Annotated in this window: 160 protein-coding genes, 1 tRNA gene and 16 pseudogenes; 88 read left to right on the forward strand and 89 right to left on the reverse strand. The window is 72.3% G+C overall.

The window, feature by feature from the left end; translation table 11 throughout:
- A pseudogene (locus tag AQI88_RS16755) lies at nucleotides 1-761 on the reverse strand (hypothetical protein); the annotation flags it as partial.
- Nucleotides 762-1316: 555 nt separating this feature from the next.
- Between AQI88_RS16755 and AQI88_RS47045 the strand changes: the two are divergent.
- Nucleotides 1317-2248 (forward strand): annotated as a pseudogene (locus tag AQI88_RS47045) (NAD(P)/FAD-dependent oxidoreductase); the annotation flags it as partial.
- A 121-nt stretch (nucleotides 2249-2369) separates the two neighbouring features.
- Here the strand turns inward: AQI88_RS47045 and AQI88_RS16765 are convergent.
- Nucleotides 2370-3182: an EamA family transporter gene (locus tag AQI88_RS16765; protein ID WP_066999217.1), complete on the reverse strand. Its 813-nt coding sequence runs from the start codon at nucleotides 3180-3182 to the stop codon at nucleotides 2370-2372.
- 155 nt (nucleotides 3183-3337) lie between these two features.
- Between AQI88_RS16765 and AQI88_RS16770 the strand changes: the two genes are divergently transcribed.
- The 3 genes and pseudogenes from AQI88_RS16770 to AQI88_RS43145 form a co-directional block, all read left to right on the forward strand.
- Nucleotides 3338-4219, forward strand: a complete 882-nt coding sequence (locus AQI88_RS16770) for a LysR family transcriptional regulator (protein ID WP_066999219.1) — start codon at nucleotides 3338-3340, stop codon at nucleotides 4217-4219.
- Between the two features lie 73 nt (nucleotides 4220-4292).
- On the forward strand, nucleotides 4293-4943 hold the full coding sequence (locus AQI88_RS16775) for a GntR family transcriptional regulator (protein ID WP_066999221.1): 651 nt from the start codon (nucleotides 4293-4295) through the stop codon (nucleotides 4941-4943).
- Nucleotides 4944-5052: 109 nt separating this feature from the next.
- Nucleotides 5053-5214: pseudogene (locus AQI88_RS43145) on the forward strand (PIG-L family deacetylase); the annotation flags it as partial.
- Nucleotides 5215-5246: 32 nt separating this feature from the next.
- On the opposite strand, the gene AQI88_RS16780 reads toward AQI88_RS43145, so the two are convergent.
- Nucleotides 5247-6005, reverse strand: coding sequence for a helix-turn-helix domain-containing protein (locus AQI88_RS16780; RefSeq protein WP_079057616.1), 759 nt, complete (start codon nucleotides 6003-6005; stop codon nucleotides 5247-5249).
- A gap of 191 nt (nucleotides 6006-6196) precedes the next feature.
- Nucleotides 6197-6691 carry an SH3 domain-containing protein gene (locus AQI88_RS16785; protein WP_066999226.1) on the reverse strand — a complete coding sequence of 165 codons (495 nt, stop codon included), beginning with the start codon at nucleotides 6689-6691 and terminating at the stop codon, nucleotides 6197-6199.
- 275 nt (nucleotides 6692-6966) lie between these two features.
- Between AQI88_RS16785 and AQI88_RS16790 the strand changes: the two genes are divergently transcribed.
- From AQI88_RS16790 to AQI88_RS16805, 4 genes are all read left to right on the forward strand, one after another.
- On the forward strand, nucleotides 6967-7491 hold the full coding sequence (locus tag AQI88_RS16790; RefSeq protein ID WP_066999229.1) for a MarR family winged helix-turn-helix transcriptional regulator: 525 nt from the start codon (nucleotides 6967-6969) through the stop codon (nucleotides 7489-7491).
- A gap of 306 nt (nucleotides 7492-7797) precedes the next feature.
- The gene (locus tag AQI88_RS16795) at nucleotides 7798-8178 is read left to right on the forward strand and encodes a DoxX family protein (protein WP_066999232.1); all 381 of its coding nucleotides are present in this window, start codon (nucleotides 7798-7800) and stop codon (nucleotides 8176-8178) included.
- Nucleotides 8175-8642, forward strand: coding sequence for a peroxiredoxin (locus AQI88_RS16800; protein WP_066999235.1), 468 nt, complete (start codon nucleotides 8175-8177; stop codon nucleotides 8640-8642). The genes AQI88_RS16795 and AQI88_RS16800 overlap by 4 nt, the downstream gene beginning before the upstream one ends.
- A gap of 54 nt (nucleotides 8643-8696) precedes the next feature.
- Entirely contained in the window at nucleotides 8697-11027 is a 2331-nt protein-coding gene (locus tag AQI88_RS16805) for an ATP-binding SpoIIE family protein phosphatase (RefSeq protein ID WP_066999238.1), read from the forward strand.
- Here AQI88_RS16805 and AQI88_RS16810 read toward each other — a convergent pair whose 3' ends face one another.
- The 3 genes from AQI88_RS16810 to AQI88_RS16820 form a co-directional block, all read right to left on the reverse strand.
- Nucleotides 11028-11462 carry a cupin domain-containing protein gene (locus AQI88_RS16810; RefSeq protein WP_066999241.1) on the reverse strand — a complete coding sequence of 145 codons (435 nt, stop codon included), beginning with the start codon at nucleotides 11460-11462 and terminating at the stop codon, nucleotides 11028-11030.
- A gap of 364 nt (nucleotides 11463-11826) precedes the next feature.
- On the reverse strand, nucleotides 11827-12435 hold the full coding sequence (locus AQI88_RS16815) for a DNA polymerase ligase N-terminal domain-containing protein (RefSeq protein ID WP_066999244.1): 609 nt from the start codon (nucleotides 12433-12435) through the stop codon (nucleotides 11827-11829).
- A gap of 58 nt (nucleotides 12436-12493) precedes the next feature.
- Entirely contained in the window at nucleotides 12494-13357 is an 864-nt protein-coding gene (locus tag AQI88_RS16820; protein WP_066999248.1) for an oxidoreductase, read from the reverse strand.
- 148 nt (nucleotides 13358-13505) lie between these two features.
- Here AQI88_RS16820 and AQI88_RS16825 point away from each other — a divergent pair, with 148 nt between their 5' ends.
- Both AQI88_RS16825 and AQI88_RS16830 read left to right on the forward strand, forming a co-directional pair.
- Complete coding sequence (locus AQI88_RS16825) at nucleotides 13506-14381, forward strand: helix-turn-helix domain-containing protein (RefSeq protein WP_066999252.1); 876 nt, start codon at nucleotides 13506-13508, stop codon at nucleotides 14379-14381.
- A 93-nt stretch (nucleotides 14382-14474) separates the two neighbouring features.
- Entirely contained in the window at nucleotides 14475-15539 is a 1065-nt protein-coding gene (locus AQI88_RS16830) for a LacI family DNA-binding transcriptional regulator (protein WP_066999255.1), read from the forward strand.
- Here the strand turns inward: AQI88_RS16830 and AQI88_RS16835 are convergent.
- Genes AQI88_RS16835 through AQI88_RS16850 form a run of 4 tightly spaced genes read right to left on the reverse strand, consistent with a single transcriptional unit; the run spans nucleotide 15502 to nucleotide 20127 of the window.
- Nucleotides 15502-16902 (reverse strand): glycoside hydrolase family 32 protein, encoded by a 1401-nt coding sequence (locus AQI88_RS16835; RefSeq protein ID WP_066999258.1) that lies wholly within the window; start codon nucleotides 16900-16902, stop codon nucleotides 15502-15504. The two genes, AQI88_RS16830 and AQI88_RS16835, sit on opposite strands and share 38 nt — an antisense overlap.
- A complete protein-coding gene (locus AQI88_RS16840; RefSeq protein WP_066999261.1) occupies nucleotides 16899-17753 on the reverse strand; it encodes a carbohydrate ABC transporter permease in 855 nt (284 codons plus the stop codon). Before AQI88_RS16840 ends, AQI88_RS16835 begins: the two co-directional genes overlap by 4 nt.
- Nucleotides 17754-17767: 14 nt before the next feature.
- Nucleotides 17768-18721 carry a carbohydrate ABC transporter permease gene (locus tag AQI88_RS16845; protein WP_066999264.1) on the reverse strand — a complete coding sequence of 318 codons (954 nt, stop codon included), beginning with the start codon at nucleotides 18719-18721 and terminating at the stop codon, nucleotides 17768-17770.
- A complete protein-coding gene (locus tag AQI88_RS16850) occupies nucleotides 18718-20127 on the reverse strand; it encodes an extracellular solute-binding protein (protein WP_067000007.1) in 1410 nt (469 codons plus the stop codon). The genes AQI88_RS16845 and AQI88_RS16850 overlap by 4 nt, the downstream gene beginning before the upstream one ends.
- A gap of 155 nt (nucleotides 20128-20282) precedes the next feature.
- Here AQI88_RS16850 and AQI88_RS16855 point away from each other — a divergent pair, with 155 nt between their 5' ends.
- The 5 genes and pseudogenes from AQI88_RS16855 to AQI88_RS45045 form a co-directional block, all read left to right on the forward strand.
- Entirely contained in the window at nucleotides 20283-21839 is a 1557-nt protein-coding gene (locus tag AQI88_RS16855) for a glycoside hydrolase family 32 protein (RefSeq protein WP_066999267.1), read from the forward strand.
- Nucleotides 21840-21929: 90 nt separating this feature from the next.
- A complete protein-coding gene (locus tag AQI88_RS16860; RefSeq protein ID WP_066999270.1) occupies nucleotides 21930-23123 on the forward strand; it encodes a cytochrome P450 in 1194 nt (397 codons plus the stop codon).
- A gap of 196 nt (nucleotides 23124-23319) precedes the next feature.
- Nucleotides 23320-27756, forward strand: a pseudogene (locus AQI88_RS45040) (type I polyketide synthase); the annotation flags it as partial.
- A gap of 169 nt (nucleotides 27757-27925) precedes the next feature.
- Nucleotides 27926-35485: pseudogene (locus AQI88_RS47050) on the forward strand (SDR family NAD(P)-dependent oxidoreductase); the annotation flags it as partial.
- Between the two features lie 61 nt (nucleotides 35486-35546).
- Nucleotides 35547-35666, forward strand: a pseudogene (locus AQI88_RS45045) (TauD/TfdA family dioxygenase); the annotation flags it as partial.
- A 19-nt stretch (nucleotides 35667-35685) separates the two neighbouring features.
- On the opposite strand, the gene AQI88_RS16875 reads toward AQI88_RS45045, so the two are convergent.
- Together AQI88_RS16875 and AQI88_RS16880 are read right to left on the reverse strand one after the other, a co-directional pair.
- A complete protein-coding gene (locus AQI88_RS16875) occupies nucleotides 35686-36714 on the reverse strand; it encodes an LLM class flavin-dependent oxidoreductase (RefSeq protein WP_066999279.1) in 1029 nt (342 codons plus the stop codon).
- Between the two features lie 67 nt (nucleotides 36715-36781).
- Nucleotides 36782-38284: a metallophosphoesterase family protein gene (locus AQI88_RS16880; protein WP_066999282.1), complete on the reverse strand. Its 1503-nt coding sequence runs from the start codon at nucleotides 38282-38284 to the stop codon at nucleotides 36782-36784.
- 59 nt (nucleotides 38285-38343) lie between these two features.
- Between AQI88_RS16880 and AQI88_RS16885 the strand changes: the two genes are divergently transcribed.
- Nucleotides 38344-40671, forward strand: a complete 2328-nt coding sequence (locus AQI88_RS16885) for a zinc-dependent metalloprotease (RefSeq protein ID WP_244184171.1) — start codon at nucleotides 38344-38346, stop codon at nucleotides 40669-40671.
- 4 nt (nucleotides 40672-40675) lie between these two features.
- Here the strand turns inward: AQI88_RS16885 and AQI88_RS16890 are convergent, their stop codons facing one another.
- Nucleotides 40676-42472, reverse strand: coding sequence for an alkaline phosphatase family protein (locus AQI88_RS16890; RefSeq protein WP_159050349.1), 1797 nt, complete (start codon nucleotides 42470-42472; stop codon nucleotides 40676-40678).
- Nucleotides 42473-42930: 458 nt separating this feature from the next.
- Here AQI88_RS16890 and AQI88_RS16895 point away from each other — a divergent pair, with 458 nt between their 5' ends.
- Nucleotides 42931-45327, forward strand: a complete 2397-nt coding sequence (locus AQI88_RS16895) for a M4 family metallopeptidase (RefSeq protein WP_066999291.1) — start codon at nucleotides 42931-42933, stop codon at nucleotides 45325-45327.
- Between the two features lie 47 nt (nucleotides 45328-45374).
- On the opposite strand, the gene AQI88_RS16900 is transcribed toward AQI88_RS16895, so the two are convergent.
- The 4 genes from AQI88_RS16900 to AQI88_RS48500 all read right to left on the reverse strand — a co-directional run bounded on the left by AQI88_RS16900 (nucleotide 45375) and on the right by AQI88_RS48500 (nucleotide 48340).
- Entirely contained in the window at nucleotides 45375-46574 is a 1200-nt protein-coding gene (locus AQI88_RS16900; protein WP_066999294.1) for a glycoside hydrolase family 64 protein, read from the reverse strand.
- Nucleotides 46575-46722: 148 nt separating this feature from the next.
- Nucleotides 46723-47478, reverse strand: a complete 756-nt coding sequence (locus AQI88_RS16905; RefSeq protein ID WP_066999297.1) for a dienelactone hydrolase family protein — start codon at nucleotides 47476-47478, stop codon at nucleotides 46723-46725.
- Nucleotides 47479-47587: 109 nt separating this feature from the next.
- Entirely contained in the window at nucleotides 47588-48208 is a 621-nt protein-coding gene (locus AQI88_RS16910) for an L-threonylcarbamoyladenylate synthase (RefSeq protein ID WP_066999300.1), read from the reverse strand.
- Nucleotides 48209-48217: 9 nt separating this feature from the next.
- Nucleotides 48218-48340: a hypothetical protein gene (locus tag AQI88_RS48500; protein WP_279616551.1), complete on the reverse strand. Its 123-nt coding sequence runs from the start codon at nucleotides 48338-48340 to the stop codon at nucleotides 48218-48220.
- Between the two features lie 131 nt (nucleotides 48341-48471).
- On the opposite strand from AQI88_RS48500, the gene AQI88_RS16915 reads away from it, so the two are divergent.
- On the forward strand, nucleotides 48472-50013 hold the full coding sequence (locus tag AQI88_RS16915; protein WP_067000010.1) for a helix-turn-helix domain-containing protein: 1542 nt from the start codon (nucleotides 48472-48474) through the stop codon (nucleotides 50011-50013).
- 118 nt (nucleotides 50014-50131) lie between these two features.
- Here the strand turns inward: AQI88_RS16915 and AQI88_RS16920 are convergent, their stop codons facing one another.
- Complete coding sequence (locus AQI88_RS16920) at nucleotides 50132-51364, reverse strand: cytochrome P450 family protein (protein ID WP_066999303.1); 1233 nt, start codon at nucleotides 51362-51364, stop codon at nucleotides 50132-50134.
- Between the two features lie 118 nt (nucleotides 51365-51482).
- Nucleotides 51483-52733 (reverse strand): serine hydrolase domain-containing protein, encoded by a 1251-nt coding sequence (locus AQI88_RS16925; RefSeq protein ID WP_066999306.1) that lies wholly within the window; start codon nucleotides 52731-52733, stop codon nucleotides 51483-51485.
- A gap of 263 nt (nucleotides 52734-52996) precedes the next feature.
- On the opposite strand from AQI88_RS16925, the gene AQI88_RS16930 reads away from it, so the two are divergent.
- The gene (locus tag AQI88_RS16930; protein ID WP_244184173.1) at nucleotides 52997-53236 is read left to right on the forward strand and encodes a hypothetical protein; all 240 of its coding nucleotides are present in this window, start codon (nucleotides 52997-52999) and stop codon (nucleotides 53234-53236) included.
- Nucleotides 53237-53255: 19 nt separating this feature from the next.
- Here the strand turns inward: AQI88_RS16930 and AQI88_RS16935 are convergent, their stop codons facing one another.
- The gene (locus tag AQI88_RS16935; protein ID WP_066999309.1) at nucleotides 53256-53723 is read right to left on the reverse strand and encodes a hypothetical protein; all 468 of its coding nucleotides are present in this window, start codon (nucleotides 53721-53723) and stop codon (nucleotides 53256-53258) included.
- 234 nt (nucleotides 53724-53957) lie between these two features.
- A complete protein-coding gene (locus AQI88_RS16940; RefSeq protein ID WP_066999312.1) occupies nucleotides 53958-55064 on the reverse strand; it encodes a PP2C family protein-serine/threonine phosphatase in 1107 nt (368 codons plus the stop codon).
- A 253-nt stretch (nucleotides 55065-55317) separates the two neighbouring features.
- On the opposite strand from AQI88_RS16940, the gene AQI88_RS16945 reads away from it, so the two are divergent.
- On the forward strand, nucleotides 55318-56226 hold the full coding sequence (locus tag AQI88_RS16945; RefSeq protein WP_066999315.1) for a GNAT family N-acetyltransferase: 909 nt from the start codon (nucleotides 55318-55320) through the stop codon (nucleotides 56224-56226).
- 44 nt (nucleotides 56227-56270) lie between these two features.
- Nucleotides 56271-56591: a hypothetical protein gene (locus tag AQI88_RS16950; protein ID WP_066999318.1), complete on the forward strand. Its 321-nt coding sequence runs from the start codon at nucleotides 56271-56273 to the stop codon at nucleotides 56589-56591.
- Between the two features lie 21 nt (nucleotides 56592-56612).
- On the opposite strand, the gene AQI88_RS16955 is transcribed toward AQI88_RS16950, so the two are convergent.
- The 4 genes from AQI88_RS16955 to AQI88_RS16970 all read right to left on the reverse strand — a co-directional run bounded on the left by AQI88_RS16955 (nucleotide 56613) and on the right by AQI88_RS16970 (nucleotide 59754).
- Nucleotides 56613-57503 (reverse strand): Gfo/Idh/MocA family protein, encoded by an 891-nt coding sequence (locus AQI88_RS16955; RefSeq protein WP_066999321.1) that lies wholly within the window; start codon nucleotides 57501-57503, stop codon nucleotides 56613-56615.
- A 35-nt stretch (nucleotides 57504-57538) separates the two neighbouring features.
- Nucleotides 57539-58522 (reverse strand): ATP-grasp ribosomal peptide maturase, encoded by a 984-nt coding sequence (tgmB, locus tag AQI88_RS16960; protein WP_066999323.1) that lies wholly within the window; start codon nucleotides 58520-58522, stop codon nucleotides 57539-57541.
- 17 nt (nucleotides 58523-58539) lie between these two features.
- Nucleotides 58540-58731, reverse strand: a complete 192-nt coding sequence (gene tgmA / locus AQI88_RS16965) for a putative ATP-grasp-modified RiPP (protein WP_020938095.1) — start codon at nucleotides 58729-58731, stop codon at nucleotides 58540-58542.
- A 156-nt stretch (nucleotides 58732-58887) separates the two neighbouring features.
- Nucleotides 58888-59754, reverse strand: coding sequence for a fructosamine kinase family protein (locus tag AQI88_RS16970; protein WP_066999326.1), 867 nt, complete (start codon nucleotides 59752-59754; stop codon nucleotides 58888-58890).
- Between the two features lie 188 nt (nucleotides 59755-59942).
- Between AQI88_RS16970 and AQI88_RS16975 the strand changes: the two genes are divergently transcribed.
- Both AQI88_RS16975 and AQI88_RS16980 read left to right on the forward strand, forming a co-directional pair.
- Complete coding sequence (locus AQI88_RS16975; RefSeq protein WP_244184174.1) at nucleotides 59943-60653, forward strand: cyclodityrosine synthase; 711 nt, start codon at nucleotides 59943-59945, stop codon at nucleotides 60651-60653.
- The gene (locus AQI88_RS16980; protein ID WP_066999329.1) at nucleotides 60650-61858 is read left to right on the forward strand and encodes a cytochrome P450; all 1209 of its coding nucleotides are present in this window, start codon (nucleotides 60650-60652) and stop codon (nucleotides 61856-61858) included. Before AQI88_RS16975 ends, AQI88_RS16980 begins: the two co-directional genes overlap by 4 nt.
- A gap of 75 nt (nucleotides 61859-61933) precedes the next feature.
- Here AQI88_RS16980 and AQI88_RS16985 read toward each other — a convergent pair whose 3' ends face one another.
- A complete protein-coding gene (locus AQI88_RS16985; RefSeq protein WP_244184176.1) occupies nucleotides 61934-62785 on the reverse strand; it encodes an SCO6745 family protein in 852 nt (283 codons plus the stop codon).
- Nucleotides 62786-62917: 132 nt separating this feature from the next.
- On the reverse strand, nucleotides 62918-63976 hold the full coding sequence (locus AQI88_RS16990) for a Vgb family protein (RefSeq protein ID WP_244184177.1): 1059 nt from the start codon (nucleotides 63974-63976) through the stop codon (nucleotides 62918-62920).
- Nucleotides 63977-64447: 471 nt separating this feature from the next.
- On the opposite strand from AQI88_RS16990, the gene AQI88_RS16995 reads away from it, so the two are divergent.
- The 4 genes from AQI88_RS16995 (at nucleotide 64448) to AQI88_RS17010 (ending at nucleotide 67791) form a co-directional block, all read left to right on the forward strand.
- Nucleotides 64448-65851, forward strand: coding sequence for a glycoside hydrolase family 43 protein (locus AQI88_RS16995; protein WP_066999334.1), 1404 nt, complete (start codon nucleotides 64448-64450; stop codon nucleotides 65849-65851).
- A gap of 40 nt (nucleotides 65852-65891) precedes the next feature.
- Nucleotides 65892-66218, forward strand: a complete 327-nt coding sequence (locus AQI88_RS17000; RefSeq protein ID WP_159050350.1) for a hypothetical protein — start codon at nucleotides 65892-65894, stop codon at nucleotides 66216-66218.
- Nucleotides 66219-66402: 184 nt separating this feature from the next.
- Complete coding sequence (locus AQI88_RS17005) at nucleotides 66403-67014, forward strand: hypothetical protein (RefSeq protein ID WP_066999340.1); 612 nt, start codon at nucleotides 66403-66405, stop codon at nucleotides 67012-67014.
- A 111-nt stretch (nucleotides 67015-67125) separates the two neighbouring features.
- Nucleotides 67126-67791 carry a class F sortase gene (locus AQI88_RS17010; RefSeq protein ID WP_066999343.1) on the forward strand — a complete coding sequence of 222 codons (666 nt, stop codon included), beginning with the start codon at nucleotides 67126-67128 and terminating at the stop codon, nucleotides 67789-67791.
- A 22-nt stretch (nucleotides 67792-67813) separates the two neighbouring features.
- On the opposite strand, the gene AQI88_RS17015 is transcribed toward AQI88_RS17010, so the two are convergent.
- The 3 genes from AQI88_RS17015 to AQI88_RS17025 form a co-directional block, all read right to left on the reverse strand.
- A complete protein-coding gene (locus AQI88_RS17015; protein WP_066999346.1) occupies nucleotides 67814-69001 on the reverse strand; it encodes a GDSL-type esterase/lipase family protein in 1188 nt (395 codons plus the stop codon).
- Between the two features lie 29 nt (nucleotides 69002-69030).
- The gene (locus AQI88_RS17020) at nucleotides 69031-69600 is read right to left on the reverse strand and encodes a TetR/AcrR family transcriptional regulator (RefSeq protein WP_066999348.1); all 570 of its coding nucleotides are present in this window, start codon (nucleotides 69598-69600) and stop codon (nucleotides 69031-69033) included.
- 97 nt (nucleotides 69601-69697) lie between these two features.
- The gene (locus tag AQI88_RS17025; protein ID WP_079057620.1) at nucleotides 69698-70039 is read right to left on the reverse strand and encodes a substrate-binding domain-containing protein; all 342 of its coding nucleotides are present in this window, start codon (nucleotides 70037-70039) and stop codon (nucleotides 69698-69700) included.
- Between the two features lie 359 nt (nucleotides 70040-70398).
- On the opposite strand from AQI88_RS17025, the gene AQI88_RS17030 reads away from it, so the two are divergent.
- Nucleotides 70399-71352, forward strand: a complete 954-nt coding sequence (locus AQI88_RS17030) for a LysR family transcriptional regulator (protein ID WP_066999351.1) — start codon at nucleotides 70399-70401, stop codon at nucleotides 71350-71352.
- Between the two features lie 148 nt (nucleotides 71353-71500).
- Nucleotides 71501-73438, forward strand: a complete 1938-nt coding sequence (locus AQI88_RS17035) for a collagenase (RefSeq protein WP_066999354.1) — start codon at nucleotides 71501-71503, stop codon at nucleotides 73436-73438.
- A gap of 72 nt (nucleotides 73439-73510) precedes the next feature.
- Here AQI88_RS17035 and AQI88_RS17040 read toward each other — a convergent pair whose 3' ends face one another.
- Nucleotides 73511-74956 carry a glyceraldehyde-3-phosphate dehydrogenase gene (locus AQI88_RS17040; protein ID WP_066999357.1) on the reverse strand — a complete coding sequence of 482 codons (1446 nt, stop codon included), beginning with the start codon at nucleotides 74954-74956 and terminating at the stop codon, nucleotides 73511-73513.
- A gap of 238 nt (nucleotides 74957-75194) precedes the next feature.
- Here AQI88_RS17040 and AQI88_RS17045 point away from each other — a divergent pair, with 238 nt between their 5' ends.
- Nucleotides 75195-76403 carry a hypothetical protein gene (locus AQI88_RS17045; protein ID WP_066999360.1) on the forward strand — a complete coding sequence of 403 codons (1209 nt, stop codon included), beginning with the start codon at nucleotides 75195-75197 and terminating at the stop codon, nucleotides 76401-76403.
- A gap of 70 nt (nucleotides 76404-76473) precedes the next feature.
- Nucleotides 76474-77166: an alpha/beta fold hydrolase gene (locus AQI88_RS17050; RefSeq protein WP_079057642.1), complete on the forward strand. Its 693-nt coding sequence runs from the start codon at nucleotides 76474-76476 to the stop codon at nucleotides 77164-77166.
- 19 nt (nucleotides 77167-77185) lie between these two features.
- On the opposite strand, the pseudogene AQI88_RS17055 reads toward AQI88_RS17050, so the two are convergent.
- Nucleotides 77186-78120, reverse strand: a pseudogene (locus AQI88_RS17055) (DUF4253 domain-containing protein).
- On the opposite strand from AQI88_RS17055, the gene AQI88_RS45950 reads away from it, so the two are divergent.
- The 6 genes and pseudogenes from AQI88_RS45950 to AQI88_RS47720 all read left to right on the forward strand — a co-directional run.
- Nucleotides 78005-78640 (forward strand): DUF998 domain-containing protein, encoded by a 636-nt coding sequence (locus tag AQI88_RS45950; RefSeq protein ID WP_159050351.1) that lies wholly within the window; start codon nucleotides 78005-78007, stop codon nucleotides 78638-78640. The pseudogene AQI88_RS17055 and the gene AQI88_RS45950 overlap by 116 nt on opposite strands.
- Nucleotides 78641-78678: 38 nt before the next feature.
- Nucleotides 78679-78999: a hypothetical protein gene (locus tag AQI88_RS17065; RefSeq protein ID WP_066999369.1), complete on the forward strand. Its 321-nt coding sequence runs from the start codon at nucleotides 78679-78681 to the stop codon at nucleotides 78997-78999.
- A gap of 104 nt (nucleotides 79000-79103) precedes the next feature.
- On the forward strand, nucleotides 79104-79934 hold the full coding sequence (locus AQI88_RS17070; RefSeq protein WP_066999372.1) for a PP2C family protein-serine/threonine phosphatase: 831 nt from the start codon (nucleotides 79104-79106) through the stop codon (nucleotides 79932-79934).
- 50 nt (nucleotides 79935-79984) lie between these two features.
- Complete coding sequence (locus tag AQI88_RS17075) at nucleotides 79985-81001, forward strand: MASE1 domain-containing protein (protein WP_208615813.1); 1017 nt, start codon at nucleotides 79985-79987, stop codon at nucleotides 80999-81001.
- A 143-nt stretch (nucleotides 81002-81144) separates the two neighbouring features.
- Complete coding sequence (gene selA / locus AQI88_RS17080; RefSeq protein WP_066999377.1) at nucleotides 81145-82536, forward strand: L-seryl-tRNA(Sec) selenium transferase; 1392 nt, start codon at nucleotides 81145-81147, stop codon at nucleotides 82534-82536.
- A gap of 5 nt (nucleotides 82537-82541) precedes the next feature.
- A pseudogene (locus AQI88_RS47720) lies at nucleotides 82542-83012 on the forward strand (GTP-binding protein); the annotation flags it as partial.
- 54 nt (nucleotides 83013-83066) lie between these two features.
- Here AQI88_RS47720 and AQI88_RS47725 read toward each other — a convergent pair.
- Nucleotides 83067-83621, reverse strand: a complete 555-nt coding sequence (locus AQI88_RS47725; RefSeq protein WP_244184179.1) for a hypothetical protein — start codon at nucleotides 83619-83621, stop codon at nucleotides 83067-83069.
- A gap of 72 nt (nucleotides 83622-83693) precedes the next feature.
- Here AQI88_RS47725 and AQI88_RS47730 point away from each other — a divergent pair.
- Nucleotides 83694-84236: pseudogene (locus tag AQI88_RS47730) on the forward strand (selenocysteine-specific translation elongation factor); the annotation flags it as partial.
- Between the two features lie 83 nt (nucleotides 84237-84319).
- Here AQI88_RS47730 and AQI88_RS45955 read toward each other — a convergent pair.
- Nucleotides 84320-84412 (reverse strand) — tRNA-Sec (locus AQI88_RS45955).
- Nucleotides 84413-84447: 35 nt separating this feature from the next.
- Here AQI88_RS45955 and selD point away from each other — a divergent pair.
- On the forward strand, nucleotides 84448-85461 hold the full coding sequence (gene selD, locus AQI88_RS17090) for a selenide, water dikinase SelD (RefSeq protein ID WP_066999382.1): 1014 nt from the start codon (nucleotides 84448-84450) through the stop codon (nucleotides 85459-85461).
- 6 nt (nucleotides 85462-85467) lie between these two features.
- Here selD and fdh read toward each other — a convergent pair whose 3' ends face one another.
- The 3 genes from fdh to AQI88_RS17110 form a co-directional block, all read right to left on the reverse strand.
- Nucleotides 85468-88737, reverse strand: a complete 3270-nt coding sequence (gene fdh, locus AQI88_RS17095; RefSeq protein ID WP_208615814.1) for a formate dehydrogenase — start codon at nucleotides 88735-88737, stop codon at nucleotides 85468-85470.
- Nucleotides 88738-88826: 89 nt separating this feature from the next.
- Complete coding sequence (gene nrfD, locus AQI88_RS17105) at nucleotides 88827-89729, reverse strand: NrfD/PsrC family molybdoenzyme membrane anchor subunit (RefSeq protein ID WP_067000024.1); 903 nt, start codon at nucleotides 89727-89729, stop codon at nucleotides 88827-88829.
- A gap of 71 nt (nucleotides 89730-89800) precedes the next feature.
- Nucleotides 89801-90673, reverse strand: a complete 873-nt coding sequence (locus AQI88_RS17110) for a 4Fe-4S dicluster domain-containing protein (protein WP_066999392.1) — start codon at nucleotides 90671-90673, stop codon at nucleotides 89801-89803.
- Nucleotides 90674-90792: 119 nt separating this feature from the next.
- Here AQI88_RS17110 and AQI88_RS17115 point away from each other — a divergent pair, with 119 nt between their 5' ends.
- Both AQI88_RS17115 and AQI88_RS17120 read left to right on the forward strand, forming a co-directional pair.
- Nucleotides 90793-91224: a MarR family winged helix-turn-helix transcriptional regulator gene (locus tag AQI88_RS17115; RefSeq protein WP_066999395.1), complete on the forward strand. Its 432-nt coding sequence runs from the start codon at nucleotides 90793-90795 to the stop codon at nucleotides 91222-91224.
- A 155-nt stretch (nucleotides 91225-91379) separates the two neighbouring features.
- Complete coding sequence (locus tag AQI88_RS17120; protein WP_244184205.1) at nucleotides 91380-93017, forward strand: MFS transporter; 1638 nt, start codon at nucleotides 91380-91382, stop codon at nucleotides 93015-93017.
- Here the strand turns inward: AQI88_RS17120 and sph are convergent.
- From sph to mgrA, 3 genes are all read right to left on the reverse strand, one after another.
- Nucleotides 92990-93973 carry a sphingomyelin phosphodiesterase gene (sph, locus tag AQI88_RS17125; protein WP_066999398.1) on the reverse strand — a complete coding sequence of 328 codons (984 nt, stop codon included), beginning with the start codon at nucleotides 93971-93973 and terminating at the stop codon, nucleotides 92990-92992. The genes AQI88_RS17120 and sph overlap by 28 nt on opposite strands.
- Nucleotides 93974-94209: 236 nt before the next feature.
- Nucleotides 94210-94389: a hypothetical protein gene (locus tag AQI88_RS17130; protein WP_066999401.1), complete on the reverse strand. Its 180-nt coding sequence runs from the start codon at nucleotides 94387-94389 to the stop codon at nucleotides 94210-94212.
- Between the two features lie 102 nt (nucleotides 94390-94491).
- Nucleotides 94492-95535, reverse strand: a complete 1044-nt coding sequence (mgrA, locus tag AQI88_RS17135; RefSeq protein ID WP_066999404.1) for an L-glyceraldehyde 3-phosphate reductase — start codon at nucleotides 95533-95535, stop codon at nucleotides 94492-94494.
- Between the two features lie 268 nt (nucleotides 95536-95803).
- On the opposite strand from mgrA, the gene AQI88_RS17140 reads away from it, so the two are divergent.
- A complete protein-coding gene (locus AQI88_RS17140; protein ID WP_066999407.1) occupies nucleotides 95804-96643 on the forward strand; it encodes a chitosanase in 840 nt (279 codons plus the stop codon).
- 4 nt (nucleotides 96644-96647) lie between these two features.
- Here AQI88_RS17140 and AQI88_RS17145 read toward each other — a convergent pair whose 3' ends face one another.
- Nucleotides 96648-97265, reverse strand: coding sequence for a DUF4328 domain-containing protein (locus tag AQI88_RS17145; RefSeq protein ID WP_066999410.1), 618 nt, complete (start codon nucleotides 97263-97265; stop codon nucleotides 96648-96650).
- A 187-nt stretch (nucleotides 97266-97452) separates the two neighbouring features.
- Between AQI88_RS17145 and pgm the strand changes: the two genes are divergently transcribed.
- Nucleotides 97453-99093 (forward strand): phosphoglucomutase (alpha-D-glucose-1,6-bisphosphate-dependent), encoded by a 1641-nt coding sequence (gene pgm / locus AQI88_RS17150; protein ID WP_066999413.1) that lies wholly within the window; start codon nucleotides 97453-97455, stop codon nucleotides 99091-99093.
- A gap of 59 nt (nucleotides 99094-99152) precedes the next feature.
- Here pgm and AQI88_RS17155 read toward each other — a convergent pair whose 3' ends face one another.
- Nucleotides 99153-100058 carry an SGNH/GDSL hydrolase family protein gene (locus tag AQI88_RS17155; RefSeq protein WP_066999416.1) on the reverse strand — a complete coding sequence of 302 codons (906 nt, stop codon included), beginning with the start codon at nucleotides 100056-100058 and terminating at the stop codon, nucleotides 99153-99155.
- Between the two features lie 341 nt (nucleotides 100059-100399).
- Here AQI88_RS17155 and AQI88_RS49085 point away from each other — a divergent pair.
- The 5 genes and pseudogenes from AQI88_RS49085 to AQI88_RS17180 all read left to right on the forward strand — a co-directional run.
- Nucleotides 100400-101008 (forward strand): annotated as a pseudogene (locus tag AQI88_RS49085) (NAD-dependent epimerase/dehydratase family protein); the annotation flags it as partial.
- Nucleotides 101005-101675: pseudogene (locus AQI88_RS17165) on the forward strand (spherulation-specific family 4 protein). The pseudogenes AQI88_RS49085 and AQI88_RS17165, both read left to right, overlap by 4 nt.
- Before the next feature lie 37 nt (nucleotides 101676-101712).
- On the forward strand, nucleotides 101713-102366 hold the full coding sequence (locus AQI88_RS17170) for a maltokinase N-terminal cap-like domain-containing protein (protein ID WP_066999419.1): 654 nt from the start codon (nucleotides 101713-101715) through the stop codon (nucleotides 102364-102366).
- A 229-nt stretch (nucleotides 102367-102595) separates the two neighbouring features.
- Complete coding sequence (locus AQI88_RS17175) at nucleotides 102596-104458, forward strand: M1 family aminopeptidase (protein ID WP_066999422.1); 1863 nt, start codon at nucleotides 102596-102598, stop codon at nucleotides 104456-104458.
- Between the two features lie 146 nt (nucleotides 104459-104604).
- Entirely contained in the window at nucleotides 104605-105444 is an 840-nt protein-coding gene (locus AQI88_RS17180) for a lysozyme (protein WP_066999425.1), read from the forward strand.
- 17 nt (nucleotides 105445-105461) lie between these two features.
- Here the strand turns inward: AQI88_RS17180 and AQI88_RS17185 are convergent, their stop codons facing one another.
- From AQI88_RS17185 to AQI88_RS17195, 4 genes and pseudogenes are all read right to left on the reverse strand, one after another.
- Entirely contained in the window at nucleotides 105462-106217 is a 756-nt protein-coding gene (locus tag AQI88_RS17185) for a hypothetical protein (RefSeq protein ID WP_066999428.1), read from the reverse strand.
- Between the two features lie 56 nt (nucleotides 106218-106273).
- Nucleotides 106274-106366, reverse strand: a pseudogene (locus tag AQI88_RS45960).
- 105 nt (nucleotides 106367-106471) lie between these two features.
- Nucleotides 106472-107374, reverse strand: a complete 903-nt coding sequence (gene surE / locus AQI88_RS17190) for a 5'/3'-nucleotidase SurE (RefSeq protein WP_066999430.1) — start codon at nucleotides 107372-107374, stop codon at nucleotides 106472-106474.
- A 50-nt stretch (nucleotides 107375-107424) separates the two neighbouring features.
- Complete coding sequence (locus AQI88_RS17195; protein WP_244184180.1) at nucleotides 107425-108609, reverse strand: MFS transporter; 1185 nt, start codon at nucleotides 108607-108609, stop codon at nucleotides 107425-107427.
- A 404-nt stretch (nucleotides 108610-109013) separates the two neighbouring features.
- Here AQI88_RS17195 and AQI88_RS17200 point away from each other — a divergent pair, with 404 nt between their 5' ends.
- A complete protein-coding gene (locus AQI88_RS17200) occupies nucleotides 109014-110015 on the forward strand; it encodes a LacI family DNA-binding transcriptional regulator (RefSeq protein ID WP_066999437.1) in 1002 nt (333 codons plus the stop codon).
- Between the two features lie 49 nt (nucleotides 110016-110064).
- Here AQI88_RS17200 and AQI88_RS17205 read toward each other — a convergent pair whose 3' ends face one another.
- The 6 genes and pseudogenes from AQI88_RS17205 to AQI88_RS17230 all read right to left on the reverse strand — a co-directional run bounded on the left by AQI88_RS17205 (nucleotide 110065) and on the right by AQI88_RS17230 (nucleotide 115819).
- A complete protein-coding gene (locus AQI88_RS17205; RefSeq protein ID WP_066999439.1) occupies nucleotides 110065-111003 on the reverse strand; it encodes an alpha/beta hydrolase in 939 nt (312 codons plus the stop codon).
- Between the two features lie 333 nt (nucleotides 111004-111336).
- The gene (locus AQI88_RS17210) at nucleotides 111337-111537 is read right to left on the reverse strand and encodes a ferredoxin (RefSeq protein ID WP_067000030.1); all 201 of its coding nucleotides are present in this window, start codon (nucleotides 111535-111537) and stop codon (nucleotides 111337-111339) included.
- A gap of 17 nt (nucleotides 111538-111554) precedes the next feature.
- Nucleotides 111555-112801 (reverse strand): annotated as a pseudogene (locus AQI88_RS17215) (cytochrome P450).
- Nucleotides 112802-112936: 135 nt separating this feature from the next.
- A complete protein-coding gene (locus tag AQI88_RS17220; RefSeq protein WP_066999442.1) occupies nucleotides 112937-113722 on the reverse strand; it encodes a hypothetical protein in 786 nt (261 codons plus the stop codon).
- 120 nt (nucleotides 113723-113842) lie between these two features.
- Complete coding sequence (locus AQI88_RS17225; RefSeq protein ID WP_067000034.1) at nucleotides 113843-114556, reverse strand: hypothetical protein; 714 nt, start codon at nucleotides 114554-114556, stop codon at nucleotides 113843-113845.
- Between the two features lie 45 nt (nucleotides 114557-114601).
- Complete coding sequence (locus tag AQI88_RS17230; protein WP_066999445.1) at nucleotides 114602-115819, reverse strand: SMI1/KNR4 family protein; 1218 nt, start codon at nucleotides 115817-115819, stop codon at nucleotides 114602-114604.
- A gap of 371 nt (nucleotides 115820-116190) precedes the next feature.
- Between AQI88_RS17230 and AQI88_RS17235 the strand changes: the two genes are divergently transcribed.
- Together AQI88_RS17235 and AQI88_RS17240 are read left to right on the forward strand one after the other, a co-directional pair.
- The gene (locus AQI88_RS17235) at nucleotides 116191-116694 is read left to right on the forward strand and encodes a molybdenum cofactor biosysynthesis protein (RefSeq protein WP_066999448.1); all 504 of its coding nucleotides are present in this window, start codon (nucleotides 116191-116193) and stop codon (nucleotides 116692-116694) included.
- Nucleotides 116695-116764: 70 nt separating this feature from the next.
- The gene (locus AQI88_RS17240; protein WP_159050352.1) at nucleotides 116765-117421 is read left to right on the forward strand and encodes a hypothetical protein; all 657 of its coding nucleotides are present in this window, start codon (nucleotides 116765-116767) and stop codon (nucleotides 117419-117421) included.
- 73 nt (nucleotides 117422-117494) lie between these two features.
- Here AQI88_RS17240 and AQI88_RS17245 read toward each other — a convergent pair whose 3' ends face one another.
- Nucleotides 117495-118652, reverse strand: coding sequence for an FAD-dependent monooxygenase (locus AQI88_RS17245; protein WP_066999454.1), 1158 nt, complete (start codon nucleotides 118650-118652; stop codon nucleotides 117495-117497).
- Nucleotides 118653-118757: 105 nt separating this feature from the next.
- On the opposite strand from AQI88_RS17245, the gene AQI88_RS17250 reads away from it, so the two are divergent.
- Nucleotides 118758-119315: a TetR/AcrR family transcriptional regulator gene (locus AQI88_RS17250; RefSeq protein ID WP_066999457.1), complete on the forward strand. Its 558-nt coding sequence runs from the start codon at nucleotides 118758-118760 to the stop codon at nucleotides 119313-119315.
- A gap of 329 nt (nucleotides 119316-119644) precedes the next feature.
- Here AQI88_RS17250 and AQI88_RS17260 read toward each other — a convergent pair whose 3' ends face one another.
- Both AQI88_RS17260 and AQI88_RS17265 read right to left on the reverse strand, forming a co-directional pair.
- Entirely contained in the window at nucleotides 119645-120814 is a 1170-nt protein-coding gene (locus AQI88_RS17260) for an AI-2E family transporter (protein ID WP_066999463.1), read from the reverse strand.
- Nucleotides 120815-121126: 312 nt separating this feature from the next.
- The gene (locus tag AQI88_RS17265; RefSeq protein WP_066999466.1) at nucleotides 121127-121549 is read right to left on the reverse strand and encodes a DUF2267 domain-containing protein; all 423 of its coding nucleotides are present in this window, start codon (nucleotides 121547-121549) and stop codon (nucleotides 121127-121129) included.
- Nucleotides 121550-121736: 187 nt separating this feature from the next.
- On the opposite strand from AQI88_RS17265, the gene AQI88_RS17270 reads away from it, so the two are divergent.
- The 7 genes from AQI88_RS17270 to hypE all read left to right on the forward strand — a co-directional run bounded on the left by AQI88_RS17270 (nucleotide 121737) and on the right by hypE (nucleotide 129691).
- Nucleotides 121737-123452, forward strand: a complete 1716-nt coding sequence (locus AQI88_RS17270) for an enoyl-CoA hydratase-related protein (protein ID WP_066999468.1) — start codon at nucleotides 121737-121739, stop codon at nucleotides 123450-123452.
- Nucleotides 123449-124033 (forward strand): hydrogenase maturation protease, encoded by a 585-nt coding sequence (locus AQI88_RS17275; RefSeq protein ID WP_066999472.1) that lies wholly within the window; start codon nucleotides 123449-123451, stop codon nucleotides 124031-124033. Before AQI88_RS17270 ends, AQI88_RS17275 begins: the two co-directional genes overlap by 4 nt.
- A 61-nt stretch (nucleotides 124034-124094) precedes the next feature.
- Nucleotides 124095-124820: a hydrogenase nickel incorporation protein HypB gene (gene hypB, locus AQI88_RS17280; RefSeq protein ID WP_066999475.1), complete on the forward strand. Its 726-nt coding sequence runs from the start codon at nucleotides 124095-124097 to the stop codon at nucleotides 124818-124820.
- Nucleotides 124817-127174, forward strand: a complete 2358-nt coding sequence (gene hypF, locus AQI88_RS17285) for a carbamoyltransferase HypF (RefSeq protein ID WP_066999478.1) — start codon at nucleotides 124817-124819, stop codon at nucleotides 127172-127174. The genes hypB and hypF overlap by 4 nt, the downstream gene beginning before the upstream one ends.
- Before the next feature lie 3 nt (nucleotides 127175-127177).
- On the forward strand, nucleotides 127178-127468 hold the full coding sequence (locus AQI88_RS17290; protein ID WP_066999481.1) for a HypC/HybG/HupF family hydrogenase formation chaperone: 291 nt from the start codon (nucleotides 127178-127180) through the stop codon (nucleotides 127466-127468).
- Nucleotides 127465-128607, forward strand: coding sequence for a hydrogenase formation protein HypD (hypD, locus tag AQI88_RS17295; RefSeq protein WP_066999484.1), 1143 nt, complete (start codon nucleotides 127465-127467; stop codon nucleotides 128605-128607). Before AQI88_RS17290 ends, hypD begins: the two co-directional genes overlap by 4 nt.
- Entirely contained in the window at nucleotides 128600-129691 is a 1092-nt protein-coding gene (gene hypE / locus AQI88_RS17300; RefSeq protein ID WP_066999487.1) for a hydrogenase expression/formation protein HypE, read from the forward strand. Before hypD ends, hypE begins: the two co-directional genes overlap by 8 nt.
- A gap of 60 nt (nucleotides 129692-129751) precedes the next feature.
- On the opposite strand, the gene hypA is transcribed toward hypE, so the two are convergent.
- From hypA to AQI88_RS17345, 9 genes are all read right to left on the reverse strand, one after another.
- Complete coding sequence (hypA, locus tag AQI88_RS17305) at nucleotides 129752-130099, reverse strand: hydrogenase maturation nickel metallochaperone HypA (RefSeq protein WP_066999489.1); 348 nt, start codon at nucleotides 130097-130099, stop codon at nucleotides 129752-129754.
- A 7-nt stretch (nucleotides 130100-130106) separates the two neighbouring features.
- A complete protein-coding gene (locus AQI88_RS46665) occupies nucleotides 130107-130256 on the reverse strand; it encodes a hypothetical protein (RefSeq protein ID WP_167357461.1) in 150 nt (49 codons plus the stop codon).
- A gap of 74 nt (nucleotides 130257-130330) precedes the next feature.
- On the reverse strand, nucleotides 130331-130537 hold the full coding sequence (locus tag AQI88_RS17315; RefSeq protein WP_066999494.1) for a hypothetical protein: 207 nt from the start codon (nucleotides 130535-130537) through the stop codon (nucleotides 130331-130333).
- Between the two features lie 20 nt (nucleotides 130538-130557).
- Entirely contained in the window at nucleotides 130558-131154 is a 597-nt protein-coding gene (locus AQI88_RS17320; protein ID WP_107118582.1) for a DUF5947 family protein, read from the reverse strand.
- Nucleotides 131151-131723, reverse strand: a complete 573-nt coding sequence (locus AQI88_RS17325; RefSeq protein ID WP_066999499.1) for a NifU family protein — start codon at nucleotides 131721-131723, stop codon at nucleotides 131151-131153. Before AQI88_RS17325 ends, AQI88_RS17320 begins: the two co-directional genes overlap by 4 nt.
- Nucleotides 131716-133509, reverse strand: a complete 1794-nt coding sequence (locus AQI88_RS17330; protein WP_066999501.1) for a nickel-dependent hydrogenase large subunit — start codon at nucleotides 133507-133509, stop codon at nucleotides 131716-131718. The genes AQI88_RS17325 and AQI88_RS17330 overlap by 8 nt, the downstream gene beginning before the upstream one ends.
- A gap of 64 nt (nucleotides 133510-133573) precedes the next feature.
- Nucleotides 133574-134635: an NADH-quinone oxidoreductase subunit B family protein gene (locus AQI88_RS17335; protein ID WP_066999503.1), complete on the reverse strand. Its 1062-nt coding sequence runs from the start codon at nucleotides 134633-134635 to the stop codon at nucleotides 133574-133576.
- Nucleotides 134636-134692: 57 nt separating this feature from the next.
- Nucleotides 134693-136264 carry a hypothetical protein gene (locus AQI88_RS17340; protein WP_244184182.1) on the reverse strand — a complete coding sequence of 524 codons (1572 nt, stop codon included), beginning with the start codon at nucleotides 136262-136264 and terminating at the stop codon, nucleotides 134693-134695.
- A gap of 411 nt (nucleotides 136265-136675) precedes the next feature.
- The gene (locus AQI88_RS17345; RefSeq protein WP_066999506.1) at nucleotides 136676-137572 is read right to left on the reverse strand and encodes a LysR family transcriptional regulator; all 897 of its coding nucleotides are present in this window, start codon (nucleotides 137570-137572) and stop codon (nucleotides 136676-136678) included.
- Nucleotides 137573-137634: 62 nt separating this feature from the next.
- Between AQI88_RS17345 and AQI88_RS17350 the strand changes: the two genes are divergently transcribed.
- Nucleotides 137635-137985, forward strand: coding sequence for a DoxX family protein (locus AQI88_RS17350; RefSeq protein ID WP_066999509.1), 351 nt, complete (start codon nucleotides 137635-137637; stop codon nucleotides 137983-137985).
- Nucleotides 137986-138078: 93 nt separating this feature from the next.
- Here AQI88_RS17350 and AQI88_RS45060 read toward each other — a convergent pair whose 3' ends face one another.
- The 3 genes from AQI88_RS45060 to AQI88_RS17365 all read right to left on the reverse strand — a co-directional run bounded on the left by AQI88_RS45060 (nucleotide 138079) and on the right by AQI88_RS17365 (nucleotide 141180).
- On the reverse strand, nucleotides 138079-139287 hold the full coding sequence (locus tag AQI88_RS45060) for a PP2C family protein-serine/threonine phosphatase (protein WP_107118583.1): 1209 nt from the start codon (nucleotides 139285-139287) through the stop codon (nucleotides 138079-138081).
- Entirely contained in the window at nucleotides 139284-140411 is a 1128-nt protein-coding gene (locus AQI88_RS45065) for an FUSC family protein (protein WP_066999516.1), read from the reverse strand. Before AQI88_RS45065 ends, AQI88_RS45060 begins: the two co-directional genes overlap by 4 nt.
- Before the next feature lie 142 nt (nucleotides 140412-140553).
- Nucleotides 140554-141180 (reverse strand): DedA family protein, encoded by a 627-nt coding sequence (locus AQI88_RS17365; RefSeq protein WP_066999518.1) that lies wholly within the window; start codon nucleotides 141178-141180, stop codon nucleotides 140554-140556.
- A 299-nt stretch (nucleotides 141181-141479) separates the two neighbouring features.
- On the opposite strand from AQI88_RS17365, the gene AQI88_RS17370 reads away from it, so the two are divergent.
- On the forward strand, nucleotides 141480-143045 hold the full coding sequence (locus AQI88_RS17370; RefSeq protein ID WP_066999522.1) for a hypothetical protein: 1566 nt from the start codon (nucleotides 141480-141482) through the stop codon (nucleotides 143043-143045).
- Between the two features lie 57 nt (nucleotides 143046-143102).
- On the opposite strand, the gene AQI88_RS17375 is transcribed toward AQI88_RS17370, so the two are convergent.
- The 3 genes from AQI88_RS17375 to AQI88_RS17385 form a co-directional block, all read right to left on the reverse strand.
- The gene (locus tag AQI88_RS17375; RefSeq protein ID WP_066999527.1) at nucleotides 143103-144419 is read right to left on the reverse strand and encodes a hypothetical protein; all 1317 of its coding nucleotides are present in this window, start codon (nucleotides 144417-144419) and stop codon (nucleotides 143103-143105) included.
- A gap of 108 nt (nucleotides 144420-144527) precedes the next feature.
- Nucleotides 144528-145754 (reverse strand): polysaccharide deacetylase family protein, encoded by a 1227-nt coding sequence (locus AQI88_RS17380; protein ID WP_066999530.1) that lies wholly within the window; start codon nucleotides 145752-145754, stop codon nucleotides 144528-144530.
- Between the two features lie 160 nt (nucleotides 145755-145914).
- Nucleotides 145915-146883, reverse strand: coding sequence for a LysR family transcriptional regulator (locus tag AQI88_RS17385; RefSeq protein WP_066999533.1), 969 nt, complete (start codon nucleotides 146881-146883; stop codon nucleotides 145915-145917).
- A gap of 185 nt (nucleotides 146884-147068) precedes the next feature.
- On the opposite strand from AQI88_RS17385, the gene snpA reads away from it, so the two are divergent.
- The 4 genes from snpA to AQI88_RS17405 all read left to right on the forward strand — a co-directional run bounded on the left by snpA (nucleotide 147069) and on the right by AQI88_RS17405 (nucleotide 149896).
- On the forward strand, nucleotides 147069-147752 hold the full coding sequence (gene snpA, locus AQI88_RS17390) for a snapalysin (protein ID WP_066999536.1): 684 nt from the start codon (nucleotides 147069-147071) through the stop codon (nucleotides 147750-147752).
- Between the two features lie 193 nt (nucleotides 147753-147945).
- Complete coding sequence (locus AQI88_RS17395) at nucleotides 147946-148569, forward strand: TetR/AcrR family transcriptional regulator (RefSeq protein WP_244184184.1); 624 nt, start codon at nucleotides 147946-147948, stop codon at nucleotides 148567-148569.
- 76 nt (nucleotides 148570-148645) lie between these two features.
- On the forward strand, nucleotides 148646-149317 hold the full coding sequence (locus tag AQI88_RS17400) for an enoyl-CoA hydratase-related protein (protein WP_066999539.1): 672 nt from the start codon (nucleotides 148646-148648) through the stop codon (nucleotides 149315-149317).
- Between the two features lie 123 nt (nucleotides 149318-149440).
- Nucleotides 149441-149896: a PaaI family thioesterase gene (locus tag AQI88_RS17405; RefSeq protein WP_066999541.1), complete on the forward strand. Its 456-nt coding sequence runs from the start codon at nucleotides 149441-149443 to the stop codon at nucleotides 149894-149896.
- Between the two features lie 20 nt (nucleotides 149897-149916).
- Here AQI88_RS17405 and AQI88_RS17410 read toward each other — a convergent pair whose 3' ends face one another.
- The 10 genes and pseudogenes from AQI88_RS17410 to AQI88_RS45070 all read right to left on the reverse strand — a co-directional run.
- Entirely contained in the window at nucleotides 149917-150315 is a 399-nt protein-coding gene (locus AQI88_RS17410) for a nuclear transport factor 2 family protein (RefSeq protein WP_066999545.1), read from the reverse strand.
- Nucleotides 150316-150376: 61 nt separating this feature from the next.
- Nucleotides 150377-151141: an enoyl-CoA hydratase/isomerase family protein gene (locus AQI88_RS17415; protein WP_066999548.1), complete on the reverse strand. Its 765-nt coding sequence runs from the start codon at nucleotides 151139-151141 to the stop codon at nucleotides 150377-150379.
- A complete protein-coding gene (locus AQI88_RS17420; protein WP_066999551.1) occupies nucleotides 151138-152385 on the reverse strand; it encodes a cytochrome P450 in 1248 nt (415 codons plus the stop codon). Before AQI88_RS17420 ends, AQI88_RS17415 begins: the two co-directional genes overlap by 4 nt.
- Nucleotides 152386-152479: 94 nt before the next feature.
- The gene (locus AQI88_RS17425; protein WP_066999554.1) at nucleotides 152480-153847 is read right to left on the reverse strand and encodes a cytochrome P450 family protein; all 1368 of its coding nucleotides are present in this window, start codon (nucleotides 153845-153847) and stop codon (nucleotides 152480-152482) included.
- Between the two features lie 13 nt (nucleotides 153848-153860).
- Complete coding sequence (locus AQI88_RS17430; RefSeq protein WP_066999557.1) at nucleotides 153861-154421, reverse strand: GTP-binding protein; 561 nt, start codon at nucleotides 154419-154421, stop codon at nucleotides 153861-153863.
- 3 nt (nucleotides 154422-154424) lie between these two features.
- Complete coding sequence (locus AQI88_RS17435) at nucleotides 154425-154808, reverse strand: DUF742 domain-containing protein (RefSeq protein ID WP_066999560.1); 384 nt, start codon at nucleotides 154806-154808, stop codon at nucleotides 154425-154427.
- A complete protein-coding gene (locus AQI88_RS17440; protein ID WP_244184185.1) occupies nucleotides 154805-155650 on the reverse strand; it encodes a roadblock/LC7 domain-containing protein in 846 nt (281 codons plus the stop codon). The genes AQI88_RS17435 and AQI88_RS17440 overlap by 4 nt, the downstream gene beginning before the upstream one ends.
- A complete protein-coding gene (locus AQI88_RS17445) occupies nucleotides 155647-156828 on the reverse strand; it encodes an ATP-binding protein (protein WP_066999563.1) in 1182 nt (393 codons plus the stop codon). Before AQI88_RS17445 ends, AQI88_RS17440 begins: the two co-directional genes overlap by 4 nt.
- Nucleotides 156829-157177: 349 nt before the next feature.
- A pseudogene (locus AQI88_RS17450) lies at nucleotides 157178-157843 on the reverse strand (ABC transporter permease); the annotation flags it as partial.
- 2 nt (nucleotides 157844-157845) lie between these two features.
- Nucleotides 157846-158163: pseudogene (locus tag AQI88_RS45070) on the reverse strand (ABC transporter permease subunit); the annotation flags it as partial.
- On the opposite strand from AQI88_RS45070, the pseudogene AQI88_RS45075 reads away from it, so the two are divergent.
- A pseudogene (locus AQI88_RS45075) lies at nucleotides 158098-158610 on the forward strand (cache domain-containing protein); the annotation flags it as partial. The pseudogenes AQI88_RS45070 and AQI88_RS45075 sit on opposite strands and share 66 nt — an antisense overlap.
- Nucleotides 158611-158634: 24 nt before the next feature.
- On the opposite strand, the gene AQI88_RS17460 reads toward AQI88_RS45075, so the two are convergent.
- The 4 genes from AQI88_RS17460 to AQI88_RS17475 all read right to left on the reverse strand — a co-directional run bounded on the left by AQI88_RS17460 (nucleotide 158635) and on the right by AQI88_RS17475 (nucleotide 163640).
- On the reverse strand, nucleotides 158635-159243 hold the full coding sequence (locus tag AQI88_RS17460; RefSeq protein ID WP_066999566.1) for a flavin reductase family protein: 609 nt from the start codon (nucleotides 159241-159243) through the stop codon (nucleotides 158635-158637).
- Nucleotides 159244-159252: 9 nt separating this feature from the next.
- Nucleotides 159253-159921 (reverse strand): DUF6215 domain-containing protein, encoded by a 669-nt coding sequence (locus tag AQI88_RS17465; RefSeq protein WP_066999569.1) that lies wholly within the window; start codon nucleotides 159919-159921, stop codon nucleotides 159253-159255.
- 82 nt (nucleotides 159922-160003) lie between these two features.
- Nucleotides 160004-161482, reverse strand: coding sequence for a glutamate-cysteine ligase family protein (locus tag AQI88_RS17470; protein ID WP_066999572.1), 1479 nt, complete (start codon nucleotides 161480-161482; stop codon nucleotides 160004-160006).
- Nucleotides 161483-161573: 91 nt separating this feature from the next.
- Nucleotides 161574-163640 carry a SpoIIE family protein phosphatase gene (locus tag AQI88_RS17475; protein WP_066999575.1) on the reverse strand — a complete coding sequence of 689 codons (2067 nt, stop codon included), beginning with the start codon at nucleotides 163638-163640 and terminating at the stop codon, nucleotides 161574-161576.
- A 239-nt stretch (nucleotides 163641-163879) separates the two neighbouring features.
- Here AQI88_RS17475 and AQI88_RS17480 point away from each other — a divergent pair, with 239 nt between their 5' ends.
- A complete protein-coding gene (locus AQI88_RS17480) occupies nucleotides 163880-166303 on the forward strand; it encodes a SpoIIE family protein phosphatase (protein WP_244184208.1) in 2424 nt (807 codons plus the stop codon).
- 57 nt (nucleotides 166304-166360) lie between these two features.
- Here the strand turns inward: AQI88_RS17480 and AQI88_RS17485 are convergent, their stop codons facing one another.
- Nucleotides 166361-167182 carry an SDR family oxidoreductase gene (locus tag AQI88_RS17485; protein WP_066999581.1) on the reverse strand — a complete coding sequence of 274 codons (822 nt, stop codon included), beginning with the start codon at nucleotides 167180-167182 and terminating at the stop codon, nucleotides 166361-166363.
- A gap of 84 nt (nucleotides 167183-167266) precedes the next feature.
- Here AQI88_RS17485 and AQI88_RS17490 point away from each other — a divergent pair, with 84 nt between their 5' ends.
- Nucleotides 167267-167875, forward strand: coding sequence for a TetR/AcrR family transcriptional regulator (locus AQI88_RS17490; protein ID WP_066999584.1), 609 nt, complete (start codon nucleotides 167267-167269; stop codon nucleotides 167873-167875).
- A gap of 13 nt (nucleotides 167876-167888) precedes the next feature.
- Here the strand turns inward: AQI88_RS17490 and AQI88_RS17495 are convergent, their stop codons facing one another.
- On the reverse strand, nucleotides 167889-168374 hold the full coding sequence (locus AQI88_RS17495; protein ID WP_066999587.1) for a hypothetical protein: 486 nt from the start codon (nucleotides 168372-168374) through the stop codon (nucleotides 167889-167891).
- Nucleotides 168375-168755: 381 nt separating this feature from the next.
- Nucleotides 168756-170552 carry an acyl-CoA dehydrogenase family protein gene (locus AQI88_RS17500; RefSeq protein ID WP_244184187.1) on the reverse strand — a complete coding sequence of 599 codons (1797 nt, stop codon included), beginning with the start codon at nucleotides 170550-170552 and terminating at the stop codon, nucleotides 168756-168758.
- A gap of 469 nt (nucleotides 170553-171021) precedes the next feature.
- On the opposite strand from AQI88_RS17500, the gene AQI88_RS17505 reads away from it, so the two are divergent.
- The 20 genes from AQI88_RS17505 (at nucleotide 171022) to AQI88_RS17600 (ending at nucleotide 192524) form a co-directional block, all read left to right on the forward strand.
- On the forward strand, nucleotides 171022-171705 hold the full coding sequence (locus tag AQI88_RS17505; RefSeq protein ID WP_066999590.1) for a ScbR family autoregulator-binding transcription factor: 684 nt from the start codon (nucleotides 171022-171024) through the stop codon (nucleotides 171703-171705).
- Between the two features lie 118 nt (nucleotides 171706-171823).
- On the forward strand, nucleotides 171824-173062 hold the full coding sequence (locus AQI88_RS17510; RefSeq protein ID WP_066999593.1) for a cytochrome P450 family protein: 1239 nt from the start codon (nucleotides 171824-171826) through the stop codon (nucleotides 173060-173062).
- A gap of 274 nt (nucleotides 173063-173336) precedes the next feature.
- Nucleotides 173337-173993 (forward strand): ScbR family autoregulator-binding transcription factor, encoded by a 657-nt coding sequence (locus AQI88_RS17515; protein ID WP_066999597.1) that lies wholly within the window; start codon nucleotides 173337-173339, stop codon nucleotides 173991-173993.
- 153 nt (nucleotides 173994-174146) lie between these two features.
- The gene (locus AQI88_RS17520; RefSeq protein ID WP_066999600.1) at nucleotides 174147-174374 is read left to right on the forward strand and encodes a hypothetical protein; all 228 of its coding nucleotides are present in this window, start codon (nucleotides 174147-174149) and stop codon (nucleotides 174372-174374) included.
- A complete protein-coding gene (locus AQI88_RS17525) occupies nucleotides 174374-176647 on the forward strand; it encodes a heavy metal translocating P-type ATPase (protein ID WP_066999603.1) in 2274 nt (757 codons plus the stop codon). Before AQI88_RS17520 ends, AQI88_RS17525 begins: the two co-directional genes overlap by 1 nt.
- A complete protein-coding gene (locus tag AQI88_RS17530; RefSeq protein WP_066999605.1) occupies nucleotides 176644-177165 on the forward strand; it encodes a copper chaperone PCu(A)C in 522 nt (173 codons plus the stop codon). Before AQI88_RS17525 ends, AQI88_RS17530 begins: the two co-directional genes overlap by 4 nt.
- 168 nt (nucleotides 177166-177333) lie before the next feature.
- A complete protein-coding gene (locus tag AQI88_RS17535) occupies nucleotides 177334-177990 on the forward strand; it encodes a hypothetical protein (protein WP_066999608.1) in 657 nt (218 codons plus the stop codon).
- Between the two features lie 170 nt (nucleotides 177991-178160).
- Entirely contained in the window at nucleotides 178161-178820 is a 660-nt protein-coding gene (locus tag AQI88_RS17540; RefSeq protein WP_066999611.1) for a sigma-70 family RNA polymerase sigma factor, read from the forward strand.
- A gap of 149 nt (nucleotides 178821-178969) precedes the next feature.
- The gene (locus tag AQI88_RS17545; RefSeq protein WP_208615817.1) at nucleotides 178970-180040 is read left to right on the forward strand and encodes an ABC transporter substrate-binding protein; all 1071 of its coding nucleotides are present in this window, start codon (nucleotides 178970-178972) and stop codon (nucleotides 180038-180040) included.
- A 2-nt stretch (nucleotides 180041-180042) separates the two neighbouring features.
- Nucleotides 180043-181113 (forward strand): FecCD family ABC transporter permease, encoded by a 1071-nt coding sequence (locus tag AQI88_RS17550; protein ID WP_398696786.1) that lies wholly within the window; start codon nucleotides 180043-180045, stop codon nucleotides 181111-181113.
- Nucleotides 181110-182021, forward strand: a complete 912-nt coding sequence (locus AQI88_RS46670) for an ABC transporter ATP-binding protein (protein ID WP_244184188.1) — start codon at nucleotides 181110-181112, stop codon at nucleotides 182019-182021. Before AQI88_RS17550 ends, AQI88_RS46670 begins: the two co-directional genes overlap by 4 nt.
- Nucleotides 181969-183357 carry an MFS transporter gene (locus tag AQI88_RS17560; RefSeq protein WP_066999613.1) on the forward strand — a complete coding sequence of 463 codons (1389 nt, stop codon included), beginning with the start codon at nucleotides 181969-181971 and terminating at the stop codon, nucleotides 183355-183357. The genes AQI88_RS46670 and AQI88_RS17560 overlap by 53 nt, the downstream gene beginning before the upstream one ends.
- A 16-nt stretch (nucleotides 183358-183373) precedes the next feature.
- Entirely contained in the window at nucleotides 183374-185200 is a 1827-nt protein-coding gene (gene asnB / locus AQI88_RS17565) for an asparagine synthase (glutamine-hydrolyzing) (RefSeq protein WP_066999616.1), read from the forward strand.
- Nucleotides 185201-185209: 9 nt separating this feature from the next.
- Entirely contained in the window at nucleotides 185210-186439 is a 1230-nt protein-coding gene (locus AQI88_RS17570) for a cytochrome P450 family protein (protein ID WP_066999619.1), read from the forward strand.
- 130 nt (nucleotides 186440-186569) lie between these two features.
- The gene (locus tag AQI88_RS17575; protein ID WP_066999622.1) at nucleotides 186570-187493 is read left to right on the forward strand and encodes an L-tyrosine/L-tryptophan isonitrile synthase family protein; all 924 of its coding nucleotides are present in this window, start codon (nucleotides 186570-186572) and stop codon (nucleotides 187491-187493) included.
- Between the two features lie 25 nt (nucleotides 187494-187518).
- Complete coding sequence (locus AQI88_RS17580; protein ID WP_067000055.1) at nucleotides 187519-187917, forward strand: ACT domain-containing protein; 399 nt, start codon at nucleotides 187519-187521, stop codon at nucleotides 187915-187917.
- A gap of 139 nt (nucleotides 187918-188056) precedes the next feature.
- Entirely contained in the window at nucleotides 188057-189427 is a 1371-nt protein-coding gene (locus AQI88_RS17585) for a S41 family peptidase (protein ID WP_066999625.1), read from the forward strand.
- Nucleotides 189428-189697: 270 nt separating this feature from the next.
- On the forward strand, nucleotides 189698-190753 hold the full coding sequence (locus tag AQI88_RS17590) for a FecCD family ABC transporter permease (RefSeq protein WP_066999627.1): 1056 nt from the start codon (nucleotides 189698-189700) through the stop codon (nucleotides 190751-190753).
- A gap of 2 nt (nucleotides 190754-190755) precedes the next feature.
- Complete coding sequence (locus tag AQI88_RS17595; RefSeq protein ID WP_066999630.1) at nucleotides 190756-191514, forward strand: ABC transporter ATP-binding protein; 759 nt, start codon at nucleotides 190756-190758, stop codon at nucleotides 191512-191514.
- An 8-nt stretch (nucleotides 191515-191522) separates the two neighbouring features.
- Nucleotides 191523-192524 (forward strand): ABC transporter substrate-binding protein, encoded by a 1002-nt coding sequence (locus tag AQI88_RS17600; RefSeq protein WP_066999633.1) that lies wholly within the window; start codon nucleotides 191523-191525, stop codon nucleotides 192522-192524.
- A 28-nt stretch (nucleotides 192525-192552) separates the two neighbouring features.
- Here the strand turns inward: AQI88_RS17600 and AQI88_RS17605 are convergent, their stop codons facing one another.
- Entirely contained in the window at nucleotides 192553-193779 is a 1227-nt protein-coding gene (locus AQI88_RS17605) for a cytochrome P450 (RefSeq protein WP_066999635.1), read from the reverse strand.
- Between the last annotated feature and the right edge of the window lie 346 nt (nucleotides 193780-194125).

Genomic DNA, 194125 nt, shown 5'->3' on the forward strand with positions numbered 1-194125 from the left:
CCGAACACTCGGGCTGATGCAAGTGCTTCGCCGATGTGCTCGTCAGTCGCTAGCTCCCGCGCCAGCTCCATTTCATCGTCCGACAACCGCACAGCGAGGTTCACCAGGCCGGCAGCATCAATCACGCGTCTGGCCTCGATCGTGTCCCTCGAGGTGTCGTTCTGCAGCCGGTGCAGATTGCTGGTGCTGAGCGTGGCGATGATGGTCCGGCCTCGGCCGGCTGAGACTATGTGCTGGACGTCGTTGAACATCAGTCCGCCCGGCACGAGGTACTGATCCAGCTGATCCAACCAGAGGACCGTGTTTGACGAGGCTTTGACGTGCTCGACCCCTGCGCGCAGACTGTCGACCGCAGTGGGCGCGATGAGTGTGTGCTCGGGAACCGCCGCCCGTACGGCTTCGAAGGCGGTACGCGTCGTCCCGGACAGCCGGTCGCCAACCAGCAGTACGAATTTGCCCGACCGCAGGAGTCCCACCAGGCGGTGGTGCACGTCCCTGCACACGTACGGAGGTACGTCAGCACCCACGTCCGGCAACCAAGTCCGCCGTATCCCGACAAGGGTCGGATCGTCGACCTCGCGCACCAGGGGAAGTCGCTTGATACCAGGAACCCTCACGCACCCCTCCTGCATGGCGTTCCGGTTGCCCTTGGCGCGAGCGAAATGGTTCTTGGCCTGATCGGTGAACACTCCACCGAGCGCGGCGACTACAACCCCCGCGACGACCGCTGAGGGCGTCTTGACACCGACTGCCTGCAACACAGCTGGAAGTGTCACCGCGACGGCAAGAAGGCACACGATGCCTAAGGACCCCAGAATCGGCCCACCACGCCGCGACCGCGCCATCGCACCCCCGTTTTGCACCGGCCCTGCCACTGTGAAGCCATGGTCAGCACTGGGAGGACTGAGGTCAACCGTGCAACAGATCGCGGCAGTGGCCAACCGTTCACGTCGCGAGCCGGACGGGAAGAGCGCGGCTTGACCCACCCGAAGGGAATCACGACACGCTACGCTGTGATCAGGCAGCTGACCTGTGAAAATGCTGTGTGGCTCCACCCTCGGGCGAAGAGGGCGAAGCCTTTCTTCGTCTGTAAGGAAATCCGCTGCGGCAGGGTTCGAGTCACCTCGCCGAGCTGGTGCTACGTCCCCGTCAGGCCGGTGGCGTCGTCCAATCAGGGCGGTGTCGGGACGCAGTCGGGACACAAGGACAGGAAAAGACTGACAAAGACGAAGAGATGCCGGCACGGCTTACCCCATCTGACCTGCAAAAACGCCATGAACGAGCGTGGATAGGCAAGGGCCGCCAAGATCCCCAAAGGACTCGTCATCGCCACGGGGGTGCGTCCGCGCCGGCTGCCCGGCGAGGGAGCCCACGTGCTGCGCTCCCTCGACGACGCCCTGGCCCTGCGGGACCGGCTCGGCCCGGGGCGGCGGCTGGTGGTGGTCGGCGCCGGGTTCCTCGGTGCGGAGGCCGCCGCCGTGGCGTGGCGGCTGGGCGCGCGGGTGACGCTGCTGGAGCCCGCACCGGTGCCGCTCGCGCATGCGGTCGGCGAGGAGGTGGGCCGGGTGCTGGCCCGGGCGCACCGGGAGCGGGGCGTGGATCTGCGCACCGGTGCCACGGTCACGGAGGTGACCGAGGCAGGGGTGCGCCTCGCGGACGGCCGGGAGGTCGAGGCCGAGGGGGTGCTGGTCGCGATCGGCTCGCTGCCGAACACCGAGTGGCTGGCGGGCAGCGGACTCACCGTGGCCGACGGGGTGGTCTGCGACGCGTACTGCGAGGCCGCACCCGGTGTGTACGCGGCCGGGGACGTGGCCCGCTGGCACCACCCGCACTTCGGTGTGCCGATGCGGATCGAGCACCGTACCAACGCGGCGAGCAGGGCATGGCGGCTGCCCGGAACCTGCTCCGTCCCAAGGCGCGCAAACCGTTCGCGCCGGTGCCGTACTTCTGGTCGGACCAGTACGACCTGAAGATCCAGGCGTATGGGTATCTGCGCGGCCACGAGGAGGTCGCGGTCGTGGACGGCAGCACGGCCGAGGGCCGGTTCGTGGCGGCGTACCGGGCCGGTGACCGGCTGACCGGAGCACTCGCCGTCGGCATGCCGCCCAAGGCGATCCGCCCTTGGCGGCGGGCGATCGTGGTGGATGTGTCCTGGTGGCGGGCTGTGGGGTGGGGTGGGCCGGGGTGGTCGTCAGTCGGGCCTGGTCGCGATGCTGAGCGCGTTGGTGGCGGCGTACCGGGCCGGTGACCGGCTGACCGGAGCACTCGCCGTCGGCATGCCGCCCAAGGCGATCCGCCCTTGGCGGCGGGCGATCGCGGCGGGCGCGTCCTGGTGGCGGGCTGTGGGGTGGGGTGGGCCGGGGTGGTTGTCAGTCGGGCTTGGTCGCGATGCTGAGCGCGTTCGCGGTGACGACCGCCCCGATGGCCGCCCACTCCGGGCCGCCGAGGCCCTGGCCGAGGACCACCCATCCGACCACGGCCGCGAGCACCGGGTTGACGCTCATGAACAGCCCGAACGTCTGTGCGGGCACCGTCCGCAGGGTCAGCAGGTCGGCGAGGTACGGCACGGCCGAGGAGAGCACCCCGGCGGTGACGGCGCACAGCACGGCCCCGGCCGTGGGCGGGTGCTGTACGACGACGAGGATCCCGGCCGGCAGGAAGGCCAGCGCCGACACCCCCGCGGCGGCGCCCGCTCCCTGGGCCCCCGGGATGCGGCGGCCGACGATCCGGTTGAGCAGGATGTAGGACGCCCAGCAGCAGGCGGCCACCAGGCCGAGGCCCATCCCCACGTAGTCGGTCGAGGGCTGCGGGCGCATCAGGACGACGACCCCGGCCGCCGCCAGCACCGCGCACCCCGCGTCCAGCCGGCGCCGGGACGCGGCCAGCGCGATGGCGAGCGGACCCAGGAACTCCAGGGTCACCGCGAGGCCCAGGCCGATCCGGTCGACCGCGCTGTACAGGCTGAGGTTCATCGTCCCGAAGACCGCCGCCAGCAGCAGCACCGGCCACCACTGGCGCCAGGTGAAGGACCGCAGCCGCGGCCTGCCGACGGCCAGCAAGGCCAGCGCGGCGACGTACTGGCGCACCGCGACCACACCGAGGGGCCCCAGCACGGGGAAGGCCAGCGCCCCGATGGCCGCGCCGGTCTGGTTGGACAGGCCACTGCCGAACATGGTGGCCACTGCGGTCCACCGCCGATCCCGCGGCGCGGGAGCGGACACGGTCGGGGACGCGGTCGCGGCGGCGGGGCGTTCGAGAGCTTGAGGCATGACGGGATGGTGCGCCACCAGGGTGCTTGCGCAAAATGCATACAGCTCGATATCTATACGCTGAGCGTATGCATGACGCCGACATCGATCTGCGACAGCTCCGCTGCCTCGTGGCCATCGTGGACGAGGGCACCTTCACCGACGCGGCCATCGCCCTCGGACTCTCCCAGGCCGCCGTCTCCCGCACCCTCGCCTCCCTCGAACGGGCCCTGGGCGTACGCCTGCTCAGACGCACCTCGCGCGAGGTGACCCCGACCGCGACCGGCCTGCGCGTGCTGGCGCAGGCCCGGCGGGTGCTCGCGGACGTGTCCGAGCTGGTCCGGGAGGCCACCTCGGGGCACGAGCGGGTGCGGATCGGGTACGCCTGGTCGGCGCTCGGCCGCCACACCGTGGCCTTCCAGCGGCGCTGGACCGCCGCACATCCCGGTACCGACCTGCACCTGGTGCGGGTCAACTCCCCGTCCGCGGGCCTCGCCGAAGGCGCCTGCGACCTCTCGGTCGTCCGCAGGCCGCTGGGCGACCGGCGCTTCGACACCGCCATCGTCGGCCTGGAACGGCGCCTGTGCGCACTCGCCGCCGACGACCCCCTGGCCAGGCGCCGCTCGGTCCGGCTCGCCGACCTCACCGGCCGCACCCTCTTCATCGACCGCCGTACCGGCACCGCCACCCCGGAGCTGTGGCCGCCCGACATCCGCCCGGCCGTCGAGGAGACGCACGACGTCGACGACTGGCTCACCGTCATCGCCGCCGGACGCGGCATCGGCGTGACCGCCGAGTCCACCGCGAACCAGTACCCGAGGCCCGGCATCGTCTACCGGCCGGTGCGCGACGCCGAGCCCGTCGCCGTACGTCTCGCCTGGTGGCGGGGCGATCCGCACCCGGCCCACCAGGCCGTGCTGGAACTCCTCACGGACCTCTACCGCACGGGCCGAGCGGCCGGCGAGGGATAGGCGCGAACAAAATTGTTGGCAATCTTGGTTGGCTGGATTTACGTTCTACGGGCACCCATTCAGGGAGGGCACAATGCCGAAGGAAGCCCGTCCGGCCACCGGAGAGCAGGCCAAACAGCATGCGCTCGCGCTGCTGCGGCAGGCGATCCTGCACGGCGAGATGGCGCCGGCCCAGCGGCTGGTGGAGAACGAACTCGCCGAGCAGTTCGGTGTGACACGGGCCGGCATCCGCGCGGCACTGATCGATCTGGAGGCCCAGGGACTGGTCGAACGGATCCGCAACCGCGGCTCGCGGGTGCGGGTGGTGACCGTGGAGGAAGCGGTCGCGATCACGGAGTGCCGCATGGTCCTGGAAGGACTGTGCGCGGCCAAGGCTGCCGTCGCGGCCAGTGACGAGCAGCTGACCGAGCTCTGCGACCTCGGCGCGGCGATGAGCAAGGCGGTCGCCGACGGCGAGCCGGTGACGTACTCCGAGCTCAACCACCGACTCCACGACCGGATCCGGGAGATCTCGAGGCAGCAGACCGCCGTCGAGCTGCTGGAGCGCCTGAACGCCCAACTGGTCCGGCACTGCTTCCAGTTGGCGCTCAGGCCGGGGTGTCCGCAGCAATCCCTGAACGAGCACCTGGCGATGATCGAGGCGATCAGGGCCAGGGACCCGCAGGCGGCCGAAGCGGCCGTCCGCGCCCACCTCGCCGGCGTGATCGACGCGCTCAGCGACTGACGCGCCGCGCGCGGGACGCGGGGGCGGGCGCGTACCCGTCCATCGAGGCGAGGGCACCGACAGGGGGACCACCCCCGGCGGTCGACCGCCTGAAAGGGAGATCCTTGCCATGACGCACGCCAACGCGCCGGCCACCCCACCACGTTCCACCCTCGTCGTCACCGCGCACGCCGGGGACTTCGTGTGGCGTGCGGGCGGAGCCATCGCCCTCGCCGCCTCCCGGGGCGAGAAGGCCACCATCGCCTGCCTGACCTCCGGCGAGCGCGGTGAGCGCCCCGGAGCCGGGTGCGGCACCCGCCCGTTTCATCCCTCGCCCGCCGGCTCCACGTCCAGCCCCGTGCACGCCAGCTGCCCGCCCACCTCGGCACACGCCTCCACGCCCCGGGGCGAACGGACGGCGAGCATCGGGCTGGCGTATCCGGCCGAGTCGTCCGCCGGATAGCTCGCCGACAGCAGGTCCTGCCCCGCCCGCACCGACACCTCCCGCGCCTGCGGGGAGTGCACGTGCACCTCCGACCACGCGGTGCCGCAGGCGGGCGAGTAGCGCAGGCGGACGTCGTACCCGGAGTCGCTGACCGCGCCCTTGGTCTGCGCGTCCCGGGCGCACACCGAGGCGTCGGGCAACTCGCCCCGGCAGGAGTGCGCGTGGCAGCGGGGCCCGGTCAGCAGGGTCTGCGCGGCGGGTGCGGGGGCGCCCGGCCGCCCGGCCACGGTGAGGGCGGCGGCCACCGCCGCGGCCGTAGCGAGCAGGGCGAGCGACAGCGGAAGCCACCGGGAGCGGGGCCGGCCCTCCTGCTCCGGCGGACTCGGCGCGGGTGGTTCCCCGGCCGCCTCCCACAGGGCCAGCACGGGAGCGGGATCGGCGCCGGCCAGCCGGCTGAGCGCCTCCACGGCCGGCCGCGGCGGCCGTTGGGTGCCGGTCAGATAGCGGTGCCAGGCCGACTTGCTGTAGGGGGTGCGTGCGGCCAGGGCCGCCAGGCTCAGTCCCGTACGGTCCCTCAGTTCGCGCAGTCTCACCACCAGCGGCTCGTCCGGTGTGGTCGATCCTTGGGGATGCCGCATGGTCCCTCGACTCCCATTCCGCTATGGGCGCTTTCGCCCCTGTTGTCGGAATGGCTTCCCTGGAGATCGGCCTCTGCAACACCTGGTGAGGTATGAGGACGGTGAAGCATGCAGGAGTCGAAGACCCGTTCGGGGAAGGGGAGTTCCCGAACGGGTCTTCGACTGTCAGGGTGTGTGGCGGTCGGCGGTGGTCAGCACCACGGGACGGCACGTCCGGTGCGGACGTAGCGGCCCGAGACATAGCCCCGGTGCTGGGGGAGCCGGTACCAGGTGTGGTTGCCGTACACCCCGGAGCCGTACGTCTTGCAGGTGAGCGTCAGCAGCCGGTGCGTGTGCCGGTGCCCGATCACCCGGTAGTAGGTGCCCGGGCCGGAGCGGACGTTCAGCCGGGCGCCGTGCGTGTGGACCCGACCGAGCAGGGGCAGGGTCCGGCGGTACGACATGCCCTGGGTGACGAAGTGGTGGACGCGACGGGAGCGGAGCCGGCGGTGGTGGACGCGGTGCGTGGACCGCTTGGCGTGGCGGGTGCGGTGCTTCGGGTGCTGCGCGGGGTGCTGGGCGGTCGCGGTGGGTACCGGGCGCGGGGTGGTCGCGGCGCTCGCGGGGGCGGCCCCGGCCGCCGCGGGCAGGAACGCGAGCACCGCGACCGTGGCCAGCAGGCCGCTCTTGAGAGTCCGTCGGATCATGGAAACCTCCGGCTGTCGATCTCGTGACCACGCATCGTGATCACATCGGCCAGCGTTTCCGTGACGGGCCGTCAGGATGCCGTCCCCGCGTCCCGTGGGACGCCGGGGACGTGCCCGGGGACGGACGCCGTCCCTGTGGCCCGGTCCATCTGGTCCTCGGCCGGGAGGCGTTCCACCGTCCTGTCCGTCTCCGTGGACGTCCGGGTGGCGTGCCCCGAGGGTGCACTCCTCGGCAACTTACTTAAGTTACGCAACAATATGGTAAACTCGCGGGTATGCCCACGGAACCGCTGCCCGACGTCCCTGCCGCTTCTCCCGAGGTCATCGACATCGAGCGTGCTCTGACGCGCGTCACCTACCTCAGTACCCGCGCCCGGCAGCACGACCGGCTGATGGCGCTGGCCGGTGTGCCGCTGGACCGGGCCGCGGTCGCGCTGCTGCGGCAGGTCGCCGACTCCGAGCCGCTCCGGCCGGGGGAGCTGGCGCAGCGACTGGGCGTGGAGGCCTCCCATGTGACACGGACCGTGCAGCAGCTGCAGCGGGCGGGCTACGTCACCCGCGTCCCCGACCCCGACGACCGCCGGGCCCAGCGGATCCAGCTCACCGACGCCGGCCAGGAGGCCGTGGAGCGGATCCGGGAGGCAGGCGCCCGCGGGATGCAGCTCGCCCTGGCCGACTGGCAGCCCGAGGAACTGCGGCAGCTGGCTGCGCTCTTCCATCGCATGGTCGACGACTTCCTCACGTACGCGGTCGACGACGAGTGGGGGCAGGAGGCGGACGCCCCCGCGGCGAAGGCCTGACGGCGGGGCCTTGGCTGCGACTGCCTGGCGGTGGTCGTCCGGCGGTGGCCATGTGGCGGCGTCGGTCTGGCGGTGGCCATGTGGCGGCGTTGGTCTGGCGGTGGTGGTCTGGCGGTGGCGGTCCGGCGACGGCCATGTGGCGGCGTTGGTCTGGCGGCGGCCACCTGACGGCATCGGCCCGACGGTGTCGGCTCAGCGGCGTCAGCTCAACGCCGGCGCGGGCGGCCCCGGTCGATTGTCCCGAAGTCGCTGCCCCGCTCGCTACCGTCCAGTAATATCCGGCGGCAGATCATCAGAGGAGGAACCGTGCCCCGGTCCGAACGCTCACCCCTGCTGCTGGCCGGTCTGCTGGCCACCGCCGGGGTCGCCCACTTCGCCGTCCCGCGGCAGTTCGACGCCATGATTCCCCGGATGCTGCCGGGCTCGCCCAGGGCGTGGACGTACGGCAGCGGGGTCGTGGAACTGGCGCTGGCGGCCGGCGTGGCCTCGCCCCGCACCCGCGCGGTGGCCGCCAAGGCCGCGGCCGCCTTCTTCGTGGGCGTCTTCCCCGCCCATGTGCAGATGGCCGTGGACTGGCGGCACCGGCCCGCACCGCAGCGGACCGCGGCCCTGGCCCGGATGCCCCTTCAGGTACCGCTGGTGCTGTGGGCCCGCGGGGTCGCCCGCAGCGGGGAGGGCCGGTCGTGACGCAGCGCATCGAGGTCGGGGACAAGGCCGAGGACTTTGCGCTGCCCGACGAGAGCGGCACCACCCGGCGGCTCACCGAACTGCTGGCCGACGGGCCGGTCGTGCTCTTCTTCTACCCCGCCGCCCTGACGCCCGGCTGCACTGCTGAGGCCTGCCACTTCCGCGACCTCGCCGCGGAATTCGCCGCCGCCGGTGCCCGCCCCGTCGGGATCAGCGGCGACAGCGTCGAACGGCAGCAGGAGTTCGCCGGACGGCACACCCTCGGCATGCCGCTGCTCTCCGACGCCGACGGGGCGGTCCGTGAGCGGTTCGGTGTCAAACGGGGCTTCACCCTCGCGCCCACCAAGCGGGTCACCTTCGTCATCGCGCAGGACCGCACGGTCCTGGAGATCGTCCGCAGCGAACTGCGCATGAACACCCACGCCGATCGGGCCCTGTCCGTACTGCGTACTCATCAGGGCTGAGCCGGGGCGCTTCCGCGCTTGATGCGCCGGAATATTCGGATCATCCTGGGGCATATGGAGCGTGTCGCGGCCGCGGCGATCATCGATGCCCAGGGCAGGCTGACCGGGTGGAGCGAGGGGGCGCGGCTGCTCACGGGGCACACGGCCGACGAGGTCGTCGGCCGGCCGGCGGGCAGCCTCCTCGCCGAGACCGTACCTCCTGGTGTCCTCGCGGCACGGACCGGCACCGTCGCACTGCGCCACCGCGACGGCCACCGGGTCGAGCTGGCCCTCACCGCCTGCCCGGTCCTCGGCCCGGGCGGCGAAGGGGCTGGATACGTGGTCACCGTCACCGCGCCCGGCGCCACCCTGGCCGACCATGCCTTCCAGCAGGCGTCCATGTCCATGTCGGTCTTCGACCTCCGGCAGCACTACCTGCGCGTCAACGACGCCGCCTGCCACGTGATGGGCGTGCCCGAGGAGGCGCTGGTCGGCCGGTTCTACCCCGAGACCGTGGCGGACGCCGAGCACAGCCGGGGCTTCCTGAGCCATCTGCGCCAGGTCGCCGAGACCGGCCGGCCGCTGCGCTACGAGAGCTTCACCGGCGCCCCCGCCCCCAACCGGGAGCACGCCTGGAGCATAGAGATGTGGCCCCTGCGGGACGACTCCGGCGAGCTGACCGCGGTCGCCCTGGCCGCGTTCGACAGCAGCGAGCAGTACTGGGCCCGGCGCCGTCTCGCCCTGCTGAACGAGGCGGCCACCGGCATCGGCACCACTCTGGACGTGGTGCGCACCGCCGAGGAGCTGGTCGAACTCCTCGTCCCGCAGTACGCCGACTTCGCCAGCGTCGACCTGCTGGACTGGGTCCTCGGGGCGGACGAGCCGCCGATGATCCCCGAAGGAGTTGTCACGCTGCGCCGCGTCGCCCACGGCTCCACCCGGGAGGGCAACCCCGGTACGGCCGTACACCTGGGCGCGACGGACGTCTACCCGCCGTCCTCACCGCCGGCCCGTGCCCTGCGCGAGGGCGCCGCGATGCTCAGCCAGGCCGGCGAACCCGAGTTCGTCCAGTGGCTCGCGGAGCGCAACGCGCGCTCGCCCGAGGGCCGCCCCTACCGGCAGGGCGTCCACTCCATGATCGCGGTGCCGCTGCGGGCCCGCGGCACCCCCCTGGGCGTCGCCGTGTGCGTGCGCATGGCCCACCCGGACGACTACGGCCCCGACGACGCCGTCTTCGCCGAGGAGCTCGCCAGCCGCGCCGCCGTCTGTATAGACAACGCCCGCCGCTTCGCCCGCGAACGCAGCACCGCCCACGCCCTCCAGCACAGCCTGCTGCCCAGGGGACTGCCCGGACAGGCCGCGGTCGAGGTGGCGCACCGGTACCTGCCGTGCGGATCGCTGGCGGGGATCGGCGGCGACTGGTTCGACGTCATCCCGCTCTCCGGCAGCCGGGTCGGGCTGGTCGTCGGCGACGTGGTCGGCCACGGCATCCAGTCCTCGGCCACCATGGGCCGGCTGCGCACGGCCGTACGCACCCTCGCCGACGTCGACCTGCCCCCGGACGAACTCCTCACCCACCTGGACGACCTGGTCACCCACCTGGGCTCCGACGACAGCGGCGAAGAGATCGCCGAACTCGGCGCCACCTGCCTCTACGCCGTCTACGACCCCGTCTCCCGCCGGCTCTCCCTGGCCGCCGCCGGCCACCCGGCCCCGGCCCTCGTGCTGCCCGGCACCACCCCCGAGTTCGTCCCCATGACCGCCGGGCCGCCCCTCGGGGTCGGCGGGCTGCCCTTCGAGGCGACGGAACTGGAACTGCCCGAGGGCTCGGTCGTCGCCCTCTACACCGACGGACTGATCGAGGACCGCGACCGGGACGTCGACCACGCCACCGAAGAACTGCGCCGCGCTCTCGGCGTACCCACCGACTCCCTGGAGACCCTCAGCGACAACGTGCTCAAGGCTGTCCTGCCCGAACAGCCCACCGACGACGTCGCCCTCCTCATGGTCCGCACCCGCGCCCTCGGCGCCGACCGCGTCGCTACCTGGGACGTACCGCCCGACCCGGCCGAAGTGGCCGCCTTCCGGCAGGCGGCCACCGAGCAACTGGCCACCTGGGGACTGGACGAGGCCTCCTTCGTCACCGAACTCGTCGTCAGCGAACTCGTCACCAACGCCATCCGCTACGGCGTCCCGCCCATCCAGCTGCGCCTGATCCGCGACCGCGCGCTCATCTGCGAGGTCTCCGACGGCAGTTCCACCTCACCGCACCTGCGCCGGGCACACGCCTTCGACGAGGGCGGCCGGGGACTGCTGCTGGTCGCCCAGCTCACCCAGCGCTGGGGCAGCCGGCAGACGGGCAGCGGCAAGACGATCTGGGCGGAACAGCCGCTGCCCGACGCATGATCACTGGTACGGGCAGCCCGGGTTCGGGGCGTCCTCCGAGAACGGCGAACCGTGCGGCAGCACATAGAGCGCTTCGAGGACGAGCGGGGTGTCGCCCAGGTTGCGGCCTATGTGGACGTGGTCGGGGCCGAACGTCTCCCGGATCGTCGTGCCCGTCCGGTACACGCCGTCCGAGCCGCAGGCGGAGTTGAAGTGGCTGAGGGTGCCCTGCTTCACGAAGGCGTACACCGGACCGTCGTGGTAGTGCCATCCGGTGCTCTGGCCGGGCGGGATCGTGATCTCCCGCAGCGTGTAGTCGGTGCCGCCGACGGTGGTCTGGCCGATGATCCGGGTCGTCACCCCTGGGCCCGCAGGGGTCGCCCCGGCGGCGGTGCAGGTGAGGAAGGCGGCGGCGGTCACCGTGCCGACGACGGCGGTGCGGAGTGCGGTACGCATGCGGGAGCCTCCAGGAACGCGAGCGGCCATCGCCGCGAACATAGAGGCAGAACAGGCGCGTTGGGGGCGGAACCCGGTGATCCGGTGTCACCCGGCCGCGCGCTCCCGCACCACGCCCTCGGGCTTCTTGTCCTCCCGCAGCGGCGAGGAACCGCGGATGGCGCAGCACCCCGTCCCCGATCCGCTCAGCGAACGCCATCTGTGCGACCAGCTCCGGCGCCTCGCGCACCGTACCGGTGAACGGAGACGTCTTGCGGCGCAGCAGCGCCCGCCCGTCGGCGCGCTTGGCGATCAGCCCCTCGCAGCTGCGCTCGCAGGACTCGGCCCAGCGGGGCAGGGCGTCCACGAGACCCGGCACCGCCGGTCACTCCTCGCCGTCGGCGGCCACCTGGGCGAGGGTGCGTCCGGTGCGGACCGAGCGGGCCCGGCGGGGGTCCGGGGTGCCGTGACCCGCTGCCCGGGCGGAGCCCTTGCGCACCAGCAGCCAGGCCTCCTCCTCGTCCTGGCTGCTGCGGAAGCGGGTGAGGGCGTACTCGCCGTGCAGCTTGGAGCCGTGCAGCCGGAAGGTGGCGTGCCCCTGCTCCAGGGACTCCGCGAAGCCGACCGGACGTCCCCTGCGATCATGGCTGAGGGGCTCGTACGTGCCGTGGTCCCACACGATCACGGTGCCGCCGCCATACTCGCCCTTCGGGATCACGCCCTCGAAGTCCTCGTACTCCAGCGGATGGTCCTCGGTGGGCACGGCCAGCCGCTTGTCCCCGGGGTCCGTGGACGGGCCCTTGGGGATGGACCAGGACTTCAGGACGTCCTCCACCTGGAGCCGGAAGTCGAAGTGCATCCGGCGCGCGTCGTGGATCTGCACCACGAACCGGGGCCCCTCGTCCGCGGACGCCGCCGCCTTCCCGGACGGCTCCCGGGTCCGCTCGAAATCGCGCTTGCCGCGGTAGGTCCGCAGCCGGTCCTCCGTCGCCACGTGCGGCTCCTTCCGTGCCTCCGCCCCACGCGCCCCCGGGTACCCCGATACGGGCCGCTCAGCTCGCCATGCCGTCCAGCTCGGCCACCGCGTCCTCGGGCAGGACCAGCGCGGCGGCGGCGATGTTCTCGCGCAGGTGCTCCGGGGACGAGGTGCCGGGGATGAGCGCGATGGTCGGCGAGCGGCGCAGCAGCCAGGCGAGGGCGACCTGCTGGGGCGAGGCGCCCAGCCGTGCGGCGGCCTTCGACAGCGTCTCGGACTGCAACGGGGTGAAACCGCCGAGCGGGAAGTACGGCACGAAGGCGATGTTCTGCGCCGCCGTCCGCTCCACCAGGGCGTCGTCCTGCCGGTCGGCCAGGTTGTACAGGTTCTGCACGGTGACCACGGGCGCGATCGCCCGGGCCTCCTCCAGCTGCGCGAGGGACGCGGCGCTGAGCCCCAGGTGCCGGACGAGCCCCCGCTGCCGCAGCTCCGCCAGGGCGCCGAACTGATCGGCGACGGAGTCCTCGTTCGGGGTGTCCAGGTCGCCCAGCCGCAGATTGACCACGTCCAGCGCCTGCACACCAAGGCTGCGCAGGTTGTCGTACACCTGCGCCTTCAGGTCCTCGGGGTGCCGGGAGACGATCCAGCTGCCGTCTGCTCCCCGCCGGGCGCCGACCTTGGTGACGAGGTGCAGGCCGTCCGGGTAGGGGTGCAGGGCCTCCCTGATGATCTCGTTGACGACCACCGGTCCGTAGAAGTCGGCGGTGTCGATATGGGTGATGCCCGCCTCCACCGCCGCGCGGAGCACCGCCACGGCCCGGGCCCGGTCCTTCGGCGGGCCGAACACGTGCGGCCCCGCCAACTGCATGGCGCCGTAGCCCATGCGGGTCAGGGTCAGGCCGTCCGCCGGGGTGACGGTGCCGCCGAGCTGTGCAGTCATGTCGTACCTCTCGTGATGTGCCGGGCCACCGGAACGTCCGGTGACCTGACTCCACCGTGCGCCGACCGCACCCCCGGCGGCAGTGCCCCCGCGTTCCTGGGAGTGACAGGGACAGTCACCGTCACCGCTACGGCCGTACGGTGGTGTCATGGACGGCACGAACGCGCTCGGTGAGTTCCTGCGCGCCCGCCGGGCTCAGGTCCGGCCCGAGGACGTGGGGCTGCCCGGCTCGGGCCTGCGCCGGGTGCCGGGGCTGCGCCGCGAGGAGGTCGCGATGCTCTCCGGCATCAGCTCCGACTACTACCTGCGCCTGGAGCAGGGCCGCGACCGCAACCCGTCCGCCCAGGTCCTCCAGGCCATCGCCCGCGTCCTGCGCCTGGACGCCGACGCCACCTCCTACCTCCTCGGCTTGGCCCAGGACCGCACCGCCGACGTGCGTCGCCCGTCCCACGCCGGGTCGGCGCACCACCGGGACCAGGTCCCGCCCAGCCTCCTCCAGCTCATCGACGGCTGGCCCCGCAACCCCGCCTACCTCCAGAACCGGTACACCGACTGCCTCGCCGCCAACGCCCTCGCCACGGCCCTCACCCCGAACTACACGCCCGGCGTCAACCTGCTGCGGGCCGTCTTCCTCGACCCCGCCGAGCGCGCACTGCGCCGGGACTGGGACGACCTCACCGAGGAGGGCGTGGCCACCCTGCGCGCGTACGCCGGGCCCGACACGGACGACCCGCGGCTGCGCGACCTGGTCGGCGATCTGTCCCTGCGCAGCGAACGCTTCAGCATCCTGTGGGCCCGGCACGACGTACGGCCCCGGCGCGGCCGGGTCAGCCACCTGAGCCACCCGCAGGTCGGCGACCTCGACCTGCACTCGGACAAACTCTCCGTGGACGGCACCGACGGACTCACCCTGGTCGTCTTCCACGCCGAGCCCGGCAGCCGCAGCGCCGAACTCCTCGACATCCTCGGCAGCCTCACCGCACCCCACTCGGACGCCCGGCAGGAACGAGTCGAGGAGGAGTAGCCCGCCCTTCCCCGGACCGTGTCGTCCACGCAGCCTCACGGATAGGGTGAGCAGTGATCAACCGGACGGGTGGGGACGAGGGCGGCGGACGGCATGGGCGGCGGCACGGACACGAACACCGGGAGCGGCGGACGGCCCACGTCACGGGACGTCGCCCGGCTCGCCGGCGTGTCCCACACCGCGGTGTCCTTCGTGTTCAACGGCCGCGCCGAGGGCAACCTCTCGCCCGCGACCCAGGAACGCATCCGGCAGGCGGCCGCCCAGCTCGGCTACCGGCCCGACCCCGTCGCCCGCGGCCTGCGCCGCCGCCGTACGGCCGTGATCGGACTGGTCACCGACGAGATCGCCTCGTCCCCGTTCGCCGGGCGACTGCTGCGCGGCGCGATGGAGACCGCCTGGGACAGCGACCATCTCGTGCTCACCGTCGACTCCGGCGGCGACCGGGCCAAGGAGGACGCGGCCGTCGCCGAACTCCTCGACCGACGCGTCGACGGCATCATCTACGCGGCCATGTCCCTGCGCCGGGTCCGCGTCCCCGAAGGGCTCCACCGCACCCACTCCGTGCTGGCCAACTGCCTGCCCGAGGACGACTCGCTGCCCGCCGTCATCCCCGCCGAGCGGGCCGGCGGCCGCACGGCCGCCCGGCTGCTGCTGGAGGCGGGCCACCACAGGATCGCGCTGGTCGGCGGGCACGACGACATCGCCTCCGTCGAGCGGCTGCGCGGCTTCCGGGACGCGCTGCGCGCCGAGGGCATCACCGTGCCCAAGGAGTGGGTGGTCCGCACCGGCGGCGAGATCACCAGCGGCCACGAGGGCGCCCGCCGTCTGTTCGACGGCACCGCACCGCACCGCCGGCCCACCGGGATCTTCTGCTACAACGACCGGGTCGCGGCAGGCGTCCTGCACGCCGCGACCCGGTTCGGCATCGCCGTACCCGAGGACCTGTCGGTCGTCGGCTACGACGACCAGGAACACATGGCCGCCTTTCTCACCCCGGCCCTCACCACGGTCGCGCTGCCGCACCGGGCGATGGGCGAGGCGGCGACCCGGCTGCTGCTCGACTCCATCGACACCGGCCGCACCCCGCCCGCCACCGTCCGCCGGCTGGCCTGCCCGGTCGTCAGCCGCGCTTCGGTGGGACCTGCTCCCACCCGCTGACCTCGGCCTCCCCGTCGACCACCAGCTCGGCGACATCGTCCGGGCCGCGGTACACGCGCTCGGTCACCATCGCCCGGTCCTCGACGAACAGTTCGAGCAGCGAGCCGTCCACGAGGACGCGGACCGTGAGCCGTGGCCCCGGCGGGAGGGGCACGGTGATCGGGGCCGAGCCCTCGGCGCCCGCCCGGGGCCAGCCGCTGCGGTCCAGCACGACCGTGCCCGCGTCCGGGGCCAGCCGGATCGTGAGCGCCCGCTCCGCCGTCCGCAGCAGGGTGACGGTCGTGCGGTCGCGTGCGGTGACGATCAGGTCGTAGGCCTCCGGAAGCAGCACCCGGCCCGGGCCTGTCGCGAACGGCTCGGGCGCGCGCAGGAGTTCCAGCTCCGGGGCGGGGGTGACACGCAGCGATCCGTCCGGATGGACGTCGACCACTCGGGGTGCGCTGAGCACACCCGCCCAGCCCGCCTGCCGGACAGCAGAGTCGGCCCGCGCCTCCCACGACCAGCCCCACATCAGGGCGCGATCGGGCTCCTGGAGGACCGCCGGGGCGTAGAAGTCCCGTCCGTGGTCGAGCCGGCCGCCGGTGCGCGGCGCCAACCGCAACTCGCCTTCCTCGCCGGTCTCCAGACGGCCCGTCAAGTACCCGGTGGTGCAGGGTTCCCCGTCCCACAGGGACACCACCAGGACGTGGTCGCCGCCGCGCGTCTCGTACAGCTGCGGGCACTCCCAGCCGACCGCCTTGTCGCCGAACGCGTCGGCGGCCACCGGGTCGTTGCCGTCCAGCAGCACTCCGGCGAAGCGCCACTCGGTCAGCTCGTCGCAGTCGTAGAGCAGGACCGACGCGGTGCCATCGGCGTGCCCGGCGCCGACGAGGGCCCAGCGGCGGCCGGCGTGGCGGAAGACGAAGGGGTCGCGGAACATCACCACGTCGTATCCGGCGGGCGGTCCCGCCACCACGGGAGTGGGCAGCGGGCGCCACCGCAGGAGCCGGTCGTCGTCCGGGTCCGCCGCCCGGGCCAGACAGATCGTGCCGAGACCGGTGTGGGCGTGATCCACTCCGGTGTAGACGGCGGTCGGCGTGCCCGCGTCGTCGACCACGCAGCCCGACCAGCAGCCCGCTTCGTCCGGGCCGCCGGGTGTCGGCGTGAGAGCGATCGGATGGTGCTCCCAGTGGACCAGATCGGCGCTGGAGGCGTGGCCCCAGTGGACGTTCGCGTGCACCGGTGCTGCTGGGTTGTGCTGGTAGAAGAGGTGGTGGCGGCCGCGCCAGCGGAAGGGCCCGTTGGGGTCGTTGATCCAGTGGGCCGGCGGGCGGACCCTGAAGCGCGGGGCGTGCGGGTCCGGGGCGGGAGCGGCGAGGCTCAACGGTTGACTCCTGCGGAGGTGATGCCCTCGCGCAGAGGGCGCTGGCCGACGAGGAACACGGCGACGGCGGGGAGCATCGAGAGGACGACACCGGCGAGGACCACCGAGATGGAGCCGGTGCCGAGGTTGCCCTGGAGGGAGACCAGACCCAGCGGGAGGGTGTAGTTCTGCCCGGAGGTCTCCAGGATCAGCGGGCGGAAGAACTCGTTCCAGTGGTAGTTGAAGGCCAGTACGCCGACGATCGCCAGGCCGGGAGTGGCCAGCGGCGCGTACACGGACCGGAAGATCCGCCAGGGCCCGGCGCCGTCCAGCATCGCCGCCTCGCCGAGGTCCTTCGGCATGCCGAGGAAGTACTGGCGCATCAGGAACGTGCCGAACGCGGTCGGGAACGCCGGAATGATCAGCCCGAGCAGTGTGTCGGTCAGACCCATCGACTTGAGCACCAGGAACACCGGAACGATCGTGACCTGCAAGGGGACCATCATGGTCGCCAGGACCAGACCGAACAGCGGCTTCTTGAAACGGAAGTCGAGCCGGGCGAACGCGTAGCCCGCAAGGCCCGCCGTGATCATCTGGCCGACCGCGATCAAGGCGGTCACCAGGGTCGAGTTGAGGGCGAGCAGCCAGACGTCGATCTGGTCGAACACCCCGTGGTAGGCGGCGGTGCTCGGATGGGTCGGAATGATCTGCGGCGGCAGGTTGAACGAGTCCGCCGGAGTGCGCAGCGAAGTGGAGACGGTCCAGATGACCGGGCCGAGGGTCAGCAGCGCGCACACGGCCAGGCCGGCGATCCGCGCCCACGGCCCGAGCGAGTACCGGGCACGGCTGAGGGACAGGGTTGCTTGGCTCAAGGGACTCACCCGGCTCACTGGTAGTGGACGAAACGCCGGCTGAGCCGGAACTGGACGGCGGTCACCGCCATGATCAGCACGAACAGCAGCACGCCCACCGCGGACGCCTCACCGAAGCGCAGCTGCTCGAAGGCCCTCTCGTAGATGACCATCACCACCGTGCGGGTGGAGTCGCCGGGACCGCCGTCGGTGAGCACGTACGGCTGCTCGAAGACCTGGAGCGCGTTGATGATGCCGACCACCGAGGCCACCAGCAGGGTGGGGGAGAGCAGCGGCAGCGTGATGGACAGGTGCTTGCGCAGCCCGGTCGCGCCGTCGAGGGCGGCGGCCTCGTGGATCTCCTTCGGGATGTTGTTCAGCCCGCCCACGAACAGCAGGAACGAGAAACCGAACTGCTGCCACACGTACACGATGATCACCGTGGCCAGCGCGCCGTGCTCGGACGTCAGCCAGGGCACGGGAGCGATCCCGAACCACCCGATCAGCCAGTTGATCACTCCGAAGTCCTGGTTGAACAGGTACTTCATCACGACCGAGATGGACGCGGCCGACAGCACCAGCGGGAAGAAGAACGCCGAACGGAACACCGAGCGCAGCCAAGTCGGCATCCGCCCGTTCAGGGTGAGCGCGAGCGCCAGAGCGATCAGGAGCTGCGCGGCGACCGCGAAGACCATGAAGACGAGCGTGTTGCGAAAGGAGACCAGCACGGTCGAATCCGTGAACACCTCACGGTAGTTGGCCGTTCCGGCGAAGCCGGGCGAGTCGATCACGTTCCAGTGGAAGAGGCTCAGCACGACCGAGCCGATGATCGGTACGACCGTGAAGACGACGATGCCGACCACCGTGGGCGCCAGGAACAGCGCGGCCAGCAGCCGAGTCCCGCGTTCGCGCGCCGAGGGCCGCTCCGCGACCGTGCCCGGAGCGGACGCGGCCCGTGGCCGCACAGCGGATACCTGAGTGTTCGTCATACATCACGCTCCATGGCCTTCTCCAGATCGCCCTGCATCCGGCGCAGCGCGGGCCCGACCGAGCGCGGGCTCGCCAGGGCCGTCCCGGTGTGCTTGAGCAGCACCTGCGTCACCTCGGCGACCTGCGGTGGGGCGGGAATCGGCCCGGTGTCGGGGAACGTGTCGAGGGTGTCGTAGAAGACCCGCCAGTGGGCCGGGCCGGTCTCCTGGTAGCGGGCCCCGGTCAGCATGGAACGGCGGGCCGGGGTGGTCTGGTTCGTGGTGAACAGCCGGGTCAGGGTGTCCCGGCGAGCCGAGTACTTGATGAATTCCCAGGCCGCGTCCTGCTTCTTCGACGTGCGCAGCAACGCGTATCCCGCCGCGCCGAACTGGTGGCGCCGGGTGCGCCAGCGGGGGAAGTACTGCACGTCGAAACCGTCGTCCCGCAGGCCCGCCAGGTGCAGACCGCCCGCCCAGAAGCCGCCGGCCGGCGTGACCCCGACCCGGCCGGTGGAGAAGACCCCGATGAGGTTCTGGCCGTTGCCGCCCTCGGGGCGGGTGCACAGGTCCTCCTGGATGAGCGAGGCCAGATAGTCGTACGCCTCCGCCACCCGGTCGGCGGTGGCCTGCGGGGTCGTCCAGCGGAAGCCGCCCCCGCGTCCCTGCCGCTGCGCCGCCGGATAGAAGGAGTCCCACAGCCAGGCACCCCCGGGCGCCTTGGACTCGGCCAGCAGGTTGGTGCCGTTCGCGAACAGCCAGGGCACCACCCCGCCCCACAGCCGGTTGGTCCAGAAGTACGGCGTGAAGTGGGAGTCGCCGGCCTTCTTCATGCGGCGCAGCAGGGCCGTGAAGTCGTCGCGGGTCCAGTCGGCCGCCGGGAAGTCGGCGCCCGCCCGCTTGAGCACCTGCGTGTTGAGGTACATGTCGGCCGCGTTGAACTCGATCGGCAGCTGGTACAGGCTGCCCTCGTACATCATCGACTCCACCAGCGAGGGGTGGACGTCGGCGAAGTACTCCTTCAGCTCCGCGGCGTCCCGCTTCGCCCAGCGGTCCAGCGGCACACCGAGGTGCCGCGCGAACAACTGCACGCCCTCGGTGGCCACATAGACCAGGTCGGGCGCGGTGCCCGCCGCGATCTGGGTGAGGATCTTGGCGAAGAAGTCCGACCAGTCGACGGCCTGGACCGCGTTGATCCGGACCCTGATGTCGGGATGCAGCTTCCGGAAGCCCTCGACGAGGGCGCGGATCCCGTCCGGGGAGAACGCGGAACCCAGGGTCGCGACGACGAGCGAGCCGTCGTTGCGGCCCGGGATGTCGTTCCCGGTGAGCCGGTCCCAGCTCGCGGCGGTACCGGCCAGCGCGGCGGCTCCCGCGCCGTACGACCCGTACCGCAGCAGCGCGCGGCGGGAGAGGTGCGAGTCGGTCATCAACATGCCTAACTCGTGTTAGTAAGGTGTGATGCCCAGATGATGAGAAGCGGGTCACAGCGCTGTCAAGGTGCGCGAACGCTTGACCTTTAACGAGTTAGGTCTACAGTCCTGGTTTCACGTGAGCCGCCGTTCGTTGTGAAAGGGACGATGTGATGGATGGGTTGACCAGGAGAGCCCTGTTCGCCGGATCCGCGGTGGGTGCCACCGCCGCACTGCTGCCCGCGGCGCCCGCCGCCGCGCAGCCGAAGCCGAAGTCCGCGGGCAGCTGCGTGAGTTACCGCGCCGCTTACCACTTCACCGTCCCCGGCCAGTGGAAGAACGACCCCCAGCGCCCGGTCTGGATCGACGGCGAGTACCGGTACTACTACCTCTACAACGCCGACTACCTCGCCGGCGGCGAAGTGGGCACCGCCTGGCGCCTGGCCACCAGCACCGACCTGGTCTCCTTCACCGACCGGGGCATCGCCGTGCCCAAGGACACCACGGTCAACGGCGACGTGTGGTCGGGCTCGGCCGTGGTCGACACCGGCAACACGGCGGGCTTCGGGGCGGGTTCGGTGATCGCCGTCGTCACGATGTCACCCGGCGGCGGCACCGGCCACCAGGAGCAGTTCCTGTACTACTCCACCGACGGCGGCCGCACGTTCACCAACCACGGCACCGACCCCGTCCTGCCCAACCCGGGCGTGGCCGACTTCCGCGACCCCAAGGTGATCCGCGACGAGGACGACGACCGCTGGGTGATGGCCCTGGCCGAGCACAACAAGATCGGCTTCTATCACTCGGCGGACCTGAAGTCCTGGACGTACGCGGGCGGTTTCGTCAAGGACGGCATCGGCGTGCTGGAGTGCCCCGACCTGTTCCGCCTCACCGCCGACGACGGCACCGCGAAGTGGGTGCTGGGCGCGAGCGCCGACGGCACCGCCTCCGGACTGCCCCCCACGTACGCGTACTGGACCGGTTCCTTCGACGCCGGCGCGTTCACCGCCGACTCGGCCGATCCGCAGTGGCTCGACCACGGCTGGGACTGGTATGCGGCGGTCACCTTCGACAAGCGGGACGCGGCGGGCTCGGTGGATCCCGCCGCACGGTACGCCCTCGGCTGGCTGAACAACTGGGCCTACGCCCAGACCACCCCCACCATCGACGCCGACGGCTTCAACGGCACCGACTCCGTCGTCCGCGAGGTCACACTCAAGAAGTCCTCCTCCGGCGCCTACTACCTCGCCTCGCAGCCGGTCGCCGCACTCGACGCGTACGTCTCCCGCACGCTCGACCTCGGCGACCTCACCGTCGACGGCTCCCGCCTCCTCGACTACAGGGGCATCTCCTACGAGCTGACGACCGAGATCACCTGGTCGCAACTCACCGGCGCAGGAGCCCAGTTGCGCCGCTCACCGGACGGCGGACGGCACATCGACGCCGGTGTCTACCGCGACTACGCCTTCCTCAACCGGCGCGGCACCGTCAATCCCGACACCAGCGGCACCCGGCAGGAGAGCCACTCGCCGTTCGACCCCTCCGCGGGGCGGGTGCGGCTGCGCATCCTCGTCGACCGCACGTCCGTCGAGATGTTCGTCGACGACGGCCGGTACGTGCACTCCACCGAGGTGTTCCCGTACCTGGTGGACGACCGGCTGGCCCTGTTCTCCATCGACGGTACGGCGGTCTTCCGGAACACCGTGATCCGGGAGTTCTCGGCCGGCTGAAGCCGCTGGACCGTCAGCGGGGGATCAGGAGTGCATCAGCCCGGCCCGCCACCATGGACGGCACCCTTGCAGCCCACCGGAGGACCAGCCATGTCCGAAGGCTCAGCCGAGCTCGCCGAGTGGCCGATGGCGCGCTCCTGCCCCTTCTCCCCACCGGACCAGTACGCCCAACTGCGCGAACAGCCCCCCGTGAAGGTGCGCATCCGAGGGGGAGAGGCGTGGCTGGTCACCCGCCACGACCACGCCCGTCTGGTGCTGAACGACCCCAGGTTCAGCGCCGACGACCAGCACCCCGGCTTCCCGATACGGGTCCAACTGCCGCCCGCTCCCCGGATGATGTCCTTCAACCGGATGGACGATCCGGACCACGAGCGGCTGCGCCGGATGGGCACCACCGAGTTCACCGCCCGCCGCACCCGCGCGCTGCGGCCCTGGGTCGAGGAGGTCGTCGGCCGGCTCCTCGACGCTCTGGAGCAGGGACCCAACCCGGTCGACCTGGTGCACAACTTCTCGCTCCGGCTCCCCTCCCTGGTCATCGGCCGCCTCCTCGGCGTGGCCGAAGGGGACGAGGCCGCCCTGGCCGAACAGACCGAGACCGTGCTGTCGCAGGAGGCCGAGCCGCAGAAGATCTATGACGCCTTCGTCGGGATGACCGAGTACCTGGACCGCCTCGCCACCGACCGGGAAGGCGCCCCGCGCGACGACCTGGTCAGCCGGCTCGCCACCAAGTACGTGGCGACCGGAGAGCTCTCCCACGAGGATCTGGTGGCGATGGCCCGGATGTTCCTCGTCGCGGGACACGAGACCACCGCGCACCAGATCAGTCTGAGCGTGCTCAGCCTGCTGTGCGCACCGGACCAGCTGGCCGAACTCCGCGAGAGGCCCGAGCTGTTCCCGTCCGCCGTCGAGGAACTGCTGCGCTACTGGTCCATCCCGCAGGACAACCAGGCCAGAGCCGCCGCCGTCGACGTACACCTGGACGGGGCGGACATCCGCAAGGGCGACGGTGTGATCGTCGCGATCCCCGGTGCCAACCACGACGAGGCGGTCTTCCCCGGCGCGGGCACGGTCGACATCCACCGTGACGCGCGGCGCCACGTCGCCTTCGGCCACGGCAAGCACCTCTGCCTGGGCGCCCCGCTGGCCCGGATGGAGCTCGAGATCGCCCTGCACTCCCTGTTCTCCCGCTTCCCCACCCTGCGCCTCGCCGTGGACCCGCGGCAGGTCGCCTTCCGGGAGAACTCCATCGTGTACGGCATCAGGGAACTGCCCGTCGCCTGGTAGCCCACCGGGCTCACGGTGGCGCATCAGCGGCTGGAGGAAGGTGAGCGTCATGACAGGAGCGTCCGAAGACGGTACGTGGTCAGACACCGGGACCGCTGCCGGTCCGGCCGAGCCGCTGACCCGGCGGCCGGCCGCAGCGGACCCGCCCGGCCGGCTCCCCCTGCTGCTCGACCTGGTGATCCGCCAGGTGCGGGAGATCCTGGGCCAGGTGGCGCCCGAGGAGATCCACGGGCACGAGACGTTCCGTGACCTCGGTCTCGGCTCGCTCACCGGCGTGGAACTGCGCAGGCGGCTGGGCGAGGAGACTGGTCTGCAGCTCTCCTCCACCGCGGTCTTCGACCACCCGACCCCGGACGACCTCGCGGCACACCTGCTGACGGAACTCCTCGGCCAGGGGCCGAAACCGGCGCCCGCGGCCGCCGCACCGGTGCCGGCGCCGGGGGCGGGAGGGGACGAGCCGATCGCGATCGTCTCGATGGCGTGCCGTTTCCCCGGTGGCGTCGAGTCCCCCGAACAGCTGTGGCGGCTGGTCGTCGACGGCGTGGACGCGGTATCCGGATTCCCCACCGGACGCGGCTGGGACCTGGAGGAGCTGGCGGGCGCGGGCCCGGACCGGCCCGGGCGCAGCCACACCCGCGAGGGCGGCTTCCTGTACGAGGCGGACCGGTTCGACGCCGCCTTCTTCGGCATTTCGCCGCGCGAGGCGCTGGCGATGGACCCGCAGCAACGGCTCGTGCTCGAGGCGTCCTGGGAGGCGCTGGAGCGGGCCGGCATCGCCCCGGCGACGCTGCGCGGCAGCCGGACGGGCACCTTCGTCGGCTGCGCGCACACCGACTACGGTACCGATCTGGGCCGGGCGCCCGAGGGCATGGAGGGACATCTGGTGACGGGCGGCGCCGCGAGCGTGCTGTCCGGCCGGGTCGCCTACACCCTCGGCCTCGAAGGCCCCGCCGTCACCGTGGACACGGCCTGCTCCTCGTCGCTCGTCTCGCTGCACCTGGCCGCGCAGTCGCTGCGGGCCGGGGAGAGCACGCTGGCGCTGGCCGCCGGAGTCACCGTGATGGCCACGTCCGGCGGGTTCATCGGGATGAGCCGTCAGGGAGCACTCGCCGAGGACGGCCGCTCCAAGGCCTTCTCGGCGGACGCCGACGGCATGGGCATGAGCGAGGGCGTCGGCGTGCTGCTCCTGGAGCGGCTCTCGGACGCCCGTACCCACGGCCATCCGGTCCTCGCGCTCGTACGGTCGTCCGCCGTCAACCAGGACGGCGCGAGCAACGGGCTGACCGCACCCCGGGGCGTGGCACAGGAACAGGTGATCCGCCAGGCGCTCGCCGCGGCGGGCCTCGCGCCCGGCGAGGTGGACGCCGTGGAGGCACACGGCACGGGCACCCCGCTGGGCGATCCCATCGAGGTGCGCGCCCTGCAACGGACCTACGGGCGGGAGCGCCCCGCCGACCGGCCGCTCTGGCTGGGTTCGGTGAAGTCGAACATCGGCCACACCGCCGGGGCCGCGGGCGCCGCCGGGGTCATCAAGACGGTGCTCGCGCTGCGCCACGGCGTGCTTCCCCGCACCCTGCACGCGGACCGGCGCTCCGCCGAGATCGACTGGACGGCGGGCGCGGTCGACCTGCTCACCGAGGAGCGGCCCTGGCCCGAGACGGGGCGCCCGCGCCGGGCCGGGGTGTCGTCGTTCGGCATCAGCGGTACGAACGCGCACGTCATCCTGGAGCAGGCCGGCACCGGGGACACGTATGGCACCGAGGCCCCGGATACGCACGTCGCCGACGGCGGCCCCGTGGTGTGGGTGGTGTCCGGGCGCGGTTCCGGAGCGCTGCGCGCACAGGCCGCACGCCTGCGGGAGTACGTGCGGGCGCGGCCCCGGCTGCGGCCGGTGGACGTCGGGTACTCGCTCGCGACAGGCCGTTCGGCCTTCGAGGACCGGGCCGCGATCGTGGCCCCGGACCGTGCCGGGCTGCTGCGCGGGCTCGACGCCCTCGCCGCCGGTGAGGGCGCGGCGGAGCTCACCGAAGGGGTGGTGAACCGGACCGGCAACACCGTCTTCGTCTTTCCCGGGCAGGGCTCCCAATGGGCGGGCATGGCAGCGGAGCTGCTGGACTCCTCCACCGTCTTCGCACGCCGGCTGGAGGAGTGCGACCAGGCCCTCGCACCGTATGTGGACCACGCGGTGCGGGACGTACTGCGCCAGGCTCCCGGAGCGCCCTCCCTGGAACGGGTGGACGTCGTGCAACCGGTGCTGTTCGCCGTCATGGTGTCCCTCGCCGAACTGTGGCGTTCCGTCGGAGTGGTGCCCGACGCCGTGCTGGGCCACTCGCAGGGCGAGATCGCCGCGGCCTGTGTGGCCGGGGCGCTGTCCCTTGCGGACGCGGCACGGGTCGTCGCCCTGCGCAGCCGGGCGCTGGTGGACGCAGCGGGCAACGGCGGCATGCTCTCCGTGGGCCTGCCCGCCGACGATGTGCGCGGCGAACTGCCCCGCTGGCAGGGGAGGTTGTCCGTCGCGGCCGTCAACGGGCCGGCCTCCGTCGTCGTCGCGGGCGAGGACACCGCCCTCGACGCGTACGCGGCCCGGTGCGCGGAACGCGGGCTGCGGGTCCGCCGGATCGCCGTGGACTACGCCTCGCACTGCGCCCAGGTGGAGCCCCTGCGCGAGCGATTGCTCGCCGAGCTGGCGGACCTCGCGCCGGGCGCCGCCCACACCGCGTTCTACTCGTCGGTGACCGGCGAGCTGATCGACACCACGGGTCTGGACGCCGGCTACTGGTACCGCAACCTGCGCAGCACCGTGGAGTTCGAACGCGCCACCCGCTCCCTGCTCGCCGCGGGCCACCGGCTCTTCATCGAGGTCAGCCCGCATCCGGTGGTCACCCTGGGAATCGAGGAGACCGTCGCGTCCCTCGGCGACACCTCCTTGGGCCGGGCCGCGGTGGTGGGCACGCTGCGCCGTGACGACGGGGGCGCCGGCCGGTTCCACAGGTCACTGGCCGACGCGCAGGTCAACGGCGCCACCCCCGACTGGGAGGCCGTGTTCGCCGACCGGGGCGCGCGGCGCGTCGACCTGCCCACCTACGCCTTCCAGCGGCAGAGCTACTGGCTCCCGCCCGTCGCCGGCCACTACACCGGCCTCACCTCGGCCGGTCTCGAGGCCGCCGGACACCCCTTGCTGACCGCCGCCGTCGGCCTCGTGCAGTCGGGCGGGCTGCTGTTCACCGGGCGGCTGTCCCGGCGTGCCCAGCCCTGGCTCGCCGAGCACGAGGCCGGCGGCAGGGCCGTGCTGCCCGGGGCCGCCTTCGTGGACCTCGCTCTGTATGCGGCCGCCCGCTCCGGCTGCGGCGGTGTACGGGAGTTGGTGCTGGAGGCTCCCCTGGAGCTTCCTGCGGACGGCGCCGTACAGGTACAGCTTGCGGTGGGCGCGCCCGCCGCCGACGGCGTACGGCCGCTGGACGTGTACGGCCGGCGCGCCGATGCCGGCCCCGCAGAACCCTGGGGCCGGTACGTCACCGGCACCCTCGGCACACCGGGCACGGCCGGCGCCCAGGCCACGGGCACGTGGCCGCCCGAGGGCGCCGAGCCCCTCGCACTCGACGGCCTGGACGACCGCTTCGCCGACGCGGGCGTCCGCTACGGCCCCTCCTTCCGGGGCCTGCGGTCGGTGTGGCGGCGCGGCGACGACGAACTGTTCGCCGAGGTCGCCCTGCCGCTGCCCCGGCGCTCCGAGGCAGGCCGCTTCGGACTGCACCCGGCGCTCCTGGACGCGGCACTGCAACCGCTGGCCCTGGCCCTGGACGGCTCCGGCGAGGGGGCGCAACGCCCCTTCTCCTGGCACGACATCACGCTGCACGCCCCCGGACGCACCGCCGTACGGGCCGCGCTGCGCCGCACCGGCGCCGACCGGATCGCCGTGGAACTGACCGACGAGGACGGGCGGCCGGTCGCCGTACTCGGATCCCTGGTGCTGCGGACACAGACGGCCACCCCGGGCTCGGCGGACCTCGTGCCCGCCGTACGACTTCCCTCAGGCACCGAGCCGTTCGGCGGGGCCGGATCCTTCCCCGCCGTACCTGACGGCGGCGGGCGGTGGACGGAGCGGCTGGCCGGTCTGGACGAGGCCGAACAGGTACGGCTGTTGCAGGAACTCGTACGCACCCAGGCCGCTGCGGTGCTGGGCCATCCGGACAAGAACGCCGTCCTGGCGGACCGCGCGTTCCGCGACATCGGCTTCGAGTCGCAGACGGCGGTCGAACTGTGCAACCGGCTCAACTCCGCGACCGGCGTGCGCCTGCCCGCCGTCTCCGTCTTCGACCATCCCACCCCCGGGCTGCTCGCCCGTCGGCTGCGGCAGGAGCTGTCGGTGAGGGGCGGTGCGGCGGCCGCAGAACCACTGTTCGACCGGCTGGACGCCCTGGAGGCCGCGCTCGGCGCCGCCGACACCGACACGCTCACCCGGGCCACGGCACGCCTGCACGCGCTGCTGTGGAAGCTCGAGGACACGACGACGGACTCCGCGCCGTCGGCATCCCACGCCCACGAGGGCGGCGAGGCCGGGACCGAGGACCTCTCCGCGGTCTCGGACCTGGAGATGTTCGCCCTCATCGACAAGGAGTTCGGCCCGGCGTGACCCGCCGCCCGCCGCTCCCGCCCCACCGCCGTCACGAACCCTGCCCGGCCCGCCGCCCGTACCCCCACTGCTGAGGACTGGAACCGAGATGGACACTGACGAACGGATGCGCGGCTATCTCGAGCGGATGGTCGGTGAGGTACGGCGCTCGCAGCGCCTGCTCGCCGAGGCCGAGGCCAAGGCCCACGAGCCGATCGCGATCGTGGCGATGAGCTGCCGGTACCCCGGCGGCATCCGGTCCCCCGAGGACCTGTGGCGGTTCATCGCGGCCGACGGCGACGCCGTCAGCGGATTCCCGGTCGGGCGCGGCTGGGACACCGCGAAACTGTACGACCCGAACCCGGACCACCCCGGCACGACCTATGTCCGCGAGGGCGGCTTCCTGCACGACGCGGAGGAGTTCGACGCCGAGTTCTTCGGCATCTCGCCGCGTGAGGCCCTGGCCATGGACCCGCAGCAGCGGATCCTGCTGGAGACGGCGTGGGAGGCGTTCGAGCGGGCGCGGATCGATCCGGCCACCCTGCGGTCCACTCCCACCGGTGTCTTCGTCGGCTGCAACGGCCAGGACTACGCGGCCCGGCTGACCCGGACCCCGCCGGCCGCCGAAGGACTGCTGGCCACCGGAAACGTCGCGAGCGTCATGTCCGGGCGGATCGCCTACACCTTCGGCTTCGAGGGACCGGCCGTGACGCTGGACACCGCGTGCTCCTCGTCGCTGGTGGCGCTGCACCTCGCCGTTCAGGCGCTGCGCCGGGGCGAGTGCACGCTGGCGCTGGCGGGCGGCGTCACGGTGATGTCGTCGCCGGTGTCGTTCGTGGAGTTCAGCCGGCAGCGGGCGCTGGCCCGGGGCGGCCGGTGCCGGCCGTTCGCCGAGGGCGCCGACGGGATGTCGCTGGCCGAGGGCGTGGGCCTGCTGGTCCTGGAGCGGCTGTCCGACGCCCGGCGGGCCGGACACCGCGTCCTCGCCGTGGTGCGCGGCTCGGCCGTCAACCAGGACGGCGCGAGCAACGGGCTCTCCGCTCCCAACGGCCCCGCACAGCAACGGGTGATCGCCCAGGCCCTGGCCGACGCGCGGCTCGCGCCCGAGCAGGTGGACGCGGTGGAGGCGCACGGCACCGGAACCGCCCTCGGCGACCCGATCGAGGCCCAGGCACTGCTGTCCGCGTACGGGCAGGGCCGGCCCGCGGGCCGCCCGCTGTGGCTGGGCTCGGTGAAGGGCAACATCGGTCACACCCAGGCCGCTGCCGGGGTGGCCGGCGTCATCAAGATCGTCGAGGCGCTCGGACACGGGGTGCTGCCGCCCGGCCGCGAGGTCGCGCAGCCCTCCACGAAGGTGGACTGGTCGTCCGGCACGGTGCGCCTTGCGGCACAGGCCGAGCCGTGGGAGACGGCCGGGGCGCCGCGGCGGGCGGGCGTGTCCTCGTTCGGCATCAGCGGCACCAACGCACACGTGATCATCGAGGAGTGGGCGGAGAGGGCAGAGCGGGAGCAGGCGGAGCGGCCGGGCCCGGCGGCGAGCGTGGGGGCCGGCCCGGGATCTGGTTCCGGGGCGGGCCTGGCCGAAGTGGAGGGCGCTTCCCAGCCGGGCCAGGCAGGAGGGGAGCGCGGTCCTGGGCCGGGGGAGAAGGAGAGCGAGCCGCCCACTCTCGTACACCGCGAGCCCGCCGGCCGCGTTCACCGGGAGTCAGCCGGCCTCGTTCACCGTGAGCCGACCGGAGCTGTCCAGTCCGAGGGGGTCGTCCCCGTCCAGGCCGAGCCGGCCGGATCCGTACAGCCAGAGGCGGCCGGATCCGTCCAGTGCTGGTCGCTCTCCGCGCTGAACGAGGTCGCGCTGCGCGCCCAGGCCGAGCGGCTGCGTGCGCAGGTCGTGGCGCGGCCCGCGGAGGATCCCGCGGCTGTCGCCCAGGCGCTGGCGACGACCCGCACCGCCTTCCCGCACCGGGCCGCGGTGGTGTCGGGCGACCGGGCCGGCTTCCTGGCCGGGCTGGACGCGCTGGCCGACGGACGTCAGGCGCCGGGGCTGGTGCGCGGCACGGCGGTCGCCGACGCCAAGGTGGCCTTCGTCTTCCCGGGGCAGGGCGCCCAGTTGGCGGCGACGGGGCTCGAACTGCTGGACTCGGCACCGGTGTTCCGCGCCGAGATCGAGAAGTGCGAGGCCGCGCTCGCGCCCCACGTGGACTGGTCGCTGACCGACGTGCTGCGCGGCGCGCCGGGGACACCGCCGCTGGGCGGGACGAGCGTGGTGCAGCCGGTGATGTTCGCCGTCAATGTGGCGCTGGCGGCGCTGTGGCGTTCGTACGGGGTGGAGCCGGACGCGGTGACCGGGTCCAGCCAGGGCGAGGTGGCCGCCGCGTACGTGGCCGGCGCCCTCACCCTGGACGACGCGGCGCGGATCATCGCGCTGCGCAGCCGCGCGGCCGCGGGCATCGTGACCGACCGAGGCGCGATGCTCTCCGTCTCGCTCCGCCGCGAGCAGCTGGAAAGCCGCCTGGAGCGGTGGGGCTCACGCCTGTGCGTCGCCGCGTACAACGGCCCCACGTCGCACGTCGTCGCCGGTGACGAGGACGCGGTGGAGGAGCTGCGGACGGCGCTGGAGGCGGACGGGGTCCGGGTGCGCCGGATCACCGCGACCTTCGCGTCCCACTCCCGGCACGTGGAACCGATCGAGGAACGGCTGCTGCGCGACCTGTCCGGCCTCACCGGGCGACGGTCCGAGGTGCCGTTCCACTCCACCGTGAGTGCCGGACCGTTCGACACCCGTGGGCTGGACGCCGCGTACTGGTACCGCAACCTGCGCCGGCCCGTCGAGCTGGAGCGGACGGTACGCGGCCTGCTGGAGCAGGGCTTCACCCACTTCGTCGAGGTGAGTACGCACCCCGCGCTCGCGTTCGCGCTGCGCGAGACGTTCGAGGGTGCCGCCCGTCCGGACGCCTCGGCCGTGCCGTCGCTGCTGCGCGACGAGGGCGGACTGCGGCGCTTCGTCACCTCGGTCGCGGAACTGCACGTAGCCGGCGGCCCCGTGGACTGGGCGAAGCCCGCAGAGGGCCGTCCGGCGGACGCGGTGGATCTGCCCACCTACGCCTTCCAGCGCAGCCGGTACTGGCTGGAGGACGCCGTCGACGAGGCCGGCCGGGCGGGCGGCTCACCGGCCGAGGCGGAGTTCTGGCAGGCCGTCGAGCAGGGTGACGTCGCCGCGCTCGCCGAGCTGGTACGGGCGGACGGCCTGGACGACGCCACGCCGCTGAGCGACCTGCTGCCGGCCCTCACCTCATGGCGGCAGCGGTCCCGCGAGGAGATCCCGCTGGACGACTGGCACTACCGCATCACCTGGATGCCGCTTCCCGGGCCGGCCCCGGGGGCGGCGGCCGGCACCTGGCTGCTCGCGGTCCCGGCCGGGGCCGGCGCCGAGGAGACCGCCGGGCGGGTGGCGCGGGAACTCACCGAGCGCGGCGGTCGCGTGGTCCGCTGCGACGTCGACACCCTGCACGGCGACCGTACCGCCCTCGCGGCCCGGTTGAGCGACGCGCTGGCGGGGGAGCCCGCCGCGCGCGGCCTGGTCTCCCTGCTCGGGCTCGACGAGCGCCCGCACCCCGGTCACCCCGCCGCCCCGGCCGGCGCGGCGGCCACGCTGACGCTGCTGCACGCGACGCTCGACGCCGAACTGGCCCTCCCGCTCCACCTGGTGACGCGCGGCGCGGTCTCGGTCGCCGACACCGATCCGCTGACCAACCCGGCGCAGGCCATGGTCTGGGGCATGGGGCGGGTCATCGCCCTGGAGCACCCCGACCGCTGGGGTGGTCTGATCGACCTGCCCGCCACGGCCGACGCACCGTGGGCGGGGCGGCTGGGCGCGCTGCTGACGGGCGGCGGCGAGGAGGACCAGGTCGCGCTGCGGCCGTCCGGGACGTACGCCCGGCGCCTGGTCCGAGCCGAGGCCGGTCAGACCACCGCGGCCGGCTGGCGGCCGAGCGGCACGGTCTTGGTGACCGGCGCCACCGGCACGCTCGGCCCGCACATCGCCCGCTGGCTGTCCGGCCGTGGCGCGGAGCACCTGGTGCTGACCAGCCGGCGCGGCGCCCAGGCCCCCGGCATGGCGGAGCTGCGCGGCGAACTGGGCGCGCTCGGCACCCGGGTGACGGTGGCGGACTGCGACATCGCCGACCGTACGGCGGTCGCGGAGCTGCTCGCCTCGCTCAAGGAGCAGGGCATCAAGGTCGGGACGGTCATCCACGCCGCGACGCTGATGGACCTCGCGCCGCTCGGCGACATCGACGTGGCCCGGTTCGAGGAGTCGCTCACCGCGAAGGCCGCCGGCGCGGATCACCTCGCCGAACTCCTGGACGGCGAGGACCTGACCGACTTCGTCCTCTTCTCGTCCGTCGCGAGCATCTGGGGCAGCGGAGAACACGGCGCGTACGCGGCGGCCAACGCCTACCTCGACGCGCTCGCCGAACAGCGCAGGGCCCGCGGGCTGCCCGCCACCTCGGTGGCGTGGGGCGTGTGGCACGTACAGGACCCCTACCGGCCGAAGGCGGTGGACCCGGAGCAACTGCGGCTGCGCGGGCTGCCGTTCATGGCGGCCGGCCCGGCCTTCGACGCACTCGGGGCCGCCCTGGACCGGGGCGAGGTGTGCGTGACCGTGGTGCCCGTGGACTGGGACCGCTTCGTCACAGCGTTCACCTCGGCCCGCGCCAGGCCGCTGCTGTCCGGCGTCCCCGAGGCCCGGCGCCTGATGGAGGCGGCCGCGCGCCGCACGAGCGAGGCGGACAGCGCAGCACAGCCCGACGAGCCGGCGGCGCTGCGCCGGAGCCTGGCCGCCCTCACGGAGCAGGAGCGTGAGAGCGCCGTACGGGACCTGGTGCGGTCCGTCGTCGCCGAGGTGCTCGGGCATCCGTCGGCCGAGTCCGTCGCGGCGGACCGCTCCTTCCGGGAGCTGGGGCTCGATTCGCTGGGCGCGGTGAACATCCGCAACCGACTCAGCGCGGCGACGGGCCGGCCCGTCCCCGCCACCCTCGTCTTCGACCACCCGACGCCGGCCGCGCTCGCCGACCACCTGCGCACCGAGTTCCTGACACCGGCCGAGCCCCCGGAACTGCCCGCACCGCCGCGGCCGCCCGAGCCGCCGGCCCCGACCGCACGACAGCAGGAGCGGCCCGCCCCCGCCGTCCGCCGCACGGTGCCCGACGACCCTGACCATGGCGCGCAGGCCGTCACCGATCCCGTCGCGATCGTCGGCATGGGCTGCCGGTTCCCCGGCGGCGTCCGCACCCCGGACGAACTGTGGGAGCTGGTCGCCTCCGCAGGCGAGGCGATCACCGGCTTCCCCGCCGACCGGGGCAGCGGCGAGGGCGCGCGGACGGGCCGCGAGGCTCCGCTGGGCGGATTCCTCCGGGACGCCGGCGCGTTCGACGCCGAGTTCTTCGGGATCTCCCCGGACGAGGCGTCGGCCATGGACCCGCAGCAGCGGCTCCTGCTCGAGACGTCCTGGGAGGCGATCGAGCACGCCGGGATCGACCCCCTCTCCCTGCGCGGCAGCAGGACCGGCGTCTTCGCCGGAGCCTCGCACAGCGGTTACGCGGCCGGCATCATCCACCACGCGGGCGGCAGCGCGCTGGACCGGCTGCCCCGGGACCTGCCGGCACACCTCGGCGGCGGCACCACGGCCAGCATCGCCTCGGGCCGGGTCGCCTACACCCTCGGCCTCGAAGGGCCCGCGATCACCCTGGACACCGGGTGCTCCTCCGCCCTGCTCGCCCTCCATCTGGCCTGCCGCGCCCTGCGCGAGGGGGAGTGCACCCTCGCCCTGGCGTCCGGGGTGACGGTGATGGCGACGCCGGTGCTGTTCAGCGGTCTGTCCACGTTCCTCGGCCTGGCACCCGACGGGCGCAGCAAGTCCTTCGGCGCCGACGCCGACGGCATGGGCCTGGCCGAGGGCGCGGGCACCCTGCTCCTGGAGCGGCTCTCGGACGCACGGCGCCTCGGGCACCCGGTGCTCGCGGTGGTGCGCGGCAGCGCGGTCAACCACGTCGGGGCGGGCAACGGGCTGAGCGCGCCCTCGGGCCCGGCGCAGCAGCGGGTGATGGCTCAGGCGCTGGCGGACGCCGGGCTCGATGCCGCCGGGATCGACGCGGTGGAGGGCCACGGCTCGGGGACCGCGCTCGGCGACGCCATAGAAGCGCAGTCCGTCATCTCCGCCTACGGAGGCGCACGCCCGGCGGACCGGCCGCTGTGGCTGGGTTCGGTGAAGTCGCACCTGGGCAACACCCAGTGCGCGTCCGGAGCGGCCGCCGTCATCACCATGGCGCTGGCCATGCGGCACGGCGTGCTGCCGGCCTCGCGCGGTGCGGACCGGCCGTCCGAGCAGGTGGACTGGTCGGCCGCCGCGGTGCGGCCGCTGGGCGAGTCCGTGCCGTGGCCGCGCGCCGACCGGCCGCGCCGCGCCGGCGTCTCCTCGTTCGGGGCGAGCGGCACCAACGTCCACCTCGTCCTCGAAGAGGGTCCGGTACCGGAGAGGGAGTCCCAGGGCATGCCCCAGGAGACCGCCGCGCTGCCGTGGGTCCTGTCGGCACGCAGCACGGCGGCGCTGCGGGAGCAGGCCGCCCGGCTGGCCGCGCATCTGTCGGCACATCCGCAACTCGGCACCCAGGACGTGGCGTTCACCCTGTCCGCGGGCCGGGCCGCGCTCCCGCACCGGGCGGCGGTGACGGGAACGGACCGCACGGCCCTGCTGCACGGGCTGACCGCGCTCGCGGCGGGCCGGACGGCCCCGCCCCCGGTCCACACGGGCGAGGCCGCCACGGGCCGGCGGGCACTGGTGTTCCCCGCCTTCCCGGGCTCCGGCACCGGCGGCGCGACGCAGCCCTGGGCGGCGTCGGCCATCGGCCAACTCGCCCAGGAATTCCCGGCGTTCGCGGTCGCCGTCGGCGAGGTGCGGCAGTACGCGCCCGAGCTGGCCCTCTCGGAATTCGCCCTCCAGGTCGGGCTGTTCCGGCTGCTCCAGGCGTGGGGCCTGCGGCCGGACTGTGTGCTCGGCCAAGGGCTCGGCGCGCTCCCGGCGGCCCACGCGGCAGGGGTGCTGTCCCTCGCCGACGCGTGCGTGCTGCTGACGGCGGACACCGGCGGCGACGCCCTCGACCGCGTCACCGCCGAGACAACCTACGCGGCCCCCCGGCTCCCCGTCCTGGAGGAGAACGGTGCGCCGGTGGCGGCCGACCGCCTGCGTTCGCCCGAGCACTGGGCCGCGCTGCTGCGGGCACCCGGAGCCCGCGGGCGGTCGGGGGCGGCGGCCGCACAGTCCGGACCGCCCGCACCCGGGCTGCGCGGCATCGTCCTCGACGCCCGGACGGCGGCCTTCGCCGACGGCACGGTCCTTGCGGTCCAGCACACCGTGCTGGACTCCGAACGGCCCGCTCCGGACGCCTTGTTCGCCACGCTCGCGGAACTCTTCGTGGACGGTGTGGGGTGGAACTGGCCCGCGGTGTTCACCGGCCGCCCGGTGCGCCGGGTGGAGCTGCCGACGTACGCCTTCCAGCGGGTCCGGTACTGGCTGGACACCCCGCCCGCAGCCGAGGGCACCGACCCCGCCGACCGGGTGTGGGCGGCCGTCCGCAGTGGTGATCCGGGCGCCCTGGCCGCCGCGCTCGGCATCGAGGGCCAGGGCCGGGAGCGACCGCTGGCGCAGGCGATCACCGCGCTGGCCGCGGTGGCCGGACCGTCGGGTCCCCGGTAGCCACCGGCACCGTACCGGCCGGCACGAGCCCGCGGGGCTCTGTCGCCGAGGGTGTCGAGGTCTGCTGGAGCAGGCGGTCCGCCCCGAGTACACGGTCCGCTTGCGCTGGGAGCCCGGCAGCGTCGCCTTCTGGGACAACCGGGCCACGAGCCACCTGGCCCCCAGCCGCAACGCCCACCTGGAGGCGGGCCGCTGGTGAGTCAGTCCGCGGGCCGCCACCCCAGGGCCGGGCCCAGCTTCGTCGCCATGTCCGTCAGGATCTGTATGTAGTCCTCGTGCTCGAAGGTGAACGGCAGCGCGAACGCCACCTCGTCGATCTCGCGGAACGCGGCGTGCGCGTGCAGCCGCTCGGCCAGTTCGTCGGAGGTGCCGACCAGATCGGGGGCGAAGAGGAGCCGCGCCGGGCCCTGCGGGGAGGCCGTCCGGGGGAGGCGCTCGGCCGCGTACGCCTCGTACTTGGCCCGCTGCTCGGGGTTCGCGGAGTCGGTGGGGATCACCACCAGGCCCTGGGAGACACGGGCCGTGTCTCCGTCGGGGTGCTGGGCGCGGAAGGCGCGGATGTGGCCGAGCTGGATCTCCGCGAAGTCCAGCGGGCCGTCCGGATCCTCTGCCTTGACCACGCTGCTGGTCAGGAAGTTCATGCCGTGCTCGCCCGCCCAGCGTGCCGAGCCGAGGCTTGCGCCGCCGTACCACAGCCGTCGGCCGAGCCCGGGGGAGTGCGGCTGGACGACGTCCGAGAACACTTCGAAGCCCTCCACCCCGCTGAAGTCGGTGGCCGGTTTGCCGCGCACGAAGTCCAGCAGCCGCCGCACCCGCTCGTAGCTGAAGTCCTCGGCGTCCGCTGTGTCCGGGTACAGGGCCTCCTTCACCTGCTCGAAGTGCATCGGCGGGCCCACGCTGACCCCGGGGTTCAGCCGGCCGCCGGACAGCAGGTCCACCGTCGCCAGGTCCTCGGCGAGGCGCAGCGGGTTCTCCCAGCCCAGCGGGATCACCGCGGTGCCCAGCTGGATGCGGCGGGTGCGCTGCGAGGCCGCGGCCAGCACCGCGACCGGGGACGAGATGCCGTACTGGAGATGGCGGTGCCGGACCCAGGCGCTGTCGAAGCCCAGCCGTTCGCCCAGCTCGATGATCTCCAGCGTGGACTCGTGGCCCCGGCCCGGGGCGGCCGCGTCGAACAGACCGATCGTGAGGAAGCCCAGCTTGCGCAGCGGGCGGGCGGTGGACGGCACGGGCTCCTCCAGCGGTCGTACGTCGGCTCTGCTCCGATTCTGGCAGGCGAGTGTGACAACCGTGTGATCACTTCAGCGGGATGGTGACCTCGTCCTCGACCGGCGGGTCCAGTTCCTGGGCGCGGTTGCCCGTCGCGGCGAAGCAGCGCAGCCGTACCGCTTGCGGGGTGACGTCCAGGCGCAGGAAGCACTTGAAGAACGGCGGGCTGTAGGTGGCGGATCCGGGCGAGAACAGCTGGGTGTAGAGCTTGCGCACGGGCAGCCGGAACCGGGAGGTGCGGTCGGGGCGGCCGCCGGTGCCCAGCAGGCTCGCGACCAGGCGGGTGCGGCGGGTGACCCGGGCGTCCGGGCCGGGCGCCCGGCCCGTCTCGATGCCGAGCTGTTCGGCGACGACGGCCGTCGCCTCGGACTCGGTGAGCGTGAAGAAGCGGCGCAGGCGCAGCCGGTGGCCGTACAGGCGGCTGTAGAAGGCCAGCGAGTCGCCGCGCAGCGGATAGCAGCGGAAGTCCCGCTCGGTGACGTGTCCGACCGACACCCGCGGGATGGTGTGCGTGGCGTGCATGAACGCGCCGCCGCCGCCCGCGACCACGTACTGGACGGTGCGGCCGTCCACGTCGACGGGGTAGCGCTGGTAGTTGTGGATGTCCCCGCCGATCGCGGCCACGTAGTGGTGCTCCGGGTCACGGACGATGTCGTCGACCGTGCCGCCGCCCTCGATGGCGCAGGGGTGGTGCTCGCCGTCCACGTACAGCGGCGAGCCGGTGATCAGGATCTTCGGCTTCGGCCCCCGGGAGACCTCCCGCAGCCACGCGCCCTGTTCGGCGTCGATCGTGCCCAGCAGCCCGGTGTCGATGCCGACGATCCGCACCGGTCCGGCGTCGATCGCCCAGTACGGCCCCGGCTGGACGGCCTGTTGACCCGGAGCCGACCGCAACTTCCATGCCTCGGCAAGGTGTTGACCGTCCGTAGGGTGCGGCCGGTGCCAGAGCCGGGCGCGCCACCAGGCCCGGGTGAGCGGGCGGGGTGCGGGCTCGGGGTCGAGCGGCGGTGTGTCGGCGCAGAAGACGCGCATGAACGCGCCGAGATCCTCATACCAGTCGTGGTTGCCCGGTATCGCGTATATCGGCGCTGGGTAGTCCTGGTACGGCCGGAAGAACTTGGTGCCGTAGTCGTCCGCGCTGCCGACGGGATAGATCACGTCGCTCGCGATCACCGCGAAGTCGGTGTCCTGCCCCGCCTTCAGAAAGCCTGGTACCACGGAGTACTGGGAGTCGTCGCCCTCGCCGGTGTCGCCGATCACCATGAAGGAGAACCGGTCCGGCACCTCCCGGCGGATCACCTTGTCGGCGGGAGCACCGGCCTCGGCCCGCCGAGCCACCCAACGGCTGCGGGTACGGCCCGTGGGGTCGCCGAACCAGGACGCCAGCACCCCGTTCCGGGCGGCCCACAGGGTCCTCGGGTTCAGCCACGACAGCTTCTCGACGTGGCCGGGCATGAGCTGCCGGTAGGCGCCGCGTTCGGCAGAGCCCCAGCCGGCGCCCTGTGCGGTATCGCGTGAGGAGTCAGACACGCCGTGAACCGTAACAACGAGCCGGTCCCGCCTCGCAGGGCGGGGCCTGACACCATGCGATGCGGACCCGCACCGACCGAGAGGCCCGTATGACCGGCGACGACTCCAGCGCCCCCGACTTCCTCGACCTCGTGCCCGACCGTGAAGGAGGCCCGGAGCGGCTGCTGTTGGGCATCCGCCGCTTCGACGAGCCGTTCCTGCTCACCGTCTCCCTCTCCCAGGGCGTCGGTTCCAGCGAGCTGTGGCTGGACCGGGGGCGGGCGGGCAAGGCCCGGCTGGCGGAGTTCCGCCGGGCGAACCGCCGGGTGCTGCTCGTCGTCCTCAACAAGCACTTTCTGACCAGCGGCGACGCGGCAGCCGTCCGGGCGGGCCAGGAGTCCTTCGCCGTGTCCGTGGTGTGGAGCGGGCCGGTGCTGCGGGAGGAGGAGGGCACGGTCGTCGTGGACGCCACCGGGCTCGTCCTGTACGACCACGACCGCGTCGCCGGGCACTTGGAGGACGAGGGGCAGGGCGAGTACGCGCTCGACGCCGCGACGAGTCTCCCGCTCCTCGCCGACAGTCGCACCGGCCCCGCCGCCACCCGCCTGCCCGCCCTCCTCACCTTCCGGGGACCGGGCCGGGGCGCGGCCCTGAGGGCGGTCGCCGCCGACCCGCGCGCGGTGAGCGTCGTCCAGCAGCTGAACCTGCTGCGCCTGCCCGAGTCCCCGCTGCCCGCCCGTCGTTACCACCCGGCCTCCGGCGGCTACGGCATCGGGTACGCCGACCACGGCCTGGCCGGCCGCGCGGACATCCAGGTCAAGGTCCAGCCCCGGTTCCGCGCCGAGCCCGGCGGCGCGGGCGTCGTCTTCCGCGTCGACCCCGCCATCCCCGAGCCCTTCCGCACGGCCGTCGTCGAGGGCGGCAACTGGTGGCGGGAGGCCTTCGCCCGGACCGGCCTGCCGGACGCCTACCGTGTGGAGGCCGCAGGCCCGGACTTCGACCCGTACGACCCGGCGGTCAACGGCGTGGTGTGGGTGCACCGTTCCGGCCGCGGCTGGTCCTTGGGGCAGGGCCTGACCGACCCGCGCACCGGGGAGATCCTGCACGCCCGGGTACGGCTCGGCTCCCAGCGCGTCGACCAGGTCCGGGCGCTCGGCGAGGCGCTGCTCGCTCCCTATGGCCGCCCCGACGAGGCGGAACGGCTGGCCGCGGTCGAGGAGTTGGTGCTCGCCCGGCTGCGCCTGCTCGCCGCGCACGAGATCGGCCACGCCCTGGGGTTCATGCACAACTTCGCCAGCACGCGGCACCCGGCGCCGTCCGTGATGGACTACCCGCACCCTCGCGTCACCGTGACCGACACCGGCGAGCTCGACCTCGCCCACGCCTACGCCACCGGCCTCGGCCCCTGGGACCACTTCCTCGTCGCCCACGCCTACGGCCACTTCGCCGACGAGGAGCGCGAGTTGGCCGGACTGCGCCGCGCGGCCGCCGAGGCCGGCCTGGTGTACGTCAGCGACGAGGACGCCCAGGGCACCTCGGCCGCCCACCCCGACGGCGTCCCCTGGGTGACCGGGGGAGACGCGCTCCAGGCCCTGGAGACGGTGCTGCGGGTGCGCCGTATCGCCCTGGAGGGCTTCTCGCGCGGGGTGCTGCCGCCCGGCCGGCAGACCGGCGAACTGGAGGAGCGGGCGGTGCTGCTGCACCTGCTGCACCGCCACGAGGTCACCGCCGTCGCCCGGCTCGTCGGCGGAGTCCGGTACGGCTATGCGCAGGCCGGGGACGATGCGCCGGGCGGCGAGCCCGTCGACGCGGGCACCCAGCACACGGCCCTGAACCGGTTGGCCGCTCTGCTCCGCACGGACCGACTCGGCCTGCCACAGGCGGTGTTGGACGTCATCACCCCGCCGGCCATCCGGTACGTCCGGACCGACCAGTACTTCGACACCGGCACCGGACGGCTCCCCGACCCCTTCGAAGCCGTGCGGACCGCCGTCACCCTCGTCACCCGCGAACTGCTCGATCCCGCCCGGCTCGGCCGCGTGGCCTGGCAGCACGCCGCCGACCCTGCCATGCCGGGCGCCCGGGACGTCGTCGACGCCCTCCTGGAGGCGACCTGGCTGAGCGACGAGGAGCACCGGGCTGCGGAGGTGCCGGGCCGGCCGGGCGTCCGGGACACGGCCGACTGGACCGTCCTGAACCACCTCCTCACTGCCCTCGACACCCCCGGCCTGCCCGCCCCGGTCAGGGCCACGCTCAAGGCCGCCCTGCGCGCACTCGCGGTCCGCTTGCGCGAACGGGGCGGCGAACAGCGGGTCGAGGCTGCCGAGTTGATCGCCTCCTACCTGGCCGATCCGCGCTCGGTACGGCTCGACCCGCTGCCCCGGGTGCCGCCCGGTGCGCCGAACTGACCGGTCAGCCGACGGTCAGTGAGAACGGCCCGGCCAGCACGGAGTAGCCGTCGTCGGCCAGGTAGTACACGTCGTACGTGCCTGCTCCGTTGAGCTTGCCGGTGGAGAAGGTGGCCGCGCCGCCGGCGTTGGGGGTGTAGGCCCAGGTCAGTGCGGACCTCTGGCCCGGGGTGACACCGGCCGGGTAGATGCCGATCCAGTTCTTCGCGCTCACCTGCGCGGCGGACGGCACGGCGTACCGGAGGGTGACGTTGCCGCCGTTCGCGACCGCGTTCAGGTCGCCGGTGAGCGTCGGTGCCGTCGCGGTGGACGGTGCGAAGGCGGCGTTCAGCGGCGTCGCGTAGCTGTCGTTGGCGGTCAGACCGGGCAGGCCGAGGGCCGCCTCGACGGTGCGGGCGATGCCGTAGTGGTCGTAGTGGGCCGGGCTGCTGGTCCCGGCCGGGACGGTGCCCTGTGAGCCGAGGACTGTGGTGGCGATGTGGTTGTACGCCTCACTCTGGCTCTCGTCCCAGGTCAGGACGAGCAGCGAGCGCTGCTGGGTCCAGGCGGGGGAGGACAGCACCGGGGCGAGGGTCTGCTTCAGCCAGCCGTCCTGCGTCTTCAGGCTGGTGGCGTTGCCGTTGCCGGAGGCCTCGCCGTCGTAGTAGTCGTCGGCGGCGATCCAGGAGAAATCCGGGGTGGTCGCGGCGGACTGCAGGTCGGTGGTCAGCTGCGAGGTGTCGAACAGGTGCGCGGCGCAGCGGGCCGGATTGCCGCTGATGTCGGTGTAGTTGATGAACGGCGCGTCATCGGGCTCGTAGTAGCTGTCGTACTTGTTGCTGGTGTTGCAGGGCGTGCCCATACCCTGCTCGTAGGCCTTCCAGCTCTTGCCGGCCGCCTCCAGGGTGTCGCCCAGGTTGCGCTGCGGAGAGTTGATGTTGGGCCAGTAAATGGCGCCCTTGGCGTAGGTGTCGCCGCCGGCGACGGCGAGGTAGTTCTCGTCGCTCGGGTGGTAGACGCCGTGGAAGTCGGTCAGCGTCGCGCCCTGGTTCATCAGGCTGTGCATGTAGGGCGTGTCGGCCGGATCGTTCATGACCTCGGAGTAGTCGGTGTTCTCCATCATGACCATGAACACGTGGTCGTAGCCGGGCACTCGGGAGGCGGGCGGGGTGAGCGGGGCCGGTGCGGTGACCGGGGTGTCCAGGGTGAGGGAGAGGTTGTCGAGGTAGCCGGTCTCGTGCGACGTCGACAGGAACTGCACCTCGACCTGGATCGACCGGGTCCCCGCGGGGACCGCGCCGGTGGTGCTGCGGGAGAGGAACTTGGTCGCCAGGCCCCGGTCGGACGCGGAGACCGTCGCCAGCTTGGCCGTCGCGCCGAGCGGGCGGCCGTTCGCGTCGTGGAAGTGCAGGCCGACCGCCACGTAGCCGCTGTACGTGGTCCAGCCGCCGAGCCAGCCGGAGAGGTTGTAGTGGACGCCGCCGCCGTCGATGGCCGTGGCCGCCGAGGAGACGTCCACGGTCTGCGCCATCGAGCCGTCACCGAAGTTGCCGGGCCCGAAGAAGGCTTTGCCGGGGGAGCTGCCGTCGCCGGGCAGCCCGAAGGACCCGGCGGTGTGGCACATGACGTCCACCCCGCCGGCCTGGGTGGTCCAGCCCGGCACCGTGGTGGCCGCGGCCCAGTCGTCGGTGCAGTGGCCGCCGGCCTCCGCATCGCCGTTGACGATCAGATTGCCGCTGCTCCCGGCCGCGTGGGCCGGCTGAGCGCAGACGATCAGCGCGCCGAGGAGGGCGAGCAGCCCGCCGAGGGATCTCCAGCGCATGCGCATGCGTGTACCTCGTCCCGTTGAGAAGGGTGTCGTGAGGATGAGGGCCTTACGGCCCGGCTGTGCACGATGAACGGGACATGGGTATCGGCCGGTGCTGTCGAACGGAAGAATCAGCGCCAAACTTGACCAGACAAGTTGGCACGGAGTCGGTCAGGCAGCACCCTGCTGCGCGGCATCGCCGGACGCCGGGAGCAAGGTCCTGCCCGCCCACACCCTGCGCCTGCTCGCGGTGGGCCGTGGTCCGCAGCGGACGACATAGGGAAAACCCTCGAATACCCCCGATGTGGCTGACATGTGCGGGTCAAGGCTGAAATCCTCCCCCAATACACACATCCTCCAAGATGTGTTCACGGACCACGGTCCCCGCACAGCTCAGCTCGTCCCGGGCAGCACACCCGTCTGCCCGGTCTGTCACCGGCCGCGACCCGGCGGCCGCAGCAGGAGGAGTACGAGTGAGACGTCATCCCCACAGACGGGCCACGGTCGGAGCCGCACTGGTCTCCACCGCGGCCTTCCTCGCCGTCGGCATCCAGGCGGTTCCGGCGACCGCCGAGCCCGCAGGGCCCCACCCCAGTCCCCTGCACACCGGAGGCCTGGAGGCGAAGCTCACCCCGGCGCAGCACTCCGCGCTGATCAAGAGCGCCAGGCAGAAGACGGCCGCGACCGCCCGCACCCTCGGCCTCGGCGCACAGGAGAAGCTGGTCGTCAAGGACGTCGTCAAGGACAACGACGGCACCCTGCACACCCGGTACGAGCGCACCTACGCCGGCCTCCCCGTCCTCGGCGGCGACCTCATCGTGCACACCCCGCCCGCCTCCCGGGCCGCGGGCACCGTGACCACGACCTTCAACAACAAGCGCACCGTCAAGGTCGCCTCCACCACCGCGACCTTCACCAAGGCCGCCGCCGAGTCCAAGGCCCTGAAGGCAGCGCAGGCTCTCGACGCCAAGAAGGCCACGACCGACAGCGCCAGCAAGGTGATCTGGGCCGGCAGCGGCACCCCGAAGCTCGCCTGGGAGACCGTGATCGGCGGCTTCCAGGACGACGGCACGCCCAGCCAGCTCCACGTCGTCACCGACGCCACCACCGGCAAGGAGCTGTACCGCTACCAGGCGGTCAAGACCGGCACGGGCAACACCCAGTACAGCGGCACGGTCACCCTGAACACCACGCTGTCGGGATCGACGTACCAGCTGTACGACACCACGCGCGGCGGTCACAAGACCTACAGCCTCAACAACGGCACCTCCGGCACCGGCACCCTGATGACCGACTCCGACGACGTCTGGGGCACCGGGTCCGGCTCCAACACCCAGACCGCCGGGGCCGACGCCGCCTACGGCGCGCAGGAGACCTGGGACTTCTACAAGAACACCTTCGGGCGCAGCGGCATCAGGAACGACGGCGTCGCCGCCTACTCGCGCGTCCACTACAGCAGCAACTACGTCAACGCCTTCTGGGACGACAGCTGCTTCTGCATGACCTACGGCGACGGCTCCGGCGGCACCCACGCCCTGACCTCGCTGGACGTGGCCGGCCACGAGATGAGCCACGGCGTCACCTCCAACACCGCCGGCCTCGAATACAGCGACGAGTCGGGCGGGCTGAACGAGGCGACCTCCGATATCTTCGGCACGGGCGTGGAGTTCTACGCCAACAACAGCTCCGATGTCGGTGACTACCTCATCGGCGAGAAGATCGACATCAACGGCGACGGCTCGCCGCTGCGCTACATGGACAAGCCGAGCAAGGACGGTTCGTCCGCCGACAGCTGGTACTCCGGGGTCGGCAACCTGGACGTGCACTACTCCTCGGGCCCCGCGAACCACATGTTCTACCTGCTGTCCGAGGGCAGCGGCACCAAGGTCATCAACGGCGTCACCTACAACAGCCCGACCTCGGACGGCGTCGCGGTCACCGGCATCGGCCGGGCCGCCGCGCTGCAGATCTGGTACAAGGCGCTGACCTCGTACATGACGTCCAGCACCGACTACGCCGCGGCCCGCACCGCCGCCCTCAATGCGGCCGCCGCGCTCTACGGCACCAACTCCACCCAGTACGCCGGGGTGGGCAACGCCTTCGCCGGCATCAACGTCGGCAGCCACATCAACCCGCCCAGCAGCGGAGTGACGGTCACCAACCCGGGCAGTCAGACCGCCACCGTCGGCACGGCGGTCAGCCTGCAGATCCAGGCGAGCAGCACCAACAGCGGTGCGCTCAGCTACAGCGCCTCCGGTCTGCCGGCCGGCCTGTCGATCAACAGCTCGACCGGCCTGATCTCCGGCACACCCACCACCGCGGGCACCTCGAACACCACGGTCACGGTGACCGACTCCACCGGCGCGACCGGCACCGCGACCTTCGGCTGGACGGTCAACTCCGGCGGAGGCGGCGGTTGCACATCGACCCAGATGCTGGCCAACCCCGGCTTCGAATCGGGCGGCACCGGCTGGACGGCGACCAGCGGAGTCATCACCACCGACAGCGGTGAGGCGGCCCACGGCGGCTCCTACAAGGCCTGGCTCGACGGCTACGGCTCCTCGCACACCGACACCCTGTCCCAGTCGGTGACGATCCCCGCGGGCTGCAAGGCGACCCTGACCTTCTACCTGCACATCGACAGCGACGAGACCACCAGCAGCACCCAGTACGACAAGCTGACGGTGACCGCCGGTTCGAAGACCCTGGCGACCTACTCGAACCTCAACAAGGCCTCCGGCTACAGCCAGAAGTCCTTCGACCTGTCCTCGCTGGCGGGCTCGACGGTCACGCTGAAGTTCAACGGAGTGGAGGACTCCTCGCTCCAGACCAGCTTCGTCGTGGACGACACCGCCCTGACGACCGGCTGACGCACACGCAGCGGTCCCGCACCCGTCGGGTGCGGGACCGTGGCATGTCAGCTCAGCGGATCCAGCGTCAGATACGCCTGCTGCGGGCTGCCGTCGTGGACCAGCGACTCCTGGTTGCCGACATCGTCGAAGGCGAACGCGTACGCCTTGCCGTCGGCCGTCTGCGCGTGGATCTTGCGCGCGTACTGGTTGGTCACCTGGTCCTGGTAGAAGTCCGCCGCCGAGGTGTCCGGCTGGTTGGGGTTGACCAGCAGGGTGGAGCGGTTGAAACCGGCGCACAGCGTGCGGGAGATGGGCCCGCGCACCTGGTCGTTGGGCGCGTCCAGCAGCTTGTGGCAGCCGAAGACGCTGTCCGCGTCCGGCTTCTGGAAGCTCGTGACGACCGCGCCGGAGGAGTTGGTGAAGTTCATGACGTTCCCCGAGACCCGGCCGTAGTACTTGGTGTTCGGCTGGTCGGCGAACGGTGTGACGGTCAGCGTCGACGCCGCGTACTTCTGCCAGACCCGGCTGACGTAGTCGTCCATCACGTTCGCCGGGAGAGCGCCGGTCTCCACGCCGTACAGCGGGGACAGGGCGCGCAGTACGGTGCCGTCGGAGCGCGTCTGGATCAGCTTGGCCCAGCCGCCCGGCTGGCCGCGCAGCGCGTCGAAGAAGCCGGCGTAGCCACCGGACTTGAGGTGCCCGGTGCTGCTCACGCTGCCGTCGGGGCGCTGCACGCCGACCGCGTACGGCGCCGAGAACATGTCCACCTGGGTGCTGTTGAGCCACAGCCCGGAGTCGTTCAGCGTGTACTCCGACCAGTTGAACAGGATGTTCCGGTTGGGGTCGGACGGGTTCTGCACGGCCGGCTGCACCAGCCCGCCGGTGGTCAGTCTGAAGTCGAGCTTCTGGCCGTAGGAGAAGTAGATCCGGCCGGAGAACTTCGGGATCCGGATCGTCCTGGACTGCCCGGCCGCCGGGCCCGTGATCGCCGCGTCCGGCGCGGGAGTCGGCGGGTTGCCGCCCGCCGGCCAGGCGTGGAAGGCGCCGTTGGCATCGGCCCAGCCCTGCTGTCCCGTGGACAGCTGGGTGCCGAGGTCGTAGACGTACACCGGGCCGGAGCGGCCCGAGTTGTTGGTGATCTTCAGCGGGATGGTGTCCGGTACGGCGGCACCGGCGTGGTCCGGTGCGGCCAGTGTGAGGAGGCCGCCGGTCAGGGCCGCCGCTGCCGCCAGGGGCAGCGCCGGGCGCGTGATGCTGAGGAGCACTCTCCACCTCCGTGTGGGGTCGGGGTTGTACGGACGTTGGTCCGTACCTGCGTGAGAGCGCTCTCAGCGTTGCGGTCAGGCGCGTGCATGTCAATGAGGGGGACGGGATCCGGGCGGCGCCCGCCGCAGGGCGGGCACCCCGCATACCTCAGAAGGTGCGCTTCAGCAGGTCGAGAAGGGCCGCCCAGTGCCGCTCGTCGGCCTCACGGCTGTAGGCGGGGGTGTCCGCCTGGGAGTAGCCGTGGTGAGCACCCGGGTAGACCTCGCTGGTGTGCCGTACGCCGGCGGCGGTGAGCGCGTCGTCCAGGCGCCGGATCTGCTCCTCGGGCATGGAGTGGTCCTGGTCGGCGTGGCCGAAGTACAGCTCCGCGGTGATGTGCTCGGCGCCCAGGTGCGGGCTGTCCGGGGCATCGGTGGCCAGCCGGCCACCGTGGAAGCCCGCCGCCGCGGCCACCCGCTCGGGGTGGGTGGCCGCCGTGCGCAGCACCAGGCGGGCGCCCATGCAGTAACCGGTCAGCGCGACCGGGCCGTCGGCGACCAGAGGGCTGTCGGCGAGCCAGTCCAGATACGCGTCCGCGTCCCGCTTCGTCTGCTCGGGGGTGAGAGAGGCCATGACCGGGGTGATCCGCTCCCAGATGGTCGGATCGGCCGCAGGGTCGATGAACTCCGGAAGCTCGCCGATCGGGGTGCGGCCGTGCCGGTAGAAGACGTTCGGCACCAGGACCGTGTGACCGGCCCCGGCGAGCCGGTCGGCCTGCGCCCTCAGCTGCGGGCGCAGGCCGTAGGCGTCCTGGTAGAAGAGGACGCCCGGATGCGGGTTACCGTCCGCGGGGTGGGCGAGGTAGGCGTCGGCGGTGCCGTCCGCGGTCGGGATGTCGACGGCTGTTCCCTGTATGGCGGTCATGGTGAGAAGCCTCCTGAGGAATCAGCGGCGGGAGGCGGGTGCCCCTCGGTGCTGCGTGTACGTCCCATGCTGCCACGCAAGATCCACACCGCCTGGCGGCCGCCCGGCGTCACTCGAACCGAGAGGTGTCCCCGGCGCCGCGCCGCACGATCTCCGCCTCGCCGCCGGAGAAGTCGACGACCGTGGTCGGCTCGGTGCCGCAGTCCCCGGAGTCGACCACCGCGTCCACCGCGTGGTCGAGCCGGTCCTTGATCTCCCAGCCCTGGGTCATCGGCTCCTCCTCGTCCGGCAGCAGCAGCGTGCTGGACAGCAGCGGCTCGCCCAGCTCGGCCAGCAGCGCCTGGGTGACCACATGGTCGGGGATGCGCACGCCCACGGTCTTCTTCTTCGGGTGCTGCAGCGTGCGCGGCACCTCGCGGGTGGCCGGGAGGATGAACGTGTAGCTGCCGGGAGTCGACGCCTTGATGGCCCGGAACACGTCGTTGTCGACGCGGACGAACTGGCCGAGCTGCGCGAAGTCCCGGCACATCAGCGTGAAGTGGTGCCGGTCGTCCAGATGGCGGATCGAGCGGATCCGGTCCATGCCGTCCCGGCTGCCCAGCCGGCAGCCCAGCGCGTAACAGGAGTCGGTCGGATATGCGATGAGTGCCCCCGACCGCACCGCGTCGGCGACCTGACCGATGCTGCGCGGCTGTGGGTTCTCGGGGTGCACGTCGAAGTACTTCGCCATCCGCCGAGCTTATGCCGTTCCCGGCTGCCGCACGCGCAGCCCCGGCGGGACGCCGGCCGCGTCGCCCCGGACCTCCCGCACCGCGAGCTGTCCGAGGAGCAGCTCAACCTGCTGCGGTACGTCGCCGAGCAAGGCTTCTCCACGGCGTCCACCTCAGTGGATCACTCAGCGTGCCCGCCCGTGCCCGGCATGGACGAGGGGGCATGTGGGGTAACGTCCAGGTCGAAAGCCGAGGTCAGCACGGAGACGAGGAGAAGGGCGACGTGGCCGGCCGAGCAGACGAGGGCCCCCACGCCCAGCAGCCGCACGACAACGACACCGCCTGGGCGCAGCAGTTGCTCGGCCAGCTGAGTCCCGCCGGCCGCGACCCGCGCCGGGTCGTCGCCTGGCTCGGGCGGACCGTCCGGGCGACGGTCTGCCTCCAGGACGCGCACGGCGGCCTCCTCGCCGGTGACCGCGTGCCGCTCGACGCCACCGTGCTGGCCGGCCTGGTCACCGGCCGCATCTCCGCGGCCGCCCTGCAGGACGGCGAACGCCACCTCCGTATGGTCGGGCTACCGCACCCCGAAGAGGGCCCGGCGGCGGGCGCGGTGCTGGCCGTGGCCCGCCCGGAACCCTTCGACCGGCGCGCGGCCGACATCGTGCACCACACCGCAGGCGTTCTCGAACTGCTGCTGAGGGAACGGAAACTGACGGAAGCCGGACAGCGGCTGCGGCGGGCCACCGCGGACCTGCGGCTGGCCATCCTGCAACTGCTGATGGTGGAGGACACCGTCTCCGCCCGCCGGGTCGCCGCGGGCCTGTGGCCGGGCCTGCTGGAGGAGGACACCGCCCGCGTGTACGTCGTCGAGGGATTCCCCGCCGCGCGGGACGCCCTCGCCGACGCCTGCGCGGACGCCATCGAGGGCCAGGCACTCGTCGTGCTCTGCCCCGCGGCGGACGGGCACGTCATCGTCGTCAGCCCCGCACCGGCGGCGCAGGAGCGGCTGCGCGCCCTGGTCGACGGCCGGCCGGGCACCTTCCTCGGCGGCAGCCTCCGCCAGCGCCTGGCCCGGACCGCCACCGCCTACGGGCAGGCCATCAGCGCCCTCGCCGTCGCCCGCTTCCGCCCCGACCAGACGGCCGTCTACGCCGAGCGCACCCACCCCCAACGGCTGATGGATCCGGACGCGCTGCGCGCCTGGTCCGCCGGCGTGCTGCGTCCCCTCGACACCCTGCCCCACCACATCCGTGCGGAACTGCTCGCCACCACCCGGCTGGGGCTGGAGTTCACCGCCGTGAGCGCGGCCAAGGTCCTCGGCGTCAGCCGCAACACCGTCCGCGCCCGCATGGACCGCGTCGAGGCCCTGCTCGGCACCGACTTCTCCGACCTCACCACCCGCGCAGCCGCCCACCTCGTGCTCAACACCGAAGCGGTGCAGGAGCCGTACGACTCCGGTGGCACGGCCCCGTACCCGCCGGCCCGGGCCGGGCTCGGCGAGCTGCTCGCCTCGACGGCGCTGCGTGCCTGGGCCCACGACCTGCTCGGCCGCCTGGACGCGGACGGCCGCGACCTGCGCCGCACCCTGCGCGCCTGGATCGCCGCGGACTCGAACGCCGAACGCGCGGCCCGGGACCTCGGCGTCCACGCCCAGACCGTGCGCGACCACGTCCGGGCCGCGGAACCCGTCCTGGAACGCCAGCTGCTGGCCCTGGGCAGCGATCTGTACGAGGTCGTCCTCGCCCATCTGGCCACCGGCGCCCTCACCGTGCCCGCGCTCGGCGGGGCGAAGCGGGGCCAACCGGACTCATCTGTGCACAGGTGAGTCCTCGCCCGTACCGAAAGGGCACCGGCGCGATACCCGAGGCCGTTCCACGCACGTAGGTTCAGCACTCCGCGGGGCACGACCGGAACGGGGGACCGGTCGGAGCCCCGCACGTGTCTCAGGTGCCCAGCCGGACCGGCACCTCCTGCCAGCCGTGGGCGATGAACGACGGTACATGCCGCAGTTCGTCGGCCCCCACGCCCAGGCGCAGTCCCGGAAAGCGGTCGAACAGCGCGGGCAGCGCCGTCAGCGCCTCCATGCGGGCCAGCGGAGCGCCGATGCAGCGGTGCACGCCGATGCCGAACGCCAGATGGTCGTCGGTGCCGCGCGCCGCGTCGAAACCGGCCGCGTCCGGCCCGTAGTGCGCCGGGTCCAGTCCGGCGCACGCGTACGTCGTGATGATCGCGTCCCCGGCCGGGATCGTCACCTCCCCGACCTTCAGGTCCGCCACCGCGAACCTGAGCGGCAGCGCGGCGATCGACGGGTGCACCCGCAGCGTCTCCTCGACCACCGCCCCCCAGCCGACCCGCCCGGAGCGCACCGCGGCCAGCTGCGCGGGGTGGGTCAGCAGCGCGACGACCGCGTTGCCGATGAGATTGACGGTCGTCTCGAACCCTGCGCCCACCACGAGCAGCAGGGTGTGCAGCAGTTCCTCGTCACAGAGCCGGTCGCCGTCCTCGTCCCGGACCCGGATCAGCTCCGTGGTGAGATCGTCACCCGGATCCTTCCGCCGGTGCGCGATCAGCGCCCCCAGCACCGTGCCGATCCGCTCCTGCACGGACGCCGCGCGCTCCGGGCTCGCATCGGACGTGTCGAAGATGTCGGCGATGAGACGTGCCGCGTCCTCGGACAACTCCTCGGGCACGCCGAGCAGTTCGCAGATCAAGCGCATGGGCAGCGGATGGGCGAGCCCGGCCCGCAGATCGACGGCACGGCCGTCCGCGCCCTCGGCCGCCAGCGCGTCCAGCAGCTCGGTGGTGATGGCCGCCACGCGCGGGCGCAGCACCTCGGTGCGCCGGTGCGTGAAACTCGGCGCCACCAGCTTGCGCAGCCTGGTGTGGTCGGGACCGTAGGCGGACAGCATGTTGACCAAGCCCACCCAGGTCACGATCCAGCTCCAGGCAGGGCGCTCACCGGTCTGCGGCCACAGCCGCCAGTGCCTGCGCGCGTCCTTGCTCACCAGGGGGTCGAGTATCAGTTCCTTGAGGACGTCGTACCCGGTGGGCGCCCAGGCGGGGATGGCGCCGGGCAGTTCCACAGGGACGACCGGGCCGAGGGCGCGCAGCCGGGCGCTCTCGGCCACGATGTCGGTGCCGAACGGGTCGAGCGGGATGCGGTCGGTGACGGGCACGACGGCTCTCCTGGCTGGTCGGCTCTCGCGAGGCGGTCACCGTCCAGTACACACCGTCATCGGCCGTGAGCGAACAGCGCGTCGCCCGGCCCGGCGGGAAACCGGCCGAGTCGAGACCTCACCTGGCCGCCGGCTCGGCCGGCAGGTTGAAGACGTGGTCGGGCGAGATGATCTTCGTGATCGCCTCGCCGAACAGGGTGCTCGGCTCCTGGCCGTTGTGGTCGATGTCGGTGTTGAGGAGCACCACGAGGGTCGCCTGGGCCGACGGGAGGTAGATGGTCAGGGCCTCGTAACCCGGCAGCGAGCCGTTGTGGCCGATCCAGCCCTGCACATCGAAGATGCCCAGCCCGTACCCCGCACCCGGGATCGGGGTCGCCGGTGTGATGAGCCGCTGCTTCTGCGTGGCGGGGCTGATCATCCGGCTGCCGTCCGGGAATTGGCCGGTGGCCACCGTACGGGCCCACACCCGCAGATCCTCCTGCTTCGAGATCATCGCCCCGGCCGCCCACCCCCAGGACGGGTTCCAGTCGGCCGCGTCCTCGACCTTGCCGTCGGCCGTCTGGTTCGTATAGCCCTGCGCGTGCGGGGTGGGGAACTCCGCGCCGGCCGGGAACAGCGTGTCCGTCATGCCGGCGGGGCCGAGGACGTGCTGCCGGATGTAGGCCCCGAGCTGCTGCCCGCTCTCCTTTTCGACCACCAGGCCCAGCAGGATGAGATTGGTGTTGCAGTAGAAGAACTTCTGTCCCGGCGGGAAGAGCACCGGGTGCTTGAAGGAGTAGCCGAGCAACTCCTGGGGTGTGAAGCTGCGTTGGGGATCGGACGTGAGCGCCTTGTAGAAGCCGTCGTCCTCGGAGTAGTTGAACAGCCCGCTGCGCATGCCCGCCAGCTGCCGGAGCGTGATCGTGTCTCCGTTGGGTACACCGTCGACGTACTTGCCGATCGGGTCGTCCAGACCGACCTTGCCCTGGTCCACCAGTTGCAGCAGCGCCGTCACGGTGAACATCTTGGTCTCGCTGCCGATCCGCATGTACAGGTTCGGCGTCATGTTCTGGCCGTTGCTCTTGTCGGCGACACCGTACGAACTGACGTAACTGCCCTGGTGCGGCGTCCAGATGCCGACCGTCACCCCGGGCACGTTCGCCTCGTGCATCACCTTCTGCACCGCGGCGTCGAGTTGGCGGGCCACGTCGGGGGTGAGGGTACGGACGTCCGTCCCCGAAGGGGAGGGGCTGGGCGAGTCGGTGGCGAACGCGGCGGGCGCAGACACCGAGGCCGCCCCGGTGGGAGCGCCGGCGAGCGGCACCATCAGCGTCCCCGCCGCGACGGCGGCCGCGGCCCCCCTGCGCAGGCGTGCGGACGAATGCGACATGGGCTGACTCCAAGCACGTGATGAGGTGAACGTGCGGTGGGCGAGACGTCGGAGCCCTGTCCGTCCAGCATAGAAGCGCGCACCCCACGGCGCCTCTCGGCCGCGGGCGCCCCGGCGCCGGCACTCGTCGCGACGGTGGGCATCCTGCTACGGGATGTTTGTCGGACGGGCGGAAGGCCTCGTTCGAGGGGTGCGCTCACCCGACCCGGTGAGCGGGCGGGGCGGGGCGTACACCACCGGCGCGTCCCGGACGTTGCCCGGGCATGAACCGTATGGACCGCAAGGCCCCGATGGACCAGACGACATCGCTCCTCTTCAAGCGCCTGAGCGACTTCGAGACCGCCCCGCGCGTCCGCACCGAAGCGGCCGGCGCCCTCAGAAGCCGCGAGCCGATCTACGCCCAGCTCGTCGAGGAGTGGCGGGCACAGGGACGGACGGTCCCCGCCGAACCGGACGGCCTGTGGGCCTCCTTGGCAGGGCTCGCGCTGCGCACCCGGCCCTAGTGATCCTGCCCCGCTCCCGTCACTGCCCGCACAGCGGCGCAAGCACCGTCAGCGTGCCGTTGGCCTGCCGCAGCGCCGCCTCCAGGGTGCCGGGCGTGTGCAGTGCGCCGGTGCCGTCCGGCGGGACCAGCCACTCCAGGAAGCGGGCGGGCCGGTACGGCGGCGGTACGGCGACCCAGGACCCCTTGGTCGCGTACCGCAGGCCGGCGCCGACCCAGCCCCCGGACGGGTCCGGTGGCAGGAAGAACCCGACCCGCCCCGCGGCGGTGTCCACCAGGGTCGGCCCCGGCACGGGCAGCGAGGGCCGCCACAGCAGGTCCAGGGTGAGCAGGCCGAGCCGGTCGGGAACGCTCAGGACGTCCCAGAAGCGGCCCGCCTCCAGCAGTGCGACGCCGTCGCCGTGGTCCCACGCCCATTTGCATGCGCGCGGATCCGCCGCCGCCGCGGCCAGCCACTCCACGCCCCGCATCCACATCGTGTTCGTCATGCACTGCTCCGGGTGATCCTCGTTCGCCTGACACGAGGGCGGACAATGGCCGTGACCGGGCACTCGGTACGTCTGCACGCCAACCCGGCATATGCATGCTGGTAGATATTTCTATCTGGCGGAAGGGGTGGCGCACCCTGGCGTTTGAGCCACCGCGTGTCTTCCGGCCCGCGAGGGCGCCGAGGCCGGACGTGGGATGTGGGCTGACGGGCGTGCCGGGGACCGGCGGCGCGGTCAGGTGACCGCCGGGCCGGGCGCCAGGACGAGCAGGGTGGCGTCGTCGCGCACCTCGTAGTGCCGTTGCCCGAGGTCCCCCCACACGGCGCCGGCCAGTTCGGCGGAGGCCGTGTCCGCGAAGGCGGCCAGCCGCTCGGACAGCGGATAGAAGCCGCCGCAGGCGTCCCGGGCCTCCCAGACGCCGTCGGAGGCCAGCAGCAGGCGGTCGCCCGGCCCCAGCGGCACGGTGACCGCCTTCGGCGGATCGACGCCGACCAGTCCGAGGCCCAGCGGAGCGGCCCCCGCGACGGTCAGCTCCTCGGCCCGCCCGTCGTGCAGCAGCACCGGTGCCGGATGCCCGCAGGCGACCACCCGCACCGCACGCGCGTCGGCCGCGAACTCCAGCAGGACCGCCGTCGCGAACAACTCGCCGTGCCGCACACCCGCGGAGTCCACCGCCAGCCTGCGGTCCATCCGGGCCGCGACCGACTCCAGGTCCGGCTGGTCCAGCACCGCCTCCCGGAACGCGCCCAGCAGCGACACCACGGTCACGACCGCCGACAGCCCGTGCCCCCGCACGTCCCCCATCACCGCGCGGACGCCGTACGGCCCCTCCCGCACATCGAAGAAGTCCCCGCCGACCAGCGTCCCGTCCTCGGCGGCCCGGTAGAAGCCCGCGCACCCGACCCGCCCGACGCGCTCCGGCAGCGGCGGCATCACGGCCCGCTGCACGGCCTCCCCGATCGCGCGCTCCGTGTCCAGCTGGGCGTCCCGGCGGCTGCGCACATAGGACACGAACACACTCAGCACGGCGACGAACACGATGGTGAGCAGATCGGTGTTGCCGGGCCGGTTCAGATGGGTGGCCGGCACGTTCAGCACCACGACGACCAGCGCGCCCAGGACGGCGGTGGCCAGCGGACCGTACGACAGGACGGCGAGCGGCGGGATCGCGCCCAGCAGGAATCCGAGATCGCGCGCGTCCGGAGTGGCGAGCGTGGCCACGGTCACCGCCACGAGCAGCAGCACCGGCAGCATCCGCACCCACCGCGGCGGTGGTGCGCCCCGCAGCCAGCCGCGCTCCTCCCGGTTCCCACGCGACGACCAGCCGCGCACCGATTTCACACCCCCACGCTACGCCGCGACCGGGAGCGCAGCCTCCTCCCCGCCCCGGCTCCGGGCCTCCGTGCGCGCACCCCGAAAACCGGTCGACGCCGGTGTGCCCGTCCGCCTAGCGTGTGTGCCACGCCCGAGACGGACGGAAGGAGGCGAGCATGCAGTCCACCATCAGCCAGTGCTCCCCCCTCCCCGTTCCGCGGGCGTGCCACGTCTGACCCGACCGGGAGCGCTCCACGCAGCACGCATCCCGGAGGAATCCATGACCGGTCTGGTCATCCGCACGCTCGACGAGAGCAGTGCTCACCTTTTCGACGCCCTGCCCGACCCGCTGGGCCTGGGCGAGCGGCACCGGCAGACCCGGTTCCGCCCCGACTGGAAGCGGGTCGCCCTGCGCGACGGCCGGGTCGTGGCCCGCGCCGCCTGGTGGGCCCGGCCCGAGGACCCCGAGCCGCTCCTCGTCAACTGGTTCGACGTGGCCGAGGGCGAGGCGGAGGCCGGAGCCGAACTCCTGCGCACGGCGCCCTGGCACCCCGAGGAACTCGAGCTCGACCTGCCCGCCGGCTGGCGTGACGTCTCCGGCCTGCCGGCCGCCGTCGGCACCCGCACCGCCGCCGCCCGCAAGGCCGGATACGAACCGCTGGTGGAACGCTTCCTGTACCGCTGGACCCCGGACCACGGCCTGCCCGAGCGCCCGGGACGCCTCACCTTCTCCACCGAGCCGGACGACACCGTCTTCTTCGACGCCCTGCGCCGCATCCACTCCGTCACCCTGGACGCCCACGCCCGCCGGGCCATCGAGCACGGCGGAGTGGACCAGGCGGCCCAGGAGGAGCTCGACGTCTTCCGCTGGTTCCCGTCACCGCGCGCATGGTGGCAGCTCGCCCGCACGCCCGGGGGCGAGATCGCCGGCATCCACATCCCCGCCCGCAACCCGTCCGGACCGTGCGTCGGCTTCATCGGCGTCCTGCCGGAACACCGCGGCCACGGCTACGCCTACGATCTCCTCGCCGAGTGCACCCACTTCCTCGCCGAACGCGGCGCCGAGTTCATCGCCGGCGCCACCGACCAGGGCAACTTCCCGATGGCCGCGCACTTCACCCGGGCCGGATACCCCGTCGTACGGGAGCGCGTCACCTTCTGGGCCGACCGCGTTGTCAGTGCCGGGTGACATGCTGAAGGGGTGATCGACGGCGGCGGAACGGGGGAGGGGCCATGGGCTTCGACGGCGAGGTGTGGCGGGTGCGCGCCGGGAAGGACCCCGTCGGCGAGATCCTGATCGACGAGGCCGACTTCCCCTGGCTGTCGGGGAGGTTCACCGCGGGCCCCGGCTTCGCCGCCGTACGGGACCTCTTCGCCCGTGAGCTCGCGCTCATGGAGGAGGAGAGCTGGGAGGACTGGGAGTCCGCGTACGACGAGATACGGCGCCGTGTCGAAATGTCCTCGCCGGACGGCCCGGTCCCCGAGTTCCTGCTGCACATCGAGGGGGAGCGGGCGTGGTTCCGGTGGAGCGACGAGCCGTTCGAGGACGCCTAGCCGGCCCGGGCGGCGGTGGGGCTAGTCGGACGGGCTCCCGGTCAACCGGGCCTGGGCCGCCGCCAGGATCTCGGTGACCCGTACACCGAACGCGGCGTCGCAGGCGTGCGGGCGGCCGGTGCGCGCCGCGGTCGCCAGGGCGTCCGCGGCGCGGCCGAGGGCGGGGACCGCGCCCTCGGAACTGCCCGGGAGCACCGACACCCCGGCCTCGCCCCGCAGCTCGACGTCGGCCCCGGCCGCCGCGGGCGGCGCCGTCAGGCTCAGCGTGAGCGTGCTCGACGCCCCGGTGGCATGGTCGAGGACCAGATGCACGGTGTCCGAGGGGCCGTACGCCGCCGCCAGGACCTGCCGTACGTCACCGAGGACCGGCAGGAGGACCGACAGCGCGTGCGGCCCGACGTCCCACAGCGCGCCCTTCTCCCGCCGCCACGGCGAGGCCGCGAACGGGCTGTCGCTCGTGAACACCGCCCCGAGCCACTGCGCCCGCGCCGTGAACCAGCCCGCCACGGCGGCCTGTTCGTCGATCCAGGCCTCCGGCTCCTTCTGGAAGCGGGCGGTGAAGAACACCACCGAGGCCACCTGGGCCCGTTCAGCCGCCTCGGCGACGGCCCGCGCCTCGGCGACCCCCACCGCCAGGGGCTTGTCCAGCAACAGATGACGGCCGGCCCGCGCCGCCCGCACCGCCAACTCGGCCTGCACGGAAGGCGGCAGCGCCACCGCCACCGCGTCCACGTCGGCCAGCAGCGCGTCCACGTCGTCGTAGGCCCGGACGCCGTACTGCTCCGCCAGCGCGGTCGCCGCCTGCGGGCGGCGGCCCCACACCCCGGTGAAGTCCAGGCCGGTGTGCCCGGCGAGGGCGGGAGCGTAGGCCGCCCGGGCCCACGGGCCCGTTCCGAGCAGTCCGATGCGCATGTCGCGTTCCCTTCTCCGAACCGGAGGCCGCAGCCTCACGATGCCGTGTTCCGGTCGCCGTTGTCGTACGGCTGCGCCGTCTTCCCGTCCCCCGCCAGCCACCGGGCGATGGTCTCGGCGATCGGCAGGCCGGTGTCCATCTCCACGAAGCCGAACTGGCCCGACTGGTTGCACTCCAGGAACCACCAGATTCCATCCGTGTCCTCCGCGAAGTCGAAGGCGCCGTAGGCCAGTTCGGCGTCCGTCATATAGCGGTGGACGGCCTCGGCGACGCGCGGGGGCACCTGCGCCGGGAGCCAGGGGGAGACGGACGGGGCGAAGCGGACGTCCACGTCGTCGGGGTGGGCGTCCGGGTCGGCCGGTTTGCGCGCGGCCAGCAGCCGGTCGCCGACGACCGTGAGCCGGATGTCGGCCCGTTTGGGGATCCGGCGCTGCAACAGGGTCGGGCCGAAGGCGACGGCGGCGAAGTCGGCGTCCGGCGCGACCCGGCTGGTGGGCACCGCCCGCGGCGGCTCCTGCGGATGGGCGCCGGAGACGGGCTTGACCACCAGGTCCGGGAAGCGGTCGGCGAACTCCCGGGCCGCCTGCGGAAACGTCGTGATCAGCGTGGCCGGCACCGCGAGCCCGCTGTCCTGGGCGAGCCGCAGCTGCCAGGGCTTGTGGCGGGCACGGCGGGCCGCGTCCGGGTGGTTCATCCAGCGTGCGTCCGTACAACGCAGCATGCCGTACAGCGCCTGGGACGACTCCTCCGTCAGCCAGGCCGAGGGCTGGGCGGCACGGGCGGCAGGCTCTCCCGGCCTGCGCACCCAGATGGAGCGCAGGCCGTTCATGCTCACCAGGCGCCCGCCGACGGACAGGTGCCCGCGGCTGGCGCCCTGCACGTACTCGCCCGACAGGGCCACTCCGTTGGTGAGGTCGGCGGGGTCGAGCCGGACCACGGGCACGCCCGCCTCGCCCAGCCGGAGGACCACCATGTCCGCCGTCACGTCCTCTTCACTGGTCACGATGAGCACGGTCATCTTCCGTAGGCCCGCGGTCAGTCGTCGAAGTGCGTCTTGGACCCGGCCGTGGAGGTCGTTGTCCCCAGTGCCCTCAGGGTCGCGTGGTCGGTGGCGGCGATCCGGCCGTCCGGGAGGACGTTCAACTGCAGTCCGGAGTCGTACGCGTACGGAGTGGTGACGTCCAACTGCACAGCGGGGCGCGCGTAGTTGAGCGTGAACGGTTGCATGGTCTCTCCCTGATTCGGCTTTCACGTCCTTATACGAATCGAACGGGTGATTGGTTTCCTTACGCTCCGTAATCATGGTCTGGAGCGGGGGCGTTGGGGGCGTCGGGTAATAGGACGCCGATGGAGGCTGCGAGGCTGCGCCGTGGCGCCGCCGATTCATCCCGCGAGGGCGTCGCGGGCCGCGGCGAGGGCCTGCCCGGCATAGCCGCGGCCGAAGAGCACCGCATGCACCAGGAGCGGGAAGAGCTGGTGCAGGCCGATGCGCCGCTGCCAGCCCTCGGCCAGCGGCGCCGCTTCGCGGTATCCGGCCAGCACCCGGTCCACGTGGGGGCAGCCGAACAGCTGGAGCATCGCCAGGTCGGTCTCCCGGTGCCCGCCGTGCGCGGCCGGGTCGATGAGCCGGACCTCCCCGTCGGCGCCCCACAGCACGTTGCCGTTCCACAGGTCGCCGTGCAGCCGCGCGGGCGGCTCGGCCGGACCGGCGAGATCAGGCAGCCGCTCGCAGACCCGCTCGATCACCGTGGCCTCACCGGGCCGCACGGTGCCGGCGTCGACGGCGCCGCGCAGGTACGGCAGTACGCGGTGCTCGGCGTACCAGTGCGGCCAGTCGGTTCCCGGTGCGTTGCGCATGGGTGCGAGGCCGATGTACGCCTCCTCGGGCCCGCCGGGCGGCGGCGCGCCGAAGGCGGGTGCTCCGGCGGCGTGCAGGGCCGCCAGGGCATGGCCGAAACGCAGTGCCGCCGCGCCGTCGGGATGCCCGGTCGGCACGCGCTCGGTGACCATCCACCGCTCGTCGTGGCCGAGCACCGCCGGCACCCGGACCGCGTCCGCCGCGCCGAGCCAGTACAGCCCGGCCACCTCCGCGCGTACGGCGCCGGGAGCGTCGCCGCGCTTGACCATCACCACCGTCCCGCCCTCGAGCGTCACTTCGGCGGGCGAGGCGGACGCCGCCCGCGACCCCGTGACCCGGCGCCCGGTGAGCCGGGACGCCGCCTGTCCTGGATCTTCGCCTCGGTTGACCACGGCCCCAGCGTACGACCGGCACCTGAGGCTCTTCTGAGGGAACTTCGACCGTTGATACGACTGTTTTCAGCCAAACCCAGGCAGTAACTACCCGTGTTGACTTCGTACGACTAGCGTGAGGGCGCCGCATCGCCACACCAGGGGCACAGGGCCCTCTCGGGACTAGCGCGCGGCGGAGGGTTTCCCCTTTGACCACAGCATCCGTGCTGATGGCCGACGTCTTCGAGGTTCAGCCCTACACCTCCCACTGCGAAGTCATCTTCGGCGAGGGTGCACACGCTGTCATCGGCGTGTCCCCGGGCAACAGCTACTTTTCCGCCCAACGCCTGCACGACCTCGCCCGCTGGGGGCTGGACCACTTCGAAAGGGTCGATTTCGTCTACACCGACCTGTACGTGGCCGAGATGTACGAGGCGTCCGGCTACGCGCCGGACGAGGCCCGCCGCAAGGCCGTGAAGAACCTGCGGGGCGTGCGCGCGAAGGTCCGCGACGCGGTCTGCGCGACCGACCCGGAGGGCAAGCGGCTCGACTGGCAGCCGATGTCGGCCTTCCGTACCAACCCCGCCTACCAGGAGATCCACCGGCAGCTGAAGAACCGGCTGCAGGCGGACGGCGACTTCCGGGCCGTCTGCAACGCCCTGGTGAGCCGCTTCCTGGCGGCCCGCGGCGAGGCGGCGAGCGAAGAGCAGCGCACCGTGTGCCTGGAGTACGTGTGCGCCGAGGCCCCGCTCTTCCTCGACACCCCCGCCATCCTCAAGGTTCCGTCCTCGCTCAACTGCTACCACCAACTGCTGCCGATGGCCGAGCTGTTGTACTCCCGTGGCGCCGGTCTGCGCGCCTCCCGCAACCAGGGCCACGCCATCGTGACGCCCGCCGCCCCCGAAGGAGCCGCGGCATGACCACCGCCCCCGACTTCCGCACCGACCCACCCCTGCTGGACTTCCCCTTCTCCTGGGACGGCACCCGCGTTCCTGCCGAGATCGAGGACCTGCGCGCCGCCACCCCCGTACGGCGCGTGCGGACCATCGCCGGCGACGAGGCCTGGCTGGTCTCCTCCTATGAGCTGTGCCAGCAGGTCCTGAAGGACGACCGTTTCTCCCTCAAGGACACCTCCGCGCCCGGCGTGCCGCGCCAGTACGCGCTCACGATCCCGCCCGAGGTCGTGAACAACATGGGCAACATCACCGGGGCGGGGCTGCGCCGGGCGGTGATGAAGGCGCTCAACCCCAAGGCGCCCGGCCTGACGGACTGGCTGCGCGCCGAGGCCCACCGTCTGGTCGACCTGATGGAGGCCGACGGCCCGACGGCGGATCTGCGCGGGGCGTTCTGCGAGCCGTACTCGGCGGGCATGCACTGCCGCATGCTCGGCATCCCGCAGACCGAGGCCCCGGCCTTCCTGCGCAGCCTCGACATCGCCTTCATGAACGCGCCGTGCCCGGTCACCGGCGCGAAGATCAACTGGGACCGGGACATCGCCCGGATGTCCGCCCTGCTGGACGACCCGGCCACCCACGGCCTGATGGGCGAACTCGCCGCCCTGCGCGACGATCCCGAGTACGCCCACCTGAGCGACGAGATGCTGGCCACCGTCGGCGTCACCATGTTCGGCGCCGGCACCATCTCCACCTCGGGCTTCCTCGCCATGGCCCTGGTCTACCTGCTCACCCACCCCATCGCACGGGACCTGCTCCGGGACCGCCCCGACCTGACCGGACCGGGCGTGGAGGAACTGCTGCGGGTGAACCTCTCCATCGGCGACGCCCTGCCGCGCCTCGCCCTGGAGGACGTCCGGCTCGGCGACGTGGAGGTCCGCACGGGCGAACTGGTCCTGGTCCTGGTGGAGGGCGCGAACCTCGACCCGGAGAAGTTCCCCGACCCGCACCGCTTCGACGTCCACCGTGACAACACCGCCGACCACCTCTCCTTCGGCGGCGGCGCCCACTACTGCCCCGCGACCGCCCTGGGCCGCGTGCATGCCCGGATCGCCCTGGAGGTCCTGCTCGACCGCCTGCCGGACCTCGCGCTCGCCGTGCCGCCCGGCCAACTGGTGTGGCGCACCGGGTTCATGAAGCGGATCCCCGAACGGCTGCCGGTGACCTGGTAGCCCGAAGGCGCTCCGTACGTCCGTACGGCGTCCCGGCCCGGCACCCCGGGCGGGGACGCCGACGTACGAAAGCCCTCACCGACCGGCGAGCCGCTGTCCGGTCAGTCCCACCGGGTTGCCGGGCGGCAGCAGCCCCGCGCCCCCGACCGCACGGGCCAGCGGCTCCAGCAGCTCGGCGAGGCGTGCGGTGCGCTCCGCGCCGAGCGCGGTCCACGGGCGCTCGGCCGCCTCGTCCGTCCGGGTCTCGATCAGCGCGCGCCCGGCCACGCCCGCACGGGTCAGCGATCCGTCCCCGGCGAGGAAGCCGCGCTCGCGCAGGGCGGCCTCGGCGGCCGTCCAGTCCTCCGGCTCCCACTGGCGGGTCTCGCGCAGGAACGACCCGTCCGACTCCCCGGCGGCCGCCTTGAGCACCATGGCCTCGACGGGCCCGATGCCCAGGCCCACCAGGACCGCGACATGCCCGTCGCCCCGGTGCTCGCGCAACGTCGTCAGGGCCTGCCACAGCCGCACGGCCGGCCGCTCGGGCCGCTCCAGCGCCTGGTTCGCGGCGGCCAGTACCCGCCCCGGTGTGTCCGCCGCGGCCGCCGCCTCCCACGCGAGATCGGCCGCCTCCGCAAGCCGTGCCGACTCCACCGCCTCCGGCCCGAACACGCGGGTCATCGCCACGTCCATGGCCTCCCACCGGGCCGCCAGCACATCCGCCGGAGCCGCGTACCCCCACGCGTCGGGCAGGGCACGGGCCACCCGGGCGGGATGGAAGACGTAGAAACAACTCGTCACCACATCCGGGGACACCGCGCCCAGCGGAGCCGCCCGCAGCGCGAAGTACCCCATCCAGAACCCGCGCATCCCGAGCCGGTCCGCCGCCTGCCGTGCCTCGGGTGCGAAGTACACGAGATCGTGCACCGGCTCGAACCGCTCCCACATCCTCCGTGCCGTCCCGCCCGCCACTGCTTCCTCCCACCGCGTCGGCCTGTCCCGCTGTCGGCACCAGCCTGCGTTATGACCTCTGTCATAACAAGCGGTGTGGCTGATTTTCGCCCTCCTGCGGCCGGGCGATCACCGGGGCAGGGTCCGAAGGTGGCCGACGGCATTGCCGAACAGCTCGGTGAACCACATTCCGCGACCGGGACCCGCGGTGATCCGGAACGGCACCCTGTCCGCCCCCTCCTTCACCGGGAAGGTGGTGATCGTCCCCTTCGCGCCGACCCGCCCGACCCGGCCGGCCTGGTCGGCGTACCACACCCGGCCGTCCGGCCCGAGGGCGATGCCGCTCGGGCCGCTGTCCGGGTCGGGCAGCGGGAACCGGGTGACGCGTCCGGCGTGGTCGATCCGGGCGACCGCGTTCGCATCGGACGCCGTGAACCACATCCCGCCCGGGCCGGAGACGATCGCCTCGGGGAAGCCGGAGCCACCGGGCAGCGGGAACTCGGTGATCCGGCCGGTGCGGTCGATCCGCCCGATCCTTGCGCCGGTCAGCTCGGTGAACCACAGGGCGCCGTCCGCGCCCGCCGCGATGGAGCAGGGGGAGGCGCTCGGGGCCGGGACCGGGTACTCGGTGATGTGGCCGGCGGTGGTGATCCGGCCGATCCTGTTGCCGCTCTCCTCGGTGAACCACAGGGCACCGTCCGCTCCGGCCGCGATCCCGGCCGGGAAGCTGTCCGCCGTCGGCACCGGGAACTCCGTGAGGTGTCCGGCGGTGGTGATCCGGCCGATCCTGTTCGCGTTCCCCTCGGTGAACCACAGCGCGCGGTCGGGGCCCGCCGTGATGGCGAAGGGGAGGCTGGCCGGGCTTGAGGTGGGGAAGTCGGTCAGCCTGCCGTCGACGGTGATCCGTCCGATCCGGCCGACTCCGGACGCCGCGAACCACAGCGCTCCGTCCGGTCCGGCGGTGATGCCGGCCGGGAGAGTGCCGGCCGCGGTCGTGATCGGATACTCCGTCACCTCGCCGACATCGGCCCGGGCCGGGACGGCGACGGCGGTGACCCCGGTCAGGGCGCCCAGAAAGGCCGTGAGGAGGCGGCGGGTTGCGCGCCCGAGCTTGGCTGCGCCGGACATGGGCGGCCCCTTCTCGGCGGGGCGGGGGGTCAGGGACACCGCCGGTATGTGATGGATCATCGGCTTTCAGGCTATGGGTGCCCGCTCCGTCGTACGACTGAATCGGCCTGGACGAGGGACGGGTCAGGGTGCGGCCCGCAGCTGACCGATGCTCAGCGCGATCAGCAGCCCCGGGCCGAGCGCCTCGGCGAGCCCGGTGCCCAGCCCGAACACACCGAGGTACTGGCAGCAGACGGCGAGGAAGGCGAACCCTGTACGGCGGTGGGCGCGCCCGCCGGCGGCGGGGGAGTCGATACCCAGGGGAGCGACCGGTGGCAGCAGCGCCGGCAGGGTCGCACCGGTCCGCCAGATGGCCGACCGCGATGCCCAGCGCCAGTGCGACGCACCTTGCGAGAAGTGATCCCTGTTTTTACGGATCCCCCGTCGACTGCTGTCACAAGCGTTGACGCGTCCCCCATGCGCCTCTACGTTCTGACCGACTTACCGAACTCCGTTCGAAATACCGACAGTTGAAGCATCCTGGGAGACCACATGCGCGCAACCCCCCACCACGACGGCCCGCCCTCTCGCCGGCTGTTCCTCGGCATGGCCGCAGCCGTGCCGCTGGCCGCCGCCACCGACCTCACCCTGGGTGCCCGCCCCGCCCACGCAGCGGACTCCGCCTATGTCATGGGGTACTTCACCGAGTCACCGAACGGCACCGGCACCGACTACGGCCTCCACCTCGCCGTCAGCACGGACGCACTGCGCTGGATGCCGCTGAACCAGAACAACCCCGTCGTCACGCCGACCGAGGGCGCCGGCGGCCTGCGCGACCCGTTCATCCTGCGCAAGCAGAACGGCGCCTTCGTCGTGCTCGCCACCGACCTCAAGGGCACCGACTGGAGCTACGTCAGCCAGTACATCCACGTCTGGGACTCCGCCGACCTGCGCACCTTCACCAACTACCGCCGTCTGAAGCTGCACGACATGAACACCCACAGCTGGGCCCCGGAGGCCTTCTGGGACGCGGGCCGCGGACAGTACGGCATCATCTACTCGTCCGTGAACTCCAGCGGACACAACGTGATCATGGTGAACTACACCAGCGACTTCCAGACCGTCTCCGCCCCGCAGGTCTTCTTCGACCCCGGCTACGACGTCATCGACGGCGATCTGGCCGTAGACGTGAACGGCGTCAACTACCTCTACTTCAAGAGCAGTTCGGCGCAGGCCCTGGTCGGAGCCAAGTCCACCTCGCTCGATCCCGGCAGCTTCACCGTCTTCAGCACGCCCGTCAGGCACGGCGGCACCGAGGCCCCCATCCTCGTCAAGTCCCAGACCTCCGGAACCTGGTGGCTCTGGGGAGACACCTACACCCCGAACGGCGTCTTCTACGCCTGGCAGAGCACCGACCTCGCGGCCGGTACCTGGACCGCCCTCGACCAGCGCACGTACACCCAGCCGGTCAACTCCAAGCACGGCACCATCCAGCCCCTCACCACCGCCGAGTACACCAACCTCGTGGCCAAGTGGGGCGCACCCGCGTGGAACCGGATCAAGTCCTACAACCACCCCGACCGTTACGTCCGCCACGCCGACTTCGTCGGTCGCATCGACGCCTACCCCTTCGACCCGTACACCGACTCCCGGTGGAAGCTCGTCCCCGGCCTGGCCGACGGCTCCGGCGTCTCCTTCCAGTCGGTGAACTACCCGACCCGCTACCTGCGGCACTACGCCTACCAGCTGCGCCTCGACGTCAACGACGGCACCTCGGCGTTCGCCCAGGACGCCACCTTCCACCAGACCGCGGGCCTCGCCGACGCCGGCTGGACGTCCTTCCGCTCGCACAACTACCCCACCCGGTACATCAGGCATGCGGACTATGTCCTGCGCATCGACCCGATCTCCACGGCCACGGACCAGGCGGACGCTACGTTCTTCATCGGCTACTGAGTCCGCCGGGCCGCCCCTGCCGGTCCCGGTGCGGTCCGGCGTGCCCTCGGCGTCCGTCCCGCTGCCGTGGGCCGTCGTGACCTGGGTCCCCGGCGACCGGCCGACCGTTCCCCGGCCACGTGCGGCGACGATGTCGCCGACCGGCCGGCCGGGTTCCTCGGCGGCATGCACACCGGAGGCGGCGCACTCGCCCCGCCCGGTGTCACCGCGGGCAGCCTGGCCCGAGGACGCGAGCGCACACTTCCTCCAGGCGTACGGGCAGGTCGACGAGCCGATGGTCCGGCGGGCGCGCGGCTGGGCCGTGCTGCGCAGCCTCTCCCTGCTGTGCATCGGCCGGGTTGTCGCCGCATGGCGTGCTTCCGGGTGACGCCGGATTGGCCCGGACGGGGGGTCCTTCGGCGTGTCGCTGGGACATACGGGTGGCGCGGTGACACGGCTGGGCCGCCCGGATGGTGCGGCGAGGGGGCCTGACTGACGGTGGTTCATGTCGAGGCCGGGTCCATTCAGCTGATGACGTATCCGCTGCCCGGCCACGGCGGAAGGACACCGACATGCGTTCTGCCCGCCTTCTTCTTGCCACGGCGGCGGCCTCCGCCGCCCTGGCCTTCGCCGCACCCGGCGCCGCGTTCGCCGTAGCCGCCGGGAACGACGGAGGCCGGGACGACTCCTCGCACAGCAGGGGACACGACAGCGATTCCGGCCGGGACCACGACAGCGACTCCGGCCGGGACCACGACAAGGGCTCCGGGAGGGACCACGACAACGACTACAGCACCGAACGCGACGACGACAGCAGCCACGACGGGCCGCGCGGCGGAATGCACACGGGCGGCGGTGCGCTCGCCGCGGTGCGGGGCGACGACTGGGACTCGGACAGCGACGACAGCAGGTTCGACCCCGAGACCTACCGGGACAAGGGCAAGGGCAAGGGCGAGAGCAAGGGCAAGGAGGACGACGAGGACGACGAAGGGGACAACGGGCGCGAGAAGGACGGATGGGGTGGTGGTGGCGACGAGCACGGCAAGCCGCGCGGCGGCATGCACACCGGAGGCGGCGCCCTGGCCACGCCCGGTGTCACCGCGGGCGGCCTGGCCGTACTCGCCGTAGGCGCCACCGGCATGTACGCGCTGCGCCGCAGGAAGGGCACCGAGCCGGCGTCCTGACCGGACTTCCACAGTCCAGGGGATGCGGCCGTCGCCGGCGCGCACCGTGCCGGCGGCCCGCCCCCTGCCACCGATCCCTGTTGCTGCCGTGCCCGAGTGAGGTGGTGTCCGATGGCAGCAGATCCCTCCTCCGCACCCCCCGAGCCGGCGCCGCACGAGCAGAATGCCCGCCTCGGCGGACGGCTGACCCTGTGGGGAGTGGCGATCGTGGTCGTCGCCGTCAGCGTGTTCGGCGGCCCTCACGGGGCCGACGACCCCGGGGGCCCGTCCCGTGCCTCGGGCGCGAGCGCCGCCCGGACGGACCCGCACGAGACCGGCCAGGCGCTGCCCCACTCCACGCCCGTGCGGCTGCTCATCCCGAAGATCGGCGTGGACGCCCCCTTCACCGCCCTCACCATCGCTGCCTCGGGCCACCTGGAGCCCCCGCCCGCTGCCAACACCAATCTCGTCGGCTGGTACGCCGAGGGCGCCTCGCCCGGCGAGACGGGCACCGCGATCATCGCCGGGCATGTCGACACGGTGACCTCCGCTGCGGTCTTCGCCGGCCTCGACCGACTGGAGCGCGGTGACCGGTTCTCCGTCGACCGGGCCGACGGGCACAGGGCGGACTTCGTCGTGGACGACATGGAGACGTTCGCGAAGGACGACTTCCCCAGCAAGCGGGTGTACGCCGACACATCGCGCCCCGAGGTACGGCTCATCACCTGCGCGGGGGACTACGACCACTCGGTCAGGGACTACACCGAGAACCTGGTGGTCTTCGCCCACCTCGTGTGATCCCTCTGCCGGCCCGTACGGCTCAGCCGGAGCCGTTCGCGAAGGGGCCGCCCGGGGCGAAGGCCAGCGCGGCGAAGCGCTCGCCGATCCGGCGGTGCGCGGCGGCGTCCGGGTGGAGGTCGTCGGGCAGCGGCAGTTCGGCGAAGTCGGCCTCACCGTAGAGGTCACGGCCGTCGAGGTGGTACAGATGCGGGTCCTCGGCGGCCCGCTCGCGCACGATCCGGGCCAGCTCCTCCCGGATGACGCCCAGGGTGAGCTTCCCGTAGGCCCGTTCCGCCGGGTCCCCGGCGGCCCGGAACCGCAGCCGCCCCGCACTCAGTGCGCCGAGGTCCGGGGCGCTGGGGCCCGGTGTGTCCTCGTGGATGGGGCACAGGATCGGCGAGACCACGAGCAGCGGAGTGCCGGGGTGGCCTTCGCGCACGGTGTCGAGGAAGCCGTGGACGGCGGGTCCGAAGGCGCGCAGCCGCATCAGGTCGGTGTTGACCAGGTTGATGCCGAGCTTGACGCTGATCAGGTCGGCAGGCGTGTCGCGCAGCGCGCGAGCGGTGAACGGGTCGAGGAGTGCACTGCCGCCGAGGCCCAGGTTGATCAGCTCCACCCCGCCGAGCGAGGCGGCGAGCGCCGGCCAGGTGGTGGTGGGACTCGCGGCGTCGGAGCCGTGGCTGATCGAACTGCCGTGGTGCAGCCACACCGTGCGGCCCTGGTCCGGCACAGGCTCGACGGGCGCGTCGGTGCGCAGGGCGACCAGTTCGGTGGTCTCGTTGTGCGGCAGCCAGATCTCGACGTCCTTGGCCTCGGCGGGCAGGCCGGTGAAGCGCACGGTGGCGACCGGGCCGGGCCGGTGCTCGACGGTTCCGGTGGCCATGTCGATCGTCAGGGTGGCGCCGCCGGTGACGCAGGCGCGGCCGGCCGGGCGCCCGTCGACGAGCAGGTCGTACACGCCGTCCGGGCGCGGCGGGGCGCCGACGTAGACCCGCTTGGTCGCCAGCGTGTCGAGTTCGACGGCGGTGGCCCGGGAGCGGAAGACCAGGCGCACGCCGGAGGGCTGGGACTCGGCCATGTGCAGCTGCGGGTCGGCGCACTGGGCGCGGGCCCGGGCGGGCAGCCGGTGCGGCAGCAGCCCACGCTCGGTGCGTTCCAGATCGAGGGCGCCGCGGATGAGGCCGGCGGTGAGGGGCGTCGTGATCCAGCCGTGTCGGGTGGGAGACATGGTGCGAACCTGTCGGTCGGGGTGCGGGGTCAGGGCGTCGGCCAGTTGCGCAGCAGCGCGTCGAGGGCGTCGAGGATCCGGTTCCACGACTCCTGGGAATCGGGGGCGCTGTGGCTGAACCCGCCGGCCGTCTCCAGGCTGACGTAGCCGTGGAACACGCTGCCCAGCAGCCGGACCGCATGGGTCTCGTCGGGTTCGGTCAGGTCGTAGCCGCGCAGGATCGCCCGGGTCATCTGCGCGTGCCGGCCGCCGGCGCTCGCGGCGGCGGCCGTCGGGTCCAGCCGGAACCGGGCCGCCTCGTAACGGCCCGGGTGCTCCCGGGCGTAGTCGCGGTAGACGTCGGCGAAGGCGCTGAGGGCGTCCTTGCCGGCCCGGCCGGCCAGTGCGTCGGCGGCGCGGTCGGCGAGTTCCTCCAGGGCGAGCAGGGCGATCCCGGTCTTCAGGTCCTGGGAGTTCTTCAGGTGCGAGTACAGGCTGGCGACCTTGACGTCGAACCGGCGGGCCAGTGCGGACACCGTCACCTGGTCGAAGCCGACCTCGTCGGCCAGCTCTGCTCCCGCACGGACGAGACGCTCCGTGGTCAGACCTGCGCGCACCATAAGCTTCCTCCTGTGGGCCGAAAGGCATTATGTGTTTTCCTAAAGTCTTTAGGCAAGTGCGAGAGTGTTGTAGCCAGGTCCGGGAGAGAAGCAGGTGTCAGCCGCCCGTCGACTCGCGGATCACCAGGGCGAACGGGCCGACGAACTCCTCCTGGTCGGGTGGCGGCCCGGCCCGTTCGATGCGCGCGGCCAGGAGGGCGACCGCCCGTTCGGCCATCAGGTCGTGGTCCGGATCCACCGTGGACAGCGAGGGAACGAGGAACGCGCTCTCGTCGACGTTGTCGAAGCCGATCACCTTGACCTGCCCGGGCACCCGCACCCCCGCATCGGCCAGGCCGCGCAGCGCGCCCATCGCCACGGTGTCCGTCACACAGAACACGCCGTCGAAGCCGAGCCCGTCCGCCGCCATCGCCCGGGCCCGCCGGGCGGCGGCCGCCATGGTGAGCGACGGCAGGCAGGTCGCCCGGGTTCATGGGGCGAGCTCGGTCCAGGTCCGCATCGGCCGGACGCTGCGGCGCGGCCCGTATGTGCTCGCCGTCCCCGGCAACGGCGACGGCCCATCTGGAGCCCCAGTGCCTCACCGCCGAGGATCTGGCCCTACTCGACTCCGTGCAGCGGCAGGCGGACGGAGGGTGACCGCCCGGACCTGGCGGGCAGGCGACTTGTGCCTGCGGGGGCACAATGGAACGCTTCCGTCCGCCGGTCGCGACCACGACCGGCCGTGGCGGTGAGCACCGGTTTCCCGGGAGACGCACGATCTCCCGGGACCGGCCGTGGGACGAAACGGGGAGTGGACCGATGGAGCTGGAGCTTCGGCACCTGCGGGTGCTGTGCGCGATCGCCGACGCGGGCAGCGTGGGCCGCGCCGCAGCACACCTCGGGTACTCGCAGCCCGCCGTGAGTACCCAGCTCAGGCGCATCGAGCGCCATCTGGGCGAGCCGCTGTTCGAACGGAGCGCGAGCGGCATGCGGCCGACCCGGTACGGCGCCGAGGTCGTCGCGCAGGCCCGGGACGTCCTGGCCCGCGCCGACGCCATCGGCCACCGCCCGGCCGCCGCTCCGGCCCGCCGTACCATGCGCGTCGCCGCGACCAACTCACCGATGCTCTCGGGCACGGTCTCCCGCGTACGCACCCGGCTGCCGGAACTGTCCCTCGCCGTGACCAGCGTCTACGCCTCCTCGCGGATCGTGGAGCTGCTGGAGGAGGGGGCGGTGGACGCGGCCATAGCCGCCGACTACCCGGGCATGGAACTGCGCCACTCGATCGCTGTACGGCACCGCGGGATCGTCACCGAGCCCACGTTCGTCGCCCTGCCCGCGCGCCACCGGCTGCGCCAGTGCGCCCAGGTGCAGCTGGCCGACCTGGCCGAGGACGAGTGGTTCGTGACCCCGGACGACGGCGCCGGCTGGCCCGGGGTGTTCTACGACGCCTGCGCGGTGGCCGGGTTCACCCCCGTCGCCGTGCACGAGTTCCTCGGCGACCAGACCCAGTTGCAGAGCATGATCGCCGACGGGCTCGGTGTCTCCCTCGTGCAGCCGACGCTGCGCCCGATGCCGCACGTCGTGGTCAAGCCGCTGGCCGGTGCCCCGCTGTGGTGCCGTTATGTGCTGGTCTGGCGACCCGGCACCGTCACCGACGACGTGGTGGACACGCTGCTCCAAGCGGCCACCGACGCCTACCGCGATCTGGTCGCCCAGGCACCGCACTTGAAGACCTGGGCCGCGCGCACCTGGAGTGCCGCCGGGGCATAGCGAGCCGCCCGGGACGGGCCCACGATGTTATGGGCCATCAGTGTCATGTGCTATGTCACACGCCATTGTTGCGCGGGTGATGCGCTGAGACAGTGCCTCACACGCCTCAACACCCCACCGAGGCGCATCCCTTCGTGGAGGAATCCCGATGCGCTATCGCTTCGCGCTGCCCAGACGCATGGCCGGTGCCGCCGCCGTCTGCGTCACCATGGCCGGCCTGCTGTCGACACCGGCGCTGGCCTCGCCCCAGCCGTATGCCGGTACGGGCGCCCCCGCCCCCGCCAGGCACATCCCCGCGCCACCGCCGTCCGGCCCGGCCACCGGCGCCACCGAACGGCCGGCGGCGCAGACGCGGCGGCTCAGCCCCGCCCAGCTCCCGCCCCACGCACCGTTGTCGACCCGCAGCATGGAAACGAGCCCGCGTGGCGCGGCGAAGGCGGCCTCCTGCACCCCGGCCGACTTCGGCAGCCGCAGCGGATCCACCCTCGTCTCGTTCGTGAAGGCCGCCACCACGGACTGCGTCAACACCCTCTTCTCGGTCACCGGCAATGACGCCCACGATGTCTTCCGCCAGTCCCAGATGCTGACGATCGCGGGGGCGTTCAAGAGCACCGCCGGTCAGTACCGCGGTGACAACTCCGGCAGCCTGCTGCAACTGGTCCTCTTCCTGCGGGCCGGCTACTACGTGCAGTTCAACCACCCCGGCGACGTGGGCACGTACACCTCCCGCCTCACCAGCGCCGTCACCGGCGGACTGGACACCTTCTTCGCCCGGTCCCACTCCCAGGACGTCACGGCGGCCAACGGCGGCATCCTCGGCGAGACGGTCATCCTCACCGACAGCGCCGACCAGCAAGGCCGCTACCTGTCTGTCTACCGGCGCCTGCTGAACGCCTACGACAGCTCGTACAACTCGATCGACAGCATGGTCAGGGCCGTCAACGACGTCTACACCCCGCTGTGGCGCGGCAACTGGAACCCCGGCTACGTGAAGGCGGTCGCCGCCGACCCGCGCATCACCGAGAGCCTGTACGACTTCGCGGTGGACAACACGGACCTGCTCGGCACCGACCAGGGCTACCTGGACTCCAACGCGGGGATGAACCTGGCCCGCTACGTCGAACATCCTGAACTGCAGGCGGCCGTACGCCCGTTGACCAAGGACCTGCTGGACCAGTCGGAGATGACCGGCCCGACGGCCGGGCTGTGGGTGGCCGTGGCCACGCAGGCGAACTCCTACGACGGTACCCAGTGCGCGTACTACGACGTCTGCGACCTGCCCGCCAAGCTCACCGAGGCCGCCCTGCCGACCACCCACCACTGCGACGCGGCGCACACCATCCGCGCCCAGTCCCTGACCGCCGACGACCTCGCTGCCGCGTGTGCCAGCGTGCTGAACCAGGACACCTACTTCCGGGGCATCGTCAAGGCCGGCGGCGCGATACCCGGCCAGTACGTCTCGACCATCCAGCTGGTCGTCTTCGCCAGCCGCGCCGACTACCAGACCTACGCCGGCGCGATCTGGGGCGTCAGCACCGACAACGGCGGCATCACGCTGGACGGCAACCCCTCCGACCCGGGCAACCAGCCGACGTCGATCATGTACCAGAAGAACTACGACGACGGCTTCGTGGCCCGGATCTGGAACCTCAACCACGAGTACACGCACTTCCTCGACGGTCGCGACGACATGAAGGGCGACTTCACCCAGCAGATCTCGGTGCCGGACATCTGGTGGATCGAGGGCCTCGCGGAGTACGTGTCCTACAGCTACCGGAACCTCGCCGACGACCAGGCGATCCAGGAGGCCGGCAAGCACACCTACAAGCTGAGCACCCTGTGGCAGAGCACGTACGACAACAGCGACGTGACCCGCACCTACCCGTGGGGCTACCTCGCCGTGCGTTACATGGCCGAGAACCACCCCGACGACATCCAGCGCATGCTCGACCGCTTCCGCGTCGGTGACTACACCGGCGGACACGCCGTCTACCAGGACGGCATCGGCACCCGCTACGACGCCGACTTCGACCAGTGGCTCACGGCGTGCGCCGCGGGCGCCTGCGCCAAGCCCACCCGGGCCTGACCGCCCGCGCCCGAGCGAAACGGCCGCCGACCGGAACCCCGGTCGGCGGCCGTACGCCTGCGCGGATGCCCGTCAGACCGCGGTCGACGGGTACGTCGGGTACTCGACGCCCGAGACGTGCTGGACGACCCGGACGACCTGGCAGGAGTAGCCGAACTCGTTGTCGTACCAGAGGTAGAGGATGGCGTTGTCCCCCTCGACCTTGAGCGCGCCGGCGTCCACGATCGAGGCGTGGCGCGAGCCGATGAAGTCGCTGGAGACCGCGTCGGGCGCCGTGGTGAAGTCGATCTGGCGCTTGAGCGGCGAGGTCAGCGACACGTTCCGCAGGTAGTCGTGGACGTCTTCGCGGGTGGTCTCGCGGGCCAGCTGGAGGTTGAGGATCGCGATCGACACGTCCGGCACCGGTACGCGGATCGAGCTGCCGGTGATCTTCGCCTGGAGGTCGGGCAGCGCCTTCGCGACGGCCGAAGCGGCACCGGTCTCGGTGATCACCATGTTCAGCGGCGCGGAGCGGCCACGGCGCTCGGACTTGTGGTAGTTGTCCAGCAGGTTCTGGTCGTTGGTGAACGAGTGCACCGTCTCCACGTGGCCGCGCAGCACGCCGTACTCGTCGTCCATGGCCTTCAGCGGCGGGACGATCGCGTTGGTGGTGCAGGAGGCGCAGGACAGGATCTGCTCGTCCGGCTTGATCGTGTCGTGGTTGACGCCGTGCACGATGTTCGGGACGTCGCCCTTGCCCGGCGCGGTCAGGACGACCTTGTCGATACCGGGGCGCAGGTGCTTGGACAGGCCCTCGCGGTCGCGCCACTTGCCGGTGTTGTCGATGAGGATGGCGTCCCGGATGCCGTACTCGGTGTAGTCCACGTGAGACGGGTCGTCGGCGTAGATCACCTTGATCGCGTTGCCGTTGGCCACGATCGTGCTGCTGTCCTCGTCCACGGTGATCGTGCCGTGGAACTGGCCGTGGATGGAGTCGCGGCGCAGCAGCGAGGCGCGCTTGACGATGTCCTGATCGCCGCCGCCGCGCACCACGATGGCGCGCAGGCGCAGGCCGTTGCCGGAGCCGGCCTTCTCGATCAGCAGGCGGGCGACGAGGCGGCCGATGCGGCCGAAGCCGTAGAGGACGACGTCGCGCGACTCGCGGCGCTCGATCTTGTTGGCGCCCGTGGCACCGGCGACGGCCTCGGCGGTGAACTCGGCCACGCTCAGACCGCGGTCGTCGGCCTGGTAGGTGGCCGCCAGCATGCCGAGGTCGATCTGGGAGGGCCCGAGGTCGAGGGTGGTAAGGGCCTGGAGGAACGGCATGGTCTCGGTGACCGACAGCTCCTCGCCGGCGATCTGCCGGGCGAAGCGGTGCGTCTTCAGGATGCTGACCACCGACTTGTTCACCAAGGAGCGGCTGTGCAGCAGGACGGTCACGTCCCGCTCGCGGTGCAGCTTCCCGATGAGCGGGATCATCGACTCCGCGATTTCCTCGCGGTGCATCCAGTTGGTGAACGAGTCGTCGTTGACAGTCACAGATCTATCTTTCGAGCTAGGCAGCGCTCATATGGTAACCACACCCTACGTCGGTCGTTCCGGTGCCCCGGGGCGGGGGTGGATGGAGGGGTAATTTGCCCGAATTTAGGCTCCAGTTCGGAACTGATTCACCCTGATTTCAGAAGTAGGTTGCCGTGATTCCTGAATCAGGGTGGAAGATCGTAAGAAAGCCGGGTTGCGGATTGCGTGCCCTCACCCGCATGACCAAGGTCAGAGGGTGAGCACGTCTTCCGTACCCCGTCCCGAGCCGGCCGCGCCGTCCGGTCCCCTCCGCCGCTCCGCGCTGCCCGAGGCCGTCCGGCCCCGGCGCCCGCAGGGTGCCCTGCCGGCCCTCGCGCTGTTCGCGGCCGTCCGGCTCGCCGGAGTCGTCGTGGTGATCGTCACCAACCACCTCAACGGACACCCGCTGGTCCGCAGCCTGGCCCACTCCTGGGACTCCCGCTGGTACCTGCACATCGCCGCCCACGGCTACGGACACCTCATCTGGATCACCCCGACCGGCGGGGTGCAGGCCGACTGGGCGTTCTTTCCGCTCTATCCCGGACTCATCCGGGCCCTGACCACGGTCCTCCCGCTCACCCCCGGCCAGGCCGCGCTGCTGATCGCCTGGGCCGCCGCGGGGGTGGCCGCGTACGGGCTCTACGTCCTCGGCCACCACCTCTACGGGCGTGCCGTCGCCACCGCCCTGGTCGGCCTGTGGGCCGTCCTGCCGCACTCCGTCGAACTGACCATCGCGTACACCGAGTCGCTCTTCGCCGCGCTCGCCGTCTGGTCCCTGTACTGCGTGCTCAAGGGCCGCTGGCTGTGGGCCGGTTCGCTGGCCGCGCTGGCGGGCCTGTCCCGGCCGACCGGGTTCGCGGTGGCGGTGGCCGTCGGCGTCGCCGCCGCGTACGAGGTGTTGCGCCGGCGCGGCCGGGTGCCGGCGGGCCTGTGGGCCGGCGCCCTCATCGCCGCGCTGGGCTGGCTCGGCTATGTGCTCTGGGTGGGGCAGCAGACCGGCGACCTGCTGGGGGGCTACCTCAAGGTCCAGAGCGCCTGGGCCTCCCGCTTCGACTTCGGCGCCGGTGCCCTGCGCTTCCTCAGGGCGCTGTTCCTGCACGGCGGCGGCGTCGTCTACCCGGTGGCCCTGATGATCGTCGTGGTGAGCGTCGTGTTCTTCGGGCTGCTCTGCCTGGACCGCGCCCCGCTGGTCCTGGTGGTCTTCGCCGGGGTGCTGGTCCTGCTCGTGGTCGGGGGCTCCGGCTCGTTCTCGTCCAAGCCGCGCTTCCTGCTGCCCGTCTTCCCGCTGCTGATCCCGACGGCGCGGGCCTTCGCCCGTACCTGGCGGGTCCGGCCGGCCCAGGCGCTGCTCGTCGGCGGGGCCCTGGCCGTCGTATCCCTGCTGTACGGGGCGTATGTGACGGTGGTGGCCTACTCCCCGCTGTGAGCCGTGCGGGTGGATCCGGCCTCGGTTCAAGGGAAAGATCGTGCAGAGTCCGGACGAGAGAGGCGTGTCGATGAAGCTGCACACCCGCGAGTGGGGGACCGGAGACCGGATCGCCGTCCTGGTACACGGCATCATGTCCGACCACAGGACCTGGCGCCGGGTCGCACCGGCCCTGGCCGACAAGGGTTACCGGGTCATCGCCGTGGACCTGCGCGGGCACGGAGCGAGCGGCCGGGGGGAGTACGGCGCCGAGACCTGGGCGGACGATCTCGTGGAAACCCTGCCGCACGGCCCCGAGCTGGCGCTCGGGCACTCGCTCGGCGCCATGGCCCTGGCCCTCGCCGTCGAGCGGCTGGCACCGGGCCGGGCCGTCTACTGCGACCCCGCCTGGGAGCTGAGGCAGGACATCGCCCTGGTCGCCCGCTCCTTCGCGGAGGCCAAGCACGTCAACCGCGCGGTCATCGAGCACTTCAACCCGCGGTGGGAAGAGGCCGACGTGGACGTCGAGCTGGCCACGCTCGCCGCCTGGGACCCCGCGACGGCCCACGCCCTCCCCGGGGTCTACGCGGTCGGCCGGACCCCGGCGCGCCCGGTGGTGCCCTCGCTGGTCCTGCTGGCCGACCCGAGCGGCCTCGTATCCCCGGAACTTGAGGGGCAGTTGACGCAGCGGGGTTTCGCGGCCCGCAGGGTCCCGGGGGCCGGGCACACCCTGTACCGGGACGACTTCGAGGGATTCATGACGGCGCTGGACGGCTGGGTCTGAGGGCAGGTCCGAGGCGTCCTCAGTCCCACCAGAAGTACCAGGTGCCGGCGAGCAACTGGGTCGCGGCCAGCTCCTCCAGGCTGCCGACGCCCTGGTCGACGATGACGGAGCAATAGGCTAGTGCTCCAGGGCGGCGGTGGCCACGCCGTGCGCTGTACGTGGGCGTCTGGTGACCAGCAGTTCCAGCAACTGGCTCTCCAGGGTGACCAGTTCGGCGCCGTACCGCTCGTGGAAGTGGCGCAGCACCGCCTGGTGCTGCCGGCCCGTCATGCCGTCATTGCAGGCACCCGGCCAGTTGAGCAGGGCCGGCACGTCGCAGCCGTGGTCGGCCCGGACGAGACAGAGGACGGTGTGCTCCTGGCGGAGGGCCGCTATACAGGTGCCGCCCACCCGGTCGAGGTCCACCTCGGCCGTGATGTGGCCGGCCAGCCGGCGGGCCGGGGTGCCGAACGGGTCCTCGTCCGCCGGGGTCCGCGCATCCGGGGCGCGCAGCTGCTGCTCGTCCTCGCGGGCCCACCGGGTGAGCAGCGCGCGCCCGTCCGGCAGCGGCGCATCCGCCTGGCCGTCCGGCTCCGCGTACACCGGTGCGCCGTCGGCCGCCACGGCGGCCCGGCGCAGCGGGGGCAGCACGAGGTCCGTACCGGAACAGAGCCGCTGCAGCTCGGAGATCGCCATCGCCATGCGGCCAACGTACCGGGAGGGTCCGACAACGCGACCGGGCGCCCGTGAGGGGCGCTGGGGAAAGCCCCACCCGGGTCCGGGGGGCTGCCGCAGTGCCCCGGCGCCCCGCCACATGATCGGCTGTACGCACAGGAGCCGATCGAGGGAAGGCGGACGCGTGCGGTATCGGTGGGGGTGTGCGGCGTGGGTCGTGGGTGTGGTGCAGTTCTTCGTGATCCACGGCATCGCCGAGTCGGCGTGGGCGAGGCCGTACAGCTGGGCGCGCAACAACATCAGCGACCTGGGCAACGCGCACTGCGCCTGGCAGCCGGATCCCGAGCCGCGTTACATCTGCTCGCCCCAGCACGCGCTGATGAACACCTCGTTCGTCGCCCTCGGCGTGCTGTTGGCCGCCGGTGTCGCGCTGACCGGTCCCCTGTGGCGGCGCGGTGCGGCCGCGGCCGTGTCACGGTGGCTGCTGGCCGGCGCCGGGGCGGGGTTCGTGCTGGCCGGGCTGGCGCCCGCGGACGTGCACGAGAACCAGCACGTCCTGGGCGCCCTGCTGATCATGGCCACGGGCAATCTCGGCCTGCTGTCGGCCGGCGCCGGTCTGGATCTGCCGGGGCACCTGCGGTGGGCGACCGCACTGCTGGGCGCCACCGCCCTCACCGCCTTCGGGCTCTTGCTCTCCCGGCACTACCTCGGGCTCGGCATGGGCGGCATGGAACGGGTCGCCGCGTTCCCGCTCCTGGTGGGGGCGGCGGCCCTCGGTGTCCGTGGCCTGGTCCTGCGCGGTGCTGTGCCAAGGCCATGAATCGGGGTAGGCGGGGAGGGGCCGAGGAAAGGATCGCCATGACGACCTACGTCATCACCGTGCCCGGCACCTTCACCACGGGAGTCGGGGCCGGCACCCGGGCGCGGCTGAGCCGGGCGCTCGGGCCGGCCGATCCGCACACCACGCGGATGGGGAACGCCGAGGACCTGGACGTGCTCAACGTCAACGAGGACAACACCTTCACCCTCCGCCTGACCGTCGAGGCGGACACCGGCCCCCACGCCGAGGAGGAGGCCCGGCGCCTCGCGGACGGTGCCCTGCGCGGCGCGGGACTGGACGAGAGGACGGCGCCGCTGGGACCCGCCGTGATCACCGGCATCGATGCGGAGCCCGGCTGACCAGGCGTGTCACCGCAGGCGCTCCCCCCTGGGGCAGGATCACCCTATAAAGGTAAAATCGAGGCGTTTGCCCAGACGGGCCACCGCCCAGCCGGAAGTGATCGATGCCCCGCAAACGCTCCACGGACGACGGCGACGAGCTGCTGGCCAGACTCGGTTCGCTCACCGCCCAGGCACGCGAGCGCGCGGAGCTGCAGCGCACCCAGGTCGAGCTGGCCATCGCCCTGCAGCGCGGCATGCTGCCCCCGGACCTGCCCACCGCCCCCGGCCTTCACCTGGCGGTGCGGTACGCGCCCGCCTGCTACGGCCTCAACGTCGGCGGCGACTGGTACGACGCCTTCACCATGCCCGACGGCCGCATCGGGCTGTCCATCGGTGACGTACAGGGCCACAACATCGAGGCGGCCGCCTTCATGGGCCAGGTCCGGGCCGGGCTGCGGGCCCTCGCCTCCGTCACCAGCGAGCCGGGCGAACTGCTCGCCCGGACCAACGAGCTGCTGGTCTCCCTCGGCAGCGAGCTGTTCGCCACCTGCACCTTCATGCGGCTCGACCCGGCCACGGGCGTACTGGAGAGCGCACGGGCCGGGCACATCCCCTTCGTCTGGGCCACGGCCGACGGAAAGTCCGGTGTCGTGGACGACGAGGGGGGGCCGCCGCTCGGCATCGAGAGGGGGATGGAGTACCCCGTGACCCGGCACCGGCTCACCACGGGCGGAGTGTTCGTCCTGCTCACCGACGGCGTGGTGGAGGGCCCGTCGCTGAGCATCGAGGACGGGCTGGACCAGGTGGTGCGGCTCGCGGGCATCGCGGCCGTCGCCGGCCTGGAGGCGCACGCGCTGGCCGCGGCCGTGATCAAGGGCGCCGAGAGCGTGGGACACGAGGACGACGCCGCCGTCCTCGTCGTGGGCCTCGACGGGCCCGCGGTTCAGCCATAGAGCCGGACGGGACGCCGCTCGCCTCGCCGACGGCGGGCCGTCGGTGTGAGATGGCTGCTGTGGTGGCTTACCAGGATCTGCACCGGCGAGGCGGCTACGCCGTCCAGGTGCTGGCCGTCGCCGCCTGCTACTACGGCGCGGCGCGGCTCGGACTCCTGCGCCGGCTCGTCGTCGAGGGCTCCGTGTTCACCCCCATCTGGCCGCCGACCGGCGTCGCCGTGGCCGCCCTGCTGGTCTTCGGGCTGGGCTGCTGGCCGGGCGTCGCGCTCGGGGCGTTCGTCACCGTCCTGTACCTCACCAGCAGCCCCAGCCCCGACATGCTCGGCTTCGTGTTCGGCAACACCGCCGCACCCCTGTGCGCGGCACTGCTGCTGCACCGGACCGGTTTCCGTACCGACCTCGGCCGGTTGCGCGACGGCCTCGCCCTGGTGTTCCTGGGCGCGCTGACCGCCATGCTGATCAGCTCGACCATCGGCGTGGGCCTCCTCGTCCTCACCGACAAGCTGCCCGCACACAGCTTCTGGGTCGTCTGGCTGGCCTGGTGGGTGGGCGACGCGATGGGGGTCCTGATCGTGACGCCGCTCCTGCTGTTGCTGCACAAGACCCGCCGGCCGCCGCCCCTGAAGCGCTGGAAGGAGGCCGCCGTGCTGGCCGCCGCGGCCTGCTGCGTGGTGCCGCTGGCCGCCTTCAGCTCCGTCAGCCTGCTGTTCCTCGTCTACCCGCTCATCATCTGGGCCGCCCTGCGCTTCCAGCTCGCGGGCGGCATGCTCTGCGCGCTGCTGACGTCCGTGCTGGCCACCGTCGCCGCGACGGACCGCGTAGGTGCCTTCGCGGGGCTGAGCCGGATCGAGGTCATGGCGAAACTCCAGGCCTTCAACGGTGCGATGGCCCTGACCGCGTTGCTGCTGTCCGCGGTGATCACCGAGCAGCGCAACACCAGGCGCTCCGTGGAGCAGGCCTGTCAGGAACTGGTCGAGGTGCTGGAGCACCTCACCGCGGGCGAGGCCCCGCCGCCCCGGCCGCGGACCGGCCCCGACGACCGGCCGTGGCAGAGCGACGCCCCGTGAGACGACGGGGCCGGGTGACCGCACCGGCGCGGGCGTGGCGCCGAACCGTGGTCGCGGCGTGTCGGCCGGCCGGCCCGGAGCACTGGGAGACGATGGGCGATACCCGCACGGGTACGGGGTCGGGCCGGAGGGACACGGGCGGCATGGAACAGCGGGCGGTACCGGACAGGGAAGACCGGCACACCGGGACGGCCGGGCCCGCCTCCGGCGATCCGGCACGGCACCCGGACGGCACCGACGCACGGCGCCGGATCCCGCGCACCGACGTGCTCCTGCGCGACCCCCGGCTGGCCGCGGCGGCGCACCGGCTCGGAGAGCGCGTGGTCAAGAGCGCGATCCGGCAGGCACAGGACCGGGCCCGCGAGGGGACCATCCCACCGGAACGCGTACCCGACACCGCCCTCGCCCTGGTGCCCGGCACGGCGGGCGGACTGCGCCCGGTGATCAACGCCACCGGGGTGCTGCTCCACACCAACCTCGGCCGGGCCCCGCTGTCGCCCGCGGCCCGGCAGGCGGTGGTGGCAGCCGCCGGTCCCACCGACGTCGAGCTCGACCTGGCGACGGGCGCGCGGGCCCGCCGAGGCCGCTCCGCCCTGGCCGCGCTGTGCGCCCGCGTGCCGTCGGCCGGGGACGTCCATGTCGTCAACAACGGCGCCGCCGCACTCGTCCTGGCCGCCACCGCGCTCGCGGCCGGCAAGGAGATCGTCATCAGCCGCGGGGAGATGGTGGAGATCGGGGACGGTTTCCGCCTGCCCGACCTGCTCGTCTCGACCGGCGCCCGGCTCCGCGAGGTCGGCACGACCAACCGGGCCACCACCGCCGACTACGCCGCCGCCCTCGGCCCGGAGACCGGCTTCGTCCTGAAGGTGCACCCTTCCAACTTCCGCATCACCGGCTTCACCCGCGCGGCCGAGGCCGCCGAGCTGGCCGGGCTGGGTGTCCCGGTCGTCGTCGACATCGGCTCCGGACTGCTCGCCCCGCACCCCGCACTGCCCGCGGAACCCGACGCCGACACCCAGCTGCGGGCCGGGGCCGCCCTCGTCACCGCGAGCGGCGACAAACTGCTCGGCGGACCCCAGTGCGGGCTCATGCTGGGCCGCGAGGAGCTGATCCACACCCTGTCCCGGCACCCGCTGGCCCGCGCCCTGCGCGTCGACAAGCTGACCCTGGCCGCCCTTCAGGCCACGCTCACCGGACCGCCCACTCCTACCGCCACCGGCCTCACCGCCGACCCGGCCGGACTCAGGGACCGGGCCGGCCGGCTCGCCACCGCGCTGAGCGCCGACGGCGTCGACGCACGGGCCGTCGAGAGCGCCGCCACGGTCGGCGGGGGAGGCGCACCCGGCGTCACACTGCCCAGCGCGGCGTTGTCCCTGCCCGAGCCGTACGCCGCGGCGCTGCGCACCGGCCGGATCCCCGTGGTCGGCCGCCTGGAGGCGGGGCGCTGCCTGCTCGACCTGCGGGCCGTCGCGCCGGAGGACGACGAGCGGCTGGCCGAGGCCGTACGGGCCGTACGGCCCGGCGCCAGGCGGTAGGCGGGATGCGGGTCCTCGCCACCGCCGGGCACGTCGACCACGGCAAGTCCGCCCTGGTGCGGGCGCTCACCGGCATGGAGCCCGACCGCCACGAGGAGGAGCGCCGCCGAGGACTCACCCTCGACCTCGGCTTCGTGTGGACGAGACTCGGCGCCGACGGCGAACACCTCGCCTTCGTGGACGTACCCGGGCACGAGCGGTTCGTCGCCACCATGCTGGCCGGTGTCGGGCCCGTGCCCGCCGTGCTGTTCGTGGTCGCCGCCGACCAGGGCTGGCAGCCGCAGTCCCAGGAACACCTGGCCGTCCTGGACGCGCTCGGCGTCCGGCACGCCGTCCTCGCCGTGACCCGCGGCGACCTCGCCGACCCCGAACCCGTGCGCGCGGACGCCGTGCAGCGCCTGGCCGCCACCTCGCTGGGCACGGTGCCGTCCGTCGCGGTGAGCGCCGTCACCGGCGCCGGACTGGACGAACTGCGCCGTGAACTGGCTCTGCTGGCCGAGGAGTTGCCTGTCCCGGCGGCCGACGCCGACCTACGCCTGTGGCTGGACCGGGCGTTCACCGTGCGCGGTCACGGCACCGTGGTGACCGGCACCCTCGGCGCGGGCACGCTGCGCGTCGGCGACCGGCTGGTCACCGGGGGCGGCCCGGCCGTGCTCCGGGTGCGCGGGCTGCAGAGCCTGCGCGAGGAGCGGACGGAGGTGAGCGGGGTGGCCCGCGTCGCCGTCAACGTGCACGGTCCGGCCGTCGGCGATCTGCGGCGCGGGCAGGTGCTGCTGACCCCGGACCGCTGGCTGCACACCGACGTGATCGACGCCCGGATCACCGGGGAGCCGGTCGCCGACCTGCCCCGCTCGCTGACCCTGCACCTCGGCACCGCCGCCGTCCCGGTGACCGTCCGCCCGCTCGGCGAGGACATCGCCCGGCTCACCCTGCACCGGACGCTGCCGCTGCGGATCGGCGACCGCGCGGTGCTGCGCGAACCGGGCGGCAGCCGCGTGCCCCGCGGTGTCACCGTCCTCGACGTGCGGCCGCCCCGGCTGACCCGGCGCGGCGCCGCCCGGGCCCGCGCGGCGGAGCTGGCCCACCTGACCGGCCGCCCCGACGGCGCCGCCGAGCTGCGCCGCCGCAAGCTGATCCGGCGCGCCGACCTGCTGGCCATGGGCGCCCCGCCCCCGGCGGAGCCCGTCACCGGCGACTGGCTGGCCGACGAGACCTACTGGACGGCCCTGCGGGACCGGCTGGCCTCCGAAGTCTCACGGCATGCCCGGGAGCACCCACTGGAGCCCGGTCTGCCCGCCGAGGCGGCCCGCCACCTCCTCGGTCTGCCCGACCGCACCCTGGTCGACGCGCTCGCCCGGGCCACGCCCCGACTCCGCAGCAGCCAGGGCCGGTTGTACGGCGCCGACACCCTGCGGCCCACTCTGCCCCCGCCCGTCCGGGCGGCCGTGGACGCGGTACGCCGGGACCTGGCCCGTACGCCGTTCCGCGCGCCCGAGGCTGACCGGCTGGCCCGACTGGGCCTCACCCGCAAGGCGTTGGCCGCCGCCGTGTCGGCCGGGGCCCTGCTGCGGATCGCCGACGGGATCGTACTGCTGCCCGGAGCGGACGCCGAGGCCGCCGACGTTCTGCGCCGCCTGCCGCAGCCGTTCACGCCGAGCGAGGCACGGCGGGCGCTGGACACCACCCGCAGGGTGGCCGTGCCGCTGCTGGAGCACCTGGACGACCAGGGACACACGGAGCGCGTCGACGACCAGCGCCGGCGCTGCCGGACCGGTCCGCGGAGCGGAGGCGGATGGGAATCGAACCCACCTGCCCGAGATCCTCGGGCACCTCGGTGTTGAAGACCGGGAGGGCCACCAGGCACCCGCACGCCTCCACCGCCCGCCCAGGCTAGTGCCCCAGGAGACAGGTATGACAACGACCCGCCAGGCCTCCGTCCGCCTCACGCAGTTCGCCCACGGCGGCGGCTGCGCCTGCAAGATCCCGCCCGGTGAACTGGAGGAGATGGTCGCCGGCCTGGGCGCACCGCTGCCCGGGGGCCACGCCCGGCTCCTGGTCGGACCGGCCACCGGCGACGACGCGGCCGTGGTCGTGCTTCCCGCCCACGACGGCACGGCCTTGGTGTGCACCGCCGACTTCTTCACCCCGGTCGTGGACGACCCGTACGACTGGGGGCGCATCGCCGCCGCCAACGCCCTGTCCGACGTGTACGCGATGGGCGGCCGGCCCGTCCTCGCGGTCAACCTCCTCGCCTGGCCCCGCGACCGGCTCCCCTTCGCCCTGGCCCGCGAGGTGCTGCGCGGCGGCCAGGACATCGCTTCCGAGGCGGGCTGTCACGTCGGCGGCGGACACAGCGTCGACGACCCCGAACCGAAGTACGGCATGGCGGTCACCGGTCTCGCCGACCCCGGACGGCTGCTGCGCAACGACGCGGGCCGCCCCGGTCTGCCGCTGTCGCTGACCAAACCGCTCGGCCTCGGCGTGCTGAACAACCGTCACAAGGCCACGGGGGAGCGGTTCGAGCAGGCCGTCGCCACGATGACGGCCCTCAACCGGGACGCCTCAGCCGCAGCCCTGGCCGCCGGGGCCACCTGCGCCACCGACGTGACCGGCTTCGGCCTCCTCGGTCATCTGCACAAGCTCGCCCGGGCCTCGGACGTGACCGCCGTGGTCGACACCGCCGCCGTACCGTACCTGGACGGCGCCCGGGAGGCCGTCCGGGACGGGTACGTCAGCGGCGGCACCCGGCGCAACCTCGACTGGGTCGCGCCGTTCACCGACTTCGGCGCCACGGACGAGGACACGCGCCTGCTGCTGGCAGACGCCCAGACCTCGGGCGGGCTTCTCGTGGCCGGGGAAGTGCCCGGGGCGCCGGTCGTCGGCGAGCTGGTGCCGCGCGGGATCCACTCGATCGTGCTCAGGTGAGCCCGGTCAGGGTTCCGTCCCGGTGTGTTCGTCGATGCCCGCCCGGGCCCGGTAGGCGCGCACCAGCTCCAGCGACGCCGGGCCCCGGGGACGCCGTCCCGGGCGGATGTCGACGGCGAACGCTTTCGTCTCCTGGATGTGCGTGTTCGGGTCCAGGGACAGATGCACCAGCTCGTTGGCCGCGTCGCCGGTGCTGTAGCCGTTCGGACCCCAGTGGTAGGGCAGGCCCACCTGGTGCAGGGTCCGGCCGTGCACCCTCAGCGGTGTCATGCGGTCGGTGACCAGTACCCGTGCCTCGATCACCGCGCGGGCGCTGACGATCGTCGCCCAGCCCGTGTGCTCCAGGCCCCGCTCGGCCGCCAGCTCCGGGGACACCTCGCAGAAGAACTCCGGCTGCAGCTCCGCGAGATACGGCTGCCAGCGGGACATGCCGCCCGCGGTGTGGTGCTCGGTGAGCCGGTACGTGGTGGCCACGTACGGGAACACCTCCGAGCCGGGCTCGGTGCCGCTCGGCTGGTAGCGGTTGTCGGGGAGCGCGGGCAGCAAGTGCCGTACCGGGTTGCGCTGTTGGGCGTACAGGAGATTCGGGAAGGGGGAGTCCTGCGGTTCGTAGTGCGCCGGCAGCGGCCCGTCCGTGAGTCCCGACGGCACATACAGCCAGGCCTTCCCGTCGGCCTGCATGACGAACGGATCCCGGCCCGACAGCGCCTCCGGCCCGGTCGCGCCCTCGGGCGGCCGGTGATCGGGCGCCTTGTCCTTCTTGAAGTCGGGGACGTCGTGCCCGGACCACTCACCCCGCTCGCCCTTGTCCGGGTCCCACCACACCAGTGCCTTCCGCTCGCTCCACGGCCTGCCCTCCGGGTCGGCCGAGGCGCGGTTGTTCAGAATGCGGCGGTTGGCCGGCCAGGCCCACGCCCACTCGGCTGCCACCCAGTCCTGTTCCCGGCCCGGCTTGCGGCGGGCGGCCTGGTTGACACCGTCGGCGTACACACCGCAGTAGATCCAGCAGCCGCAGGCCGTGGAGCCGTCGCCTTTCAGCTCCTCGTAGGAGGAGAGCGGACGGCCGTCGGCGTCGTGGCCGTTGATCTCGGCGAGCACGGCCTGAGCGTCCGGCTCGGTGTGCTCGCCCTTCGTCGGGTAGTTCCAGGCCAGGTCGAGCACCGGACGGTCCATCTCGTCGGCGGAACCGGCCAGCTTCTGTCGGATGATCCGCCCGAGGTGGTAGGCGAACCACAGGTCGCTGCGCGCCTCGCCGGGCGGTTCGACCGCCTGGTGGTGCCACTGGAGCAGCCGCTGGGTGTTGGTGAAGCTGCCGTCCTTCTCGGTGTGTGCGGCGGCCGGCAGGAAGAACACCTCGGTGCGGATGTCCTGTGTGCGCAGCTCGCCGGTCTCGATCTCGGGACCGTCCTGCCACCAGGTCGCCGACTCGATCAGCGAGAAGTCCCGGACGACCAGCCAGTCCAGCTGGGCCATGCCGAGGCGCATCAGCCTGGAGTTGGCGTTGCCCACCGCCGGGTTCTCGCCGAAGAGGAAGTAGCCCTGGCAGGCGCCTTCCAGCTGGGCCATGGTCGTCTCGTAGGTGGAGTGGGAGCCGGTCAGCCGCGGCAGGTAGTCGAAGCAGAAGTCGTTCCCGGCCGTTGCCGCGTCACCCCAGTACGCCTTGAGCAGGCTGACCAGATACGCACGCATGTTGCCCCAGTAGCCCTTGCGGGCGGCCTCCGCCCGCACGAAGGCCTCCAGGTCCTGGTTCTGGTGGGCATGCGGCATGGGAATGTAGCCGGGCAGCAGGTTGAAGAGCGTGGGGATGTCCGTCGAGCCCTGGATGGAGGCGTGGCCGCGCAGGGCCAGGATGCCGCCGCCCGGGCGGCCGATGTTGCCGAGCAGCGTCTGCAGCACGGCGGCCGCCCGGATGTACTGGACGCCCACCGTGTGCTGCGTCCAGCCGACCGAGTAGGCGAAGGCCGTCGTCCGCTCGCGCCCGGAGTTCTCCGTGACCAGCTCGCACACCTGCCGGAACAGGTCCTGTGGCACCCCGCAGATCTGCTCCACCAACTCGGGCGTGTAGCGGGCGTAGTGCCGCCTGAGCACCTGGAAGACGCAGCGCGGATGGCTGAGCGTCTCGTCCCGCTCGGGCTCGCCCTCACCGATCGCGGCACCGCCGGAGCCGTGGGCCTCGCCGCGCGCTGCCTCGGCCACCGTGCTGCCGCCGCCGGTGCGCTCCTCGTACTCCCGGTCGCGCTCGCCCGAAGCCGCCTGCATCTCGGTGCCCTCGTACTGCCAGCTGGCGTTGTCGTAGCTACGGGTGTCCGTGTCCAGGCCGGAGAAGACGCCGTCCAGGTCCTCGGTGTCACGGAAGTCCTCCCGCAGAATCACCGGCGCGTTGCTGTAGGCCACCACGTAGTCGCGGAAGTACTTCTCGTGCTGGAGGACGTAGTTGACGATCCCGCCGAGGAAGGCGATGTCGGAACCGGCGCGCAGCGGCACGTGCACGTCGGCGAGCGCGCTGGTGCGGGTGAACCGCGGGTCGACATGGATCACCTTCGCGCCGCGGGCCTTCGCCTCCATCACCCACTGGAACCCGACCGGATGGCACTCGGCCATGTTCGAGCCCTGGATGACGATGCAGTCGGCGTTCTGCAGGTCCTGCTGGAACGTGGTCGCACCGCCGCGTCCGAACGAGGTTCCCAGACCGGGAACGGTGGCGGAGTGTCAAACACGCGCCTGGTTCTCGATCTGGATCGCTCCCAGCGCGGTGAACAACTTCTTGATGAGGTAGTTCTCCTCGTTGTCGAGCGTGGCCCCGCCCAGGCTCGCGATGCCGAGCGTGCGCCGGGTGCGCGTCTCGTCGACCTCCCACTGCCAGCCGGCCCGGCGCGCCTCGATCACCCGGTCGGCGATCATGTCCATCGCCCGGTCCAGGTCCAGCCGCTCCCACTCGGTGCCGTACGGCCGCCGGTACAGGACGTGGTGCTCGCGGGCGTCCCCCGTGGTCAGCTGGAGGCTCGCCGCGCCCTTGGGGCACAGACGGCCGCGCGAGACGGGGGAGTCGGGGTCGCCCTCGATCTGGGTGACCCTGCCGTCCTGGACATACACGTTCTGCCCGCAGCCCACCGCGCAGTACGGGCAGACCGACTTCACCACCCGGTCGGCGGTGGCGACCCGGGGTTCGAGCCGCGCGCTGCGCCCGCTCTTGGCGGCGGCCCCCCGGCCCAGCGGGTCCGTCCCGGTGAGCTGGCGGTACACCGGCCAGGAGTCGATCCAGGTGCGTACGCCCACGCCTTGCTCCTCCCGCTCGGTCTCGATTCCCGCTCGGTTACTCGATTTTCCCGCAGCCGCGCGGCCACGGCATCTCGCGCCCCGGAGGGTCACGATCCGCGCGCCGCCAGCCGTTCCCGCTGTGGCAGCACCGTGTACCTGGGGTCCTCGGCCGAGGCCACCCCGGCGTGGAACACGCCGAACCGCAGGGCCGCCGAGCCGGAGAGCAGGGCGGCACCGGCCGCGAGGGCCGGGCGCCGGTCGCGCAGGCGTCCGCAGACGAGGGCCAGGGCGGCGCCGGACGCCGTCAGCGCCTCGGCCGCGCGCAGCAGGGTGCGCGGCCTGCCCCGTTCGTAGGCTTCGGCGGGCAGGCCCATGCGGTGCTTCATCAGATGGAAGGCGCCCAGTTCGAGCGCGGTGCCGAGGACGGCCATGCGGCGCGCCGGACCCGCCTGGCCGGCCGGAGCGGCGGCCAGCGCCAGACCGGCGGCCGCGGTGGCAGCCGATCCCGCGAAGACGAACGGCAGCTGCCGGTAGCCCTCGTGCCAGGCGGGCACAGCCGTGTCCGAGACGAGGACGGCGGTGTACGTCGCCACCGCCGGGCCCAGGACGGCGGCGCCCGCCGTGGCGGCCGAGCCCACGAGCCGGTACCGGCCGGTGACCTCGCCGGCCGCGGCGGCCAGCGTCAGCGGGGCGTACCCCGCCAGCAGCCACGAGCCCATGCTCATCGGCGAGGTGGGCTTGAGGACCCGGAGCATGTTCAGGAAGCGAGCCGGCCGGCCCAGATCGTGGACGAGAGCGGCCAGGGAGAGGGAGATGGCGCCGGCCGCGCCGAGTTTCGCCGTGCGGGCCAGCGCCGGGCGCCCGGTGAGGTCGGCCCCGGCCGCCAGCAGCGAGGAGGCCCCGGCCAGCCCGCCCAGGTACAGGTACCCGGCGATGTCCAGGGGTTTCCACGTCGGTGTGTTCAGCACGGGTCTGCCGTAGTACGACGAGAACCGCGCGTCCGGCACCATCGGCTGCTCGCCCCGTCCGCGCCGGCGCCGGCGGCGCCCCGGCTGCGCCCCGGCGGGCGTCTCCCGTCCGCTCATCGCGGCCTCCTCGCGAAACCGGCGGCGGCCAGCGCGGCGAGCGAGGCGGCGGCCAGCGCCGCGTGGCGCCACATGGCGGGCAGGTCCCGGGTGGTGACCACCGGATCCGGGGGCAGGCCGTAGACCTCCGGCTCGTCCAGCAGCAGGAAGAACGCGCCGTCCCCGCCGACCCCGTCGTCCGGGCTCTCGCCGTACAGCCGAGCATCGGTCACCCCGGCCGTGTGCAGCTGCCTCACCCGGGCCGCCGCTCGCTCCCGCAGCTCCTGAAGCGGGCCGAACTGGATCGATTCGGTCGGGCAGGACTTGGCACAGGCCGGCTCCATGCCGACGCCCAGCCGGTCGTAGCACAGGGTGCACTTCCACGCCCGGCCGTCGTCCCTGCGCTGGTCGATGACGCCGTACGGGCAGGCGGGCACGCAGTAGCCGCAGCCGTTGCAGACGTCCTCCTGCACCACGACCGTGCCGAATTCGGTGCGGAACAACGAGCCCGTGGGGCACACGTCCAGACAGGCCGCGTGCGTGCAGTGCTTGCACACGTCGGAGGCCATCAGCCAGCGCAGCTCGGTGTGGCCGTCGGGGGAGCCGGGGTCTGTGCCGAGGCGGGAGGCTGCGGCGAACACGTCCACGTCCTCGTGGGTGAGTGCGGGCTCCGGTCCGCCGAACGGCTTGCGCTGCTCGATGAAGGCCACGTGCCGCCAGGAGTCGGAGCCGAGCCGCTGTGTGTTGTCGTAGGACATGCCGGTCAGCTCCAGGCCGTCCTCCGGAATGGCGTTCCACTCCTTGCAGGCCACCTCGCACGCCTTGCAGCCGATGCACACGGAGGTGTCGGTGAAGAAGCCCATGCGCGGTGTGTCGTCGTCCCCGGTCATGGTTCGAGGCTGGCACGGGTGCCCTTGCTCCGCGCGTCCGAAGAGATTCGTCGGTGAGGGCACTGCATTACTGCCACGTGGTTGAACAGTCCAGACTGATAAACCTACTGTTAGTAATTATGGATACGGAGAACACCGCTGCACTCGCCGCCGCCCTGCGGCTGGCCATGGGCCGGATCGTCCGCCGATTGCGCCAGGCGCACGCCGTGGGGGACGTGTCCCTCTCCGGCGTCTCCGTGCTGTCCCGGCTTGCCACCGCCGGACCGGACTCGCCCGGCTCGCTCGCCGAACTGGAGCGGGTCCGCCCCCAGGCGATGGCCACCACCCTCGCCGGACTGGAACAGCGCGGGCTGGTCAGCCGTACCCCGGACGCGGCCGACGGACGCCGGGTCATCATGGCGATCACCGACGCGGGCCGGACCGTGCTGGAGGAGCGCCGCTCCGAGTCCGTCGAGCGACTCGCCCACGCCTTGGACCGGTTCACCCCGCAGGAGCGCGAGGCACTGCGTGCCGCGCTGCCCCTCCTCGACCGGCTGGCGGAACGGCTGTGACCGGGCACGCGCCCGGCCCGCGGGACCGGCACCCCGCCGAAGGCCTGCGCCGCCGCCTGCTCGCCCGCTCCGCCCGCCACCGCGACACGCCCGCGGGCCCCGGCTACAAATGGGTGGCCCTGTCCAACACCACGCTCGGCGTCCTGATCGCCACGATGGACGCCTCCATCGTGATCATCTCCCTGCCGGCGATCTTCCGCGGGATCGGCCTCGACCCGCTCGCCGCGGGCAACATCGGCTATCTGCTGTGGATGATCCTCGGCTATTTGCTGGTCTCCGCCGTGCTGGTCGTCGTCCTCGGCCGGCTCGGCGACATGTGCGGCCGGGTCCGCATCTACAACCTCGGCTTCCTGGTCTTCGCCTGCGCCTCCGTCGCGCTGTCCCTCGACCCGTTCCGGGCCGGGGCGGGCGCCCTGTGGCTGATCCTGTGGCGCATCGTGCAGGCCTTCGGCGGCTCCATGCTCACCGCCAACTCGGCCGCCATCCTCACCGACGCCTTCCCGGCCCGCCAGCGCGGCACGGCCCTCGGCATCAACCAGATCACCGCGCTCGCCGGGCAGTTCCTCGGGCTGCTCGCGGGCGGTCTGCTCGCCGCGGTCGACTGGCGGGCGGTGTTCTGGGTCAGTGTCCCGGTCAGTGTGACCGGCACCGTCTGGTCGTACCTGAGCCTGCGCGAGACCGCGGCCGGCGGACGCGGCCGCGTCGACTGGCTCGGCAACCTCACCTTCGCCACGGGCGCCGGAATCCTGCTCGCCGGCATCACCTACGGCATCCAGCCCTACGGCGGCCACCCCACCGGATGGACCAACCCCTGGGTGCTCGCGGGCCTGTTCGGCGGTCTCTTCCTGCTGCTGGTGTTCTGCCTGGCCGAGACCAGGGCCGCCGAGCCGATGTTCCAGTTGTCCCTGTTCCGGGTGCGCGCGTTCGCCGCGGGCAACCTGGCCGCCCTGCTGACCGCGATCGCCCGCGGCGGGCTCCAGTTCATGCTCATCATCTGGCTGCAGGGCATCTGGCTGCCGCTGCACGGCTACGACTTCGAGGACACCCCGCTGTGGGCCGGCATCTTCATGCTGCCGCTGACCCTCGGCTTCCTGATCGCCGGTCCGGTTTCCGGCTACCTCTCCGACCGGTTCGGCGCCCGCCTGTTCTCCACGGCCGGTCTGATCGTGGTCGCCGGTTCCTTCCTCGGCCTGCTGGCACTGCCCGTGAACTTCGCGTACGGCCTGTTCGCCGGGCTGCTGTTCCTCAACGGTCTGGGCCAGGGCATGTTCTCCGCGCCCAACACCTCGTCCGTGATGGGCAGCGTCCCGGCCCGCCACCGGGGCGTGGCCTCCGGGATGCGCTCCACCTTCCAGAACTCGGGCACCGCCCTGTCCATCGGCGTCTTCTTCTCGCTGATGGTCTCCGGACTGGCCTCCTCCCTGCCGTCGACGCTCAGCAGCGGACTCCAGGCACACGGAGTGTCCGCCGGTACGGCCCACGAGGTGGCCTCGCTGCCACCGGTCAGCACCCTCTTCGCGACCTTCCTGGGCAACAACCCCGTCGGTCACCTGCTCGGTTCCGGTGGCGGGCCGGACCACCTGACGACAGCCCAGCGCGCCACCCTGACCGGTCACACCTTCTTCCCCCGGCTGGTCTCCGGCCCCTTTCACCACGGCCTGACCATCGTCTTCTGCGTCGCCGCCGGCATGGCCCTGGTCGCGGCCCTCGCCTCCGCCCTGCGCGGCAGCCACGAGCCCGCCGGCGACGACACCGTGAGGGGTTCTTATCCGGCGTACGCCCGCAAGGGGTAGTGGTCCGAGAGGTTCGTGTACGTGTACGACGTCCCCCAGCTCGTCACCGTCCACGGCTCCGACCGTTCCTGGACGACCTCGTTGCGCCAGCCCGCCGGGCGGGCGTGACCGGCGCGGGCGAGAACGTAGTCGAGGTCCTCGCGCGGATCGTTCGGATAGCGGTCGTGGGCGATGGAGTTCTCCTGGGTGTCGAAGGAGTACGGGTGCCCCGTGCGCGCGTCGGCGCCGACGAGGTCGGCGTCGGCCAGCATGGAGGCGTACTCACCGCTGCGCGAGTCGACGTTGAGGTCGCCCGCGATCAGCACCTCCTCGTCGGCGGGGATGTTCTTGGAGTCCAGGAACGCGTCGATCGCCTTGAACTGCCGGCTGCGCATCGCCGCCGCCTCACCCGCACCGCACCCGGGATCCGTGGACTGCGTGTGCGTGCCGACCACGTGCACCTTGGTGCCGTTCACGTCCAGGACGACGTACGCGAAGCCCTTGTCGGACCACCAGTCCGCGCCGCACGCGTCCTTGTAGACGTACTGCTCCTTGTGCAGGACCGGCCACTTGCTCAGCACGGTGACCCCGCCGTCCTCGGGCGTGGCGGCCGAGTACGCCCCGCCCGTCGCGTCCCAGCCGCTCCGGCTGCGGCCCACCACCGGTGTCTGGTACGGGTATTCGGCCGCGGCGGCGCTCTTCAGCGCGTCGGAGGAGGAGTTGTCGAACGCCTCCTCCAGGACGACCACGTCGTTGCCGCGGAAGAAGGCTGCCTTCGGGATCTGAGCGGCCCGGTGGTCCTGGCCCCAGTTCGGGTACAGGTTCTTGCTCATGAGGAAGACGTTGTACGTCAGAACCTTCAGTGCCGGTGCCGGATCGGCTGCCGCCGCCGGTGCCGAGGAAGCGAGCGCCGCCGCGGGCAGGGCGAGGGCGAGCACGGCTGCCCCGAGGGCGCGGCGCGGTGCGAAGAGCGTCACTGGATCTCCCTGTGGATGAAGGGGGTTGAGTGGCGCCGCACATCAAACCACCGGGAATTACCCACAGGTAACACCCGTGCGGGCACCAGATGGCCCACAGCCGAGGAAGGGGGGAGTCCGTTCAGGGTTCGGGCCGCCGTCGCAGGAGTGCCGTACGGGCCGCCGTGACGATCTTGCCGCCGTGACGTGCCGGCCCCAGCGGTGCAGGAAAGCCCCGCATCCGCAGGGGGAGGCAGTCAAGAGGCGAAGCCGAGGCCGCTCTCGCCGTCGCCCGGGTCGGGCTGGCAGGTGCGGCACAGTTCGTGATCCCCGTCGCGGGTGACGACGGTTCCCCAGCCGAGGCAGTGCTCGCAGTCGCGGGCGAGACCCAGGTCGGGGTGGGGAGGCAGGACGGGGTGGTGGGCTCCGTAAGCCATGCGGGAAGCGGCTCCTTGAAGGCGCGGGGTCGCGGTCCGGATCACTTCCATTATGTCCTATTTTTTCCTTATGTCAGTGACGGGTGTCACTGAGTGCCACTCTCAGCCCAGATTCCCCAGGCGGGCGTCCCGCCACAGGTCCACACCGCCGTCGGTGGCGTGCTTGTCGATCTCGGCCAGCTCCTCGGCGCTGAAGTCGAGGTTCTCCAGCGCGGCCACGTTCTGCTCCAGCTGCTCGACGCGGGAGGCGCCGATGACCAGCGAGGTGACCCGCTCGTCCCGCAGGGCCCAGGCCAGGGCCAGCTGGGCCAGGGTCTGACCGCGCCGGGCGGCGATGTCGTTCAGGGAGCGCAGCCGCCGGCGCATGTCCTCGCTCAGCCAGGCCGGGTCGAGCGACGTGCCCCGCGCGGCCCGCGAGTCCTCGGGTACGCCGTCGAGGTAGCGACCGGTCAGCAGCCCCTGGGCGAGCGCGGTGAACCCGATGACGCCGAAGCCCTCCTCCTCGGCCGCCTCCAGCAGGCCGTCGGTCTCGATCCAGCGGTTGAGCATGCTGTACGACGGCTGGTGGATGAGCAGCGGGGTGCCCAGGTCGCGGAGGATGGCGGCCGCCTGCCGGGTGCGCTCGGCGTCGTAGGAGGAGATGCCGACGTACAGGGCCTTGCCCTGGTGGACGGCGGTGTCGAGCGCGCCCATCGTCTCCTCCAGCGGGGTGCTCGCGTCCAGCCGGTGGGAGTAGAAGATGTCCACGTACTCCAGGCCCATGCGGCTGAGCGACTGGTCCAGCGAGGCCAGCACGTACTTGCGGGAGCCGCCGCCCTGCCCGTAGGGGCCGGGCCACATGTCCCAGCCGGCCTTGGTGGAGACCACCAGTTCGTCCCGGTACGGCGCGAGGTCCTGCTTCAGCAGCCGGCCGAAGTTGATCTCGGCCGCACCGTACGGCGGACCGTAGTTGTTGGCCAGGTCGTGGTGGGTGATCCCCAGGTCGAAGGCGCGCAGCGCAATCTCGCGCTGGGTCTCGAAGGGGCGGTCGTCGCCGAAGTTGTGCCAGTAGCCCAGGGACAGGAGCGGGAGGTCCAGTCCCGAGCGGCCGGTGCGCCGGTAGCGCATGGTGCCGTGGTAGCGATCGGGGTCCGCGACGTGGTTCATCGGGTCGTCTCCGGGTCGTGCCGTAGGGGTGCCCGCCGTGTGTAGGCGCTCGTCCACCCTGCGCCTTCATGATTCGTAAGTCCAACCGATGGCCCTCATGGCATTGAGCGGCGTGGTTTCTGAATCGGGCGGCGGGCGCCGCACTGTTCGATCCTACGAACTTCCTGTGGGGCGGGTTCCGGGCCTTCGCTATGTTTGATAGGAAACTTTCCTACCAGTGCGGTCCGGACCAACCAACTCCCCACCCCCACCCCCTCTTGGAGTCCCTGTGGTGCACACAGAGCGCGAATCAGCAGCCTCCGCCCGCCTCTCCCGGCGGGCCGTCGTCGCCGCCCTCGGCGCCGTCGCCTCCGGCGCCCTGCTCGGCGTCCAGCGCGTCTCGGCGGCACCGGCGGCCGCGCCGGGCCTCGACGACCCGGCGAAGAAGGAGATCGCCATGCAACTGGTCTCGAGCGCGGAGAACTCCTCGCTCGACTGGAAGGCCCAGTACAAGTACATCGAGGACATCGGCGACGGCCGCGGCTACACCGCCGGCATCATCGGCTTCTGCTCCGGCACCGGCGACATGCTCGACCTCGTCAAGCTCTACACCGACCGCAAGCCCGGCAACGTCCTCGCCAAGTACCTGCCGGCCCTGCGCCGGGTCAACGGCAGCGACTCGCACGACGGCCTCGACCCCGACTACCCCAGGGACTGGCGCAAGGCCGCCCAGGACACCGCCTTCCAGCAGGCGCAGAACGACGAACGCGACCGCGTCTACTTCAACCCCGCGGTCGCCCAGGGCAAGAGGGACGGACTGCGCGCGCTGGGCCAGTTCATCTACTACGACGCCCTCGTCATGCACGGCGACGGCAGCGACCCCACCAGCTTCTCCGGCATCCGCAAGCGGGCGCTGCGCAGCGCCGAGCCGCCGGCCCAGGGCGGCAGCGAGACGACGTACCTGGGCGCCTTCCTCGACGCCCGGGTGTGGGCCATGAAGCAGGAGGAGGCCCACAGCGACACCAGCAGGGTCGACACGGAACAGCGGGTCTTCCTGCGCAAGGGCAACCTCGACCTGAACACCCCCCTGGACTGGAAGGTGTACGGGGACAGTTACCACATCGGCTGACGGTCTAGGCCAGATGCGGCAGGTCCGCGGCGCCGGGGAGGGGGAGCTTCGTGGTGAGCGCTGCGGCCTGCTGTGCCGTGACACGCTGGATCACGGCGATCGCCAGGGCACCCGCGGCCAGGTTGAGGGCCTCGGCCACGAGGAGGAGGACGAGCGAAGTCCCTTGACCCAGCTGGGTGCCCGCGGTGACGAGCACCGCGCGCCCGACCCAGGCCGCCCACCAGACGTTCACCAGGACCCCGTCGCGCCCCTCGGCCGCGCCGGGGCCGCTCGCCCGGTGCAGGTCGAGGACCAGCCCGCGCGGCACCCAGAGGTTCACCACCGGGACCAGCCAGGAGGCCACGGCCCAGGGGGCGGAGCCGGGCAGGGGCTCGGGGGAAAGGAGTTGGGCGTTGCGCCGGCAACGGGAGAACCACACCAGGAACAGCACGGCCGCGACCGTCATCACATACGTGCTCACCATCGACGCACGCCCCGACGCGCTCAAAGACGTGTCCTGCGGATGAAGGCGGTGCGCCCGTACGGTCACCGCCCGGCAGACCTCCGCCAGGGCTGCCGCGGCCACGGTGGCCTGGGCGGAACGGGCGATCGGCCACGGGGCCTTGGCGATGGGTGTGGACACGGTGGGACACCTGTCTGTCTCAGGCGGCACGCGAGAGCGCGGCGCGCACACGTCGGTGGGAGAAGCGGATCATAGGGCAGACGGCCCCGGTCCGCCCTCCGCACCGGTGGCGTACTCGCACGCCGAGCCCCTGACGAGGAAAGATGGGCTCCAGCGATCGATCCCACCGATGCGGAGGAACGGACTCATGCCGCACGAGCGAGCGGGCCGGCCGGCCGGTCCCGAGGACCTTGTCGACGTGGCCCGGCTGGTCACGGCGTACTACGCGCTGCACCCCGACCCGGCCGACCCCGGACAGCGGGTGGCGTTCGGCACGTCGGGGCACCGGGGTTCGTCCCTGGCGACCGCCTTCAACGAGGACCACATCGCCGCCACCAGCCAGGCCATCTGCGAGTACCGCGCCGCGCAGGGCGTGGACGGCCCCCTGTTCCTCGGTGCCGACACGCACGCCCTGTCCGAGCCCGCGAAGGTGACCGCTCTGGAAGTGTTCGCCGCGAGCGGCGTGACCGTGCTCGTCGACAGCGCGGACGGCTACACCCCGACCCCCGCCGTCTCGCACGCCATCCTCACGTACAACCGGGGCCGCACCTCCGGCCTCGCCGACGGCGTGGTCGTCACCCCGTCGCACAACCCGCCCGCCGACGGCGGCTTCAAGTACAACCCGCCCAGCGGCGGTCCGGCGGCCTCCGAGGCGACCTCCTGGATCCAGGACCGGGCCAACCAGATCATCGCGGGCGGCCTGAAAGACGTTCAGCGGCTGCCGTACACCCGTGCGCTCGCCGCGGACACGACACGGCGGTACGACTTCCTGGGCACCTATGTCGGCGACTTGCCGAGCGTCCTGGACCTCGACGCGATCCGCGCGGCCGGCGTGCGCATCGGCGCCGACCCGCTCGGCGGCGCGTCGGTCGCCTACTGGGGCCGGATCGCCGAACAGCACCGCATCGACCTGACCGTGGTCAATCCGCACACGGACCCCACCTGGCGGTTCATGACGCTGGACTGGGACGGCCAGATCCGCATGGACTGCTCGTCGCCGTACGCGATGGCCTCCCTCATCGAGCGGCGCGACCGCTTCCGCATCGCCACCGGCAACGACGCCGACGCCGACCGGCACGGCATCGTCACCCCGGACGCGGGCCTGATGAACCCCAACCACTACCTGGCCGTCGCCATCTCCTACCTCTACCGGCACCGCGAGCAGTGGCCCGCCGACGCAGGGATCGGCAAGACGCTCGTCTCCTCCACGATGATCGACCGCGTCGCCGCCGACCTGGGCCGTCAACTGGTGGAGGTGCCGGTTGGGTTCAAGTGGTTCGTGGACGGACTCGCCGCCGGCACCCTCGGGTTCGGCGGCGAGGAGTCGGCCGGCGCGTCCTTCCTGCGCCGGGACGGTTCGGTGTGGACCACGGACAAGGACGGCATCATCCTGGCGCTCCTCGCCTCCGAGATCACGGCGGTCACGGACAAGACGCCCTCGCAGCACTACGCCGACCTGACCGCCCGCTTCGGCGAACCCGCCTACGCCCGCATCGACGCCCCCGCCACCCGGGAGCAGAAGGCGCTGCTGGCGAAGCTGTCCCCGGCCCAGGTCACCGCCGACACCCTGGCGGGAGAGCCGGTCACCGGCGTCCTCACCGAAGCGCCCGGCAACGGTGCCGCCATCGGCGGGATCAAGGTCACCACCGCCAACGCCTGGTTCGCGGCCCGCCCTTCGGGCACCGAGGACGTCTACAAGGTGTACGCCGAGTCGTTCCTCGGTCCCGACCACCTCGCCCAGGTCCAGGAGGAGGCCAAGGGCGTGGTCCTGGCCGCGCTCGGCGGCTGACGGCGCATGACCTGCGACGGCCTCCGCGACATGTGCGCGGGGGCCGTCGGCGCGAGTGCTCAGCCGCGTCCGCGGCCCTGGTCCAGCCGGTCCAGCACGGCCTGCGCCATGGCGGCCTCGCCCGTGGCGTTGGGGTGGGCGGGGGCCGCGGGCGAGGCAGGCTGCAACGGCTCGATCCAGCGGTCCGCGGGCGCCTTGCACATGTCGTGGCCGACCGTGGGGCCGTAGGTGTCGACGTACTCGGCCCGGTTCCATGCGGCCACCAGGCGCAGCATCAGGTTCAGCCGCTTCTCGGTGTCCCGCAGATAGGGGAAGTCCTTCTGGGCGAACGGCACCGACGGGAAACAGCCGCTGCCGTCGTCCGGCAGCAGGTCCGGGTAGCCGACGAGGAGCACCCGCGCGTGCGGAGCGCGGGCGTGCACCGCCCGCAGCACCCGGTCGATCTTCGGCGCGGTCTCCAGGATGGTGAGCGCCAACCGGTCGTATCCGGCGGCCTGGTAGGAGCGCTCGCAGGGATTGCCCGTAGGGTCCTGCGCGCCCAGGCGGGCGCAGGTACCGATGATCGAGCCGAATCCGACGTCGTTGCCGCCGATCTGGACCGTCACCAGGTCGGTGTCCCGTCCCAGCGCGTCGAGCTGGGGGGCGTTGGTGCCCTGCGGCTTCCACATCTCGTTCGTCGTGGCCCCGCTACAGCTCACGTCCTTGAAGGCGGTCGCCCGCCGCTGTGCCGCCACGAGCGAGGGGTAGTTGTGGTCGGAGCGGGCGCAGTCGGCGTCCACCTGGCGGGGGATGAGCGGGCCCGAGGTGTAGGAGTCGCCGAGGGAGACGTAGGTGAGGTCGCGGCCGTGCGCCGCGGCGGGTGTCGTGGAGGCGGCGACGAGGGCGCAGCCGCCGAGTGCCGCCCCCAGTACGGCGGCCCGCCGCCGGCCTCTCGTCCCGTCGCCCGTACGCGTGTCCTTCGCCATGGAATCCTCCCCGTTCGCCCCGTCCGCGCGTTCAACTCGGTCTGTATACCGTCCGGTAGGTCTCGCGGACCAGAAGCGGGAACGAAGATTCGCGCCGAGGGGCGTCAACACCCGGCCGGAAAACGGTGCTTGACCGGGAATCCCCCTCCTACACAAACGCTGGCCCGCGTTCCGTGCGCCCGGGGACGTCTCGTCCCCGCCAATACCGCCCGGCCGCTCCGCCGTTCAGCCCTGTATGCCGCACCGCGTACGTATACGGCTCGTGACGCATCGTCACAGGTTCCACGCACTGCCACCTTCGCGGACGAGCACTTTCGGCCGACCGGTGTGCCTGGCGCACCGCAGGCCGGCACCCCGGGGCGGTCCTGCGGCGCGGCGACCTGTCCGCCCACCGCGACTTCGGGGACGTACGCGACCTCGCCCGGGCCGTCGCCCTCGCGGTCACCGCTCACGGCCCGCTGCCGCCCGTGCTCAACATCGGCGGCGGACGGGCCGTACCGGCACGGGAGTTGGTGTCGGGCCTGGCCCGCCGGGCGGGTTTCCGGGGCCGGCTGGAGGAGCGCGCAGCCGGTTCGGCCCGCTCGGCCCGGGTGTCCTGGCAGTGCTCCGACATCACGGCCGCCCACCGCGACTTCGTGGATGTACGCGACCTCGTCCGGGCCGTCGCCCTCGCGGTCACCGCTCACGGCCCGCTGCCGCCCGTGCTCAACATCGGCGGCGGACGGGCCGTACCGGCACGGGAGTTGGTGTCGGGCCTGGCCCGCCGGGCGGGTTTCCGGGGCCGGCTGGAGGGGCGCGCAGCCGGTTCGGCCCGCTCGGCCCGGGTGTCCTGGCAGTGCTCCGACATCACGGCCGCCGACCGCGCCCTCGGCCGGCGGCCCGTCCACGGCCTGGACGACGCCCTCGACGCGCTGTGGGCCGCGACGGCGGGGAGCGGGCGGGTGCCATGAGCCTGCTGGTGCCGCTGTATGTGCACCCGGCCGAGGACCCCGGTGCCTGGCGCCGGCTGATCACCGCGGTCGCCCGCACCCACGCGGTCGTCCTCGACCCCGCGAACGGCCCCGGCACGGCCCCCGATCCGGCCTTCACGGCGGCCGCGCGCGCACTGCGGGCAGCGGGCGCCCGCCTGCTCGGGTACGTCGACACCGACCACGGCGTCCGGGACCGGGCCGAGGCCGTCGAGGACCTGCGCCGGCACCAGGAGTGGTACGCGGCCGAGGGCTGCTTCCTCGACCGCGTCACCGCCACCGCCGAGGGCCTGCCGGTCTGCCGGCGCCTGGTCCGGGACGTAAGACGGCTCGGCGCGGGCACCGTCGTCCTCAACCCGGGCGTGCACCAGACGCCCGGCTGCCTCCGCCTCGCCGACCTGACCGTCACCTTCGAGGGGCACTGGTCCACGTACGTCTCGGTGTTCACCGGACCGGCCTGGACGGCACGACACCCGCCCGAGCGGTTCTGCCACCTCGTCCATGGCGTACCCGAGGCCCTCGTCCCGCTCGCGGTGCGCACCGCACACGAACGCGGCCGGCGGTCTGCGGACCGGTGACGGGCGAACCGCCCCATCCCCGGGCCGGGTTGGCCCTGGCTCTGACCAGCAGGGACGGTATGGAAGGCTGAGGGGTCCGTATCCACGCAACGGGGGAGACTTACCGGCATGGCCATCATCCACCACACCACTCTGAAGCCGACGAAGGTCGAACTGCTCGCCGGCTGGCTGCCCACCCGTCCGTGGTACCGAGGCGGTGCGGTCCCCGTCCTGGAGAAGTCCGGCGGGTTCCGGCTGGACGACCCCAAGGGCGAGGTCGGGATCGAATTCATGGTGGCGACCGACACGACCAGCCCGGAGCGCACGGCCTACCTGGTGCCGCTGACCTACCGCGGGGCGCCGCTGGAGGGTGCGGAGCACGCGCTCATCGGCACGATGGAGCACGGCGTGCTGGGTCAGCGCTGGGTCTACGACGGCTGCCACGACCCGGTGCTCGTCACCGAACTGCTGTCCCTGATCGAGGGCGGCGCCCAGGCCATGGCGCAGAGCCTCTCCGACACACCCGACCGCGAAGTGACCCGCTCCTACGCCGGCGACCCCATCTGCCTGAAGGACTTCAGGCCCGAGCCCACCGACGACGATCAGGGCACCCGTCTGCCCGCACCCCACGGCACGACCCTCCGTCTGCACCGGGTCCTGAAGCCCGTCCCCGAGAACCCGCCGCTGCCTGCCCGGGAAGCGGTCGGCCATGTCGCGAGCGGCTGGCGGGGGCCGGGCGACACCCGCACCCGCGCGGTCTTCATGGTCCTGGACACCGACTGATCCACCGCCCGGCGGCATCAGGAGCACAGCCACTCACTTCCCCTCCCCTTCTGGCATGGCCCGGTCAAATCTGTCACGCTTTCGGCAGTCCTCGCCCTGACCCCATGAGGGCGCGGCGCACCTCTCCGTCACAGCGATCGCGCAACCAGTCCGCGGCCGCCCCGGCGCACCCCGCCGACGGGCGGCCATCGAGCAGGCCGGAATCCCGGCCGCCGCAAAGGAGCAGTGTGTGAGACCCACCCCCCACAAGGCGCTCGGCGTCGGCGCATTCACCGTCGCCGCGCTGGTCGCTCTCTCCCTCCCCGTCACGCCCGCCGCCGCCCGGCCGGCCGGGCACACCGTGGCAGCCGACTGCACGCCGGCCCAGGCAGTCACCAACGGCGGCTTCGAAAGCGGTGCCTCGCCCTGGACCTCGTCCACGTCCGGTGTGATCACCAGCCGCAGCGGTCAGAGTGCCCACAGCGGCTCCTCCTTCGCCTGGCTGGACGGTGTCGGCAGCACCCACACCGACACCCTCACCCAGAGCGTCACGATCCCGAGCGGCTGCAGCACCGCCACCCTCACCTTCTGGCTGCACATCGACACCGACGAGACGACCTCGTCCACCGCGTACGACAAGCTGACGGCCAAGATCGGCAGCACCACGCTGGCGACCTATTCGAACCTCGACGAGAACACCGGCTACGTGCAGAAGTCGTTCGACGTGTCGTCGTTCGCGGGCCAGACCGTGAACCTGTCCTTCACCGGCACCGAGGACTCCAGCCTCCAGACCAGCTTCGTCCTGGACGACGTCGCCCTCGACACCTCCGGGGGCACCACCCCGCCCCCGGCGGACTCGACCCGCACCCCGGCCACGCCCTCGTACACCGTCAGCCTCAGCAGCGACACCAGCGGCACCGTCTGGAACGGGCACGAGAGCGTGTCCTTCACCAACGCCTCCGCCACCGCCCTCAGCGAGGTGTACCTGAGGCTGTGGGACAACTACCACGGCACCTGCGACGCCATGCCGATCAAGGTCAGCAACGTCACCGGCGGCACCGCGGGCGACCTCTCGGTGGACTGCACCGCCCTGAAGATCACCCTGGCGGCGCCCCTGAACCAGGGACAGACCGCGACCGTCGGCTTCGACCTGGGCATCACCGTGCCCAGCGGCGCCGACCGGTTCGGCCACGACGGTGCCTTCAGCTTCATCGGCAACGCCCTGCCCGTCCTCGCGGTCCGCGACAGCGCGGGCTGGCACCTGGACCCGTACACCAACAACGGCGAGTCGTTCTACTCCCTGGCCGCCGACTTCAAGGTGACCCTCGACCACCCCAGCACCCTGCTGGTCCCGGCCACCGGCACCTCCACCGACACCCCCGGCTCCAGCGGCCGCACGGTCACCACCGCCACCGCCGCCAAGGTCCGGGACTTCGCCTGGGCCGCGGGCCCGTTCACCAAGATCTCCGGCACCTCGGCCGCCGGCGTCCCCGTGAACATCTACTCCGTCTCGGGCATCAGCTCCTCCAGCGCCCAGTCGATGCTCAGCACCGCCAAGACCGCCGTCGACGCCCACGCGGCGCGCTTCGGCGCCTACCCGTACGGCGAGCTGGACGCCGTCATCGACAACAACTACTGGTTCGGCGGCATGGAATACCCTGGGTTCGTCCTCGACCTGGTCAGCACCACGGCGCTCACCCATGAGATCGGCCACCAGTGGTGGTACGGCATCGTCGGCGACGACGAGTACAACAGCCCGTGGCTGGACGAGGCGTTCACCGACTACGCCACCGACCTGGCCCTCGGCAAGACCGGCAGCAACTGCTGGAGCAGCGTCTCCTGGGCCTCCGGCGCCGAGAAGATCACCAACTCCATGGCGTACTGGGACGCGCACTCCTCCCGCTACTCCACCGTCGTCTACGGCTACGGCAAGTGCGCCCTGCACGACCTGCGGCGCGTCCTCGGCGACACCGCCATGGCCAAGGTGCTGAAGGACTACGCGACCGCCCACTGGTACGGCGTCTCGACCACGGCCGAGTTCAAGGCGGCCGCCCAGGCCGCCACCAGCACGGACCTGACCTCCTTCTGGACCCAGCACCGCATCGACGGCTGATCCGGACCGGCCGGTCGTGGGCGCCGTCGGCGGCGCCCACGACCACCCCGGCACGACCGCCACGCCACTCACATGGACTAATCCCCCCGCCGGAATGCCTTCGTTGGGCGGTACCCGGAGTGCGGTGCGGTCCGACCGAGGGTCAGATGGATTCCGTGCGAAGCCATCTGCCCCGCCGCTCACGCTGGTCCGTCACCGGCGCCCTGACCGGCCTCCTGCTGTCCCTGTCGGCCCCCTCGGCCATGCCTTCGGCGGCCGGGACCATGACCGAGCGCGGCACCGCCTACATGGGCATGGGGGTGCTCGCCCACGACGGCGCAGCCGCCGCCGACGATGCTGCCGAGTCGGTCTCCCGCGCGAACCAGACCGAAGGCGTGGACGTCGCCAAGTACCAGCTCAACGTCGCGTGGTCGACCCTGTGGGGCAGCGGCGTCAAATGGGCGTACGCGAAGGCGACGGAGGGGACGTACTACACGAACCCCTACTTCGCCCAGCAGTACAACGGCTCCTACAAGATCGGCATGATCCGCGGCGCGTACCACTTCGCGACCCCGGACACCACGAGCGGCGCCACCCAGGCCGACTACTTCGTCAATCACGGCGGCGGCTGGTCCAAGGACGGCAAGACACTGCCCGGCGCGCTCGACATCGAGTGGAACCCGTACGGCGCCTACTGCTACGGCAAGTCCAAGAGCGGGATGGTCACCTGGATCCGCGACTTCCTGAACCGCTACAAGGCCCGCACCGGCCGCGACGCCGTCATCTACACCGCCACCAGCTGGTGGACGCAGTGCACCGGCAACTACGGCGGTTTCGGCGCGACCAACCCGCTGTGGATCGCCCGCTACGGCTCGGCCCCCGGGACACTGCCGGCGGGATGGTCGTACCACACGATGTGGCAGTACACGTCCTCCGGTCGGACGGTCGGGGACCATGACAGATTCAACGGTGCCGTGGACCGGCTGAAGGTCCTCGCCACCGGCTGACGTGCCGTCGGGAGCGCTCAGGCGGCCGCCCAGGTACCGAGCGCCCGGGCCAGCCGGTCGCTGTGCTCCCGGGAGACGCCCTGTGCCAGCCGTATGCCGAAGCGCGGGCTCATGGGGCCGTCGCAGACCAGGATGCCCTCGTACGGCTGCGCGCCCCCGCTGAGCGGCGACGGACCGGGCAGCGTCCACCGGGCCGGGTCCCACAGCGGATGGTCGAGCAGGCACTCCACCAGCCACGGAGTGTGGTCCGCGGGCACCCCCGCCCACACGAGCGCCTCGGCGATCGCCCCGGCCGCGTCGTCCGGCAGATCCTCGTCGCCGAGCGCGGGCAGCAGGATGAGAAGCCGGGCGTGCACGTCATGGATGCCGGGGGCGTCGGTGGCCGGGGTGCGCGCTATGTGCGCCAGTTCCCGCCAGGCCAGGCCCGGGCCGGCCTGGTGGCCGTCGAGCGTGGCCAGGAATCCGTGGCGGTCCCAGTCCGGGTGAACGACGAAGCAGTCGGTCCCGGTGTCGTCCGGGGCGTTGCGGCCCACCACCACGGCCGTGTGCCCGTCCGCGAAGGGCACGCGGAAGGCGGGCCACCGCTCCTCGTCGGACAGGGCTTCCAAGGCCGCGTCCACATCGGAGGGGTCCGCCCCGAACCACTCTGGGTCCGGATCGCCGTGTTCCTCGTCGCCGCCGCACACGTACATCAGGTAAGCGGCCCAGAACCCGGGCAGGTCCAGCAGGGCCTCCCCGGCGACGACCGGGCCCTCGTATCCGTCGATCACCATGCGTCAAGACTGCCAGCCGCCACTGACAACGGCCGTACCGCGCCGGTCAGGCCGAGCGGAGAGGGCAGGATTTGAACCTGCGTGGGCCGTGAGGCCCGACCGTGAGGCGTGCTCATCGGTCCCCGATAAGCCACTCCGGGCACCTCTCCTCGTTCCCGGCCCGGTCTCCCGTGCCGTTCACGAGAACAACAGTGACAGGGGGCGCTGACGGCAGGCTGACACGTCGACGCGGCGGTCGGGCCTCCGGCGTCCTCCTAGGGGTGCAGGCCGGTGAGCAGGGCCGCCGTGCGTGCGAAGTCGGCGGGGGCTGCGTTCCAGCCGGGAGTGATCGGCGACACGGAGATCCGGCCGGCCTCGACGGACGCGACATCACTGCCCGGCCCGGCCGGGCCGTCCGCCACGGTGACGGTCACCTTCCAGGTTCCGTCTGCGTTGTCGGCGTACTCGGACTTGAGCACGGGGTGCGGATCCTGCGTGGTGACGTCGGCGCCCCGCGCGGTGCCGGCGCCGTCCGCGCCGACCACCGGGTGGTCGACGTCGAGCCCCATCCCCTCCGGCAGCAGGCGTCCGCCGCGGGCCCTGCCGCGCAGCCGGTCGACGAGCCCGACCACGAAGTCGTCGGTCGGGCGCATGGCGTTGAGGATCCGGGCGGGCACGGGAGGCTCGAGTCCGCCCGTGCTCACGGCGATCGCCGGCACTCCGTCCTCCACGGCCGTCACCGCGGCGCCCACCGTGCCCGAATGGGTCGCCATGGCCGCCAGGTTGGGGCCGAAGTTCGTCCCCGAGACGACCAGGTCGGGCGCGTGGCCGGTGAACACGGCGGCGAGACCGAAGCCCACCGCGTCCGACGGGGTGCCGTCGACGGCCCAGACCTTCGGCTGCGGGTGTTTCACCGCGATCGTGGCCGCCCCGGAGATCTTCGTCCCGGCCCCGCTCTGGTTCGTCAGCGGGGCGACGATCGTGACGTCGTGGCCCGCCGCCGTGAGGCGGTCGTACAGCATGCGGATGCCGGGGGCGTCGTAACCGTCGTCGTCGGTCAGGAGGATGCGCAGGGGGCGGGGCGGGGCGGCTTCGCGCGGTGCGGCGGAGGCGGTGGTGCCGAGCGCGCCGGCGCACAGCAGCAGAGCGGCGAGCGGCAGGACGTGTCTGCGTTGCATGGGGGTCTCCTTGGAGGGGGTGCCGTGGCGGAGGAGGAAGCGGGCGGGGCTCAACGCACGCCGCGGATGGGCCAGATGGCCAGCGCGCCGAGCAGCGACAGGGCGCCGCCGAAGAGGAACAGCGGCGTGTAGCCGCCGAACGCGGTGACCACGGCGGAGGCGACGAACGGCGCGACGATCTGCGGACCGGCGTTGGCGATGTTGAGCACACCCATGTCGCGCGCGGCGTCCTCCGCGCGCGGAAGGACCAGCGTGACGACGGCGGTGTCCACGGCCATGAAGCAGCCGAACGCGAGCCCGTTGAGCGCGCTGAAGACGAGCATGCCCGGCCAGGTGGGCGCCACCACCGGGACGGCCATGACGAGACCGGCGAGCGCCGCGGACACACCGACGAACACCTTGCGCCGGTTCCAGCGGTCCGACAGCAGGCCACCGACCAGCGTGGAGACGGCCATCGCCGCCATCGACACCGGCGTGAGGACGGCCATCGCTGCCGCCGGCCGCAGCCCCGCGGGCAGCGTGATGTGGTCGTCGAGGATGTAGAGCTGGTAGCCGACGACGGAGAAGTAGCCCAGCACCATCAGGGCCCGGCCGATGAACGCCCAGCGGAAGTCTCTGCTGCCCAGGGCGGACAGGAACAGTGCCGCGCGGCGACGCCAGGGCACCGACGGCACGGGCTCGGCGTTCGGCTCGCGCGGAACGTCCCGGCACAGCGCCGTCAGCAGCACGGCGGCCGCAGCCGCGACGAGCCCCAGGGTGAGGTAGCCCGTGGCGAGACGGCCGGCGGTCCGCGAGGCGATCAGCACGCCGAGAGTGCCGCCCACGGGCAGGGCCAGCCCCACCAGCGCGGAGGCCGTACCACGGCGGTCCGGCGCTATGCGGTCGGGCACGATCGCCGTGACGGCGGCCTGGTAGACGTTCATGGTCGCCTGCACGAGACACCAGGCGATCCCGACCAGCAGGGCCGTGCGCACGCTACCCAGGAAGGCGAGACCCGCGAGCGAGGCCAGGGCGCCGCCGAGCACCCAGGGGTTGCGTCGCCCCGAGCGGTCCGACAGAGCCCCCGCGACGGGGTTGCACGCGGTGGCGAACACCGCGCTGATCCCGCCGATCAGACCGAGCAGCGCCACCTTGTGATCCGGGTCGATCGCCTCGACCTGCGTGGGCAGCAGGACGGATCCGGCTCCCATGTAGACGGCGTACAGGGAGGCGTTGGCGACCAGGAGCAACGCCATGAGCCCACGCCGCCGGGGATCGGGGCCATGGGCGGCGCTGGTCGGCCGGATTTCGTCTGTCGCGGAGAACGGGGGCATGTCGACTCCTGGGGAGGAAGGGTTCAGGCAGGACCGAGCCGTGAGGGGTGGGGGAGGGCCGAGCCGAAGGGGTCGGGCAGGGCCGAGCCGTGAGGGAAGGGCGGCTGTGCGAGGGGAATCCGCGGGTGTCGGATCGCCGATTACACGAGTTGATCTGGATTGATTACACGAGTAACCACTGCGGTGGTTCCTTGTGTAGCACTACGGGAGCCCGGCTGAACAGAGGCTTGCGTCGAGGAGCCCGGGTCGTTGCTTACTCGTGTTGCCGACCACGCATGTACCCTGGAGAGCTGCGGGAAATCGGGTCCTGCGAGCGGAAGGGAAGCATGGCGAGGAAACCGGTCGCTGTCGTCACCAGCGCCGATGTGGCACGGCTGGCGGGCGTCTCACGGGCCACCGTTTCCTTCGTGCTCAACAACACCCAGGCACACCGGGTCAGCGAGGCGACCCGCGCGAAGGTACTTGCCGCGGCGGACACGCTCGGGTACGTGCCGCACGCGGCGGCCCGCTCGCTGCGGGCGGGCCGCAACAACCTGGTGCTGATCCCGGCTGCCGTGTCCGCCATCGGCTGCCTGGTGAGCGGCTGGATCGACGACCTCCACACGGAACTGGAGCAGTACGGCTGCACCACTGTGCTGCACGCGGGGCGGTTCGCCGACCCCGTCAGCGCGGCACGCGCCTGGGCAGAGCTGCGCCCCGGCGCGGTGTTGGCGCTGGACGGCACCAGCCTCACCGCGGCCGGCGCGGACGTCCTCAGACGTGCCGGGGTCCGGGCCCTGATGGCGTTCGCGCCGCAGCCCGTCGAGGGCGTCTGCACGGTCGCCTTCGACGATCAGCGGGTGGGCGTGCTCGCCGCCAGGCATCTGGTGGCCGGCGGCCGCCGGCGCCTCGCGGTCCTCATGCCACAAGAGCGCGGCCTGTCGGCGTTCGCCGCGCCCCGGCTGGCCGGAGCGCGCAGCGTGGCCGCCCGGACGGTGGCGACCGTGACACCGGTGGAGATGGGTTACACGTATGAGTCCGCCGTCGAACTGGCGCGTGGCTGGGCGATGCGGGACCTGGACGGCGTCTTCGCCTACAACGACGAATACGCCGCGCTGTTGCTGCGCGCCCTGCTGGACGAGGGGGTCGACGTCCCGGAAGACGTCGCCGTGGTCGGCTGTGACGACCTGGTGACCGCGGCCCTGCAGCGGCCGCCCCTGACGACGATCCGCCTGGACCTGCCCTCGGCCGCGCAGGTCGCCGCGGCGGTGCACGAACTGATGGAGAACGGCACCGCCGCGCCCCTGCCCGGCGTCGAACCCACCCTCGTGCACCGCCGGTCCAGCTGACCGCCCGGTGCGGTGCCGCGAGCGCGGCAGCCGGCCCGGCGGTGGCGCGTCAGGCGCTCAGGTGGCGCCGCAGGAAGTCGACACTCTCCGCGACCACGGCGGGCACCTCTGCGGATCCCAGGAAGATGTGGTCGGCCCCCTCGACGGCGCGCAGCGTCACGTCCGCGCCGGCACGGGTGAGCGCCCGCTCCAGCAGCTCGCTCTGGCCGAACGGTACGACCCGGTCCTCCCGGCCGTGAACCAGCAGGAACGGGGGCGGAGTCATGGGTCCCGCGTACGTCACCGGACTCGCGGCGCGGGCCCGCTCCCGCCGGCCTTCCTCCGCACCGCCGAGCAGCGACTTGATGGGGTCCGGGTACGGCGGCTCGCCCGGAACCGGCGGCAAGGGGGACTGGGAGAGCAGTGACTCGATCTCCGAGACGCCGTACCAGTCGACGACCGCCCGTACGGTGCTGTCCTCGTCCCGCACGCCTTCGCGGCCTTCGAGGGCGGCTCCGTGGGTGTCCGCGCGGACCAGCCCGGTGAGCGCGGCCAGGTGACCGCCGGCCGACTCGCCCCAGGCGCCGATCCGCTCCGGGTCGATGCCGAAGAGACCGGCGTGCCTGCGTACGTACCGGACGGCCGCCTTGACGTCGTGCAGCTGGGCGGGGAAGGGCGCTTCGAGGCTGTGCCGGTAGTCGATGCAGACCAGCCCCAGGCCCGCGCCGAGGACCGCCCCGTGCAGCAGCTCGACGGGCACGGTCGGTGGCGGGTAGCGCCGGTCGCCCTCCAGCCAGCCGCCGCCGTGGATCCAGACGACCGCCGGTACGGCCTCCTGCGCGGCCGGTACGTGGACGTCCAGCAGGCAGGGGCGGTAGCCCGGCGTCCGGGCGTAGGTCAGCCCGTGGAAGCGCCGTACACCGTCGGTGCCGACCAGGGGCGGGGTGGGAGCCAGGAAGCGGGGCGGGGGCCAGCCCGTGTCGGGCGGGGCGGGCGCGGTCGAGGTCATCTCCGGGGCCTTCCGTCATCAGCCTGAGCGAGTGTTCGGGGTCTCGTGCCGGTCAGGATGTTACACGTGTAACCAACGGCTGACGAGAGGGCGCGCGAGGGCTGCCCGGCGCGGCCGGGACGCCTGCCATGTCACGTCCGCAGCGCGCGCCCCAGGTGCGGGAGGCCAGGCGGTGGCGGGAGGATGACGGCTGACGCCCCAGCTCCGCAATGGGCCTCCCCCCCCGGTGACGCGACGGTGGAAGGCCCATGTCCTGCGCCATCCCCTCCGGGGTGCGGTCGAGTTGACGCTCGTCTGGCAGAGCGGCCGGGCACGCACCGGACCGTACGGCCGTCAGGACGTCTCGCTCACCCGGATCGCGGCGGCCTGGCATACGCTCGCGGCCTCCCGGACCGCCGCGTGCACCCTGGAGCCTGGCGCGCCGTCGAGGAGGAGGACGATCCCGTCCTCCTCCCTCTGGTCGAAGACCTCGGGGGCGATCAGCGCGCACTGTCCGGCGCCGCAGCACCTCGCCTCGTCGACGGTGACCTTCATCGCGGCGCCTTGCTCGCTCACCAGCGCACCGGCAGGGCCGCCGGCGGACTCGTCAACAGGCCGTCCACCTGGCGTAGTTCGGCGCCGTTCACGGCCAGTTCGAGGGTGGGTAGCCGGCGCAGCAGGACGTCGAGCACGGCCTGCATCTCGGTGCGGGCCAGGGCCTGGCCGAGACAGGAGTGCGGGCCCGCGCCGAAGGCCAGGTGGGGGTTGGGGCTGCGGGTGACATCGAGCTCGGCGGCGCGGTCGAAGGCGTCCTCGTCCCGGTTGGCCGCGGACATGCTGCACACGACGGTGGTGCCCCGGGGGGCGACCGTACCGCCGAGTTCGACGTCCTCGTGCACGTAGCGGATCATGCCGAAGCCGCCGCTCGGGTCGAAGCGCAGCATCTCCTCCACGGCCTGCCGGGCCAGGGACCGGTCGTCCAGCAGCCGCTGCCGGCGGCGCCGGTCGGACAGCAGGTGGGCCGCCATCACCGTGATGAACCCGGCGGTCGTCTCGTGCCCGGCGAGCAGCAGGGCCTGACCGGTTGCGGTGAGCGCCTCGCCGGACAGCGGCCGGCCCTCGGCGTCGGTCGCCGTGATGAGCAGGCTGAGCAGGTCCTCCTCGCCCTCGGCGGCCTTCCCCGCCGATACGGCCGCCCGCTTGTCCGCCACCAGGGCGGCCATGTACTCCTCGAACTCCCGGTGCGCGGTGGTCACTTCGTCCCGGCTGTACTTCGCCATGCTCGGGAACGTGTCCGACCAGCCCTTGAAGGAGTCCCGGTCGGCCTCCGGGACGCCGAGCATGGCGCAGATGACGAACACCGGGAGCGGGAAGGCCAGATGGGACACCAGGTCCGCCGGGTGGCCGTGGTCCGGCATCTCGTCCAGAAGGCGGTCGGCGGTCCGCTCCATGGCGGGCCGCAGCGCCTGGACGCGCTTGGCGGTGAACCAGCGGCTCAGCATGCGGCGCCACCGCTCGTGCCCCACGGCGTTGAGGGTGCACGCCATGGGGCTGTTGAAGATGTCCGAGTCGTCGTCGGTGATACGGGCCGCGTCGGAGCCGGTGGCACCCTCCCGGCTCAGCCGCGGATCGCTCAACGCACGCCGGACGTCCTCGTACCGCGTCAGCAGCCGCGCCTCGTCCCCGCTCGGCAGGGGGTCACGCGCGCCACGGGGCACTGCCGGCGCAGCCGTGCCCACTCCGCGGGTGGTTCGAGTGCGGTGGGCGGCGTCAGCGGGTAGCGCAGCGCGGCGCCGTTGCTTTCGGGGATGTCGGTCATGCCTGCCTCCGGACGCGTGGGTACAAGCGGACGGTCGGCATCCCCTGAACTTAAAGCAGCTGCTTTAAGCAAGTGTGGCGGCGCTGCTACGGCGGGAATCGGCCCAAACGGTGCCGCCAGGGTGTGCCCGGCGGGTCAGCCCGCTGTGACGTGGACGTAGTCACCGGGGGCGTTGGCCGCTCCGGTCGTGCTGGTCCCGGCGAAGCTCCAGCGCCAGTAGCCGTCCACGGAGGCGGTCGCCGTGGCCTTGAGGGCACCGCCGGTCCCGCTGGTCACCGTCTTCACGGTGCTGTAGGTGGTGCTGCCGGCCTTGCGGAACTGCAGCTTGACCGCCTGGCCCGAGTAGCCGCCGTACGTGCCGTTGTCCCAGTTGGCGCGGGTCAGCGCACCCTTGACGGTGAGGGTCTTGCCCGCGGCCACCGGCTCGGGAGAGGCGTCGGCGGTCAGCCTGGCGGAACGTTTCATCGAGAAGGTGCCCGCACTCTCCAGGTCGATGTAGTCGAAGTCGTTGGCGTCCACGGACGTCCAGACGTGCCAGATACCGGCGGTGGAGTTGCTGTGGGCCGTACGGGGGCCGATGGTGATGTCGGTGGTGCAGGTGGAGGTGGTTTCGCTGCCGGGGACGGGGGAGCAGGACATCGGAGTGTCGGAACCGGGCCCCGCGTTGCCGTCGGGGTTGTCGAACGAGCCGTGGTAGACCAGCCCGTAGGCGTCCTTGACCCCCGAGTTGTCGGCGGCGGTGATGCTGAGCGTGAACGTCTTCGACCCGGTGGCACCGACCACGACCGGCTTTCCGCCGTTGACGACGACCTGGACGATGTGGGTGTCTCCCTCGCCGGAGTCGGCGTCGGCGGTCGTCACGGCGAGGGCGGACAGGACCAGCGCGCCCGACAGGGCGGTGACGGCAGAGCGTATGAACATGGGTCCTCGCAAGGGAAGAGGTGTCCGCCCGGGATCGGGACAGAAGTCGAAACCGAACGAATAGTAGTGACCCGACGCGGGATCGGGACCTCACCATCCACCTCGTCCTTCCTGAATCTCTCAGTGTCCGCCGCCGCGGCGGAACCAGCCGCGCTTGGGCGGCGCGGCGGCGGGCGGGGCGCCGAAGGGCGGGGGCGGGGGTGGCGGCGCAGGAGCGGGGTGCGGAGGCTGTGCCGCCGGGCCGGCGAACGGGGGAAGTTGCTTGAAGTGCTCGTCCAGTGTCACCGTCGGGGTGATGCGGTGCAGCGCGGCCCGGACCAGGGTGAGCGGATGGTCCGGGAAGCCGGCGTCCCACTGCTCGTCGTCGCCCACGTGATACGGCAGCCCGCCGAACTGCCCGCCGGCGGAGTACGGGTGAGGCCGGAAGTAGGCTTCCATTCCCACCTGGTTCATCACCATGGCCTCACGGACACCGGTCATCCCGCCTTCCGCGGCCTGCACCTTGAGGACCGTGCTGCACCCGGCCTTGGGTATGGTCCACGAGCCGAGGAACCCCTGCCCGTGTGCTGCGCCGGGCAGGCGCACCTTGATCAGCTGACGGACCGCCGGGACACCGTCGACCGCGCCGGGCACCGCCTCGATGAGCCCGCCCCCGCGCCCGCCGACGCCTGCCGCGAGCGCGGTCCGCAAGCGCTCGAACTCGTGCAGCGGGGCGGGCAGATCGGGGACCAGGGGAAAGAAGTGCACCGTCAGCACGAGTCCCGCCGCATCCGTCCACACGCCGGGCTCACGCGCGGTGAAGCCGGTCAGGTCCAGGCCGGTGATCGGAGTCATGGAGATCATCATGCCGGGCGTGCGCGCCCCGTCGGCGGCCGGGGTTCAGTCGCTGTCCTCCTCGGCCTCCTCGGCCTGAGCGCCGAAGACCTCGAAGTCCGCGAACTCGACCGGGTCGTCGTCCTGGTCCAGGCCGCACAGCCCCGCCGTGCTCAGCCGGCCGCGCTGCCACGCCAGCAGCGTGTCGATCAGCCCCTGCTCCAGGGGCGGGCCCTGGTCCGCGTGCCGGGGCCAGAACACGAGCGGCCAGTCGTCGGGCCGGTCGCCCTCGGTGAGCCAGCCCAGGTAGTCGCCGTCGATGGAGTCGGCGAAGGGCAGGAAACCGCCGGGCGCCGGGAAGGTGGCGAGCGGATACCACTGCGGGTGGCCGGACTTCAGCGACTCGTAGCCCTCGAGCGTCTGGTCCACGAAGGCGGTGAAGCGCGGTGCCGTCGTGCGCAGCGGCTCGGGGAAGCGCAGCCAGCCGCTCCAGCAGCCGCTGCCGTACGTCTCCATCAGCCGCACGTACTCCGCGGGCAGCGCCGTGCCGAGCTGCTCGAACAGGCCCTCCCAGGTGCCGTCGCCGAGGCGCGGCCGGCCCGGCGGCACGGTGAGCAGGCGCAGCGCCTCCAGCCCCGTGCCGGTCTCCAGCGCGACCCGGCGCTCCGCCTCCGTCAGCCGGGGCGGGGCGGGAGTGGGCGCAGTCCATGGCCCGGCGGTGTCCAGGAAGGCGGTGCGCGCGACGGTGCCGGGCAGCGGGCCCATCAACGGGCCCGGCGGGGAGGGGAGTTCCCAGGTGTCGCGGACGGTGTGGCGGAGATAGCCGGTGAGCGTGAGGTCGTAGCGGTGCCAGGGGAGGAGGCCGCTGCCGGGCACGGGCCCTTGGTGGGCGACGACCACCGTCCACTCGTCGGGGTCGTCGGACACCGAGGTGTCCCAGAACAGCACGTCGGCGCCCCGGCTGCAGCCCCAGGCCAGCAACCCGCCCGGCTCGGGGTGCAGCAACGGCCGCTCGCCCTCCGGTAGGTCACGCGCCTCGATCCGGGCCTCCCGGTGCGTGGCGCGCAGCCACGCGCCGTAGTCGAACCGCCCTGCCTGCACGCACGGCACATGGATCCAGAGGAACTCCCCGAAGTCCACCGGCCCGTACCGGTCGGCCAGCAGCTTGTAGTCGGCCGGCAGCCGCGTACCGACCCACTTCTCCACGGCCGCCCAGTCGACGGGGACGGGGACGGGCGGGCGTTCGGCGTCCGGCTCGGCGAATTCGGCCAGGTCCACGGTCACGTGTGCGTCCTCCGGGGGTGATCATCGGATGGGCGGGATTCTGCCACCGGCGGTCTCCGCCGACCTCACCGGCCGGGCTCGCAGATCGCCGGCGCGCCTGACCATCGCGCTGCTCGTGGGAGCCGGCCCGGTCCTGGCCGTGGTAGATCAGCCGGCACTTGCGGTCACCGAAGGCGGCGCCCGGATCCGGGTGGTACGGCTGCGGGACGACCGGGCCGTAGAACTTCACCGTGGCCGAGATGCCGCCGTCACTACGATCCGACGCCGGGCTGGTGGCCGGACTGCTGCTGGCGGGAGCGAGCGGACGCCTCCTGCTCAGGTCAGGCCCCGCCGCCGGTGAGGCGGTGCGCGGCGCTGGCTAGGCTCGGAGCGTGCCCCACGTGGAAATTCTCCAGCTGCTGGTCTCGCCGGCGCACCGCCTCGCAGGGCGTCCCGGCGACGGCGTGCCCGAGCTGCCGCGCACCGAGCTGGTGACGACGGCCGAGGTCCGCGCGGGACTGGGCATCGTCGGGGACCGGTACTTCAACCACCCGGCGCACCGCAACGCGTCGATCACCCTCATGGCCGTGGAGCGCCTGCCGCGGCCGGGCCCGGAGGAGTCGGACCTGACGCGGACCCGGCGCAACGTCCTGCTGCGAGGCGTGGACATCGACGCGTACATCGGGTCCACGGTCGTCCTCGACTGTGGCGCCGGGCCCGTGGAGCTGGAGGTGCGCAGCGCGGCCAGGCCGTGCGCGTGGATGGACGTCACGGTGGGGCCCGGCGCACAGCGGGCGCTGCGCGGCGGCGGGGGAGTCCGCTGCCGTCCGCTGAGCGACGGGATCCTCACCGTGGGACCCGCCGTGTTCGGGGTGCGGGAAGCTCTGGAGACGTAGGGAGACTGTGCAGGGCGGATGAGTACGACGACTCAGGCGATGCCCTCCGGAGATCATGAAAAGTGAGGGCATGACCACTCCATCACCCCTGACTCGTCCCCCGTATCCCAGCCGTGCGCCGCAGCCCGCACCCCCGCGGTCGCGCCGCCGGCTGGTGGCCGGCCTGGCGGCCCTGTGCCTCGTCGCCGCCTGTGCCGCGGCCGCCGCCTGGTGGACGGAGCGGAAGGGGAACGACCCCCTGGCGGGCCGGCCCCGGGTCACCGACACCCGCGCCGGACTCTCCTACGCCGTGCCGGACGGCTGGCAGCACGACGCGGCCAAGGACAAGCACCTGGTCGACGCCTTCTCCTCGCAGATCAGCAAGACCTCCGGCGCACCCTCGTCCGGGGGCGGCACCGTGCTGACCGGCCGCGCCGGGCAGGTCGTGCCCCGTGCCGACCTGCGCCGGGCGGCCGAGAGCGCCGCCCGGTCCAACGCCGAGTTCTTCTTCCCCGACCAGCGGGCCACTGTGGAGGAGTCGCACGCCGCCGAGCTGGACGGCGAGCCCGCGTACACCGTCGCCCTGCGGATCCGGAACGGCGACGACGGCACCTCCCGTCTGGAGATGACCCTGGTGACGGTCCACGGCGAACGCACCGCCTTCCTCCTCGGCCTCACCACGGACGAAGCCGATGCGGGGATCAAGGCGGACATCCACGCCGTCGTGGCCGGTGCCGGTGTCGTCTGACGGCGCCGCACCGGGATCGGCGAGCCGGGACGACCGACCGGTCGGCCGGTGGGCCATGGCGGGCAGGGCCGCCTCAACCCAGGCTCGGCGCCGTCCAGTCCGCGTGCCTCAGGACGGCCCGCACCGTCACCCCGGACGGGGCGAGGCGCAGCGCCGTGTTGCGCAGGGCGACGGCCACGGGATGGGACAGCTGCTGGCCCATCCGGCCGGCCTGCCGGGCGGCGCGGGCGACCGACTGGGCGCGCGGGCGGCGCTCGGCGTCGTACCGGGCCAGCGCCGCCCCGACCGTGGGTGTGCCGGCGAGCGCCGCGGCCAGCGTGGCGGCGTCCTCCAGGGCCTGGCAGGCGCCCTGGCCGAGATGCGGCGTCATGGCATGGGCCGCGTCACCGAGGAACGCGATCCGGCCTGCGACGAAGGACGGCAGCGGCGCCGCCAGCTCGTGGATGTCATGGTGCAGAACGGCCTCGGGGCCGGTCGCCGCCAGCAGCGCGGGGATCGGATCGTGCCAGCCGCCGAACCGGCGGCGCAGCACGCCGAGGGGATCGGCATGACGTACACCGGGCGGCGCGTTGAGCACCGCGTGCCATTCGGCGCGCCCGTCGGCGAAGGCGATGTGGCCGAACTCGGCCCCCCGCCCCCAGGTCAGCTCGAAATCGCTGTTCAACTCCACCGGATGCCCGGTGATGGCACGCAGGACCGTCGACCCGCTGTAGACGGGTCCGGGGTGGTCCGGGAACACCTGGCCGCGCAGCCGGCTGCCCACGCCGTCTGCCGCGACGACCAGGTCCGCCGCCAGGACCTCCTCGCCGACCGGGACCGCGACCCGGCCGGGAGCCGAGCGGTCGACCGACGCAACGCAGACGCCCACGCGCAGGCACTGCGGCGGCAGCGCCGCGCGCAGCACGCGGTGCAGCACGGCCCGCGGGATCCCGACGATCGGAGTGCCGAGCTCGCGGGCGAGCGCGGCTCCGTCCATCCGTGCCAGCCTGCCGCCAGCAGGAGTGCGCGTACCCCCGGTGTACTGCGGCCGAGCCGCCGCGCGTACGGCCGCGCCGACACCGAGCACGTCCAGCGCGCGCAGCCCATTGGCGTGCAGGGAGATGCCCGCACCCGCGTCGGCCGGTGCGGCGGCCCGCTCGACGACCGTCACCTCCCAGCCGATCCGGCGCAGCCCGAGCGCGGCGGCCAGACCCCCGATGCCGCCCCCGACCACCACCGCTGTACCACTCATGCCAGTCCCCTCCACCCGTGCCCGTTCTGCCGTGTCTTCTACAGATGTAGAAGCAGGCTACTCGGGCTGTCTACAGATGTAGAAGCGGGGGTGTAGAAAGAGGGGGTGCCCACCGATCGACGTACTCTCCTCGCCGACGCGGCCATCGGCGTGCTCGCCGACGCCGGGATGCGAGGACTGACGCACCGAGCCGTGGACCGCGCGGCGAACCTTCCGCCCGGGACCACCTCCGCCTACTACCGCACCCGGCAGGCGCTGCTCACCGCGCTGGTCCGGCGCCTGGTGGCACTCGACCAGGCGGAGTTCCAGGAGACCGGGGCCAGGACACCGGCCCTGCGGAACGCCGGCGAACTGACGGCCGGCCTCATGGCCTTCACCGAAGGGCGGCTCGCCGAGGCCGGACGCAGGCGCTCCCTCGCGCGCTACGCCTGCGCCGTCGAGAGTGTGCGCCACCCCGAACTGCGCGAGATCCTGGTGCCCCGCGAGAACCTGGCCCGGCAGGCCGTCCAGGACTTCCTCGCCGCCCAGGGCGTCAAGGACGCCGAGGAACGTACGGTCACGCTCCTGACCTGCGTGGACGGACTGGTCTTCGACCGGCTGGTGAACGGGGGAAGCGTGTCCGAGCAGGAGATACACGGCCTCGTGACCGCAGCCCTGCGCTGAACCGTACGACGACGGCGGCGCCGCCTCCCTGGGACGGGGAGACGGCGCCGCGCTTCTTCACGCGTCCGTGGACGTCAGACCAGCCACCCGATGAAGTGGATGATCCCGGCGAGGACGTCGGTGAGAAGGTTCATGATCGTGCTGCTCCTTGCGATGTGGCTTTTGAGTGGGACCTGTGCGTCAACTACGGTCTGCAGCCCGTCGCTTGCACACCGAAAGTATCGTCCCGGCTCCGGCACCTCACCGGTCTCACGAGCGACGATCACCTGTTCCAGGGAACAACTGATCCCCTGTTCGGATCGCGCAGGAGCCACACCAACTCTGGTGAATCATCTGGAAGTCGGCTGTTGCGGCACCGCTCGCAGCGCGCGCAGCACCGACCACACCACCGAGATGAACGGGACGGCCACCACAGCGCCGATCACCCCCGCCACGATGCTCCCCGCGATGACGGACACGGCGACGACGAGCGGATGCAGCCGGACCGCCCAGCTCATCACCAGCGGGTGCAGCACATGCCCCTCCAGCTGGCCGATGACCACGATGAGCACCAGCACGGCCGCGGCCGTGAGCGGTCCGCGCCCGGCCAGGGCGACCACCGTGGCCACTCCGAGCGCGACCGGCGAGCCCACCAGGGGGACGAACGTGGCGAAGAACTCCAGCAGCGTCAGCGGCAGCGCGAGCGGCACCCGCAGCACGAGCAGGGCGATGCCGACGAGGACGGCGTTGGTCGCCGCCACGATGATGATGCCGCGCGTGTACCCGGCGAACGTCAGCCAGGCCGCACGTCCCGCCCGGTCCCACCGCGAACGGGCACCGCTCGGCAGCAGCTGGTCACGCGCCCAGCTCCACATGCGCTCGCCGGAATGGATGAAGAAGACGGAGGCGAAGAGCGCGAGCGCGCCGCCCGTGATCAGCTCGACGACCCGGCCCAGCCCCGAGACGGCGCTGCTGAGCAGGCTGGCCTGGTGCCCGGCGATGTAGTCGGTCACCTGGCGCTGCAGATCGGAGAGCCTGCCCGGGCTGAGCCGGAACGGCGGCCCCTGCAGCCACAGCTCGATCCGGTGCACCCCGCCGCGGAACTCACCCGCCAGCTTGTTCGACTCGTTCGCCACCGCGTTGCCGACGAGCGCGAACAGGGCCAGCAGGAGCAGCAGGCTGCCGACGAGGGCGACGGCGACGCTCAGGGGTCTGGTGAGGACGCGGCTCAGGAGATCGGCGAGGGGGCGCAGCACCGAGGTGACGACGAGAGCGAGGAACAGGGCGACGGCGATGAGCTGGAACCGGCCCAGGACGCTGAAGACGCCGTAGACGACGATGCCGACGAGGATGAGACGCCAGGCGTAGGCGGCGGCGACCCGCAGCCACGGCACCGTGCGCGCGGCCACCGGGCCGTCCGGCTCGCAGCGGTCGGCCGCCGGGAGCCGCACGGAGTACGACGGCCGACTGCCCAGCACCGCCCCACGCCCCCGGCCCGTTCGCCCGCCCGCACCGCCCATCAGGCCTCCCGCCTCCTCTCCACCGCCGGTTCCTTGTCCGTCACGTCTAGGGAACGGTAAGGGCAAGCCACGGGCCGGATCGCACAACGCGCCCGAGCCCGTATGCGCTGCGATCACCCACGAACCAGCAGTCAGGGGGCGCCGAAGCACTGCCCGGGATCGCCGGACTCGGCGCGCTCGGCGGCGCGCTTGTTCAGTTCGGCCAAGGGGGCACTGGTCAGCGTGCCTGCCGGGCTCAGATCACGGTAGGCCGCCGGCGCGGGGAGCGGACGGTCACAGGAGCCTCACAATCCGTGGGCGTCCGCCCGTCTCCTACCCGCTCCCGAGGGCGCGCTCCACGGGCAGCAGCTCCCGGATGTCCGCGGGCAGTGCTCCGGCCATCCGCTCGGTCAGCTCGGGCGCGAGAGCGGCGTCGAGCACCTCCAGTACGGCGGCGGCATCGCGCAGGGCCCTGTCCTCGTCCGTGCCGGCCCGGTCGGCGATCCGTCCGGCGAAGACGGTCAGCCCGAACCGCTCACCCGAGGTACCCGCATCGGGGCCGGCGGACGCGTCCACAGCCTCCCGCATGGCAGCCGCCAGGTCCGGCGGCAGCTGGGCCGCCACATGGCGGGCGAGCCCGGACGGCAGCCGCTCGGACAGGGTGCTCAGCACCGCGTGTGTCGCCCGCTCGGCCGACCCCCGGTCGGGCAGCTGAGCGAGTGCCTGCACTTTTCCGATCATCAAGTCGTGCTTCATGAGGCCGGCTCCTTCCCCACGGGGGCAACGGCCGAGTACCCGTATTCGCCGGGCTCTGCGACCGCCTTGCCGGCCGTCGGGTGCCTGTCCCCATGCGATCCGGATGGAGGAAGGGATCTGTCCGGGGAGGGCGAAACGCCGCAGGGGTTCTTCCCGGCACCCCGGGAACGGACGAACATGCCATGTCATGGACATTTTGCTCGTTGCCAGCGCGTTCAACAGCCTTTCCCAGCGGGTCTACGCCGAACTGTCGGACCGGGGACACCGGGTGGACGTCGTGCTGGCCACCCACGGCGCCGACCCCGTCCGCGCCGCCGTACGCGAGCTGCGCCCGGACCTGGTCGTCGCGCCGATGCTGAAGACGGCCCTGCCCGAGGACGTCTGGCGGGAGCGCACCTGCCTGATCGTGCATCCGGGACCGCCCGGCGACCGCGGCCCCTCCTCGCTGGACTGGGCGATCGCCGAGCAGGCGCCCCGCTGGGGCGTGACGGTGGTCCAGGCCGAGGCGGCCATGGACGCGGGGGATATCTGGGCGACGGAGTCCTTCCCCGTACCGCCCGTCGGAAAGAGCGACCTGTACCGCAACGAGGCCTCCGACGCCGCCGTCGCCGCCGTCCTGCTGGCCGTACGCCGCTACGCCGACGCCTCGTACAAACCCCGCCCCCAGGCCGACGACTCCGTCCAGGTGGTGTGGCGCGACTTCCACCGGCAGGAGCGGCGCCGGATCGACTGGGAGAACGACAGCACCGAGACCGTGCTGCGCAAGCTCCGCGGCGCCGACTCGCAGCCGGGCGTCCTGGACGAACTCCTCGGCCGGGAGGTGTTCCTGCACGGCGGCCACCCCGAGGACCTGCTGCGCGGCCGCCCCGGCGAGCTGCTGGCGACCCGGGCGGGCGCGGTCTGCCGGGCCACCCGCGACGGCGCCGTGTGGATCCCGGAACTGCGCCCGCGCAAGAACTCCGGCGACCCGGCACCCTTCCGGCGTCCCGCCGCCTCCGTACTCGCCGCGTTCTCCGGCCGGGACACCCTGAGGCTCCCGGAAGCCGCCGTCCCGCTCGAACTGCCCCCGCACCGGCACACCTGGGCCGACATCCGCTACCGGCAGCGCGGCGACGCCGGCTTCCTGAGCTTCTCCTTCCCCGGTGGGGCGATGAGCACCGACCAGTGCCGCAGACTGCTCGCCGCCTACCGGTACGCGCTCACCCGCCCCACCCCGGTCCTGGTGCTCGGCTCGGACCGTGACTTCTTCTCCAACGGCATCCACCTGAACGTCATCGAGGCGGCCGCCGACCCGGCCATGGAGTCCTGGACCAACCTCAACGCCATGGACGACCTCGTGGAGGCGGTGCTGCGCACCACCGACCGGCTGGTGGTGGCCGCGCTCGCCGGCAACGCGGCCGCCGGCGGCGCCATGCTCGCCCTCGCCGCCGACCAGGTGTGGTGCCGTACGGGAGCCGTCCTCAACCCGCACTACCGGCGGATGGGCCTGTACGGATCCGAGTTCTGGACGTACACGCTCCCGCGTCGCGCCGGAGCCCGCACCGCCCGCCGGCTGACCGAGGAGGCACTGCCGCTCAGCGGCGCGGCGGCCGAGCGGATCGGGCTGGTGGACCGCCTCGTGCCCGCCGGGGCGGGCGAGTTCGCCGCCGAGGTCGAGCGGCTGGCCGCCGCCCTCGCCGCCGCCCCCGACCTCCGGCAACGGATCGCTGCCAAGGCCGCGGCACGCCGCTCGGACGAGGAGGTACGGCCGCTCGCGGACCACCGGCGCGACGAACTCGCCCGGATGCACGCCGTCTTCTTCGATCCCCAGGCCCCCTACCACGCGCTCAGGTCGGCCTTCGTCCGAAAGAAGCCCGCCGGTTCCGCGCGCCCCCTGGCACCGGTCGCCGGAGTGGTCCGGTGAGCCCCGGCCGGCTGCTCGTGGCGGGCGTCGGCAACATCTTCCTCGGGGACGACGCGTTCGGCCCCGAGGTGATCCGCGCCCTCGACCGGCGTCCGCTGCCGCCCGAGGTGCGCGTGCGGGACTTCGGCATCCGCGGCCTGGACCTCGCCTACACCCTGCTCGACGGCTACGCCACCGCCGTCCTGGTCGACGCGGCCCCGCGCGGACACCGCCCCGGCACCCTCACCCTGATCGAGGCGGAACCACCCCACGGCACGGCCGTACCCGAGGCCCATGGCATGGACCCGCAGAAGGTGCTGGCCCTGGCCGCACACCTGGGCGACGAGCCGCTGCCCCGGGTGCTCGTCCTGGCCTGCGAGCCCGAGGTCCTGCCGCGTGGCGACGAGGACATCCTGCCGGGCCTCGGCGCACCGGTACGGGCGGCCGTCGACCGGGCCGTGGACGCGCTGCACACGCTGATCCCCGTTCTGCTGGCGGATCCGGCCGCGCCCGCACCACCGTTGGGCCGCCCGATGGAATCCGGGCCCCCGGACGCGGCTGCGCTGACCGGCACCGCGGCCGGCGGAGCCGAAGATCGGTGAGACCCCGGGCCGCACCGGACGCGGCCGGGGCTCCGCTTCACGACCGCGAGGAGCTGCGCCCATGTGCCGGTCCGACGTCAAGCAGGCCGTCCTGGCCAAGAACGACGACCTGGCCGCGCGCCTGCGCGACGACCTGACGCGGCAGGGCGTCACGGTGGTCAACCTGCTGTCCAGCCCCGGCAGCGGCAAGACGGAGCTCCTCGGCCGGGTCCTGGCCCAAGCCGTGGACCGGCGCGTTCCGGTCGCCGCGCTCACCGCCGACCTCGCGACCGAGAACGACGCCGTCCGGCTCGCGCGGTCGGGCGCGCCGGTGAGACAACTGCTCACCGACGGACTGTGCCACCTGGAGGCCCGGCAGGTACGCGGGAGCCTTACGGGCTGGCTGCCCGCGGGCACCGCGGTGCTCTTCGTGGAGAACGTCGGCAACCTCGTCTGCCCGGCGTCGTACGACCTCGGCGAGAGCCTGCGGATCGTGCTGATGGCGGTGACCGAGGGCGAGGACAAGCCGCTGAAGTACCCCACCGCGTTCGGCTCGGCCCATCTGGTCGTCATCACCAAGACCGACCTGGCCGAGGCGGCCGGCTTCGACGAGGCCGTCTTCCGGGCCCATGTCCAGCGGGTCAACCCCGGGGTGGAGATCGTACGGTCCTGCGCCCGCACCGGCGACGGCGTCGACACGTTCCTGGCCCACGCTCTCGCCGCCCGGCACGGAGCCCCGCCGCACCGGCCCCCGCTCGCCCCGCACCCCCACGGCCACCACCATCCCGCCTCCGCCCCCGTCTCGTGACCGCGCCCGTCACCGGCCCGGTACGCCGCCGGCTCACCGTGCGCGGCACGGTGCAGGGCGTCGGCTTCCGGCCGTATGTGCACCGGCTGGCCGCCGACCTCGCGCTGGCCGGGTACGTGAGTAACACCGCGAACGGCGTGCTCATCGAGGTCGAGGGCCCGGCGGAGGGCGTCGGACGCTTCTGCGAGCTGCTGGCCGGGCAGCCCCCGCCGCTCGCCGCGGTCACCGGCGTCGGCAGCGAGGACCTCCCGGCCACCGGCGCCACCGATCCCTTCACCATCCGTCCCACCGAGGGGTCCACCGGCCGCACCCAGCTCCCGCCCGACACCGCGACCTGCGCCGACTGCCTGCGCGAGCTGGCCGATCCGGACGACCGCCGCCACCGCCACCCGTTCCTCACCTGCACCCACTGCGGCCCCCGCTTCACCATCGCCACGGCGATGCCGTACGACCGCGCGGCCACGACCATGGCGGGCTTCCCGATGTGCCCCGCCTGCGCCCGCGAGTACGGCGCCCCGGCCGACCGGCGCTTCCACGCCCAGCCCGTCGCCTGCCCCGACTGCGGCCCGCGGCTCCGCCTGGTCCCGGCCGACGGCACCGGCGTCCGCCCGGCCCGGGACGCCGACGCCCTGGCCACGGCTCGGGCCCTGCTGGCCGCAGGGCGGATCGTCGCCGTGAAGGGCGTCGGCGGCTACCACCTGGCCTGCGACGCCACCGACGCGACTGCCGTCGCCACCCTGCGCACCCGCAAGGAACGGGGTGGCAAGGCCTTCGCCGTGATGTGCGCCGACCTCGATGCGGCCGAACGCGTCGCACTCCTCTCCGACGCCGAACGGACCGCGCTCACCGGCGCCCGGCGCCCCATCGTCCTGCTGCGCAGACGCGCGCGGACAGACGGCCTCCGCCTCGCCGACGAGGTCTGTCCGGGCAGCCCCCACGTGGGCGTGATGCTGCCCTACACCCCCGTCCACACCCTGCTGTTCGGGCTGCCGGGTGATCCGCCCGGCCCCCGGGTGCTGGTCATGACCAGCGGCAACCGCTCCGGCGAGCCCATCGTCACCGACGACACCGACGCGCTGACCCGGCTGGCCAAACTCGCCGACGCCTGGCTCGCCCACGACCGGCCCATCGCCTCCCCGTGCGACGACTCCCTGCTACGGGTGCGCCCCGACGGCACCGAACAGGTGCTGCGCCGCTCCCGCGGGTACGTCCCCCGCCCCCTGCGGCTCCCGCTCCCGGTCCGTCCCGCGCTCGCGGTCGGCGGCGACCTGAAGAACGCCCCCTGCCTCGGCGAGGGCGACCACGCCTGGTTCGGTCCGCACATCGCAGACATGGGCGACCTGGCCACCCTCGCAGCCGCGGAACGGGCCGAACGGCACCTCACCCGCCTCACCGGAGTCACCCCCCGGCTGGTGGCCGCCGACCGGCACCCCGGATACCACTCGACGGCCTGGGCGCGCCGACGCGCCTCCCAACTCGTCCTGGAATCACCGAAGCTGGTCCAGCACCACCACGCACACATCGCCTCGGCGATGGCCGAACACGGCCTCGACGGCAGCACGCCCGTGATCGGCGTCGCCTTCGACGGCACCGGGTACGGCGACGACGGGACCGTGTGGGGCGGCGAGGTACTGCTCGCCGACTACACCGGCTACCGGCGCTTCGCCCACCTGACCCCAGCCCCGCTGCCCGGCGGCGACGCCGGCGTGGCCAACCCCTGCCGGCTGGCGCTGGCCCGGCTGTGGGCGGGGGGGCTGGCGTGGGAGCCGGACCTGCCGAGTGTCGCCGCGTGCACGGAGGGTGAACTCGCCGTCCTTCACCGACAGCTGACCCGGCAGGTGGCCTGCGTACCGACCTCCAGCATGGGCCGCCTCTTCGATGCCGTGTCGTCCCTGGTCGGCGTGTGCCACCGCGCGGGATACGAGGCGCAGGCAGCGCTGGAACTGGAGGCCGCGGCGACGGAGGCGTGGCATGCGGATGCCCTGGCGTACGGCTTCGGGTTCAGCAGACCGGGCCCGGCGGCCGGGTGGCACATCGCCCCGCCGCTGGAAGCCCTCCTCGCCGATCGGCGCCGCGGCACCCCCGCCCCCGTACTGGCGGCCCGCTTCCACCGGGGCGTGGCCCGGGCCGTCACCGAGATCTGTCGCCGGGCCCGCAGCGCAACCGGCCTTGACACCGTCGCCCTCACCGGGGGCGTCTTCGCCAACGGCCTGCTGGAGGAGGAGTGCGCCGCCCTGCTGACCCGGGACGGCTTCACGGTCCTCAGGCACGGCGAAGTGCCGCCGAACGACGGCGGGTTGGCGCTCGGCCAGCTCATGGTCGCGGCAACCGCAATCAACCACGAGACGGAGTGACCCATGTGTCTGGCAGTGCCCGGCAAGGTCGTGGCCATCGACGACGGCGCCGACCCGCTCACCGGGCTGATCGACTTCGGCGGAGTGCGGAAACAGGCGTGTCTGGAGTACCTGCCCGATGTGCGGGTGGGGGAGTACGTCATCGTCCACGTCGGGTTCGCGTTGCAGCGGCTGGACGAGGAGTCGGCCCGGGCGTCCCTGGAGCTGTTCGGGCAACTGGGACTGCTGGAGGAGGAGTTCGGCGACGCCTGGGAGCAGGCGGCCCGGCAGGAGAGCGGACGTGAGGTCCAGTGAAGTACATCGACGAGTTCAACGCCCCGGACCTGGCACACCGGTTGCTGGACGAGATCCGCGCCACCGTCACCCGCCCCTGGGCGCTGATGGAGGTGTGCGGCGGCCAGACCCACTCCATCATCCGTCACGGAATCGACCAACTCCTCCCGGAGCAAGTGGAGTTGATCCACGGCCCCGGCTGCCCGGTGTGCGTCACGCCGCTCGACGTCATCGACCAGGCGCTGGAGATCGCCGCTCGCCCGGGCGTGATCTTCTGCTCCTTCGGCGACATGCTGCGGGTGCCCGGCACCGACCGGGACCTGTTCCGGGTCAAGGGCGAGGGCGGTGACGTACGGGTGGTGTACTCGCCGCTCGATGCCCTCGACCTCGCCCGCAGGAACCCGGACCGCCAGGTCGTCTTCTTCGCGATCGGCTTCGAGACGACGGCCCCTGCCAACGCCATGGCCGTGCACCAGGCCCGCCGCCTGGGCCTGGACAACTTCAGCCTGCTCGTGTCCCACGTCCGGGTCCCCCCGGCGATCGACGCCATCATGACGGCCCCCGAATGCCGGGTGCAGGGCTTCCTCGCCGCCGGGCACGTGTGCAGCGTGATGGGCACCGCCGAGTACCCGGAGCTGGCCGAGAAGCACCGGGTGCCGCTCGTCGTCACCGGCTTCGAACCGCTGGACATCCTCGAGGGCATCCGCCGCGCCGTCCACCAGCTGGAGCGCGGGGAGCACCGGGTGGAGAACGCCTACGCCCGAGCCGTGCGTGAGCGGGGCAACCCGGCGGCCCTGCGCATGATCGAGGAGGTGTTCGAGGTCACCGACCGCAACTGGCGCGGTATCGGCCGCATTCCGGCCAGCGGCTGGCGCCTGACCGACGCCTTCCGCGCCTACGACGCCGAGCACCGTTTCGACGTCACCGGCATCCGCACCGAGGAACCCGCCCAGTGCCGTGCCGGCGAGGTCCTGCAGGGCCTGATCAAACCGACCGAGTGCGAGGCGTTCGGCACGACCTGCACCCCGCGCACCCCGCTCGGCGCCACGATGGTCTCCAGCGAGGGCGCCTGCGCGGCCTACTACCTGTACCGCCGGATGACCGGCCCCGCGCCGCAGGGATCCCGTATCCCGCGGGAGGAGATGAACCCCGTTGGCTGACCTCGCCACCGAAGCCGCCGAAGCGACCGAAGCGTCCGTCGACCCCGCGAACTGGACCTGCCCCGCCCCCCTGCGCGACCAGCCGGTCATCGTGATGGGCCACGGCGGGGGCGGCGCCCTGTCCGCCGAGCTGATCGAGCAGGTCTTCGCCCCCGCGTACGGCAACCCCACCCTGGCCGCCCTCACCGACTCGGCCGTCCTCGACCTGGGCGGCGCGCGGCTGGCGTTCTCCACCGACTCCTACGTCGTACGGCCGCTGTTCTTCCCCGGCGGCAGCCTGGGCGACCTCGCGGTCAACGGCACCGTCAACGACCTTGCGATGAGCGGCGCCCGGCCCGCCTACCTCTCCACGGCGTTCGTCCTGGAGGAAGGCGTGGAACTCGCCGTCGTCGAGCGGATCGCCCGCGCCATCGGGGCGGCGGCCCGGGCGGCGGACGTCACCGTCGCCACGGGCGACACCAAGGTGGTCGAGTCCGGACACGGAGACGGCGTCTACGTCACCACCGCCGGCGTCGGCCTCGTCCCCGACGGAGTCGACATCCGCCCGCAGCGCGCCCGCCCGGGCGACGCCGTCATCGTCAGCGGCCCGATCGGCCTGCACGGCGTGGCGATCATGAGCGTGCGGGAGGGCCTGGAGTTCGGCATCGAGATCGCCTCCGACACCGCGCCCCTGGCCGGCCTGGTGGCAGCCATGCTGGCGGTCACCCGGGACATCCACGTCCTGCGCGACCCCACCCGGGGCGGGCTCGGCGCCTCCCTGAACGAGATCGCCCGCGCCTCCGGCACCGGCGTCCGGCTGCGCGAGCGGGCCGTCCCGGTCCCGGACGAGGTCGCGAACGCCTGCGGCTTCCTCGGCCTGGACCCGCTGTACGTCGCCAACGAGGGCCGGCTCGTCGCCTTCGTGCCCCCGCAGGAGGCCGAGGCGGTGCTCGCGGCGATGCGGGCCCACCCGCAGGGCGGCGGCGCGGCTCTGATCGGGGAGTGCGTCGAGGATCATCCGGGCATGGTCGTCGTCGCCACCGCCCTCGGCGGCACCCGGGTGGTGGACCTGCCGCTGGGAGAGCAGCTGCCGCGCATCTGCTGAGGAGGTGCGGACAGCGTGCGGCCCCGCCGGAGCCCGAGGCACCGGCGGGGCCGCACCCGGTCAGGGCACCGCTTCGACGCCCGTGATCTCCAGTTCCCGTCCGCTGCGCAGGTCCTGCGAGGGCTGGTCGCAGCGGGGGCACCAGAAGAACGGCGGCATGCCGACCGCGAACTCCTCGGCACACCCGCCGCACCAGGCTCGCGCGGTCACCTGCTCGACGACGAGACGGGCCGCGGCGAGGGCCGTACCGTCGCGGGCCACCTCGAAGGCGAAGTGCAGCGCGTCCGGTACCACCCCCGCCAGCTCCCCGACCCGGACGGTCACCGACGAGACGCCGTCGACGCCGTCCGCCCGGGCGATCTCCTCGGCCTGTTCCACGATCGCCGTAGCGATCGACAGCTCGTGCACGGCGGGCTCAGGGGTACCGGCGGTTCGCGCGCAGGCCACCGGTCATCCGGTAGATCCGCAACTCGCGTACCACGCCGGGCAGTTCCTTCAGGAACAGGGTCAGCGCCAGACCGCCCACCAGCACGGCCTGCGCGAGCAGCACCTGTCGCCCGGACACCGCCGATCTCGCTGTCCTCGCCCTTTTGCAGCGCTTCATCACGCTCACTCCCTGGTCTCTCATCCCGGGCTCTGTCATCCCGGCGAGATGTTCGGCATTTCCTCGATCAGCGCGTCATGCCGCTTCGAGTGGATCCCCGTGGAGCGGCGCGCGTCGGAGGTGCCGTCCGCGTGGTGTCCGCTCTGCTCCTTGTACGGGCCCTTGTTGCCCTGGTGCAGGCCGCGCACGTGGGTGGGCGTGTCGGGCTTCGCCTGGGGGCGCCCCACTCTGATGCTGCCCATGGTCGTCTCCTTTCTGGGCTTCACGATCGCTCGGTGAGCTCCGCGAAGAACCGCTCGACGGCCGGCCAGACCCGGCCGCCACCGGACAGCCCCCGCCACTCGCGGCGGACGAGGGCGACCATCCGGAAACAGTCGTCGATGGGCACGATCCAGTGCTCGTCCGCGCCCCGTACGGTGTTCACCAGCAGCGCCTCCACCTCGGGTGCCACGGAGGCGAGCTGCGGACACATCGTGGCCAGCCGCTGCCAGGCCGCCGCGTCCACCTCCCACCGCATGGCTCCCGCCGGGCTCGGCCCCTGGGCGGTGACCGTGCCGTCGCAGCGCGGTACGAAGAACACCAGGCCCACCGGTACGCCCAGCACCGCCGTGTCGACCGGCGGCAGCCGGAGCCGGCGCCGGGGCACCAGCCGGTGACGTCCCTCGCCCGCCCCGTCCTCGGCGAACAGCACCGAGCAGGGCCGGCACACGCACTGCACCTGTGCTGCCTCGGTGTCGTACAGGTGGGGGTGCTCGTCGGCCACCGGGGCGGCGCACAGGTCGCACACCTCGGGCTCGGCGGTCACCGCCCGGTCGGCGGCCGAGCGGATGACGCGGGCCAGCGCTCCGTCCATGGTCACTGCGCCACCTGCGGCTGCGGCGCGGTGCGCCGCGTCAGCGTGGTCAGCGGGACGAAGGCCGGGGCCGCCCGCCGCTCGGCGGCGACCGGTTCCACGGCCTCCAGCTCCGGGGCGGCGGCCAGCACCGCCGCGCGGACGGCTTCCGTGATGTCGGCCGACCCGCCGCCGCATCCGGAACCGCACCCGCCGCCGGTGCTCACCCGCACCCGGGCCACCCGCCCTTCGACACCGGCCCACTCCAGGTCACCGCCGCGTTCGCGCACCGCGGGCCGCAGTTTCTCGACCGCGCGGGCGGCCCGGCGCTCGGCGGGCTCGGGATGCAGGGCGTGCAGCACCAGCAGGTGCCCCAGCAGCTCGTCGTCGGCCAGGCGCTCGCGCAAGGCCTCGTCCGCCCGGTCCAGGACCCGGGCGAGCGCCTCGCCGTAGACCTCGGTCAGCAGACGCACCGACTCCAGCGCCTCGCGGGCGGCCGGGCCGGGCGCGGACTCCAGCCCCGCCAGCACCTCGTCGAGCCGGGTGAGCCGCGCCTCCACCGCCGGATCCGGGAGCCGTACGACCGGGTCAGCCATGCGAGGCTCCGTATGTGGGCGAGTGCACGGTGGACAGCGTCTTCCCCTTGCCCATGTACATGTGCACCCCGCACGGCAGACACGGGTCGAAGCTGCGGACGGTGCGCATGATGTCGACGCCCTTGAAGTCGTCGGGCCCGTTCTCCTCGAAGACCGGCTGGCCCTGGACGGCGTCCTCGTACGGCCCCGGGGTGCCGTAGATGTCGCGGGGGCTGGCGTTCCACGGGGTGGGCGGGTACGGGTGGTAGTTGGCGATCTTCTTGTCCCTGATCACCAGGTGGTGGGAGAGGACGCCGCGCACCGCCTCGTGGAAGCCGCAGCCGATCGCCTCGTCGGGCACCTCGAAGTTCTCGTACACCTTGGTGTCGCCGCTGCGGAGCATGCCCATCGCCTCCTCCAGGAACTGCAGGGCCATGGCGGCGGCGTAGGCGACGAAGTACGGCCGGGCCCGGTCCCGTTCGATGGTGTTGCTCCACTTCGGGATGTGCCACTCCAGCGTGGTCTCCGGCAGCGACTCGCCCTTGGGCAGCGAGATGCGCACGCTGGAGCCGGTGGCCTTGACGTACGGCGTGTCGACCAGGCCGCTCAGCGCGGTCGTCCACAGCCGGGCGAGGGGCCCGCCGCCGGTGTCCAGGGCGAGGTGCTCGCCGGTCTCCGGGTGGTGCCAGCGCGGACTCATCACCCAGCTGTAGTTGCCGTCGAAGTCGCGTTTCTGTGGCACCGGGACGGTGGTCTGGTTCCACGGGTGGCGCATGTCGACGGGGTTGCCGAGCGGGTCGTGGGTGACGAAGGGCTGCTCGTTGACCCAGTCCTCGTAGTAGGAACTGCCGAGCATGATCCTGAGGCCGAGGTTGATGTCGACCAGGTTGTTGGTGACCAGCTTGCCGTCCACCACGATGCCGGGGGTGACGTACATCGCCCTGCCCCACTGGTTCATGTTCGCGTAGCGGTAGTCGACCACGTCCGGGTTCTGCCAGGCGCCCCAGCAGCCCAGCAGGATGCGGCGCTTGCCGACCTCCTCGTAGCCGGGCAGGGCCTCGTAGAAGAAGTCGAAGACGTCGTCGTTCATCGCCACCGCCTTCTTCACGAAGTCGATGACGTGCATGAGCCGGCTCAGATAGTCGGTGAAGGTGTTCGGCTGCGGCATCGTGCCGACCCCGCCCGGGTACAGCGTCGACGGGTGGACGTGCCGCCCCTCCATCAGGCAGAACATCTCTCGGGTGACCCGGCTGACCTTCAGCGCCTCCTTGTAGACCTCGCCCTCGAAGGGGTTGAAGGCCTGCATGATGTCGGCGATGGTCTTGAAGCCGTGGACGTCCCCGCGGGGCGCGGTGGTGCGCTCGGCGCGGGCCAGGACACCGGGGTTGGTGGCCTTGACCATCGCCTCGCAGAAGTCCACGAAGACCAGGTTGTCCTGGAAGATCGTGTGGTCGAACATGTACTCGGCCGCTTCGCCGAGGTTGGTGATGTGCTCGGCCAGCTTCGGCGGCTTGACGCCGTAGGCCATCTGCTGGGCGTAGTTGGAGCACGTGGTGTGGTTGTCGCCGCAGATGCCGCAGATGCGCGAGGTGATGAAGCCGGCGTCGCGCGGGTCCTTGCCCTTCATGAACACCGAGTAGCCGCGGAACAGCGACGAGGTGCTGCGGCACTCCACGACTTCCCGGTTCGCGAAGTCGATCTTCGTGTAGATGCCCAGGTTGCCGATGATCCGGGTGATCGGATCCCAGGACATGTCCACGATCTGTGCGGGTCTGCGCCCTGAGGGCCGGGACTCGGTGGTCGTCATCTGTGGTACTGCCCCTCGCTGTTCGGGTTCGGCGGGTCGGTGGCGGGATGCGGGACGGGCGGCGTCACGCACGCCAGTGCGGGTTGTATCCGCTGGTCAGCTTGCGCTTGTTGTGGCGCCACTTGGGTTCGTGGTTCACCACGTCGTTGGTCAGGCCGCGCAGCCGGCGGATGACGGCCCCGTACGGCTTGACGGCGAGGGTCGACAGCGTCGCCCCGGGTGGTTCGTCCATGAACGGCATGAACGCGTCGGGGAAGCCGGGCATCGTGCACCCGATGCAGATGCCGCCGACGTTCGGACAGCCGCCCACCCCGGCCATCCAGCCGCGCTTGGGCACGTTGCAGTTGACGACCGGACCCCAACAGCCCGTCTTCACCAGGCACTTGGGCGAGTTGTAGTCCTTGCCGAAGTCGGCCTGCTCGTAGTACGCGGCCCGGTCGCAGCCCTCGTGCACGGTCTTCCCGAACAGCCACTGCGGCCGCAGCATGTGGTCCAGCGGGGGCGGGGGAGCGGTACCGGCCGCGTGCTGGAGCACCCAGATCAGGGTCTCCATGAAGTTCTCCGGCTGGATGGGACAGCCGGGCACGTTGACGACGGGAAGACCGGCCTGTGACCGGAACTCCCAGCCCAGGTAGTCGGCGAGCCCCATGCAGCCCGTGGGGTTGCCGGCCATGGCGTGGATGCCGCCGAAGGTGGCACAGGTGCCGGCGGCCACCACCGCCCAGGCCTTCGGGGCGAGCTGGTCGATCCACCAGTTCAGGGTCTGCGGCTCACCGGTCTCGGGGTCGTTGCCGAACGACGTCCAGTAGCCGTCGCCCTCGATGATCCGCTGGTTCGGGACCGAACCCTCGATGACGAGGATGAACGGGGCCAGGTCGCCGCGCGCCGCCGCCCGGTACGGGGCGAGGAAGTCCTCGCCGCCCAGGCTCGGCGAGAGCACCTTGTTGACCAGGTTGACCTTCGGCAGGCCCGGGATGAGGCCGAGCACCACGTCCTCGATGGAGGGCTGGTCGGCGGCCGTCAGGGAGACGGTGTCGCCGTCGCAGCTCATGCCCTCGGAGATCCAGAGGATGTGGATCTCGTCGATCGCGTCGCGCTCCTCGGTGGCACTGCTCTGGGTGGTCATGTCGTCCGCCTTTGCTGCAGTCGGTCGCGGAGTCGGTCGTCGGCGTGCGCCGGCAGGTCAGGGGCGTCCATCGAACCGTCCCTCCTCCGGCCGGTCGGCCGGACGCTGGGGCCGCGGGGACTGCGGCCGGGGTGGTTGGCCGCGGCCCGGCGGACTCGGTGCGTCCGTCTGCGCGAGCGGCTCCAGCTCGTCGGGCCGGAAGTAGTGGAAACGGCCGTACCAGCCGTGCAGTTCGGCGGCGGGATCGTCGTCCACGGTGACCGCGAGGTGCACACTGCCGTCCACGTCGTGGAAGACCGCCGCCACCTGCGCGGTCCGGCCGGCCAGGAACATGTCCTGGGCGTCCGCGCCCCGGCCGCGCGGCCGCAGCCGGACCCGGCTGCCGCCACCGACGGGGACGCCGTCCACCGACACCGTGTCGGTCGTCGGGGACAGCCCGTCGTCGGCGCCCTCCTGCCACCAGGAGGGCCGTTCGGCCCGGGCCCCGGTCGTGACGGGCGTGGCCGGGGTCAGCGAGCGGATCGCCCCGTGCAGCCGGGCGAACACCTCCCGGGGCATGCTGTCGACCCGGTCGAGGATCTGTGCGGCACGCGCGTCCGTGGCCCGGGCCTCGGCCTTCTCCTCGTCGGTCAGGAGCATGGTGCGCAGCGTCAGGATCTCGTCGATCTCCGCCGCGTCGTGCAGATCGCCCGGGCTCTCCGGCGCCACCTGCGGGCGGTCCGGGAGGATGATCGGGGAAGAGAGCACGACCGGTCCGGTCGGACCCGTGTCCTCGGGTGCTCCGCCGAGCACGGGAAAGGTGAACTCGTTGCGGCAGCCGCGCACCTGGTCCCGCAGGCCGGCAGGCGGATCGATCAGCGAGACGAACTCCACGCCCGCACCGCCGAGAAGCGTGTGGGCCCCGAGCAGCGCAGACCGCAGAGCATCACCACGCACGGCCCGGGCATCCGGGGCGTGGCCGGTGTTCTCGGTGCGCACGCGCAGCCGGTACACGTCCTCGGTGACCCGCTCGGCCACGACCGCCGTCCGCGCCCGGACCTCCTCACGCCGCCGCACCACCTGCCCTGCCCCCGCGGGCAGCGGCTCCGTCTCCTCGCCCGCGGGCGCCCCGGCCTCGGCGGAGCACTCGCCCCGCAGCAGATCCTCCAGCGGCCACTGGAGAGCGGTCTCGTGCGGGACCGCCTCGTCGAAGGTGAGATGGGCCGTGCCGTCCGCGGTCCGCAGCGACTCGACCGGGCGGCAGCGGCCGTCGGCGCCGACCTGCCGCACCTGCTTGTGCTGCATCTGCAGATAGCGCACCCGTACCCGTACGACCGCCCCGGGCCGCCGCACGCGCACCAGGCACTCGGTCTGCTGGTACCAGGAGTCCGCGGAGCCGGAGATGCCCGGCGTGACGGGCCCGTCCGCCTCCACCCAGTCGCGGGGCAGCAGCACCCCGAACTGCCAGCGGACCCGGTTCTTGGCCGAGGAGCGGCGGTACGGGTAGAGGAGGTAGCCCTCGTACAGGACGGCATCGGCGACAGCGCTCACCTGCGCGAAGGCGCCGCCGGACACGTCGTGCGACGCGTCGTCGGCCTCCCCTTCCACGGCAGCGCATGCCACGCCGTTCCCGCCGCCCGTCTCCGCCATCCCGCCTCCTTGTCACAGGTGCACCGGCCGATCCCTTCCACCAAGGTCACACCCCTCACGGGTCCTCGCCCCTCCGGCGGACCGGTATTGCTCCGGTCAGGGGAGAGTGCGGGTTCGGTGGTGGCTGCGGTCATGGGTGAGGGCGGTACGTGATCGGAGCGGAGCGGTCATGTGGGCCGTGCGGTGTCGAGGCAGCAGTGGACGAAGTCCTGCACGACGGGATGGTGGTCGTCGGCGGGGGCCCAGGCCACGCCCGCTTGTGTGGGGCTCACGCGGGTGACCGGCGGGTGTCACGCCTGTCACGGGTCCTCGCCCCTCCGGCGGACCGGTATTGCTCCGGTCAGGGGAGAGTGCGGGTTCGGTGGTGGCTGCGGTCATGGGTGAGGGCGGTACGTGATCGGAGCGGAGCGGTCATGTGGGCCGTGCGGTGTCGAGGCAGCAGTGGACGAAGTCCTGCACGACGGGATGGTGGTCGTCGGCGGGGGCCCAGGCCACGCCCACCTGTGTGGGGCTCACGCCGGTGACCGGCCGGTAGACGACGCCGGGGCGGGCGTAGAACCGCGCGGCGGAGCGGGGTGCGAGGGCGATGCCGTAGCCGTTGGCGATGGCGTTCAGCCAGTCGTCGGGCTGCTCGGTGACCGCACCGATGCGGACGGGGTGGCCCTCGCGCTCGTCGGCGGCCAGCCAGTGATCGCGCCACGAGCCGGTATCCGCCGGGGCGGCGACGAACGGTTCGTCCCACAGGTCGCGGAAGGCGATCGTGTCGCAGGCGGCCAGCCGGTGCGTGCTGGGCAGGGCGATCCACCGCGGTTCGCTGAAGAGCGGTTCGACGCGCAGGGCGTCCTGGCCCGGGAAGGGCAGTCTCAGCAGCGCGGCGTCCACGTCCCCGGTGGCCAGGCCCGCGCTCGGGTTCGACCAGGCCGCCTGGCGCAGCTCGGTGCGCCACCCGGGCCGGCGCCGGGCGAATGCGGCGACGATCTCCTGCGTCGCCTCGTTGGCCGCGCTCGCCAGGAACCCGACGCGCAGCACCCGTGCGGCCTGGCGCTGTGCGGTGTGGGTGGCGCGCAGGGCGTCCTCCCACGCCGTGAGCACCCTCGGGGCGAGGCGCGCGAGTTCCCGGCCGGGGCCGGTCAGCGCCATCCCGGCCCGCGAGCGGTCGAACAGCCGTACGCCGAGCAGGGTTTCCAGCTGCCGGACCTGCTTCGTGAGGGCGGGCTGGGACACGAACACGCGCTCGGCGGCGCGCGTGAGGCTGCCCTCCTCGGCGACGGCCAGGAAGGAGCGCAGGAGACGGGTGTCGACATCCATTCCAGCAGGTTATAGGTGCAGGTATTGGACGTCGCGGTGGCGGCCGAAGGAGGGTGGAGGCCATGGAACTCGCCTACGTCCTCGTCACCTGTGCGGCCGTCCTCGCCAACGCCGGTATCGCGGCAGCCGACTTCGTGAAGGCGCCGTTCGTGCTCGCCAACTCCGGCGCGGTCGGTGTGCCGGCGGCCTGGCTGCCGCCCCTGGCCCTGCTGAAAGCGGCCGGGGCGGCGGGCCTCCTGCTGGGGCTGCTGGGCTTGCGCCCCCTGGGCATCGCGGCCGGCATCGGTCTGGTGCTCTTCTACATCGGCGCCATGGCCGTCCATGTGCGGGCCCGGGTGCTCCACAACATCGCGTTCCCCGGCCTGTTCCTGGCGCTCGCGGCAGGAGCCCTGGCCCTGGCGGCGATGCGCTAGAGGGTGTCTTCAGATCACCCGCCGGACGAGTCTCAAGCCCTGCACGAACTGCGCCTCCCGCACCTGCCAGGTGCGACGCCGCGCCGCGCTCGGTCACCGCTGGGCGGTCTCGCACGGCAGGCGTTCCAGCGCGACCAGGGCCGCGTCGTCGCCGAGGTCGCCGTCGACGTGGCGCAGCAGGCCGCGCCGCAGCGCGGAGACCATCGCGGGCAGCGGGCGGCCGGCGTGGGTGCGGGTGTGGGCGGTCAGGTCGTAGAACCGGCCCTGGCGGTCCCGGGCCTCGATGAATCCGTCCGTGTAGAGGACGAGCCGGTCGCCCGCCGCGAACGGCACCGTCTGTGCCACCGGTGCCGCGTCCAGCAGATCGCCGAGCCCGAGGGGAGCCCCGGGCTCGTCGGGCAGATGGGCGTGGACCCGGCCCGCACGGACGATCAGCGGCTCGGGATGACCGCAGTGGACGATGCGGGCCGTGGCCTCGCCGGGTGGAAACTCCACCAGCAGCGCGGTCGCGAACCGCTCCGTGAACAGCGCCCCGGACCCCTTGCCGTCCGGCTCGCCGTCGGACCGCCTGCCGTCCAGTGCCGCTATGTGCCGCCGGGCGCGTTCGTCCAGCCGCTGCGCCACGGTGGTCAGGGACGCTTCACGGTCGGCCAGCTCCCGGAACGCGCCGAGCAGGGTCGCCGAGGCCCCGACGGCGGGCAGCCCCTTGCCGCGCACGTCGCCGATGAGGATCCGGGTGCCGTACGGGGTGTGGACCGCCTCGTAGAAGTCGCCGCCGATCCGCGCCTCCGACTCGGCCGGCAGGTACACGCCGGACAGCGCCAAGGAGCGCATCCGGTGGGGGAGCGGGTGCATCAGCGCGCGCTGTGCGGTCTGAGCGACGGAACGGGCCTGGCGCAGCTGCCCCTCCCGCCGCTGTCGCAGAGAAGAGGTGGTGAGCGAGGTGAGCCCGACCACGACCAGGCTGCACAGGATGACGTTCGAGTCGGGGGAGCCGACCTGTCCCGCGGCCATCTGCAGCAGCGCGGTCAGGACGAGCGCCGTGCAGCCGAGCGCCGCCGTCGCCCAGAGGGGGAGCAGGGCTGCGGCCAGGACCGGGACGCCCGCCATCACCGGCGAGACGTGCAGCCATTCCGGCGTGAGCAGGTCGGTGAGCGCGACGGCGGCCATGAGCAGGACGGGGGCGAGCGCAAGGAGTCCACGGGTTCGGGGCAGTCGGCGCCACGCGGCCGGGTCCTGGCCCGCGGGGTCTGGGACGGGGGCGTCGGCGGTGTGCTGGAGATCGGTGGGGTGAGAGATCATCGTCGCTGTGAGGGCTGTAGAGGGCTGAGCGCGCGGTGGCGCCGGGCGGGTGTCCGGGGCGGGGTGGGTATGGACGTCGTCAGGCTGGTGAGGGCCGCGTCCAGGTGATGGAGAAGATGCCGGTCCTCGTCGTGGGCGACCGGGGGACCGCAGCCGGGGATGCCGAGCCGGGCGAGCGCGTGACGTGCGGCGGGCAGGGCCGGGTGGGGTCGGCCGCCCCGGCAGTCGTACACGCACAGGGCCGTGGTGCGCAGCAGGCGTGCATACGGTTGTGCGAAGCCGCCGGCGCGAGGGGTGCCCCCGGCCCGTGTACCGGCCCGGCCGACCAGGGGCTGTTCGTCCAGGAGCCGTCCGGTCGCGCACACCTGCTCCTCCACGTCGGCCAGTACCCGCAGCACACGCCGGTCCAGGTGCCAGCGGCGGCGTCGCGCCGTCGGCCGTACGTTCCACCGCACGCTCTCGTGCGCCTCCTCCACGGCGGTACGTGCTTGCGCCACCGCGGTGTCCAGTTCGTGGTGCCAGGCGGGGCCGAGCACCTCGCGCGGCCGCCCGCGTCCGGTGACGGAGTCGGCCAGACCGTCGAGGTGATGGGCGAGCAGGGTGCGCAGTCTCTCCAGCGCCCGCTCCGCCGACCGCACGCGCACGGCGGGGAACAGCAGCGCGCTGCACGCCAGGCCGAAGGCGAGGCCCACCATGATCTCGGCGAGGTGGGAGACCAGTTCGGCGGGATGGCGGCCGCGGACCAGGGCGAACGTGATGAGTGCCGTCGTCGGCAGATGCAGTCCGTGGTGGCCGAGGAACTCGTGCCGGGCCAGCAGCACGGAGGCGAAGACCACGAGAGCGAGACCCGCCATGCCCGGCTCCACGTAGAGGGCCGCGGGCACGGCGACGGCCACGCCGAGCAGGCATCCGGCGGCGTACCGGGTGGCGGCGGCGACCGTGCGGACCACCGTCGCCTCGACGATGAGCAGCGCCGCGACGGCCCCTGCGTAGGGGTGTGGCGCGTGTAGCAGGGTCACGCACGCCTGCCAGGTCAGCCCGGCGGCCACGGTCGCCCGCGCGGCATCCGCGCACTCGGCTCGGCCGAACGGGATCGCGGGGGCCGTCATCCGTGCGGTGCGCATGCCTTCCGGGTCTCCTTCCCTGGGCCCGATGGCCCGGGCCCACCCCGGCAGGCGCCGGGGCAACAGCCGTCCAGGGTAATCGGACAAAAGGGGCATCTGGCAAATAAGGAGCGTGTTGTGTCCGCCCTCCCGGTGACAGGAACTACCGACGGCGCCGCCGCGCCCGGTGGGCCTCCGTCAGCAGGGGCAGCAGGGAGAGCGCGACGATCGCGGCGACCACCGGCAGCAGATAGGTGTCGACGTGGGCGACCGACGAACCCAGGAGGTATCCGGCAAGGACCAGGCTCTGGGACCAGAGCAGGCCGCCGACGCACTGCCAGAAAGTGAACGTCCGGGCAGGTACGCCGAGCGCGCCGGACGCCGGATGCAGGACGGTCCGCACCATCGGGACGAAGCGGCCGATCACCAGCGCCTTGCCGTAGCCGTAGCGGGCCAGGAGCCGCTCCGCGCGTGCCGTCGCCTCCTTCACGCGCCGGTTCGAGGTACGGGCCAGCAGGGGCCGCCCGCCGTGCCGCCCGAGCAGGTAGCCCACCTGCGCCCCGGCGACGGCACCGACGGCCGCGCACACCAGCACCTGCCACAGCTCCAGCCGGGGCGCGTGATGACTGCTCCCCGCACACAGCACACCGGCCGGGAACAGCAGCGTGTCGCCCGGCAGGAAGAACCCGACGATCAGCAGGCCCGACTCGGCGAAGATCACCACGAGGACGCCGAGCGCCCCGAAGGCAGCGAGCAGCGACGCGCTGTCCGTCGGGTTGACGGCGATCACCGCCCTCGCCTCCCGGCCCTGCTCGTCGGTCGCTTCCCTCAAGTGTCCCGTGACCACGGCTCAGGCGCCCGGAAGGGACCGCAGGGGCCGATCAGCTCCCCAGGGAAGGGCGGGGCGGAATCCATGGCCGCCCTGCGGCGCCTGCGGCAGACATGTGCGCAGGGCCTTCCGTGGCTGCGCGCGAGCCCTCCGCCCGGGCCGGTGGCCGCCTGCCTGGACGCCCTCTGTCGGGTCCGTGCCCTCAGTCCTACACTGCCGATCCGCAGTCATACGGGGGCAGTTGACGGGGGGAGCCCACCATGTCCTCAGATCAGCACGGTCCGAACCATGCATTCGCCGTACCGCCGATGCCCTCGGCGCCGCCACCCGCGCCACCGGACGGCTGGAGAGCGGCCGCGGTCGCGGTGCTCAACCTGAGTGGTCTCGGCCTCGGCTACGCACTCGTCCGAAGATGGATACCGGTGGCCGCCTGCTGGGCGGCCACCGTCGTCCTGCTGCTCGTCGCCCTGCCCGCGGACGCCGACGGCGTCCCCGGTGCCGCGCTCGCCGGCTATGCCGCCCTGCTCCTGTCGGCGGCCGCGCACGGCGCGGTCGTCGCACGGCGCACCCGGCTGACCTGGCCCGGCAGAGCACCCCTCGCCCTCCTGCTCGGCGTGCTGCTGCTCGCCGTACCGGCAGGCGGCGCCGTGTGGTACGCCGATGCGCACGAGGAAGCCGTACAGCAGGCGCTCCTCGATCGCCTCGACCGGGCCGACCGCCTGGTGACGGCGGCGGGGCGGCAGAGGTTCGCCACCGCCCGGTCCGACTACGGGGAGGCCCTGGACGTCTACCGGGGTCTCGCGGCCGACCACTCCGGCTCCCGTGCGGCCGACCAGGTCCCCGACCGCCTGCGGAGCTTCTACACGACGGTCGGCGCGGCATACGGTCACCAGCGGTACTGCGAGGCGATCGAGCCGCTGAAATACCTGCGCACGGTGCCCCGCATCATGCCGAAGAAGGAACTCGGATCGCTCACCCAGTGGCCCGACGACCGACTGGCCACCTCGTTGTACGAGTGCGGACGGGCGGGTCTGACGGCCGGCCAGGACGACTGGGTCCCGCGCTTCGACGACCTGCTGGCCACCTTCCCGCAGTCCGCGCCGGCGGCCAAGGCCGTACTCGCCGTCGACGCGGCGGTGAAGAAGGCCGAGAAGGACGTCGACGGCACCCGACCCTGCACCGCCGTCGAGCAGTTGCGCACCCTCGGCACCCGGATCACCGGCCTGTCGGGTACCGCGGGCAGCGCGGCGGACGACCTCAAGAAGTCCGCCGACCGGGCCGGCCGGAGCGGCGATGCCGGGGAGTACGCCTGCGGCGTCGACCAGTACAAGGACGGCGACTTCGACGCGGCCCAGAAGACCATGGAGCAGTACGTCTCCGACAACAAGAGCGGCAGCAACCGGGACCGCGCCAAGAAGATCGCCATCGGCGCCGAGGTGGCCCAGACCCTGCCCGGCGCCGGGAAGAAGCTGCCCACCACCGCCTCCGGCGGCAGCATCTCCGTCACGGTCAAGAACGACAGCCCCGACGACGTGACCGTCCTCTACACCGGCCCGGTCACCGGCAGCTTCACGCTCAAGGGATGCGGAAGCTGCACGTCGTACTCCCTCGTCGACACGCTGATGACCGGCTTCAAGCCCTGCAACGACAGCAGCAAGGACTACCCGCAGCGGACGCTCAGCCTGCCGGTCGGCACCACGTACTTCGTGCACAAGCCGCACCGCGGCAGCACCGCCAAGCCCGCCTCGGACACGGCCAAGCTCCGGTCCGGGTACATCTACACGGAGTGCGCGTACACGACGCGGACGCTGGGGTCCGGCTACTGACGGTGCGACCATGGCGGCGGGGCGGGCCGAGGCCCGCCCCGCCCGTGACCCTTTGTCCTACCGCTGCCGACCGGCGCGCCGGCGCACCACCAGGACGGTGCCCGCGCCGAGGACCACGGCGCCGGCCGCGGCGGCCGTCAGCGGCAGCACCGAACCGGAGCCCGTGCTTGCCAGGTCACCGCCGGTGGAGGAGGAACCCGAGGTGCCGGTCGTGGAGGTGCCGCCCGTGGCACCGGAGCCGGAGCCGGAAGACGCTCCGGCACTGGAAGACGACCCGGAGCCGGAAGCGGATCCCGAACCGGATGCGGAACTCGAACCGCCGGCGGACCCGGTGCCGGAGCCCCCGGTGGAGGACGTCGAGCCGCCGCCCCCGGTGGAGCCGCCCCCGCTGACGTCGAGCAGGATGTCAGCAATGTCGTTCGCCCTGTCGGTGTCGAACGGCCGGGATTCTCCCGCGAGCGCCACCGAGCCCTTGGCCCCCGCCACCGCCTTCTTGATCTTCAGGTTGAACGCGTAGGTCTCCCCGCTGTCCTCGTCCACCCACCCCTGGCTGGTGCCGCAGTCGTACGTCCCCGATCCCACGCTCTTGCAGTACCCGTCGGTCTTGGTGACCGACGTGCCCGCCGGCATCTTGACCAGCACACGGGTCACCGGCTTGTCGCGGTCCCGGAGCACCCAGCCGGGCCCGGCGTTGGTGAACTTCACCACCAGCGGCACCGTGTCCCCGACGCGGCCCTTCAGCCGGGCCCCGGTCACCTGGAAGTCGGCCGTGCTCTTCGCGGTCACCTGGACGGTCGCCCCGTCCCACTGCTCGTGCTGTGCGGAGCCCGGGGCGGCCGGGGTGTCGTCGGGTCGCTCGACCAGCTGCACCGCGGGGCCCGTGCCCCGCACCGGCGCGGGCCCGGCGTCCGTGAAAGCGGGGTCGTAGGTGGCGACCGTCACCCGCAGCTGGTCGTACAGGGCGCGGTCGAGTGCCTTCAGGGTCAGCGGCCTGTCGGGGGCGTAGACGACGCCGGGCTCCACCTGCTGGTCGAACTCGCAGACCACGTCCGAGGAGCTGGGCGCCTCGTCGAAGGAAGGGATCTCGTAACGCAGGCAGTTGGAGGGCACCTCGGTGTGGCTGAGCCCGCGGGTCACGGAGTACGACATCCAGACCTTGCCGAGCGCCGCGGTGCCGGTGTTGGTGAAGGAGGCCGGCACCTTGAACTCGCTGCCGGGCTGCACGCCGTCGATCGGGGCGATCTCGCCCAGCACCAGACCGGGGCCCGAGTCTGCGGCGCCGGCGGGCGCGGCACCCAGCGCGATCAGGGCGACGGCGCCCATGGCACCGGCGGTCTTGCGGAGGGCGCGGGGGCCGGGAAGAGTGACGGGCATGGGATCCTCTGCGTGAAGCGACTGCTACGGACGGCTGAACTGCGGGGGAACGCGCGTTCCCGCACAGGAGACCCCCGTCGTCGCCCGAGGGTTGTACAGAGCGCCGGATCACGTACCCGACCGTGCCTTCGCGGGGCGCAGGAAGGCGGACCAGCCGCCCTCCGGCTTCCCGCCCACGTTCAGGCTGCGCAGCTTCGCGAGGACCGCGGGGTCCTGGGCGTCGAGCCAGTCGACGAACTGCCGGAAGGAGACGAGTCGTACGTCCTTCCAGTAGGCGATCCGCCGGAGGGCCTCCTCCGCGGCGTCCATGTAGATGCCGCCGTTCCACTCCTCGAAGTGGTTGCCGATGAAGAGCGGGGCCCGGTTCGTCTCGTACGCACGCTCGAACCCGGCCAGGTACGACTCCGTCGCCTGCACACGCCAGGCCGGGTGGTTGTAGGAGGGGGCCCGCGTCGAGCGCCCCGACTGGTTGGCCAGCATGTTGTAGTCCATGGACAGCACCTCGAACCGGTGTCCCGGGAAGGGGATGCTCTGCAGCGGCAGGTCCCAGACGCCTTCCCTTCTGCGCGGCCAGCGCTGCGCTCCGCCCGGCGAGGACGCGTCGTAGCGCCAGCCCAGCTCGCGGACGGCGGGCAGCAGGTTCCGCTGCCCGAGCAGGCACGGTGTGCGGCCGCCCACCAGTTCCCGGTCGTAGTCGAAGGGCAGGGAGGGGTGATCGTGCCAACCGGTGTGGGTGCGCCATGACTTGACGAACGACCGGACCTGTTCGATCTCCGCGGCCCACTGCTCCGGACTCCAGTGGGCCACGGATCCCGGGCCGGCGCAGAAGTGCCCGTTGAAGTGGGTGCCGATCTCGTGTCCGTCGAGCCATGCCTGACCGATGTACTTCAGCGTCTCCTTGATGTGCTCGTCGGTGAGATAGCCGATGTCGGAGGCGCCGACCGGGTTCTCCGGCGGCCGGTACAGCCGCTTCTTCTCCTCCGGCAGCAGGTAGAGACCGGAGAGGAAGAAGGTCATGTGCGCGTCGTGCGCACGCGCGAGCTCCAGGAACCGCGGGAACAGGCCGTTGCCCACCTCGCCGGCGCCGTCCCAGGAGAAGACCACGAACTGCGGTGGACCCTCTCCCGGGTCGAGCGGCGTGGGGGAGGGCGGCTGATGCGGCTGCGCACCGGTGTACGACGTCGAACCGTCTCCGATGATCCGTGGCGGCTCCCGGTCCGCCGGAGGGCCGCCCAGCCCCTCGAGCGCTCCGCACCCGGTCAGCGAAGCCGCCGCGACGCCGAGACCGGCGCCGAGGCCGAGGCGTGCCACGTCCCTGCGGGTGATTCCACTCATCGGCATCCCAACCCGCGCCGTCGCCGAACGCGTTGTGCGCCCCCTGCGGTAGTCACGACACCTGGCACAGTAGGGCCGATAAGTATACGAATGGATTATTTGGGGCGGTGTGGCGTGAAAAAAGCCGCGGTGACGCACCGGTGGGCCAGGACCCGCTTCCTCAGGCCCCCACCACACGAAGCGCCTGCGCCGGTCGCCCGGTCGCCCTGCGCTCCAGCCACTCCTGATACGCCGGCGCCTGGCGGGCCACCTCCCAGTAGGCCTCCTCCAACTCCGAGGAGCCGTTGTCGAGTTCGGCGGCCGTCCGGGCCGCGAGCAGCAGCCGTACCCCTATCGGGTCGCCCTTGAGGGGCCGGATGGCGAGGTCGGGGCGGGGGCGCGCGGTCGGCTGGCTCACCGTGACCACCTCGCCGATGGCGGCCAGGGAGTAGGCGGTGAGGTAGTCGCCGTGCAGCAGGTCGGGTTCGATCCCGGCCTCGCGCAGCACGCGGCACAGACCGTCCCATTCGCCGTCGACCGTGGAGTCGATCATCCAGCGGTCGTGGGCGAGGTCGGCCAGGCGCACCTCGGCCTGCGCGGCCGCGGGGTGGTCGGCGGCCAGGGTGACGAACTGCGGTTCGCGTTCCACCAGAACCCGCACGCACAGCCCGGCCGGGATGCGCAGTGGACTGCCCTCGACCTCGTGCACGAAGGCCAGGTCGAGCCGGCCCTCGGCGACCATGCAGAGCAGGGAGTTCGCGGACACGTCCATCTGGAGGGTGGGCTCGGCCGACGGCACCCGGGAGCGCAGCCGGCGCAGCCAGCCCGGCAGCGCCCGGCTGGCGGTGGCGCCGACACGCAGCCGGGGACCGCCCGCGGCCCGGGCGGCGGCCACCCTCGTCTCGGCGACGATCGCGGCGAGTTCCGCGACGAGCGGGCGGGCGCGGCTCACCACGATGTGACCCAGCGGCGTGGGGCGGCTGCCCGTACGGCCGCGGGTGAAGAGCCGGCCGCCGAGTGTCTGCTCGATACGGCGCAGCTGGGTGCTCAACGAGGGCTGGGCCATGCCGAGTTCACGCGCCGCCTTGTGCAGACTGCCGGCGTCGGCGATGGCGCAGAGAACGCGCAAGTGCCTCACCTCGAGCTCCATGCCCGGAGCGTAAGGGCGGTGTCTGATGAGACGCCAGATGTTCAAACGCCAACAGAAACACGAGTGTTGGCATCGATAGCCCTGGGCTATCCCCAGTTGGCATCATCCGCTCGGCCGGTGCGCGGGCCGAGACTCAGGGCAACTCATCGTTCATCACCCCACACGAACGAGTAGGAGCCCCCCACATGACGTCGATCCGTACGTCCTCCATGTCCGTGAAGGCCTCCGGGAGAACCCTGGCGCTCGGCCTGGGCCTGGCGCTCGCGGCGCTGGGCACCGCGATCCCGGCGAGCGCCCAGACCCCCGGTCCCACCGCCGCGCCGCACGCCCGGTACACGGGCTCGGCCGAAGAGACGGCGAACAACAAGGCGTTCTTCGAGGCCGTGCTCACCTCGGTCGCCAAGAAGCAGGCGGCACACCCGGGCCTGCGGTCGGTGACCGTCTCCTACGACGCCTCCCAGGCGCCGAGCTTCCGCTCGCAGATAGCGAGCGCCGCGTCGATCTGGAACAGCTCCGTCTCGAACGTCAAGCTGCGGGCGGCCTCGGGCGGCGCCGACTTCGCCTACTACGAGGGCAACGACCCCGAGGGGTCCTACGCCTCCACGGACGGACACGGCAACGGCTACATCTTCCTCGACTACGCGCAGAACCAGGAGTACGACTCGATCCGCGTCGCCGCGCACGAGACCGGCCATGTGCTGGGGCTGCCGGACCACTACAGCGGTCCGTGCAGCGAGCTGATGTCGGGCGGCGGCCCCGGCCCGTCCTGCACCAACCGCTACCCGAACGCGGCCGAACGCGCCCGCGTCAACCAACTGTGGGCCAACGGCCTCGCCAAGGCCCTGGAGAAGCTGAACAAGGTGCACTGACCGAAGCGGCGCTGACCGCCTGAGAACCGCCCGTCTTCGGCCGGGGCGGGCCGTGCCACCGGCGCACGGCCCGCCCCTTGCATGTTCTATGCCATAGAGCATAGATTACCCACCGGTAATCACCGGTACGCCGCCTCCCCCGCTCGGGCAGGAGACGTACGAGCCCCACGGGAAGGTGCCGGGTGGTCGAGGGATGAGCCCGCGCAAGAGCGACAGCCGGGAGCGGATGATCAGCAGCGCCGCGGTGCTGCTGGGGGAACAGGGAGCCGGTGCGACGAGCATCGACCGGGTGCTCGCCCACAGCGGTGCCCCGCGCGGCTCGGTGTACCACCACTTCCCCGACGGGCGGGCCCAGCTGATCGACGAGGCGGTGGTCTTCGCCGGGGACGTCATGGCGACCCGGATCGCCGCCGCGGCGCGCGCCGGTGATCCGGTGGCGGCGATCGACGCCTTCTTCGCCCTGTGGCGGGACCGGCTGGCCGGCAGCGGTTTCCGGGCGGGGTGCCCGATCGTGGCCGCGGCGGTGGCGGCCGACGAGGAGGGGCCCCGCTGGGCGGACTCGGCGGCCACGGTCTTCGTCCGCTGGCAGGAGACCCTCTGCGACCTGCTCGTGGCAGGCGGCCTGCCCCAGCCGCGAGGCCGACGGCTCGCGGCGTTCATCATCGGCGCCGTCGAGGGCGCGGTGGTGATGTGCCGGGCCGAACGAAGCCTCGCCCCCCTGGACGCGGCCGCCGTCGAGATCCACGACCTGCTGGTCCACGCCCTGCCCGGCCGCTCCGAGCCGGCGGCCGAGGCCGGGGACGCCTCCCGGTCGTGATGCTCCGCCCTTCTTGAAGCCCGCCCGGCGCCACGCCGTCGTGCGCTCCCGCCCCGCCTCACCCGAAGGAGTCACCATGCCCACGCTGGACCGTCAGGAAAGTGTCTTCGTGCTCGACCTCGGGGCGGGGGAGAACCGCTTCCACCCCGACTGGATCGCCTCCGTCGACGAGGCCCTGGACCAGGTGGAGAAGGCGGACGGGCACCGGGCGCTGGTCACCGTGGCGACCGGGAAGTTCTACTCCAACGGCCTGGACCTCGACTGGCTCCTCGCCCACGCCGACCGGCACCAGGAGTACGTCGTCTCGGTGCACGCGCTCTTCGCGCGGCTGCTGTCCCTGCCGGTGCCCACGGTGGCCGCACTCCAGGGGCACACCTTCGCCGCGGGCGGGATGTTCTCGCTGGCTCACGACGTCCGCGTGATGCGTGCCGACCGTGGTTTCTGGTGCCTGCCGGAGGCGGACATCAACATCCCGTTCTCGCCGGCCATGTCCGCGCTGATCCAGAGCCGGCTGACCCCGCAGGTCGCCCACGAGGCCATGACCACCGCCCGCCGCTACGGCGGCCACGACGCGCTCGGCGCCGCCATCGTGGACCGCGCCGTCGACGAGGACGCCGTACGCGCCACGGCCGTCGAACTCGCCGCCGCCCAGGCAGCCCGGGCCGGCGCGACCCTGGGCACCATCAAGGCCCGCATGTACGCCCCCGTCCTGGCCCTGCTGCGCGACACGGCCGACCCGCTCGGCTGACCCGAGCGCGCACGGCCACCGGCTCCGCCCGGCCCGGCCGCGCCGCGGCCCTCCCCGGCCGACAGCTCCGCCCCGCGCCCCACGGCCCGGGCTCTCTCACCGGCACGACAGCAAGGAACGCACATGTCCACCACCGACTTCGCCGCACTCTCCGGGCTGGAGCTCATGCGCTGGGTCCAGAAGGAACGCCCTACGGACATCCCCTCCATCGGCCGACTGCTCGGCATGCGCTTCGACGAAGTCGACCACGGCCGCATCGTCGTCTCCCTCGACACCCGCCCCGACTTCGCCAACCCCCTCGGCACGGTCCACGGCGGCATCGCCGCGACGCTGCTCGACTCCGCCATGGGCTGCGCGGTCCACACCACCCTGCCCGCCGGAGTCGGCTACACCACGCTGGAACTCAAGGTCAACTACATCCGCGCAGCCCGCACCGACGGGCAGACCCTCACCGCCGAAGGCACCGTCATCCACGCCGGCCGCCGTACCGCGACCGCCGAGGGCAAGGTCCTGGACGAGCAGGGCAAGCTCATCGCCCACGCCACCACGACGTGCCTCATCCTCGGCCCGAACGGCTGACGCCGCCGCCCTGGCCTCGATCAGGGCCCGTCGTACCAGGCGAGCGCCGAGATGCGCCAGCCGTCCGGAGTGCGGACGAACTGGATGGTCTTGGTCCCGCCGCCCTCGAACGGCTCACCGTTCAGGATCCCGGACTTGCGGTACTCGGCAACGCGTGACGCGATGTCGCCCACGATCTGCGTGCGTTCGGAGGTCTCCCATTCGGAGAACGCGACGAGCCGGCCGTCGGCGAGCATGCGCCGACGGGGCTCGATGAACTCCTCCACGGTGTAGACCGTGAAATCCGGGCCGGTCATGACGATCACCCCACCGGGGAGAACGAGCCGGCGGAGGCGCTCCACGTCGGCGGCCTTGCCGTCACGGTTGTCGAAGGCACCGAAGAACTCGGCCGTCACCGCGTCAATCTCGATCTTGGACATCGCGCGAAGCTACCATGTGCCCGAATGCCCGCCAAGACGCGTGCAGTTGGCGGGCCAGGCGTCACTTGAGCTGTGCGGTCAGCAGATGCGCGTCGAGCAGGGCGACGTCGGAGGTGCGGGCGGCCCGCGAGTAGCCCGCGAACATGCGCTTGGTGAGCGTGAGGGCTTCGGGCGAGCGGCGGACGAGCGGTCTGACCCACGCGCTGATCGCCGCGTCCAGTTCACCGAGGGGCGCGACCTTGTGCAGGAGGCCTATGCGGTGCGCGGTGACCGCGTCGAAGGTCTCACAGGTGAGCATGAGTTCGCGGATCCTCGCGGCCCCGCCCTCGACGATCAGGCGGCCCATGCCGCCGCCCCACGCGGGAGGCAGGCCGACCCCCACCTCGGGCATGCGGAACCGGCAGGTGTCGGCCCCCGCGCGCAGGTCGCAGAAGGAGGCGAGCGCGAGGCCGGCCCCGATCACCTTGCCGTGGAGCCTGGCGACGGTGACCGCGTGCGTGTTCTCCAGCGCGTCGCACACGCGGTACGCCTTGTCCGCGAGCCGGCGCAGGGCGGCCCCGCTCGGGTCCTCGGCCAGCGCAGCCCGGTACTCGCCCCGGTCGGCGCCGAGACAGAAGTCGTCACCGTCGGCCGTCAGGAGCAGGACCCGGATGTCGGGGCGGTCATGGAGGCTGTGGAGCAGGTCGGCGAGATCATCGAGGGCGGCGACGGTGAGCGTGCTGTCCTGCGCCGAAGGGTTGAACCGGACCCGCAGGACCGGTCCGTCCTGTTCTGCGGCGAGCGCCTTGAACGGGAAGTGGGGGGAGGTGTCGATCATGTCGGTCATGAGAGGGCGACGTCCAGATTCAGCAGGCGCCGGAAGGCCACACGCGGTGCCCACGACGGCCGGCGTACGAGGGTGAGCCGGGGGAAACGTCTCACCAGCTGATGGAGCAGGGTCTGGGCCTCCATGCGGGCCAGGGGTGCGCCGAGGCAGTAGTGGATGCCCCCGCCGAAGGCGAGATGTGCGGGTTTGCGGTGCAGGCTGAACAACTCGGGATCCTCGTGCCTGGCCGGGTCGCGATGGGCCGCGCCCACCAGGAGGTGGACCATCTCGTCCTTGGCGACCTCGGTCCCGCCCAGGATGCAGTCCTGGGTGGAGACACGGCTGATCACATGTGTGGGCGGGTCGTAGCGCAACGATTCTTCCACGGCGGCGGGCACGAGTTCGGGGTGGACGGTGAGCCGCTGCCACTGCCGGGGGTGTTCGAGGAGCAGGAGGGTCATGGTCGACAGCAGCGTGGACGTGGTCTCCAGTGCGGCCAGCAGCACGAACAGGGCGAGGAAGTAGACCGCTTCGTCCGCCCGGCCGCGATCGCTTTCCATGGTGTCCCAGACCGTGATCCAGCGCGACACCGGATCCTCGCCCGGATGCGCGCGCCGCTCACGCACCAGGTCCATGAAGTAGGTCCGCAACTCCGCCGTGGCCCTGTCGGACAAGGCCAGTTGACTGGGGGAGGGCAGTAACTCCTGGGTGAACACCTGGTCGTGGGTCAGCTCGCGCAGCCGGGGGAGGTCGGCGGTCGGCAGCCCGAGCCAGTGCCCGATGGCGGCGACCGGCAGTTCCTCGCTCACCAGGGCGTTGAAGTCCGCCTCGCCGTCTCGCAGTTGCTCGGTGAAAGTGTCGAGGATCCGGCTCGTGAACCGGTCCACCGTTCCCCGGATCTGCTCCAGGGAACTGCGGTCGAACATGCCTGCGGAACGGCGCACCCAGGTGTGCTCCGGGGGATTGAGCGCGGGCAGTGTCCTGCTCATCTCCCGTGCGGAGGGCGCCGTCCAGCGTCTGGCGTCTTTGTGCTGCTCACGCCAGCGTGCGTCGGGCTCCAGCCAGTCGCGGCTGCGCAGCACCTGGTCACACAGGTTGAACCCCGTGACGAGGTGCCCTCCCCAGGGAGCCGCGATGACGTCACCCCTCGATCGAAGCTCCGCGTAGATCGGAAACGGGTTGGCCTGGCCCTTCGGCGTACGCAGACGGGAGAGGAGCGAGACGGCAAAGCGCCTGTCGTCGGGCGGGGATATCGCAGTCTCCACGAAAGCCCTTTCTTGATCTAGGCATCAGCCGCCATGCATACCCTCCCGTTGACGCGTACATACAAGATGGCTGTTCAATAAGGAGTTGCCTGCGTCACTCTCCTCTGGTCCATGCCAGGAACCGGCTGAACAAGCCCGGCTTGGGCCTGGACGCGGCCGTCGCCGCCGGCTGCGGCGCGGGGCTCGGGACACGGTGCGGGGTGGGTACGGCGACCTGCGGCTGCGGCGCCTGAGCGGGCGTCGGCGTCACGGTGCGGGGCGTGAACCGGACCGGCACGGCCACCAGGGAGCGGCTCCAGGGCGCCGGCACCCAGCTCAAGTCCTTGAACGGCACCCGGACTTCGATGTCCGGCAGCCGGTTGAGGAGGGTCTCGACGGCCGTGACGGCGATCACGAACGCAGGGTCCTTGGCGGGGCAGGCGTGCGGCCCGGCCCCGAAGGCCAGGTGGGCCTTGGCGCTGAGCTGCTCGCGGTGCTCCGCAAGCCGGGGATCGGTGTTGGCGCCCGCGAAGGAGATGACCACCGGGTCGTTCGCCCGGAGTACCCGGCCCCCCAGCTCCACGTCGTGGGTGGGGTAGTGGGCGGCGTAGTTGGCGATCGGCGCGTAGTTCCACAGGACCTGGGTGATCGCGTCCTCCACCGGCAGGCCGGCCTGCCAGTCGTCGCCGAGCATCAGGGCGCTGCCGGTGCCGATCGCCGCCGACAGGGGCGCGGTGCCGCCGGACAGCAGCGTCACGAGCTGGTGCAGCATCTCCTCGTCGGTCAGCCCCGCCGAGTGCTCCATCAGACGGGTCGTCAGGTCGGGTCCGGGCCGCCGCCGCTTGAGCGCGATCAGTTCGGCAAGCGCTTCACCCAGCACCTGGTCGGCGCCGGCTGTCCCGTCGAAGATGCCGCTGATCCCGACGATGACACGGTCACCGATCTCGGGCGGGCACCCGAACAGGTCGCTGAAGACCAGCAGCGGCAGCGGCTGCGCGTAATCGGCCATCAGCTCGGCCTGGCCGAGGCGGTCGGAACTGAACCGGCTGATCAGGTAGTCGGCGGACTGCTGGGTCTGGCGCACCAGCTGGAGCTCGTTGACGGTGGACAGGCTGTCGGTGACGGCCTGGCGCAGCCGGGCGTGTGCCGCTCCGTCGCTGAACAGTGCGTTGGGCCGGTACCCCATCATGGGCAGGGCCGGGCTGTCCTCGGGGACGCGTCCCTCGTTCAGCGCCTTCCAGCGCCGCGAGTCCCTGACGAACGAAGCGGGGTTCTGCAGGATGTACAGGGCGGCGTCGTAGCTGGTGACCAGCTCGACCTCCACCCCGGGGGCGATGTCGACCGGCGCACTCGGGCCGAGGCTGCGCAGGTGTGCGTAGTGGCCGTCGGGATCGGAGCCGAACTGGGGGCCGTAGAGCGGGAGGTTGCCGTGCGCAGGGCAGCCGGGCGGGGGTCCTTGTATGCCGGGGGGACGCTGCTGCATGTGGGGGTGGCTCCTAGTCGAGAAGGGACAGTAGGTGGCGGACGAGGGTGATGAGGGCCTGCGCCGACGACGACTGGTCCCGGACGTCGCAGACGACGACGGGTGTTCGGTCGGACAGGTTCAGCGCCTCACGGATCTCCGCGAGCGGGTAGTCGGTCGTGCCGTCGAAGTGGTTGACGCCGATGGCATACGTCAGCCCGAACCGCTCGACCAGGTCCAGGACCGGGAAGGAGTCGGACAGCCGCTCGGGGTCGACGAGGACCAGCGCGCCCAGCGCCCCCCGGGACAGCTCCTCCCACATCTCCTTGAAGCGCTCCTGACCGGGCGTGCCGAAGAGGTACAGCACCAGCTCGTCGCTGATGGTCAGGCGGCCGAAGTCCATCGCGACCGTCGTGGTGGTCTTGTCCGGAGTCCCCGACAGATCGTCAAATCCCACGCTGGCTTCGGTGATCTCCTCTTCGGTCCGCAGGGGCTCGATCTCGGAGATGCTGCCGATGCATGTGGTCTTCCCGACCCCGAAGTGCCCCACCACGAGGATCTTCACCGCGGTGAGGACACCTGAATCCAGGTACACGAATCACGCTCCGAATCGGGCTTTGAGGCCGTCGAGTACGGCGTTGAGCACTTCTCGATCAACGCGTTCGGCGCGGGGAACGGGCTTCCTCGCGATGATGAGACCGCTTTCTTCCATCTGCGCCAGGAGAATCCGGACGATCCCCAGGGGCAGATGCGTGTGCGCGGCCACTTCGGCGACCGACAGAAAGCCGTCCGCGACCAGCTCCAGAACCTGACGCGCCTCCGGGGAAAGCGTGCGAGCCGAAGCGGAGGCACCCTCTTGCGCGGACACCAGGGTCGTGCGCTCGTAGGCATTGTCCGGTGGCAGCGAACGCCCGTTCGTGATCACGAAGAGCGGGACTAATGCGGAGGTCAGCTCCAGTTCCTGTTCCGGCTCGTCATTCACGTGCGGCTCGCCTCCCCGCGCGCTGCCGTATAAGCGCCCAGCTGGGGCACCACCTGATGCAGGCGGGTGGTGAACTCCTCGATATCCGCGTCGTGTTCGGCCGCCGCGGCCAGGAACGCGCCGCGGCCCGCGGAGATCAGGAAGATCCATCCGTGCTGGAACTCGATCACCGTCTGCCGCCATTGCGCGTCCTGGCCCACACCGGCGAACTGCGACGTGGCACGACTGTAGGCGTGAATCCCCGTCATGGCCGCCGAGATGGTGTCCGCCAGGTCCTGGCTCATGCCCGAGGTGGCGCCGCGGGGCAGGCCGTCGGAGCCCAACAGGACGGCGTGGCGGGCGCCTTGCACCTTACCGACCACCTCGTCGAGATCGGTGATCCGGATCCCCGTGCCGCCCGCCGCATCGCCCTGCCCCCCGGCCCGGTCCGCCTGCCCGTCCGCGGCCTCCGCGGTCACCCTGGGCGGCGAGGTGAGGTTGTTGCCGAGCCGGGCGACGAGCCGGTGCATACGGAAGGAGATCTGCTGCATGTCGACGTCGGGCGCCGCGGCCGCGGCCAGATAGGCGCCCTGGCCGGCCCCGATCAGGAAGATCCAGCCGTGTGAGAACTCGATGATCGTCTGGTTCCACTGCCTGTTCTCACCCGGCCCGGCGAAGTGGGAGGTCGCCCGGCTGAGCGACTGCATGCCCGCCATGGCGGCGGAGATCGTCCGCACGTCCTTCTGGGCCATGCCGTCGGTCGCACCGCGGGGAAGGCCGTCCGCGGACAGCAGGACGGCATGGCGTGCCTTCGGCACGTTCTGCACGATGTCCTCGAGCATCCACGACAGGTCTGTGGTCATGCGTCATCGGACCCTTCGGACGGCGCCGAGGCGAGGCCCCGGCCCGAGAGCGTGCCGCGCTGGAAGGCTCCCAGGCTGCGGCCCGCGGCGCGGCCGGCTTCCTCCGGAGCCCCGGCGGGCGGCGCCGTGGGGTCCTGGTCGGGGACACTGGCGATGGGCACCTGGCGCGCCCCTCGCCTCGGCAGGCCGTGCGCGGTACGAGCCACCGGCTCCGTCCGGCCGACGGCGCCCCGGATGCCGCTGACCTGGGTGTCCTCGACAGGTGCCGTCTGCTCCTCGGTCCACAGCTCTTCCGGCAGCAGGACGACCGCCCGTACGCCGCCGTAACGGGAAACACCGGTCACGTCCACCCGGAATCCGTACTGCTGCGCAAGCAGGCCGATGACGGGGAAGCCGAACTTGGGCTGGTTTCCGAGGTGGGAAAGCCGGGGGTGGTAGTCACCGGAGAGCAGGGCGGACGCCTTCTGCCGGTCCTCGTCGTTCATACCGACACCGGCGTCGTCGATGACGATGCACAGGTTCTTCTGCACGCGCTGGAAAGTGACTTCGATGGGCGAACCCTGCTGAGAGAAACTCGCAGCGTTGTCGAGAAGCTCGGCGACCGCGAGAGCGACCGGAGAAACGGCGGACGCCTTCAAAGCAAAACCGGTTTGCTGCATGATTTCGACACGCCGGAAGTTGCGAATCTGACCCTGCGCGCTGCGCACCACGTCATAAACGCTCGCCGGCCTATTGCGACGGCCCAGCGGTGCACCACACATGACGGCAATGCCCTGCGCTTTGCGGGCCATCTGTGCATTGGCGTGACTGACTTCCAGTAGATCACCCAGAACGGAATGGCCGCCGTACTTGCGCTGGATTTCTTCAAGCAGCGCCAACTGTTCCGCAGCGAGGCTCTGCAGAAAGCGTGCGGAGCCCTTGAGGACGGCCTTGGTGCTTTCTTCCGCCGCCTCTTCGGCTTCTTGGATGGTCTTGGCGTGCTCGGCCTGGTGCTGCTGCAACTGGGCTCTTAAGGCAGTCAGTTGGCTGTCAGCCTCGCTCACTCTCTGCGTGAGAGCGGCCTCGGCCTGCTGCTTCTTCGCCGCCATGGCCTTGTTGCGGCGACGGAGCACCAGGGCCGCGGCAACGGCGACCGCAGTCGCCGCAACCAGGCACCAAACGAGTGCGTCTTGAGTCATGGAAACCTTTCCTCTGTATAGCCTGCAGTCGTCGGCAGACGGATCTCGGGGGGAATCCGTGGCACAACCGCTCGGAACGAATCGGCCGCCGTCGAGTTGAGAACCGCGCCTCTCAATACGACGTCCGAGCCGAGTGAACCAAGGTCGCAGACGCCGGGATGCTATCACTGACATGGGGCAACGCCCGCAACGCAGAGCAGTCCTAACGTTCCCGTGACGCAAGTCGGTTGTGCATGTTATGTGGCCGTACAGCTATTGATTGAGCAGAGCGCGCGAGGCATTTATTGGACACCATGTCGATACTGTGCCGACTCATCGCTCTTTGTCGGACTTACGTCATGATCCCGGCTCACACCCGGCTCGATGTGGCCGTGTCCGCCGACAGCCGCTGGGCGACGTAGATCGGCACGACCGACAGCAGGACGAGCACGGCGGCCACGACGTTCACCACGGGGGCCTGCTGGGGCCGGGTCATGTTGTCGAAGATTCAGATGGGGAGGGTCTCGATGCCGGGTCCCGCGGTGAAGGTCGTCACCACGATCTCGTCGAAGGACAGCGCGAAGGCGAGCAGGGCGCCGGCCGGCAACGCGGAGCGGACCAGCGGGAAGGTGACGTCCGCGAAGGCACGGAAGGTGGTCGCGCCGAGGTCCATCGCCGCCTCCTCGTACGAGGCGGCCGTACGGCGCAGCCGGGCCACGACGTTGTTGAAGACCACGACGATGCAGAAGGTGGCGTGGCCGACGATCACGGTGAACAGTCCGAGGCCCACGCCGAGCGGCGCCAGGACCGTACCGAAGGCCGAGTTGAGCGCGATGCCCGTGACGATGCCGGGCAGCGCGATCGGCAGGACCACGACGAAGGACACCGTGTCGCGGCCGAAGAAGCGGTGCCGGGCCACCGCGAACGCGATGAGCGTGCCGAGGACGAGCGCGATCGCGGTGGCGCCCAGGCCCGCCTTCACGGACACCCACAGCGCGTCCCGCGCACCGGAGTTGTCGACGGCCACGGACCACCAGTCAGGCTGGTCAGGGCGCCCGTGCGGCGGATCGCCAGCAGGTACAGGACGATCACGACCACCGGGACGGTGCCGAGCGCGGCGGCCATGGGCAGGTTGAGTTCGATGTTGGAGTACACGAGGTTGCCGATGAGCTGGGACTTGCCGCCGACGATCTGCACGGTGATGTAGTCGCCGAGGCTGAGCGAGAAGGTGAAGACCGAGCCGGCGGCCACGGACGGCACAACCATCGGGAGCACCACCGAGCGGAAGGTGCGCCGGGCCTTCGCGCCGAGGTCGGCGGAGGCGTCGAGCAGGTCGGCCGGGAGCTGTTCGTACGCCCCCTGCTGCTCGACCTCGACCCCGGCCACTCGGCGTACTCGGACTACACGCACTGGGACTGGTTCGGCCTGCCCCGCGACACCGGGCGCCGTGCCGTGGCCGGACCGTATGTGGACTATCTCTGCTCCGACGAGTACAGCCTCACCCTGTCCGCGCCGGTCGAGATCGAGGGGCGTTTCGCCGGGGTCGCCGCCGCCGACGTGTACCTGCGGCACTTCGAAGCGGCCATACTCCCCTTGCAGCGGCGACTTCCCCGCCCCGCCCACCTGGTGAACGCCCGCGGCCGGGTCGCCGCCTCGTCCGACCCGGCCCACCTGGCCGGCTCCCTCACCAAGGGCCCCGACTTCGGCGAACTGCTCGCCGAGGCCACGCCTGCCGAGCACGGCGGCCTGCGCCTGGTGCCGTGCCACGGCATCCCGCTCGCCCTCGTACTGGCCGAGGGCTGAGCGGCGGGGCGTACCCGCCCGCCCTCAGCCGGCCGGCCGCTCCCGGTACGGTATGCGCGCCGCCTCGCGCACCTCCCCGACCGTGCTCCACTCGTTCCCGCCCAACCGGGCCAGGGGGCGCAGCAGTTGGATGTCCGGCCGGCCGTCCACCAGGACGTCCTCACTGACGGCCGCGTGCACGACCTGGCCGAACACCACCGTCGAGTTGCCGAGCAGCAGCGTCGAGTGCAGCGTGCACTCGAGCGCGACCGGAGAGGCGGCCACCCGCGGCGGCTTCACCCGCAGCGACGGCTCGCGTGCGATGCCGACCGCGTCGAACTCGCCCTCGTGCCGGGGAAAGTCGGTCGCGGTCGCGTTGATCTCCGCGAAGAGCGGCTCGGGAGCGAAGTTGACGACGAACTCCCCTGTCTCCTCGACGTTGCGCAGCGAGTCCTTCCGGCCGACAGAGGTGAACTGCACGATGGGCGGAGCCGTGCAGGCCACGGTGAAGAACGAGTGCGGGGCCAGGTTCGCCGTCCTGCCGTCCGCGGTGAGGGTCGAGACCCACGCGATCGGCCGGGGCACGACCACGGCGGTGAGCAGCTGGTAGAACGATCTCGGGTCCAGGGACTGGGGGGAATAGTCGACACGCATGGCAGAACGCTATGCCCATCCGGGGACCGTCGGCAGCACCCGCTCGGCGACGCGGAGCAGCGCTGTGTCGTCGGGCGGTACGTCGTCCTGGCGCCAGAGGGCGACCTCGAACGAGCCGCCCCCGTCCTTGGCGTCCCTGGCGACCAGCAGATGACGGGCGATGCCACCCGTGCCGGTGTCGACCTTGCCGCCGCCGAGGCTGAACTTGAGGGCGATGGTGTGGTCCGAGTAGAGGACGGCCGGGTGACCGAGGACCGTCCTCGGCTCCGCGGACCTGCCGAGGAGTCCGGACATCTCGGCGACCCGCAGCTCGTCGTCCGACGCCCACAGCTTCACGGAGTACGTCTTCATCGAGACCTCCGCCTGCGGCGAGGGGGTCTCCGTGCCGTCGGCGTCCTTGACCGAGCTCTCGGACCCGTAGGCGGTCTCGGCCTGTTCCCGCGGTGTCCCGAGGAGCGCGGGCAGGTCCGACCGGTTCAGTGCCGTACACAGCCGCGCCGCGGACACGTGCTTGCCGGCGGGCTGGTGATCGTCGTTGGAGCAGGTGGCCGGTCCCCGGTCCGAGGAGCCCTGCCATTGCTCCTGCGCCCACAGGACTCCCAGCAACCCCGCGAAGGCCACCACCGCCGCGACTGCCTGGACCCCCGGTCTCCCCTCCTTGGACGCGGCGTCGACCATGCCCCCACCTCTGCTGTTCCCCCGGCAAATGTCCGGGGAGCCTACCCGGTGATCGTCCCGTTCGGCATCCGGGAATCGGCGGTCAGTCGACCGGCCAGGTGTGCACCGGCGCGTTGAGGTGCATGTAGTCGATGTACAGCTGCGTCATCCGCCGCAGGGACTCGTGCCGGCCGGCCCGGGAGGCGGACTCCAGGCGGTGGACCATCTCCTTCTGCCACACGGCCCCGTTGCGCGCGGTGACACAGCGCTGCTCGATGATGCCGAGCAGCGGCTCCCGCCAGGCCGCGTCCATGCCGGAGTGCTCAAGGCCGCGGTGCGCCAGGGGCAGCAGCCGCCGCAGGACCAGTTCGGGCACCGGCACCTCGCCCATGCCGGGCCAGTACAACGCCGCCTCGATGCCGTGCCGCGCCGCCGTGTGGAGGTTCTCCTCGGCCGCGGCGAAGGACATCCGCGACCACACCGGCCGGTCCTCCTCCACCAGGGCGCGGGTGAGCCCGTAGTAGAAGGCGCCGCCCGCGAGGGTGTCCGCGACGGTCGGGCCGGCGGGCAGCACCCGGTTCTCCACCCGGACGTGCGGTCTGTCGTGGGAGATGGCATACACCGGCCGGTTCCAGCGGTAGATCGTGCCGTTGTGCAGGGTGAGTTCGGAGAGTTCGGGGATGTCCCCGCGGTCCAGCGTCTCCGCCGGGTCCTGCGCGTCGCACAGGGGCAGCAGGGCCGGGAAGTAGCGCAGGTTCTCCTCGAAGAGGTCGAAGACGCTGTTGATCCATCGCTCGCCGAACCACACCCGGGGCCGTACCCCCTGTATTTTGATCTCTTCGGGGCGGGTGTCGGTCGCCTGCTCGAACAGCGGGATACGGGTCTCGTGCCACAGCTCCTTGCCGAACAGGAACGGCGAGTTGGCCGACAGCGCGACCTGGACCCCGGCGATGGCCTGCGCCGCGTTCCAGTAGGCGGCGAAGGTGTCCGGGGAGACCTGAAGGTGGAACTGGGTGCTGGTGCAGGCGGCCTCCGGAGTGATCGTGTCCGCGTAGGTCCGCAGCCGGTCGACACCGTCCACCTCGATCCGCAGATCCTCGCCCCGGGCCGCGAAGACCTGGTCGTTGAGCAGCCGGTAGCGCGGATTCTCCGACAGCGTCTCCTCGCCGATGTCCTCCTGCCGCAGGGTGGGCAGAATGCCGATCATGACCAGCCGCGCGCCCACCGACCTGGCCCGCTCGTCCGCGTGGTTCAGCGCCGAGCGGATCTCGGACTCCCAGGCGTCGGGACCGCCCGCCGTCAGCCGCCGGGGCGGGACGTTGATCTCGAGGTTGAACCGGCCCAGTTCCGTGGACCAGGCGGGATCCGCGATCGCCTCGAGCACATCGCTGTTGCGCATCGCCGGCTCGGCCTCGTCGTCGACCAGATTCAGCTCGATCTCCAGGCCGACCTGAGGCCGTTCGGACTCGAACTGCGACTCGCGCAGCATCTGCGCGAACGCATCGAGGCACTCCTGCATCTTGATCCGGTACCGGCGGCGGTCCTCGCGGGTGAAGACGAGCGCCGGGACATCCCGTCCCATCGGCCCTCCTGGATTCCGCTCCTCGGACACCTCTCCACCCAGCGTCGCACCGACCGGCGGCCCTCACCAAGCGGATGGCGAGGCCCTGGGCCTACAGGGCGCGGGCGACGAGCAGGGCCACGTCGTCGTGGTCGTCGGGATGACGCAGGCCGTACAGCAGCAGGTCGCAGGTCTCCTCGAGCGGGCGGCCGGGGTCGTCGAGGAACCCGAGGAGGACGTTCAAGCGGTCGTCGATGGGGTGCTGCCGGGTCTCCACGAGACCGTCGGTGTAGAAGACCAGCAGGTCGCCGGTGCGCAGCTCGACCGTGTCGGCCTCGAACGGGATGCCGCCGACACCGAGCGGCGCTGCGGTGGGCAGATCCAGGAAGCAGGGCGGCTGACCGGGCCGCGCGAGCGCGGGCGGCATGTGTCCCGCGTTGGCGAGGGTGCACTGTCGCGTGCGGGGGTCGTAGACCGCGTAGAGGCAGGTGACGATGTAGTGCTCCAGATCGCAGGTGATCTTGTCGAGATGCTGGAGCACCGCGCCGGGGGCGAGGTCCAGGTCCGCGTAGGCACAGGTGGCGGTGCGCAGCCGGCCCATGGTGGCGGCCGCGTCGATGCCGTTGCCCATGACGTCGCCCACCACCAGGGCGGTCTTGTCGTCGGCGAGCGGGATGACGTCGTACCAGTCGCCGCCGACTTCGCTGGTGGCCTGTGCGGGCTGGTAGCGGGAGGCGAGTTCGAGGCCCGTGTGGTGCGGCGAGTGGTCGGGCAGCAGGCTGCGCTGGAGCGTGAGGGCGGTGTTGCGCACGCTCTGGAACCAGCGGGCGTTGTCGATGGCCACGGCGGCGCGGCTGGCCAGCTCGCCGGCCAGGACCACGTCGTCCTCGTCGAAGGGCACCGGGTTGCGGGTGCGTTTGAGGTCGAGGGCGCCGAGCACCTCGCCGTGGGCGATCAGCGGCACGGCGAGATAGGAGTGGACGCCGGCGCGGGCCAGAAGTGCGCCGGCCTCGGCGTTGCGTGCGATGCGCGGCAGATCCTGAGCGCCGACATGGCGGACGAGGACCGGCCGGCCGGTGTGGACGCACAGGGTGACCAGACGGTCGCCGTCGTAGGCGGCGAGGTCGCCGGGCGGATCGGCGGCGCGCAGCGCCACGGTCGGGTGGGCCGCCTTGAGGGCGAGCGCGCGGAACAGCTCCGGGCCGTTTTCCGGCCGGCTGACGCGGCGCAGGGCCAGCGCGGAGTCGAGGACGTCCACCGCGACCACGTCCGCGAGCACGGGCGTGCAGATGTCGGCCAGTTCGTGCGCGGTCTGCTCCACCTCCAGTGTGGTGCCGACGCGGGCGGAGGCATCGGCGACGAGGGCCAGGCGGCGCCGGGCCCGGTCGGCCTCGGCGGCCGCGCGGTGCCGCTCGGTGACGTCGACGACGGAGGTGGCCGCGCCCAGCACCCGCCCGCCGGGGTCCTCCAGACGGTAGAAGGACAGCGACCAGGCGTGCTCGTGGTCGGGGTCGGCCGGGGGACGGCCCACGTGGTACTGGTCGAGGAGGGGCGTGCCGGTGGCGAGCACCTGACGCAGCGCGGACTCCACGGTTTCCACGTCGGGGAAGGGCAGCGTCTCCCGCAGGTGACGGCCGATGTGGTCCTCGGCGGGAATGCCGTCGATCCGCTCCAGCGCCGGATTGACCAGGAGGTACCGCAGGTCGGGGTCCAGGAGGGCCAGACCGATGGGGGACTGGTTGATCAGCCGCTCGCACAGGGCCAGGTCGGTCTCGACGCGCTGGAGCAGGGTGTGGTCGGCCGCGATGCCCAGCGCGTAGACGTCGCCCAGATCGTCCAGCAGCCGCATGGTGCGGAACTCCGTCAGGCGGCTGCTGCCGTCCTTGTGCCGGACCGGGAAGGCGCCGGCCCAGCCCCGGCCGGTCTCCAGCACCTCGGTGAACAGGCTCACCACGGCCTGCAGGTGCTCGGGACGGATGAGCAGCCGCGCCGCGTACTGGCCGAGGACGTCCTCCGCGGTGTAGCCGAACAGTTCCTCGGCCTGCGGGGTCCAGAAGACGATGCGCCCGTTGGTGTCCAGCGCCACCGCGGCCACGCTGAGCATGTCCAGCAGGCCGGTCGGCCGGGGCCGCTCGGGGCTGTACTCGTCGCCGTCGGCGCGGAAGGAATCCCCTGCCATCGCAGATCCACCTCCACCGGCCGGTCGGCCGGCCGTGCCGGTACGGCCGCGCCCGAGCGCTCATGAGCGGTACCTCCATGCTGCCCCCGGTGCTCCGCCTGGCCCAACCCCAGCGCTCCGGCCCCGGCACACTGTGCGGCCCGGCCCGTGCACATCGGGCGGACAAGCAGGAACATGGTGGAGACAGAGGATGGAACGGGATGGAATCTGGGCGAAAGGGTTTCGGCGCCTCCACCTCCATGGGGGCGGGTGATCTCTTCGACGCGTCCACCGACGCGACGGCGGTGCTCGCGGCGGACGGTGTCGTGGTCGGCTGGACCCGGGCCGCCGAGGCCCTGCTCGGGCACTCCGCCTCGGACGTCGTCGGGCGCTCCGCCGCGCGTCTGCTGGCCATGCCCGAGGATCCGGTACGCGCCGCCGGCATCGCGCAGCGGTGCCGCGCCGGGATGGGATGGAACGGTCTCATCCCCGTACGGCACCAGGACGGCCGCCGCATCGACATCGACCTCCGGGTCTCGGCCTCCTTCCCCATCGGCGAGAAGGAGTGCTTTCTGCTCTCGGCGCGGGAGCAGCGGCGGCAGTGGACGGTGGGCCAGTCCGTCCTGGACGGGTTCCTGACCCGTGCACCGGTCGGCATGGCCGTGATGGATCTGGAACTGCGCTATGTATGGCTGAACGACACGCTGGAACGGTTCGGCGGTGTGCCCCGGGAACAGCGGCTGGGGCGTCGGCTGAGCGAGCTGCTGCCGGGCCTGCAGGCGGAGACCATCGAGGGTCTGATGCGCAAGGTGCTGGCGACGCGCGAGCCGGTGACCGACCACGAGTACCTCGGATGGAGCTGGGCCGATCCGCACCGCCAGCACGCCTACTCCACCTCGTTCTTCCCTCTGGTGGACGGCGCCGACACCGTCGCCGGGGTCTGCTACATGGTCCAGGACGTCACCGAGCGGTGGACCGCCCGTAAGCTCCTGTCGCTGGTCAACGAAGCCGGCACCAGCGTCGGCAGGACCCTCGACGTGATGCGGACGGCTCAGGAACTGGCCGACTTCGCGGTCCCCCGCTTCGCGGACTTCGTCGTCGTCGACCTCCTGGAGCATGTGCTCAGCACGGAGGGGCACGGGGCATGGCTGAGCGATGCGGGACCGGCTCCCGCGCGTCCGACGATGCGCCGCGCGGGCATGCAGTCGGCACGCGCGGGCTGCCCCGAGGCGGTGGCCCAGATCGGCGACGAGGTGGACTTCCTCCCTCCGGTCAGCGACGTGAACCTGCTCATCAGCGGCGATCCGGTCCTCATCGCGGTCCTCGACCCGTCCGACGACACCTGGGCGACCGAACAGCCCGTACGGGCGGCCCGCATCCGTGAGTTCGGTCTCCACTCCCTCATCTCCGTGCCGATGCGGGCGCGCAACACGGTGCTGGGCCTGACGACGTTCGCCCGCTCGCTCAACCCGGTCTCGTTCGGGCCCGACGACGTCCTGCTCGCCCACGAGCTGGTGGCACGCGCGGCGGTGTGCGTCGACAACGCCCGCCGGTACACCCGGGAACACACCGCGGCGGTCACCCTCCAGCGCAGCCTGCTGCCGCACGCCCTGACCGGCGGAACGGCGCTGGAGGTGGCCTCCTCCTACCTGCCGGCCGACGCGACCGGCGGAGTCGGCGGCGACTGGTTCGACGTGATCCCGCTGTCCGGCGCCCGCGTGGGACTCGTCGTCGGGGACGTGGTGGGCCACGGCATCTCCGCGGCGGCGAGCATGGGCCGGCTGCGTACGGCCGTGCAGACCCTCGCCGACCTGGAGATGCCCCCCGACGACCTGCTCGCCCACCTCGACGACCTCGTGCTGCGGCTGAGCGACGAGGAGAGCGATCGCGGCGCGGCCGCCACCAGTACGGCGACCTTCATCGGCGCGACCTGCCTGTACGCCGTCTACGACCCGGTCACCCGGCGGTGCACGATGGCCCGGGCCGGACACCCGCCGCCCGTCGTCGTCGGACCGGACGGATACGCCCGCTTCCCCGAGATTCCGGCTGGACCCCCGCTCGGGCTGGGCGGCATGGCCTTCGAGGTCGCCGAGATCGAGCTGGCCGAGAACAGCCTCATCGGTCTCTACACCGACGGCCTGATCGAGGGAATCGACCACGACGTCGAGACGGGCATGTCCCGGCTGGGCGAGGTGCTGACCCGGACCGGAACCGACCTCGCCACCTTGTGCACCTCCGCCGTCGAGCAGTTGGTGCCGGTGCCGCAGCCCGACGACATCGCCCTTCTGCTGGCGCGCACCCACGCCCTGCGGGCGGACCAGGTCGCCTCGTGGGACGTGCCCGCCGACCCGGCCGCCGTCGCCCACGCCAGAGCCGAGGCCACCCGCCAGGTTGTGGACTGGGGCCTTGGGGAACTGACCATGACGACGGAACTCATCGTCAGCGAACTGGTCACCAACGCCATCCGCTACGCCGAACCGCCCATCCGGCTACGGCTGCTCCGCGACACCCGTCTGACCTGCGAGGTCGCCGACGCCAGCAGTACCGCCCCGCGCCTGAGGCACGCCCGCAGCACGGACGAGGGCGGCCGCGGCCTGTTCCTGGTGGCCCAGCTCTCCCACCGCTGGGGTGCCCGCTACACGGCCGAAGGAAAGATCATCTGGGCCGAGCAGGAGATCCCGTGACGAGATCGGGAGACGAAGGCCTGTGCCTCCTCGTGGTGGTGAACCGGCCGTTCGGCGTCAGCGGAATGCCGGGGCGTTGCGGGCCGCCCAGGCTGCGAAGGGGGATGCGGGGCGGCCCAGGATCCGCTCCACGTCCGCGCTGACGGACTGTTCCTCGGCGGTCGGCTCGCCGAGGATGGAGAGGGTTCCCTCCACCACGGCGCTCGGCATGAACCGCGCCAACTGCGCGCGGGCCTCCTCACGGCTCTGTTCCACGAAGGTCACCGGATCGGCCAGCGCGTGTGCGAGGGCGGCGGCCCGCTGCCGGGGAGTGGTGGCCTCCGGGCCGGTCAACGTGTAGGTGACACCGTCGTGTCCGTCCCCGCGCAGCACGGCGGCGGCGACCGCGGCGACGTCGTCCGGGTCGACGAACGGCAGGGCGACGTCGGCGAAGGGCGCTGCCGCCGTGCGGTGGAGCCGGATGGACTCGGCCCAGGCGAACGCGTTGGAGGCCATGCCGCCCGAGCGCAGCACGGTGAAGGCCAGTCCCGACGCGGCCAGGGCCGCCTCGAACCCGGCGGCGTGCGCGTAGCCGTGCGGCCGGGTGCCCACGCCCTGCGTGGACAGCAGGACCACCTTCGACACGCCGGCTGCGGCGGCCTGCTTCAGGATTCCTTCCGGATCGTCACCGGCCACCAGCAGGAACAGTGCCGTGGCCCCTTCCAGTGCGGGCGCGAGGCCGGCCGGTTGTCCCAGGTCGGCGGCGACGGCCCGCACCCCCGACGGGACGTCCTCGGGGGTGATGCGCCGTGCCACGGCAGTCACGGCCTCGCCCTCCTGTGCCAGCTTCGCGACCAGCGCCCGCCCGACGTTCCCCGTACCACCCGTTACCACGATCATGACAGCTGCCCTCTCGTCTCAGTTAGTTGACTAACTGAGTCACGACGTTAGTCCTCCCCTGCGGTCTTGTCTATGCTTAGTCAGGTGACTGACTCAGAATCCGGCGCGACGGCCGGAGCCGCCGCCCGCTCCCGCCGGGGCGGCAAGCGTGAACGCCTGGTCGCAGCCGCCGTCCAGGTCTTCCATCAGCAGGGCGTGGAGAAGACCACCCTCGCGGACGTCGCCCGGGCCGGCGACGTCCCCCTCGGCAACGTCTACTACTACTTCAAGACCAAGGACCAGCTGGTCGAGGCCGCCGTGGACGCCCACTGCGACCAGCTCACCACGCTCACCGCCCGGCTGGACGCAGTCCCCGACGCGGCCGCCCGGCTGAAGGCGCTGATCGCCGGCTGGGTGGAGCAGCGCGAGACCGCGGCCCGCTTCGGCTGCCCCTTCGGCACGCTGGCCACCGAACTCGACAAGCGCGACGACGGCCTGGACCAGGCCGCCGCCAAGGTCATGCGGACCCTGCTCGACTGGGTCGAGCGGCAGTTCACCGAGCTGGGCCGGCCCGACGCCCGCGCCCTCGCCGTCGAACTGGTCGCGGCCTACCAGGGCATGTCGGTCCTCACCAACACCCTGCGTGAACCCGGACTGATGGCCGATCAGGGCAACCGCCTCCAGTCCCGGATCGACGACCTCGCGGGGCGCTGACCCGGCCCCGGGATCAGATGCCCATGGAGGCTATTTCGATGGGTGAGCGGTAGTTGGCCGCCGCGGTCACCACGCAGGCGCGGTAGGTCCGGTTCTCCTTCACGACCAGGAAATAGTCGCGCAGGTTCTTCCAGTAGCCGACCAGGTAGCCCATGCCCGGCAGGAACCCCGGCGGGCGTGGGACGAGGGCGAACGCCTCGCTGCACTTGAGGATCTCCCCGGTGGCGGTCGACAGAACGTCGGCCACGTCGGCGTTCATGTTCCAGCCGGCCGCCAGTTCCGGGGGCCAGATCGCACCGGCCACTTCCCTGAGGTGTTCCTGCTCCTCGGGGGTGGGCTCGGCGAGCGTGCCCGCCTTCACCTGCGCGGCCGTGGTGACGCGCGGACCGCCCGCCGCGGCCGCGCAGGGCCCCGCCGCGGCCGCGGCGATCAGTGCCGCCGTCACGGTGAGCGCGGTGGCCGGCCCCGTGCGCCCGATGTGTCTGCCGCCTCGTGCCATCGTCAACTCCTCCCACTGGCGCCCCGGCCCGCTCGGCCGGGGCCGTCCGAACGTGTCATGGGCCGACGAGCGCGGCAACGGCGACAACTCGCCATGGCCCGGGCGGGCTGAGACGTCGGCCGAAGTGAGTGGCCGGCGCGGTCGTTCGGTACAGCCGCCCGGCTCGTCAAAGCACCGACAGGGCAACACTCCCCGGCCGTGACCGACTTCGCCGTGACCGCCGCCCCGGGCAAGTCCGTCCGCACCTCGGCCGGTCAGGTGCGGGTACGGCTGGGCGAACGCCGTGTTCGTCAGCGGAGGCTCCGGCGGCGGCCCCGTCCCCGACGTGCCTGTGGCGAGCGACTCCAGCCCCGTCTGCTGCGCATACCCGTAGCCGCCTGGCTACTCGGCCGCAATGGCGTAGTCCGCGAGCGAGACCTGGCCGGAGTTGGCCAGCGGGATCCCGTCGAGGTAGGCGGCGGGCAGGTCGAACGCCTCGACCAGGTCCGTCATGTGCGGGGCGAGGTCGCGCAGCACGTCGTCCAGGAGCTGGGGCAGGGCGCGCACCTGCTCGCCGGACAGGAGGCCGTCGGCCATCAGATCGCCGGTGTGCTCGCCGATCTGCTCCAGCAGGAACAGCAGGCAGAGCTTCTCCAGAAGCGCGCGGGCCTCGGGGTCCGCCGCGCGGGCGGCCGCGTCCAGGAAGGCGTCGGCCGCTCGCAGCCTCGCGTGCACCGACACCATCTCCAGGGCGGCGGAGGAGGCGCCGTTCCACCGTTCCACCGGATCCCCGGACGGCCCCCGCCGCAGCGCCGCGCGCGCCCGGTCCTGCCAGATGACCTCGGCCCCGGCCAGCAGCCCGCGCGCATACCGCGGATCCGTCAACTGCGCCACCCCGCCCGGGGAACCGGGGGTCGTCCGGGGCGGCTGGTGTTCGAAGAGCATCTCCGCTGCGGCCTTCACCCAGATGACCAGGTTGTCGCCCTCGGCGGTGATGGTGCCCTCTACGTACTGCGGGAACTCGGACAGGCCGTTGACGGCGAACAGGCCCTGCGCGCCGCAGCGTTCCCGGCACTCGATGGTGATGTCCCGTGCCTGCCAGGTGATCCAGCTCTTGGCGACGGCGATCAGACGCTCGGTCTCGGCCCGCTGCCCGGCGTCCCCACCGGCGTGCTGCTCGGTCCACCGGGCGAGCACCGAGCGGTGCAGGAAGGTCATGGCATAGGCCGTGGCGAGGCCTTTCAGGAGCCGGCCGTGGTGCGAGCGGTGGGCGTTGACCGGGATGCGCTCGCCCGCCCTGGGCCCGCTGACCTGCCGTTGGTCGCCGTAGCGGACGGCTATGGCGAGTGCGGCCCGGGTCGCGCCGACGGCGGCACCGCTCATGCACAGCTTGCCCATCGTGACCCGGCCGATGGACTGCAGGAACCGCTTGCGCCGGTTGCCGAGGCTGCTGTGGAGGCGGCCGGCGGCGTCGAGGCGGCCGTGGGCGGACTCCAGCAGGGCGTCGCGCGGCAGCAGCACGTGCTCGAACGCGGTGAGGCAGTGGTCCACCGGGGCGCCGGTGCGCAGGGGGAGTCGCCGGACCCGTACCCCCGGCAGCAGGCCCCGCTCGTCGCTCAGCGGTGTCAGGAACAGGAAGACGCCCTCGTCCCGGCCGTCGACGAGGAGCCGGGCCGCCACTACGGCGCTTTTGGGCCCGCCGGTCATGCTGGTGTTCGGCATGAACTTCTGGGCGCCCGCGTGCGGGGTGTTCAGCACGAACCCGCCGGTGACCGGGTCCAGTTCGGCGGTCGTCTCCAGGGCCGAGGCGTCGTTGCCGTGCTCCAGTTCGGTGCACAGGAACGTGCCGGTACGCCGCAGGGTGGCGAAGTCGGACAGGTCCCGGCTCCCGGCGCCCTCGTGGTCGAGCAGGCTGCCCAGGAAGAGGTTGTAGTGGATGCTCGCCACCGTGCACAGGCCCCCGCCGCCGTCCACGATCGCCGCCCACTCGTGCAGGCCTGCCAACAGCCCCGGGTCGTCCGCCAGTTGCACGCCCCCTTGGGCGGTTTCGTTCACCATGCGCAGCCACTCGTAGGAGAGGGCGGCACGTTCGGCGGAGCCCAGTCCGGGGCGGTGGCGGAACGTCTCCTGCGCGATGAGATCGCGCCACCTCGCGTGGATGTGCTCCTGGTCCTCGCCGTCGAAGAGGAGCCGGGTCAACTCGCCGGTGAGCGTGCCGGGAAGCGGTCCGTCAGCGCTGAAAACCGGACCGTCAGTCCGGCTCCTTCCGCGGCGAACCACCTGATGCGTGTCATAGTCCTCTATCTCCGGCAAGGAGGGGATATGTACCTGGGATGTCAGAAGGGTCATGACCCGCTCCAGTGGTCGCAGATCCGGAAGGGTGAGATGCGTAGTGTCAGAAGATACGGACCTCCCGGTTTGCTTATCAAGCCAAGTTTCTCTCAATGCCCCTGAACTGCGGCGACGCGGGTGCTAGTACCGCTCGGATGTTGAGATACCGGCTGACAGGTTTTATTCTGAGGACAGCGACGGCCCGCGGTTGCTGCGTGCAAGGTGAGGAGGGGACACGTGCATGCTTGAAAGGCCTTCTTGCGGGGTGGCAGGATACGTACCTGTCGGTTTCTTTTTGCTGCCGACGGGCCCGTGAAGCCAGTGCGGAGGATGTGCCGTGGCCTTGCAGGAACGAGCGATCAGGACAAGGCGCACCATCCTGGTGGCGGCCGCCGACGTCTTCGCCGACGTCGGCTACGAGGCGGCGACCATCTCGGAGATCCTCCAGCGGGCGAACGTCACCAAGGGTGCCCTCTATTTCCACTTCGCCTCCAAGGAACAGCTCGCCCAGGCGGTGCTGGCCGAGCAGCTGAATTCCGTGCCGGCCTCGCCGCCGCGGGAACTGGTGCTCCAGGAAGGGCTCGACGGCGGGTTCCTCCTGGCTCATCTGCTCGGCTCGGGCGACCCCTTGGTGTGCGGCAGCATCCGGCTGACCGTGGACCAGGGTTCACCGCAGGACGGGCTGGACCGGCGGGTGCCGATGGCCTCCTGGGTCGACCACAACACCCACCTGCTCGAACGGGCGAAGGCGAACGGGGAGCTGCTGCCCCAGGTCGACGTGGAGGCCGCGGCGAAGGCGTTCGTCGCCGCGTTCACCGGGGCCCAGGTGCTGTCCAAGATCATGAATGACCACGCGGACCTGATGGAGCGAGTGGTCGATCTCTACCGGCACCTGATGACCAGCATCGCGGTCCCCGCGGTGCTGATGCGCCTGGACATGTCACTGGACCGCGGCAGACGGGTATACGAAGAGGCCATGGAGCTGATCCGGGAATCGGAGGAGGCTCCGGCCGCCGGCTGAGCGAGAAGCCTCACAGGGCCACGGACGCAGCATCCCGGGTGCGGGGGAGCAGACATCGCTGCCATGGGCACGTCGCGACACAACAACGTGATGCAGGACCGACCCAGGGAGCACACCGATGGAAAAGACCGCCTGCCCGTACGCCTTGGACCTGATGGGCCAGGACCACATGGGGGAGGTCGCGATGCTGCGCGCCCAAGGCCCCGCGGTCCGCGTGGAGCTGCCCGGAGGGGTACTCGCCTGGGCCGTCGTACAGCAGGAGTACGTGGAGCGGCTGCTGATCGACCCGCGTGTCTCGCGCAGCGCCCGGCTGCACTGGCCGCCGTTCATCGAGGGAAAGATCACCGAGGAGTGGCCGCTCTACCCGTGGGTGGCCAACGAGAACATGCTGTTCGCCTACGGGGAGCATCACACCAGGCTGCGCCGGCTGGTGGCCGGGGCGTTCACCGCGCGGCGCTCCGAGGAGCTGCGTCCCCGGGTGGAGGAGCTGTCGGCCGAACTGCTGGGCACGCTCGCCGCCCTCGCTCCCGGTACGCAGGTCGACCTGCGCACCGCGTACGCGGAGGTGCTGCCGCTACGGGTCATCTGTGAGCTGTTCGGCGTGCCCCAGGGCGCCGAGACGAACGCCCTGTCCGTGGCGTTGAGCACGGTGTTCAGCTCCACCGTCACCGGCAAGGAGATGGAGGCCGCGCGGCTGGAGGCCTTCGGGCTGCTCGCCGCACTGGTGAAGGCCAAGCGGGAGCGACCGGGTGACGACCTCACCAGCTCGCTGATCGCTGCCCGGGACCACGGCGACCGCCTCACCGAGGACGAACTGCTCGGCTCCCTGTTCATGTTCATCGCCGCCGGCCAGGACACCACCGCCACCCTCATCACCAACGCGGCCGGCGCGCTGCTGACCCACCCCGGGCAACTGGCGCACCTGCGCGCGGGCCGGGCCGGCTGGCCGGACGTGATAGCCGAGACTATGCGGGTGCACACGCCCGGTGCGTACGCGCCGATGCGGTTCGCGGTGGAGGACATCGACCTCGACGGGGTGCGCATCCGTAAGGGCGACTGCATCCTCGTCAACTTCGCGGCGGGCGGCCACGAGACCGACCGGCACGGGCCGGACGCGGACCGCTTCGATCTGCTGCGCACCACCGACCGCGACGTCCTCGGCTTCGGCCACGGCGCGCACCGCTGCCTCGGCGCACCGCTCGGCGAGATCGAGGCCGCCTCCGCCCTCTCCCGGCTCTTCGAGCTGTTCCCGGATGTGCAACTGGCCTGCGCACCCGAGGAGTTGGCACCGCTTCCGACCTTCATGCTGAACGGGTACCGGTCACTGCCCGTGGTGCTGCGTCCGTCGGCGTCCTGAGCGCCGGACGGTGTGCCGCCGGAAGTCCGCAGCCCGTCGAGGGCTGCGGACTTCCGCTTTCCCCGGCGTTCACGTGGTCTTACGGGCACCCTCACGCCCGCCACTCAAACCAGGGAAGCGGTTTGGTAGTTCCCAAGTGCCGTCCCTCGGCGTTTTTGCCCCCTGGCGCACCGTCAGGTCTTGCCGCTCCGAAGCCAAGTAAACATACTGGCCAGGTGGTTATCCGGGCTGAGGGAACCGGGTCCGCATCGCGCAGGTCCAGGAGGAGGGCGTCATGGTCAAGCAGGTCCGGGCGGCTCGCACACGACAGGCCCTCGTCCTCGCGGCGGCGGAGGCCTTCGCCCACGACGGATACGCCGGTGCGTCCCTGCCCGCGATCAGCAGACGGGCCGGGGTGAGCGCCGGCGCCCTGCACTTCCACTTCCCGAGCAAGGACGCCCTCGCGGGCGAGATCGAGAGCGTGGCGGCGCGCAGGGTCGAGGAACTGGCCGAGCGCTGCCGGTCCTCGGACGGCAGCGCGCTCGGGGTGCTCGTGGCCGCCATCCGCCATCTCGTCGTCGCGTTCGCGACCGACCCGGTCGTGCGCGCCGGTTTCGCGCTGGGCGGTGACCTCTCCCGGGACGGCGGGGCCACGGTGCTGGACCGGTGGCACGGCTGGGTGCGCGAAGTGGTCGGCCAGGCGCAGCGGACGGGGGAACTGGCGGACGGCGTCTCGCCCGACGGGGTGGCCGTGGCCGTGGTGGCCGCGACGGTCGGCTTCGAGGCGCTCGGCAGCCGGGACCGCGACTGGCTGTCGAAGGAGCGCGTGGTGGAGTTCTGGGCCTGCCTGCTGCCGCGGCTGTCGGCCGTACCCGGCCATGACCCCGCCGACGTCCCCGAGGGCGGGGCGGTCGGCGACCGGGACGCCGGGAGCAGTCTCGCCGGTCTGTGACAGCGCAGCCCTGACGGCCCGTCGGCCCCGCTGGGCCCCGCGTGACGCGTGCCATATCCCCGTTCCGGAACTCGGCCCGTCGACGGCCCGACTCCTGAAGCGCTACGGCCCCAACCCGGGGACGCCGTACGACGTGATCTGGAGAAGCCCTTGATGAGCGAGTCCCGGCAGTCTCCCTCCGGCGCGGGTGCGGTCCTGCGCCGAGCGGTGCCCCCGCCCGCCCTGTGCGGGTTCCTGGTGCTGCTGGCCCTGCTGTTCACGCTGTCGTACGCCGTCGGCGCCGCGGCCGGACCCGTCGCGCCCGGCATGCACGGCACCGGCCGCGGCGGCGACGGCGCAGGCGCGGACGACATGGGGGACATGCACGGGGGAGGTCACTGATGGGCACGGAAGCCGAAGTGGCCCTGGTGACCACCGACCTGACCGTGGGCGGCATGACCTGCGCGGCCTGCGTGCAGCGGGTCGAGAAGAAGCTCGGCAGGCTGGACGGGGTGACCGCGGTCGTCAACCTGGCCACCGGGCGGGCCCGGGTGAGCCACCCGCCGGGGATCAGCCCCGAAGAACTCGTCACGACCGTCGAGAAGGCCGGGTACACGGCCGCGATCCCCGAGCCGCCCGAGGAGCGGGCACCGGAGAGCGGCGAAGCGGCCGGGAAAGCGGGGCAGGAGGGCGGCGACGCGGCCGGAGACGCACGGCGGGAGCATGACCGGCTGCTGGTCACCACGCTGCTCGCGCTGCCCGTGCTCGTGTTGTCGATGGTGCCGGCCCTGCAGTTCCGCGACTGGCAGTGGCTGTGCTTCGCCCTGGCCGCTCCGGTGGCCGTGTGGGGGGCCTGGCCCTTCCACGAGCGGGCGGCGCGCGGACTGCGGCACTCGGCGGCGACCATGGACACCCTCGTCTCGCTCGGCGTGCTCGCCTCCTTCTCCTGGTCGGCGTACGCGCTGTTCCTCGGCGGTGCCGGGGACCCCGGGATGCGGATGCCGTTCACGCTGCTGCCCGCCGCCTCCGGCGGTGCCGCGCACCTCTATCTCGAAGCGGCCGTCGGTGTACCGCTGTTCGTGCTGGCCGGCCGGTTCCTGGAGACGCGGGCCCGGCGCGGGACCGGGGACGCGCTGCGGTCGCTGGCCGAACTCGCCCTCAAGGAGGTGGCGGTACGCGACGGCGACCGCGAACGGCTCATTCCGATCAGTGAGTTGGCGGTCGGCCAGGTCTTCGTCGTACGGCCCGGGGAGCGGGTCGCCACCGACGGCGAGGTGGTGGAGGGCAGGTCCGCGGTGGATCTGTCCCTGGTGACCGGGGAGAGCGAGCCGGTCGAAGCCGGGCCGGGCGACACGGTGCCCGGCGGGGCCGTCAACGCCGGCGGACTGCTGCTCGTACGGGCCACGGCCGTGGGAGCCGACACCCGGCTCGCGCGGATCACCCGGCTGGTGACCGAGGCACAGGCGGGCAAGGCGAGGGCACAGCGGCTGGCCGACTCGGTCGCAGGTGTCTTCGTACCAGTCGTGCTGGCACTGGCCGTCACCACGCTCGGGTTCTGGCTCGGCGCGGGCGCCGATGCGCAGGCGGCCGTCACGGCCGCAGTGGCCGCCTTGGTGGTGGCGTGCCCCTGTGCGCTGGGTCTGGCGACCCCGACCGCGCTGCTGGCCGCCACCGGCCGCGGGGCCCAACTGGGCGTCCTCGTCAGCGGCCCGCAGGCCCTGGAGGGGCTTCGCCACCTCGACACCGTCGTGCTGGACAAGACCGGCACCCTCACCTCCGGACACATGAGTGTCACCCGGGTCACCGCCCTGCCCGGCGGGCTCGGGAAGGACGCGGTGCTGCGGCTGGCCGCGGCGGTGGAGCAGGGCTCGGAACATCCCCTCGGCCGGGCGATCGCCGCACATCAGGAGCGGGCCCTGCCTGCCGTGCGTGACTTCCGTGCGCAGCCGGGCCGGGGTGTCCGGGGCCGGGTCGAGGGCCGCCTGGTCGAAGTCCTCGCCCCCGACGACGCGTTGCCCGGGGCGCTGGCCGATGCGCTGCCCGTGGCGGAGGCGGCCGCGCACACGCCGGTCCTGGTCCGGGTCGACGGTGTGGCCGAGGCCCTGATCGAGGTCGGCGACGTCGTACGCCCCGGGGCCTACCGGGCCGTGGACCGGCTGCGGCGCCTCGGCGTGCGGCCGGTACTCGCCACCGGCGACCGCGAGGCACCCGCACGGGCGGTCGCCGCGGAACTGGGCATCGACGAGGTGCACGCCCGCTGCACACCCGAGGACAAGGCGGCCCTGGTACGCGACCTCCAGCAGCGGGGCCACCGGGTCGCGGTCATCGGCGACGGCGTGAACGACGCCGCCGCGCTGGCCGGCGCCGACCTCGGCATCGCCATGGGCGGCGGCACGGACGCCGCCATCGGGGCGGCCGACGTGACGCTGGTGCGCGGGGACATCGAGGCCCTCGCGGACGCGGTCAGACTCGCCCGGCGCACGCTGGGCACGATCCGCGCCAATCTGGCGTGGGCCTTCGGCTACAACCTGGTGACCGTGCCGCTCGCCCTGGTGGGTCTGCTCACCCCGATGGTCGCCGCGGCGGCGATGTCGGCCAGTTCGCTGCTGGTGGTCGGCAACAGCCTGCGGCTGCGCAGCTGGCAGCCGTCGCCCGCCGGGAGGCGCACCCGATGACCGAGCAGAGCATCTGGCGCCCCACCCGGCGTCGGCTGACCGACGCCCTCCTCGCGGCGCTCGCCCCCGTCGCCGCATGCAGCCTCGCCCTGGGCGGCCTGACGGCCTGGGCCGACGCCGGACAGGCGGGCAGCCCGGCCCGGATCACCGTCGCGAACGCGCGGGTCCTGCTGCCGTACGGCGACAGCACGGAGACGGCCGCGTTCTTCGACATCTCCAACGCGGGCGGCGCGGACGACCGGCTGGTGAAGGTCACGTCCTCCCGCGCAGACGGTGAGATCACGCTCAGCCGGCACCGCAGCACCGGCTCAGGAGCCGCCGCCAAGGCCGACGTGGACTCTGCCGTCGTCCCGGCGGGCCGCGTGGTGTCCATGGCGCCGCACGGCCTGGACGTGAACCTGCGGGCCGGCGCCCGCTGGCAGGCCGGCGACCTCGTGCCGTTCATGCTGCACTTCGAGCGCAGCGGGCCGGTCAAGGCGCTCGCGGTGGTGATCCGTCCGAGCACGCGGCTCGACTGAGCACGACTGCCGAAGCGACCGCCTGCAGGACAGACGTCGGCGCGAACGCGTCGCCAGTTCCCGCCACTTGGTGTGTTCTGAATCACATGGCGTCGGTTGAGTCGCGGGGCGGGGCAAAGTCCGTACCGAGGCGTGACGACGAAGACCCGGATGCGAGGATGGGACGCCATGACAGCAGGGTGGTGTTCTCGCACGGTACGGGCCGCGGTGTTCGCGGCCGTATGCGTGCTGCTCGCCGCCCTGGGCCACGTCATGATGTCCGGTCGGCACGTGCCCTGGTGGGCGCTGGCCGCAGGCATGGCCGTGACCGGTGTCGCCGGCTGGTCGCTGGCGGGCCGCGAGCGCGGGCTGCCCCTGATCGTGACGGTCGTGGTCGTCGCCCAGACGGTGCTGCACGAGGCGTTCTCGCTCGCCCAGTCGGCCTCCGGCGGCACGGCCTCCATGGACATGGGGTCGATGCCGATGGACTCCATGGACATGGGCTCCATGGGCACGGGCGGCACGGGTCATATGGACCACATGGCGCACATGGGGCACTCGATGGGCGGCGGCTCGTCGTCGTTCGGCATGCTCGCCGCCCACCTGCTCGCCGCGCTGCTGTGCGGCCTGTGGCTCGCGTACGGCGAGAGGGCCGCGTTCCGCATCCTGCGGGCCGTGGGCGCCCGGCTGGCGGCGCCGCTGCGGCTGCTGCTCGCCCTGCCCGTCACACCGGTCCGTCCCGGTCTGCGGGTCCGCCGCCGTCGCTCGCACCGGGCGCCACGGCTTCTTCTCCTCGTCCACTCGATCATCTCGCGGGGTCCGCCCGCCGGGGTCGCTGTCGCCTGACGACAGCCGGTACCCCGGGGCCGCCCCATGCGCCCTGGGCCTCGGCCGTGCGCCCGCTCACAAGCCGCACCCGCGCCTGAGCGCCGTAGGGCCGACTCCCCTCTCACCGGACCGCCGGCGCTCGACCCTGCCCGCGGTCCGGATCCCGGATGACCCGAGAAGGACACCAGGTGATCACTCCTGCCCTGCCCACCTCGCGCGAACCCAGCGCCCCCTGCGACCGACCGGTGTCGACCGACGAGTCGATCACCGCGTGGGCCCTGGCGGCCCGGGGCGGCGACGCCCGCGCGGTGGAGCACTTCGTGCGCGCGCTGCACCGCGACGTCCAGCGCTACGTCGCCCATCTGTGCGCCGACCCCCAGGCCGTGGACGACCTGGCCCAGGACACGTTCCTGCGCGCGCTCGGCAGTCTGCACCGCTTCGAGGGCCGTTCCTCGGCACGTGCCTGGCTGCTGTCCATCGCACGCCGGGCCGTCATCGACAGCTACCGGTACGCCGCCGCCCGGCCCCGGCTGTCCGACATCCCGGACTGGCAGCTGGCCGTGGAACGGGCCCAGCCGAGCGACCTGCCGGGCTTCGACGAGGGCATCGCCCTGCTGGACCTGCTGGCCGCGCTGCCCGACGAGCGCCGTGAGGCGTTCGTCCTCACCCAGCTGGCCGGCCTGCCGTACGCGGAGGCGGCCGCGGCCAGCGGCTGTCCGGTCGGCACGGTCCGCTCCCGGGTCGCGCGGGCCCGCGCCACCCTGATGGACCTGCTGGCCGATGGGGGCACCTCCCACGCCCTCGATGCAGTGAGGCAGGACGTACCCGTCGCCGTGGCGGCGGCCTGAGCCGACGGCGAAGGGTGCCGGTGCCCGGCGGCAGGCACCGGCACCCTCGTCCGCGCCGACTCGGCGGGAACTCACAGCAGGTTCACCCCGACTACTGGACCGGGTGACGGACGTTCACCCGCGTACCGAGTGGAACCTGGAGACTTTCGATGCGTTTTCGTGGGTGGGGCGGCACCGCGGCCCTCGTGCTGGGCGGCCTGCTGACGGCGGGCTGCGGCGGCGGGAAGGGCACGGCGGACGAGAGCGCGGGGACGGCGGCCCACGACGGCGCCTATCCCGTGACGGTGTCCGACTGCACGGGCGCGAGGACGACTTTCTCCGCCGCTCCGAAGAAGATCGTCACCAGCAACGCCTCCGGCCTGGAGCTGTTGCTGCGCCTCGGCGCGGGGGACCGGGTGATCGGCACCGGCTTCCCGCCCGGCAAGGGCACGCTCCCCGGCGGCCTCGACGCACAGGCGCAGAAGGTGCAGGTCCTCGGCCGGAGTGTCATCCCCAAGGAGAAACTCCTCGGCTCCGGCGCCGACCTGTACCTCGACACCTTCGCCGCCATGGGTGCCATGGGCGGCTCGGGGATGGGCGACGCGCCGAGCGAGGAGGAGTTCAAGGCGGCCGGGATCAAGCACGTCTACCTCAAGTCCACCGCCTGCGCGGCGCAGGGCAAGGGACCGGTCACTGATCTGTCCGCGGTCGAGACCGACATCACCTCCCTCGGCGCCGTCACCGGGACGAGCGCCCGGGCGAAGGAAATCGTCGCCGGGATGAGGGAGAAGGTGGCCGCCGTCCGAAAGGCGGTCGGCTCCACCGCGAACGGCGCCCGGCCGACGTACTTCTTCTTCGACTACGACGCCGGCACCAAGCAGCCCACCGTCACCTGCAACCGGCAGATCGCCAACGCCGTGATCGGCCTCGCCGGTGCCCGCAACGTCTTCGCCGACTGCGACGGCGACTTCAAGCAGGTCGGCTGGGAGGACGTGATCGCCAGGAACCCGGACTGGATCCAGCTCGGGGTGCGCAACCGGGGCAGCGACGCAGCGAACCGGAAGGCTTTCGACGCAGCGGAGGACTGGCTGAAGTCCAACCCGGCCACCAAGGGCCTGAAAGCGGTGAAGCAGGGCCACTTCGTACGCGTCGGCTCGGAGCAGACCACCATCGCCGGGGTGGAGAACGCCGACACGGTCGAGGCGATCGCCAAGGCCCTTCATCCCGGGAAGGTCGGCTGACGGTGCTGTCCACACCGACCGCGTCCCGCCGCCCTCCAGCACAGGCGCGGACTCTTCCCGTGGTGCCCCTCGCGCTGGTCCTGGCCGGGGGCCTGCTGGCCGCTCTGACCGCGGCCGTCGCCTGGGGCTCGACCTCCATCCCGCCCGCCGAGGTGTGGAGCGTGGTGGGGCGACGGCTGTCCGGCCAGGCGCCACGACCGGGCACGGACGACCTCATCGTGTGGCAGCTGCGCGTGCCCCGGGCCCTGTTGGCGGCACTGGTCGGCGCGGGCCTCGGCCTGGTCGGCACGGCCGTGCAGGCCCTGGTGCGCAACCCGCTGGCCGACCCCTACCTGCTCGGCATCTCCAACGGCGCCTCCCTCGGCGCGGTCGCCGCGCTCGTGCTCGGCATCGGCGCGGGCGGGACACTGGGCCTCGGCCTGTCCGGCGCGGCCTTCGCCGGAGCGCTCGCCACCTTCGCGCTGGTGTGGGCGGTGGCCCGGCGCGGTGGCGGATTCGCGCCGCTCAGGCTGGTGCTGGCCGGGGTGGCGATCGGCCAGTTCCTGTCCGGCTTCACCAGCTACCTGGTGTTGCGGGCCGGAGACGAGCAGCAGACGCACAGCGTGCTGTTCTGGCTGATGGGCAGCCTCGGCGGGGCGAACTGGCAACTGCTCGTCGTGCCGGCGGTGACCGTGCCGGCGGCCCTGCTGTGGCTCCAGGCGCGCGCCCGGGGGCTGAACGCCCTGCTGATGGGCGATGAGACGGCGGCCGGGCTCGGTATCGATGTCGGCCGGCTGCGCCGCGAGCTGTTCACGGTGACCAGCGTGCTGACCGGCGTCCTGGTCGCGGTCTCGGGTGCGATCGCCTTCGTCGCGCTGATGGTGCCGCACGTGTGCCGCCTGCTCGTCGGCGGCGACCACCGCCGTCTGCTGCCCGTCTCCGCGCTGTGCGGCGCCCTGCTGCTGGTGGTGGTCGACGTCGTCTGCCGTACGGCGATGGACACCCAGGAGCTGCCGGTCGGCGTGGTGACGTCGCTGCTCGGGGCGCCCGCCCTGCTGTATCTGCTGGACCGGCGTCTGGGGAGCGGAAGTTGAGGATCGACATCGAGGACCTGCACGTCGCCTACGCGGGCCGTACGGTCGTGGCCGGGGCCCGCCTCATCGCCGAACAGGGCGAGATCACGGGCCTGGTCGGGCCGAACGGCAGCGGCAAGTCGACGCTCCTGCGCACGGTCTACCGGCACCTCAGGCCCACCGCCGGGCGCGTGCTGCTCGCCGGCACCGATCTGCGCGACCTGACCCCCGTCCGGTCGGCTCGGCACGTGGCGGCCCTGCCGCAGGAGCGCGGCAGTGACTTCGAGCTGAGCGTGCGCGAGGTCGTCGCCATGGGCCGTACGCCCTACAAGCGGGCCTTCGCCGGGGAGGACGCCACCGACCGGGACACCGTCGCACGGGCACTGGCCGACGTCGGCATGGCGGAGCACGCCGGACGCCGGTTCACGGCCCTGTCCGGCGGCGAACGCCAACGGGTGCTGCTGGCCCGCGCGTTCGCCCAGGACCCCGATGTGCTGGTGCTGGACGAGCCGACCAACCATCTCGACATCCGCCACCAGGTCGAGCTGCTGGCCCTGCTGCGCGCCCACCGGCGTACGACCCTGGTGTCGCTGCACGACCTCAACGCGGCCGCCTCCGTGTGCGACCGGCTGCATGTGCTGCACGCCGGAGCCGTGGTCGCCTCCGGCCCGCCCCGCGACGTCCTCACCCCGGCGCTGATGGCCCAGGTCTTCGGCGTACGGGCGGCCGTGGTGGACCACCCCCTCACCGGGGACCCGCTGATCGCCTTCGACCACCGGGACCCGGCGGCGGACGGGAACTCAACGGTCCCTTCTCCCGACTTGTGGGACGGGGCTGCCGACCGGCAGTCCACGCACGACGACGAGGGGCGCAAGAGTGACGCAGCAGGGGTCCGGCTCGGAACAGCCCGGCGACATACCCGGAGGTGAGGACCGCTGGCTGCTGGTGGGACTGGCGGGCCTGCTGTCGTTCGTGGCGATGCTCGACATGAACATCGTCAACGTGGCCCTCGCGGACATCGCCGAGGGCCTGCGGGTATCCGCGTCGACCGCCCAATGGGCCGTGCTGGGCTACCAACTCCCGGTGGTGGCACTGCTGTTGCCGGTCGGCCGTTGGCTGGACGGCGCGGGGACGCGCCCGGCCGTGCTGGCCGCGACCGCGGGATTCGGCCTGTGCAGCGCGCTCGCGGCCCTCGCGCCCTGGGCGGCCTGGCTGATCGCCGCCCGGCTGGCCCAGGGCGCCTTCGCCGCCGCGCTGTTCGTCCTGATGCCGGTCCTCGCGATCCGTTCGGTACGCCCTCAGGCGCGCGGGCGGGCGATGAGCGTACCCGCGACCCTGGGCCCGCTCGGCGCGGTCGCCGGGCCGGCCGTGGGCGGTCTGCTGCTGGACCACTTCGGCTGGCACTCCGTGTTCCTGGTCAAGGTCCCGTTCTGTGTGCTCGCGTTCGTGGTGGCGTGGCGGGCGATGCCACGCGACGGGGCTCTGCGCCTGCCCGACCGGCGGTCGTCGTGGGACGCGCTGCTTCTCGCCTGCGGTGTGGCGGTGCTCCTGCTGTCGCTGACCTCGGCGGCCGACGCCCCGGCGTGGCTGGTGCTCGCGGTCGCCGCCGTACCGCCGCTGTGGTGGTGGCTGCGCGGCCCGGGCGGCCGCCCGGTGGCCGGCGTGCTGCGGGCCTCGGGATTGCTCGGGGCGCAGGGCGCCGTGCTGGCGCTGGCGACCGGATTCGCCGCGACGCACTTCGCCGTCGCCCTGCACCTGCAACGCGACGACCACGTCAGCGCCACGACGACCGGCTTCACCGTCCTCGCCTTCCCGCTCGCCATGGGCCTGGCCGGGCCGCTCGGCGGGCGCCTCGCCGACCGGTACGGCCCCCGGCCCACGGCCGTGACCGGAGCCGCCGTCACCGCGGCCGGCCTGCTGCTGCTCGTGCCCCTCGGCGACGGCTGGTCACCGGCGCAGGTGGCCTGGCGGCTGGCACTGGCCGGCCTCGGCATGGGCCTGCACGGCGGACCGGCCCAGGCCCTGGTCATGGGCGCCGCGCCGCCGGACCGGACGGCCACCGTCGCCTCCACGGTGCAGCTCGCCCGCAGCCTCGGCTTCACCCTCGGCCCCGCGCTGGCCACCGCCGCCTGGTCCCTCGCCGGTGTGCGGGCCGGGCTGTGCCTGGCCGCCGGCGCGGCCTGTCTCGCCGTCCCCCTGCTCGCCCTGTCCGGCCGGTGGCCCGCCGCCGTGCCCGAGCAGACCACCGACCCCGTCTCCCCCTGACCCAGGAGCCGTTCCCATGTGCGGAATCACCGGCTGGGTGTCCTTCCACAGCGACGCCCGCACCCAGACCCCGGTCCTCGAGGCCATGACCGCCACCCTCGCCCCGCGCGGCCCCGACGCGGCGGGCCTCTGGCTCGGCGAGCGCGCCGCGATCGGCCACCGCCGGCTGGCCGTCATCGACCTCGAAGGCGGCGCACAGCCGATGACCGACCGGCCCGAGGAGCCGGCCCTCGTGCTCAGTTACAGCGGCGAGGTCTACAACCACCACCGGCTCCGCGCCGAGTTGCGCGGCCGAGGGCATGTCTTCCGCACCCGCAGCGACACCGAGGTGGTGCTGCGCGCGTACGCCGAATGGGGCGAGGCGGTCGCCGAGCACCTGGAGGGCATGTTCGCCTTCGCCGTCTGGGACGAACGCGAGCAGCGGCTGCTGCTGGTCCGGGACCGGCTCGGCGTCAAGCCCCTGTTCTGGGCCGCCGTCGACGGAGGCCTGGCCTTCGCCTCCGAGCCGAAGGCGCTGTTCGCCCACCCGGAGATACGGCCCCGGGTGGACGCCGACGGGCTGCGGGAGGCGTACAGCCTGCTGTTCAACACCGGGCCGACGGTGTGGTCCGGCGTACGGGAGGTCGAGCCCGGCGGAGTGCTCGTCCTGGACCGGGACGGCATCCGCGAGCGCCGCTACTGGCAACTGGAGGCCGCGCCCCACGCCGACGACCGGGACACGACCGTCGAGCGGATCCGTGACCTGGTCGGCTCGGCCGCCCGCAACCAGCTGGAGGCCGACGTCCCGCTGTGCAGCCTGCTCTCCGGCGGCCTCGACTCCACCGTCCTGACCGCCCTGCTCGCGGACGAACTCCGCCTGCGCGAGGGACCCGAGGCGCGGATCCGTTCCTACGCCGTCGACTACAGCGACCAGGCCGAGCACTTCACCGGCGACGTCCTGCGCACCGGCCACGACACCCCGTACGCCATCGAGGCCGGCGCCTTCATCGGCACCGACCACAGCACGGTCGTCCTCGACCCGCGCGCGCTCCTCGACCCCGGGCACCGCAAGGCGGTCGTCGTCGCCCGGGACTCGCCCATCGGCGTCGGCGACATGGACACCTCGCTCTACCTGCTCTTCGGCGAGATCCGCCGGCACTCCACCGTCGCCCTGTCCGGCGAGGCCGCCGACGAGGTCTTCGGCGGCTACCCCTGGTTCCACAGCCCCAAGGCGCTGGCCGCCGACACCTTCCCCTGGCTGCTGGTGACGGGCGACGAGGCCGCGATGCCGCTGAACCCCGAACTCGACCTGTGCATCGGCGAGTTCCGCGACGACACCTACCGCACCGCCCTGGCCGCCGTGCCCCACCTGGACGGCGAGACCCCCGTCGAGCACCGGCAGCGCGAGCTCCAGCACCTGTCCCTGACCCGCTGGCTGCGCCAACTCCTGCACCGCAAGGACCGGTTGAGCATGGCCCAGGGGCTCGAGGTGCGGGTGCCGTACTGCGACCACCGGCTGGTCGAGTACGCCTTCGCCACGCCCTGGGCCCTGAAGAGCCACGACGGCCGGGAGAAGAGCCTGCTGCGCGCCGCGGGAGCGGACCTCGCCCCGCACTCGGTGCTGTACCGCCCCAAGAACCACTACCCGGCCACCCACCACCCCGACTACAACCGCGGCCTCCAGCAGATGGCCCGCGACGCCCTGTCTGTCGAGCAGGTCCGCGCCCTGGCCGACGAGACCCGCATCAAGCCCTGCCTCGACACCCCGCCCGACCGGCTGGAGTGGGGTCACCGGCTGCGCCTCGAACGCGTCGTCGACCTCGCCCTGTGGCTGGACCACCACCGTCCCGAACTCGCCCTCTGAGGAGCCCCCATGACCACACTCCCCGATCCGGTCCCGCTGATGGGGTGCCCGTACAAGAGCAACCCCTACCCCCTGTACGAGCGGATGCGCGAGGCCGGCCCGGTCCACCGTGTCCTCTTCCCGAGCGGCGTACAGGCCTGGCTGGTCACCGGCTACGACGCCGCGCACGCGGCGCTGAACGACGACCGCCTCGGCAAGAACCACGACCGCGGCAACGACCGGTGGCGGGCCCGCGCCTCGATCATGCCCGAGCCGCAGCACTCCCAGCTCCAGGCCCACCTCCTCCACCAGGACCCGCCGGTCCACACCCGTATGCGGCGCTTCGTCACCGACGCGTTCACCCCGCGCCGCATCGAGCAGCTCCGGCCCCGTTTCCAGGAACTGGCCGACGCTGCCGTCGACGCGCTCCCCGAGACCGGACCCGCGGACCTCGTCTCCGGCTTCGCCGCCCGCTTCCCCTTCCAGGTCCTCGCCGAAGTAATCGGCCTGCCACCGGAGCTGGCGGACCGGTTCGACCGCGACTGGGGCAAGGTCGTCCAGCCGGTCGGCCCCACCGACCCCGGCCGCCCGCTCTACGAGGCCCGGCTGCACGGGCTGCAGAGCTACATAGCGGACGTCGTCGCGCACAAGCGGCACCACTGGGACGACGACCTGCTCAGCCGTCTGGTCGTGGCCCGTGACCGTCGCGAACTGGCGCAGGAGGAGCTGGACTCGATGATCTTCCAGCTCCTGGTGGCCGGCCAGGAGCCGGTGACGAACCAGATCACGACGGCCCTGATCGCTCTGTTCCGCAACCCGGAGCAGCTGGCCCGCCTGCGCGACGACCCGGACCTCCTGCCCCGCGCGGTGGAGGAACTCCTGCGCTACGACAGTGCCTTCGAGCTGACGACCTGGCGGTTCTTCGACAAGGACAGCGATCTGCACGGCACCGGGGTCCCGGCCGGCGACTCGGTGATCGTCTCCCTGTGCGCCGCGAACCGCGACCCGGTCCGCTTCCCCGACCCCGACACCCTCGACCTCGACCGCACCCCGAACCCCCACCTCGCCTTCGGCCACGGCATCCACTTCTGCCCCGGCGCCGCACTCGCCCGCGCCGAACTCCAGATCGCCCTCGGCACCCTCCTCGCCAGGCTGCCCGGCCTCCACCTGGCCATTGCGGACGAGGACATCGAGTGGATCCCGGCCGTCCTCGGCCGCGGCACGAACCAGCTGCCCGTCGGCTACGACCGACGGCTCTGACACCCGCGTCCCGCTGACCGGGCCCCACCACCATCAGGCCCGGCTCCGGCTTCCCGCCCTGCACCTGCCCGACGGCGCCTGGCCACCCCACGCCACGGCGCCATGCCCTCATGCCCTCCGGAGGAACGACATGCTGCTGACCACCGCCCATCCCACGCGCATCAGCACCGCGATCCTGCGCCTGCTGCTGCCGTACCACCGCACGACCGACCACGCTCCCGCCCCCGCGGAGGCGTTCTGGCACCAGCAGCGCCGGATCGCCGCCTTCGTACGCGACGGCGCACCCGTCGAGTTCACCCTGCCCGGGTTCCCCTGCAAGTCGCCCAACCCGGCCAAGGTGCTGGGCCGGCTGCCCGACCAGGCGGAGCGCCTGTCCCTGCGCTTCCTGAACACGCTGTGCACCGAGATCGAGCGGATCTACCCGCCCGGTGCCCGGGTGGTCATCTGCTCCGACGGCCATGTCTTCGGCGATCTCATCCGCGTCCCCGACCGGCACATCGACGCCTACTCCGACGAACTGCGCGCACTCATCGGCGACTTGGCTCTCAGCAGACTGTCCGTCTTCGACCTGCGCGACATCTTCGGCGCTCTGGCGCACGACGCGAAACGCGCCCGTGTCCACGACCGGTACGCCCCGCCGGTGGCGGCCCTGCGCGCCCAGGTCAGGTCCGACGACCCCACCCTCGCCCTCTACCGGGGCATCACCCGCTTCCTCGTCGAGGACACCGCGGACTTTCCCGGTACTCGTTCCGCCCTCCAACGCGAGTGTCGTGAACGCGCCTACGGCGTCATCCAGCGCAGCCGCGCCTGGGGCGCCCTGGTCGCCGAGCACCACCCGCGTGCCGTGCGCCTGTCCATCCATCCCCAGCCGGCCGGCGCCCCCAAGTTCGGCATCCGCCTGCTCGACGCGCCGGACGCCTGGACCACCCCCTGGCACTCGGCCGCCCTGCGCCGGCCCGACGGCACCTGGACCCTCCTGCCCCGCGCCCGGGCCGCCCGGCTGGGCCGTCTGGTCCATCGCGACACCAGGCCCAGCCACTTCGAACAGGGCTGAGCCCCTCTCCCGTAACGTGGTGATCATGACTGGTGAGAGTGATCTGCAGAAGCTGCTGAGCGGTATGCGTCCGGAGCTCAATCCGGGCCGTTATGTGTTCACCACCGTCGAGGGCGGCGTGCCTTCCGGGGTGACCCCGGTGGTGACGGTCGCCGAGCAGGAAGGCCTGACCGTGGTGGCGCCGCTGGAGGAGGCGGACGCGGCGGGGATGGCGTACGACTACGTGGCGGGCTGGATCACCCTGCGGGTCCACTCGGCGCTGGAGGCGGTGGGGCTGACCGCCGCGGTCTCGCGGGAACTCGCCGACGCCGGCCTGAGCTGCAACGTCGTCGCCGGGTTCCATCACGACCACCTCTTCGTGCGCCACGAGCACGCCGACCGGGCGGTGGCCGTCCTGGAGGGCCTGGCGGAACGCTCCGCCTGAGGCCGGTGCACGATGCGCAGGAGGGCGTGACGACACGGGGGTTGTCCCGACCTCCGATGGACCGGCTCACCGGATGGTGCAGACCAGGAGCCATCGGTCACGGTGGTGATCCACCAGCACGCACCGGAAGGACAAGACCGTGCGCATCGTCACGACCACCGCCGTCGCCCTCACCCTCATGGGGGCCGCCGTCCCGGCCGCAGGAGCGGCGCAGCCGAGCCCGCCGAGCGCCGACGGGGTGTGGCGGATGGACGGCTACGGCACCGTCCTCACCCTGGGCGGGGGAGCCCTCCAGGAGTACCAGACGACGTCGGTCGGCTGCGTCAAGGGCGACACCTCACAGCAGACCGGCCCCGGGACGTACCTGACGGCGGACGGCACCACCTTGACCGTACGGACCGTGCACGACCAGAACCACGCCACGCTCTCCGCGGACGGCTCGGTGGGCCACCGCACGCTGCGCCGGCTCGCGGCCCTGCCCGCCGACTGCACCCGTGCGCTGCCGGACGACCCCCGTACCTCCTTCGACGTCCTCTGGCAGACTTTCGAGGAGAACTACCCGTTCTTCGCCGCGAAGGGCGTCGACTGGCACGCCGTACGAGACCGGTACCGGCCGCAGGTGCACCAGGACACCACCAGGGAGGAGCTCTTCGAGATCTTCAGCCGGATGCTGCGGCCGTTGTACGACGCCCACGTCGCCGTCCGGGACGGCAACCGCACCTTCTACGAGGTCCGGCCCGGCACGGAGGTCCCGGGCGAGAAACTGGACGCCAAGGTCAAGAAGTTCATCGTGGCACGCGACCTCAAGGACGCCCCCTACCGACAGGACTTCGCCAAGGGCCGGATCACCTACGCCGATCTGCCGGGCGGTCAGGGCTATCTGCGGATCTCCGGCTTCGGCGGATACGCCGGCGACGGCGCCCCGTACAGTGCCCTGCAGGCGGAACTGGACCGGGCACTGAACACGGTCCTGACGCCGGAGCGGATCGACCGCCTGAAGGGGCTGGTCATCGACCTGCGCATCAACGGCGGCGGCTCCGACGCCCTGGGCATCCGCATCGCCGAACGGCTGACCGACACCCCCTACCTCGCCTACTCCAAGCGGGCCCGCAACGATCCGGCCGACCCGGCCCGGCACACCCGCCCCGAGCCTGTACGGGTCGTTCCGGCCGATGCGCCCCGCTACACCGGACCCGTCGCCGTGCTCACCGGCGGCTCGACGGTGAGCGCGGGCGAGACCTTCACCCAGGCGCTCATGGACCGGCCCGGCCGGACCGTCCGCATCGGACAGCCCACGCAGGGCGTCTTCTCGGACGTGATGGTGCGCTACCTCCCCAACGGCATGCTTTTCGGCCTGCCCAACGAGGAGTTCCTGACCCGCACCGGCCGCACCTTCGACGGTACGGGCATCCCGCCGCAACTGACCGAACCGGTCTTCACGAAGGAGGAGTTCGCCAAAAGGCGCGACTCGGCGTTCGACCGGGCGGTGAACACACTCCCGGCCGCCTGAGCGGCAACGGCAGGTCAGCGGGCCAAGTGGGCTCTGTTAGGCTCCCCTTGCCTCCCGCGGGGGAAGTCCGGTGAGAGTCCGGCGCTGACCCGCAACGGTGTGCGCGGAGACCCGTGGTCCCTCGCGCGAGCCCGATCGCCCGTGGGTGGTGCGACCCGTTGACTGCTCGCCGTGGACTGCGAGGGGGGACCGCGCGGCCGGCACGGCCGTACGGGCTGTCTCCTGCCGCGCTGTTCCGCAGGCGGCCCGAGGCGAAGGACCGCCCCGACCGTGCGCCGACGTGCCACCCCCAGCCGGACACCCCTGCTGCCCGTACTGCTCGGGCTGAGCTTCCTGCTGCTTGCCTCCCTCCTGGGCGGAGTGGGTCTCGGCGCCGCCGGACTCGGCTGGGCGGAGGTCCTGTGGTATCTGTGGGCGGGGCTGACCGGCGGGACGGTGCACGCGGATGACGTCGCCGCCTACACCATCGTGTGGGAGATCCGGCTGCCCCGTGTCGTGCTGGGCGCCGTCGTCGGGGCGGGGCTCGCGGCCGTCGGCGTGGCGGTGCAGGCCATGGTCCGCAACGCGCTGGCCGATCCGTTCGTGCTGGGCATCTCCTCGGGCGCGGCGGTCGGCGCCAACGCGGTCATCCTGCTCGGGGCGTTCGCCTCACTGGGGGTGTGGGCGCTGTCGGTGTCGGCCTTCGCGTCGGCGCTCGCGGCGATGGCGCTGGTGTACGCCGTCGCCCGCTCGCCCCACGGCCTCACCCCGCTGCGGCTGATCCTGACCGGGACAGCGCTGGCGTACGGCTTCGAGGCCGTCACCACGGTGATGGTGTTCGGGGCCGCCCGGGGAGAAGCGGCCCGTTCGGCGATGATGTGGCTGCTGGGCAGCCTGGGCGGCGCCACCTGGGCGCAGGTGCCGCTCGTCGCGGTGACCGTGGCGGCCGGGTGGGTGTGGCTGCGGCTGCGGGCCGAGCCGCTCAACGCGCTCGCCATGGGCGACGAGACGTCCTCGGCCCTCGGTGTCCGACCGGCCCGGCTGCGCCGGGACTTGTTCCTGGTGACCGCCGCCGTGACCGGAACCGTGGTCGCGGTCAGCGGGGCCGTCGGATTCGTCGGGCTGATGGTGCCGCACGTCGTACGGATGCTGGTCGGCGCCGACCACCGGCGCGTGCTCGCGGTGGCGCCGCTCGCCGGGGCGGTACTGCTGGTGTGGGCGGACGTCCTGTCCCGGCTCCTGCTCGCGCCCGCCGAACTGCCCGTCGGAGTGATCACCGCGGTGGTCGGAGTCCCCGCCTTCCTGCTGCTGATGCGGCGCGGCGGATATGCGTTCGGAGGCCGCTGACGATGAGGCTCGACATCGAAGGCGTGACGGTCGAGGCCGCCAAGACCCGGTTGGTCGAGGACATCCGGCTGACCGTGGACAGCGGCACGTTCGTCGGACTCGTCGGCCCCAACGGCAGCGGCAAGTCGACGCTCCTGCGCTGTGTGTACCGGGCGCTGCGGCCGGCCGGGGGAGCCGTACGGCTCGACGGGGACGACGTACACGCCCTGGATCCCCGGGCCGCCGCCCGGTCGCTGGCCGCGCTGCCGCAGGAGTCGTCGGCCGAGTTCGACTTCACCGTCGCCGAGGTGGTGGCGATGGGACGGCTGCCGCACCGGGGCCGTACGGCGGCTCACGACCGTGCTGTCTGCGCGGACGCCATGGCGCGCACGGGCGTCGCACACCTCGCAGAGCGCGGATTCCTCGCCCTGTCCGGCGGCGAGAAGCAGCGCGTGCTCATCGCCCGTGCGCTCGCCCAGCAACCGCGGGTGCTCGTCCTGGACGAACCCACCAACCACCTCGACATCGCCCATCAGCTGGACGTCCTGTCCCTGGTCCGCGCCAGCGGTCTCACGGTGCTGGCCGCCCTGCACGACCTCAACCTGGCCGCGGCCCACTGCGGCCTGCTGTACGTCATCGACGGCGGCCGGGTCGTCGCCTCGGGCCCACCCCACGACGTCCTTCAACCCGCCCTGCTGGCCGAGGTGTTCGGGGTGCGCGCCCATCCCGTGCGACACCCCGGGACGGGCGCTGTCCAGCTTCTCTTCGACCTTCTCCCCTGAGGACCCTCATGCGCAGACTCCTGTCGGCCGCCCTGTGTCTGGCCGCCACCCTCACCGCGACCGGCTGCGGCGCCACGGTCGAGCAGTCCACCGACGCGAAGAAGTCCTCCGCGGTCACCCTCACCAACTGCGGCCGCAAGGTGACCTACGACAAGGTCCCCGAGCGCGTGGTCACCAACGACGTCGGCATCACCGAGCTGATGTTCGCCCTCGGCCTGGAGGACCGCATGGCCGGATTCGCCATGCCCGACGACAAGGGCGATCTCACCCACGTCCCCTGGAAGGACGGCTACGAGAAGGTGAAGTGGCTGTCCAAGGACCAGCTCACCAAGGAGAACGTCCTCGACGCCCGTGCCGACCTCGTCTTCGCCGGCTGGAACTACGGCTTCCGCGAGGACGCCGGCTTCACCCCGGACGCCCTGAAGAAGCTCGGCATCCCCTCGTACATCCTCACCGAGTCCTGCCACAACGCCCGTACGAAGTCGTCGCGCGGCATCATGCCACCGCTCGACGCCCTCTACACCGACCTCACCAACCTGGGCCGGCTGTTCGGCGTCGAGAAGCGGGCGGCCGCGCTCATCGCCGGTTTCAGACAGCGGATCGCCGCCGTCCGGGCGACGGCACCCAAGGGCGCCGACCGCCCCAAGGTCTTCCTCTACGACAGCGGCCAGGACCAGCCCTTCACCTCCGGCCGCTACGCCGCCCCGGACCAGATCATCGGCCGGGCCGGCGGCGTCAACGTCATGCACGACGTCGCCGACTCCTGGACCACCGTCGGCTGGGAGAGCGTCGTCAAGCGGGACCCGGACGTCATCGTGATCTGCGACTACGGCGACGTCAGCGCCGAGCGGAAGCGGAAGTTCCTGCTGTCGTACGCCCCTTTGCGTAACGTTTCCGCCGTCAAGCACCGGCGGATCTTCGTCCTCGACTACGCCGACCTGGTCGAGAGCCCCCGCAATCCGTCGGCCGTCGCCCGGCTCGGCTCGTACCTGCGGGCGGTGGCCGGTTGACCGGCCGAGGGCCCTGACCGTTTCCGCGTCACCAGGTGACCGGCAGGGACCGCGGCCCGCGGATGAGTCCCTCACGCTGGAACTCGACCTCTTCGGCGGGTACGGCGAGCCGGATACCGGGGAAGCGGTCGAGCACGGCCTTGATGATGACCTCGGCCTCCATCCGGGCCATCAGGGCCGCCAGGCAGAAGTGAGGACCGTGTCCGAAGGCGAGATGCCCGGCACCGTCCCGGCTGAAGTCCAGGGCGTCGGGGTCGGGGAAGACCGCGGGATCACGGTTCGCGGCGACATACGCGTTGTACACCACCTCGCCCTTCCGGATGAGCTGGCCGCCGATCTCCACGTCCTCGGTCGCGATGCGGGGGATCCCGACCCCGTTGCGGTGCGGCACGTAGCGGTACAGCTCCTCCACGGCCCTCGGCAACAGCCCGGGATCGCGGCGCAGCCGCCCGAGTTGCTCCGGATGGGTCAGCAGTGCGTACATCATGGAGCCGCTGTTGTTGCGTACCGCGTGACCGCCGCTGACGTAGATGGCCATGGCGAGCGAGAGCGCCTCGTCGTCGGTGATCTCACCCGCCGCGGCGGCCTCCGCCAGCACTCCCGCCAGGTCGTCCCGGGGCTCGTCGCGCCGCCGCCGCAGGAGGTCGCGGACGCGGTGCTGTGTCACCTCGCGCGCCGCCCGGTTGCGTTCGTTCCCCTTCGGGGCCTTGGACAGCAGGGCCTCGGAGTTCCCGGCCCAACTGCGCCAGTCGTCTTCGTCCGCACCGAGGAAGTAGCAGACGACAGCGATCGGAAACGGGGTGTGCAGATGCTCCATCAGGTCACCCGGAGGGCCGGCCTGCTCCATGCCGTCGAGCATCTGGTGGGCGGTGCGCTCCGCCAGCGGGCGCAGCCTCTGCATGCTTCTTCCCGTGAACGCCCGGGCCACGACCCTGCGCAGCCGGGTGTGATGGGGCGGGTCGATGTACTGCAGGCCCGCCGTCTCCGACGCCACGGCCTGCGGCACCATGCTGGTCACCGAGCGTCCGACGACCTCTTCGCGGGAGAAGCGCGGATCGGAGGTGACGAAGCGGACGTCCTCGTAGCGGGTGACCAGCCAGGCGTGCCCGGAGCCGTACGGCAGCTTGATCCGGGTGATCGGCTCGTCGCGGAGCAGTTCGTCCAGAAAGGGGTCGGGCTCCAGACCAGGCAGGTCATCGACGGGCCAGGACCTCACCTGCGGAGCAGGCGACGCGGGAGCGGGGTCGTAGGGCATGTCGCATCACTCCTGAATCCACCTGCCTCGCTCGGACGGCAGGAGCACGGGCACACGCTGTCCCTTGGCAGGGCCTCTCTGTAGCGTGCCGCAGGCCCCGACGACCCGCACGCCGAGGACGTCCACACCCGCCCCGGCTACGATCCCGCCTGCCCGGCCGTCGCCCTGCCAGGACACCCCCGGCGATGGCCAGCGCCTCGGTGCTTCGTGCCGGGCGCCCAGAGGAGTTGGGCTCGGGTGGGGGGTGTCCCGGCGGGATGGGCTCGGTCCGGGCTGGCGCAGGGCCGACGGCCTGCATGCCGGGGATGTCCCCTGCCGGGCCGCATCCGGCCTGGCTACGACCCCG

Origin of the sequence: Streptomyces cellostaticus, assembly GCF_001513965.1 — a bacterium.
GTDB lineage: Bacteria > Actinomycetota > Actinomycetes > Streptomycetales > Streptomycetaceae > Streptomyces > Streptomyces cellostaticus.

What these genes read in the sequence shown, in the direction of transcription:
- AQI88_RS16770 (WP_066999219.1), top strand. Translation starts at nt 3,338, where the DNA reads ATGCATGACGCCGACATCGATCTGCGACAGCTCCGCTGCCTCGTGGCC.
- AQI88_RS16775 (WP_066999221.1), top strand. Translation starts at nt 4,293, where the DNA reads ATGCCGAAGGAAGCCCGTCCGGCCACCGGAGAGCAGGCCAAACAGCAT.
- AQI88_RS16780 (WP_079057616.1), bottom strand. Translation starts at nt 6,005, where the DNA reads ATGCGGCATCCCCAAGGATCGACCACACCGGACGAGCCGCTGGTGGTG.
- AQI88_RS16785 (WP_066999226.1), bottom strand. Translation starts at nt 6,691, where the DNA reads ATGATCCGACGGACTCTCAAGAGCGGCCTGCTGGCCACGGTCGCGGTG.
- AQI88_RS16790 (WP_066999229.1), top strand. Translation starts at nt 6,967, where the DNA reads ATGCCCACGGAACCGCTGCCCGACGTCCCTGCCGCTTCTCCCGAGGTC.
- AQI88_RS16805 (WP_066999238.1), top strand. Translation starts at nt 8,697, where the DNA reads ATGGAGCGTGTCGCGGCCGCGGCGATCATCGATGCCCAGGGCAGGCTG.
- AQI88_RS16810 (WP_066999241.1), bottom strand. Translation starts at nt 11,462, where the DNA reads ATGCGTACCGCACTCCGCACCGCCGTCGTCGGCACGGTGACCGCCGCC.
- AQI88_RS16820 (WP_066999248.1), bottom strand. Translation starts at nt 13,357, where the DNA reads ATGACTGCACAGCTCGGCGGCACCGTCACCCCGGCGGACGGCCTGACC.
- AQI88_RS16825 (WP_066999252.1), top strand. Translation starts at nt 13,506, where the DNA reads ATGGACGGCACGAACGCGCTCGGTGAGTTCCTGCGCGCCCGCCGGGCT.
- AQI88_RS16830 (WP_066999255.1), top strand. Translation starts at nt 14,475, where the DNA reads ATGGGCGGCGGCACGGACACGAACACCGGGAGCGGCGGACGGCCCACG.
- AQI88_RS16845 (WP_066999264.1), bottom strand. Translation starts at nt 18,721, where the DNA reads ATGACGAACACTCAGGTATCCGCTGTGCGGCCACGGGCCGCGTCCGCT.
- AQI88_RS16850 (WP_067000007.1), bottom strand. Translation starts at nt 20,127, where the DNA reads ATGACCGACTCGCACCTCTCCCGCCGCGCGCTGCTGCGGTACGGGTCG.
- AQI88_RS16855 (WP_066999267.1), top strand. Translation starts at nt 20,283, where the DNA reads ATGGATGGGTTGACCAGGAGAGCCCTGTTCGCCGGATCCGCGGTGGGT.
- AQI88_RS16860 (WP_066999270.1), top strand. Translation starts at nt 21,930, where the DNA reads ATGTCCGAAGGCTCAGCCGAGCTCGCCGAGTGGCCGATGGCGCGCTCC.
- AQI88_RS16885 (WP_244184171.1), top strand. Translation starts at nt 38,344, where the DNA reads ATGCGGACCCGCACCGACCGAGAGGCCCGTATGACCGGCGACGACTCC.
- AQI88_RS16890 (WP_159050349.1), bottom strand. Translation starts at nt 42,472, where the DNA reads ATGCGCTGGAGATCCCTCGGCGGGCTGCTCGCCCTCCTCGGCGCGCTG.
- AQI88_RS16905 (WP_066999297.1), bottom strand. Translation starts at nt 47,478, where the DNA reads ATGACCGCCATACAGGGAACAGCCGTCGACATCCCGACCGCGGACGGC.
- AQI88_RS16910 (WP_066999300.1), bottom strand. Translation starts at nt 48,208, where the DNA reads ATGGCGAAGTACTTCGACGTGCACCCCGAGAACCCACAGCCGCGCAGC.
- AQI88_RS16925 (WP_066999306.1), bottom strand. Translation starts at nt 52,733, where the DNA reads ATGTCGCATTCGTCCGCACGCCTGCGCAGGGGGGCCGCGGCCGCCGTC.
- AQI88_RS16930 (WP_244184173.1), top strand. Translation starts at nt 52,997, where the DNA reads ATGAACCGTATGGACCGCAAGGCCCCGATGGACCAGACGACATCGCTC.
- AQI88_RS16935 (WP_066999309.1), bottom strand. Translation starts at nt 53,723, where the DNA reads ATGACGAACACGATGTGGATGCGGGGCGTGGAGTGGCTGGCCGCGGCG.
- AQI88_RS16945 (WP_066999315.1), top strand. Translation starts at nt 55,318, where the DNA reads ATGACCGGTCTGGTCATCCGCACGCTCGACGAGAGCAGTGCTCACCTT.
- AQI88_RS16950 (WP_066999318.1), top strand. Translation starts at nt 56,271, where the DNA reads ATGGGCTTCGACGGCGAGGTGTGGCGGGTGCGCGCCGGGAAGGACCCC.
- AQI88_RS16955 (WP_066999321.1), bottom strand. Translation starts at nt 57,503, where the DNA reads ATGCGCATCGGACTGCTCGGAACGGGCCCGTGGGCCCGGGCGGCCTAC.
- tgmB (WP_066999323.1), bottom strand. Translation starts at nt 58,522, where the DNA reads ATGACCGTGCTCATCGTGACCAGTGAAGAGGACGTGACGGCGGACATG.
- tgmA (WP_020938095.1), bottom strand. Translation starts at nt 58,731, where the DNA reads ATGCAACCGTTCACGCTCAACTACGCGCGCCCCGCTGTGCAGTTGGAC.
- AQI88_RS16980 (WP_066999329.1), top strand. Translation starts at nt 60,650, where the DNA reads ATGACCACCGCCCCCGACTTCCGCACCGACCCACCCCTGCTGGACTTC.
- AQI88_RS16985 (WP_244184176.1), bottom strand. Translation starts at nt 62,785, where the DNA reads ATGTGGGAGCGGTTCGAGCCGGTGCACGATCTCGTGTACTTCGCACCC.
- AQI88_RS16990 (WP_244184177.1), bottom strand. Translation starts at nt 63,976, where the DNA reads ATGATCCATCACATACCGGCGGTGTCCCTGACCCCCCGCCCCGCCGAG.
- AQI88_RS16995 (WP_066999334.1), top strand. Translation starts at nt 64,448, where the DNA reads ATGCGCGCAACCCCCCACCACGACGGCCCGCCCTCTCGCCGGCTGTTC.
- AQI88_RS17005 (WP_066999340.1), top strand. Translation starts at nt 66,403, where the DNA reads ATGCGTTCTGCCCGCCTTCTTCTTGCCACGGCGGCGGCCTCCGCCGCC.
- AQI88_RS17010 (WP_066999343.1), top strand. Translation starts at nt 67,126, where the DNA reads ATGGCAGCAGATCCCTCCTCCGCACCCCCCGAGCCGGCGCCGCACGAG.
- AQI88_RS17015 (WP_066999346.1), bottom strand. Translation starts at nt 69,001, where the DNA reads ATGTCTCCCACCCGACACGGCTGGATCACGACGCCCCTCACCGCCGGC.
- AQI88_RS17020 (WP_066999348.1), bottom strand. Translation starts at nt 69,600, where the DNA reads ATGGTGCGCGCAGGTCTGACCACGGAGCGTCTCGTCCGTGCGGGAGCA.
- AQI88_RS17025 (WP_079057620.1), bottom strand. Translation starts at nt 70,039, where the DNA reads ATGGCGGCCGCCGCCCGGCGGGCCCGGGCGATGGCGGCGGACGGGCTC.
- AQI88_RS17030 (WP_066999351.1), top strand. Translation starts at nt 70,399, where the DNA reads ATGGAGCTGGAGCTTCGGCACCTGCGGGTGCTGTGCGCGATCGCCGAC.
- AQI88_RS17035 (WP_066999354.1), top strand. Translation starts at nt 71,501, where the DNA reads ATGCGCTATCGCTTCGCGCTGCCCAGACGCATGGCCGGTGCCGCCGCC.
- AQI88_RS17050 (WP_079057642.1), top strand. Translation starts at nt 76,474, where the DNA reads ATGAAGCTGCACACCCGCGAGTGGGGGACCGGAGACCGGATCGCCGTC.
- AQI88_RS17065 (WP_066999369.1), top strand. Translation starts at nt 78,679, where the DNA reads ATGACGACCTACGTCATCACCGTGCCCGGCACCTTCACCACGGGAGTC.
- AQI88_RS17070 (WP_066999372.1), top strand. Translation starts at nt 79,104, where the DNA reads ATGCCCCGCAAACGCTCCACGGACGACGGCGACGAGCTGCTGGCCAGA.
- AQI88_RS17075 (WP_208615813.1), top strand. Translation starts at nt 79,985, where the DNA reads ATGGCTGCTGTGGTGGCTTACCAGGATCTGCACCGGCGAGGCGGCTAC.
- selA (WP_066999377.1), top strand. Translation starts at nt 81,145, where the DNA reads ATGGAACAGCGGGCGGTACCGGACAGGGAAGACCGGCACACCGGGACG.
- selD (WP_066999382.1), top strand. Translation starts at nt 84,448, where the DNA reads ATGACAACGACCCGCCAGGCCTCCGTCCGCCTCACGCAGTTCGCCCAC.
- nrfD (WP_067000024.1), bottom strand. Translation starts at nt 89,729, where the DNA reads ATGGTGCCGGACGCGCGGTTCTCGTCGTACTACGGCAGACCCGTGCTG.
- AQI88_RS17110 (WP_066999392.1), bottom strand. Translation starts at nt 90,673, where the DNA reads ATGACCGGGGACGACGACACACCGCGCATGGGCTTCTTCACCGACACC.
- AQI88_RS17115 (WP_066999395.1), top strand. Translation starts at nt 90,793, where the DNA reads ATGGATACGGAGAACACCGCTGCACTCGCCGCCGCCCTGCGGCTGGCC.
- AQI88_RS17120 (WP_244184205.1), top strand. Translation starts at nt 91,380, where the DNA reads ATGGACGCCTCCATCGTGATCATCTCCCTGCCGGCGATCTTCCGCGGG.
- AQI88_RS17130 (WP_066999401.1), bottom strand. Translation starts at nt 94,389, where the DNA reads ATGGCTTACGGAGCCCACCACCCCGTCCTGCCTCCCCACCCCGACCTG.
- mgrA (WP_066999404.1), bottom strand. Translation starts at nt 95,535, where the DNA reads ATGAACCACGTCGCGGACCCCGATCGCTACCACGGCACCATGCGCTAC.
- pgm (WP_066999413.1), top strand. Translation starts at nt 97,453, where the DNA reads ATGCCGCACGAGCGAGCGGGCCGGCCGGCCGGTCCCGAGGACCTTGTC.
- AQI88_RS17155 (WP_066999416.1), bottom strand. Translation starts at nt 100,058, where the DNA reads ATGGCGAAGGACACGCGTACGGGCGACGGGACGAGAGGCCGGCGGCGG.
- AQI88_RS17170 (WP_066999419.1), top strand. Translation starts at nt 101,713, where the DNA reads ATGGCCATCATCCACCACACCACTCTGAAGCCGACGAAGGTCGAACTG.
- AQI88_RS17180 (WP_066999425.1), top strand. Translation starts at nt 104,605, where the DNA reads ATGGATTCCGTGCGAAGCCATCTGCCCCGCCGCTCACGCTGGTCCGTC.
- AQI88_RS17185 (WP_066999428.1), bottom strand. Translation starts at nt 106,217, where the DNA reads ATGGTGATCGACGGATACGAGGGCCCGGTCGTCGCCGGGGAGGCCCTG.
- surE (WP_066999430.1), bottom strand. Translation starts at nt 107,374, where the DNA reads ATGCAACGCAGACACGTCCTGCCGCTCGCCGCTCTGCTGCTGTGCGCC.
- AQI88_RS17195 (WP_244184180.1), bottom strand. Translation starts at nt 108,609, where the DNA reads ATGGCGTTGCTCCTGGTCGCCAACGCCTCCCTGTACGCCGTCTACATG.
- AQI88_RS17200 (WP_066999437.1), top strand. Translation starts at nt 109,014, where the DNA reads ATGGCGAGGAAACCGGTCGCTGTCGTCACCAGCGCCGATGTGGCACGG.
- AQI88_RS17205 (WP_066999439.1), bottom strand. Translation starts at nt 111,003, where the DNA reads ATGACCTCGACCGCGCCCGCCCCGCCCGACACGGGCTGGCCCCCGCCC.
- AQI88_RS17210 (WP_067000030.1), bottom strand. Translation starts at nt 111,537, where the DNA reads ATGAAGGTCACCGTCGACGAGGCGAGGTGCTGCGGCGCCGGACAGTGC.
- AQI88_RS17220 (WP_066999442.1), bottom strand. Translation starts at nt 113,722, where the DNA reads ATGTTCATACGCTCTGCCGTCACCGCCCTGTCGGGCGCGCTGGTCCTG.
- AQI88_RS17225 (WP_067000034.1), bottom strand. Translation starts at nt 114,556, where the DNA reads ATGACTCCGATCACCGGCCTGGACCTGACCGGCTTCACCGCGCGTGAG.
- AQI88_RS17240 (WP_159050352.1), top strand. Translation starts at nt 116,765, where the DNA reads ATGACCACTCCATCACCCCTGACTCGTCCCCCGTATCCCAGCCGTGCG.
- AQI88_RS17245 (WP_066999454.1), bottom strand. Translation starts at nt 118,652, where the DNA reads ATGAGTGGTACAGCGGTGGTGGTCGGGGGCGGCATCGGGGGTCTGGCC.
- AQI88_RS17260 (WP_066999463.1), bottom strand. Translation starts at nt 120,814, where the DNA reads ATGGGCGGTGCGGGCGGGCGAACGGGCCGGGGGCGTGGGGCGGTGCTG.
- AQI88_RS17265 (WP_066999466.1), bottom strand. Translation starts at nt 121,549, where the DNA reads ATGAAGCACGACTTGATGATCGGAAAAGTGCAGGCACTCGCTCAGCTG.
- AQI88_RS17270 (WP_066999468.1), top strand. Translation starts at nt 121,737, where the DNA reads ATGGACATTTTGCTCGTTGCCAGCGCGTTCAACAGCCTTTCCCAGCGG.
- hypB (WP_066999475.1), top strand. Translation starts at nt 124,095, where the DNA reads ATGTGCCGGTCCGACGTCAAGCAGGCCGTCCTGGCCAAGAACGACGAC.
- AQI88_RS17290 (WP_066999481.1), top strand. Translation starts at nt 127,178, where the DNA reads ATGTGTCTGGCAGTGCCCGGCAAGGTCGTGGCCATCGACGACGGCGCC.
- AQI88_RS17315 (WP_066999494.1), bottom strand. Translation starts at nt 130,537, where the DNA reads ATGGGCAGCATCAGAGTGGGGCGCCCCCAGGCGAAGCCCGACACGCCC.
- AQI88_RS17325 (WP_066999499.1), bottom strand. Translation starts at nt 131,723, where the DNA reads ATGGCTGACCCGGTCGTACGGCTCCCGGATCCGGCGGTGGAGGCGCGG.
- AQI88_RS17330 (WP_066999501.1), bottom strand. Translation starts at nt 133,509, where the DNA reads ATGACGACCACCGAGTCCCGGCCCTCAGGGCGCAGACCCGCACAGATC.
- AQI88_RS17335 (WP_066999503.1), bottom strand. Translation starts at nt 134,635, where the DNA reads ATGACCACCCAGAGCAGTGCCACCGAGGAGCGCGACGCGATCGACGAG.
- AQI88_RS17340 (WP_244184182.1), bottom strand. Translation starts at nt 136,264, where the DNA reads ATGGCGGAGACGGGCGGCGGGAACGGCGTGGCATGCGCTGCCGTGGAA.
- AQI88_RS17345 (WP_066999506.1), bottom strand. Translation starts at nt 137,572, where the DNA reads ATGGATGTCGACACCCGTCTCCTGCGCTCCTTCCTGGCCGTCGCCGAG.
- AQI88_RS17350 (WP_066999509.1), top strand. Translation starts at nt 137,635, where the DNA reads ATGGAACTCGCCTACGTCCTCGTCACCTGTGCGGCCGTCCTCGCCAAC.
- AQI88_RS45060 (WP_107118583.1), bottom strand. Translation starts at nt 139,287, where the DNA reads ATGATCTCTCACCCCACCGATCTCCAGCACACCGCCGACGCCCCCGTC.
- AQI88_RS45065 (WP_066999516.1), bottom strand. Translation starts at nt 140,411, where the DNA reads ATGCGCACCGCACGGATGACGGCCCCCGCGATCCCGTTCGGCCGAGCC.
- AQI88_RS17370 (WP_066999522.1), top strand. Translation starts at nt 141,480, where the DNA reads ATGTCCTCAGATCAGCACGGTCCGAACCATGCATTCGCCGTACCGCCG.
- AQI88_RS17375 (WP_066999527.1), bottom strand. Translation starts at nt 144,419, where the DNA reads ATGCCCGTCACTCTTCCCGGCCCCCGCGCCCTCCGCAAGACCGCCGGT.
- AQI88_RS17380 (WP_066999530.1), bottom strand. Translation starts at nt 145,754, where the DNA reads ATGAGTGGAATCACCCGCAGGGACGTGGCACGCCTCGGCCTCGGCGCC.
- AQI88_RS17385 (WP_066999533.1), bottom strand. Translation starts at nt 146,883, where the DNA reads ATGGAGCTCGAGGTGAGGCACTTGCGCGTTCTCTGCGCCATCGCCGAC.
- snpA (WP_066999536.1), top strand. Translation starts at nt 147,069, where the DNA reads ATGACGTCGATCCGTACGTCCTCCATGTCCGTGAAGGCCTCCGGGAGA.
- AQI88_RS17395 (WP_244184184.1), top strand. Translation starts at nt 147,946, where the DNA reads ATGAGCCCGCGCAAGAGCGACAGCCGGGAGCGGATGATCAGCAGCGCC.
- AQI88_RS17400 (WP_066999539.1), top strand. Translation starts at nt 148,646, where the DNA reads ATGCCCACGCTGGACCGTCAGGAAAGTGTCTTCGTGCTCGACCTCGGG.
- AQI88_RS17405 (WP_066999541.1), top strand. Translation starts at nt 149,441, where the DNA reads ATGTCCACCACCGACTTCGCCGCACTCTCCGGGCTGGAGCTCATGCGC.
- AQI88_RS17410 (WP_066999545.1), bottom strand. Translation starts at nt 150,315, where the DNA reads ATGTCCAAGATCGAGATTGACGCGGTGACGGCCGAGTTCTTCGGTGCC.
- AQI88_RS17415 (WP_066999548.1), bottom strand. Translation starts at nt 151,141, where the DNA reads ATGACCGACATGATCGACACCTCCCCCCACTTCCCGTTCAAGGCGCTC.
- AQI88_RS17425 (WP_066999554.1), bottom strand. Translation starts at nt 153,847, where the DNA reads ATGCAGCAGCGTCCCCCCGGCATACAAGGACCCCCGCCCGGCTGCCCT.
- AQI88_RS17440 (WP_244184185.1), bottom strand. Translation starts at nt 155,650, where the DNA reads ATGACCACAGACCTGTCGTGGATGCTCGAGGACATCGTGCAGAACGTG.
- AQI88_RS17445 (WP_066999563.1), bottom strand. Translation starts at nt 156,828, where the DNA reads ATGACTCAAGACGCACTCGTTTGGTGCCTGGTTGCGGCGACTGCGGTC.
- AQI88_RS17460 (WP_066999566.1), bottom strand. Translation starts at nt 159,243, where the DNA reads ATGCGTGTCGACTATTCCCCCCAGTCCCTGGACCCGAGATCGTTCTAC.
- AQI88_RS17465 (WP_066999569.1), bottom strand. Translation starts at nt 159,921, where the DNA reads ATGGTCGACGCCGCGTCCAAGGAGGGGAGACCGGGGGTCCAGGCAGTC.
- AQI88_RS17470 (WP_066999572.1), bottom strand. Translation starts at nt 161,482, where the DNA reads ATGGGACGGGATGTCCCGGCGCTCGTCTTCACCCGCGAGGACCGCCGC.
- AQI88_RS17475 (WP_066999575.1), bottom strand. Translation starts at nt 163,640, where the DNA reads ATGGCAGGGGATTCCTTCCGCGCCGACGGCGACGAGTACAGCCCCGAG.
- AQI88_RS17480 (WP_244184208.1), top strand. Translation starts at nt 163,880, where the DNA reads ATGGGGGCGGGTGATCTCTTCGACGCGTCCACCGACGCGACGGCGGTG.
- AQI88_RS17485 (WP_066999581.1), bottom strand. Translation starts at nt 167,182, where the DNA reads ATGATCGTGGTAACGGGTGGTACGGGGAACGTCGGGCGGGCGCTGGTC.
- AQI88_RS17495 (WP_066999587.1), bottom strand. Translation starts at nt 168,374, where the DNA reads ATGGCACGAGGCGGCAGACACATCGGGCGCACGGGGCCGGCCACCGCG.
- AQI88_RS17510 (WP_066999593.1), top strand. Translation starts at nt 171,824, where the DNA reads ATGGAAAAGACCGCCTGCCCGTACGCCTTGGACCTGATGGGCCAGGAC.
- AQI88_RS17515 (WP_066999597.1), top strand. Translation starts at nt 173,337, where the DNA reads ATGGTCAAGCAGGTCCGGGCGGCTCGCACACGACAGGCCCTCGTCCTC.
- AQI88_RS17520 (WP_066999600.1), top strand. Translation starts at nt 174,147, where the DNA reads ATGAGCGAGTCCCGGCAGTCTCCCTCCGGCGCGGGTGCGGTCCTGCGC.
- AQI88_RS17525 (WP_066999603.1), top strand. Translation starts at nt 174,374, where the DNA reads ATGGGCACGGAAGCCGAAGTGGCCCTGGTGACCACCGACCTGACCGTG.
- AQI88_RS17530 (WP_066999605.1), top strand. Translation starts at nt 176,644, where the DNA reads ATGACCGAGCAGAGCATCTGGCGCCCCACCCGGCGTCGGCTGACCGAC.
- AQI88_RS17535 (WP_066999608.1), top strand. Translation starts at nt 177,334, where the DNA reads ATGACAGCAGGGTGGTGTTCTCGCACGGTACGGGCCGCGGTGTTCGCG.
- AQI88_RS17545 (WP_208615817.1), top strand. Translation starts at nt 178,970, where the DNA reads ATGCGTTTTCGTGGGTGGGGCGGCACCGCGGCCCTCGTGCTGGGCGGC.
- asnB (WP_066999616.1), top strand. Translation starts at nt 183,374, where the DNA reads ATGTGCGGAATCACCGGCTGGGTGTCCTTCCACAGCGACGCCCGCACC.
- AQI88_RS17570 (WP_066999619.1), top strand. Translation starts at nt 185,210, where the DNA reads ATGACCACACTCCCCGATCCGGTCCCGCTGATGGGGTGCCCGTACAAG.
- AQI88_RS17575 (WP_066999622.1), top strand. Translation starts at nt 186,570, where the DNA reads ATGCTGCTGACCACCGCCCATCCCACGCGCATCAGCACCGCGATCCTG.
- AQI88_RS17580 (WP_067000055.1), top strand. Translation starts at nt 187,519, where the DNA reads ATGACTGGTGAGAGTGATCTGCAGAAGCTGCTGAGCGGTATGCGTCCG.
- AQI88_RS17595 (WP_066999630.1), top strand. Translation starts at nt 190,756, where the DNA reads ATGAGGCTCGACATCGAAGGCGTGACGGTCGAGGCCGCCAAGACCCGG.
- AQI88_RS17600 (WP_066999633.1), top strand. Translation starts at nt 191,523, where the DNA reads ATGCGCAGACTCCTGTCGGCCGCCCTGTGTCTGGCCGCCACCCTCACC.
- AQI88_RS17605 (WP_066999635.1), bottom strand. Translation starts at nt 193,779, where the DNA reads ATGCCCTACGACCCCGCTCCCGCGTCGCCTGCTCCGCAGGTGAGGTCC.